Annotated in this window: 207 protein-coding genes, 7 tRNA genes and 1 pseudogene (2 of these 215 running past the window's edge); 80 read left to right on the top strand and 135 right to left on the bottom strand. The window is 48.6% G+C overall.

All coding sequences use genetic code 11. The annotated features are described in order from the left end of the window. From HRM2_RS09350 to HRM2_RS09340, 3 genes are all read left to right on the top strand, one after another. Nucleotides 1-357: the 3' portion of a regulatory protein RecX gene (locus HRM2_RS09350; RefSeq protein ID WP_015903762.1), read on the top strand. It extends 129 nt beyond the left edge of the window; 357 of the gene's 486 nt are visible here — the last part of the coding sequence; its start codon lies beyond the left edge, outside the window; the stop codon is at nucleotides 355-357. Beyond that, entirely contained in the window at nucleotides 347-829 is a 483-nt protein-coding gene (locus HRM2_RS09345; protein ID WP_015903761.1) for an asparaginase domain-containing protein, read from the top strand. The genes HRM2_RS09350 and HRM2_RS09345 overlap by 11 nt, the downstream gene beginning before the upstream one ends. A 216-nt stretch (nucleotides 830-1045) precedes the next feature. Continuing rightward, nucleotides 1046-1441 carry a PilZ domain-containing protein gene (locus HRM2_RS09340; protein ID WP_015903760.1) on the top strand — a complete coding sequence of 132 codons (396 nt, stop codon included), beginning with the start codon at nucleotides 1046-1048 and terminating at the stop codon, nucleotides 1439-1441. A 34-nt stretch (nucleotides 1442-1475) separates the two neighbouring features. Here the strand turns inward: HRM2_RS09340 and HRM2_RS09335 are convergent, their stop codons facing one another. Both HRM2_RS09335 and HRM2_RS09330 read right to left on the bottom strand, forming a co-directional pair. Further along, entirely contained in the window at nucleotides 1476-4307 is a 2832-nt protein-coding gene (locus HRM2_RS09335) for a M16 family metallopeptidase (protein ID WP_015903759.1), read from the bottom strand. Nucleotide 4308: 1 nt separating this feature from the next. Next, nucleotides 4309-6201, bottom strand: a complete 1893-nt coding sequence (locus tag HRM2_RS09330; protein WP_015903758.1) for a peptidylprolyl isomerase — start codon at nucleotides 6199-6201, stop codon at nucleotides 4309-4311. Nucleotides 6202-6381: 180 nt separating this feature from the next. On the opposite strand from HRM2_RS09330, the gene HRM2_RS09325 reads away from it, so the two are divergent. Beyond that, nucleotides 6382-6457 (top strand) — tRNA-Ala (locus HRM2_RS09325). 187 nt (nucleotides 6458-6644) lie between these two features. Here the strand turns inward: HRM2_RS09325 and HRM2_RS09320 are convergent. The 3 genes from HRM2_RS09320 to HRM2_RS09310 all read right to left on the bottom strand — a co-directional run bounded on the left by HRM2_RS09320 (nucleotide 6645) and on the right by HRM2_RS09310 (nucleotide 10242). Further along, nucleotides 6645-8078 (bottom strand): Do family serine endopeptidase, encoded by a 1434-nt coding sequence (locus tag HRM2_RS09320; RefSeq protein WP_015903757.1) that lies wholly within the window; start codon nucleotides 8076-8078, stop codon nucleotides 6645-6647. 78 nt (nucleotides 8079-8156) lie between these two features. Further along, nucleotides 8157-9587, bottom strand: a complete 1431-nt coding sequence (locus HRM2_RS09315; RefSeq protein WP_015903756.1) for a sensor histidine kinase — start codon at nucleotides 9585-9587, stop codon at nucleotides 8157-8159. Then, nucleotides 9556-10242, bottom strand: coding sequence for a winged helix-turn-helix domain-containing protein (locus tag HRM2_RS09310; RefSeq protein ID WP_015903755.1), 687 nt, complete (start codon nucleotides 10240-10242; stop codon nucleotides 9556-9558). Before HRM2_RS09310 ends, HRM2_RS09315 begins: the two co-directional genes overlap by 32 nt. A gap of 88 nt (nucleotides 10243-10330) precedes the next feature. On the opposite strand from HRM2_RS09310, the gene HRM2_RS09305 reads away from it, so the two are divergent. The 9 genes from HRM2_RS09305 (at nucleotide 10331) to HRM2_RS09265 (ending at nucleotide 18220) form a co-directional block, all read left to right on the top strand. Then, nucleotides 10331-10576 (top strand): hypothetical protein, encoded by a 246-nt coding sequence (locus HRM2_RS09305; RefSeq protein ID WP_015903754.1) that lies wholly within the window; start codon nucleotides 10331-10333, stop codon nucleotides 10574-10576. A gap of 3 nt (nucleotides 10577-10579) precedes the next feature. Then, on the top strand, nucleotides 10580-12373 hold the full coding sequence (locus HRM2_RS09300; RefSeq protein ID WP_015903753.1) for an ABC-F family ATP-binding cassette domain-containing protein: 1794 nt from the start codon (nucleotides 10580-10582) through the stop codon (nucleotides 12371-12373). Between the two features lie 201 nt (nucleotides 12374-12574). Next, nucleotides 12575-13042: a 30S ribosomal protein S6 gene (rpsF, locus tag HRM2_RS09295; protein ID WP_015903752.1), complete on the top strand. Its 468-nt coding sequence runs from the start codon at nucleotides 12575-12577 to the stop codon at nucleotides 13040-13042. A 1-nt stretch (nucleotide 13043) separates the two neighbouring features. Beyond that, a complete protein-coding gene (gene rpsR / locus HRM2_RS09290; protein ID WP_015903751.1) occupies nucleotides 13044-13295 on the top strand; it encodes a 30S ribosomal protein S18 in 252 nt (83 codons plus the stop codon). 30 nt (nucleotides 13296-13325) lie between these two features. Next, nucleotides 13326-14300 carry a YybS family protein gene (locus tag HRM2_RS09285; protein ID WP_041273175.1) on the top strand — a complete coding sequence of 325 codons (975 nt, stop codon included), beginning with the start codon at nucleotides 13326-13328 and terminating at the stop codon, nucleotides 14298-14300. A 74-nt stretch (nucleotides 14301-14374) separates the two neighbouring features. Then, nucleotides 14375-14830 (top strand): 50S ribosomal protein L9, encoded by a 456-nt coding sequence (gene rplI / locus HRM2_RS09280; RefSeq protein ID WP_015903749.1) that lies wholly within the window; start codon nucleotides 14375-14377, stop codon nucleotides 14828-14830. 76 nt (nucleotides 14831-14906) lie between these two features. After that, the gene (dnaB, locus tag HRM2_RS09275) at nucleotides 14907-16277 is read left to right on the top strand and encodes a replicative DNA helicase (protein ID WP_015903748.1); all 1371 of its coding nucleotides are present in this window, start codon (nucleotides 14907-14909) and stop codon (nucleotides 16275-16277) included. Further along, a complete protein-coding gene (gene hflX, locus HRM2_RS09270; RefSeq protein WP_015903747.1) occupies nucleotides 16274-17932 on the top strand; it encodes a GTPase HflX in 1659 nt (552 codons plus the stop codon). The genes dnaB and hflX overlap by 4 nt, the downstream gene beginning before the upstream one ends. A gap of 66 nt (nucleotides 17933-17998) precedes the next feature. Further along, nucleotides 17999-18220 carry a hypothetical protein gene (locus tag HRM2_RS09265; RefSeq protein WP_049770428.1) on the top strand — a complete coding sequence of 74 codons (222 nt, stop codon included), beginning with the start codon at nucleotides 17999-18001 and terminating at the stop codon, nucleotides 18218-18220. Here the strand turns inward: HRM2_RS09265 and HRM2_RS09260 are convergent. After that, on the bottom strand, nucleotides 18217-19593 hold the full coding sequence (locus tag HRM2_RS09260; protein ID WP_015903745.1) for an FAD-binding oxidoreductase: 1377 nt from the start codon (nucleotides 19591-19593) through the stop codon (nucleotides 18217-18219). The two genes, HRM2_RS09265 and HRM2_RS09260, sit on opposite strands and share 4 nt — an antisense overlap. Then, nucleotides 19590-20999, bottom strand: a complete 1410-nt coding sequence (dnaA, locus tag HRM2_RS09255; protein WP_015903744.1) for a chromosomal replication initiator protein DnaA — start codon at nucleotides 20997-20999, stop codon at nucleotides 19590-19592. The genes HRM2_RS09260 and dnaA overlap by 4 nt, the downstream gene beginning before the upstream one ends. Before the next feature lie 573 nt (nucleotides 21000-21572). Between dnaA and pdxA the strand changes: the two genes are divergently transcribed. From pdxA to HRM2_RS09240, 3 genes are read left to right on the top strand one after another with little or no spacing between them, the layout of a single operon-like run. Then, nucleotides 21573-22595: a 4-hydroxythreonine-4-phosphate dehydrogenase PdxA gene (gene pdxA, locus HRM2_RS09250; protein ID WP_015903743.1), complete on the top strand. Its 1023-nt coding sequence runs from the start codon at nucleotides 21573-21575 to the stop codon at nucleotides 22593-22595. Further along, on the top strand, nucleotides 22592-25414 hold the full coding sequence (gene uvrA, locus HRM2_RS09245; RefSeq protein WP_015903742.1) for an excinuclease ABC subunit UvrA: 2823 nt from the start codon (nucleotides 22592-22594) through the stop codon (nucleotides 25412-25414). Before pdxA ends, uvrA begins: the two co-directional genes overlap by 4 nt. Further along, nucleotides 25411-27522 (top strand): Tex family protein, encoded by a 2112-nt coding sequence (locus tag HRM2_RS09240; RefSeq protein ID WP_015903741.1) that lies wholly within the window; start codon nucleotides 25411-25413, stop codon nucleotides 27520-27522. Before uvrA ends, HRM2_RS09240 begins: the two co-directional genes overlap by 4 nt. A gap of 291 nt (nucleotides 27523-27813) precedes the next feature. Here the strand turns inward: HRM2_RS09240 and HRM2_RS09235 are convergent, their stop codons facing one another. The 13 genes from HRM2_RS09235 to HRM2_RS27615 form a co-directional block, all read right to left on the bottom strand. Further along, nucleotides 27814-28935 carry a Fic family protein gene (locus HRM2_RS09235; protein WP_015903740.1) on the bottom strand — a complete coding sequence of 374 codons (1122 nt, stop codon included), beginning with the start codon at nucleotides 28933-28935 and terminating at the stop codon, nucleotides 27814-27816. Between the two features lie 395 nt (nucleotides 28936-29330). Further along, nucleotides 29331-29534 carry a 4-oxalocrotonate tautomerase family protein gene (locus tag HRM2_RS09230; protein WP_332306311.1) on the bottom strand — a complete coding sequence of 68 codons (204 nt, stop codon included), beginning with the start codon at nucleotides 29532-29534 and terminating at the stop codon, nucleotides 29331-29333. A gap of 31 nt (nucleotides 29535-29565) precedes the next feature. Beyond that, nucleotides 29566-31119 carry an SDR family NAD(P)-dependent oxidoreductase gene (locus HRM2_RS09225; RefSeq protein ID WP_015903738.1) on the bottom strand — a complete coding sequence of 518 codons (1554 nt, stop codon included), beginning with the start codon at nucleotides 31117-31119 and terminating at the stop codon, nucleotides 29566-29568. Between the two features lie 89 nt (nucleotides 31120-31208). Further along, nucleotides 31209-32084, bottom strand: coding sequence for a ComF family protein (locus HRM2_RS09220; protein WP_015903737.1), 876 nt, complete (start codon nucleotides 32082-32084; stop codon nucleotides 31209-31211). Continuing rightward, on the bottom strand, nucleotides 32027-33259 hold the full coding sequence (gene icd / locus HRM2_RS09215; RefSeq protein WP_015903736.1) for an NADP-dependent isocitrate dehydrogenase: 1233 nt from the start codon (nucleotides 33257-33259) through the stop codon (nucleotides 32027-32029). The genes HRM2_RS09220 and icd overlap by 58 nt, the downstream gene beginning before the upstream one ends. Nucleotide 33260: 1 nt before the next feature. After that, on the bottom strand, nucleotides 33261-33557 hold the full coding sequence (locus HRM2_RS09210; protein ID WP_148214588.1) for a hypothetical protein: 297 nt from the start codon (nucleotides 33555-33557) through the stop codon (nucleotides 33261-33263). Between the two features lie 341 nt (nucleotides 33558-33898). Further along, the gene (rlmB, locus tag HRM2_RS09205) at nucleotides 33899-34660 is read right to left on the bottom strand and encodes a 23S rRNA (guanosine(2251)-2'-O)-methyltransferase RlmB (protein ID WP_015903735.1); all 762 of its coding nucleotides are present in this window, start codon (nucleotides 34658-34660) and stop codon (nucleotides 33899-33901) included. Beyond that, the gene (gene gmk / locus HRM2_RS09200) at nucleotides 34657-35229 is read right to left on the bottom strand and encodes a guanylate kinase (protein ID WP_015903734.1); all 573 of its coding nucleotides are present in this window, start codon (nucleotides 35227-35229) and stop codon (nucleotides 34657-34659) included. Before gmk ends, rlmB begins: the two co-directional genes overlap by 4 nt. Before the next feature lie 26 nt (nucleotides 35230-35255). Next, complete coding sequence (locus HRM2_RS09195; RefSeq protein ID WP_015903733.1) at nucleotides 35256-35522, bottom strand: DUF370 domain-containing protein; 267 nt, start codon at nucleotides 35520-35522, stop codon at nucleotides 35256-35258. A 24-nt stretch (nucleotides 35523-35546) separates the two neighbouring features. Then, nucleotides 35547-36428, bottom strand: coding sequence for a YicC/YloC family endoribonuclease (locus HRM2_RS09190; protein ID WP_015903732.1), 882 nt, complete (start codon nucleotides 36426-36428; stop codon nucleotides 35547-35549). Next, on the bottom strand, nucleotides 36425-36964 hold the full coding sequence (locus HRM2_RS09185) for a DUF4416 family protein (RefSeq protein ID WP_015903731.1): 540 nt from the start codon (nucleotides 36962-36964) through the stop codon (nucleotides 36425-36427). The genes HRM2_RS09190 and HRM2_RS09185 overlap by 4 nt, the downstream gene beginning before the upstream one ends. After that, nucleotides 36961-37134: a Trm112 family protein gene (locus tag HRM2_RS25975; RefSeq protein WP_015903730.1), complete on the bottom strand. Its 174-nt coding sequence runs from the start codon at nucleotides 37132-37134 to the stop codon at nucleotides 36961-36963. The genes HRM2_RS09185 and HRM2_RS25975 overlap by 4 nt, the downstream gene beginning before the upstream one ends. 29 nt (nucleotides 37135-37163) lie before the next feature. Further along, on the bottom strand, nucleotides 37164-37322 hold the full coding sequence (locus HRM2_RS27615; protein WP_232364237.1) for a hypothetical protein: 159 nt from the start codon (nucleotides 37320-37322) through the stop codon (nucleotides 37164-37166). Between the two features lie 201 nt (nucleotides 37323-37523). Here HRM2_RS27615 and HRM2_RS09175 point away from each other — a divergent pair, with 201 nt between their 5' ends. Further along, nucleotides 37524-38735 (top strand): THUMP domain-containing class I SAM-dependent RNA methyltransferase, encoded by a 1212-nt coding sequence (locus tag HRM2_RS09175; RefSeq protein WP_015903729.1) that lies wholly within the window; start codon nucleotides 37524-37526, stop codon nucleotides 38733-38735. Between the two features lie 113 nt (nucleotides 38736-38848). Here the strand turns inward: HRM2_RS09175 and HRM2_RS09170 are convergent, their stop codons facing one another. The 7 genes from HRM2_RS09170 to glpK form a co-directional block, all read right to left on the bottom strand. Further along, on the bottom strand, nucleotides 38849-40597 hold the full coding sequence (locus HRM2_RS09170) for an ABC transporter substrate-binding protein (protein WP_015903728.1): 1749 nt from the start codon (nucleotides 40595-40597) through the stop codon (nucleotides 38849-38851). Between the two features lie 103 nt (nucleotides 40598-40700). Then, nucleotides 40701-40979: a DUF2160 domain-containing protein gene (locus tag HRM2_RS09165; RefSeq protein WP_015903727.1), complete on the bottom strand. Its 279-nt coding sequence runs from the start codon at nucleotides 40977-40979 to the stop codon at nucleotides 40701-40703. Between the two features lie 9 nt (nucleotides 40980-40988). Then, a complete protein-coding gene (locus HRM2_RS09160) occupies nucleotides 40989-41789 on the bottom strand; it encodes a carbohydrate ABC transporter permease (protein WP_015903726.1) in 801 nt (266 codons plus the stop codon). After that, nucleotides 41786-42658, bottom strand: coding sequence for a carbohydrate ABC transporter permease (locus HRM2_RS09155; RefSeq protein ID WP_015903725.1), 873 nt, complete (start codon nucleotides 42656-42658; stop codon nucleotides 41786-41788). Before HRM2_RS09155 ends, HRM2_RS09160 begins: the two co-directional genes overlap by 4 nt. A 52-nt stretch (nucleotides 42659-42710) precedes the next feature. Next, on the bottom strand, nucleotides 42711-43805 hold the full coding sequence (locus HRM2_RS09150) for an ABC transporter ATP-binding protein (RefSeq protein ID WP_015903724.1): 1095 nt from the start codon (nucleotides 43803-43805) through the stop codon (nucleotides 42711-42713). A 17-nt stretch (nucleotides 43806-43822) separates the two neighbouring features. Beyond that, complete coding sequence (locus tag HRM2_RS09145) at nucleotides 43823-44914, bottom strand: ABC transporter ATP-binding protein (protein WP_015903723.1); 1092 nt, start codon at nucleotides 44912-44914, stop codon at nucleotides 43823-43825. A 21-nt stretch (nucleotides 44915-44935) separates the two neighbouring features. Continuing rightward, complete coding sequence (gene glpK, locus HRM2_RS09140; protein ID WP_015903722.1) at nucleotides 44936-46453, bottom strand: glycerol kinase GlpK; 1518 nt, start codon at nucleotides 46451-46453, stop codon at nucleotides 44936-44938. 471 nt (nucleotides 46454-46924) lie between these two features. Between glpK and HRM2_RS09135 the strand changes: the two genes are divergently transcribed. From HRM2_RS09135 to HRM2_RS25120, 4 genes are read left to right on the top strand one after another with little or no spacing between them, the layout of a single operon-like run. Then, nucleotides 46925-47689 (top strand): glycosyltransferase family 2 protein, encoded by a 765-nt coding sequence (locus HRM2_RS09135; RefSeq protein ID WP_015903721.1) that lies wholly within the window; start codon nucleotides 46925-46927, stop codon nucleotides 47687-47689. Between the two features lies 1 nt (nucleotide 47690). After that, nucleotides 47691-48419, top strand: coding sequence for a TVP38/TMEM64 family protein (locus HRM2_RS09130; RefSeq protein ID WP_015903720.1), 729 nt, complete (start codon nucleotides 47691-47693; stop codon nucleotides 48417-48419). Then, nucleotides 48416-50041 (top strand): ArnT family glycosyltransferase, encoded by a 1626-nt coding sequence (locus HRM2_RS09125; protein ID WP_015903719.1) that lies wholly within the window; start codon nucleotides 48416-48418, stop codon nucleotides 50039-50041. The genes HRM2_RS09130 and HRM2_RS09125 overlap by 4 nt, the downstream gene beginning before the upstream one ends. A gap of 3 nt (nucleotides 50042-50044) precedes the next feature. Further along, nucleotides 50045-51031, top strand: coding sequence for a glycosyltransferase family 9 protein (locus HRM2_RS25120; RefSeq protein WP_015903718.1), 987 nt, complete (start codon nucleotides 50045-50047; stop codon nucleotides 51029-51031). 814 nt (nucleotides 51032-51845) lie between these two features. Here HRM2_RS25120 and HRM2_RS09115 read toward each other — a convergent pair. Beyond that, nucleotides 51846-53603 (bottom strand): ABC transporter ATP-binding protein, encoded by a 1758-nt coding sequence (locus tag HRM2_RS09115; protein WP_041273171.1) that lies wholly within the window; start codon nucleotides 53601-53603, stop codon nucleotides 51846-51848. Between the two features lie 66 nt (nucleotides 53604-53669). Between HRM2_RS09115 and HRM2_RS09110 the strand changes: the two genes are divergently transcribed. The 3 genes from HRM2_RS09110 to HRM2_RS09100 are packed head-to-tail and all read left to right on the top strand — an operon-like array spanning nucleotide 53670 to nucleotide 56410. Beyond that, nucleotides 53670-54974, top strand: a complete 1305-nt coding sequence (locus HRM2_RS09110; protein WP_015903715.1) for a 3-deoxy-D-manno-octulosonic acid transferase — start codon at nucleotides 53670-53672, stop codon at nucleotides 54972-54974. A gap of 18 nt (nucleotides 54975-54992) precedes the next feature. Continuing rightward, on the top strand, nucleotides 54993-55727 hold the full coding sequence (gene kdsB, locus HRM2_RS09105) for a 3-deoxy-manno-octulosonate cytidylyltransferase (protein ID WP_015903714.1): 735 nt from the start codon (nucleotides 54993-54995) through the stop codon (nucleotides 55725-55727). Next, nucleotides 55724-56410, top strand: a complete 687-nt coding sequence (locus tag HRM2_RS09100) for a lipopolysaccharide kinase InaA family protein (RefSeq protein ID WP_015903713.1) — start codon at nucleotides 55724-55726, stop codon at nucleotides 56408-56410. The genes kdsB and HRM2_RS09100 overlap by 4 nt, the downstream gene beginning before the upstream one ends. 496 nt (nucleotides 56411-56906) lie before the next feature. Here HRM2_RS09100 and HRM2_RS25115 read toward each other — a convergent pair whose 3' ends face one another. From HRM2_RS25115 to HRM2_RS09065, 7 genes are all read right to left on the bottom strand, one after another. Further along, nucleotides 56907-57674, bottom strand: coding sequence for a hypothetical protein (locus HRM2_RS25115; RefSeq protein ID WP_015903712.1), 768 nt, complete (start codon nucleotides 57672-57674; stop codon nucleotides 56907-56909). Nucleotides 57675-57861: 187 nt separating this feature from the next. Further along, nucleotides 57862-58050 (bottom strand): hypothetical protein, encoded by a 189-nt coding sequence (locus tag HRM2_RS27015; RefSeq protein ID WP_041273170.1) that lies wholly within the window; start codon nucleotides 58048-58050, stop codon nucleotides 57862-57864. 501 nt (nucleotides 58051-58551) lie between these two features. Then, nucleotides 58552-59790, bottom strand: coding sequence for an O-antigen ligase family protein (locus HRM2_RS09085; protein WP_015903710.1), 1239 nt, complete (start codon nucleotides 59788-59790; stop codon nucleotides 58552-58554). A gap of 501 nt (nucleotides 59791-60291) precedes the next feature. Next, nucleotides 60292-61449: a putative tarF (CDP-glycerol glycerophosphotransferase family protein) gene (locus HRM2_RS09080; RefSeq protein ID WP_015903708.1), complete on the bottom strand. Its 1158-nt coding sequence runs from the start codon at nucleotides 61447-61449 to the stop codon at nucleotides 60292-60294. A gap of 166 nt (nucleotides 61450-61615) precedes the next feature. Beyond that, nucleotides 61616-61798, bottom strand: coding sequence for a hypothetical protein (locus HRM2_RS27610; RefSeq protein WP_041273169.1), 183 nt, complete (start codon nucleotides 61796-61798; stop codon nucleotides 61616-61618). Continuing rightward, nucleotides 61791-62858 carry a CDP-glycerol glycerophosphotransferase family protein gene (locus HRM2_RS09070; protein WP_015903706.1) on the bottom strand — a complete coding sequence of 356 codons (1068 nt, stop codon included), beginning with the start codon at nucleotides 62856-62858 and terminating at the stop codon, nucleotides 61791-61793. Before HRM2_RS09070 ends, HRM2_RS27610 begins: the two co-directional genes overlap by 8 nt. Then, complete coding sequence (locus HRM2_RS09065) at nucleotides 62855-63304, bottom strand: adenylyltransferase/cytidyltransferase family protein (RefSeq protein WP_015903705.1); 450 nt, start codon at nucleotides 63302-63304, stop codon at nucleotides 62855-62857. The genes HRM2_RS09070 and HRM2_RS09065 overlap by 4 nt, the downstream gene beginning before the upstream one ends. Nucleotides 63305-63681: 377 nt before the next feature. Between HRM2_RS09065 and HRM2_RS09055 the strand changes: the two genes are divergently transcribed. Further along, nucleotides 63682-64821 (top strand): glycosyltransferase family 4 protein, encoded by a 1140-nt coding sequence (locus tag HRM2_RS09055; protein WP_015903704.1) that lies wholly within the window; start codon nucleotides 63682-63684, stop codon nucleotides 64819-64821. Between the two features lies 1 nt (nucleotide 64822). Next, nucleotides 64823-65770, top strand: coding sequence for a radical SAM/SPASM domain-containing protein (locus HRM2_RS09050; RefSeq protein WP_015903703.1), 948 nt, complete (start codon nucleotides 64823-64825; stop codon nucleotides 65768-65770). Between the two features lie 24 nt (nucleotides 65771-65794). Here HRM2_RS09050 and HRM2_RS09045 read toward each other — a convergent pair whose 3' ends face one another. From HRM2_RS09045 to HRM2_RS09015, 7 genes are all read right to left on the bottom strand, one after another. Next, nucleotides 65795-66844 (bottom strand): UDP-N-acetylglucosamine 2-epimerase, encoded by a 1050-nt coding sequence (locus HRM2_RS09045; RefSeq protein WP_041273166.1) that lies wholly within the window; start codon nucleotides 66842-66844, stop codon nucleotides 65795-65797. Continuing rightward, entirely contained in the window at nucleotides 66841-67644 is an 804-nt protein-coding gene (locus tag HRM2_RS09040) for a glycosyltransferase family 2 protein (protein WP_015903701.1), read from the bottom strand. The genes HRM2_RS09045 and HRM2_RS09040 overlap by 4 nt, the downstream gene beginning before the upstream one ends. Continuing rightward, complete coding sequence (locus HRM2_RS09035; protein WP_049770426.1) at nucleotides 67641-68735, bottom strand: lysophospholipid acyltransferase family protein; 1095 nt, start codon at nucleotides 68733-68735, stop codon at nucleotides 67641-67643. Before HRM2_RS09035 ends, HRM2_RS09040 begins: the two co-directional genes overlap by 4 nt. 369 nt (nucleotides 68736-69104) lie before the next feature. Next, complete coding sequence (gene lpxK / locus HRM2_RS09030) at nucleotides 69105-70292, bottom strand: tetraacyldisaccharide 4'-kinase (RefSeq protein WP_015903699.1); 1188 nt, start codon at nucleotides 70290-70292, stop codon at nucleotides 69105-69107. After that, nucleotides 70285-71364 (bottom strand): LPS export ABC transporter permease LptG, encoded by a 1080-nt coding sequence (gene lptG / locus HRM2_RS09025; protein ID WP_015903698.1) that lies wholly within the window; start codon nucleotides 71362-71364, stop codon nucleotides 70285-70287. The genes lpxK and lptG overlap by 8 nt, the downstream gene beginning before the upstream one ends. A gap of 4 nt (nucleotides 71365-71368) precedes the next feature. Then, nucleotides 71369-72544 carry an LPS export ABC transporter permease LptF gene (gene lptF / locus HRM2_RS09020; protein ID WP_015903697.1) on the bottom strand — a complete coding sequence of 392 codons (1176 nt, stop codon included), beginning with the start codon at nucleotides 72542-72544 and terminating at the stop codon, nucleotides 71369-71371. 34 nt (nucleotides 72545-72578) lie between these two features. Beyond that, complete coding sequence (locus HRM2_RS09015; protein ID WP_232364236.1) at nucleotides 72579-73670, bottom strand: hypothetical protein; 1092 nt, start codon at nucleotides 73668-73670, stop codon at nucleotides 72579-72581. A 213-nt stretch (nucleotides 73671-73883) separates the two neighbouring features. Here HRM2_RS09015 and HRM2_RS09005 point away from each other — a divergent pair, with 213 nt between their 5' ends. Next, nucleotides 73884-74519 carry a thiamine diphosphokinase gene (locus tag HRM2_RS09005; protein ID WP_015903694.1) on the top strand — a complete coding sequence of 212 codons (636 nt, stop codon included), beginning with the start codon at nucleotides 73884-73886 and terminating at the stop codon, nucleotides 74517-74519. Here the strand turns inward: HRM2_RS09005 and thyX are convergent. From thyX to HRM2_RS27605, 5 genes are all read right to left on the bottom strand, one after another. Beyond that, entirely contained in the window at nucleotides 74500-75165 is a 666-nt protein-coding gene (gene thyX, locus HRM2_RS09000; RefSeq protein ID WP_015903693.1) for an FAD-dependent thymidylate synthase, read from the bottom strand. The genes HRM2_RS09005 and thyX overlap by 20 nt on opposite strands. A 12-nt stretch (nucleotides 75166-75177) precedes the next feature. Next, nucleotides 75178-75702: a 3-isopropylmalate dehydratase small subunit gene (locus tag HRM2_RS08995; protein ID WP_015903692.1), complete on the bottom strand. Its 525-nt coding sequence runs from the start codon at nucleotides 75700-75702 to the stop codon at nucleotides 75178-75180. Next, nucleotides 75699-77012 (bottom strand): 3-isopropylmalate dehydratase large subunit, encoded by a 1314-nt coding sequence (locus HRM2_RS08990; RefSeq protein WP_015903691.1) that lies wholly within the window; start codon nucleotides 77010-77012, stop codon nucleotides 75699-75701. Before HRM2_RS08990 ends, HRM2_RS08995 begins: the two co-directional genes overlap by 4 nt. Next, nucleotides 77012-77854 (bottom strand): flagellar basal body-associated FliL family protein, encoded by an 843-nt coding sequence (locus HRM2_RS08985; protein WP_015903690.1) that lies wholly within the window; start codon nucleotides 77852-77854, stop codon nucleotides 77012-77014. Before HRM2_RS08985 ends, HRM2_RS08990 begins: the two co-directional genes overlap by 1 nt. Before the next feature lie 153 nt (nucleotides 77855-78007). Next, nucleotides 78008-78208 carry a hypothetical protein gene (locus HRM2_RS27605; RefSeq protein ID WP_015903689.1) on the bottom strand — a complete coding sequence of 67 codons (201 nt, stop codon included), beginning with the start codon at nucleotides 78206-78208 and terminating at the stop codon, nucleotides 78008-78010. A 296-nt stretch (nucleotides 78209-78504) separates the two neighbouring features. On the opposite strand from HRM2_RS27605, the gene ndk reads away from it, so the two are divergent. Next, on the top strand, nucleotides 78505-78921 hold the full coding sequence (gene ndk / locus HRM2_RS08975) for a nucleoside-diphosphate kinase (protein WP_015903688.1): 417 nt from the start codon (nucleotides 78505-78507) through the stop codon (nucleotides 78919-78921). 80 nt (nucleotides 78922-79001) lie between these two features. Here the strand turns inward: ndk and larE are convergent, their stop codons facing one another. Continuing rightward, complete coding sequence (gene larE / locus HRM2_RS08970) at nucleotides 79002-79832, bottom strand: ATP-dependent sacrificial sulfur transferase LarE (protein WP_015903687.1); 831 nt, start codon at nucleotides 79830-79832, stop codon at nucleotides 79002-79004. Nucleotides 79833-79992: 160 nt separating this feature from the next. Here larE and HRM2_RS25105 point away from each other — a divergent pair, with 160 nt between their 5' ends. Then, complete coding sequence (locus HRM2_RS25105; protein ID WP_015903686.1) at nucleotides 79993-81696, top strand: putative plasmin-sensitive surface protein (Pls family protein); 1704 nt, start codon at nucleotides 79993-79995, stop codon at nucleotides 81694-81696. 41 nt (nucleotides 81697-81737) lie between these two features. Here the strand turns inward: HRM2_RS25105 and HRM2_RS08955 are convergent, their stop codons facing one another. Next, nucleotides 81738-82025 carry an antibiotic biosynthesis monooxygenase family protein gene (locus HRM2_RS08955; protein WP_041273806.1) on the bottom strand — a complete coding sequence of 96 codons (288 nt, stop codon included), beginning with the start codon at nucleotides 82023-82025 and terminating at the stop codon, nucleotides 81738-81740. A 137-nt stretch (nucleotides 82026-82162) separates the two neighbouring features. On the opposite strand from HRM2_RS08955, the gene HRM2_RS08950 reads away from it, so the two are divergent. Then, nucleotides 82163-82236: transfer RNA gene (locus HRM2_RS08950), tRNA-Gln, on the top strand. Between the two features lie 560 nt (nucleotides 82237-82796). Here the strand turns inward: HRM2_RS08950 and HRM2_RS08945 are convergent. Then, a complete protein-coding gene (locus HRM2_RS08945) occupies nucleotides 82797-84023 on the bottom strand; it encodes a DEAD/DEAH box helicase (protein WP_049770423.1) in 1227 nt (408 codons plus the stop codon). A gap of 756 nt (nucleotides 84024-84779) precedes the next feature. On the opposite strand from HRM2_RS08945, the gene HRM2_RS08940 reads away from it, so the two are divergent. Continuing rightward, a tRNA-Sec gene (locus tag HRM2_RS08940) sits at nucleotides 84780-84877 on the top strand. A 162-nt stretch (nucleotides 84878-85039) separates the two neighbouring features. Continuing rightward, a complete protein-coding gene (locus HRM2_RS08935; RefSeq protein ID WP_015903683.1) occupies nucleotides 85040-86137 on the top strand; it encodes a tyrosine-type recombinase/integrase in 1098 nt (365 codons plus the stop codon). A gap of 85 nt (nucleotides 86138-86222) precedes the next feature. Here the strand turns inward: HRM2_RS08935 and HRM2_RS08930 are convergent, their stop codons facing one another. From HRM2_RS08930 to HRM2_RS08920, 3 genes are all read right to left on the bottom strand, one after another. Next, nucleotides 86223-86792: a hypothetical protein gene (locus HRM2_RS08930; protein ID WP_015903682.1), complete on the bottom strand. Its 570-nt coding sequence runs from the start codon at nucleotides 86790-86792 to the stop codon at nucleotides 86223-86225. 967 nt (nucleotides 86793-87759) lie between these two features. Next, nucleotides 87760-89061, bottom strand: a complete 1302-nt coding sequence (locus HRM2_RS08925) for a hypothetical protein (protein WP_015903681.1) — start codon at nucleotides 89059-89061, stop codon at nucleotides 87760-87762. A gap of 372 nt (nucleotides 89062-89433) precedes the next feature. Then, nucleotides 89434-90039 carry a recombinase family protein gene (locus tag HRM2_RS08920; protein ID WP_015903680.1) on the bottom strand — a complete coding sequence of 202 codons (606 nt, stop codon included), beginning with the start codon at nucleotides 90037-90039 and terminating at the stop codon, nucleotides 89434-89436. Between the two features lie 1284 nt (nucleotides 90040-91323). Between HRM2_RS08920 and HRM2_RS08910 the strand changes: the two genes are divergently transcribed. From HRM2_RS08910 to HRM2_RS08870, 9 genes are all read left to right on the top strand, one after another. After that, a complete protein-coding gene (locus HRM2_RS08910) occupies nucleotides 91324-91830 on the top strand; it encodes an acyl-CoA thioesterase (protein WP_015903678.1) in 507 nt (168 codons plus the stop codon). A gap of 14 nt (nucleotides 91831-91844) precedes the next feature. Beyond that, nucleotides 91845-92336, top strand: coding sequence for a D-glycero-beta-D-manno-heptose 1-phosphate adenylyltransferase (gene rfaE2 / locus HRM2_RS08905; RefSeq protein WP_041273804.1), 492 nt, complete (start codon nucleotides 91845-91847; stop codon nucleotides 92334-92336). Further along, nucleotides 92329-93141, top strand: a complete 813-nt coding sequence (gene pgeF, locus HRM2_RS08900; protein ID WP_232364235.1) for a peptidoglycan editing factor PgeF — start codon at nucleotides 92329-92331, stop codon at nucleotides 93139-93141. The genes rfaE2 and pgeF overlap by 8 nt, the downstream gene beginning before the upstream one ends. Nucleotides 93142-93154: 13 nt before the next feature. Next, complete coding sequence (gene selD, locus HRM2_RS08895) at nucleotides 93155-94201, top strand: selenide, water dikinase SelD (RefSeq protein ID WP_083776550.1); 1047 nt, start codon at nucleotides 93155-93157, stop codon at nucleotides 94199-94201. 50 nt (nucleotides 94202-94251) lie between these two features. Beyond that, entirely contained in the window at nucleotides 94252-94470 is a 219-nt protein-coding gene (locus HRM2_RS08890) for an AtpZ/AtpI family protein (RefSeq protein WP_041273164.1), read from the top strand. Nucleotides 94471-94493: 23 nt separating this feature from the next. Continuing rightward, nucleotides 94494-94880: an ATP synthase subunit I gene (locus HRM2_RS08885; RefSeq protein WP_232364234.1), complete on the top strand. Its 387-nt coding sequence runs from the start codon at nucleotides 94494-94496 to the stop codon at nucleotides 94878-94880. Next, a complete protein-coding gene (atpB, locus tag HRM2_RS08880) occupies nucleotides 94881-95570 on the top strand; it encodes a F0F1 ATP synthase subunit A (RefSeq protein WP_015903672.1) in 690 nt (229 codons plus the stop codon). A 105-nt stretch (nucleotides 95571-95675) separates the two neighbouring features. After that, entirely contained in the window at nucleotides 95676-95945 is a 270-nt protein-coding gene (atpE, locus tag HRM2_RS08875; protein ID WP_015903671.1) for an ATP synthase F0 subunit C, read from the top strand. 94 nt (nucleotides 95946-96039) lie between these two features. After that, nucleotides 96040-96291: a hypothetical protein gene (locus HRM2_RS08870; RefSeq protein ID WP_015903670.1), complete on the top strand. Its 252-nt coding sequence runs from the start codon at nucleotides 96040-96042 to the stop codon at nucleotides 96289-96291. Here HRM2_RS08870 and HRM2_RS08865 read toward each other — a convergent pair. The 9 genes from HRM2_RS08865 to HRM2_RS26575 form a co-directional block, all read right to left on the bottom strand. Further along, nucleotides 96288-98102: a M48 family metallopeptidase gene (locus HRM2_RS08865; protein WP_041273803.1), complete on the bottom strand. Its 1815-nt coding sequence runs from the start codon at nucleotides 98100-98102 to the stop codon at nucleotides 96288-96290. The genes HRM2_RS08870 and HRM2_RS08865 overlap by 4 nt on opposite strands. A gap of 1 nt (nucleotide 98103) precedes the next feature. Then, complete coding sequence (locus tag HRM2_RS08860; protein ID WP_041273162.1) at nucleotides 98104-98679, bottom strand: NUDIX hydrolase; 576 nt, start codon at nucleotides 98677-98679, stop codon at nucleotides 98104-98106. 82 nt (nucleotides 98680-98761) lie between these two features. Next, on the bottom strand, nucleotides 98762-99268 hold the full coding sequence (locus HRM2_RS08855) for a hypothetical protein (protein ID WP_015903667.1): 507 nt from the start codon (nucleotides 99266-99268) through the stop codon (nucleotides 98762-98764). A 17-nt stretch (nucleotides 99269-99285) separates the two neighbouring features. Beyond that, on the bottom strand, nucleotides 99286-100266 hold the full coding sequence (floA, locus tag HRM2_RS08850; protein ID WP_015903666.1) for a flotillin-like protein FloA: 981 nt from the start codon (nucleotides 100264-100266) through the stop codon (nucleotides 99286-99288). 149 nt (nucleotides 100267-100415) lie between these two features. Then, complete coding sequence (locus tag HRM2_RS08845; protein ID WP_015903665.1) at nucleotides 100416-100898, bottom strand: NfeD family protein; 483 nt, start codon at nucleotides 100896-100898, stop codon at nucleotides 100416-100418. Then, the gene (locus HRM2_RS08840) at nucleotides 100895-102394 is read right to left on the bottom strand and encodes an NfeD family protein (RefSeq protein ID WP_015903664.1); all 1500 of its coding nucleotides are present in this window, start codon (nucleotides 102392-102394) and stop codon (nucleotides 100895-100897) included. The genes HRM2_RS08845 and HRM2_RS08840 overlap by 4 nt, the downstream gene beginning before the upstream one ends. Before the next feature lie 118 nt (nucleotides 102395-102512). Next, on the bottom strand, nucleotides 102513-103160 hold the full coding sequence (gene trhA, locus HRM2_RS08835; RefSeq protein ID WP_041273802.1) for a PAQR family membrane homeostasis protein TrhA: 648 nt from the start codon (nucleotides 103158-103160) through the stop codon (nucleotides 102513-102515). Nucleotides 103161-103286: 126 nt separating this feature from the next. Then, nucleotides 103287-104795 (bottom strand): B12-binding domain-containing radical SAM protein, encoded by a 1509-nt coding sequence (locus tag HRM2_RS08830; protein WP_041273161.1) that lies wholly within the window; start codon nucleotides 104793-104795, stop codon nucleotides 103287-103289. Next, the gene (locus tag HRM2_RS26575; RefSeq protein ID WP_041273160.1) at nucleotides 104786-105049 is read right to left on the bottom strand and encodes a hypothetical protein; all 264 of its coding nucleotides are present in this window, start codon (nucleotides 105047-105049) and stop codon (nucleotides 104786-104788) included. The genes HRM2_RS08830 and HRM2_RS26575 overlap by 10 nt, the downstream gene beginning before the upstream one ends. Before the next feature lie 423 nt (nucleotides 105050-105472). Here HRM2_RS26575 and HRM2_RS08820 point away from each other — a divergent pair, with 423 nt between their 5' ends. The 4 genes from HRM2_RS08820 to trpCF are packed head-to-tail and all read left to right on the top strand — an operon-like array spanning nucleotide 105473 to nucleotide 110007. After that, the gene (locus HRM2_RS08820; RefSeq protein ID WP_015903661.1) at nucleotides 105473-106966 is read left to right on the top strand and encodes an anthranilate synthase component I family protein; all 1494 of its coding nucleotides are present in this window, start codon (nucleotides 105473-105475) and stop codon (nucleotides 106964-106966) included. Continuing rightward, on the top strand, nucleotides 106960-107529 hold the full coding sequence (locus tag HRM2_RS08815) for an anthranilate synthase component II (RefSeq protein WP_015903660.1): 570 nt from the start codon (nucleotides 106960-106962) through the stop codon (nucleotides 107527-107529). Before HRM2_RS08820 ends, HRM2_RS08815 begins: the two co-directional genes overlap by 7 nt. A gap of 2 nt (nucleotides 107530-107531) precedes the next feature. Further along, on the top strand, nucleotides 107532-108551 hold the full coding sequence (trpD, locus tag HRM2_RS08810; RefSeq protein WP_015903659.1) for an anthranilate phosphoribosyltransferase: 1020 nt from the start codon (nucleotides 107532-107534) through the stop codon (nucleotides 108549-108551). A gap of 1 nt (nucleotide 108552) precedes the next feature. Beyond that, nucleotides 108553-110007, top strand: coding sequence for a bifunctional indole-3-glycerol-phosphate synthase TrpC/phosphoribosylanthranilate isomerase TrpF (trpCF, locus tag HRM2_RS25970; protein ID WP_015903658.1), 1455 nt, complete (start codon nucleotides 108553-108555; stop codon nucleotides 110005-110007). A 1-nt stretch (nucleotide 110008) separates the two neighbouring features. On the opposite strand, the gene HRM2_RS08800 is transcribed toward trpCF, so the two are convergent. Further along, a complete protein-coding gene (locus HRM2_RS08800) occupies nucleotides 110009-110701 on the bottom strand; it encodes a LysM peptidoglycan-binding domain-containing protein (RefSeq protein ID WP_015903657.1) in 693 nt (230 codons plus the stop codon). Between the two features lie 103 nt (nucleotides 110702-110804). Between HRM2_RS08800 and HRM2_RS08795 the strand changes: the two genes are divergently transcribed. Further along, complete coding sequence (locus tag HRM2_RS08795; RefSeq protein ID WP_015903656.1) at nucleotides 110805-111659, top strand: formylglycine-generating enzyme family protein; 855 nt, start codon at nucleotides 110805-110807, stop codon at nucleotides 111657-111659. Nucleotides 111660-111678: 19 nt separating this feature from the next. On the opposite strand, the gene HRM2_RS08790 is transcribed toward HRM2_RS08795, so the two are convergent. Next, the gene (locus HRM2_RS08790) at nucleotides 111679-112584 is read right to left on the bottom strand and encodes an alpha/beta fold hydrolase (protein WP_187149350.1); all 906 of its coding nucleotides are present in this window, start codon (nucleotides 112582-112584) and stop codon (nucleotides 111679-111681) included. Between the two features lie 260 nt (nucleotides 112585-112844). Here HRM2_RS08790 and HRM2_RS08785 point away from each other — a divergent pair, with 260 nt between their 5' ends. The 5 genes from HRM2_RS08785 (at nucleotide 112845) to HRM2_RS25965 (ending at nucleotide 116357) form a co-directional block, all read left to right on the top strand. Continuing rightward, on the top strand, nucleotides 112845-113093 hold the full coding sequence (locus HRM2_RS08785) for a hypothetical protein (RefSeq protein WP_015903654.1): 249 nt from the start codon (nucleotides 112845-112847) through the stop codon (nucleotides 113091-113093). After that, nucleotides 113093-113608, top strand: a complete 516-nt coding sequence (locus HRM2_RS08780) for a YfcE family phosphodiesterase (protein ID WP_015903653.1) — start codon at nucleotides 113093-113095, stop codon at nucleotides 113606-113608. Before HRM2_RS08785 ends, HRM2_RS08780 begins: the two co-directional genes overlap by 1 nt. 145 nt (nucleotides 113609-113753) lie before the next feature. Continuing rightward, entirely contained in the window at nucleotides 113754-114590 is an 837-nt protein-coding gene (locus tag HRM2_RS08775; protein ID WP_015903652.1) for a substrate-binding domain-containing protein, read from the top strand. A gap of 16 nt (nucleotides 114591-114606) precedes the next feature. Beyond that, nucleotides 114607-115293, top strand: coding sequence for an ABC transporter permease (locus tag HRM2_RS08770; RefSeq protein WP_015903651.1), 687 nt, complete (start codon nucleotides 114607-114609; stop codon nucleotides 115291-115293). Beyond that, nucleotides 115293-116357: an energy-coupling factor ABC transporter ATP-binding protein gene (locus HRM2_RS25965; protein WP_015903650.1), complete on the top strand. Its 1065-nt coding sequence runs from the start codon at nucleotides 115293-115295 to the stop codon at nucleotides 116355-116357. The genes HRM2_RS08770 and HRM2_RS25965 overlap by 1 nt, the downstream gene beginning before the upstream one ends. On the opposite strand, the gene HRM2_RS08760 is transcribed toward HRM2_RS25965, so the two are convergent. Both HRM2_RS08760 and HRM2_RS08755 read right to left on the bottom strand, forming a co-directional pair. Then, nucleotides 116354-116965: a TetR/AcrR family transcriptional regulator gene (locus HRM2_RS08760; protein WP_015903649.1), complete on the bottom strand. Its 612-nt coding sequence runs from the start codon at nucleotides 116963-116965 to the stop codon at nucleotides 116354-116356. The genes HRM2_RS25965 and HRM2_RS08760 overlap by 4 nt on opposite strands. Beyond that, nucleotides 116943-117398, bottom strand: a complete 456-nt coding sequence (locus HRM2_RS08755) for an iron-sulfur cluster assembly scaffold protein (RefSeq protein ID WP_015903648.1) — start codon at nucleotides 117396-117398, stop codon at nucleotides 116943-116945. Before HRM2_RS08755 ends, HRM2_RS08760 begins: the two co-directional genes overlap by 23 nt. 156 nt (nucleotides 117399-117554) lie before the next feature. On the opposite strand from HRM2_RS08755, the gene HRM2_RS08750 reads away from it, so the two are divergent. The 4 genes from HRM2_RS08750 (at nucleotide 117555) to HRM2_RS25095 (ending at nucleotide 120392) form a co-directional block, all read left to right on the top strand. Then, nucleotides 117555-118583 carry a potassium channel family protein gene (locus HRM2_RS08750; protein ID WP_015903647.1) on the top strand — a complete coding sequence of 343 codons (1029 nt, stop codon included), beginning with the start codon at nucleotides 117555-117557 and terminating at the stop codon, nucleotides 118581-118583. A 27-nt stretch (nucleotides 118584-118610) separates the two neighbouring features. Continuing rightward, entirely contained in the window at nucleotides 118611-119000 is a 390-nt protein-coding gene (locus HRM2_RS08745; protein ID WP_015903646.1) for a YbjN domain-containing protein, read from the top strand. A 123-nt stretch (nucleotides 119001-119123) separates the two neighbouring features. Further along, nucleotides 119124-119825, top strand: coding sequence for a PspA/IM30 family protein (locus HRM2_RS08740; protein WP_015903645.1), 702 nt, complete (start codon nucleotides 119124-119126; stop codon nucleotides 119823-119825). Nucleotides 119826-119840: 15 nt separating this feature from the next. Then, the gene (locus tag HRM2_RS25095) at nucleotides 119841-120392 is read left to right on the top strand and encodes a DUF4178 domain-containing protein (protein ID WP_015903644.1); all 552 of its coding nucleotides are present in this window, start codon (nucleotides 119841-119843) and stop codon (nucleotides 120390-120392) included. 46 nt (nucleotides 120393-120438) lie between these two features. Here the strand turns inward: HRM2_RS25095 and HRM2_RS08730 are convergent, their stop codons facing one another. From HRM2_RS08730 to HRM2_RS08720, 3 genes are all read right to left on the bottom strand, one after another. Then, complete coding sequence (locus tag HRM2_RS08730) at nucleotides 120439-121800, bottom strand: acyl-CoA dehydrogenase family protein (RefSeq protein ID WP_015903643.1); 1362 nt, start codon at nucleotides 121798-121800, stop codon at nucleotides 120439-120441. 70 nt (nucleotides 121801-121870) lie between these two features. Beyond that, nucleotides 121871-122656: a YiiX/YebB-like N1pC/P60 family cysteine hydrolase gene (locus HRM2_RS08725; protein ID WP_015903642.1), complete on the bottom strand. Its 786-nt coding sequence runs from the start codon at nucleotides 122654-122656 to the stop codon at nucleotides 121871-121873. After that, nucleotides 122653-123726: a DUF21 domain-containing protein gene (locus HRM2_RS08720; RefSeq protein WP_015903641.1), complete on the bottom strand. Its 1074-nt coding sequence runs from the start codon at nucleotides 123724-123726 to the stop codon at nucleotides 122653-122655. The genes HRM2_RS08725 and HRM2_RS08720 overlap by 4 nt, the downstream gene beginning before the upstream one ends. 270 nt (nucleotides 123727-123996) lie before the next feature. Between HRM2_RS08720 and HRM2_RS08715 the strand changes: the two genes are divergently transcribed. Together HRM2_RS08715 and HRM2_RS08710 are read left to right on the top strand one after the other, a co-directional pair. Beyond that, a complete protein-coding gene (locus HRM2_RS08715; RefSeq protein WP_015903640.1) occupies nucleotides 123997-124893 on the top strand; it encodes a mechanosensitive ion channel family protein in 897 nt (298 codons plus the stop codon). Next, the gene (locus tag HRM2_RS08710) at nucleotides 124862-127408 is read left to right on the top strand and encodes a phosphoenolpyruvate carboxylase (RefSeq protein WP_041273159.1); all 2547 of its coding nucleotides are present in this window, start codon (nucleotides 124862-124864) and stop codon (nucleotides 127406-127408) included. The genes HRM2_RS08715 and HRM2_RS08710 overlap by 32 nt, the downstream gene beginning before the upstream one ends. 58 nt (nucleotides 127409-127466) lie before the next feature. Here the strand turns inward: HRM2_RS08710 and HRM2_RS08705 are convergent, their stop codons facing one another. From HRM2_RS08705 to tadA, 6 genes are all read right to left on the bottom strand, one after another. Beyond that, a complete protein-coding gene (locus tag HRM2_RS08705; protein ID WP_232364232.1) occupies nucleotides 127467-128159 on the bottom strand; it encodes a DUF1638 domain-containing protein in 693 nt (230 codons plus the stop codon). Between the two features lie 683 nt (nucleotides 128160-128842). Then, nucleotides 128843-129187 (bottom strand): DsrE family protein, encoded by a 345-nt coding sequence (locus HRM2_RS08700; RefSeq protein ID WP_015903637.1) that lies wholly within the window; start codon nucleotides 129185-129187, stop codon nucleotides 128843-128845. A gap of 128 nt (nucleotides 129188-129315) precedes the next feature. After that, entirely contained in the window at nucleotides 129316-130701 is a 1386-nt protein-coding gene (locus HRM2_RS08695) for a sensor domain-containing diguanylate cyclase (protein WP_187149348.1), read from the bottom strand. Between the two features lie 637 nt (nucleotides 130702-131338). Next, nucleotides 131339-131415: transfer RNA gene (locus HRM2_RS08690), tRNA-Pro, on the bottom strand. 44 nt (nucleotides 131416-131459) lie between these two features. After that, nucleotides 131460-132749, bottom strand: a complete 1290-nt coding sequence (locus tag HRM2_RS08685) for an adenylosuccinate synthase (RefSeq protein WP_015903634.1) — start codon at nucleotides 132747-132749, stop codon at nucleotides 131460-131462. 2 nt (nucleotides 132750-132751) lie between these two features. Next, the gene (gene tadA / locus HRM2_RS08680) at nucleotides 132752-133204 is read right to left on the bottom strand and encodes a tRNA adenosine(34) deaminase TadA (RefSeq protein WP_015903633.1); all 453 of its coding nucleotides are present in this window, start codon (nucleotides 133202-133204) and stop codon (nucleotides 132752-132754) included. Nucleotides 133205-133301: 97 nt separating this feature from the next. Between tadA and HRM2_RS08675 the strand changes: the two genes are divergently transcribed. Then, a tRNA-Arg gene (locus tag HRM2_RS08675) sits at nucleotides 133302-133378 on the top strand. A gap of 473 nt (nucleotides 133379-133851) precedes the next feature. On the opposite strand, the gene HRM2_RS08670 is transcribed toward HRM2_RS08675, so the two are convergent. The 10 genes from HRM2_RS08670 to HRM2_RS08615 form a co-directional block, all read right to left on the bottom strand. Further along, complete coding sequence (locus HRM2_RS08670) at nucleotides 133852-134076, bottom strand: hypothetical protein (RefSeq protein WP_041273158.1); 225 nt, start codon at nucleotides 134074-134076, stop codon at nucleotides 133852-133854. Nucleotides 134077-134231: 155 nt separating this feature from the next. Further along, the gene (locus tag HRM2_RS08665) at nucleotides 134232-134420 is read right to left on the bottom strand and encodes a hypothetical protein (RefSeq protein ID WP_041273157.1); all 189 of its coding nucleotides are present in this window, start codon (nucleotides 134418-134420) and stop codon (nucleotides 134232-134234) included. A 365-nt stretch (nucleotides 134421-134785) separates the two neighbouring features. Beyond that, nucleotides 134786-135160, bottom strand: coding sequence for a hypothetical protein (locus HRM2_RS08660; protein ID WP_015903631.1), 375 nt, complete (start codon nucleotides 135158-135160; stop codon nucleotides 134786-134788). 460 nt (nucleotides 135161-135620) lie between these two features. Beyond that, nucleotides 135621-135878 (bottom strand): hypothetical protein, encoded by a 258-nt coding sequence (locus tag HRM2_RS08650; protein WP_041273156.1) that lies wholly within the window; start codon nucleotides 135876-135878, stop codon nucleotides 135621-135623. A gap of 40 nt (nucleotides 135879-135918) precedes the next feature. Then, on the bottom strand, nucleotides 135919-136623 hold the full coding sequence (locus tag HRM2_RS25090; RefSeq protein WP_015903630.1) for a Rha family transcriptional regulator: 705 nt from the start codon (nucleotides 136621-136623) through the stop codon (nucleotides 135919-135921). Nucleotides 136624-137140: 517 nt separating this feature from the next. Beyond that, nucleotides 137141-139555 (bottom strand): DUF3987 domain-containing protein, encoded by a 2415-nt coding sequence (locus HRM2_RS28305; protein ID WP_408605354.1) that lies wholly within the window; start codon nucleotides 139553-139555, stop codon nucleotides 137141-137143. Nucleotides 139556-139772: 217 nt separating this feature from the next. After that, the gene (locus tag HRM2_RS08630) at nucleotides 139773-139988 is read right to left on the bottom strand and encodes a hypothetical protein (protein ID WP_015903627.1); all 216 of its coding nucleotides are present in this window, start codon (nucleotides 139986-139988) and stop codon (nucleotides 139773-139775) included. A gap of 241 nt (nucleotides 139989-140229) precedes the next feature. Continuing rightward, nucleotides 140230-141123: a hypothetical protein gene (locus tag HRM2_RS08625; protein ID WP_015903626.1), complete on the bottom strand. Its 894-nt coding sequence runs from the start codon at nucleotides 141121-141123 to the stop codon at nucleotides 140230-140232. After that, entirely contained in the window at nucleotides 141113-142267 is a 1155-nt protein-coding gene (locus HRM2_RS08620) for a tyrosine-type recombinase/integrase (protein ID WP_015903625.1), read from the bottom strand. The genes HRM2_RS08625 and HRM2_RS08620 overlap by 11 nt, the downstream gene beginning before the upstream one ends. A gap of 309 nt (nucleotides 142268-142576) precedes the next feature. Further along, entirely contained in the window at nucleotides 142577-143326 is a 750-nt protein-coding gene (locus tag HRM2_RS08615) for an endonuclease I family protein (RefSeq protein ID WP_015903624.1), read from the bottom strand. A 190-nt stretch (nucleotides 143327-143516) separates the two neighbouring features. On the opposite strand from HRM2_RS08615, the pseudogene HRM2_RS28435 reads away from it, so the two are divergent. Next, nucleotides 143517-143887 (top strand): annotated as a pseudogene (locus HRM2_RS28435) (hypothetical protein); the annotation flags it as partial. 51 nt (nucleotides 143888-143938) lie between these two features. Continuing rightward, a complete protein-coding gene (locus HRM2_RS26570; protein WP_148214530.1) occupies nucleotides 143939-144172 on the top strand; it encodes a hypothetical protein in 234 nt (77 codons plus the stop codon). A gap of 544 nt (nucleotides 144173-144716) precedes the next feature. On the opposite strand, the gene HRM2_RS08595 is transcribed toward HRM2_RS26570, so the two are convergent. Further along, nucleotides 144717-146096 carry an IS4 family transposase gene (locus HRM2_RS08595; RefSeq protein ID WP_015903621.1) on the bottom strand — a complete coding sequence of 460 codons (1380 nt, stop codon included), beginning with the start codon at nucleotides 146094-146096 and terminating at the stop codon, nucleotides 144717-144719. 269 nt (nucleotides 146097-146365) lie between these two features. Here HRM2_RS08595 and HRM2_RS08590 point away from each other — a divergent pair, with 269 nt between their 5' ends. Beyond that, nucleotides 146366-146680, top strand: a complete 315-nt coding sequence (locus HRM2_RS08590; protein ID WP_015903620.1) for a PEP-CTERM sorting domain-containing protein — start codon at nucleotides 146366-146368, stop codon at nucleotides 146678-146680. Nucleotides 146681-146714: 34 nt separating this feature from the next. Here the strand turns inward: HRM2_RS08590 and HRM2_RS08585 are convergent, their stop codons facing one another. The 21 genes from HRM2_RS08585 to rho form a co-directional block, all read right to left on the bottom strand. After that, the gene (locus HRM2_RS08585; protein WP_015903619.1) at nucleotides 146715-148391 is read right to left on the bottom strand and encodes an IS1634 family transposase; all 1677 of its coding nucleotides are present in this window, start codon (nucleotides 148389-148391) and stop codon (nucleotides 146715-146717) included. Nucleotides 148392-148827: 436 nt separating this feature from the next. Beyond that, on the bottom strand, nucleotides 148828-150462 hold the full coding sequence (locus tag HRM2_RS08580; RefSeq protein ID WP_015903618.1) for a PAS domain-containing sensor histidine kinase: 1635 nt from the start codon (nucleotides 150460-150462) through the stop codon (nucleotides 148828-148830). A gap of 583 nt (nucleotides 150463-151045) precedes the next feature. After that, on the bottom strand, nucleotides 151046-153253 hold the full coding sequence (locus tag HRM2_RS08575; protein WP_232364231.1) for a transglycosylase domain-containing protein: 2208 nt from the start codon (nucleotides 153251-153253) through the stop codon (nucleotides 151046-151048). Between the two features lie 71 nt (nucleotides 153254-153324). Further along, nucleotides 153325-159138, bottom strand: coding sequence for an Ig-like domain-containing alpha-2-macroglobulin family protein (locus HRM2_RS08570; protein WP_015903616.1), 5814 nt, complete (start codon nucleotides 159136-159138; stop codon nucleotides 153325-153327). A gap of 138 nt (nucleotides 159139-159276) precedes the next feature. Beyond that, nucleotides 159277-159702 (bottom strand): GNAT family acetyltransferase, encoded by a 426-nt coding sequence (locus HRM2_RS08565; protein ID WP_015903615.1) that lies wholly within the window; start codon nucleotides 159700-159702, stop codon nucleotides 159277-159279. A gap of 39 nt (nucleotides 159703-159741) precedes the next feature. Further along, nucleotides 159742-160344 (bottom strand): poly-gamma-glutamate hydrolase family protein, encoded by a 603-nt coding sequence (locus HRM2_RS08560; RefSeq protein ID WP_015903614.1) that lies wholly within the window; start codon nucleotides 160342-160344, stop codon nucleotides 159742-159744. Nucleotides 160345-160593: 249 nt separating this feature from the next. Beyond that, the gene (locus HRM2_RS08555) at nucleotides 160594-161208 is read right to left on the bottom strand and encodes a poly-gamma-glutamate hydrolase family protein (RefSeq protein ID WP_015903613.1); all 615 of its coding nucleotides are present in this window, start codon (nucleotides 161206-161208) and stop codon (nucleotides 160594-160596) included. Between the two features lie 2 nt (nucleotides 161209-161210). After that, entirely contained in the window at nucleotides 161211-162032 is an 822-nt protein-coding gene (locus HRM2_RS08550) for a phosphoribosylformylglycinamidine synthase subunit PurQ (protein ID WP_015903612.1), read from the bottom strand. Then, nucleotides 162032-165037, bottom strand: a complete 3006-nt coding sequence (locus HRM2_RS08545; protein WP_015903611.1) for an AIR synthase-related protein — start codon at nucleotides 165035-165037, stop codon at nucleotides 162032-162034. The genes HRM2_RS08550 and HRM2_RS08545 overlap by 1 nt, the downstream gene beginning before the upstream one ends. 1 nt (nucleotide 165038) lies before the next feature. Then, complete coding sequence (rseP, locus tag HRM2_RS08540; RefSeq protein WP_015903610.1) at nucleotides 165039-166109, bottom strand: RIP metalloprotease RseP; 1071 nt, start codon at nucleotides 166107-166109, stop codon at nucleotides 165039-165041. Nucleotides 166110-166122: 13 nt separating this feature from the next. Then, entirely contained in the window at nucleotides 166123-167274 is a 1152-nt protein-coding gene (locus HRM2_RS08535) for a 1-deoxy-D-xylulose-5-phosphate reductoisomerase (protein ID WP_015903609.1), read from the bottom strand. Between the two features lie 10 nt (nucleotides 167275-167284). Beyond that, on the bottom strand, nucleotides 167285-168094 hold the full coding sequence (locus tag HRM2_RS08530) for a phosphatidate cytidylyltransferase (protein WP_015903608.1): 810 nt from the start codon (nucleotides 168092-168094) through the stop codon (nucleotides 167285-167287). Continuing rightward, nucleotides 168064-168855 carry an isoprenyl transferase gene (locus tag HRM2_RS08525; protein WP_232364230.1) on the bottom strand — a complete coding sequence of 264 codons (792 nt, stop codon included), beginning with the start codon at nucleotides 168853-168855 and terminating at the stop codon, nucleotides 168064-168066. Before HRM2_RS08525 ends, HRM2_RS08530 begins: the two co-directional genes overlap by 31 nt. Next, nucleotides 168821-169378 carry a ribosome recycling factor gene (gene frr / locus HRM2_RS08520; protein WP_015903606.1) on the bottom strand — a complete coding sequence of 186 codons (558 nt, stop codon included), beginning with the start codon at nucleotides 169376-169378 and terminating at the stop codon, nucleotides 168821-168823. The genes HRM2_RS08525 and frr overlap by 35 nt, the downstream gene beginning before the upstream one ends. Before the next feature lie 23 nt (nucleotides 169379-169401). Next, nucleotides 169402-170124 carry a UMP kinase gene (pyrH, locus tag HRM2_RS08515; protein WP_015903605.1) on the bottom strand — a complete coding sequence of 241 codons (723 nt, stop codon included), beginning with the start codon at nucleotides 170122-170124 and terminating at the stop codon, nucleotides 169402-169404. Nucleotides 170125-170126: 2 nt separating this feature from the next. Then, on the bottom strand, nucleotides 170127-170723 hold the full coding sequence (gene tsf / locus HRM2_RS08510; RefSeq protein WP_015903604.1) for a translation elongation factor Ts: 597 nt from the start codon (nucleotides 170721-170723) through the stop codon (nucleotides 170127-170129). A gap of 26 nt (nucleotides 170724-170749) precedes the next feature. Beyond that, on the bottom strand, nucleotides 170750-171592 hold the full coding sequence (rpsB, locus tag HRM2_RS08505; RefSeq protein WP_015903603.1) for a 30S ribosomal protein S2: 843 nt from the start codon (nucleotides 171590-171592) through the stop codon (nucleotides 170750-170752). A 171-nt stretch (nucleotides 171593-171763) separates the two neighbouring features. Further along, nucleotides 171764-172651 (bottom strand): peptide chain release factor N(5)-glutamine methyltransferase, encoded by an 888-nt coding sequence (gene prmC, locus HRM2_RS08500; RefSeq protein WP_015903602.1) that lies wholly within the window; start codon nucleotides 172649-172651, stop codon nucleotides 171764-171766. 3 nt (nucleotides 172652-172654) lie between these two features. Then, nucleotides 172655-173719 carry a peptide chain release factor 1 gene (gene prfA / locus HRM2_RS08495; protein WP_041273153.1) on the bottom strand — a complete coding sequence of 355 codons (1065 nt, stop codon included), beginning with the start codon at nucleotides 173717-173719 and terminating at the stop codon, nucleotides 172655-172657. A 70-nt stretch (nucleotides 173720-173789) separates the two neighbouring features. After that, complete coding sequence (gene rpmE, locus HRM2_RS08490; RefSeq protein ID WP_015903600.1) at nucleotides 173790-174017, bottom strand: 50S ribosomal protein L31; 228 nt, start codon at nucleotides 174015-174017, stop codon at nucleotides 173790-173792. Between the two features lie 39 nt (nucleotides 174018-174056). After that, a complete protein-coding gene (gene rho, locus HRM2_RS08485; protein ID WP_015903599.1) occupies nucleotides 174057-175304 on the bottom strand; it encodes a transcription termination factor Rho in 1248 nt (415 codons plus the stop codon). 451 nt (nucleotides 175305-175755) lie between these two features. Here rho and HRM2_RS08480 point away from each other — a divergent pair, with 451 nt between their 5' ends. The 6 genes from HRM2_RS08480 (at nucleotide 175756) to HRM2_RS08455 (ending at nucleotide 180347) form a co-directional block, all read left to right on the top strand. Beyond that, the gene (locus HRM2_RS08480; protein WP_015903598.1) at nucleotides 175756-176430 is read left to right on the top strand and encodes an adenylate kinase; all 675 of its coding nucleotides are present in this window, start codon (nucleotides 175756-175758) and stop codon (nucleotides 176428-176430) included. 103 nt (nucleotides 176431-176533) lie between these two features. Then, the gene (rpsU, locus tag HRM2_RS08475) at nucleotides 176534-176755 is read left to right on the top strand and encodes a 30S ribosomal protein S21 (protein WP_269719612.1); all 222 of its coding nucleotides are present in this window, start codon (nucleotides 176534-176536) and stop codon (nucleotides 176753-176755) included. Between the two features lie 204 nt (nucleotides 176756-176959). Beyond that, nucleotides 176960-178261, top strand: a complete 1302-nt coding sequence (locus tag HRM2_RS08470; protein WP_041273784.1) for a bifunctional folylpolyglutamate synthase/dihydrofolate synthase — start codon at nucleotides 176960-176962, stop codon at nucleotides 178259-178261. Nucleotides 178262-178297: 36 nt separating this feature from the next. Beyond that, a tRNA-Arg gene (locus HRM2_RS08465) sits at nucleotides 178298-178373 on the top strand. A gap of 7 nt (nucleotides 178374-178380) precedes the next feature. Continuing rightward, a complete protein-coding gene (locus tag HRM2_RS08460; RefSeq protein WP_015903595.1) occupies nucleotides 178381-179634 on the top strand; it encodes a glycosyltransferase family 4 protein in 1254 nt (417 codons plus the stop codon). Then, nucleotides 179631-180347 (top strand): class I SAM-dependent methyltransferase, encoded by a 717-nt coding sequence (locus HRM2_RS08455; RefSeq protein ID WP_015903594.1) that lies wholly within the window; start codon nucleotides 179631-179633, stop codon nucleotides 180345-180347. The genes HRM2_RS08460 and HRM2_RS08455 overlap by 4 nt, the downstream gene beginning before the upstream one ends. 76 nt (nucleotides 180348-180423) lie before the next feature. Here HRM2_RS08455 and HRM2_RS08450 read toward each other — a convergent pair whose 3' ends face one another. The 7 genes from HRM2_RS08450 to HRM2_RS08420 form a co-directional block, all read right to left on the bottom strand. Further along, nucleotides 180424-182148: a methyl-accepting chemotaxis protein gene (locus HRM2_RS08450; RefSeq protein ID WP_015903593.1), complete on the bottom strand. Its 1725-nt coding sequence runs from the start codon at nucleotides 182146-182148 to the stop codon at nucleotides 180424-180426. Between the two features lie 924 nt (nucleotides 182149-183072). After that, nucleotides 183073-184251, bottom strand: coding sequence for an SO_0444 family Cu/Zn efflux transporter (locus HRM2_RS08445; RefSeq protein ID WP_041273152.1), 1179 nt, complete (start codon nucleotides 184249-184251; stop codon nucleotides 183073-183075). A gap of 84 nt (nucleotides 184252-184335) precedes the next feature. Further along, nucleotides 184336-184689, bottom strand: a complete 354-nt coding sequence (locus HRM2_RS08440) for an ArsR/SmtB family transcription factor (RefSeq protein ID WP_015903591.1) — start codon at nucleotides 184687-184689, stop codon at nucleotides 184336-184338. Nucleotides 184690-184783: 94 nt separating this feature from the next. Beyond that, nucleotides 184784-185398 (bottom strand): class I SAM-dependent methyltransferase, encoded by a 615-nt coding sequence (locus HRM2_RS08435; RefSeq protein WP_015903590.1) that lies wholly within the window; start codon nucleotides 185396-185398, stop codon nucleotides 184784-184786. Then, a complete protein-coding gene (locus tag HRM2_RS08430; protein ID WP_015903589.1) occupies nucleotides 185388-187682 on the bottom strand; it encodes a DNA translocase FtsK in 2295 nt (764 codons plus the stop codon). Before HRM2_RS08430 ends, HRM2_RS08435 begins: the two co-directional genes overlap by 11 nt. After that, entirely contained in the window at nucleotides 187679-189328 is a 1650-nt protein-coding gene (locus HRM2_RS08425) for a ribonuclease J (protein ID WP_015903588.1), read from the bottom strand. Before HRM2_RS08425 ends, HRM2_RS08430 begins: the two co-directional genes overlap by 4 nt. Before the next feature lie 17 nt (nucleotides 189329-189345). Then, on the bottom strand, nucleotides 189346-189678 hold the full coding sequence (locus tag HRM2_RS08420; protein ID WP_015903587.1) for a hypothetical protein: 333 nt from the start codon (nucleotides 189676-189678) through the stop codon (nucleotides 189346-189348). Nucleotides 189679-189912: 234 nt separating this feature from the next. Here HRM2_RS08420 and HRM2_RS08415 point away from each other — a divergent pair, with 234 nt between their 5' ends. Then, the gene (locus HRM2_RS08415) at nucleotides 189913-190833 is read left to right on the top strand and encodes a manganese-dependent inorganic pyrophosphatase (protein ID WP_015903586.1); all 921 of its coding nucleotides are present in this window, start codon (nucleotides 189913-189915) and stop codon (nucleotides 190831-190833) included. Between the two features lie 65 nt (nucleotides 190834-190898). Here the strand turns inward: HRM2_RS08415 and HRM2_RS08410 are convergent, their stop codons facing one another. Continuing rightward, nucleotides 190899-192842: a response regulator gene (locus HRM2_RS08410; RefSeq protein ID WP_015903585.1), complete on the bottom strand. Its 1944-nt coding sequence runs from the start codon at nucleotides 192840-192842 to the stop codon at nucleotides 190899-190901. A gap of 38 nt (nucleotides 192843-192880) precedes the next feature. Beyond that, complete coding sequence (locus HRM2_RS08405) at nucleotides 192881-194950, bottom strand: RnfABCDGE type electron transport complex subunit B (RefSeq protein ID WP_015903584.1); 2070 nt, start codon at nucleotides 194948-194950, stop codon at nucleotides 192881-192883. Nucleotides 194951-195145: 195 nt separating this feature from the next. Here HRM2_RS08405 and fdhF (HRM2_RS25950) point away from each other — a divergent pair, with 195 nt between their 5' ends. Further along, entirely contained in the window at nucleotides 195146-197911 is a 2766-nt protein-coding gene (gene fdhF / locus HRM2_RS25950; RefSeq protein WP_015903583.1) for a formate dehydrogenase subunit alpha, read from the top strand. A gap of 80 nt (nucleotides 197912-197991) precedes the next feature. Here fdhF (HRM2_RS25950) and pruA read toward each other — a convergent pair whose 3' ends face one another. After that, nucleotides 197992-199617 carry an L-glutamate gamma-semialdehyde dehydrogenase gene (pruA, locus tag HRM2_RS08390; protein ID WP_015903582.1) on the bottom strand — a complete coding sequence of 542 codons (1626 nt, stop codon included), beginning with the start codon at nucleotides 199615-199617 and terminating at the stop codon, nucleotides 197992-197994. A gap of 130 nt (nucleotides 199618-199747) precedes the next feature. Then, on the bottom strand, nucleotides 199748-202513 hold the full coding sequence (fdhF, locus tag HRM2_RS25945) for a formate dehydrogenase subunit alpha (RefSeq protein WP_015903581.1): 2766 nt from the start codon (nucleotides 202511-202513) through the stop codon (nucleotides 199748-199750). 357 nt (nucleotides 202514-202870) lie between these two features. Between fdhF (HRM2_RS25945) and HRM2_RS08375 the strand changes: the two genes are divergently transcribed. After that, nucleotides 202871-203302: a hypothetical protein gene (locus HRM2_RS08375; RefSeq protein ID WP_015903580.1), complete on the top strand. Its 432-nt coding sequence runs from the start codon at nucleotides 202871-202873 to the stop codon at nucleotides 203300-203302. A 42-nt stretch (nucleotides 203303-203344) separates the two neighbouring features. On the opposite strand, the gene HRM2_RS08370 is transcribed toward HRM2_RS08375, so the two are convergent. The 13 genes from HRM2_RS08370 to HRM2_RS08310 form a co-directional block, all read right to left on the bottom strand. Beyond that, nucleotides 203345-204286 (bottom strand): RluA family pseudouridine synthase, encoded by a 942-nt coding sequence (locus tag HRM2_RS08370; protein WP_015903579.1) that lies wholly within the window; start codon nucleotides 204284-204286, stop codon nucleotides 203345-203347. Nucleotides 204287-204390: 104 nt separating this feature from the next. After that, complete coding sequence (locus HRM2_RS08365; protein WP_041273147.1) at nucleotides 204391-204918, bottom strand: CarD family transcriptional regulator; 528 nt, start codon at nucleotides 204916-204918, stop codon at nucleotides 204391-204393. 128 nt (nucleotides 204919-205046) lie between these two features. Further along, nucleotides 205047-205628, bottom strand: a complete 582-nt coding sequence (gene pth, locus HRM2_RS08360; RefSeq protein ID WP_015903577.1) for an aminoacyl-tRNA hydrolase — start codon at nucleotides 205626-205628, stop codon at nucleotides 205047-205049. Nucleotides 205629-205637: 9 nt separating this feature from the next. Then, complete coding sequence (locus tag HRM2_RS08355) at nucleotides 205638-206288, bottom strand: 50S ribosomal protein L25 (protein WP_015903576.1); 651 nt, start codon at nucleotides 206286-206288, stop codon at nucleotides 205638-205640. A gap of 50 nt (nucleotides 206289-206338) precedes the next feature. Continuing rightward, nucleotides 206339-207277, bottom strand: a complete 939-nt coding sequence (locus tag HRM2_RS08350) for a ribose-phosphate pyrophosphokinase (protein ID WP_015903575.1) — start codon at nucleotides 207275-207277, stop codon at nucleotides 206339-206341. Between the two features lie 117 nt (nucleotides 207278-207394). Then, nucleotides 207395-207469, bottom strand: a tRNA-Gln gene (locus tag HRM2_RS08345). Between the two features lie 13 nt (nucleotides 207470-207482). Further along, nucleotides 207483-208388 (bottom strand): 4-(cytidine 5'-diphospho)-2-C-methyl-D-erythritol kinase, encoded by a 906-nt coding sequence (gene ispE, locus HRM2_RS08340; RefSeq protein ID WP_015903574.1) that lies wholly within the window; start codon nucleotides 208386-208388, stop codon nucleotides 207483-207485. Next, on the bottom strand, nucleotides 208385-208693 hold the full coding sequence (locus HRM2_RS08335) for a DUF1844 domain-containing protein (RefSeq protein ID WP_015903573.1): 309 nt from the start codon (nucleotides 208691-208693) through the stop codon (nucleotides 208385-208387). Before HRM2_RS08335 ends, ispE begins: the two co-directional genes overlap by 4 nt. Before the next feature lie 212 nt (nucleotides 208694-208905). Then, nucleotides 208906-211032: an acetate--CoA ligase family protein gene (locus HRM2_RS08330; RefSeq protein WP_015903572.1), complete on the bottom strand. Its 2127-nt coding sequence runs from the start codon at nucleotides 211030-211032 to the stop codon at nucleotides 208906-208908. Then, entirely contained in the window at nucleotides 211025-211810 is a 786-nt protein-coding gene (locus HRM2_RS08325; RefSeq protein WP_015903571.1) for an ATP-binding protein, read from the bottom strand. Before HRM2_RS08325 ends, HRM2_RS08330 begins: the two co-directional genes overlap by 8 nt. Before the next feature lie 32 nt (nucleotides 211811-211842). Beyond that, the gene (locus HRM2_RS08320) at nucleotides 211843-212061 is read right to left on the bottom strand and encodes a hypothetical protein (protein WP_015903570.1); all 219 of its coding nucleotides are present in this window, start codon (nucleotides 212059-212061) and stop codon (nucleotides 211843-211845) included. After that, nucleotides 212061-212510: an iron-sulfur cluster assembly scaffold protein gene (locus HRM2_RS08315; RefSeq protein WP_015903569.1), complete on the bottom strand. Its 450-nt coding sequence runs from the start codon at nucleotides 212508-212510 to the stop codon at nucleotides 212061-212063. The genes HRM2_RS08320 and HRM2_RS08315 overlap by 1 nt, the downstream gene beginning before the upstream one ends. 20 nt (nucleotides 212511-212530) lie before the next feature. After that, nucleotides 212531-213412: a methylenetetrahydrofolate reductase gene (locus HRM2_RS08310; RefSeq protein WP_015903568.1), complete on the bottom strand. Its 882-nt coding sequence runs from the start codon at nucleotides 213410-213412 to the stop codon at nucleotides 212531-212533. A 455-nt stretch (nucleotides 213413-213867) separates the two neighbouring features. On the opposite strand from HRM2_RS08310, the gene HRM2_RS08305 reads away from it, so the two are divergent. Together HRM2_RS08305 and HRM2_RS08300 are read left to right on the top strand one after the other, a co-directional pair. Next, complete coding sequence (locus HRM2_RS08305) at nucleotides 213868-214494, top strand: cyclodeaminase/cyclohydrolase family protein (protein WP_232364229.1); 627 nt, start codon at nucleotides 213868-213870, stop codon at nucleotides 214492-214494. A 13-nt stretch (nucleotides 214495-214507) separates the two neighbouring features. After that, complete coding sequence (locus tag HRM2_RS08300; protein ID WP_015903566.1) at nucleotides 214508-215368, top strand: bifunctional 5,10-methylenetetrahydrofolate dehydrogenase/5,10-methenyltetrahydrofolate cyclohydrolase; 861 nt, start codon at nucleotides 214508-214510, stop codon at nucleotides 215366-215368. A gap of 154 nt (nucleotides 215369-215522) precedes the next feature. Here HRM2_RS08300 and HRM2_RS08295 read toward each other — a convergent pair whose 3' ends face one another. Then, a complete protein-coding gene (locus HRM2_RS08295) occupies nucleotides 215523-217298 on the bottom strand; it encodes a formate--tetrahydrofolate ligase (RefSeq protein ID WP_015903565.1) in 1776 nt (591 codons plus the stop codon). 563 nt (nucleotides 217299-217861) lie between these two features. On the opposite strand from HRM2_RS08295, the gene HRM2_RS08290 reads away from it, so the two are divergent. From HRM2_RS08290 to HRM2_RS08255, 8 genes are all read left to right on the top strand, one after another. After that, nucleotides 217862-219163, top strand: coding sequence for an acetyl-CoA decarbonylase/synthase complex subunit delta (locus tag HRM2_RS08290; protein WP_015903564.1), 1302 nt, complete (start codon nucleotides 217862-217864; stop codon nucleotides 219161-219163). A 17-nt stretch (nucleotides 219164-219180) separates the two neighbouring features. Next, nucleotides 219181-219636 carry a hypothetical protein gene (locus HRM2_RS08285; RefSeq protein ID WP_015903563.1) on the top strand — a complete coding sequence of 152 codons (456 nt, stop codon included), beginning with the start codon at nucleotides 219181-219183 and terminating at the stop codon, nucleotides 219634-219636. Between the two features lie 67 nt (nucleotides 219637-219703). Continuing rightward, complete coding sequence (cooS, locus tag HRM2_RS08280; protein WP_015903562.1) at nucleotides 219704-221740, top strand: anaerobic carbon-monoxide dehydrogenase catalytic subunit; 2037 nt, start codon at nucleotides 219704-219706, stop codon at nucleotides 221738-221740. A gap of 69 nt (nucleotides 221741-221809) precedes the next feature. Continuing rightward, nucleotides 221810-224023 (top strand): acetyl-CoA decarbonylase/synthase complex subunit alpha/beta, encoded by a 2214-nt coding sequence (gene acsB / locus HRM2_RS08275; RefSeq protein ID WP_015903561.1) that lies wholly within the window; start codon nucleotides 221810-221812, stop codon nucleotides 224021-224023. Nucleotides 224024-224113: 90 nt separating this feature from the next. After that, nucleotides 224114-225454 carry an acetyl-CoA decarbonylase/synthase complex subunit gamma gene (acsC, locus tag HRM2_RS08270; RefSeq protein WP_015903560.1) on the top strand — a complete coding sequence of 447 codons (1341 nt, stop codon included), beginning with the start codon at nucleotides 224114-224116 and terminating at the stop codon, nucleotides 225452-225454. Between the two features lie 92 nt (nucleotides 225455-225546). Next, nucleotides 225547-226452 carry a dihydropteroate synthase gene (locus HRM2_RS08265; protein ID WP_015903559.1) on the top strand — a complete coding sequence of 302 codons (906 nt, stop codon included), beginning with the start codon at nucleotides 225547-225549 and terminating at the stop codon, nucleotides 226450-226452. 164 nt (nucleotides 226453-226616) lie between these two features. Beyond that, nucleotides 226617-226925 (top strand): hypothetical protein, encoded by a 309-nt coding sequence (locus HRM2_RS08260; RefSeq protein ID WP_015903558.1) that lies wholly within the window; start codon nucleotides 226617-226619, stop codon nucleotides 226923-226925. A gap of 23 nt (nucleotides 226926-226948) precedes the next feature. Beyond that, complete coding sequence (locus HRM2_RS08255; RefSeq protein ID WP_015903557.1) at nucleotides 226949-227731, top strand: ATP-binding protein; 783 nt, start codon at nucleotides 226949-226951, stop codon at nucleotides 227729-227731. Nucleotides 227732-227787: 56 nt separating this feature from the next. Here HRM2_RS08255 and HRM2_RS25085 read toward each other — a convergent pair whose 3' ends face one another. The 3 genes from HRM2_RS25085 to HRM2_RS08240 all read right to left on the bottom strand — a co-directional run. After that, entirely contained in the window at nucleotides 227788-228486 is a 699-nt protein-coding gene (locus tag HRM2_RS25085) for a YkgJ family cysteine cluster protein (protein WP_015903556.1), read from the bottom strand. A 69-nt stretch (nucleotides 228487-228555) separates the two neighbouring features. Then, a complete protein-coding gene (gene nuoF / locus HRM2_RS08245; RefSeq protein WP_015903555.1) occupies nucleotides 228556-230343 on the bottom strand; it encodes an NADH-quinone oxidoreductase subunit NuoF in 1788 nt (595 codons plus the stop codon). A gap of 21 nt (nucleotides 230344-230364) precedes the next feature. After that, nucleotides 230365-230686, bottom strand: partial view of an NADH-quinone oxidoreductase subunit NuoE family protein gene (locus HRM2_RS08240; RefSeq protein ID WP_015903554.1) — the 3' portion only. 173 nt of this gene lie beyond the right edge of the window; only the last 322 of its 495 coding nucleotides appear in the window; its start codon lies off the right edge, out of view; its stop codon occupies nucleotides 230365-230367.

Below are 230686 nucleotides of genomic sequence, written 5' to 3'. Positions count from 1 at the left end.
GCAAAATTAACCCAGGAAGGGATTCTCAATGATACTGAATTTGCTGCCCTGTTTGTGGAAAGCCGTGAGCGGTTTCGGCCAAGATCAAGGTTTGCCATTGGATATGAACTCAGACAAAAAGGTGTGGACAAGGCCATTATTGAGAGTGCACTGGCCGATGTTGACGATGAAGATGCAGCGTTGCGTGCTGTCAAATCCAAACTGGACAGATGGCGGAATCTTGACGATTCAGACTTGAAAAAAAAAGTAATGGGCCTTTTACGCAACAGAGGTTTCAGCCATGGGGTTTCAATTTCAACCTATAGCATAATTTTAAACGATCGAAAGAATACAGAGGTCCTCCCTGATGAAAATTAAATTCTTCACCCTTGGCGGAACCATTGACAAGGTCTATTTTGACGCCATGAGCCGCTACGAAGTCGGCCCTCCCAGAGTAAAGGAAATCCTCAAGGAAGCCCGGGTCAACTTTGAATACAGCATAAAATCCCTGGCAAAAAAAGATTCCCTGGACATGACTGACGCAGACAGAAAACGTCTTGTTGACGCGCTCCTGACTGATGATTGTGATCGAATCGTTGTCACCCACGGCACAGATACCATGGTTGATACAGCCATGGCCCTGAAGGCGGTTAAGGGAAAAACCATTGTTCTTACCGGGGCCATGGAACCGGCAGGATTTAAATCAAGCGATGCAACCTTTAATCTGGGATTTGCCATCGCTGCAGCTCAAACCCTTTCACATGGGGTTTATATTGCCATCAGTGGCAGGATATTTGACCCGGCCCGGGTCAGAAAAAACCGAGAACTGAAACAATTTGAGGAAAAATAACCCAAAAGCTCAAGAATAAGAAAAATATGCCATATAAAATATGGCAATCAATTCATACCCCTGCAGAATTAAAGGGTTAAACAAGGAGTATAATCACGCAAAAAGCCCTTCAGGTAACAGGAATCAACCAATCAATAAAGAAGGCACATTTATTGCATATTTTCAACTAATGATATTACATATCCATGACAGCTGTGCAAAAAAGGATACTTGAACATGGCCACCACAAAAAGAAATGTTGAGAGAAGAAAAAACAAGCGATACAAAGCCAAAGAAGGGGCTTACGCTGCCATCAGTCCCCATTCCAGGCGGCTTGGGCAGATTATTGATATCAGCATGGGCGGGCTTTCATTCAAATACATTGATAACAATGATGAAACAGAAGAAAAACCCGAACGGTCCATATTTTTAAGCAGTCTTGGATATTATGTTGGAGAATTACCTTTTAAAACCATTGAAGATTACGAGATAACCAACTACCCTTCATTCAGTTCCATGAAATTAAGGAAACGGCGAGTTAAATTCACGGAACTATCGTTTAAGCAGTTATTTGATTTAGACTTTTATCTGAGAAACAATGTAATCGAACCCATCGAGGAAAATCAGGCATAGACTGAGGGTATTCATGCTTATAAGTTGAACACCCCTATTTAAGGGGACGAATAATGATCGAAGCCCCTTTGGTTGTCTTCAAGTACTCACCTGCAAGCAGATTAATTGGATTGACCCCAATCGACTGATAATCATCAAGAATTGTCTTTGCCCACTCTAATTTTTCAGGATGTTCCCCAGACCCGGAAAGTACAGACTCCAGCCAATACTCATTATTTCTCTGCAGATCTTTGATGTGGGTAATTATGGGTTTAAGGGAAAGTTCCACCTCTTTTTGAGTCACCCCATTTTCGTTAAGGCTGTGTGCAAGTTTCTGAATCTCCTGGAGCACCATTTCTGTAGCACCTGGCTCAACATTTACAACGGCACGAAAAACGCCATATCCGTCATGGTCTTGGGAAGGGGCGTTATAGGCAAAGGGTGAATAGGACGCTCCCAGCTTTTCCCTAACGTTTTGCCTGAGTCTTTCGGAAAAGATAGCAGCAAGAACATTTAAGCGCCTCACCTTTGAGATATCCCAGAAATCATCCGTTGGGAATGCCAGCTGAACCAGGGCTTTTTCAAGCGTTGTATCCACGGTCAATTCCAGCCTTTTCCCCGCTGGAAATTCTGGATCAGGCCGACTCTGTTCCATGTCTATATCTTTTCTTTTGGGAAGGGTTCCCAGGTAGGTTGCAGCCTGACTAAGGACCTGATCGGGGTTGAAATCACCCACCACCGACACATCCAAGCTGCTACTGCTAAAGCAGGAGACCATCCAGGATTGAATATCCGCCAGGGTAATCTTTTCAATATCGGAAATCAGCGGAAGACCAAATCTCGAATCACCACCCGCCAGAAACCGTTCCCCGGTAAAAGCCATGACCCCCTCCGGCGTTCCCAGGGCCTCGTGGTACATCTGCCGATACCGATCTTTTGCAAGCGCAAGGGCCTCAGGCCTGAATCCCGGATCAAGGAAATAGTTCCTGATCAGCTGGAATACCAGCTCAGACTCCTCTGGACCGGCAGAACCCGTGATGAAAAATCGCCCCTGATCCGCATCAAGATGAACAGTGACATTCCTGCCTGCCAGGGCCGCTTCAAGCTGATCTTTATCAATCCCGCCAAACCCGCTCTCATTGACGACACTTGTCGCCAAAAGGGCAATACCCGCAAGGGTTTCAGGCTCCCCCTTTCTGCCCTGACCAAAACCTGCCTTAAAGAGAAATTCCCCTTTTTTAAATTTTGTCGGCTTGAGACTCAAGCGGACCTGATTTTCAAATTCAACCACCTTGACATCCAGGGGCTCAACTGTTTTTTCAGCCTTGATCACCCCCTGGGTAACGGGTTTCGAAAGATAGGGGAAACCGATTTCTTCGTGCACCTTTGGAGGGGATACCTTCTGGGCGCGGCTTTTTTGAAAGGCCTGTAAAATTAAATCTTCAGCCAATTGCGGGACGGAGGATTCAATGGCTGCATTCCCCGTAACAAGGACCAGCCAGGGACCTTTTTCCCATTCTTCCCTAAAGGTCTTTACCAGATCATCAACCGTCAAAGCGTCAACAAAATCCTTCAGAAGGTCATACCGCTGACCTGGAGATTGAAATATGCGTTTATGATTAACCTGATTAATTATTTCATTTGCAAGGTCGCCACTCTTTCGGGTTCCTGCCTCTTTGACTTCCGTGGCGAGGGTCTGGATAAAATCAGCTTTAACCCGGGCCAGTTCCTGCTCTGAAAACCCGAATTCAAGGGCACTGCGCAGGGTGGTTTCAAGGAGACCAAGACTCTCTTGCCATTCCCCGGTGTCAGATTCAGCCGCAATGGCAGAAAAATGAACCCCCTGGAAAAAATCACCCGAATAGATGCCGGCATCGGAAAAGGGGACCCCTTTTTGCCGTACAAGTCTGGACAGCCTGTTTTCAACCGCAGCTTCGGCAAGATCCAGGATCGCCCTTTTTTTAAACGCCGTTGGTGTGTCCATCTTAAAGGGAACTTTTCGTACCTTTTCAATGGTAACAGTGGTATTTCCCGATTCCGGCTCATAATGGTAGAACGCCCGGTCCCGGGTGCCCCCATCCCAGGTGTCTTCTGGCAACAGCCGCTGGGGCGCCCTGGATTTCATCGTTGAGAAACGCTGTTTTATGAGGGACTCAACCGCCGCTATATTAAAATCCCCCACCACCACAAGCACCATATTTTCGGGCCTATACCAGGTGTCGTAATACCCTTTAAGTAACCCATGGTCTGCATTATTGATGACCTCATCCGTGCCGATGGGAAGGCGTTGCGGCAGCCTGGATCCGGGAAGTTCAAAGTCCAGGGTCGCTTCAAAGGTGCGATAGGAGACAGAATCCCGCTCCCTTTTTTCGGCAAGAATAACCCCCCTCTCCCGTTCAACTTCAGACTCTAGCAGCAGTGCTCCCTGGGCAAAATCGTCAAGAACCAGAAACCCGCTATCCAAGGACGCCCGATCTCCAGAGGGAAGAAAAACATCATAAACTGTTTCAAAAAATCCTGTATGGGCATTGGCATCAGCGCCAAAACGCATGCCAATGGACTGGAAATACTCGATCAGCTCGTCGGGCTTGAAATGGGTTGATCCATTAAAGAGCATGTGCTCAAGATAGTGGGCAACCCCCCTTTCCGCATCGGTTTCATTCATGGAACCTGCCTGAACATCAAGATGCATGCTCACCCTGTTTTCAGGGGTTGAATTCTTGAGCAACAGGTAGGTAAGGCCATTGGCAAGCCGTCCCTGGACAAGCCGGGGATCCGGCTCAAGGCTTTTCACCCCAATGGCTGTGGGAGTGTGGACAGCACAAGAAGATAGAATTACAAGACAGGAAAAAACCCATGCAACCGACACCCACTTTAACTTGCCCATGCTAATCCAGAAATCCCTTCTTGATATCAATTTTGGCGGCCATCTTTAGCTCACCTAACCACTCATTGTAAACGCTGCCCTGTTTTGACCGGGCCATGGAAACTTTAACACCATCAAGATTCTCATCGATCTCGGCTGCATCCGGTAATTTCTGCTCCCTGAAGGAGATGACATAAAAACCGCCGCTGCCCGTGACAACTGCGGGATGAACCGGGTTTTCAGGGGATAGCTCAAATGCAACGGCTGTAATTTCAGAATTCGGTCCAAATTCAGGGACAGTGGCCCCACGCACGAAAAGGGACGACGCCTTTGCCTCAAGGCCCTTTGCCTTGGCAACTGCTTTGATCTCCTTGTTATCCTTGAGTTCATCAAGAAAGGCCTGGGCATCTTTTTTTGCCCGCTCCTGCTGGAGCTGGGCCGTGAGATCCTTTGTTACGGTATCACGAACGGCTTCAAGGGGCAGCACCTCTGGATCAATTTTTTCAACGGGTTTGATAATGTAATAGTTATCTCCGATCTCCTTGACATCCCCGATCTCGTTTAGGGACATGGCAAACGCTGCCCGGGCAAACCCCTGACTATCAGCCACGACATCACCAGGCCCCTTTTGGGTAAAAGGTCCCGCTGTTAAAACCTTTTTTCCAGTAATAAGACCGGCCTGCTCCAGGTCATCCCCGTCAATGATACCATCAAAGGCTTTTCCGGCATCAGAATAGGCAAGGTTCTTGAGTTCGGCTGTACTAAGGGTCTTACGAATTTCTGCAGCCACCTTGTCCAAGGCAGTTGTCGATGCTGGAAGTTTGGCCTCCACCTTGATCACATGCCATCCAAACTGTGTCCTGACCGGCTTGCTTATTTCCCCGGAAGCCAAGGAAAAGGCTGCCTCTGCAAAGGGTTTTACCATGGCATCCCGGGCAAAAGTGCCAAGATATCCGCCATCATCCTTTGTGGGGCCCTGGGAAAAGGTTTTTGCAAGCAAAGAAAAGTCCTCGCCTCCCACGGCCTTTGCATGGATCGTCTCAGCCTCATTTCTTGCAGCTTCAACGGTGGCCTCGTCAGCATCTTGTGGAACACGAATCAGAATGTGGCGCGCCTCAACTTTTTCCGGCACCTTGTACTGATCAAGGTTCTCGTCGTAATACGCCTTGATCTCATCATCGGAGATGGTCACACGGTCCTGGTAATCCTTGACGGCAAATTCAAGATATTTAACCGTCAGTTCTGCCTCAGACTTATATTTTTCCTTGTTTGATTCATAAAAATCCGTTAGGGCTTTTGCATCAACTGCAATGTCCTTGTAAGCGACCGGATTAAAAACAAGATAGTCGATGCCGACCTGGGTCTTGCTATGGGTGTACCATGCCCTTGCCTCCTGGTCTGAAACGGAAAGGGTGCTGAAAACAAGATCCCGGACCTTTTGTTCCCTCAGGGCCTGTAACTGCATGGCTTCAAACGATTCTGGACTCATTCTGTTCCGTGAAAGTACGACCTTGTAAGTTGCAAGGTCAAAAACACCATTTTTTCGAAACGCCGGGATATCAAGCAACGAATTGGCAAGTTCCTGATTGGACACCTCAACTTTAAGTCTGTCCGCCTCACCTGAAATCAGACGTTCGTCAATCAAACGATCAAGGGCCTGTTTTTTAACCTGGAGCATTTGAAGAATTTCATCGTTAAGATTATCACCAAACCGCTGACGCATCTGCTCAATGATATTTTGATAAGAGCGCTGGTACTCATTCAGGGTTATGGGCTGATCATTAATCATTGCTACTTCATTACCGCGCTTGGCACCAATGGAACCCATTCCAAGAAATACAAAGACCAGAACAATAAGTCCCAACAGGATTTTAATTATCCATGACCCCGTATTTTCACGCATTAACTTGAGCATACACTCTCCTTACTTTTCAAATAAATAATTTCAGATACAAACCTGTCTTTTACCGTTTTATAAGAGAATGTGTCAATACTTTCTTGGACAATGTGCCAGCCAATCTTTTTTTTTAGCCCTGCTGCATTTTTTTATTGACACAACCTTTGCCATAAACTATAAGTTGCGAAGTTTTTTTGGGGGGCTGTAGCTCAGCTGGGAGAGCGCATGGCTGGCAGCCATGAGGTCAGGGGTTCGATCCCCCTCAGCTCCACCAAAAACATATTAGAAATTGTATTCAGGTTCTTTACCCGCCATGGGTTAAAGGACCTTTTTTTGTCTGTATTTTTGCTGCACGGACCTTCAAATCCTGCTGGTCAAACAGCAAAACCGGTTAGAACAAAAAAGGCCCCAGGTGTGTTTACACCCCCTGGGGCCTTTTGTTTCAATAAAAAGTTTTATCCCTATTGTTTAGTAAAGCGCACCGCAATGAAGCTTGTGTTGCCCCGCCTGAAAAGAAGCTGAACCGCCTCACCTTTTTTGATCTTAGCAAGGGTTGCAACATATTCATCCATGGTTTTCACCCGGATGTGATTCACCTCACTCAAGAGATCCCCCTGCCGGATACCACTTGCAGCGGCCTTGCCTTCGGGCTCGATGTCGGTGACCACGAGTCCACGAACCTCCTTAGCATACCCAAGCTGTTCCGCATTGGTAGAATCAAGGGCCTGAAGATTCAGCCCGAACTCATCAAAGCCCGATTGAACAAGGGCCTCTCCCTGTTCAGAATCCGTTCTTTTTACCAGCACGACAAAAACGGTCTTTGCCTTACCGTCCCGTACAAGGGTGACAGGAACCTTGGAACCAACACCCAGACCTGCAATGGCAGTGGACAGATCCCTGCTCGATGTTACGACATCGCCCTTTACGTGGGTGATCACATCACCCGGAACAATGCCTGCCTTGTCTGCCGGATCACCTTTATATACCTTTGCCACGAGCACACCGCTCTTTTCCTTGAGATTGTAATACTCGGCAAGCTCAGGAGTGATATCCTGTATGGCCACACCCATCCAACCCCTTGTCACCTCTCCTGAACTTCGAAGTTGATCCACGATACCCGCTGCAAGCTTTGAGGGAATGGCAAAACCAATGCCCTGGCCCGATGCCACGATGGCCGTATTGATGCCCACCACTTCACCCTCAAGATTAAGCAACGGCCCGCCGCTGTTGCCAGGGTTGATCGAAGCGTCAGTCTGGATAAAATCATCATAGGGTCCTGACCCGATAATACGACCCTTGGCGCTCACGATTCCGGCCGTAACGGTCTGCTCAAGGCCAAAGGGACTCCCAATGGCAACCACCCAGGTTCCCACTTCAAGGACATCGGAATCCCCCAGTTCAAGGTAATCGAGCCCTTTGACATCTATCTTGATCAGGGCAAGGTCAGTCTTGGAGTCTGTGCCCACCATCTTTGCATCATACTCCTTATCATCATAAAGCTTCACCTTGATTTCATCGGCCTCGGCCACCACATGATTGTTGGTTACGATGTAGCCGTCACTGCTGATGATAAAACCTGAGCCAAGGCTCTGCTGACGATAATCCTTCTGGGGCTGCTGGCGAAGAAAGGGTTCGAAAAATTCCCGGAACGGGTCTTTGTCGCCAAAGGGCTGGCCATAAAAATGCTTAAACACCCGGCCGCCCTCCTTTGTGACCTTGACCGTTCTGATGTTGACAACAGCGGGCTTTGCATGTTTAGCAAGTTCACTGAAACTTTCTGGCACCATGACCACGGACTTACCCAAAGCCGCCGTTGCCGGAATTGATACAAACGCCACCATGGCAAGGGCTGCGGCAGAGAGAAAAAAAAGACGAATTTTCCTGTTTAGATTCATTATTAGCTCCTTTCCCGGACGTGCCGGAATTTAAAATAATCAGTACTGGGCATAACTATAATGCATAACACCTGACTGTTAAGTGACCGGAACATTATCTTTTGGTAATCTTAGAGAGAAAACGCTGCCTTTGCCTAAGACGCTCTCCACGCAAAGGTCGCCCCCGTGCCCCCGGGCAATGGCACGCGCAAGACAAAGCCCGAGCCCTGCGCCTGATTCACTCCTTGAGGGATCAACCCTGAAAAACCTGTCAAAGATTCGCTCAATGTCTGAGACTGCTATGCCTTTACCCGTGTCATGGACCTGAATCTCGACCCTGCCCCCCCCGGCGTCGACCACTTCAACCCACACCCTTCCCCCACAAGGGGTATATTTAAGGGCGTTGTCAATAAGATTGGTCAGGGCACGCTGAATCATCCCCCTGTCCACCCTGGCAACAACAGGCGCTGGGACAGTACACTTGAGCAGAATATCTTTATCCTCGGCAACCGCATCAAACAGATCGCACGCCTCGTGGACAAGTCCTGAAAGATCAACGGGTTCAAATCTGAATTCTCCTTGGCCGGCTTCGGCCCTGGATATCACCAGCATGGTGTTGATCATGGACAAAAGCCGGTCCACCTCTTCAATGGTCGAAGCGGCCATGGATTCAAAGGCCCCGGAATCCTTATTGCCCACAAGGGTGAGCTCGGCAAGCCCCCGGATACGGGTAAGCGGACTTTTAAGGTCATGGGCGATGTTGTCCCCCATCTCCCGAATGTTTGCCACAAGACCTGCTATCCTGTCCAGCATGGTGTTAAAAGTCTTGGCCAGAAGGTCCAATTCGTCCTGGCTGCCCGTCACCGGGACCCTGGCTTCAAGGTTGGTTCCTGAAATTCTCTGGGCCGTGAGCGTAACCGCCCCCACCCCTGCCAGGGCTTTTTGGGACAAAAACCATCCACACACGGCGGAAATAAGGACAACAAGGGTCATGGCAACAAAAAAGACCCGCTTAAAGGCCTTTAAAAAATGGGAATAGGTTTCCATGGCAAGTCCGGTCTGGAGAATTACTCCGGGCCCTGACAGATGGTAGAGCACCCGTATTTCCTGGGCATCAGGTCCGGCCCGAACGGTCTCGAATACATTTTTTTGACCCATGACCAGCTTCTGAAGCGCCTCTTTTCCCACCTGAATTTCCTTCCAGTATCCCATGTGGGACGAGGCAAACACCTCGCCATTGGCGTAGAGGAGCCTGAAAAAGATCTTTTTCTCGCCTGCCGCCCTGGCCTCAAGAATGGCAAGTTTTTTTACACCACTGATCCCCTGGACATCAAGAACGGCGGAAAATCGGCCGGCCTTATCAACAAGATCCAGGTCAAGCCTTGTCAGAATAGTGTGTGCCACAAGAAAATAAAAAAGAACAAACACAAGGCATGAGGAGACAGAGAAAATGCCTGCATACCAGAGGGTCAGCCTGAAGGCAATGGTTCTGAAAAGATTAGGCAGGCTTTTCGCGCAGCGCCAGGACATATCCGGCCCCCCTTACCGTGTGGATCAGCTTTGGGTGAAATCCCTTGTCGATCTTGTCCCTCAGGCGGCACACCCTTGCCTCCACCACATTGGTCATGGGATCAAAGTTGTAGTTCCAGACATGCTCCATGATCATGGTTTTTGACACCACCCTCTCCTGGTTTCTCATGAGATATTCAAGAAGAGAAAACTCCAGGGGCTGGAGCTCCACCACCCTGCCATCCCGGCGCACCTCCCTTTTCATCAAATCCATGACCAGTTCCCCATAACTAAGGGTTGTCGGGTCAACAACACCGCCGGCCCTTCTGATCAAGGCCTGAATTCTTGCCAGAAGTTCAGAAAAGGCAAAGGGTTTAGTAAGATAATCATCAGCCCCGGCTTCTAACCCCCTTACCCTGTCGTCCACCCGGTCCCTTGCGCTCAGAACAATCACAGGGGTGTTGAATCCCCTGGCCCTGAGTGTCTTGATCAGGGAAATTCCGTCAAGGCATGGCAGCATCACATCAACCACAATCAGGTCGTTCTCTTCAAAACAGGCCATGTGAAGCCCATCCTGACCATTGACTGCATGGTCAACGGCAAATCCAGCAGCACTAAGCCCCTTTATGACAAAATCTGCAATTTTGACATCATCCTCCACCAGTAAGAGTCTCATACGCTCCCCGTATTGCTTTAAAATAGAAAAAGAAGTATAGTATGTCAAAAAAAACAACCAATGACAACTACGAGGCATTCAGCTTTTCATGAAATATTACTGGTGGCCCCTCCAGACAGGACTTGTTCTGCTCTCCCTGTTTTTCCTGATCTTTGGCGTGGACCTTCTCATGGGAGCTTACTCTCTGAAAGATCCATTCAGCTTTATCATGACCTTTTTTGCCGCATGCCTGATCATTCTCATCAGCCTTACCCTGTTTGCAGGATTCATCATCCGCATGGTAGGGGTTTACAAACAGCTAAAAAACAACACTATAAAAGAGACGAAACGATAAACCATGACACTTGTTTTCAGCTATCGATCCATTTTCAAGTCCTATGGAGATCAACCGGTTTTTGACAATCTGACCATCAACATTGAAGACACCGAACGCCTGGGTCTCATCGGCGGTAACGGCTCTGGAAAGTCAACCCTCCTGGAACTCATTGCCGACAGGGACACCCCGGAGAAAGGGGAGCGTTACCTGAATAAAAACACCCACCTTGTCTACCTTGCCCAGCAGGACGAGCTTGATCCGGACAAGACCATCCAGCAAACCCTTGAGGATGGCCTGGCAGGGGAAAATATCCACGGCCAGGAGCGATACCGCCGCGTAAAAAAAATGATCGGGGTTGGCGGTTTCACAGACCCATCACAAAAATGCAGCGCTCTTTCCGGTGGCTGGCAGAAACGCCTGACCATCACCAGAGCCCTTGGCCTTGACCCTGACCTTTTTCTCCTGGATGAACCCACCAACCACCTTGACATCAGCGGCGTCCTCTGGCTTGAATCCATACTCAAAAACCCCAGCTTTGCCTTTGTTGTGGTCAGCCATGACCGTGCATTCCTCGAGTCCGTGTGCACGAATATCACAGAGCTTGGCCGATGCTATCCCCAGGGACAGATCAGCGTCAAGGGTGGGTACAACACCTTTGAACAGGAGCGGACCCGGATTCTTGCCACCCAGCTCAAACAGGAGGAGGTCCTTACCAACCGCATGCGGAGGGAAACCGAGTGGCTCAGGCAGGGTGCAAAGGCGAGATCCACCAAGGCGCGCTACCGAATCGACCAGGCAGACAAGCTTGGCAGCGAACTTGCCGATGTGAAGCTCCGGAATCGGCAGACCACCCGCATTGACATGGATTTTAATGGAACCAACCGAAAGACCCGGCGACTGCTCACCTGCCAGGGAATTGAAAAATCCCTGGGCGGAAAGCAACTTTTTTCAGATATCACCCTTGAGCTTGTTCCAGGAACAAGGCTTGGACTTGTGGGTGACAACGGGTGTGGAAAAACCTCATTGATGAACATCCTTGAGGGAACACTTGCCCCGGACAAGGGCGAGGTTAAACGGGCCGATCAGCTCAAGGTTGCCGTATTTGACCAGAACAGATCACGCCTTGACCCGGAGATGACCCTTAAACAGGCCCTGAGCCCGGCTGGAGAGGCCGTTATATACAGGGGACAAAGCATCCACGTGGTCTCGTGGGCAAAACGCTTTCTCTTTACTGCGGACCAGCTCACCCTGCCCGTTGGCAGGCTTTCAGGAGGCGAAAAGGCAAGAATCCTCATGGCCGAAATCATGCTGACTCCGGCCGACCTTCTTCTCCTTGACGAGCCCACAAACGACCTTGACATCCCCGCCCTTGAGGTCCTTGAACAAAGCCTTGTGGAATTTCCCGGGGCCATTGTCCTTGTCTCCCATGACCGGTTTCTCCTGGATCGGGTGGCAACGGGCATCCTCTTCTTTGACGGCAAGGGAAACGCCACAGCCCACGCAGACCAATCCCAATGCCTGGCAAAGAAAACTACTCCCAAAAAAAAGAAAAAGACGACCCGGACCTCCGGCAAAAAAGAGACCCCTTCTGCCAAATTCTCCTACAAGGACAAATTTGAGCTCGAACAGATCGAACCTCAGATCCTGGCTGCTGAAGCCCAGGTGGCAACCCTTGAGGACGCCATGGCAGATGTCACAGTCATGTCAGACCCAGACGAACTTGCAAGGGTGTGCACCGAGCTTCAAAAGGCCCACAGCCAGGTCGAGCAACTCTATGCCCGTTGGGAAGAACTCGAGGCGCTCAAGGCACTCTAATGAATGCCCACTCCCAAAATTTGGGTGTTGACCATTAAGGGGATCAATGCTATATATTTATCCTTTTATCGGGGTATATTTTTAATTTATCCCCACAGGGCGCAGGGGACTGATCGTGAATCCGTCTTTCCATTGCGCTATTTTTAATCCTTGCTCCGATGGGAACAACCGTCGGGGCTGAAATCCGAGAGGAAACAGAGTATGAGAATGTATGAAACCATTTTTATCACTGATCCCGATCTTCAAGATGAAGTTCGGAACACCCTGTTTGACAGATTCAAAGGAATCCTTGAGCAGGAAGGTGGGATTCTGGCCAATTTTGATGACTGGGGAAACAAGAAACTTGCCTACGAAATCGCCAAGAAACCCCGGGGTCACTATGTCTGCATGACCTACGGCGGAACAGGCACCCTTGTGACCGAGCTTGAGCGTAACTTCAGGCTTGACGATAAGATCCTGAAATACATGACGATCCTCCTTGAAAAGGACATTGATCCAGAGGCACTCAAACTTCAGATTGATGCCGAAGCTGCGGCAAAATCCGAAGCCGATGCCGCCAAAGCCGAGGCCGATGCTGCCCGGGTCGAAGCCGAGGCCAAGAAAGCTGAAACAGATGAGACCGATGAAACTGTAGACGCTGAAACCCCAGAGAATGAGGAGGAAAATTAGGATGGCCTTTCAGAAAAAGAACCCAAAAAAAAGATTTTTCCAGCGTCGTAAAGTGTGTCGGTTCTGCGCCGACTCCACCCTTGAGATCAGCTACAAGGATGCCAAGGCCCTTCGATCCTTTATCACTGAAAGGGGCAAGATCATTCCCCGGAGAATCACCGGCACCTGCGCCAAGCACCAGCGGGTTCTGTCAAGCGCAATTAAACAGGCAAGAACCATTGCCCTTTTGCCCTATGTTGGAAAACTGAGTTAGGACCTGCAACGGTCCCCAGCGGAGAGAATATTGACCCGTCTACGAGCAATACAACCGGTGGTACGAGACGTCATGACAGGGATATCCATCTGCCTTGTCATCTTCTGCACAACCATCTACCTGCCGCTGCTCGGCTTCTTCCTTGCCCTGGTTCTTCCCATGCCCATCACCTTTTACAGGCTCAAGCTTGGCAGGAACCTCGGCGCCATGATAATGGCAATAGTCTGTGCTGTTATCGCCGGTGTCACAGGAGGATCGCCCCTGGACGTGTTCTTTTTCGGCTCTCTGCTACTTACCGGTTTTTTCCTTGGGGAATTTATCGAAATGCATGTTTCAATTGAGCGAACCGGGTTTTACACCTGCCTTACCTCAATGGGAACCAGCCTTGTCGTTTTTTTCCTCTACACCCTTACAACAGACCAGGGGATGTTCCAGCTGGTGTCGGACTATGTGGGTGCCAACCTCAAGATGACCCTAAGCCTCTACTCAGGCATGGGGATTCCCCAGGAGAGCATCGACCTTGTCTCAAAATCCATGGATACCATTCACTATGTCATGACCCGGATCATGCCGGCTCTTTTTTCCGTCATGATCATGATGGTTGTGTGGGTGAACACCCTTTTCATCAAAAAGATTCTGCTGAAAAAGGGACTCCATGTTTCCCAGCTGGACGGACTCAACCGGTGGAGAGCACCGGAAAAACTCGTGTGGCCGGTCATCTTCTTTATTCTGCTGTTGCTGGTTCCAATACCCACGACAGCCCTTAAGATCATGGGTCTGAACTGTATTCTTGTAATTATGCCCATCTACTTTTTCCAGGGCATTGCCGTTGTCTCGTTTGTGTTCGAAAAACGACGCTTTCCTGGAATGCTGAGGGTTTTCATCTACAGCATCATCGCCATTCAACAAATTTTTTTATTTGTGATTGTGGGACTTGGCTTTTTTGACACATGGATAGATTTTAGAAAACTTGGTGCAATGGGTGAGGGAAAAGAGCAAAACTAAAACAGACCCGAATTCAAACAGATCAGAAATAAGTTCCAACCTGACGTCAGGTTGAACCTTTATCGGAGGTTGAAATGAAAGTAATACTAAAAGAAACAATCGACACGCTCGGCATTGTCGGTACAGAGTGGGATGTGGCACCCGGATATGCCCGCAACTACCTTTTCCCCCAGGGAAAGGCCATTGAGGCAACCCCCCAAAACCGCAAAATTATCCAGCAGGCAAAGGCCAAGTTTGATCTTCAGATTGCAAAAGAGAGAAAACTTGCCCAGGAGATGGCAGAACGGCTCAAGAATGTTGAGTGCACGATCAAAGCCAAGGTCCACGAGGAGTTCAGGCTCTATGGATCCATCACCTCCCATGACATCAAGGATGCCCTTAACGCCCAGAACATCATCCTTGAACGCCGGACTATTCTTCTGCCCGAGCCCATCCGGGAAACCGGTGAGTACAAGGTCCCCATCCGGCTTTACAAGGATGTTGAACCTGAAATAACCGTCAAGGTTGTGCCCGAAGAAAAGACCCAGTAGCATAATTGCCACGCTTGGGATAATCCGCCGCCATGGCGGATTATCCCAAACCCACAAAGGTAATGCCTTTCCCGATATGAAAGAAACGCCCCACAAAGACCCCCTGCTCACCAAGGTTCCTCCCCACGACATTGACGCGGAAGAGGCGTTGCTCAGCGCCGTCCTCATTGACAATGAAAACCTTTTTGATGTGATTGACCTCTTAAAGCCTGAAGATTTCTATAAAAAGGCCCACAAGCGAATCTTCAACGCCATACTCGAACTATTTTCAAAGGATGAGCCCGCAGATCTTGTCACTGTGGCCACACGCCTCAAGGAAAAGGACGAACTCGAATCTTCAGGCGGTGCAGCACTGCTTGCATCCATTGCCGATTCGGCTCCCATGGCCGTCAATGCGGTTCACTACGCAAAGATTATCAAAGGCAAATCCTCCCTCAGAGCCATGATCTCCAGTGCATCGGCGATCATCGAGCGATGCCTCAAGGACCGGGGCGATTTTGAGGACATCATCGATTTTGCAGAAAACCAGGTGTTTAAAATTTCCGAATCAAAGGGGGGCCAGGCGTTTTCATCCCTTGGCCAGCTCATTGACATGAACATCGACACCCTGGAAGAACGCCAGGGATCGTCGGGTGGACTTTCAGGGCTATCCACCGGGTATTCACGGCTTGATTCCCTGACCTCCGGCCTTCAAAAATCCGACCTCATCATCCTTGCGGCACGACCCAGTATGGGCAAGACCGCCTTTGCCCTGAACATTGCCAGAAACGTAGCCGTTGAAGAACGGGTGCCCGTGGCCGTGTTTTCCCTTGAGATGTCAAAGGATCAGCTGTCCATGCGGCTGTTGACCTCTGAATCAAGGATAGACTCCAACCGCCTGAGGACCGGATTCATCAGCCAGGAAGATTGGCAGAATGCCACCGATGCCGCAGGCATCCTCAACGAGGTACCCATCTTCATCGATGACACCCCCAACATTTCGTCCCTGGAGATCCGGGCCAAATGCCGGCGACTCAAGATGGAAAAGGGTCTCGGCCTTGTGATCATTGACTATCTCCAGCTCATGAAGGCCCCGTTCCACTCGGACAGAAGGGACCTTGAGATTGCTGAAATTTCAAGGAACCTGAAGGCCCTGGCCAAGGAGCTTGAAATTCCAGTGATCGCCCTTTCCCAGCTCAATCGAATGCTCGAACAACGGGCCGAAAAACGACCGCTCATGTCCGACCTTCGTGAGTCCGGCGCCCTGGAGCAGGATGCAGACATCATCGCCTTTATCTACCGGGACGAGGTGTACAACAAAGAAGAAAACAACCCCAACCGGGGCAAGGCTGAAATCATCATTGCCAAGAACCGAAACGGCTCCATTGGAACGGCCCATATGGCATTCATCGGTGCTTATACCCGTTTTGAGGAACTTGCCAGAGAGTCCTATCAGGGATACGAATGAAAAAAATCTTTGGTTCCACCACCGGCCTTTCCGCCCACCAGATCAAGGCTCTTGAGAATCTCTACCTGTTCAACACAACACCGGAAGACCTTATCTCCAGGGATCAGCTTGATGCCCTGATTGCCGTATCAACGGATATCCGCCGCCAGGTCGGTGTTCTCATTGCAAGGAACGGCAAAACCGTCCATGTCATTGCCGGAGAACCCCACAGGATCGTTATCCCTGACACCCCGGACTTTAGAACCCTTCCCGGCCGTCTCAAGGGGTTAAGGTGCATCCATACCCATCTGAATGAGACGGACCTCACCCGGGACGACCTCACCGATCTTGCACTGTTGCGCCTTGACTTCATGGCCGCGGTCTCAATTTTCACCCCCAAGGGTATTGGCAAGACAGATCAAAACCGGACACCGCCCATCACCATTTATTCCAGCCACATTCTTCCAGGAGACGGAGATGAGCCCTGTGCACCCATGGCGCCCCTTTCAAAGGACGATCTCAACATTGGCTGCCTGGAAAGAATCCTGGCCATCGAAGACGAGCTTGCCAGGCAGGACGCAAGCTACACCGTGGAAACAGGCGAAGAAAAGGCCCTGTTGATCAACATCTTCACCGACCAGGTGAAAGATGCCGTGGCCTCCCTTGACGAACTCAAGGAACTTTGTCGCTCCTCGAACATAAAGGTGCTGGATACGGCCCTTCAACGACGAAAAAAAATTGATCCTAAATTTGTGGTGGGACGGGGAAAACTTGCCGACCTTGTCATCCGTGCCCTTCAAAAACATGCCACAATGCTGGTCTTTGACAGGGAGCTCAACCCCTCCCAGATTCGGTCCATCACCGACTTTGTAGAGATGAAGGTTATTGACAGGACCCAGCTCATCCTTGACATTTTTGCCCGACGGGCCAAAAGCCGGGAGGGCAAACTCCAGGTGGAGCTTGCCCAGATGAAGTACCTCCTGCCCAGACTTGCCACCAAGAACACAGCCATGTCAAGACTCACCGGCGGTATCGGCGGCAGGGGACCAGGGGAAACCAAGCTTGAGATCAATCGCAGGAGAGTAAGGGATAGAATCACTCGACTGTCCAAGGATATCTCGAAAATCAGAAAGCAGCGCTCCCAGCAGCGCTCCCAGAGAAACCGCAGGGGCATTCCCGTGATCTCCATTGTCGGCTATACCAATGCAGGGAAATCAACCCTTCTTAACACCCTGACCAAGAGCGAGATCATTGCCGAAAACCGTTTGTTTGCAACCCTGGACCCCTCATCAAGGCGACTGAGGTTTCCAAAGGATCTCGAGGTGATCATCACCGATACCGTGGGGTTTATCCAGGACCTTCCCGAGGAACTCATGGAAGCATTCCATGCCACCCTGGAGGAGCTTGAGGATGCCGATATTCTCCTCCACGTGGTTGACATCAGCAACCCGAGGTACGAGCAACAGATGGGTTCGGTTGAACGTATTCTAAAGGAACTCGGCCTTGAAAAAACGCCTGTCCTGTACGTGTTCAACAAACAGGACAAAATAGCGCTTGCCGACTTTGACAACCCCTGGCTTTTAAACCAGGGGTCCCTTGTCTCGGCTACACGTCCCGAGACCTTGAAACCCCTTGTGAGCCGACTTGAATCCATGATCAGGCAACAAACAGGTTGACCACCTTCCCTGGATTGATTATATTACCCACCAACCTTACATCAAACAATGAAGATGGAATACAAAATGAAATTTATTGATACGGATGATATTCTGGTAGACGATTCAACAATTGACGACTCAAGGGACGATCTTGAGTGTTTCGGGGAGTTCAGCCGGGACGATAAGATATGCACCAATTACTGCTCTTGCTCCATCCGATGTGCCATTGAACAGAGCCAGAACCCAAAGGTAGACATTTTTGATCATATTCTGACCCTTGACTTTTTTCCAGCCAGGATGCACTAGAAAATCTTCCCGGGATTCAACAGATTCCCGGGATCAAAGACCTGTTTTATTCCCCGCATGATCTCTATTTCCGTCGGCCCTACCTCCTTTAAAAGGTAAGGTTTCTTTGTAATGCCAACCCCGTGTTCACCGGTGATGGTTCCGCCCAGACTAAGGGTTGCGTCAAAAAGCGCGTCCACAGCTGCCTCAGCCCTTTTGAGCTGATCCTTGTCCCTTTTGTCATACATGATGTTGCAGTGGATATTCCCGTCTCCGGCATGACCAAAGCTGACAACGGTAAGGCCTGAGCTCTTTTTGATGGACTCAATTTTTGCCACCATATCGGGAATCCGGTTGATGGGAACAACAATATCTTCATTGATCTTGTTGGGCGCTATTTTAAACATGGCAGGAGACAGCGCCTTCCTGGCCTTCCAGAGCTCAGCCGCCTCTTCAGGGGTCCCGGCCACAACAACGGCGGACGCCCCCTGTTTGTGGCAATAGGCTTCGACCTTCCGGGCATCAACCTCAACGGTTTCCCGGGAGCCGTCCACCTCAATGATGAGAATCGCCTCAACGGTACCGGGAAGGTCAAGCTTGACATCCTTTCTAACACAGTCGATGGATGCCCGGTCTAAAAATTCCACACACCTTGGCACCACAGATTCCCGGATAATGCCCGACACGGTTTCAGCGGCCTTTTTGATGCTGTCAAATACAACGGCCATGGTTTTAACCGCCTCGGGAAGGGGAATAAGCCGCAGGGTAACGGCCGTGACAACGGCAAGGGTGCCTTCAGAGCCCACGATGAGGCGGGTGAGGTCATAACCTGCCACCCCCTTGGCCGTTTTAACACCGGTGTGGATAATCCGGCCCGACGGCAGAACGGCCTCAAGCCCCAGGACATAATCCCGGGTCACACCATACTTAACGGCCTTGGGACCACCGGCGCATTCGCCGATATTTCCACCAATGGTGCAAAACGAAGCGCTTGCAGGATCCGGCGGATAGAACAATCCCCGCTGTTCAACGGCCCGGTGCAGATCACCGGTGACAACCCCCGGCTCCACCCTGGCAATGAGATTTTCAGTATCAATTTCAAGAATACGGTTCATCCTGCCCATGGCCATGACGATACCGCCGCCCATGGGCAGGGTGCCTCCGGTCATGCCAGAGCCGCTTCCCCGTGGAGTTACGCATACCTTATAGCTGCTGGCGATCTCAAGTATCTTTGACACCTCCAGGGTAGCTGCGGGAAAAACGACGATATCCGGGACAACTGATCGCCCCGTTGCATCAAACGAATGACAGACAAGCTCTTCAGGCTCCCGGGTAATCCTTTGCTTTCCTGTTACCTTTTCAATGGCTTTATACAGGGAGTCAAGGTCTGTCATAGGGCTTTTCCAGATTCAATCTTTCGACACAGATAATTCATCTGCTCGGTAAACCCACCCTGCTGCTTGAGCTTCTTTTCCACGGCATTTATCGAGTAAATGGCCGTGGCATGGTAGCGGTTAAAACTTCTGCCAATGGTCTTCAAGGGCTGGTCTGTATATTTTCTGGCAAGGAAGATGGCCATCTGCCGGGGTTTGACCACAGTTTGTTTCCTTGAGGTGGAGACCAGCTCTTTTTCGGAAAGGCTGAACTCGCTGCACACCAGTTTTTTGATCACATCAACGGTGATGTTCTTTTTGTTCCTGGAGATGGTTGACAGTACGCCCCTGGCAAGGTTGATATCAATCTTTTCACCCAGGAGGGCGCTTTTTCTGGCCACCCCCATGAGGCCGCTCTCAAGCTGGCGGACATTGTCACAAAGCTCCTGGGCAAGGTACTCGGTAACATCGTTGGGAATGACAAACCCGTCATATTTTGATTTGTTCTTAAGGATCTTCACCCGGGTCTTGAAATTTGGGGGGTCAATCTTTGTGACCATGCCAAGGGTGAGCCTTGATTTAAGCTGTTCGTTCATCTTTGGAATGTCGTCGGGAAGATAGCAACCGCTGAAGATGATCTTTTTCTCAGCATCCATGAGATAATCCAGGGTCATGGCAAGCTCCTTCTGGGTGGCGTCCTTGCCGGAAAGAAAATGCACATCTTCAAGGATCAGCACATCGCATTTCCTCCGATACTTTTCCTTGAAACCGTTGATGGTGTTATTTTTAATCGACGAGACCATTTCATTGGTAAAATCCTCGGCCGTCACGTAGTAGACCTTGTCAGAGAATCCCTGGGAAATCACATGGTGACCCACAGCCTGGGAAAGATGGCTCTTGCCAAGCCCTGTATCCGACAAAAGATAGATGGCACCGTTGTTCACCGACGAGGTCTGGGCCAGGGACAGGGCCGCAGAATAGGCAAAATCGGAATTATCCCCCACCACAAACCGATCAAAGGTATACCCCTTTTTGAGCATCCTGCCGCTGTCCGATCTGATGTTCAACCCCGGGAGTGCCATCTGCATGGGTCGGCTGGGGCGCCGCGGAAAGCTTAATAATGGCGTTTCACACTCTCCACCATTTACAGGCTGGGTTGCAGCCTTGGAGGCCTTCTTTTTAACGCCCTTGGTTTCGACCATCAGGTCAATTTTTATCTGGCCCAGGCCCAGTTTTGTAAACTGTGCCTCAATCCCTGCAAGGTAATTCTCCTTGATACGCTTTTTTGAAAATGAATTGGGACATGACAATGTCACTTCATTGCTGCCTGACGCCTGATACCCCATGGGTTGAATCCACATTCGATAGCTATGGTCCGGCAAAGAATGTTTCATCTCTGATTTTACTCGTTCCCAGTATTGCTCCATGGAATTTTATATCTCTCTTTTTACGCCTGATGGCTAACATTTCACCCGGAAAGTGTGTATTCACGGGTTATTAGACCAATATCGAATTTTAAGGTTAATCGGAATGAAACTCTTTGTATTTCATCTGCCCCCCCAAGTCAAATCGGATAATCCTTTGTTAGGGAAATATTAGTTTCTGATTCACACCAAGGCATTACCCACTGATTTTACAGACTTTATTTTCGTGAAACATTTTTTTTAGCTTTAATTACAGCAACTTCCCCAATGGGCTCATTTTTCATGTAATAATCATAGTTTCGGCAAGTACCACCCCCTTTTAAAAAAATAGTTTCCTTTAAATTACTCCTGTTTTCTATTCATAGCTTCTGTTTTTATTATTTCAGCCCTATTCTACCAAAGGGTATGATTTTTCAATGGTTTCACAATATCCATCCCGTTGAACCTGTTCCAGGGTATGTTTTTGGATTTTTTGTTTACACAGATTCCAGCCGGTAGTATGATTTATTTTTAATTTTCAGTAAAACAGCTCATTATTTCCGGCAACCTGCAAGACATCCAAAGGAGCACTTTTCCATGACTGACAACCGTCCTGTTATCGGCATCACAATGGGGGACCCCGTGGGTATCGGGCCGGAAATCATTGTTTCCGCCCTTGATGATCCATTCGTTTACACTGTTTGCCGTCCCCTTGTGCTTGGTGATGAAGGCGTGATGGAAAGGGCCATTGACCTGAAATCCGCCCGAATGGATGTCCACACAACCGACACCCCGGCAGGCGGAAAATATTGCCACGGTACCATGGATATTGTACCCTTGTCCCGACTTGATGCTGCGACCCTTCTGGCCGGACACCCCACCCCTGGCACCGGAAAGGCAATGATCGACTACATCACCACGGGCGTGGATCTTGCCATGGACGGGAAAATTCAGGCCATTGCCACCTGTCCCATCACCAAAACCGCCATGAAGCTTGCCGGATCAAAATTCCACGGTCATACCGAACTTATTGCAGACAGGACCCACACTCCAAGGGTGGCCATGATGATGGCCGGTGACCGACTCCGTGTGGTCCTTGTGACCATCCATATCCCCCTGTGTGAAGTTTCCGCAAGGCTGAACCAGGCTGAGATCCTGGCAACCATCAGCCTCACCTCAGAGACCCTGAAAACCAAATTCGGCATCCCTGAACCCAGGATTGCCGTGGCAGGCCTCAATCCCCATGGCGGCGAGGACGGCATGTTCGGCAGCGAAGAACTGGAAATTATTGCCCCGGCCGTTGAACAGGCAAGATCCAAAGGGATAACGGTGTCTGGCCCTTTTCCGCCGGATACCCTGTTTTTCAATGCCGCCAACCACAAATTTGATGCGGTCGTCTGCATGTACCACGACCAGGGCCTCATTCCTTTTAAAATGATCCACTTCAGCGATGGGGTAAACACCACCCTGGGACTGCCCATCATCCGAACGTCGGTTGACCACGGCACGGCCTACGACATTGCCTGGCGAGGAACTGCTGACCCGTCAAGCCTTATTGCCGCAATCAAAATGGCCGCCCTCCAGGCCACAATCACCGGTGCGAACCGTATCAACCGATGACAGCAGACAAAATAATCATCCGGGGCGCCCGGGAACATAACCTCAAGAACATTAATGTGGAGATCCCGAGAAACCGGTTGGTCACCATTACCGGCCTTTCCGGGTCCGGCAAATCAACCCTTGCCTTTGACACCCTCTATGCCGAAGGCCAGCGTCGGTATGTGGAGTCGCTCTCCACCTATGCCCGCCAGTTCCTGGGCCAGATGGAAAAGCCCGATGTGGATTTCATCGACGGCCTCTCGCCGGCCATCTCCATCGAACAGAAAACAGCAAGCCACAATCCACGATCCACCGTTGGCACGGTGACTGAGATATACGACTACCTGCGCCTTTTGTTTGCCAGGGTGGGGACCCCCTATTGCCACAAATGCGGCCTTGCCATCACTGCCATGACCATCGACCAGATGGTTGACCGGGTCATGGCCCTTACTGAACGGTCAAAGATCATCATCCTTGCCCCCCTGGTCTCCGATCAGAAAGGAACCCATGAACGAACGCTGAAACAGCTCAAGAAAGAGGGATATGCCCGGGTCAGAATCAACGGGGTGATCCATGGCACCGACGACTTACCCCAGCTCAAAAAGACTGCTAAGCACAAGCTTGAGGCTGTGGTGGACCGGCTGATTGTCAAACCCGGCATTGAAACAAGGCTCTCCGACTCCCTGGAACTTGCCCTCACCCTTGCCAACGGGGTTGCAGTTGTCCTCACCCTTGCAGACAACCAGGAAATTTTTTTCAGCGAGCGATCATCCTGCGTCACCTGTGGAGTAAGCTACCCTGAATTTGTGCCTGCAAGCTTTTCGTTCAACTCCCCCCAGGGGGCATGTCCCAAATGCGACGGACTTGGAACGGTCACCGAGTTTGACCCGGACCTGATCATCCCAAACCGTGAACTTTCCCTGAGAGAAGGTGCCATCGCTCCCTGGGCAGGAAAAGATTCCGTCCAGTTTGCCGAATTCCTCGACGCCCTGACCTCGTTTTACAACGAGGATATCTACACCCCCTTTTCCAAACTCTCGACCAGATTTCAAAAGGTCCTGATCGCCGGCTCCGGCAAAAAAGAGATCCCCTTCTACTTTGAAAAGGAAGGACGGCGCATCACCTACACAAAAAAATATGAGGGGATCATTCCCAACCTGAAACGGCGCTACCACGAAACCGACTCCCACCAGTCACGGGAAGAGATCAAACAGTACATGAACTTCACCTCCTGTTCAGGATGCAAGGGAACAAGACTCAACAAAGCGTCAAGCGCCGTTCGGGTGGGAGACAAAACCCTGTTTGAAATCACGGTCATGTCCGTTGAAAAAGCAGAAAAGTTTTTCAACAACCTGACATTTACCGGTCAGAAAAAGGTAATTGCCAAGGGAATCATTGACGAGATCAAGGCTCGCCTCGGTTTTCTCACAAGCGTGGGCCTCGACTATCTAACCCTGAACCGTTCGGCCACAACCCTGTCCGGCGGTGAAAGCCAGCGCATCCGGCTTGCCACCCAGATAGGCTCCAAACTCACAGGGGTCCTTTACGTGCTGGATGAACCCAGCATCGGGCTCCACCAGCGGGACAACAAACGGCTGCTGGACACCCTGTTAAGCCTCAGGGATATGGGCAACAGCGTGCTTGTAGTCGAGCACGACGAGGAGACCATGCTGACCTCAGATCACATCATCGACATGGGTCCAGGAGCCGGCATCCGGGGGGGAGAGGTGGTCTTTTCAGGTACGCCCCAGGAACTTCTAAAGGCAAAAAATTCCCTTACCGGGGACTACCTTTCCGGCAAAAAAAGAATCAAGGTCCCCACCCACAGACGTACGAGTCATGGGAAGAACCTCACCATCACGGGCGCCTCCACCAACAACCTTAAAAACATTGATGTGTCCTTTCCCCTGGGCTGCTTTACCTGCGTCACAGGGGTGTCCGGCTCTGGGAAATCCACCCTGGTGCTTGCCACCCTGTTCAAACTTCTGTCCAACCGCCTATACCGCTCAAGGCTTCCGGCTGGAAAGCACACTGGGGTATCCGGGCTTCGCTACCTTGATAAAGTGATCCACATTGACCAATCGCCCATCGGACGAACCCCAAGGAGCAATCCTGGCACCTACACGGGCATATTCACCTTTATCAGGGAAATCTTTGCCAAAACCCCGGAAGCCCGGGCCATGGGTTACAAATCGGGCCGATTCAGCTTTAACGTCAAGGGTGGCCGGTGTGAGGCATGTTCAGGTGACGGCATCATCAAGATCGAGATGCACTTTCTCGCCGATGTCTATGTCACCTGCGACCTGTGCAAGGGGAAACGTTACAACCGGGAGACCCTGGCAATTAAGTATAAGGGAAAGAGCATTGCCGACGTCCTTGACATGACGGCCAACCAGGCCCTTACCTTCTTCAGCCGAATATCGTCCATTCGGACCAAACTTGAAACCCTTGTTGATGTGGGACTTGGCTATGTCAAGCTCGGTCAGGCCGGAACAACCCTTTCAGGGGGTGAAGCCCAGCGCATAAAGCTTGCAAGGGAGCTTAGCAAAAAAAGCACCGGCAGAACCATCTACATCCTGGATGAGCCCACCACCGGGCTGCACACCGACGACATCAACCGGCTGCTGTCGGTTTTAAACCGCCTGGTTGAACTAGGCAACACCGTGGTGGTCATCGAGCACAACCTTGATGTGATAAAATATGCAGACCATGTCATCGACCTTGGCCCTGAAGGCGGGGACAAGGGCGGCGAGGTGATCGGCGTTGGCACCCCCGAAGAGATTGCCCAACTGGAACGCTCCCACACGGGCCGTTTTTTAAAGGAGGTATTGAACAAATGATAACCACCATTGCCCGGGATCTTGACCTTACACCGGCCCAGGTACAAACCATTGCCAATTTTTTCGACCAGGGTGCCACCATCCCCTTTATTGCCCGCTACCGAAAAGAACAGACCGGCTCCCTTGACGAGGTCGTGATTGCCGAAATCCGGGACAGGATCACAAAATTCAAGGAATTTTCTGCAAGACAGCAGGTCATTATTGCCTCCCTTGAAGAAAGAGACCTCATGACCGAAAACCTCAGGCAAGCCATTAACCGGGCCACAACAAAAGCAGAACTTGAGGATCTTTTTGAAAAATTCAGGCCAAAAAGAAAGACAAGGGCCCAGACGGCCCGGGAACAGGGTTTAGAGCCCCTGGCCCTCACACTTTTAAAACAACGGGACAAGGATCCCCAAATCGAAGCCCTGCCCTTTGTGGATACAGCTAAAGGGGTTGAAACCGTTGAACAGGCCCTTGCCGGGGCAAGGGATATCCTGGCCGAAACCTTTAACGAGGATCCAACCCTTCGAGCCAGGGTCCGCAAACTATTTGAATCAAAGGCCATCCTAAGCGCCCGGGTCAAAAAGGGCAAAGAAGCTGAAGGCGCAAAATTCAGGGACTATTTCGACTGGTCGGAAAGCGCGGCAAAAAGCCCGTCCCACAGGATTCTTGCCATGTTCAGGGGGGAAGCTGCCGCCATCCTTACCGTCCATGTACTTCCACCCGAAGAAACAGCCCTTGCCATCATCGAACAGCGGATTGTTAAAAACAGCACCCGGGCAGCCCTGGAGGTCAAAGCCGCCATCAAGGATGCCTACAAACGGCTCATGGGAAAATCCCTTGAAAAGGAGACCATGGCAAATCTGAAACAAAGGGCAGACCAGGAGGCCATCGGGGTGTTTGCCGGCAACATCCGAGAACTGCTTCTCTTTTCCCCCCTTGGGCAGAAACGGGTACTGGCCATTGATCCTGGTTTCAGGACCGGATGCAAAATCGTCTGTCTCGACCAGCAGGGCACCCTCGTCCACCATGGGGTGATCTATCCGTTTTCAGATTCGGACAAGGCCGCAAAAACCCTGAAGAAATTGACCAGAGAACATGAAACAGAAGCCATAGCCATTGGCAATGGCACGGCTGGAAGGGAGACCGAAGCCTTTGTCCGGCAGGCCGGACTTGGAGACAAGATCCAGACAATCATGGTTGACGAAAGTGGTGCATCCATCTACTCGGCATCACAAATCGCAAGGGACGAATTTCCGGACCAGGACATCACCGTACGGGGAGCCGTTTCCATTGGCCGCCGCCTCATGGATCCCCTGGCCGAACTTGTAAAGATCGACCCTAAATCCATTGGGGTGGGCCAGTACCAGCACGATGTGGATCAAAAAGCACTTCAAACGACGCTGGATGATGTCATCTCATTCTGCGTAAACCGGGTCGGTGTGGAGGTGAACACGGCAAGCGCTGCCCTTCTCACCCACGTGGCAGGACTCAACACGACCATTGCAGCCAATATCATCAATTTCCGAAAAGAGAACGGCCCCTTTACCACGCGCCGGGATCTTTTAAAAGTGCCCCGCTTAGGGCCCAGGGCCTTTGAGCAATCTGCCGGTTTTCTAAGAATTTCAGACGGCAAAAACCCCCTTGACCGAAGCGGCATCCACCCGGAGTCCTACACCATTGTGGAGTCCATGGCAAAGGACAACGGTCTTACCGTTAAGGCCCTTGTGGGCAACCAACCCCTGGTAAAAGGCATCGACCTTACCCCCTATTGCACTGACACAAGGGGAATGGTTACCCTTGAAGATATAGCAGCCGAACTTGCAAGACCCGGCAGAGACCCAAGGGAAACCTTCAAGCCCTTTGAGTTTGATGACAACATCCACGAGATCAAGGATCTTGTTCCCGGCATGAGGGTACCGGGTCTTGTGACCAATGTGACGGCCTTTGGAGCCTTTGTGGACATCGGCGTTCACCAGGATGGTCTGGTTCACATCAGCCAGCTTGCCGACCGGTTTGTCAAAGATCCCAACGAGGTGGTCAAGGTTCGCCAGCAGGTAACCGTCACCGTGCTCGAGGTGGACATAAATCGACAACGAATTTCCCTTTCCATGCGGAATTCATGAATTGCAAAATGGAATTTAAAAGAATACGGTTTGATGCTATCCCAGGTCAGTATAGTTTAGCGTGTACTCACAAGTCGATATGATTCGCAGCGTAAGGCCCATGATCAAAATAAAACCTCCCACATGGCCTGTCTTTTAAGCCGTCTTCTTCGTTGCCTTAATGGGCACATATTTCAATATGCTCCCATTAACGCGCCTTGAATACGACTTAAAATCCTAGGCCATGTGTTGGAAGATTTTATTCCGATTATGGGCCTAATACTGATCTTGTGCAGTAGATTGTTCGGTAACTTAGACTCTCACAAGCTTCATTAGCGGCTCGAAAGAATATAACGCAGGTCTTCTACCAGATGCTTCTTCTAATGTCAGGATTAGATTCTTTTCTAATAAAACCCTGGCAAATCTTGCTGCACTCGCTGTGGGTATCCCACTTTTAGTTGTAAATTTGTTATTTCTAAATACTGGGTTTGTGAACACAAAATCCAATGCATTGACACTCCATTTAGAGGAAAGAGCCTCTGAAAATATGGTCTTCATCTCTTCGTAAAGTGCCCTTATATCCTCTGCAATAGAAAGATTTCTAATGGCCTGTTGTTCAACAGCCTCGAGAAAAAAACAACACCAACTTTCCCAATCCCCATGCTCAGAGACTTTCCTCATTGTGTCAATATAAAGATTTTTATTATCTTCCAAGTACCCACTTATATAAAAATGAGGTGCAGATATTATTCCTGAAGACCACAACATTAATGTAATCAACATTCGCCCAATTCGTCCATTACCATCTTTAAAAGGATGCAATGCCTCAAATTCAATATGGGCAATGCCGGTTTTTACCAGTGCTGGGTGCGTACTTTGTTCTATATATTGAAATAATTTATCTAATCCTTCCTGGAGTTTTTCTGGGCTAATAGGGATGAATAATATTTTTTTCTTTAACTTATCTGCCAAGTAGTTTTGTTCGTTCTTTAACTGACCTGGTGATTTAGAAGCCCCTCGACCAAAAGACAGTAAACGCTGATGGATACCCTTAATGAATGATTGGGATAGTAGATACCCATCTGCCATTGCTTTTTGCGCAGCCATCAAGGCTCTTTGATAAAGAATGGTTTCAATCACTTCAGATCTTACATTTGCAGCGTTCCCTGTTTCAGCGTCATGGTCAGCTTCATATTTAAGAATTTCATCCATGGTACTTATCGTACCTTCCATTCTTGATGAAATAACAGCCTCTTGGTTACGTAACGGAGCCAAAAGTATTTCACTGTTGTGCATATTTTTCAACATTTGGTCATAACGAGCCACTGCATCAGTCGCTTTTATTAATGGTTCCACAAATTGTGCATAATCCAAATCCTTTGGTGGGAATTTGTCGTAATGATAGCTGACTGCATTTTCTAAACTATGTTCCATTATTTCCTTCTATTCTTGACGTTACTATTTAAGAAAATATTAAAGACAAAATCAATAGGTGTCAATATATTTAAAATTTTTGCAGACAAACGGGATAGGATTTAACAGATTCAGATCAAAAATGCTTGTCTTGCATTTTAGCCCGTATTTGAGAGACAAACGATTTAGACATCAACAGATTCAGATCAAAAATGCTTGTCTTGCATTTTAGCCCATATTTGAGAGACAAACGATTTAGACATCAACAGATTCAGATCAAAAATGCTTGTCTTGCATTTTAGCCCGTATTTAAAAAATAAGCAGAAGCGTTATGGCTGGCCGGGTCGGGTGCAAAACTAAGGCCTGCCCAGGCAAGACCAGCACACATGGGTCAGTCATACGCTTCCAGCAAGTCCTTATTTTCTTGTTCTAAGTTCAGTCACACATTTTCCACCGATGCCCCAGTTGTCCGTATGGACCTCATCTATGACAACAACCGTAGTGGCAGGATTCTTACCCAGAACATCAACCAGAAGCTGTGTGACGCCTTGAATCAGTTTTAACTTTTGATCTTTTGTGACATTTTCGTCTGTGATTTTGATATTCACATAGGGCATCATAATCTCCTTTTATCATCAAAAAGGTCTGATCCTACCAGTCAATGGGTCGATAATCCTTCAGAAACTTGCCGCACCAGTGTTTTTTGGTGAGAATGCCGTCAAAAAACGGGTCACAGATCCGGGCAGCCCCGTCCACAATGTCAAGGGGTGGCTGAAAATCGTGAATCTGTTCTTTGGCTTTTGCAAGTTCAGCCGGGTCTTCATCGGTCACCCAGCCCGTATCCACGGCATTCATGTAGATGCCGTATTTCGCAAGATCGCCTGCTGCCGTGTGGGTCATCATGTTAAGGGCAGCCTTGGCCATGTTGGTGTGGGGATGGCGGGAGGCCTGCTTGAACCTGAAAAACTTTCCCTCCATGGCCGTGACATTGACGATATGTTTCTCACCGGTGAAGTCACGCTTCATAAGGGGAATAAGCCGGTTGCACAACACAAAAGGGGCAATGGCATTTACCAGCTGAACCTCAAGCAGTTCAGGGGTCTGGATCTCTCCGATCTTGAGCCGCCAGGAGTTGGTCTTTCTATAATCCTTCTGCTGAAGGTCGGCATCAAGCTCTCCAGTTGGAAAGACACGTTCAACGTCCAGACTATTGTCATAGGAGTAGGGAATCTGGGAAAGCTCGGCCGAGGCCCTCAGGCCCACACCCGGGCCCTGGCCATGCCAGGCAACCGGCAAGGCCGATTCAGCAGAGGCTGGAATACCGCACTGATCTATCAGTTGGGCCTTACACTCCTCGTGGCAGGTTAAAAGCGATGCTGCCTGCCTGGAAAGATGCTCGGTGGAAAGGTTCTCCGTTTCCATTAGATGGGCGTAGAATCCCGGGGGCCGGCGTACGGTCTGGGCGGCATTGTTGATGAGAATGTCAAGGCGCTGGTAGTGGGTTTCGATGTGGGTGGCAAAGATTTCAACGCTGGGGGTGTGGCGAAGATCCAGGCCGAATATCTGGAGACGGTGGCCCCACTGGGCAAAATCCTTTTCCCCGGAATACCGGATGGCCGCATCCTTGGGAAACCGTGTTGTCGCAATAACGGTTGCCCCGGCCCTGAGCATCATTAATGTGGCCTGGAACCCAATCTTGACCCTGGCCCCTGTAATCAAGGCCACTCTGTTTTCAAGGGATGCGGTCTGGAACCGCTTCTGATAGTTGAATTCCCCGCAGGCAGGGCACATGGTGTCATAAAAAAAATGAAGATCAACAAATTCCTTTTTGCACACGTAGCAGTTCCTGGGAGAATTGAGCTTCCCAATCTGTTCAGCAGTCTTTGAGTCAAGGTCGATGAGCTGCTGGGGCGCCTCAAAAACCGTTGCTGTCCGGGCTGATCTGATGCCGGTCAAGGCCCTTGCCGCCCTGTCCTCGTCCTTGACGGGCCGCATGTTTTTGCGGTTCATGGCCTTGCGTCGCTTCTTAATCTCTTTTCTGTCGGGCCGGGAGAGTTGTCCTGCCGCAGCCATCAGGGCAATCCTATCAGCCTCATCGAGCTCGGCGAGCAGGTCACCATCAGCGACAAGGGATTCAAGAACAGGAATGCAGGCCTTGATCTCGTCCAGGGTACAAGCCGCTGCAGGTGTATCATCGGTCTTCATGGATTCTCTTTCCTGTGAATTATCTTTCCTGTGAATTTTAAAAAATTGTAAATATACCCGGACCCGGCAGAATTAACAATCCTTTTTTATCAGGCCCTTGCAAGCACCAGCAGGTCAACGGACAGGGCTCCAGCCTTAAAAAGCGTTAATGCCGCCTCCCCCGACGTGGCGCCGGTAGTAAAGACATCATCGATGAGAAGAATACGCCGCCCCTCTATCTTTTCGGTCCCTCTGACGGTAAAAGCACCCCTGAGATTTTTTAACCGATTTTTCCGATCAAAACCGGTCTGGGAGGGGGTGTTCCTTGATCGCAGCAGAATTGTATTTGAAATCGTCCATCCAGGAGGGTGTTTGACAGCCTGTTTCCACATTGATGGAAAATCCCTGACCAGGAGATAGGCCTGGTTAAAACCACGTTGCCTGAGCCTGCGGGTGTGCAGGGGAACCGGGAGGACAAGGTCAATGGCGGAACAGGCAAAATGGCGCATAAAGGCATGGAACATCAGCCGCCCCAGGGGCCGGGCCAGGCAGATCTTTTTTCCGTACTTAAACAGATGAACCAAATCCCTTAAAAGCAAATCATGGGCCGCAAAGGCCCTTGCCCTTCCAACCATGAAACGGCCTGTCTGGGCCGCCTTGATGCAGTCGAAACAGAGATGATTCTCTCCGGCACGCGACAAAAAAGGTTTGCCGCAACAGGTACACAGGGGCGGCAGAACAGGAGTAAACCCCTGCTCAAGACATTTTGAACAGACCACCCTGGCAAGGGTACTCTCAAACAGGGCCTCCAAATTGTCGGAAACTGGGGCCAGGTCATGGAGGCACCGGATATAGGCCCCACAGACAAGGCACTTGTCCGGGAAAAGGGCGGTCAACGCCCCCCTTCCCAGACGGGTAAGGCAACGGATCAGGGCATGTCGATCCGGGAGATGGTCTCGCAGATGATCCTGCCGAATTCTGAACATGATACCTCCTTGCAGCCCTCCATGCCCGAAGCAAGATCTCCCGTGGCCCTTCCACCACCAAGGGTCTGGGCAACCGAGCGTCTGACAAGGTCTGCAGCCCTGTTCCAGCCCATGTGATCGAGCATCATGGCACCGGAAAGAATAATCGAACAGGGGTTTGCTGCGTCTTTTCCGGCAAGGTCCGGGGCGGTTCCATGGGTTGCCTCAAACACGGCGCAGCGGTCCCCCACATTGGCCCCCGGTGCAATGCCGAGTCCCCCTACCTGGGCCGCCAGGGCGTCCGAGATATAATCCCCGTTGAGATTGGGGGCCGCAATCACGTCAAACTCCTGGGGCCTGAGCAGCACCTCGGCAAAAACCATGTCGGCAATCCTGTCCCGGATGAGCACCTTGCCACGGGGCAGAATTCCGTTGTGGGATTTAAAGAGCTCATCTTCAGTGACCACCCGATCGCCAAAGTACTCCTGGGCCGCCTCATATCCCCATTGTCTGAACCCACCCTCGGTGTACTTCATGATATTGCCCTTGTGCATGAGGGTGACGCTTTTCAAGCCATTGTCAACGGCATAGGCCACGGCCTTTTTCACCAGTCGCTTGCTCTTTTCCGGGCAGATGGGCTTGAGGCCGATGGCAGCGGTGGCGCATACGTCAACGTCCAGCTCGGTTTTCATAAATTTAAGGAGCTTTTGGGCCTCAAAAGAGCCTGAGGCCCACTCAATGCCAGCATAGAGATCCTCGGTATTCTCCCGGAATACGGTAATGTTCACATGTTCAGGATGTTTTACCGGGCTTTGGATGGGCGAGAAATAGCGCACCGGCCGGATACAGGCGTAAAGGTCCAGGTGCTGACGGATTTTAACGTTCAAGCTTCGCATGCCGCTGCCTACCGGGGTTGCCAAGGGGCCCTTGATGGCCACCCGGTGGGCCTCAATGATCTCAAGGGCATCATCGGAAAGCCATTCACCGGTCTTGTTAAACCCCTTGGCTCCGGCAGGAATATTGAGCCACTGGATCTTTTTTTGACCGTTATAGGCTTGTTGAACAGCCGTGTCAAACACAGGCTGTGCCGCCTGCCAGATGTCAGGACCAATGCCGTCCCCCTCGATAAAGGGAATCTCAACACAATCGGGCACATCCAGCACCAGATCGTCATTCATGGAAATAATGTTGCTCATATTAATCTATACGCTCCTTGATTTTTTTTATATGAAACACCCACCAAAGCATTGCAAACAGAGGCGTTTCATCACTCGTTGAGGCCGGGGCCAACCCTCGCTCCGGCCATGCCGGTTTCATATGAAACTCGCTTCGACCGGCCGGCGGGAACGGGTGTTGCCCTTCACTCATTCTCGCAGGCCGTCCATGGCCTGCTCCGAGGGAAATGGCAACTCCTTGGACCTCGTGTCCACCGTTGCCATTTAACCCGTTCAGGGCAACACCCGTTCCCACCGGCCTACTACTGTCGAGTTTCATGCTTCGTTGTGTCCGCCAGGACATGTGGTTATATGAAACTCTTGTCGAGACATCATTGTTAAAGTCTCGACTTTAGAGCCCTCTTTGGTTTCCCTGACCGGAACATTGTAAACCAAAGGGGATAGGATTTTTGCCCTTCCAGGCGTTAAGAAGCGCAGGCTGTTTGAGGACTTTAGCCCGCAGTTCCTGCGTTTTAGTCTGGAAGGACAAAAAGCCCCCCGACGTTTACCGTTCCGGTCAGGGTAACCAAAGGGGGCGGAATGGTACTATCGCCTGCCCGGTATCATCGTGTTTCATGCTTCTTTGTGGCCGGATGCCATCTCTCGCCCCGGCCGTGCCGGTTATGCAGTCAGCTGACGCTGGCGAAGGGCTTCATACATGGCGATCCCGCCTGCCACCGATGCGTTCAGGGAAGTTACGCCGGCCTTGATGGGCAGGGAAACAAGAAAATCACACTCTTTTTTCACCAGGGGCCGAATGCCCTTGTGCTCACCGCCCACCACAAGCACCAGGTTACCGGTAAGATCCGCCGAAAACAGAGGGGTTGTCCCCTGGCCGTCCAGCCCTGCAACCCAGAATCCCATGGCCTTTAATTGCCGCAAAAGGCCGGCCGTGTTGGTAATCAACGAAATCTCGGCATGCTCCATGGCGCCGGCTGAGGCCCTGGAAACCGATGGAGAGGGAGAAGCACTCCTCTCCTTGGGTATCATAATATGATCCACACCCGCACAAAGGGCTGTCCGGATCAATGCTCCAAAATTCTGGGGGTCCTCAAGGGTTTCAATCACCAGAATGAATCTATTCGACACTCCCTTGGGCATCTGCTTGACAATCCCCTCGGCCCGAACCGTTGCAAAGGGCGACACCCGGGCAGCCACCCCCTGGTGGCGGGCATTGTCTGTCAAGGCATCCAGGGTCATTGTATCGGTGATCTCCACAGGGATGGACTGCTCTTGTGCAACGCCAAGAATTTCAGCCAGCCGCGCCCTGGAGCGATCCTTTGAAACCAGAATGGCATAGAACTTTCTCCTGCCCGCCCGCAGGGCTTCACGAATCGGATGAATACCACAGAGGATCTCAACTGCCTCACTTTTCCGGCTCATGCAAGCTCCTTTTCAAAAATAACGGACATCTCGTTGATGCTGGTCTCGAGGTCATCATTTTTAATCACATGGGAGTACCATCCCTTCTGGCTGATCTCCTGTTCCGCATTTTTCATGCGCTGGGCAATCACCGCTTCAGAATCGGTTCCCCGTCGTCGGAGACGCTGTTCAAGGGTTGTAAAATCAGGGGCCATGATAAAAATGGTCACGGCCGCTGGAAACGCCTTCACAATCTGCCTTGCCCCCTGGACGTCAATGTCCAGAAGAAGATTGCCCCCCCGTGCCAGGGTATCCTGGAGCAGGGTAAGGCTGGTACCGTAGAAGTTGTCGTGGACTTTTGCCCACTCGGCCCACAGCCCTGCATCAATTCGTCTCTGGAATTCGGATTTATCTATGAAAAAATAATCCTGACCATGAACCTCTCCTTGTCGGGGCGGCCTTGTGGTGTGGGAAACCGAATAGGAGAGCTGTGAGAACCTGTCGAGCATCTGTTTACAGAGGGTGGTCTTGCCGGCACCCGACGGGGCCGACACCACAAATAGTTTTCCCGGTTTCTTGCTGTTTTCCAAAATAATGTCCTTTGCTTCCGGGAGAACTACCCCTCGTCATTTTCCTGGTTTTTTAAAGTTGAAAATCGCTGGGAAATGGTCTCGGCCTGGATGGACGAGAGAATGACATGATTGCTCTCGGTCACAATGACGGCCCTTGTTTTTCTGCCGTGGGTGACGTCCAGCAGACGGTTTTCATCCTTTGCATCATCCTTTAACCGCTTCATGGGTGACGAGTTGGGGGTGAGGATGGCCACCACTTTTTCAGCAACAACGGTATTACCAAACCCGATGTTTAAAAGAACCTGTTCCATTATATCTCCTGGTTTGACGAACAATTATTCTATGTTTTGAACCTGTTCCCTGATTTTCTCAAGTTCAGACTTTAAATTAACTACCCTGTGGGACAACTGTGCCTGGCTGGATTTTGAGCCCATGGTGTTGAACTCCCGGTTGAACTCCTGGATCAAAAAGTTGAGCTTTCTTCCGGCCGGCTCGTTTGAGGCCAGAATCTCCCGGAACTGCTTGATATGACTGTAGGCCCTGACGATCTCCTCAGAAATGTCGCTCTTGTCGGCAAGAATGGCAACCTCCTGGCTGAGGCGCACGGGATCAAGGTTTTCCACCCCTGCGGTGAGGCGGGAAAGTTTTTCCAACAAACGCTCCCGGTAGATTTCAGGAATTTCAAGGGCATTGGCTTCAATGGTTGCAAGCTCGGTTTCGATGAATGCCATCCTTGCCTCCAGATCCGTTAAAAGGTTTTCCCCTTCAACGGCTCTCATGGTTTCAAGCTGGGATAGGGCCTTTATCATTGTTGATGAAACCACCTGCCACACCAGGTCAAAATCCGGCTCTCGTTCCTCGTCCAGGATCATGTCCCGTCCTGCAATTACCTGGTCCAGGGTGAGGTCAGCGTCCAGGGCCAGGCAGTTTTTAAGAAGTGATAAGGCCTTGAAGTAGGCAAGTGCCCGTTGTTCGTCAACAACAAAGCCCGTTGACGCCTGGGATTCATCCTTTACTGAGATTCGGATCTCCACCCGCCCCCTTGAAAGGCGCTCTGCAACCATCTTCTTGACACCGTCTTCAAACCTGCGGCAAAAGGGGGGCAGGTAGAGGGCTATATCCAGGTTCTTGCTGTTGTAAGAACGGATCTCCACCTCTGCTCTAATATCATTTTCCGTAAATGCAGCCTCTGAATAGGCAGTCATGCTGTTAATCATGGAAGACTTCTCTCTTTATTAAAATCAAGGCAATACTTTGCCCTGACAATTTCAAGGAAACTTTTGATGGCATTCCCCCTGTAATCGGGATAGGTCCAGTCAAGGTCAATGAATCGTCCCTTTTGGTACATCAGTGTAAGATCGGCATAGATGCCCTGCCCGATGTAGACCCGGTGGGCAAAATCCTTGCCCGTTGCCAGAATGAACCGAGACTTGACAAGGTAGCCAGGATCAATATTGACAGCTCTTTTCCCATTTTCTTTCCACATGGCTTCGATGTTATTGGTCGAAATCTTGATCTCTGCCAGGGAGTCTTGGGCAACAAGCGCCTTGAACACCACCACACGCCGAAAAAGGGGGGACCCCATCTCCCTGTGGTAGTAGTTGGTGTAGTCAAAATCAAACCAGGGGCTGATCATGTCGATGCTGCCGAATTTTTCCTCCAAAAGGGCGAGTACCCTTTGAACAATGGACTGATCGTTCATGAACAGACTGATGACAAGCTTTGCCGGATCCGGGCTCTTTGGCGTACTCATTCTTTAAAGGGCTTTGCCTCTTCGACCAGCATGATGGGAATATCGTCCCTTATTTCATACACAAGGCAACAGGCCCGGCACACCAGTCCATCTTTGTTTTTATTGAGGGTAACCTCGCCCTTGCATTTGGGACAGGCCAGGATTTCCAGCAGCTCTTTGGAAACAGCCATGGTAAGATCTCCTTTTATGTATTTTTTAGTCACAGTCCCTGGGGACTGCATGGTTTAAAGCTTGAAATACGCTCCCCTGTGGGCCATGAGCGCCCCATGGCAAGAGCAAACTTTTCCCAGAGAGCAAGAATAAGCGGTAAAACCTCGTTTATTCCGGCCCGGTTTGTTTTTTTGGATAAATTTTCCATAAGCTTTACATTATGTGATACAATGCCGCCGATTGTCAATCTTAAAGCGTACAGGATGTTTATCCAAATGAAGATGGCGAACCGTCTTCACGTCCTTGACGGAGAACGTCTGAAGAAACAGGGACAAGGCTTTACCCAAAAACGACAGGGTGGGATAGAGCTTGCCGTAAACCCAATAACCCGATCGTTACAGAGACGCAAATGGAACCCATAAAAAGCATCAAAACCAATGTTATCAGGAAACGGGCAGGCCAGCACAAGCGCTATGCCACAGGATTTAAATACCAGCAGGACCCTACCTTTTTCGGCCAGATTGCAGAAGATCTCATCAACGAGGGAGAGGCTGAGCTCAAACAGCTCGGGGCCACAGATGTAACTCCCTCGTTCCGGGGCATCTACTTTAAGGCTGAAAAAGAGACCTTCTACCGCATTAATTATCAAACAAGACTCTTTTCAAGAATACTGGCTCCCCTGACCTCGTTTGCCTGCAATAACACCGACACCCTTTACAAACAGGCGAAAAAGATCAAATGGGAAAACCTGTTTAAGAAAAAAAGTACCTTTGCCATCACCTCCAACGTGTCAGACAGCGAGATCACCCACTCCCAGTATGCCGGATTAAGGCTCAAAGACGCCATTGCAGACTACTTCAGGGAAAGGACCGGCAAACGACCGGACGTCAACACCCTTGACCCCGACGTCATGATCAACCTGCACATCCGAAAGGAGACGGCTGACATCAGTATTGATGCATCCGGCGGCGCCCTTCACAAACGGGGATACAGGGAAGAATCAGTCACAGCTCCCATGCAGGAGACCATTGCAGCAGCCATTATCCGCATCTCTGGATGGGATGGCACACGGCCGCTCTATGACCCAATGTGTGGTTCAGGCACCCTGCTGTGTGAAGCTTTGATGCACCAGTGCCATATCCCTGCCGGGATCTTCAGGCAGCGGTTTGGATTTGAGATCCTGCCCGATTTCAACCCGGACCTCTGGAACCAGGTAAAAACTGAGGCAAATGCAGGGATCATCCCCATTGCACAGGGACTGATAGCTGGCAGCGACATTGCAGAATCATCTGTAACTGCAGCAAGGACAAACCTCATGGGACTCCACAACGGCGGGCAGGTATCTGTTCTGAATATGGATTTCAGACAGATCCAGGCCCTTGAAGACACGATCATTGTTGCCAACCCCCCCTATGGTATCCGCATGGGCAAGGAGAGCGACCTGAAGGTGTTCCACAGGGAACTGGGTGATTTTCTCAAACAGCGGTGCAAGGGATCAACGGCCTATATCTATTTTGGAGATCCCCAGTACGTTGGCCACATGGGACTCAAGGCAACCTGGAAAAGACCCTTAAAGGCGGGTGGGCTTGACGGTCGCCTTGTGAAGTATGAAATGTATTAATCGAACGGACACTGGCGGGACGGGCAGGCAATGGACGCTTCCTGCCCCCATAAAAAAAGGCCGACCCCATGACCTGATGTCAGGTCAGACGTCGGCCCGTGTAATACCCTAGGTTACTTCACCCTGCCCTCTTTCCAGGCCTGGATCAGCTTGTCATAGTCAATGGTTTCCCCCTGGGGCTTTTCATTGGCAAGTTTGGCCTTGGGAGCGCCAGGCTGGTCAAGCCAGTAGGATTCGGGTTTTTCGGGATTAAGCAACGGTCCCTTGTCCCCCTGTACACCGGATCTTGCAATTCTCATGAGAATTTTATCCTGCTCTGCTGCAAGGTTGTCCATGGCGGTTGAAACCGTAACCTCACCCGCAACGGCCTCACCAATATTCTGCCACCATAGCTGGGCAAGTTTAGGATAATCAGGTACGTTGGTTCCCGTGGGTGTCCAGGCAACCCGTGCAGGGCTTCTGTAAAACTCCACAAGTCCACCAAGCTTGGGGGCCCGCTCGGTGAACGAGACGTCCCGGATGTCGCTGTCCCGGATGGGCGTCAGACCCACATGGGCCTTCTTAAGGGATGTGGTCTTGCACACGCAGAACTGGGCAAACAGCCAGGCTGCTTTTCTACGCTCAATGGGGGTGCTTTTCAACAATGTCCAGGAACCGCAATCCTGATAACCAAGCTTCATCCCCTCTTCCCAATAGGGACCGTGGGGGGAAGGAGCCATGCGCCATTTGGGCGTTCCGTCTGCATTAACAACGGGAAGGCCCTCGCCCACAATCGAAGAGACAAATGAGGTGTACCAGAAAATCTGCTGGGCCACATTTCCCGTTGCAAGGTAGGGAAGGGACTGGTAAAAGTCCATGCCAAGAGCGCCCGGAGGTGCATATTTCCTGAGCCATTCCATGTATTTCCTGAGGGAATATTTGGCTGCAGGACCGTTGGTGGCACCACCCCTGCTGACACTTGATCCCACGGGCCGGTCATTTGCATCAACCCTTATACCCCACTCGTCAACCGGTTTTCCATTGGGAAGTCCCTTGTCTCCGGCACCGGCCATGGACAGCCAGGCATCGGTGAAACGCCATCCCAGATCCGGTGCTTTTTTGCCGTAATCCATGTGGCCGTAGATGGCCTTACCGTCAATCTCTGCCACATGCTCACTGAAAAACTCGGCAATGTCCTCATAGGCGGACCAGTTGACAGGAACGCCCAGCTCATACCCGTAGATCTCCTTGAACTGCTTCTTAAAATCATCCCGTGTAAACCAGTCGTAACGGAACCAGTAGAGGTTTGCAAACTGCTGGTCAGGCAGCTGGTAGAGCTTACCATCGGGTCCTGTTGTAAAGGATTTTCCCATGAAATCATCCACATCCAGGGTGGGGAGGGTAACGTCCTTGCCCTCTCCTGCCATCCAGTCTGTGAGGTTGACCACAAAGCCGTACCTGTAATGGGTGCCGATGAGATCTGAATCATTGACATAGGCGTCAAACACATTCTTACCTGACTGCATCTGAATCTGGAGCTTTTCAATAACATCACCCTCCTGGATCAGATCGTGGGTCACCTTGATGCCGGTAATTTCTTCAAAGGCCTTGGCAAGGACTTTTGACTCATACTCATGGGTGGGAATGGTCTCGGAAACAACCTTGATGGCCATCCCCTTAAAGGGTTCTGCAGCCTTGATAAACCATGCCATTTCATCGGTCTGCTGCTGTTTGGTCAGGGTTGACGGCTGAAACTCCTTGTCTATCCATCGCTTTGCAGCTGACATATCCGCCATTGCAGGGCCTGAACAGAAGGTGAACACAACCGCTGAAACAACACACCAAAGCCATCGTCGAGGAATCTTGTCGAACACTTTTTTCATCTTATGGTCTCCTTCATACGGCCTTAAAAAAGGGGTTCCGGTTGTCCGGTCGTTCGCCGATGTAAAGGCCTTTAACACCGATGACACCCAATAAATATCTTGTTTATCCCCAGCGCATGACAACAACCATCCACACAAGGGAAAACACAAAGGCCACCCACAGGGTAAAATCAGTCAGTCCCAGCCAGGCCAGATGAATGTATGCACTGCTCAAAAGGCCAATAAAAAGCCGGTCACCCCGGGTGGTTGCAATGGGCAGAATTCCCCGCCGTTTAACACAGGGAGATGCAATCTGCCACACAGTCATGCCGCAGAGCATCAGGGCAATGGTTATAAAAAAAATCGCCGTGGGATAGGTCCATGCCATCCATTCCAGTGTCATATCTTCCTCCTATACCCGTCCCATGGCAAAACCCTTTGCCATGTGGTTTCTGACGAACCAGATCACAAGGGCCCCGGGCACGATGGTTAAAACCCCTGCTGCCGAAAGAAGGCCCCAGTCAAGGCCTGATGCACTCACCGTCCGGGTCATGATAGCGGCAATGGGTTTAGCAGCGGTGGTGGTCAGGGTCCTTGCAAACAAGAGTTCAACCCAGGAAAACATGAAGCAGAAAAACGCTGTAACACCGACACCGGATCGAATCAGGGGAATAAAAATGGTGGTAAAGAAACGCACAAAGGAATACCCGTCGATATAGGCGGTCTCGTCAATCTCCTTGGGTACGCCCGACATAAAGCCCTCAAGTATCCACACGGCAAGGGGGACGTTGAACAGACAATGGGCCAGGGCAACGGCAATGTGGGTATCAATGAGACCCACTGTGGAATAGAGCTGGAAAAAGGGAAGCAGAAAAACAGCGGCCGGTGCCATGCGGTTGGTCAAAAGCCAGAAAAACATCTGGCCGTCACCGATGAACCGATACCGGGAAAAGGCATAGGCCGCAGGCAGGGCAGTCGCAAGCGATATCAACGTGTTCATTGTCACATAGATCATCGAATTGATATATCCCGAGTACCACGATACATCTGAAAAAATTTTCATATAATTTTCAAGGGTGAAATCCCTTGGATAAAGGGAAAACACGCTCAAGATATCGGCATTTGTTCTAAGGGACATGTTGAGCATCCAGTAGATGGGAAGCATCAACCAAAAGAGATAGACAATGAGAACAATGGTTCTTTTTTTCATCATGCCTCTCCTCGTCCAACGTTCTGAAGGGCCTGGTAAAACAGCCAACTGAACAGCAGGATGATTAAAAAGTAAATAAGGGAAAAGGCCGCGGCAGGCCCCAGGTCAAACTGGCCAACGGCCACCTTGACAAGATAGATGGAAAGAAAGGTGGTGGTATTGCCCGGCCCGCCGCCAGTGAGCACAAAGGGTTCGGCATAGATGAGAAAGCTGTCCATGAATCTGAGCAGCAGGGCAATGGTCAATACCCCCCTCATCTTTGGCAGCTGAATGTACTTGAACACGGCCCAGGCAGAGGCCCCGTCTATGCGGGCTGCCTGGAAATAAGCCTCAGGAATGGCCCTCAATCCGGCATAGGCAAGCAGCGCCACCAGGGGGGTCCAGTGCCACACCTCCATGAGCATCAGGGTGATCCAGGCATCGGACGGACTTGCCGTGTGGTCAAATGCAATGCCAAGGGCGTTGACCCCGGCACCCAACAGCCCGATATCCGGGCGGGTGAATATCATCCAGATGGTTCCGATAACATTCCACGGAATCAGCAGGGGCAAGGCCAGGAGCACCAGGCAGATCGAAGCGGCCCATCCCTTTTCCTTGGGCATCAGCAGAGCTATCCCTACGCCAAGGGGCATCTCGATCACGAGCACCAGGCCTGAAAAAATAAACTGACGAATCAATGCCTCGTGCAGCCGGGTGTCGGACAACACAGCCTTAAACCACTCCGTACCCACAAAAATTCGCTGGCCGGGTCCAAAAATGTCCTGGATGGAATAGTTCACCACCGTCATCAAAGGAATGATGGCACTGAAGGCAACGATGATAAAGACCGGCAGCACCAGAAACCATGCCTTATTGTCTTCCCACTTATCCATATCGGTTACACTCCTTTACTCAACCTTGCTGTTGGTTGGTTGTTAACTGTCGTTACCTTAAGAGCTGATCATCTTCAAACAGACGGATCCAGTCGGTTGAAAACCTTAGCCACACCCGTTCATCCGGGATGGACTGGCCCTCGGGAACCCTTGCCTGGACCTGATGGTCGCCCAGGAGGGCTGTGAGGATACGATAACTTCCCTGGTCTTCCACGGATTTCACCTGGGCCTCCACCCCGTGGGCCTCCTTTTGTTTGTGCACCTCAAGATAAAGCGGCCGGATTCCGAGCTTGAGCTTCCCCTTGGCCGTTGCGGCAAGGCCTGCCAGACGGTCGTCAAGAAAGATTTCAACCCCATTGGCCCCTTCTACATGGGCCACCCCGTTTTCAAGGACCATGGGCAGAAAATTCATTCCAGGACTGCCGATAAAATAGCCCACAAAGGTGTGGTCAGGATTTTCAAACAGTTCCTGGGGAGTTCCGATCTGAATGATCCTGCCCTCGTACATGACAATCACCTGGTCAGCAAAGGTGAGGGCTTCTACCTGGTCGTGGGTGACATAGACAAAGGTGAGCTTGAGACGCTCGTGGATCTCCTTTAGCTTGCATCTAAGCTGCCACTTGAGATTGGGATCAATTACCGTCAAGGGTTCGTCAAAAAGAATGGCGGCGACATCACTTCTCACAAGGCCCCGGCCCAGGGAAATTTTCTGCTTGGCATCGGCGGCAAGCCCTGCAGCCCTTCGGGCAAGAAAGGGGGTGAGTTCCAGAATATCCGCCACCTCATGGACCCTTTTTTTGACGTCCGCTTCATTAAATCCCCGGTTCCTGAGGGGAAAGGCAAGATTGTTAAAGACCGACATGGTGTCATAAAGAACGGGAAACTGGAACACCTGGGCAATGTTTCGCCGCTCAGGGGGAAGCTGGGTGACATCCTTGCCGTCAAACAAAATTCTGCCCTGACTCGGTGTGAGAAGCCCTGAAATCACGTTAAGCAGAGTGGTCTTGCCACAACCAGACGGCCCTAAAAGGGCATAGGACCCGCCGTCTTCCCATACATTGTGAATTCTTTTAAGCGCATAGTCTGACTCTTTATTGGGATTGGCCACATAGGTGTGGGCAATTTCCTGTAAATCAATTTTAGCCATGGAGCTTCCTTTCTATTTTAGTTTCCATGGGTGACAGCATCGGGTGCAAGCACCAGATCTCCTGCCGTGGAGAAAACGAAAAAGCAGGCTGGATTGACAAAGACCTGCAACTGGGAGCCGATCTTTACCGAACGAACACCCACCTCCTGAACCACAAGCCTGGCACCTGCACAATCCACATGGACAAAGGTTTCAGATCCGTTGATCTCGGCAAGCTTGGCTACAGCCTTTAATTCAACGTCAAGACTTGTCTGCCGGCCGAGGAAGAGGTTATTGGACCTTATCCCGAAGGTATACCGTCCAGGCACCAGATCCTTGAGATGACCGGAAAGGTTTATAACAAGGCCCGATTCCAGGGTGGCTGTATTTCCTTCCACCCGGCAGGCAAGGCAGTTGATGGGTGGATCACTGAACACCTCAGCCACCTTCAAGGTGGCAGGATTCCGGTATACATCGGTTGTCATGCCCGTCTGGAGAACCTTCCCCTCATCCATGACAACAATCCTGCCGCCGAATTTCAATGCCTCACCCGGTTCAGTGGTGGTGTAGACCACCATGGCCTCCCTTTGCCTGAAAATATCCTGGAGTTCGCTCTGGAGTTCCTCCCTGAGCTTATAGTCCAGGTTGACAAGGGGTTCGTCCATGAGCAGAAGCGGTGCTTCCTTGACAAGTGCCCGTGCAATGGCGGTGCGCTGCTGCTGACCCCCTGAGAGTTCTGCCGGCATCCGGTCAAGCATGTCGGTGAGATGGAGAATCTTTGCCACCTCCATCACCCGTTTCTTGATCTTATCCTTTGATATCCCTGCAACCTTCAAGGGGGAGGCGATGTTGTCAAAGATGGTAAACGAAGGGTAATTGATGAACTGCTGGTACACCATGGCGATGTTTCGTTTTCTGACGGGCACGCCAGTGACATCCTTGCCGTCTATGGTGATGGTCCCCTGGGTTGGTCGGTCAAGGCCCGCCAGGATTCGCAACAGCGAGGTCTTACCGGACAGGGTCCGACCCAAAACCACTGTCCGTGTGCCGGATTCAATTTCAAGATTAATGTCGGCAAGGTGAACCTCACCGTCCACGGTCTTATGGATATTCTCAAGGGATAATCCCATGATCTCTCCTTTTATCGCAGGTTACAGGGGATCTACCCAGTTCAGGGTACGTTCAACAGCCTTTTTCCAGCCGGCGCACCTTTTCGTACGTTCTGCCTCGTCCATGGCCGGAGAAAAGGTGGTCTGTATTGACCATTTGGCCTTGAGTTCCGCTGTCCCGGACCAGAACCCCACGGCAAGCCCTGCGGCATAGGCAGTTCCCAGGGCCGTTGTCTCGGTCACCCTGGGAACGATCACCGGCACCTTGAGAAGATCAGCCTGGAATTGCATGAGCAGTCGGTTATGGACCATGCCGCCGTCCACCTTCAGGCTTGTCAGGGCAACGCCCGAGTCAAGGTTCATGGCATCAACAATGTCAAGGGCCTGATAGGCCGTTGCCTCCAGAACTGCCCGGGCAATGTGGGACTTGTTTGCATACCGGGTGAGTCCTGCAATCACACCCCTGGCATCCGATCGCCAGTAGGGGGCAAACAGCCCAGAAAAGGCGGGCACGCAATAGACGTCCCCATTGTCCGCCACAAGGGAGGCCAGGGCCTCGATCTCCCGGGCATCCTTGATCAACCCGAGGTTGTCCCTGACCCACTGGACAAGGGCACCGGCATTGGCAATGGATCCTTCAAGGGCATAAACCGGAGAAGACTTGCCCAACTGATAGGCAGGCGTGGTGATCAAACCGTGGGTGGAGGCAACCGGTCGGGTTCCCGTGTTTAAAAGAAGAAAACAACCTGTTCCATAGGTATTTTTCGCCTCCCCCGGCTCAAAACAGGTCTGGCCGAACAATGCAGCCTGCTGATCCCCAAGGGCGGCACAGACCGGCACCTGGGCAGCCATGGGGCCGTCCTTTGTGGTCAGGCCGTAAAAGTTTGGATCGGATGAGGGTCGAATCCGGGGAAGCCCGGACGCAGGGATGTTCAGAATAGAAAGAATCTCCGGACTCCATTCAAGGGTGTTGATGTCCATGAGAAGGGTTCGGCTCCCATTGGTTACATCCGTGACATGGGCACCGCCATTGGGACCACCGGTAAGGTTCCATATGGTCCAGGTATCCATGGTACCGAACATGGCATCTCCTGCAAGGGCCGCTTTTTTTGCCTCAGGCACATTATCGAGTATCCATTGGATCTTGGGCCCTGAAAAATAGGTGGCAACGGGAAGCCCTGTGGTCTTTCGGAACCGGTCCTGGCCCCCGTCCCTGATGAGCTTCTGGCAGATCTCGTCGGTCCTTGCACACTGCCACACCACGGCGTTATGGAAAGGACGACCTGTTTTTCGATCCCATACCACAACGGTCTCCCTCTGATTGGTGACCCCTACAGCCTTGATTTTATGACCTGCAATACCGGTTTTTTGAAGGGCGCCCTGGATCACCTTTTTTGTATTCTCCCAGATCTCCATGGGGTCATGCTCCACCCAGCCCGGTTTGGCGAAAATCTGCCGGTGCTCCTTTTGATCAAAGCCAACAATATCTCCATTGTGATCAAAGATGATGAACCGGGTGCTGGTGGTTCCCTGGTCAACGGCGCCGACATATTCCGTCATACAATCCTCCTCAATTTTAAGAGAACAGCTACAAAGGGGCTAAGAAAACAGAAATAAAAATGGTATCGCTAAATCGCTAACATTAACCCTGCCCTTTTTCAACATCTTTTTCGTTTTTTAACACCTGGTTTCGATTATCAACATCACCGTGCAAGGCTGTTGCTTAATATGGACAAAAGCAATTCTTATGCCAGAATGAACAGGCTTAGTTTTAAGCGATGACAATGGAACCCGGCCTTGAAATCTTGAAGGAGTGTCTATTCTCTTAACACTGCCATTTACCATATGGAAACCTTTTCACACTCAAACGTTGCTATCCTTAGAAAACAATGTTCCAATATTGAAAGTTTTAGATTTTAGGCGTAGAATTAAACGTTTAATTATAGTACCTGAAACCTGCAATTTTTAGATAGTAAACAATCGTCGATTAATCCTCCTGGCTATTACGTCAACCCATGGAAGATAGGGATATTGAATAATCAACCACCACCAGAACTAAGCATCGTTGTTCCCTTTTATAATGAGGAAAACTGTCTGATTCCTGTTTGCAGTGAAATCATCAAGGTTTTAACAGAAGGGGTGGACTGCCCGTGGGAACTCATTCTCGTGGATGATGGATCAACGGATCGAACCGCCGATCTAATGGATTCTTTGTGCACCAGTACCCCCCCGGTAAAGGCGGTCCATATCAGTCCAAACAGCGGGCAGTCTGCAGCGCTTGAAGGGGGTTTTTCCGTTACAAGGGGAACGTACATTGCTGTCCTTGATGGGGATGGGCAGAACGATCCCAGGGATATTCCCATCCTGATGAATGAACTCAAGCTAAGAGATGTTCATTTAATGTGTGGAATCAGAGCAAACAGGACAGACACACGACTCAGAAAGCTGTCCAGCAAAATTGCCAACCATATCCGAAATGCCATTCTCAAGGACAATATTACAGATATGGGGTGTGCGATTCGGGTGTTCCGCAGGCAGTGCCTGGAGCGCATCCAATTTTTCAGAAATGCCCATAGATTTTTTCCAGCCCTGATGCTACGGGCAGGATACACAGTCTCTGAAATGCCGGTAAACCACAGGCCCAGGATCAAGGGGACGAGCAAATATGGCATGGGGATCCAGAACCGCCTCTGGACTGGAATCGTGGACCTTGCAGGCGTATACTGGCTCACAAAACGGACCCTTAGCTATACCATTCGGGAAAACCATGCCACTTTAAACAAGGAAGACCAGTAGATTGATTCTTCAACAAAATAGATGGCTTCATTTTCTGGGTGAAACGACTCCTGTTCTTTTAACAGGTCTGATTTTCATAGGCCTTGCCCTTGTGCTCAAAACCCCATGGTCTTCCGGTCTTTATCGGGAGATCCGCAGCTATTTTCTAACCCCCAGCACCATGCCGATTCTGAATATTCCGTTGATCACTGCCCTTATGTTTACCACGGCAGGCGGAAGTCTCATTGGCCTGGGCGTCCCGAGACTCTGGGTCAGTTCCCTGGCCGGCGCTATTTTTGGCATCACAGTTGGAACCCTTGTCGGCCTTGTTGCATCCACCATGGGTGCATCCATTGTCTATTTTGCAGGTCGGCTGTTCCTGTCAAGCTGGATTCAAAAGAAATTCAGACACAGAATCGAACACTGGAAAACCCGGTTAAAAAAAAACGAGTTCCTGTGGATATTATATATAAGGATCTTTCCCCTGTCTAATTCCACGGTGGTCGGCCTGTTAAGCGGGTCGTGCAGGGTGCCGTTCGTTCCTTACCTGGCAGGATCATTTCTGGGATTCATTCCCCTGACCCTGTTGATGTGTTCCCTTGGCGACGGCAGCGCACAGGGAAAATATTTACAGATAGGCCTGGGAATTGCCTGCATTGCCGCCATACACACAATAGTAATCATTAATAAAAAAATCAGATTGCACCATACCGGAATCTATCCGCAACCAATAAAGAAAGAAATGCCATGAATTTTTTTTCCATCACTGCACGACCGGTCCCAATTCTTCTGATCATCCTCATGGCCGCTCTTTTGTGGGGCGGCCAGTATGCCTCCCGTTCCCTGTGGGAGCCGGACGAAGCCAGATACACCTATGTTGCCTGGGAAATGCACGAAAGTGGAAACTGGCTTGTCCCCCACAGGCATGGTGAAACCTATGCACACAAACCCCCGCTGATGTTCTGGCTAATCAACATCAGCACCCTTTTCACCAACGGCGAATTTGACGGGGTATCGGGCCGCATGCCCACTTTTCTGGGAATAATTCTATCGCTTTGGGCTGTTTCAAGACTTACAGCCCTCTGGTACAACAGGCAAACGGCCTGGTATGCCATTTTCATTTTATCCACCTCTTATCTGTTCTGGCACAAGGCCGGCACCGGCCAGATTGATGTGCTTCTTCTGGGTCTTCAGCTTTCCGCCCTGTATCTTTTATTCAAGAATGAAACCCAGCCCTCCCGTCTGGGACTGGTAGCCGCGTTTTCTTTGATGGGGCTTGCCATCCTGGCCAAGGGCCCCGTGGGCCTCATCGTTCCCGTGGGGATCTATGTGACGGCAAGTCTCACAGCGGGAAACAAAGCCTGTCTTGCCAGAAAATTCTGGCTGTGGGGCATACCACTGTCCCTTGTCTGGCCAGGTGCCTGGCTTTTCGCAGCCTGGCTTTTCGGAGCATCTGCCGACTATTTTAATGAGCTGTTGTTTACCCAGAATGTGGGCCGTTTTGCCGGTGAGTTTGGCGGCCATTACAAGCCTTTTTATTACTACTTGAAATACCTTGTAATTGATTTTCTGCCTTGGACATTCCTGATTCCCGCAGCGCTCTGGGCAACCAGAAAAGATAAATCCACCATGGGCCAGGCCAGACGCATTCTTGGATGGGTATTGTTCGTGGTTGTTTTTTTCAGCCTTGCCGGCGGCAAACGGAACCTGTATATTCTGTCGGTTTACCCGGCATTGAGCATGCTTGTGGCATCTGTGGTATCTTCCCTTGTCAGCCTTTCTCCACGGTGGCGGCAATGGACGACTTACCCCCTGGTCATCCTCTTTGCACTGTTCTCAATTGCAGGTCTTGCCCCGCTCATACCCTGGCCGGGATTCACCCTGCCCCTGACGATTCCAGTGCATCTTCTGCTGTTGTTTTCCCTTATTTCAGCAGGGACAGCTGTAATTTTGTATCGCTGCCAGGGAAAGGAAGGCATTCGGCAGCAATGGGTAAACGCCCTCATCGCCACCATGATCATCGTGGAATGCTATGTGGGAACGATTATATTTCCGTTGTTTAATCCCATAAAGAGCCCCACAGCCCTTGCCCATGCTGTAGAGTCAACCCTTCCCGTTGATGGCAGGCTCATTCTCTATCGGATGAACGGAGAAATTCTTGCCCTATACAGCAAACGCCAGGGTATTCGATTTAATGATCTGAATGACCTGGAGCAATTCATGAACAAAACAGGGCATGGGATTGTTTCCTGCACCCAGAAAGAATGGGAACACCTTGAAAAAAAACTGGCCCCAGACCCACCCCAACAGATTTTGCCCCATTTTTTTAAAATGGGGGGCAAATCCCTGATGTGGTTTAAATACGGAAAGTAATCTATGAAAATAATCATCATAAAACTTGGCGCTTTGGGAGATGTAATCAATACCTTTCCCCTTGTTGTGGCCCTCAAGGAAAACCTTGACGCTGAAATCCACTGGCTTGTGGCACCATTGAGTTATCCCCTTGTACGCAACCACTCCTGTGTGGACAAGGCCATCGTGTTTGATAAAAAAAAGGGTAAAAGAGGAATAACTGCAGCTATTAAAGCGCTGAGAGAAACCCAGTACGACATTGCCTTTGACCTGCAGCGCATTCTTAAATCAGGTTTTTTTTGCATGGCTGCAAAGAGCAAAAGAAGACTCGGATTCAACAAGGAACGGTGCAAGGAGCAGTCCTGGATTTTCCCCTTTGAACGGATCCTTCCATCAAATCCCCAGGCCCACATGCTCATCCAGTATCTGGAATTTGCCGAGCACCTGAACATTTCCTGCGGCACGCCCACGTGGAAGATCCCCAGATCAAACTGCCCGCTCCCTGTCCTCCTTCCCCATGACTTTCTGGTGCTCAACATCGGAGCCACAAAGCCTGCAAACCGATGGGCGAACGATAATTTTGCCATTCTGGCAGAAGAGGCAAGCAAAACATTCGGTCTGGTGCCGGTTTTAACCGGAGGGCCGGAAGATATGGAAAATGCCCGTAGAATCAAAGAGACATCCAGGACTGACATTCTTGACCTCACCGGTAAAACAACCATACCCGAACTAGTCGAAGTCCTTGGCCGCGCCCGTTGCGTTATCTCCTGCGACACGGGCCCCATGCATCTGGCCTGTGCCCTTGGAACAAGACTCATAGCACTTTTTGGTCCATCCAATCCAGGCCGGACAGGCCCCTTCAAGGGCAGGGTCATCCAAAAACCCCAGGCCTGCACCCCGTGCAACAAAAAACACTGCAAGAATCCCCTGTGCATGGAGGCCATCACCCCTGAAGATGTCATGGAGGCCATTTCCTTCCAGATCAGAGAGTGCACCGACGATAATGGTTAAAAGATCCCCAACAAAACTGATCCTCAGTATTTTCCTTTTTTTTGTATTTTTCTACCTGGGACTCATGGAAGTTAAAACATCGATCTACGATAAAAGTCTGGACATGAGCCAATAACCGGCATGACCGGAACATGGCATCCGACCTGGCGGCAACGAAATCAAAAAATAGAACGTTTGACAGCAGATGCGACCGGGAAAGGTTTATATAACCGGCACGGCCGGAGCGAGGTATGGCTTCGGCCTCAACGAATTTTGAAACACCTTCATTGACAATGCTTTGGCGAGTGTTACATATAAAACCCACATGTCCTATCGGACACAACGAATCATGAAACACGATGACACAGGGCCGGCGATAGTACCATTCCGCCCCTTTGGTTTCCCCGACCGGAACGGTAAACGTCGGGGGGATTTCTGCCCTTCCAGACTAAAGCGCAGGAACTGCGGGCTAAAGTCCTCAAACAGCCTGCGCTTCTTAACGCCTGGAAGGGCAAAAATCCTATCCCCTTTGGTTTACAATGTTCCGATCAGGGAAACCAAAGAGGGCTCGAAAGTCGAGACCTTAACAATGACGTTTCGACGGTAGTTTCTTATAAATCGGCATGCCCTGGCGGATACAACGAATGAAGAAACTCGACAGCAGAGGCGGACGGGAACGGGTGTTGCCCGGAGCGGATTAAATGGCAGCGGTCGGCATGGACGCCGAATGAGCTGCCATTTCCCTCGGAGCAGCCCATGGACGGGCTGCGAGAATGAGCGGAGGGTAACACCCGTTCCCGTCTACCGGTCCGACAAGAGTTTCATATAAAAGAACCTAAGGGTTATCAATCTGCTGCATGGTGCGAAGGGAATAATATTTACCACCCTGGGCCATGAGTTCTTCATGGGTGCCCTGCTCTATAATCTGCCCGTTTTCTACAACCACAATGCGGTGGGCATGGTCCACGGTTGAAAGCCGATGGGCAATGACAAAGGTGGTTCGTCCTTTGATGAGGTTGGCCAGGGCCTGCTGCACCACCTGTTCCGCTTCGGAATCAAGGGCAGAGGTAGCCTCATCAAGGATGAGGATGGGGGCATCCTTGATCAAAGCCCTGGCAATGCATAATCGCTGTTTTTCTCCACCGGACAGCCTGCTGCCAAGCTCTCCGATGACCGTGTCATACCCTTCTGGAAACCCCATGATGAAATCATGGGCAAAGGCTTTTTGGGCGGCCAGGACAACGTCCTCGTCTGAAGCCTCAAGATTGCCATACCGGATATTGCTGGCGACGGTGTCGTTAAAAAGTACCGGCTCCTGGGTCACAATGGAAATTTTTTCCCTGAGGGACTTGATGCCAATATTTTTCACATCCATTCCATTCAGACGAAGGGTTCCGGCGGTTACATCGTAAAACCTGGGAATGAGGTTTACAAGGGAAGTTTTACCTCCCCCACTCATGCCCACCAGGGCAAGGACTTCCCCGGGATTCACCTTCAAGTCAATGTGACTCAACACGGGGTCCCCATCGGTCTGGTAGGCAAACGACACATTTTCAAAAGCCACACCCACCTCTGTCCCTTCCAGTAAAAGGGGATCCTGCACATCTTTTATTTCAGATTCACGATCAATGATTTCAAAAATCCGGGTAACAGCGGCCATGCCCTCCTGGATGGTGTTATTCAATGTCGCAAGTTTTTTTGCAGGGGCATAGAGCAACATCACCGCCGTCAGAAAGGAAAAAAAAGTTCCGGTGGAGGATGCCCCGGAAATAACCCTGGACCCGCCAAACCAGATGATAAAGGCGATACCCACCCCGCCAAGAAACTCCATGACAGGAGAGGAAAGGGATTTGGCAACCACCGACCTCATCTCCAGGCGAAACAGTTCTTCCGATTTACCATGGAAGCGCTCTTTCTCATAATCTTCCCTGACAAAGGTTTTGACAATCTTGCTGCCTGCAAAGGTTTCATGGAGAAACACATTGAGATCTGCCATGGCCTCCTGGCGTCCGGTGCTGAACCGCCGCACCCTGCGCCCAAAAAGTATAATCGGATAAAATGCCGCAGGCAGAACAAGAAAGGCCCCCACGGCAAGTTTCCAGTCCATGTAAAAAATCACCCCCACAAGGCCGATCACCGTGAAAAGATCACGCAAAAGTCCTGCCACTGCCGTTGAAACCATGCCTTTGACAATGTTGACATCATTGGTGATCCTGGACATGAGGGTGCCTGTTTTTTCATTGTGAAAAAAGGCCAGGGGAAGATCCATGATACGGTTATAAAGCATGTTTCGAAGGGTTTTGATGATCTGCTGTCCCACATGGTTCATCCAGTACTGCTGCCCATAGGTGGCTGCACCCTTAGAAAAAAAGATCAGGACAGCTGCACCGGGAAGCAACAATAAGCGGGACCGGTCGCGGTTCACAAAAATATCATCCAGCATGGGCTTAACCAGGTAGGCCGAGATTGAGGTAGCCGCAGCCACAATCACCATGCACCCCATGGCAAGGGCAAGGGGTTTCCAATAGCCGACAACGAGTGACACCAAAACCCCTTCATGGGAAGGTGCTGCATCTTTTCTAATAGATTTCATAGGCGGATATTATTGAATAGAATATGAACTATTGTCAATATTAAAAGAATATGAGAAAAAGGAGGGATGAATAATCAGTGGGAATCAGATCAAAACAGATTAAATAGGATCCTTGGCCTTTATGGTTTTGCCTGGAGACTGGCACTGCCGTGGCTGAAAAAAACCCGGCGGCTCCGCAGGGGGTTTGACCAGCGCACCAATGTCCATCACCTGACTCGGTCAGACATCTGGATCCAGGCGGCATCGGCTGGTGAGGCTTATCTGGCAAGTGCCCTGATCCGTACCATGATGCCCGACCATGAACTGACCGTGCTCGTGACCACAACCACTCCCCAGGGCATGGACATCCTGAAAAAAACGCTCTCACCAATGGAGATCAGCCCCCATATTTCAGTGGTTTTTTCATTTTTTCCCTTTGATTCACCGGACTTGATGGATGCTGCGGTATCAAGAATTTGTCCCGGCGTCATGGTGCTCCTGGAAACTGAGTTGTGGCCGGGTCTTCTTGCTAGCCTGAACAAACGACAGATCCCCATTATCATGATCAATGCAAGGCTTTCTGAAAAAAGCCTGGCCCGGTATCAAAAAGCCCCCTGGTTGTGCCGGACCCTGGCACCCCACATCATTCTTGCCATCTCGCCTGAAGATGCCCGGCGGTTCAGAAAAATCTTTCCACAGACCACAATTGATACCATGCCAAACATTAAATTTGACACAGTGATGCCCCAGGAAATGGAAACCAACCCAGGGAACTGCCTCCTACCCCAAAACCCCTTTCCCAAGGGGACACCAGTGACCCTTCTGGCATCCATCCGCAGGGAAGAGGAGGAAGAAACAGCAGATATCCTTGGACAAATTCTTTTTCAGCACCCCAACCAGGTGGTGGCAATCTTTCCCAGACACATGCACCGCATTGATTTCTGGCAGAAGACCCTCACCGCCCTTGGACTGTCCTGGAAGCTTAGATCCGCCATAACCAAACCTGTATTGCCCGGCACAACAATCCTGTGGGACACCTTTGGAGAACTTAAGGCAGCCTGTTTCCATGCCACAGCAGCCTTTGTGGGAGGAAGCCTCAAACCCCTGGGCGGTCAAAATTTCCTGGAACCTGTCATCTGCGGTGCTGCTGCAGTTACCGGACCTTACCTTGACAATTTTAACTGGGTGGGACAGGAACTGTTCTCAACAGGGGTGGTGAACCGTGCCAGAAACAGCAGGGAGGTTGTCAGTCACCTCTGCCGTCACCTGAATACCCCTCCCCGGCGACAAAAGATAACAAGCAAAGGAATAAACTATATCCGCCGATACCAGGGCGGAACCCAAATGGCGGTGAACACCATTTTAAACACCCTTCAATCTGGAAAAAAATAAAGAATAAGGCAACCTTCCATGACGATTGCAATAATACCTTCACGATATGCCTCCAAACGATTTAATGGAAAACCACTGGCCCTGGTGGCTGGAAAGCCCATGATCCAGCGGGTATATGAACAGGCCATACAGGCCGGCTCCATTGACCGGGTAATGGTGGCAACCGACAACGAACAGATTTTTGACACGGTCACTGCCTTTGGTGGAGAGGCCATTATGACCCAGGGGGACCTCAGATCCGGCACGGACCGGGTGTGGAACGCCTGCAGGCAATTGCCCCTGGAACCCGACGAGGTGATCATCAACATCCAGGGAGACCAGCCCATTTTTTCACCTGAATGCCTGGACCAGCTGACTGCCCCTTTTGACACTGACAAAACCCTTGGCATGTCGACCCTGGCCATTGAAATAACCGATCCCCGGGACTTGACCGACCCATCTGCGGTAAAGGTCACCCTTAACCAGAAGGGCTTTGCCCTTTATTTTTCCCGATCCCAGATTCCCTTTCCAAGGGACGGCAAATCCCAGATACCCTTTTACCGTCACCTGGGTTTTTATGCCTATCGAAAATCGTTTCTTGAAATGTTCACCAAGCTTGGGAAAAGCCCCCTTGAAGAGACAGAAAAACTTGAACAGCTAAGGGTGCTGGAGTATGGATATGACATCAAAGTGGTTATCACCACCTATGATTCACCCAGCGTGGACACACCCGACGATATTGACCGTATTGAGGCAAAGTTTTTTACCCCATGAACCCAAGCCGTATTCTTACAGCCAATTACAATGGATTTTGCATTGGCGCCACGGTTGCCCTGGGAAAAACAAGCACGGATCTGCTGGTGAGCACCCTGGGCCTTGACCCCAAAAAACAGACCCGCAACCTGGAAGGGCGAACTTCAGTAAAAATAATCACCCTTGAAGAGACCGGTCCCATTGCAGTTAAGACCTATTGCCGGGGTGGCTTGATTTCCAGATTAAACCGAGGGCACTATGTGAAATGGGGTAAAACCAGACCCCAGAAGGAGATGGAATTTCTTATTTATGGGCAAAATGCCGGGGTAAAGACCCCCGACCCCCTGGCCTATATAACCCGGGGTGCCCTGTTCTACCGGGCATGGCTTGTCACCCGAGCCATACTGCCCCATAAGACCTTTGCAACCCTTTGCCTGTCCAGTCCCCAGCAAGCCGTGGCACTCATGCCAAAGATATCCCGGAACATATCAAAACTTGTGGATGCCGGGATCTTCCATGTGGATCTTCACCCGGGAAACATCCTGATTTCCCCTGAACAAGAAATCCATGTTGTCGATTTTGACAAGGCCGTTTTTTATACAGGCAACCGGAAAAAATTAATAGAAAAATATCAAAAAAGATGGTCCCGGGCGGCCATAAAGTATTGTTTTCCAAGTTCCATCTGCCCCCTTGGGCTTGAATGAAATCTAAAAGTTCCATTCTTTGTTTTGAGTTTTGAAATATACCTTATTATAATAAACCGTGACCATGTTTTCTAAGCGGCTCGATACTCACCAATATTACGGCAAATCAAAATTCAAAACAAGCGAACCCTCCGGGAACACCCTTTAGGTATAATGCTTTCCGACGTATGCATAGGTGACAGAAGTTCAATTATAGCCGAATGCTGCGCACTAAAAAAGCCTATCATCACTTTCAGGGTGCCCATGGCAAACGGACTGTTCTTGACTCAACAGTCTTAAGTTCTCGCAACGTAAATTTATCATATTTACGTACTTAAACTTTTTTCCCTTGGAACAGCAAAATTTCAGTTTGTTACAGAGTTAAATCAAAACAGGGGACAAAGTTTCGACAAGGACGCAGCCGTAATACGGACCCGTATGTTCGGTGGTGTGAAAGCCGGGGTAGGGAAATCTTCTCGGCTACTCAATTCAAATCATATAAGGTAATTTCGATGGCTTAAGCCGTCTCCGTTATCATGTGAGCCAGTTCTTGTAATTCATCATCGGCAAGTATGTTTTCCAGCAACTGCTGTTCAGACTTTTTCAGACAGGCTTGACGATTCAAGACATCCATCATTTTATTGTTACCGTTAAAACGTATTTTATCGAACGAGCTTCCCCCGCCTTTTTTTGAAACCATGGAAAAGCCTTTATCTATAAACTCCAAATTCAACTTTTGGCTAATTTGTTCCCGATAGTTCCGACTGGAAAACCAGGCATCAAAATAGATACATACTTTATTCTCTAACTGGTTCGTGAATCCTACAAATTCCCGTGCATGGCTTTTCCAGAGTTTCAAAACTCTATCTTTTTCTGAATCTGTATTCATTGCATATGCCGGGTGTTTGATCAAAGATGCCTTCCGAATCCGACTTGAAAACAGATTGATAGGATCACGTATGATCAAAATGTTGGTAATATCACAGGGCACATTGGAAAAAGGTTTAATCTGCAAATCATGGTCTTCAAGACTGGCAATCAGGGAATATTTCCGAAGAATGAATTTTTTGAGAAAAAAAGCAAACCGTATACGCCTTGGAAGCCGCTTTTTTTTAAACCATGATGTAAAGTCTCTTGGTGGAGGGGTCTCTTTTTTGCCGGTCAGTATGGGCGCAATTTGGATTATATCATTATAAAAAATGAAATGGTCATGAACTTTCAGCCAATTAATTATTGCATGATTACCACTTCTCTTCATCCCATGGACAACGATTACTCTTTTCATCGATTCTTTCCCAACAAATAGTACCCTAAAGCCTAATTTACACTTTGGGCAGAAAGCTTTTAGTGTCGACTTTTTACATTAAAGTGGACCCCATGTCAAGACCGTCTCGGCCAAGGGGATTGGTAACCTAATTATCAAATTTTGGAACTGATACCGATTCGCAAGGATTAAGCCCCGGATATAGCTTTTACTGAATAGACCAGTTAAAAAGCCGCTTGATTAAGACAAGAATCTGTTTAATAGTAGCTGGCGCATAGTGACCGCCCTTGGGAGTCTGCTTGGTTGCCATATCGTTCAAGACTTCCTGAACATCAGAAGGGGTGATCTTATCCATGACCTTTTGTTCAGCTTTGCCCACTTTATGTACTTTTCCCATACTGCATTAATGACCGGGGCTCTATGGATAGTAAACACAGTTTCTTCAATGGATTGGGTCTTGAGCTCAGCCTCAACTCAAAGGAGTTGACCTGATTAGATTTCCATTTGCCATCAGGGAGTTTGATCCTGACTTTGAATAGTTGATCCCGCTTTAGATTGTTTCCACACTTGCATTTTAATGTATTGAATTTATACGCCTTATAACACTACAGCGACACTTTCGAAATCGCCTATGAATGGAGCATGTTATAGCTCTAACTCAGCTAAAATGAGATGCCTCCCCCCTTTTTGGTGTGAAAAGAGATAAGTGTCGCTGTAGCAATAACATACCGAACAGCACAGATTGATTGCCATAACCTCGTCCTTATAGCTTTCCAGCGTCTATCAAACAGTCAACTCACAGTCAACTATCATGATAAAAAACCGGGTTAAACATAAGGTAACCGGACATCATTAAGAATTAAATTTAATAAAAGTCACTTTTTTTATCGTGAAACATTTATGTATCTTTACATTCGGTATTTCTAATAAAAGAAAGAGCTAATCCAATGTACATCATGGAAACCCAAGCCACTTCCCTCCGAAAGGGTGAATAAAAAAGCCCAGCTATGGCTGGAATAATAATAGCACCAAGACATGACACAATAGACCAGTGATAATTTTTTTCATATTTCCTGTATTTTAACAGAATCCATAACACAGAAACCCAGAAACCCAATATGAAAAAAAGACCAAAGATTCCCTCTTCGATTAATTTAGTCAATAGCCAGTTGTGGGAATGATTCGGGCTTTGAAGTTTTGCTATATTTTTTAAAGGAGGATCAAATTTTAGATTATTTACATCAATAGATCCATAATTCCTTGGTCCTATTCCAAACATTTTTTTATTTTTTTGTATAAACTGAGCATATGATACTCTCCAGTAATCAAAGCGAAATTGATCGTTGGGAGTCATGCTTTCATAATTAAAGACATTTAACCTTATTTCCAAAAGATGTGTAATTCTATTTGAGTATGATTTCAAATCCCAGAGAATCACTGAAGAAATGCAGACAATTACAATAGCAAAAGCAATTGCTTTTTTGTTAATGCTTCGAAAGAAAGGCAGAGTAACAAGGAATGCACAAAACCCAATTATTCCAGATCTGTTTCCACCCATGAAGAGACAAAACAATAAAAATATTAAAGCTAAAGATGATATGATCTTGTCTTTGTTTAAAAAGCCGTCTTTTTCTTGTATGATTTTTCCGATTAATGAACTTGAAATAATACCAATGATGATTGATGTATTAGCAAGACTCATGTTTTTTAGGATAAAATAGGCTTTGTCACCTGATTGCCATCTAATGTAACCCACGGTTAGACCAATTATAGAACCAATTACAATCGCCCAGAATAAAAGTTCTAATTGTTTTAAAGTAAAGGTCTTTCGATAAATCACCCAAAAGATGAGAACAAACTGAAACGTATCCTTAAAACCATTAAATCCTTTGTGGAAAGGCCAGTTTAACACGGTACTAATAAAACCTGTAATCAGGAGACCTAATAAAAAAAACTCAAGCAGGTTCGGCTTACTAAATGTATTTTTTCTCTGAATTAATATGTGTCCAAAAGCTCCGAATATTAGCATGAAGACACCTACAGTTTTTCCAACCTTAAAAAAAGGGATACAGAAGAATAAAACAAAGAGACCTAAGAATTCCAGGGTTTTTAAGTTTTGATATTTTTTATCTTTCATTGGTTGTAAGTTAATTCTTTCTTATTTTTAATTATGATATGGGGCTATATAGTGGTCCCCAATATCAAGATAATTTTTTGATAGAGTTAAGCGTTAAATTCGGATGATTTTCTCGAAAAAATCTAATCCAGATCTTAGGGACTCAGAAACAAATAATTCCTCAATCTTGCTTGTCTTTCAGCTCGTCTTCTGCGTTGCATCAAAGGGCACATATTTCAATATGCTCCCTCTGATACGCCTTGAATACGAGCTGAAATCCTACACCATATTTGTGGAATTATTTACATCTGAGCCCCTTACAACAGTTTTTGATTTACCACACACGCCAGGGGAGGTAGAAGTCAGGTCCGAGAATGGGCCACCAATTAGCCACGTCGGAGGAGTTAACTTTTGCCGGAGCAGGTTTAAAATTATTTTTATCATCCCACCAACCTCAACTGATTTTCACCATATTTCTGCCCAGTGAATTTGGTAATAAACAACCGGACACGTTAATTGTCGTCACCGGGCAAGGGAATTATCGCACAATGCAGAGCGACAATCAGTTCTGTTCTTTTCAAAAAAAGCAACAATTGCATCTGCCCCTCTTTTCCCAGCGGATTGTTCCGTGGTTGAAAATGTATTTTCAATCAGTTCTTTTTGAATATGATAAAATAATGGATGTGTTGTTTCGGATTTTAGTAAAGCTTGTTCGAAATTATCCATAGTATCAATCACATCACCCATTTTCCACATTCTGAAGGAACTGTTGTCCTGCCACTCAGCATGATGTGGATTCAAGAAAATACATGGCCTTTTTTTATAACCAACAAACTCATAAACCTGGCTGCTTACATCACCAAGATAGATATCCGCAGCTATCGTATAGGTCATATCTACTAATGCGTGACTGTTTATATCGATGTGAATATTTTTAGAATGATAATATTTAGTATCAATAGGCTCTGTTTCTTTACTGAACAAAATTAAATGTGGAGCAAATATAAGATTGTAATTTTTATTGTTTAGAAAAAAATTTAATATTTGCTCACCCCAAAGATACCATGATGTTTCATTTTTGTTAAAGTGAGGATTATATAACACAATAGGATTGTTATTCTTGAATAGTGTGCCGTTTTTTTTTTTTAATGATACAATCTCAAACTTTGGATATCCAATGATGCATCCTCTTTCTTCTGAGATATAGTTAAGTTTAGCCATTCGTTGCCATTTTTCCTTTCCAGATACAAAAATAAAATCAAATTTTTTCATGGTATCTGTAAACCCTCTGGCTCTATCACCTGCACCATGGCCGGTTAGAAAGTAAAAGGGTTTTTTCCTGCCACCATTAATAAAATGACGATCCGTTAAAACCAAAGCATCAAAATTAATCAGCTTGTTTTTGTTATTTTGAAGGACATTTCGAACCCGTGGATGCGCTCTTTTTTTAAATAACCTTAGAGCCTTATGAAGTATAGATGGGTAAAGATATTCGATTTCACATTGATGGTATTTGTATGATTTTGAAATAGTGTTGACAAGCTTCAGGTTTAGTTCAGACGAAACAAAAAGAGTTACGTCAAAGTCTGGGTAGTTGGAAAGATGAAACGCAATGGATATTGAATGATAAATATGTGAGATAGGCCCCAGAAATAAAAATCCCACGCTTTTTTTCTTCATGGTCGTAACTCCTGTGGGGGTACCATAAACGAAACTCCAATTCCCATGAGCAAGAACGTCAGCCCAGCGATGCATGCAAAAAAAACGGCTGCAAAGGATTCAAAATTAGGAAGGAAGAAGGCAAAGAGCAGTCTTCCATATTTGTATAGTCTGTGCATTTACGGCTTTAATTCTTTTGGTTCATCTGTTTGATAAAATTTAATTTAAGCTTGAGAACGGCCATATTAAGACCGCAGATAAAATGAAGGGCCATAGAAACAATAAAATCCACCATACAATTAGTCTTTTTACTTGAAAGAACAGCAAGACAAATCCGCATGGTAAAATCCCTTCCCAACAAATCAACCATGGGCCAGAAGATACGCAACCACCCTAACGGCCGACCCTCCGTCCGAAGGTCCCACAAACAACTCGCTGTATTTCCGACGTTTTTCTCCAAACATGCCGGGGTGATTCAGTTGATCAGCCACCACTGTTTTTAACTGGCTATAATTTGCGGCATGGGCACCGATATCGGAAAATTTAAGGATATCCTGGTCCATGCGGCGGGTAAAACGAAATCTTAACGGCCCTCGATAGGACCATCTGAGGTTAAGAAAATCACACCACACAATGGGCTTATCCAGGGCTGCAAATTCAAAAATAGATGAAGACGCCTCACTGATGAGCAGATCACTTGACACCATGAACGGTAAAAGGGAATGCTCATCAATACCGGCAAGATAAACATTTTTGAAACCGGCCCATTGTTCAAATTTCCTGCGCTGGGACCGGTATTTATCCTTTGTCATGGAAAAATAGTGGGGTTTGACAATCAGGTTGTAGCCGCCAAACTCCCGGGGCCAGGCGTCAGGAAAAGAGTCAATAGAACTTGGATAAAATGTGGGGGCATAAAGAATGGTTTTCCGGGTCGGGTCAAGCCCCATGGACAAAAGATCCAAGGGCGGAATGGTCCGGTTGTAGAGGGGGTCAAGTTTGGCAAACCCGGTGAGAACGAAATTACCCCGGGGATACATTTTACGTATAATATCAAGTCGCCTTGGACCTTCCATGAATCTTACTGTCATCTGGGTTTTGGATTTGGTGTAATAACTGCTTTTTATGCCGATGGCGTGTCCCATCTGGGCACTCTTTGAAACCGTGTGCAGGGTATCAACATCAAAAAAACTATTCCCAAAAACCACCCAGTCTGCCTTCTGGGTCAGATAATATGCCAGCGCATCATGCCTGTCACTGACCCATCGCACAGGAAGGTCATCGTCCTTGACGGCCTTTTCCAAAAGATGGTCAAATTTGGGATTTTTATAAATAACAAATTCACAGCAGATCTTGTGCCGCTCAAGCTCTTTGAAAACTGGGAGATACTGTGCCAGATAGTAAAGCTCCTGAACATCGAATAGAAGTTTCATGCCCTGCCTGATTCCATCCGTATCTGCTCCTCATAGTACCGCTTGAGGGTCTTTCTCAGGGTGCTGGAACTCCTGCCCTCGGTGTAGGGAAGGTAAACCACCCGTCGATTGTTTCGAATCATGTAATCATGGCCCAGGATTTTCTTATCATTACCGTGGACCAGGATATCGGCATCAATCTCTTCAAGAAGTTTATCCTTTTCAAGGGAAACGGCGGGAATCACCATATCCACAAACCGACAGGCCTCCACCACTGCCGCCCTGTCCTCCCAGCACAAAAGGGGATAGTGTCCCTTGTACTCCTTGACAAGCGCGTCGGTGTTGACACCGACAATGAGGAGATCACCCAAGGCCTTGGCCGCCTTTAAGAGTTTAAGATGACCAATATGAAACATATCCCAGACACCTACGGTATAGACAATAATTTTTTTTCTCTGCTCAATCATTTATATTTCCCAATACCCCCATGGCCGGAGTAAGGTCTTTGCCCGTGGCCACAAGAAAATCTAAATCGCCACCTAGGGGGTACCCCTGGTAGACGTTTAATATAACTGGCACGGCTGGGAAATGGCATCTGCCCCCGTAACCGAACCTAAAATAGAACCTGATCTGTATACCATACCCCCTGCATGCCAGGCAAACAAATTAAAGCCAGAGATTGGAGAACCTGTCCTCTCCACCGTTTCGAACCCAGATAAGAGAATTCACATGGGGTGACCCTGATTTTTTGATCCATATGGGTTGATAATATCTGACCGCTCTGTTATAGCCTCCCTTGATGAATGAACAATTGAGAACAAAGATTTTGTTCCCGGGAGAAAAAATGAAGATACTACACTTGGCTTCCCACTGGGGTTTAATCCGGGGAGGGGCAGTCCAATTGTCCCGCATGGCCAGGGAACAACACCTCCGGGGCAATGAGGTCTGCGTGGTCTTTCCCGACCGGTTGCTGAAAAATCCATGGCTCAGAAAAAGGGATATCGACTCCTGGATTCCACTTGCAAAAAGCGGTGTCAGGGTAAAGCGGCTCAGATATAGATCCTTTAACGGGGTGCAACGACTGGGCCTGTTCCTGGAACAGGAAAAGTTTGATCTAATCCATGTCCACCGTAACGAGGCCATGATTGCAGCTACAAAAGCCCTTGAATTTAAAGATCTTTCCACTCCGGTGGTTGTTCAACGGGGTACCATAAGCATCCCGGGAAAACCCCATTTATTGAAAGCCTTGACCGCTCCCAACGTCAAAGCCCATGTGGTAGTTGCCGAGGCAGTAAAAAAGATCCTGATCACCACCCTGGGCCATGCAAAAGAGCCCATAATTCACACGGTTTACGGCAGCGTGGAGGTGGACCGTTTCACACATCGTCCACCGGACACGAACATTCTCTTGCGCATGGGTATTCCCCCTGGGGCAAGGATCATCGGCAGTCTCTCTTCTTTTCGAAAGGCCAAGCGGCTGGATCTGATCATCCATGCGCTGGCCAAGATCATGGAACAGGACAAACGGCTGTTCGGACTCTTTCTTGGGGATAACCTGCACCGTGAAATAATTCCCCTGGCCAAGTCAAAGGGAATATATGAGAAATGTTTCTTTGCAGGATTTCAACAGGACATCCGGCCTTGGCTCTCAGTAATGGATGTAACAGTCATGGCGGCCAACGCCCAGGAAGGGTTGTCCGGCGTGCTCAGGGAATCCTTGGCCATGGAAATCCCTGCCATTTCCACCCGATGTGCCGGAAACGAAGAGATCATTAAACATGGAGAAACAGGTTTGCTCATTCCCGTGGATGATCAATCGGCCCTGATAAACGCCATGCTCTGGGCCCTGGACAATCCCGAAAAGATGAGAACAATGGCCCAAAAAGGCCGTCAATGGGTGGTTGACCACTGCTCGGCAAAGGCCCAGGCAGATCAGCTCACCAGAATATATGCAAGCATCCAGACAAATATACAGGAACGATAAAATGCCAAGACAATACTTTATTCCAGAACACACGCCCAACCCTTTGACCCGGTTAAAATACCTGGTGGTGGATAAAAAACGCCCCCAACCCAAGGCCCCCCGGGCAATTCAGATTCAAACCATATCGGGATGCAACGGGAACTGCATTTTCTGTCCCAACAAAAAAACAAAATTAGAGATCCCCTATGGCAAAAAAATGGATGTAGACCTTTTCAAGGGGATCATCGACCAGTGTGTCACCATGAATGTGCGAAGGATCTCTCCCTATCTGATGAATGAGCCCCTGATGGATGAGGATCTGCCCCAACGTGTTCACTACATCTCAAAAAAGAAAAAACGCAGGCAATACACCAAAATAAACAGTAACGGTGCCCTGCTGACCCAGGCCATGGCAGAGGGATTAATGGATGCAGGCCTTAACAGACTCCACATTTCAGTCCAGGGAATTGATCCTGCAAATTACGCCCATCTCATGAAACTCAACTTTGATCAGGTCATTAAAAATGTGGAAGCCGCTGTCAAAATAAAAGAAAAGGGCAATTACGCAACCCAGATCAGGGTAGTCATGCTTGACACGAACGAAATCCACCCCCGGCTGGATGAAATAAGGGCCTTCTGGAAGGAACGGGGCCTTCAGATCAATGTCAACCAGATGGAAAACAGGGGCACCCATAAACAAATCCAGACCGGAAAAATATCAGCAAATAAGCTCAATGCCTTTCGTTGGTGTGACAGATTATTCCGACAGGCTTATGTGCTCTACGACGGCCGCATGGTCCAATGCTGTTCAGACTGGGAGCAGACAAAGATACTGGGGGATTTATCCAAGGATTCCCTGCAAACAGTCTGGAACGGGCCCGATTACATGGATTACCGGCAAAAGTTTATTGATGGAGACCTCAAGGGTTCCATTTGCAACGGGTGCATGAAAGATCCAAAAAAGAAATAGATTAAGCCAGCCTGGGTTCCATGACTAATAACGGTAATACCGATATTTTAATCTCATTTTAATGCGGCGGACCAGATTAAGGGGTTTACGCCGCAGTTTCCCCTTCTCATTTTTCAAAAAATCATCCACAGCCGCAAGCACCCTGGCGCTGGAACGACCATCATCATAGGGATGAAGGTCGGCAATGTAGCGATCAATTGCGGACATCAGGGAGGCTGGCCGGGTCAGGGCATGTTCGATGGCCTGCTCAATATCCTCGTCAAAGGTGACATTGATAAGATGATCCCCGGGCATACGATTGCAAAAAGTCACCACCGGTTTCTTCTGGAGGATAAATTCAGAAATAATTGAAGAGGTATCTGACAGCATGACATCCGCCTGCTTGAGCAGAGGAATAACATTGTCTCCCCCATAAAATTGGGACTGACAGGCGTGACAGAGCTGTTTGAATTTCAAGGTCACGGCCCTGTCCATCTTGGGATGCAAGGTGATGATCCATCGCCATTTTTTTTGATGCATCATTGCGGCTATTGTATCATAAACCCTGTGGGCCGCACTCAGGGCCGGAGTAAATGTGGAGGTAAACAGCACCACCGGTCGAGGGTCCGGCGCCAGGCGCGAAGATAAATATTCATCCCCTTCGTCAAACAAGGGATCCACCTTGGTCCAGCCGGTCTCAACAACCTTAAAATGGCCATATTTTTTTTCCAAGGCCTTAAACGGCACTGTGGTCGAAGGCCCCTGGGTGCAATAGAGGTCAAAAAAGCCTCTGATATTAAAATGGCCCTGGGATGCATCCCGTTTCTGGGCGTTAAATCCATGGAAAAGCTGCACCTTGATGCCGGGAAAAAAGTCAGGAACCACATTGCTTGCCACAAAGACCACATCAGGCTCAAATGCCATGACCGCGGCGACTGTTTCCAGCAGCTGTTCTTCTTTTTTAAGCCAGGAACCAAATTTCTTATCTGCCAGAAACCATGCAACAATCCCCTTTTGTTTAAGGATTTCTGCCTGCAAAGGCCGGACAATGGCAAAGGCGTATAGATTGGAAACATAAAGAAGATACTTTTTCACTTGGAATTGATCCGTTCCATGCGCTGCAAGGTCCACAAGCCTGCATATTTATTAAATGCCCCCTGGCTGTACATGGCCGCCACCAGAAAGCCCACCTGACCGTCCAGAAAACCCCTGCGGATTACGTAACAACGAAAAAAGACCCAAAAAGCCCGGAATACGGCCCCAGGCAACCCCCCACCCTTTTTCCCGGCTGTGAAACGCTTTTGAGCCCCCAGCCATGAATAGGTCCGGTTCTTCATCAGATAATGCTCAAAATCCCGAATGGAATAGTGTATAAGCCGGCCCTTGAGTTTCCCCACACGACTCCCCGGTGGAAGGACCACTGCCTCGTGGACAATGGCCTCGGTAAAGCTGGCACCCTTACGTCGAAACAGGCGTTTTACACTCCGGGCACTGTTGCCATAATCCAGCCGTTTCCCAAAATTAATCACAGCCCAGGGAATTCTAAAGGCTGCTTCTTCAGGATCTTGATTGAGCACCCCGACAATCTCCCGTGCAAGTTCGTCTGAGACCACCTCATCGGCATCAATGGACAACACCCAGTCACCTTTGGCACTGGAAAGAGCCCTCTGTTTCTGGGGTCCATACCCCGGCCAATCCGTCTCAAAAATTTTATCGGTATATTGAGCGGCAATTTCCAGGGTGCTGTCCTGGCTGCCGCTGTCATAAATAATAATCTCATCGGCAAGGGCCTGTATGGATCTGAGGCATTGATCCAGGCGATCTTCTTCATTTTTAGTGATGACAATGACGGAAAGGGTCTTTTTTTTCACGTCCGTTCTGCTATCTATCATCATGCTTTATTCACCGGCTTGGTTCGCCAACGGTTATGAATCCAGAACCACTGCTCAGGATATTTTTTAACATAGGTTTCAATGATGGCATTGTAAATCCGGGTGTTTTCCTTGAGGTCCGTGGGATAATCCCCAGTTCGAACCGTCGGAACGTGAGGTAAAATTTCAATGATGAATTTTCCATTTTCCCGGAAGGTGAAAATAGGTAAAACAGAGGCATCTGTTGACAGGGCAAGCATTGCAGGACCTGTATTTGCGCATGCTTTTCGGCCAAAAAAGTTCACAAAAGCACCGTGGCTTCTGTTGCTTGTGTTCTGGTCAATGATCATGCCTGCAACCTCCCCCCGGGTAAGGCTTGCCATAACCTCATCAAGGGCCCGGTGCATGGTGAGCATCCGACATCCCGTGGCACTTCTCCGTTCCTTGACATATCTGTCAAGGGGTGGAAATTTAAGTTTTCGATACACAATGGAAATGGGAATATCTACAAGATGGCCTATCGTGGGAACCAGTTCCCAGTTACCCAGGTGGGCTGAAAAACACAACACGCCCTTTCCCCTGGCACGGGCAATGGTCAGGTTTACAAGTCCCCTTATTGACAGAAATTTCGAATAGTTCCAGGGATGAATCCGGCGGAATCTGGCATGCTCAAAAAACATACCCACCGTATTTTTAAAAACGGCCCGGGCAAGGTCACGATGCTGTTGATCACTCAACTGATTGCCATAGGCCTGCCTGATATTATCCAACGTTATTTGCCTGTGCTTTTTATCAATGGCAAACCATAGGGAAGCCAGGGAATTGCCTGCCCATTCCGTCACAGAAAAGGGCAATACCCCAATGCATAAAATAAAAAAAGAGATGCCATGGTACGTTGCTGCATTTAAAAGATTCACACCCTCACCATTTTTTTTTATAAGAAACTCGCTTCGACCGGCCGGCGGAAACGGGTGTTGCCCTTCACTCATTCTCGCAGGCCGTCCATGGCCTGCTCCGAGGGAAATGGCAACTCCTTGGACCTCGTGTCCACCGTTGCCATTTAATCCGTTCAGTGCAACACCCGTTCCCACCGGCCTAATACTGTCGAGTTTCATGCTTCGTTGTGTCCGCCAGGACATGTGGGTTATATGAAACACTCACCAAAAAATTGCAAACAGAGGCGTTTCATCATTCGTTGAGGCCGGAGCCATACCTCGCTCCGGCCGTGCCGGTTTTATATGAAACTCTTCTCGGGCCGGCAGACGGAAACGGGTAGTACCCTCCACTCATTCTCACAGCCCGTCCTGGGCTGCTCCGAGGGAAACGGCAGCTCCTTCAGCGTCCATGCTGACCGCTGCCGTTTAATCCGCTGCGGGCAATACCCGTTCCCGCCCGCCTATGCTGTCGAGTTTCTATCTTCGTTGTGTCCGCAGGACATGTGGGTTATACGAAAAACCCACTGGGACATCACCAGTGGAGAAACTTCAAATTTCCTTCTGGTCAGAGCCGATACCCTGCCCCGGCCGTTTATTTATGTCGAAAGCCTTGGAACCAACGGAACGAATGCTTGTCTTGATAAAAGACTCAAACGGAGCAAGGGAGGCCTCATCAAAAACGATCTTCACCCCCACAACCACTATGGGAAACAAAGAAAACCTGGATCGGATCTTCACATAATCTTTTTCCGTGGTAACGATGAAATCGGCCTGAACATCCATGAACCGCTTAAAAATCCTGTCTATATCAGTCTTTGAATACCAAAAATGATCGGAAAAATCAATGTATCCTGCAATCTTCATTCCCCTGTCCCGGCAGGTGTTCTGAAAAGCCTGGTTGTTTGCAAGTCCTGAAAATAAAAAACAGGATTTGCCCTTGACCTGGCCCCAGTCTGTGATCGGCATTTCATTCAATGCTGCGTTATCCTGCACAATTCGACGAATAAACGGAATATGAAAAGTTTTAAACATGGGAATCTTTTTACCAATCATCTCCAGGGTCGAAGATTCCGCAGAATCAGAAACCTGGTCTGAACGTGTCAGGACCAGGGCATCACTGCGCCGGATCGAAGAAATTGGTTCCCTTAGCCGCCCCCGGGGAAGAAGCTTACCATTGCCAAAGGGTTTTCCGGCATCAACAAGAACAAGATCCAGATCACGTTCCAGCTTCCTGTGCTGAAATGCATCATCAAGGACAATAACCTGGGGGTTGAATTTTTTGACAGCCATCATACCGACGGCATACCTGTCTTTTCCAACAACCACGGGGATGCCAAGGGTCTGGGCAATCATATAGGCCTCATCTCCTGATTCTTCCGGAGTGCAGCACATGCGTTGTCCATCACAGACAACCCCCGAGGAGTGCTCATATTTCCCCCTGTATCCCCGGGTAACAACGGCCACACGGTAGCCCATTTGCCTGACCAGATCAGCAAGATAAATTGTCATGGGGGTTTTGCCTGTACCACCAACTATTATATTGCCAACGGAAATAACAAAGCAGGGAAGCTTTCGTGACTTGAGAATTCCGGCACGATAAAGGGCCTGCCTTGTTTGTACAACAGAACCATAAATATTTGAAATGAAAAGTAGAAAATTTTCCATGGACAAGAAACGGCCCTTTTCAACAGGCCTGGACATAATCGTTTCAATCCGGGCGATCAGTGTCCTAGACATTAACCGTCACCAGAAAAATAGTCGTTAGACAGATAAAAATCAGATCAGCAGTCCAGGCACTCAAAAAAGGAGGAATCATTCCCCCGTACCCCAGGGAGGTGCAAAAACCATGAACAACCCAGTAACAAAAGGCCACCCCTATTCCAAGGGCAATTCCCAGGGGCATATTCTCCTTTGCCGCCGACAGCATACCCGCTCCGGCCCCCACCAAAGCCATGACAAGACAAATGATCGGAAAGGCGATCTTTGCCCAGAAATCGACGATATAGTGTGTGGCATCATATCCCTCGTTTTCTATTTTATGAATATAGGCTTTGAGCTCCTGGATGCTCATCTGATCCGTTTTTTTTGCCACGGTTTTAAGGTCAGCCGGCTCAACATCCAGGGCAAATGCTTTATGGTCATAGAATTGAATGTCAGCGTTGTGTTCATCCCCTGGATTATTTTGTTCCAGAACATTGGAAAGTTGCCATTGGCCACTGTCAAACCGTCCATTTTCGGCATCAACCCGGGTCGCTATCTTAAAATCAGCCCCAAAGGAGGTGATGGTTATTCCAGAGATGCTGTTATCTGCGGGATTAAAATAGTTGATGTGGATAATTTTATTACCATCACGAATCCAGATATTCTCCCAGGTTGCATAAATTTTTTTATTCTTCTTAAGGGTTGAAGATCGAATATGATTTGCCTTTGCCATGGTGTAGGGAACAATGGTTTCACCCAAAAAAATCATGGTCATTGCAAGGATGACGCCCACAAGAACAACGGGTTTCAACAAATGGTAAACACTGACACCACTCCCTTTCAAAGCCAGAAGTTCATTGTTCCTGTTCATAAGGCTGAACACCACAATGGTTGCAAGCACAACCCCCGCTGGGGTAAATTGCACAAACATAAATGGAATTTTCAACAATATATAGCCCAATCCCTGGATCAGGGAAAAATTAGATCTCAGGAATTTTTCCATGTTGGAGAGATAATCAACCGCAAGAAAGATACAAAGTAAAAGCATCTGCACAATAGCAAAAAACCGTGTGAACTCTTTTAACCAGTACCTGTGAAGAATAGACATGGGGTTACCTGTTTTTCCGGGAAAAGAATCGCCCTGCAGCGCCACTTATGGTATGAAAAATTTGCGGCAACCCCAAGGGCCGTTCTTCAGCAATTCGATACAAAAGAAAAGAGCCGATGCCGCCCATGACAATATCAGGCATCCACATGCCAATCAGGGGAGGATACAGGCCGTTTTCCCCGGCAGACCAGCCTGCGGCAAGCAACAGATAGTAAAGAAGGAAAAAAAACATCCCCAACCCAAATCCCGCCGTTTTCCTTGAGGAAGCCGCTTGAAGTCCAAGGGCCATGGCCAGAATCCCCATGGCAATACAGGCAATGGGGATTGAAAATTTTTCATGGAACTCCATTAAAGCAGCATTCAGTTCGGGTTTTTCCGAAGTTTTTTTCAAAAAAGCCCTTAATTCATTCAGGGTCATCTCATCAAAATCCTTATTTCCCACCTTGGACGATTTTTGAACCTGGGCAAAATCAAGGTTGATATCATAGGTGTCAAAACCCACGTTGTTAATGGATCGGGATTTAAGATCCACCTGATTAACACTCCCTCCATAGAGACGAAGGGCATATGAACCAGTAACGGCATCCTTTACAAGAACGCCTTCAGGGGCAACAGAGATCGTCACGCGGTCTTTGGTCCTCCTGTCTTCAATAAAGAGGTCCCTGAGCTTTTTGGTTTTCACATCCATGGAACTTATATAGATCATGACATCCTTAAAGCTTGAGTTGAATGTCCCATCGGAAAGGGCAACGTTTAAATTCGACCGGGCCATGGCAATTCCAAGGGTCTTAAATGACATGTTTCCCAGGGGAACACCAATGATGGTAATCCACAGGGTTACAGCGGTTCCCAGAAGACAGAAGATAAGAACCGGGGGCAGGAGGCGATAAATGGTTATCCCTCCCCCCTTCAGGGCAATAATTTCGTTGTCTCCAGACATTCGCATGAAGGTCAGCAGCACTGATATCATCACGGACATGGGAATGGTAAATTCCATAAATCGTGGAAGGGTACAGGCGATCAGCAGGAGGACGGAAAAAATCCCTGTGTTGTAGTTCACAACCATATTGGTGATTTCGGGAATTCTCGTCATAATGAAGATGGACGTGAGAAAAACGGCACTGATGGCAAAGGGCGGGATCAGTTCCCTGAAAATATATCGGTTTATCGTTGTCATCATAAGAGATGAAAAATATAGGGAATGGATAAAAGAGTCAAACTTTTTCTGTGCCCTCCCCCTTTTTTAAACTAAATTTCGCAAGTTTCCCCATATCAACGGCCCCCAGGGAAAGGGTCAACCCCTCCCTTCTTTTGCCGGCAAGCCTGAACCAATTTTTCACCTCTGCCTTGAGTTGTTCTTCACCAACTCCCATTTTCCCATTGGCTCCGGCCAGGTTATGGTCCATCTTTCCAGAATTTATAAAAGTCCAAACATTGTTCTTCTTTGAAACAATACCGGTGTGCCCCCTGGTTCTCGTGGAAAAACTAAGGATCTGCCCATCCCTTAGAAAAGGAGCCATTTCAGCCATGGCCTTGTCTGCCTCAACATCGGCATTGTCAATCTTAAAAACCTTCCTTTTGTAGGGATTGCTCCCGGTGGCTTCAAGGATTCCTTCGCCATTAAGGTAGTGGTTGTAGGAGAAACCTTTATTGACGGCCTTTTCCATGAGGTGTTTTCCCAGCCCCCCTTTTCCCTGGTATTGAATGCCCATGGTCTTGAGGCCTCCCACGACAAGTTCATAACAGTCCATTTTGGAATAGGCCGTTCCAATATACTTTCTTGCGGCGTTGGATAATGTTGCCGCAGCCTCGTTAACAGACTCTGAAGTAAGAGGCAACGTTTTATCTTCCATTCTGGTATCGGGACGCTTCTCATTTCCCGTGGACACGACATTTTCTTCCTCGCCTTTATCACCCCAGGAGAGCTCTGATGTTTCAGGGTTAAGGAAAATTTCAGTTTCAGGAGCGATGGACGTAAAGGCTTTATCCCCATTGACCTGTTTTGCCAGGATGTTCCAGCACGCCTCCTTATGGTCGGTCTTATAGATAAGTTCGGAAACCGTTGGCACATTTTGGGTTACCTTTCCAAGCCGGATAAGACCTGACTTTGAATCAGGCCCGTTGGAATTTTCCGAAGAACTTTGGGAGGATAGCTCTTGGGCCAAAAGTGTTTTAAACGTCATACCATTGGAACGATCTCCAGGTGACGTTTCCCCTGGGTTTGGAATACTTTGGCTTTTTTTTTGCTGACCGGGATGTATCTGCATTTCACACTCCTGCTCCCTGTCCATGATTTTTTCCGGCATGGCTTTTTAATTGATTTCTCATTATGCCATAACAACAAAGCAATTTTAATGCCAAGCCACATCAAGCTATTCCCCCGGGCAAAGCAAAAGAAAAAGCGCCAAAACCCTGACACCGGAAAACTCAAATTCATGACGGCCTGTCAGGCTTGAACCCAGCATAACAGGGGCATTTTTGATAGACTATACCTTTAATATGGACTATATTACCAATCCATGAACTACATTGTCATAGCCAGCGGGACATTAAAAAGACGGGAATATTTTGCCGGCATCATACGCCTTGCCGACAAGATTGTTGCAGCCGATGGCGGGGCAAGGCATCTGAGAGAAATGAACATCATTCCAGACCTTGTCATCGGGGATCTTGACTCAATGGATAAAGAGACCCTCGTGTTTCTTGAAAAACACAATGTCACCCTGATCCGGCATCCCGTTGACAAGGATGCAACAGACACTGAGCTTGCCGTTCAATGGGCCATGGAAAACAACGCCACGTCCATTACGCTTTTAGGGGTAACCGGCACAAGGATTGACCATACCCTGGCAAACATATTTTTCCTTGAAAAGATCACCAGGGCCGGTGTTTTGTGCAAAATCATTGATGATAACAACGAGATCCATCTTCTGGTGGACAAAATCGAGCTCAAAGGTGAGCCAGGAGATTTTTTATCCATCATCCCCATTACCCAAACAGCAGGGGGAATAACCATTACAGGGGTTGATTTCCCCCTTGACAATGCCGGGATACCCATGGGGTCTTCCCTTGGAATCAGCAACCGTTTTTCCGGAACAACGGCCCGAATCTCCATCAAAAGCGGAATGGCCGTCGTTACAAAGTCAAAGGACTAAACTGGACAATATCTGCCTTGTGGGTCTCATAAAGGGCATCAAACAATACCGGCACCCGGCGATGAAATTCAGATAGAATGGGAAGCATACTCTGGCGCATCTGGGGATGGGAGGCCTTTCCACACCGGAGTTTAAAGATGTGCCGCCATTCCCTCATGTTGGCCGTCACCACAATATCGGTTTTGAGGCTGTTGGGCAGAACACTCCTTGCCTCCTGGGCCTTGGCGCCGCCGTCAAGAAGGTTAAGATAAACCCGTTCACAAGCCTCCATGGCCTGTTTCCACTCCTGAAACGGTGCTGACCCCTCTTCCCAGAAAAACGGTCGTATCACAGTGATCTCATTACCAAACTTTGCCTTTGAGTAGTTGGCATACCGAGTACTCTCCTGACTGAACGAACAGAGTCTGTGACGGACAATTTCATGGGTGACACCCCGGTCACAAATGAGCCTTACCGTGGCGGAAACATGCTCGATAACACTCTCATGGCCTGTTTTCAGAATCCGTGTCAGAAAAGGGGCCGCTGTATCGGCTGCAATTTTATCCTCCGATTTGTAACAGGTTCGGGCCGCAAGCTCAAGAAGCCGGAGAATCTCATCTCCATCGGCCATGTGGAGTATTTCAAAAGATGGCTCAATAATCTTCATCGTCCATTCTCCTTAGTAGTTGCTGTCTGCATAATTGACCCACCCCCCTGCCCTGACCAGGGCAAGATCAAACTCACTCACCTTAAAAGGAATTTTTTCTGAATGGAGGTTGTTGTCAATGGTAAAGTGCATGGCTTCAAGGTCCGTGGTAATGGTGGCTTCTGTTCCCTTGTATTGCTCAAACAGATGGTCAATGGTTTCAGGATCAAGGGTCAGGGCTATCATGCCGCAGTTGAACATATTCTGCCTGAAAATCCTTGCAAATCCTGTTGCAACGACCATGTTGATATCGTTCATCTCAAACACCCAGGGCGCATGCTCCCTTGAAGAACCGCAGCCGAAATTGTTCCGGGTCACCACAACGGCCCGGTCCGTACAATCGGTTGTCGGATCGAACCCATCAAGTTTAAGATCTTCAAGGATAAAGGGTTTCAGGGCACCTTTGGTGCTTTCCGTTAGATACTTAGCCGGAATAATTTCATCGGTATTAATGTCGTCCCTGTCCAGAAAAAGGACCCTGCCACTAAAGTTTTTCATCCCTTTATCCCCCTGTCACACGATTTTTCACAAAAGATTTCAGAGTTAGCTATCTTGCCTGCAATGGCCGATGCAGCAGCCGTGGCAGGACTCATCAGGTGAACCATCCCCCCCTTGCCCATTCGTCCGTTGAAATTACGATTGGTGGTGGAGGCGCAGGCTTCACCCGGGGCAAGGATACCGTTGCTCATCCCAAGGCAGGCCCCGCAGGTGGGGTTGGTCACACAGAACCCCGCATCCATGAAGGTCTTGATGAGTCCTTCTTCAAGGGCCATGGAGAAGATTTCAGGGGTAGCAGGCGAGACAATGGCCCGGACATCCGGACTGATGGTTTTACCCTTGAGAATCTGGGCTGCGATCCTCAGATCTTCGATCCTGCCGTTGGTGCACGAACCGATGTAGACCTGGTCAATGGGAGTTCCCGCCATCTCGGCAACCGAACGGACCTGGTCGGGTTTAAAACCAAAGGTAACCTGGGGAGAAAGGGTTGTGACGTCGATTTTAAGGGTATCGGCATAGACGGCATCGGCGTCCGGGGCAAAGGCCATAAAAGCCTCGAATGCAGCATCCTTTGAGGAATAATCATCCTTGATGAACCGCCAGAGATAATCCACCGTAACCCTGTCCGGGGGGCAGATTCCGCTTGTGGCACCGGCTTCCACAGCCATGTTGCACAGGGTCATACGTTCTTCCATGGTCATATGGTCCACAACAGGACCTGAAAACTCCATAACCCGGTCGGTTGCCCCATTAACCCCGATGGTCTTAATGATCGACAGGATAACATCCTTGGCATACACCCCGGCCCCAAGGGTGCCTGAAATCTCCACCTTCATGGAAAAGGGTTTCTTAAAGGCGCACACTCCTTTTAATATCCCCACCTCCAGGTCTGTGGTGCCCACTCCGGCTGCAAAGGCGCCAAAGGCCCCATGGGTGCAGGTATGGGAATCGCCCATGATAATGGTGTACCCGGGGCGGACAAAGCCTTTTTCAGGAAAAATGGCATGGCATACCCCGTTTCTGCCAATATCAAAAAAGTCCTTGATTTCATGGCGCTTGGCCCAGTCCCTTAACGTCTTTCCCTGCAAGGCTGTCTTGGAATCCTTGGCAGGTGTCACATGGTCAATGACGGCCTTGATTTTTGACCGGTCAAACACCCGATCTTTGCCCCTTGCCACAAGATCGTTGATGGCAATGGGGGTGGTGATTTCGTGACAGAACACGGCATCAAGATTGATCACCACAATATCTCCACCGGGTTTGTCTACCGTGTGGGCGTCAAAAATTTTTTCAGCAATGGTTTTTCCCATTATTTATCTCCTTTTTCGTTCTCCTGGTCCGGCAAGACGTCGGGTTCGGGTTGTGGTGCATGTTCGATCAAAAACTCCTGGACTTTATCCTTGCTGGAGGAGATCACCACATGGTTGATTTTTATGTTGTCCAGCTGATTGTCAAGGTAAGGGTTGAGCATTACCTCAAGGTTTTTCATCACCTGCTTGACCCCGTCCAGGGTTTTGACGTCCTTATAGATGAGGGAACTTAAAAACAGGATCATAGCCTCTCTGGCCCGGGGGTGGAGAACTGGAACAGGCACGTCGGGAAGTGCCGACTTCAAATTCAACTCAAGATTAAGACACAGAAACCTGTCCTTATCATGGGATCTGATCTTGTTGAGGTTTACCACCAACGGGGCCATTTTAATCATCCGCTGCAGGTCTTCCTGCTCCTGCCCCTTTGGCGTACTCTTTGCCCGCTTCCAGATCTGGACACTCCCGTCATCGTATTGAAGATGCATCACATCTTTGTTCAACTCAAGGATATCACACACTACTGTACTCTTTTTTCCCCAAAGCGCTTCAATATCGGATGCATCAACGGTTATGACAAGCTGTTTATCCACCAGCTGCCAGGAACCCGAAGCGGCACCTTTTCTTTCAATTATCTTGGATGTCGCTCCCTCCACCCTCACGTCGGCATTCCACCCCCCCTGGGCCTTGACCATTAAAATAAGGTGGGATTTGTTTCTGTATTGACTCCAGGTACCGAGCAGGAGTTCATTCATATCGGGCTTTTTCTCTTTTGCACACCCTGCAACAATGCAAAGCAGCAAGGGAATGGATAAAACACCCAACAGCAGAAACATTTTTTTCATGGGGAACTCCGGAATGGTAAGGTTGAATGGCAAACTATTTAATTTGTGACGCTACCATGAAGGGCCTTCCTTGGTCAAGAAAAGAGGAGGGAGAAACAAAAAGTGCTCCACTGGGGAGCACTTTCTATGGATCTTAGCTATCAGGCATAAAAATCAGGAACAGCAGGAGCCTTTTGTACCGCAGCTTCCGCAGGCAGAATCACCCATGTCAAGCTTTGAATCAAGGCTGAAGCCCATGCCCGTGAAATCAATTTTAATGAGTTTTGCCTGTGCCATAAATTCCTTGTCTACAACAAACTTAAACCCTTTAACATCATAGCTGTTGTCGTTTTCTTTAGGCTCATCCAGAGCCATGGCTAGTGAAGGACCACCTCAGCCACCGGAGTTCAGGAATATCCTTATGGGAGTAGGTTTTTTTCCGTTAAAATATTCTTGAACCTGCGTTTTTGCAGCATCTGTCATCTCAATCATTGTTAAACTCTCCTTGTTCGATTATTAAAGACCCAGTTGATTGCTGGTTTAAACATTTTAATCACATACCCATGGGTTGTCAAGAACCAGGAGTTGACTTGTCGTCTATCTTTGTGATAATTTACCTGTTCCATTGAGCAGGAAAACCACGAAAAAACCCAAGAGAAAAGGATAAAAACATGGAAAGAACTTTATCAATCATCAAGCCCGACGGTGTGAAAAAAAATCTAATTGGAGAAGTTGTCAAACGATTCCAGGACCAGGGAATTCATATTGCAGCTCTGAAAATGATGCAGTTAACCCAAAAGCAGGCACAGGGGTTTTATGCGGTTCATCGGGAACGACCCTTTTTCAACAGCCTGACCGAGTTCATGACATCGGGCCCCATTGTTGTCATGGTACTTGAGGGTGACGATGTCATCGCCAAAAACCGAAAGCTCATGGGCGCCACCAACTTCAAAGAGGCTGAAGAGGGAACCATTCGAAGGGACTTTGCAACGGATATTGAAAAAAATGTTGTCCATGGTTCCGATGCCCCTGAGACAGCAGCTTTTGAAATTGGCTATTTTTTCAACGACATGGAAATTGTCGGATAGACTTTTTTGGCGGGGTATCCGACAATACGACTAGAGATATCCCGCACTCCATCTCCCCCCCAAAAAAGCCCACCAGCTCTTCACTTTAGAAAAGAATCGCCCAGGGAACGGTTCATGCTGCCCATGACATACCCTTCAAGATCCAGGCAGATATATTTAAAACCAATTTTTTTAAACGATTCAACCACTGTTTGCCGCAATTTTTCTTCTGAAATCTTATTCATTTCCAGGCCCTGGCCCACCGCCTGGGATTTAAGTTCGATCCTTGCAACCGCCCCATGGAAGCGAACCCGTGCACCGCTGAATCCAAGGGCACCCAGAACACGTTCACCGTTTTCCACCATTTCAAGCTTTTCAAGGGTTATCGTGTCCCCATAGGGAATGCGGGTGGCAAGGCAGGACTGGGCGTCCATATTCCAGGTCTTAAGCCCGGCTCGCCTGGATAAATCACGAATTTCGTTCTTAGTCAGCCCAGCGTCCAAGAGGGGAGCAATCACGCCCATTTCCCGGGCAGCTCTAAGCCCTGGCCGGTAATCGGCCAAATCATCAACATTAGCACCATGAACAATCGTCTTCAGACCCAGCTCGTCAGCCCGGTCCGTTAACAGGGAAAAAATCATTTTTTTGCAGAAATAACACCGCTCACTTGTATTCTTAACAATCCTTGAATTTCCCAGCACATCTGCCTGAACAACAACATGCCGGATACCAATCGCTTCAGCCATACAAACGGCATTGTAAGCCTCCTGCCCGGATTGGAACGCAGACTTGACCGTAATTGCCACGGAAGACCCACAGGTGTCTTTTGCCACAGCCGCCAGAAAAGCGCTGTCAACACCTCCGGAAAAAGCAATGGCAATTTTCCCATACGCCTTGAGACTGTGAACAAGATTTTTCAGCTTATCAGACATCCGACCCTCAAAAAAAAGAAAAAAAAGACTCTCGCCTCAACCACCAACAAAGTATTTACAAAATACGTTGAATTATATATGTGTTGGGTTATTTTTTCAATTGTATTAGGTGTCGGTCCGAACAAAAAAATTCTTAATCAACTTCAGCAAAAGGGGAACCATGGCTGCAAAAAAGAAAACCACTACAAAAACAAAAACCACTGCTGCCAAGAAAAAATCAGACAAAAAAATGACCAATAACGAAACGGCAAAAAAGCAGGTAACGAAAAAAACCCCATCCAAAACCACGGACAAGAAGGCCGAGAAACAACAACCCGCCGAAGAGGCTGCTAAAAAGGCTAAAGAGCAACGTCTTGCTGAAGAGGCCGCTAAAAAAGCTGAAGAAAAACGCCTGGCTGATGAAGCCGCTAAAAAGGCCGAAGAAAAACGCCTGGCTGATGAAGCCGCTAAAAAGGCCGAAGAAAAACGCCTGGCTGATGAAGCCGCTAAAAAGGCTGAAGAAAAACGCCTGGCTGATGAAGCCGCTAAAAAGGCTGAAGAAAAACGCCTGGCTGATGAGGCCGCTAAAAAGGCCGAAGAAAAACGCCTGGCTGATGAGGCTGCTAAAAAGGCCGAAGAAAAACGCCTGGCTGATGAGGCTGCTAAAAAGGCTGAAGAAAAACGCCTGGCTGATCAGGCCGCTAAAAAGGCCGAAGAAAAACGCCTGGCTGATGAGGCCGCTAAAAAGGCTGAAGAAAAACGCCTGGCTGATGAGGCCGCTAAAAAGGCTGAAGAAAAACGCCTGGCTGATGAGGCCGCTAAAAAGGCTGAAGAAAAACGCCTGGCTGATGAGGCTGCTAAAAAGGCCGAAGAAAAACGCCTGGCTGATGAGGCTGCTAAAAAGGCTGAAGAAAAACGCCTGGCTGATGAGGCCGCTAAAAAGGCCGAAGAAAAACGCCTGGCTGATGAGGCTGCTAAAAAGGCTGAAGAAAAACGCCTGGCTGATGAGGCTGCTAAAAAGGCTGAAGAAAAACGCCTGGCTGATGAGGCTGCTAAAAAGGCCGAAGAAAAACGCCTGGCTGATGAGGCTGCTAAAAAGGCCGAAGAAAAACGCCTGGCTGATGAGGCTGCTAAAAGAGCCATTGAAATCAAAAGGGTTATCAGGGAAATTGCAGAGCAAGAGGCAAAGGAGGCTGAATCTACTGCCAGTCAGGTTCAGAAACAAAACAACACTTCAGACGCCAAACCAAAACCCATGGCAGCTATTCTTGCGGGTATCGCTTTTGTTCTGTTAATTTCACTGGCTGTGGGTGCAAGTATCAACAACTCCAAAAGATTTTACATCAAACAAACCAATGCCGGCGTGGAAATCTGGAAAGGACAATTTTCACCCAAGAACACCCAAAAAGTTATTCTCCTGGAAGGGCTCCACCTGCCGAAAATGACACAGAAGATCTATTCAAAGCAGGAAGTCTTTCCCATTACCTTTAATTATTACCTTGACATGGCAAACACCCTAATCAAAGAACAAGGCCTTCCTGATTTTCAACCAATCATTGACCTTGTGGGCAAGGCCTCTTATTTTGCGACAACCCCAGAGGAGAAAGAAACGATCTCCCTTTATGAAAAAACCATCCATGAAGCTTTGACAAACATCAAGTCAACCAGAATCGTCCTGCCCGGGCAAGTTCAGGAACAAGAAGCCATTCCAGTCTCATTAGAAGCAGCACCGGAAGAACAAAGCGTTCCCGTTCCAGCGACAATCGAACCCTCACTGGAAGAGAAAGACGCTCCAGTAGCAGTAGAACAAACCCATGAAACGGAAAACGCTCCATCAGCAATAGAAGCAACACCGGAAAAAGAACCGTCAGAAATCCATAATTAACGAAACCAAAGGCAGCAGCCCATGGGCTGCTGCCGATTCAGCTACCCATTCGTATAAATTTCAAATTTGGTCTCAGCATCGGTCAATGCATCAATTTTCCCTTGGATGTCTGTCCTTTCCCTGCTCACAAGCCATCGGGTCCAGTCGTCAATGCTCTGCCAGCGACTGACAATAAGGTACTCACCAGGCGTATCAACTCGCTTTAGCGTCTCACCGCCGATATACCCTTTTTGCGCCATGGCAAGCCCCCGGAGTTTAACAAACAACAGATTCAACTCTTTGCTTTTCGATTCCTGGACTTTTCGTTTGATGAGAACTTTTATTGTCATGATTCCTCCCCAAATAATAGTGAGCATAAAACAACCCTTATTAAATTTACCACACTCATAAACATTTGCCACTTTTTTAATAAATATCCTATTGACTCGAAGAGTTGCATAAGGTATAAAGCGTTCATTCAATTCATTGGGTGATCGTCCAATGGCAGGACTACGGACTCTGACTCCGTCAATTAAGGTTCGAATCCTTATCACCCAGCCAGAAATTAAAAGGCTCTTAGCGTAACGCTAAGGGCCTTTATGTTTTAAAAATATTTGGTCCATCATTTTTATATGAAACACTCGCCAAAGCATTGTCAATGAAGGTGTTTCAAAATTCGTTGAGGCTGGAGCCATACCTCGTTCCGGCCGTGCCGGTTTATAAGAAACTCTTGTCGAAACATCATTGTGAAAGTCTCGACTTTAGAGCCCTCTTTGGTTTCCCTGACTGGAACATTGTAAACCAAAGGGGTTAGGATTTTTGCCCTTCCAGGCGTTAAGAAGCGCAGGCTGTTTGAGGACTTTAGCCCGCAGTTCCTGCGCTTTAGTCTGGAAGGGCAGAAATTCCCCCGACGTTTACCGTTCCGGTCAGGGTAACCAAAGAGGACGGAATGGTACTATCGCCTGCCCTGTATCATCGTGTTTCATATTTCGTTGTGTCCGCAGGACATGTGGGTTATATAGGACCTAAAAGTTGTAAGCGGTTGTTGGCTGGATATGCAAGACGACGGGCATGAGGTCATAGTCGCCTACCGCAATTGACCGGCAACGCTGCAGGTTCGGTCAAATAGCGCTCCCGCAGGGCTTCTGGTTTTTAAATTTTTTCGGTTTTTTGGCTCGAAATGGCCGAACATCCAAAATTGACTCGGGTAAAGCAGGAATTGGCTCAAAACCATCAATTATCTTGCGTGTCAACACCATCTTTATCAATCGCTCAATATCGGATAGCTGCTGAAACTCATCAGCGCAAACCAAAGAGATCACCTGGCCGGGGGCACCGGCCCTACCCGTACGGCCCATAAGATGCACATAATCTTCCTTCACATGGGGCAGATCAAAATTGACCACCTGGGGTAGCTGATAAATATCCAACCCACGGGCCGCTATGTCCGTCGCCACCAAAATTCGAACCGTACCCTTTTTAAAATTTTCCAAAGCTTTCGTACGTGCACCCTGACTCTTATCGCCATGGATTGCCGCAGCGTCAATCCCCTCTTTTTCCAAATGACGTACCAACCGGTCTGCACCATTCTTGGTTTTACTGAATACAAGCACCTGCTCCCATTGATTATCGCAAATTAATTTTGAGAGTAATGCCGACTTCTTATTCTGATCCACCGGATAAACCCACTGCTTGATTATTTTCAACACAGAATTGGGAGGTGCAACCGAAATCTCAACAGGATCATGGAGCAGCCCACGGGCCAGATCACGAATCTCATCAGGAAAGGTCGCTGAGAACATCAAGGTCTGACGCTGGTTAGGCAAAAGAGCTATAATTTTCCCAATATCATGGATAAACCCCATGTTCAGCATTCGATCAGCTTCATCCAATACAAGTACTTCCAGCCGGTCAAACTTCACTGCATTTTTGCTGTGGAGATCCAGCAGACGTCCGGGTGTTGCGACCAGCACATCAACACCTCCACGTAATTTCATCATCTGGGGATTTATCTTCACACCGCCAAACACCGCTGTGGAACGTAAATGCAAATGCCTGCCAAAGGTTGTCACGCTTTCACCAATCTGGACAGCCAATTCACGTGTGGGCACCAAAACAAGGGCACGCACCTGATTCGCTTGAACCGGGGCCAGTTTCGAAAGCCGTTCTAAAACAGGCAGAGTGAAAACCAGGGTCTTACCAGTGCCGGTCTGCGCTGCAGCCATCACATCCCTGCCTTTGAGCACAGCAGGAATCGCCCTGACCTGAATAGGCGATGGCGTTTCATACCCCTGCCCAGCCACAGCTTTAACGATAGGGGCAGATAAGCCCAGTGTGGAAAAAGTCATAAAATATTCTCTTATTGATGCAGAGTATGGTCTCAGCAGCAAGTGAATGCAGTTCATTTACCAATTCATTCTTGTTTATAAGGGCTGCCCACCCACAGGGCCTCACGGGATTAACATAAATACAAATCAATATTTGTAGCGCATTTTGTTTGAATTCAAAACCACTTTTCTTTAAGGATTTTTTCATATGGGGACGAGCAGGATTACTCATCATCACAGGTAATGTCGAAAGCAACACTTTGTCCCTAATACCACAAATAACGGTTGGCGTAAAATTTAAGTCATCCTGAAAAAACGCTCAGACAATTCTAAGCAAGCTCAATATCTCTATGTCCGAGGCAATTTCGCTATACTTAGCCCCGGTGTCTCTGCAAAAAGGATTACACCTAAAAGTTGCAAATAAAAAGAGGGGTATCCCCTCCATCAAATTTATATACAGCCAAGGAGACCTCATTGTAGAGACCATGACACCCCCTTTTAAAGCCGAAAAAAGTTCAATAATACCCGCCACAGGCCAATCCCGAAAGTTGAAACAATATTATTTAAGACAATTGAACATAAGATCACATCCTATCTGGCAGAAAAAAACAGAGCCCATACAACCAAAATAGAGACAAGGACCCGGAGTGGCTCATTGCACACAAATGAAGACGAGATAATTTCCAGCTTTTTTCCTGGAATTTAAAATTTTTAATCCCTGTTAAGGGTTGACAAACAAGGCTTATCAGGTATAATCGCTTTTCATCGTCTTGATGCGGAAGTGCGCGGCTCACTGGTGGGGCCCTCGGACTTCAAATCCGATGTGGGGCGCTAAAACCGTCCCGGGTGGGTTCGATTCCCATGCACTTCCGCCATTTCCAACCTATTGAAATCCTTTAGAATACAATCCATACCATACTTCCAACAGCACCTTCCTAATGATGTTCAGTTACCTTATGTTTAACCCGGCTTTTATCATGATAGTTGACTGTATGTTGACTGTGTGACAGAGCCGGAAAGCTATTAAGGATAGGGTTATGGCAATCAATCTGTGCTGTCCAGTATGTTACAAGACGTACAAACTTCAAACATTAAGATGCAAGTGTGGCAACAACCTAAGAACAAACAAACTATTCAAAGTTAGAATCAAGCTCTCCAATGGCAAATGGAAGTCTAAGCAAGTCAACACTCTGGAGCTGGCGAAAAAGGTTGAGGCTAAGTTCAAGACTCAGTCCATTGAAGAAGACGTGTTCAATATTCATAGAGCCCCGGTCATTGATGGGGTATGGAGTAAGTATCTGACGTGGGCAAGCTTAAACAAAAGGTCATGGATTGATGATCGTATAAGATGGGAACTTCACATCTCCGCACACCTAAAGGGGATGAAGATGGACAAGATCACCCCTTCTCATGTTCAGGACATCTTGAACCATATGGCAACTAAAGACACACCTAAGGGCGGCCACTATGCACCAGCCACTATCAAACAGGTTCTTGTCCTTATTAAAAGGGTGTTCAATTGGTCTATGCAGCAAGGATTGTATCAGGGGGGCAACCCATGCAAGTCCGTTGAAGCTCCAATGTTTGACAACAGGATCAATAATCCATTAGACAAATCAGGGCTTAGGTCACTAATGAGTGTGTTGGATACATGGAACAATGAAAGGGCTATCCTGGTCATCAAGTTTGCCCTGTACTCAGGTAAACGTAAAGGAGAGGTCTTGTCATTGACATGGGATAGTGTGGACTTTGAGAATCATCTGCTGACCCTTCAAGCCATGAATACGAAAAGCAAGAAGGCTCAGTCCTTACCCCTTAACAATCATTGTATGACGATCCTTGAGAGGTGTAGGAAACTCAAGGTCTCAGATTATGTTTTCCCTTCTACCCTTGGTAATTATTACAACACCTTTGATGAAACATGGAAGAGGATCAGGAAGAGAGCAGGAATATCAATCAGGTTCCATGACCTGAGACACACCTATGCCTCTTATCTTGCCAGCTCCGGGAAGGTCGATATATACACCCTTAAAGAGCTGCTGGGGCACTCCACGATTGAGATGACACAACGATATGCACATCTTGTGAATGGGGTTTTAAAGAGGGCTGTGTGCGTTGCTGATGAGGTGTTCTGAGTTAGAATACCGCCATTGCTCTTGCTGTTAATACGGCGCTCTGGACTTAATTCCAGCCCATCAGTAGTTCTCTCTCTTCCCTCTCTTATGGGGATTCCGTTTCATTGAGCCATTGGGTTGCAGCAAGAGCAGCATTCTCTATTGGTGTCATATCCTTTTTAGTAAGCTTCAATTCAGGAACTTGGTTAAAGATGAAGGTGCCAATACAAGCCATTTTTTCAGTCACGTCATAAATCAAAGTACTGATACTCTTACCGTCTTCCATCAATTTGAGAACATTTCCTACATGCTGTGCCGATAGCCATGCAAGAGCTCCCCAATTTGTTAACCCTAACGCTTTGTATCGACTGTCAATATCTTTAAATCCACTGGTACTAACAATGAGTTCAAATTGATCAGAAGTTAATGCCTGGCCTATTCCACTATTTTTTTGATATAATTCAAGAGCTGTCTTCAAGCTGCTGTCTTTAAGGGTACCCATTGCATCCATTCTGTCGTTCATCTTCATCAACTCAGCGCCACCCAGCTTCTCAATCTCAGGGTCGTAACCGTACTCCTTATAGAGTCTTGCCTTGATGACGTTCTTTGCTCTGTTAGTATTCCAGATAAAGAAGATTGCTACTGCTGCGATTGCTATGATGGCTGCTGTTCCCATTGTATCTCTCCTTGTTTATCTCTCATGTGAGACTTGGTTGGTTGGGAAAATGACTACAGACATAGAATTAATAAACAGGATGCTGAATAGTGCCACCCTACGCACTGATTGTTTGAAAACTATAAACATTTGCATTGCCCTCAGTTAAGACCACATGATGCCACCAGAACCTTTTAAAATCTTGGACGATAAGTTAGTATCAGCCAGTGGAACTTAAGTAAAGAAGTTTCTATACGCCCTGCACCTGTTGTCATTCTTAGGCTCATTCATCATTGAGGCTTGCCGTCCTTGACTCTCTAAAAAATAACAGATAGAGGCAAGAGAAAAGAGCATAGAGAACCTGGAACAGCATAGAGAGTCCTACACATCAAGAGAAGATAGCTGGGGAACTACTTCTGTGTTCCCCTCTTCACTGGTTAAGGTTTTATAGGATGTTATAGCACTTCAATATATGTAGATAGAAGAAAGCAGTGGCTTGAGCCTTAAGGTACTACCCCTTATATATGCCTCTTCTGCTTCTCTTCTACCCTTGATGATTGATTGCATCTTCTGTACTCTCCATTGCATGGAGCAGGGTTTCAAAAGCAGTAGAATCCCCCTTAGCTTGTCTTGCCTGACTTCCTTGGCATCTTGTTTGTTGTTTGTTCTTGCATCTCTACTCTCTTAAATAGACAAGTACGATGCAGATGAGAATAGCAATCAAAGAACAACAAAGCCGTTGTTGCTTGTTCTCTCTTGCATCGACAAGTATCTTTGGATGGCAGCATGCCAGAATTTTCTATCTTGATTAAGGGTTCTAAAAGTGGCCCTCAAAAGCTATCATTTAAGAATCTTCCTTTAAGGGTCGTGGAAATATAATTAATAAATTCAAATAGTTACATGATCAACTACACCAGCTTGAGTGTCGTTTCAAAACGACATGATTTCATGAATCAAATCTAACATAGAAAACATTGATCTAACATCACTACTCGGGCTTAGCTAACCAGTTTTTGAATAGCTTCTCCATTCTGGGTGAACATATCATAAGCTTTATATGCTTCTTATCCCGAATTGCAGACCTGAATATGTACTGGACAAGCATTGACAATGCGTAGATATCAGGATTGTAAGAGCCATTAGACCTTGCATGCATGTATTTATCAAGGCTTGGTTCAGGGTAATGGTCTACCATGTGTATAACGAAGTCCCGGTCAATCCATTGATTGCTTCCACGTGCATTCATAGGAACCAAACACGTATACATGCTTCTTGGCATCATGTTCTTCTTGGGTACTTTATCGTCATCGGTTTTCATAAAACACTTAAAGCAAGTTATCATGACCCTTTCTATATCGTATTTTTCTCGCTTATAGACTATGTTCCTAATACCATCACAGAAAGACTTTCGTTCTTTATGAGTCATCCTTTCAATAAAGCCCTTGCTGAAGGGCTTGCTCCTTTTATGTTTATTGCAGATGTTCTTCATGTTGGCTGTCATGGGTACAAACTCAATCAATTCCCTGGCTCGTTCCTTTATACTCCTTGCTTCCTCTGGATCAATCTGTTTAATATTGTACTTAATACTATGGCTATTAAAATAGGCATCCATGAAATTCCCTTTGAAAAGATAGGTCATAATCGTGTATTTATCCCCTATTATGAATAGTCTATAGGGTAGCTCATACACAAAGAACTTATCATCAAAGCAGTACAAGGAACCAGATTTAGCTTTACTGATAACCATTTGGTGTTCCTTCTCTCCGTTATAATCATATCCAGACTCTTCATAATCCCATGTTACAAGCCCTGTGCCTGAATCAATACTGATGTATTTTAACTTCATTAAGTTCTCGATTACTTTGGCATTGATACCAACTGATTCAATAATACCGACTTCTTCATCAATAATAATATGATACCCGGCCTCCGCAATAAGCCCCTCAATCTCTGTATCCCAAAGGCTAAACAGGGCATGAGTACAAAGGATGTTGCTCTTATCCCTGAGGAAATTCTTGAATTGTTCTGTCTTCGTACTATTGTTTTCCAATGGCACCTTAAAAGTTAACTCCGGTAGTTTTTCTTGATACCTTTCTATTTCATCAAGCAAAGGCAATACAACCAAATATCTTTCCTCTATGTTCTCCCTGATGTACTTGATCATTCTGGTGGACTTGCCGACTCCACAAATGCCCTCAAGTATTGTAAAGTCAGTGGCTTGAATAGAGGTGTTGAATATCAAGCGCTCTATTGCTGATGTTGATCTTGATGTAGATTTTAATAATGTCATGTATCCTCCTTATGTTTGACTCCCATGAGAGACCTATTAATTAACGAACAAAGAGAGGATGAGCTTTCGCCCTACCAGTCTTTGTCCACTTGATGGCTTTGGTTGGTGTGCTTCTTGATTGGATAGATCTTGTAATTTGCTTATGGAGTGGAGTGGTGGGTGTTGCAGATTGCTGACGATTATCTTTTAGCTCTTATCTATTGATGCAATGTAATGCCATATCAAGGTTGATATGGCAGGTTGTTAATATTTAATCATGGATGTTTTTTGTCACACGTGTGAGACAGAACCAGGCCAGAAATAGAAAAGCCCCAAGCATCTATAGAGACACACTGAGGCTTAAATGGTTAAACAGGTTGTATGTTGTTTATACTATGCTGCTTTCTCCTTACCATTGATGCAACTTAAAACACGGTACAAGGTCGCCCGGCTGATGCTATACTCCTCCATCAAGTCTACTTTCTTCACTAAAGGATTTGCTTCTAACCGGGTCTTAATCTCTGCTACCTGCTCAGGTGCAAGCTTTGCCTTACGTCCGAACTTAACACCTTTGGTTTTAGCTGATTGAATCCCTTCCATCTGACGTTCCTTGATCAAGCTTCTCTCGAACTCAGCAAAGGCACCCATGACCTGTAGCAATAAAGTGTTCATGGGGTTCCCACCATTCTGTTCAAAGGTAAGCTGCTCTTTGATAAACTTGATACTAACACCACGCCCGGTAAGTTCATTGACGATGCACTGAAGGTCAATCAAGTTCCTTGCTAACCGGTCCATGCTGTATATATAAAGGGTATCATTTTCTCTGAGGTACTCAAGGCAGGCTTTTAATTCAGGCCTGTCTGTGGTGGCACCTGATACCTTATCAGTGAACACCTTATCAAGATCAAGAGTGTTGAATCCATCCACCTGTCTGTCTACGTTCTGTCCAGTGCTTGATACCCTGATGTAACCTACCTTCATTCCCTTGGCTGCCTTCATGTCCTTCTCCTTGATAGCTGGTTAATTCATTTACTATGTCCTGTGAAAAAGACCCTAGCAAATCAATCTCAACATGTCTAGGACTATTTGAGAATAACGTTTCTTTTTGTTGAGATAGACTTTGTGAGACACCAAGAGTCCTGTGAATAGGGTACACCTTTTCAGTATCATAATGTATAGCTTGAGAGACACACCAGAGACACCAAGAGGTATGGAGTGTCACCCGGTCAATTGGAGATGAACGAGAAAAGCCCTTGCCCTCACCTGCTCTCAGAGCTCGTATTTGACCTTTTATCAAGGGTTTGCGTGCTGTTTAATGAGTGATATAGGGGTAGTTCAAACGCCTTTATTCGGGCATCAAAAAGGGACTCATGGGGGAATATAATTGTTCGCATTAAGGGGATAACCCATCGTCCATAACTGGACTAAAATTTTTCATCTTATGTTATCTTTTGGTACTACTGATGCTTCCTACCATCTCCAATCAGTGTTGAAGCTGCCATTGTTAGCCTCCTTAAGTTTATCAGTAGACCACAATAAAAGAGACTCTACTTCCATCTATGATGCAATGTAATTGATATTCTAGCATGACTACATATTCTTAACACCCTTCCTATTTATTCCATGAGACAACCTTAATGCTGGGGTTGTTGAAGCTGACCATCTTCATAAACACATCATTCCAGGCTTTACGTATCGGCATAATATGCTATGATGCTTCCAGGCAATGGCAGGTAACTGAACCTACTTAAAGGAAGACTTTGTTGACCGTATGTTGACTGTATTAATGTAAGAGTGCCAATAGGCAGGAATAGCAAGGGACTTACAGGTGCCAAGTCGGGACTTCAAATCCGATGTGGGGCGCTAAAACCGTCCCGGGTGGGTTCGATTCCCATGCACTTCCGCCATCAATTTCATAGTGAAATACCATGAAACACAATCCATATCACAAAACGAGGCTATTTTTTTCAAATGCCCGTCCCCTGTTGAAACCCCTGATGGCTGTTCGCCACTTTAAGATTCCTGCAAATCTCCACACATTTTAAAATAAGAACCAGATGCTGCTTGCAATCCAAAGTCGTATGGTTTACATTTTCTCCCTGGTTATTGAAAGACTTCTCTTTTGTGATCTTTAAGCGGCTCAGAACCATAGAGCCTTTATGATATCCATAAGAATGGTAGACTTTGGGATTCCCCCCAGAAAAGTAAGGGGTTACCCTTTATTAATCACAGGCTATTCATTACTGAAAATTTTCATATCAACACCTGTAACGAGGAACATTTATGAGCCCGAAAACAATCGAAGAAAGCTCGGTGACCCTTTCACAGGTCATGCAACCCCAGGACGCCAATCCCGCCGGGCTGGTCCACGGTGGTGTGATCATGAAACAAATTGACAATGCAGCAGGTGTAGTTGCCGTAAGACACACTAAAAAAATCTGCGTGACAGCCTCCATTGACCGCCTGGACTTTCATAACCCTGTCCAGATTGGTAATCTGGTGACCTTCCAGGCAAGTATCAACAATGTGGGTGAAACGTCCATGGAAATTGGGGTTCGGGTTGAAACCGAAGACCTGCTAACGGGAAAGAAAACCCATACAGGATCAGCCTATCTGACCTTTGTTGCCCTTGGAGACGATTTCAGACCAGTACCCGTGCCACGCCTTAACCTGAAGACCGCCGATCAGAAACGGCGAAACAGGGAAGCTATCAGGCGCCGGAAGGCAAGGCTTGCAGAAAAAAAAAGCGAGAAAATCTGCCAGGACAACGCCAAACACTGTACAGATTGATGGACCACTCCCCCATGGAAAATAAGCTGACAAACAAAATTGTCCTTCGATCTGAAATCAAAGCCATTGCTGAGGCAGAACGGGATAGAAACAAAACAATCGTCTTTACCAACGGTTGTTTTGATATCCTCCATGCTGGCCATGTCAACTATCTTGAGGCCGCAGCCGCCCAGGGAGACATTCTGATCCTTGGACTCAATTCAGATAATTCTGTCCGAAAGATCAAGGGAGACAAGCGGCCCATCATCAACGAGCGCCAACGGGCCCAGGTGATTGCGGCCCTGGCCTGTGTGGACTATGTGGTACTCTTTGACGAGCCCGACCCTGAAGACCTGATAAGAATGGTCGTCCCCCACGTCCTTGCCAAGGGTGCAGACTGGTCCGAGGATAAAATCATAGGCGGTGATTTTGTAAAAGCGAACAACGGCAGGGTTGTAAGAATAACACTGGAACCTGAAATCTCGACCACCCTTATTATTGAAAGGATATTAAAAACCTTTGGATAAAAAACCAGCCACCACAATGGTCAGAGGAAAAAAGGGAACGCTTCACCTTGAATTCAACCCCTTTAGAGCGCTTTCGTTTGTGGTCCATGGAATTTTCACCCGGATGGGCGGGCAGAGCGCCGCCCCTTTTGGCTCCCTTAACGTCGGGCTTTCCACCGGAGACGACAGACAAATGGTGGAAAAGAACAGGCAGATTATCGCTGAAACCCTGGGCAACAGCCCCTGCATCTATCTTAACCAGGTCCACTCAGACACGGTGCTCGTCCTTCAGGGAAGCAGGGACGAGTACACCCGGGACACCGTTGGCGTTCAGGTTGCCGATGCCCTGGTCACCAACATTCCCAACCTTGCCCTTGCCATCCAGGTGGCAGACTGCCAGCCGGTTCTTCTTGTGGACCCGGTAAAAAAGGTGGTGGCCAATATTCATTCCGGATGGAAGGGCAGCATCAGCAACATCATCGGCAAGAGTGTCGATGCCATGTACGAAAATTTTGGATCAAATCCCAAAGATATCCTTGCCGGAATCGGGCCGTCCCTGGGGCCCTGCTGTTCTGAATTTATCAACTACACCCAGGAAATCCCGGCCCACCTGTGGCAGTATAAAGACGAGAAAGACCATTTTGACTTCTGGCGTATCAGTCAGGACCAGCTCATAAACAAAGGTGTCGCACCTGAAAACATTACCCTGGCAGGCGTATGCACCAAATGTTCCGCCGATGCTTTTTTTTCTTACAGGAACAATAACACCACAGGCAGATTCGCCGCCATTATCAAAATAACGTCAACAAGCAAAACCGGACTCTAATTAGAGGGTAAAAATGACACAACAAAATGTATGTTTAACCGAAAAGGTAAAGGCAGCCGGTTGAGGGGCCAAGATTGATCCAGAGGTTCTGGATCGCATTGTAAAAAATTTAAAGGTCAAGAGTCACCCAAATCTCATTGTGGGCCTTGAAACCGGTGATGATGCAGGCGTGTTCCGCATTAACGACACCACAGCCCTGATCCAGACCCTGGATTTTCTGACGCCGGTCACCAATTCACCCTATGAATTCGGGCAGGTGGCTGCGGCCAACGCCCTGAGCGACGTTTATGCCATGGGCGGTGTCCCGCTGACTGCCATGAACATTGTCTGCTTTCCTGAAGAGGATCTTGACGAGGCCATACTCCAGGAGACGCTCCAGGGTGGAATCGACAAAATTGAAGAAGCCGGCGCAACCCTTGTGGGGGGACACAGTGTCAATGACCCTGAGTTCAAATATGGACTGTCTGTCACAGGCCTTGTCCATCCCGACCGGGTGCTGACCAACAGGGGGGCAAGAACAGACGAGGTGCTGATTTTAACAAAGCCCGTTGGCGTGGGCATACTTGCCACGGCAGTCAAGGGAAAGCTTGCCTCTGACAGCCATATAAGAGGTCTTGTCAGCACCATGATCCAGCTCAACAAAATCGCCTGCGAGATCCTCCTTGACTACCCGGTCAGCGCATGCACCGATGTCACAGGATTTGGACTTGTTGGCCACTTGCTTGAAATGGCCCGAGGATCAAAAAAAACCATGCACCTTTTCTCCGACAAGGTACCCGTTATAGAAGGGGCAAAGGAATACGCAATGATAGGTATGGTACCGGCTGGAACCTTTCGAAACCGGTCCTTTTGCAAAAAGGACACAACCATGGACAAGGGTATCGACCCCATTGTTCAGGACCTAATGTTCGACCCACAGACCTCGGGTGGTCTGCTTTTTTCCATTGGTTCAAACAACGCAAAGGCTTGCGTTGAACGTATGAACCAGAGGGGGATTGCCGCCGCAATTGTGGGAACAGTCGGTCAGGACCACTCCTGCGGCAATCTGGTTGTGACATAATTTGTTTTTCACATTGACTTGATAGAATTGATATGGTAATTCCTCCTAAAATGAAAAAAGGGACATCAAAGAACATTAAGGAGCTTGCCTACTACAGCAGTTTAGGACTTTCAGTAGCTATCTCAATTTTTATCGGACTTTTCGTTGGTGTCTGGCTGGACAATAAATTTGACACCACCCCGGTTCTGACCCTTGTGTTTCTTGGACTCGGGATAGCGGCAGGATTCAGGAATCTTGTCATGGCGGCAAAACGGAGCAGAAAGCTTTAGAGATTATGAATATTCAACAGCGCATGATACTTTTTATCTCAAAATCCAACTGGTACATTTTCTGCGTCGTCAGCCTGCTTGCCTTTATCAACACCCCACGACATTTTGCCTTGGGGATCTTCTGCGGCGGCCTCATTGTGACCCTCAACTTCCAGGCCCTCCAGCACACCATCCGTCGGGCCTTCAAGAACAGTTCCCAGGTTGTTGCAGCAGGACGTTCCATCATCCACGGCGTCATCATTAAATACTACCTTCGGTTTATACTGAGCGGGGTAATGTTATTCCTGCTTATTTCAAAAAATATTGTTGATCCGTTAGGCCTCATAGCAGGTCTTTCGGTGGTGGTTGCCAGCTTTTTTGCAGCAACTGCACTTGAATTAACAAGACTCATTATCAAGGAGGCTGTGTAAGTGGAACATCCATATCTATTCTTTGTAAAATTGTTTGAAATGATAGGATTGGGGCATTTTGCCCACAGTAATGTCCATGTCATTTACATGTGGGTTGTCATGGCGATCCTCATCATCCTGGGATGGCTCGCAGGAAAAAACACCCAGATGGTTCCCGGCCCTGTCCAGAACGTTTTTGAGGTTTTGATTTCCGGCCTGGAAGAATTCATGGTGGATGTAACCGGTGAAGAAGGCAGATGGCTGTTCCCCCTTGTGGCGTCCATCTTCTTGTTTGTCTTTTTAGGAAACCTCGTGGGCCTTGTACCCGGTTTCTTTCCTCCCACTGCCAACCTCAATACCACTGCTGCCCTTGCATTGACAGTTTTTGTATTTACCCATGTCATCGGGGTTAAATACCACGGGGCAAAATACTACAAGCATTTCATTGGCCCTGTCTGGTGGATGATACCCATTATCCTTCCCATTGAGCTCATCGGTCACTTTGCCAGAATACTCTCCCTCTCCTTCCGTCTTTTCGGAAACATGATGGGCCATGAGCTGGTTCTCGGAATTCTGTTCGGCCTTGCCGGTGCCTTTTTTGCTCCCCTTCCCATCATGGCACTTGGTATCTTTGTAGCCCTTGTTCAGGCATTTGTGTTCTTCCTGCTATCGGTCATGTACTTTACCGGCGCCATGGAACACGCCCATTGAAAACGAACTAAAGCTGTCAACATGGTGTTGACAGCTGCTTATAGTTATGCGGGGACCGGAAGAAGCCGCATGAACCCAATAATCTTAATGTAACAGGAGAAGAAAATGGATTTTTTTACCGCATGTGTATGGGCCGCAGGTATTGCAATTGGAGTCGCAGCATTTGGTTGTGGTATTGGTCAGGGAATGGGCCTCAGTGGTGCTGTTCAGGGTATCGCACGTAATCCTGAGTCTTCAGGAAAGGTAACCGTTACTCTTTTGATCGGTCTTGCCATGATCGAGTCCCTCTGTATCTATGCACTCGTTGTTGCCCTGATCCTCATCTACGCACACCCCCAGGCTGCTGAGTTTGCAAAGGTTGCAATGGGTCACTAAACCCTGCGACACAAGCTATAGTTTCACCACAGCAAGGAAAGTCTTTCCCACTATGGGACCAGGCTTTCCTTGTTGTCGTTTTGATACCAGACCCATGAATGCCTATCCCTCTGAATCCCCAAACAGCCCAAACGCCAGATCAATCAAACGCCAGATCAAATCAAGAGCCAGATCAATCAAGAGCCAGATCAATCAAGAGCCAGACAGGCGCTGTGCCGGGGACAATATACCCGGACAAATTTACCTTGAATTCATGGGGCAGCCCATTGATCCAGCCCTTGAGGCTCTGCTTAGAAAAAGCAGGTCAAAAACTGCCCACGACCATAAACAAGGAAACGCCTATTAGTTTTTAAACCGCTGAACCTGGGCCAGGTAATACTTCCGGCGATCTTCGGCCTTTTCAAGGGCTTCCATGGATGCCTTCAAAGCTTCACGACTAAGGCCGTTTCGCCAGCACGCTTCGGCATAGGTGTCAAGCACATGGGCGGGTCTGTCAACCTCCAGGGCCCTCTGGGCAAGGGTAAAGGCACGTTCAGGGTCCTGAAACGAGTCATCCTTGCAGGTGACCAGAAGCCAGGCAAGATTGTTGAGAGCGTGAAGATTCCGGGGCGCTATTTTAAGTACATTTTCATAGGCCTGAATGGCCTTTTCAAACATCTCCTTCCCATAGTAGTAATCACCGATCAGGGTGTAGGCATCGGCATTTTCAGGATCAATTTGAAGCTCCTGAAGTAAAAGCCGTTCGGTAAGATAACTGTCAAGCACATCCCTGCCCTGGCCAAAATTAATAAAATAACCAGCAAACACCACAACCACCATGGCCATGGCGTAGCCAACAATCATGTAACGAACCTTTCGGTCATGTTTTTTCACAACCCTGGGATCAAGCTCGCATCGTTCGAGAAAATTAATACGCTGGGTGATGTTAAAATGATGCCAGTTTGGCCGATCCGGTGAGGTGCGGCTGAACCTTGCAATCTTGTAAAAGGTATCGATCAGGGATCTCCCGCTGCCCAGAAGTGAAAACACATAGGTGTCGGCCTGGCGTTCGAAATTACGCATGAAAAACCCGAACACAAACCTGAAATAAAGGATAAAAAGCAAAATAAGAATCAGGCTGAAAACAAGCGTGGAGAACGTTTCCTGTTCCATGCCGACAAACGAGACAAACCAGGACAGGGGATCCATGGCATAGACCAGAACAAGCAGGGGGTCAAAAAGAGCATATACGCAGGCTATATAGCCAGCAAAGAAAAAAAGATAAAAATGGATGTGATGCTTTTTTACATGCCCGATTTCATGGGCGATGACCGCATCCACCTCACGTGGGGTCATGAGAGAAACAAGGGCAGGCGTGACAAGGATATAGCGAAACCTTGAAACAAGCCCCATCACCCCCGCCGTTATCATGGAACCGCCAAAAAGCTCCCATTTGAGGATGTCAGCACAACCGATGCCGGCAAGATTGCAAAGGGATTCGATCCGCTCCCTTGTGGGGCCGGGATCAAGGGAGGAACATCCCCACAGTTTCTGGATCAGAAAAGGTCCGAATGAGGCCACAGCAAACAGAAAAAAGATCACATACAATATTTCTCCCAGGGGTGTTGCCAGAAAGGTTCTCGGTCCCTCAAAGGGAAGAATTTGAATAAAGTCAGCCATGATCGAAAGAAGAAACCAGGGAAGAAGGGCCGGGAGGGAAAAAGAGATGTTTGAGAGTACAAAGCTCTTTTTTGAAACCGTTCCGGAAAAGAATTGTTTCTGAACGCCCCAGGCCGAAGTCCAGACAATGACAAGGTACCCGAGAAAAACCAGGAGAAACACGAGCGCCTCAAGGGTTGGAAAGACCTCAAAAGGTGGAAAACCGGCAAGGGCAAGTTTGAGTTTCAGGATGTAAAGGTCAGCGGCAAAGACAAAAAGGGCAAGGATGGAAAGGCGTGACAGGGTCTGCTCCAAACGGGTGTCAAGCAGCACGCCTGTGCCAGGGGAAGTTCTTGCCGCAAGCCGCTTAAACGAGATGTGGCAGACAAGGGCAAACACCATTGCCAGAACAAGGGCAGATACCAGGGCATTATCAGGCATGGCAGCAGAAGCACCCGGATGCTCGCAGGTGGTGTACAGAATCAGTGCCACCAGAAAATAGATGAAATTTGCAAACATGTTAAATTCTGCCGGCAGTTGCAAAAGTGGAAAGAATAATCCAGGTTTTTACGTCAAATTTAAGATCTGGTGTATTTAAAAGAGATGCTGCATCCTCCTTTGACAGCATGATCACCTCAATATCCTCGGATGCCTCGTTTGCAAGGGTGCTTGGCTCGCCCTGGCACTCGGCATACACCAGGGAGACAGACTCGTCCGTCATGCCGGATGAAGAGTATACAGGGGGACTCTGTCTCAGGACATTCACCAGGGTGAGTCCTGTCTCCTCCCAGAGTTCTCTCGTTGCCGCCACCACACTCTTTTCACCCTTGTCCACAAGCCCTGCCGGGAACCCGTACTGATATCCCCCAAGGGGCACCCTGAACTCCCTGATGATCACCAACCGCTGTTTTTCGATATGAAAAGGCACAACCACCACAGCATCGGGAACGGGTGTATTACCGGCACAGGGTTGGGGATTATTTGACCTTGAGGCAAATATCCAGGATTTTTCGCTGTCCCTTGTATCCCTGTATCGCATGGAAAAAAGGTTGAGATGGGTAAAATTTGTCTCTTTCTTCAACGCCAGTATATCCACAGTCAAACTCCTTTTGATAAGACATAAAAACTTAACATATGGATACATGGATTTTTTTCAAGGAGCAATAAACAGATCTCCATCAATTTTCCCAGGGCCTTTTCTCCTGTCGGATGGCAAGGGGCGGGGCAAGAATCTCCGACCAGACAACGGCGCTGCGGATCTTTTGTCGGCAGGGCCGAATATCCACCCCCAAACGGCAGGTTTTTTCTTTTTTTTTCCTGATCCGCTGCCTGGGCAGTTCATGTTTTACACCGGCAACCATGGGAATGCTGGGTTCTTCTTTCCAGAGAAGATCACTCTCCCCGTCGGGAAGATCAATCATGTCCTGGGGCTTGTCGGGTTCAAGGATAGTTGTCCGGGCCTTTTCAGCCTCGATTCTGAACTGCTGTTCAAGCTCTGAGAAAAAAGATTTAAGGCGTTCTCCCAATTTTAGAAACAGTCCTGGCACCCTGGGTGCCGTATCTGGAACCTTTTTGGAGCCCCCCTCCTTGCCTGGAGCCGCACCTTTTAACCCGCGTCGCTTTAAAAGAATCAGCGCCACATACACGACCATCACAAGGATGGGAACAATATTTTCAAATTTCACGGGGTCCTCCTGGAATCCTAGGGCTGATCTGGGTCATCCTTTTCCGGTGTGGCAATGGACTGCCTCATGTCGGTATCGGAAACAATGTTTTTCATGCGATAGTAGTCCATGATGCCAAGATTTCCCTGCCTGAACGCCTCGGCCATGGCAAGGGGCACCTGGGCCTCGGCTTCTACCACCTTAGCCCGCATCTCCTGGACCCTGGCTTTCATCTCCTGCTCCATGGCATAGGCCATGGCACGGCGTTCCTCAGCCTTTGCCTGGGCAATTTTCTTGTCTGCCTCGGCCCTGTCGGTTTCAAGTTCTGCACCGATGTTCTTGCCCACATCCACATCGGCAATATCGATGGAGAGGATCTCATAGGCCGTTCCGGAATCCAGCCCCTTGGAGAGAACAGTTTTGGAGATGAGATCAGGATTTTCAAGCACCATCTTATGGGAATTGGCAGACCCGATGGTGGTGACAATCCCCTCGCCTACCCTTGCCAGGATAGTTTCCTCACCTGCCCCACCCACCAGCCGGTCAATGTTTGCCCGAACCGTCACCCGGGAGATAGCCTTAAGCTGAATACCGTCCTTGGCCATGGCGGCGATAAGTGGTGTTTCAATCACCTTGGGATTAACACTCATCTGCACAGCTTCAAGAACATTTCTGCCGGCAAGGTCAATGGCGGCAGCCCGGTTAAAGGGAAGATCTATATTAGCCTTGTCTGCGGCAATCAAGGCTTTGACCACCCTTGAAACGTCACCGCCTGCAAGGTAATGGGACTCAAAATCGTCGGTTGAGATCTCAAGCCCGGACTTGACTGCCATGATTTTTGAGGTGACAATCAGCTTGGGGGGGACCTTTCTAAAACGCATGAACACGATGTTTAAAAGGCCAACCCTTGCCCCAGACACCAGGGACTGCACCCACAATGAAATCGACGAACCAATAAAAAAAAGCACCACAATACAGGCAATGACCAGCAGAATAACAACAATGGTGGTAAACTCCATGACAACTCTCCTTATAAACGATTTTAAACGGCTTTAAACAGTTTTTAACGACTTTTAATGGGGTCACACGCACATGATTCATGATGCCTGTCCATGGCAGAAGAATCAGTCTTGCTTGGACCGGGGGTGCAAACGGTCACCCTGATGATTTATTTTTCCACACGCTCACGCACAATGATCTGATTGCCGATAACTCCATGGACGACAATGGGGGTCTGTTTTGAGATATACTCTCCCCGGGTGACTACATCCACCCGTTTTCCATCAATCATGGCAAATCCAGCAGGCCGAAGATCGGTTTTTGACAGGCCGTTTTTTCCAAGATATCCCTCAAGCCCGGGCTCCTGGGAAATGACCCCCTTGGCTTTTGACAGAGTGGCGTTAAGTGTGACGGGCGATTTTGCAATCATCCTCAACCCCACATATATGAGCACAGGAATGATGATCATGTCAGCCAGAACAAAAAGCATACCTGTTCCCGGTGAAAATTGCGTAAACGCAATATAGAGTGAATATCCGAAAACCAGGGCCGCCAGAATGGAAATAATCCCCCCTGACGGGATGATGATCTCGGCGATGATGATGGCAACACCCACCAACTGGAGAACAATGGGGACAGTCAAACCACTCATTTTTTCTCCTCTGCTGTAACGATAAGGCGGTTGCCCTGGATCATGGCAACAAAAATCAGGGATCCCTGTTCAATGAACTCACCCTGGGACACGGCGTCAAAGATCTCGCCATTGATCTCAACTTTACCGGCAGGACGCAAAAAAGTGGCGGCAACGCCCCGGTCTCCAACGCTCGCCCGCCTGATCTCCATGGAATCGGCATGGGAATCTTTGAGTGTGGCATCAAGATAGGGTCCGGCAATGACCCTTGAGAGCCGGGGCAACAAATAACGGATAACGCCAAGGGCAATGAAAAGCCCGGCAAGAAACGAGGCAAGCACCTGGATCAAATTTGCCTTTAAAAGCTTGCCCTGCCAGGGAAGGTCTGGATCTGGAATGACAAAATCCTGGAGGGCCAGAACCATGCCTGCACCCATGAGAATGAGCCCAAGAATGCCGGATATGCCAAAACCTGGCAGAACAAAAACTTCCCCTGCAAAAAAAAGCATACCTGCGACAATGAGAAGAAATTCCGTGTAACCGGCAAGGCCCACTATGTACTGGCCGGCGAACACAAAGCCAAGACAGACAATTCCCACAAGTCCAGGCAGGCCAAATCCCGGGGATTTGATCTCCGTATAGAGTGCCCCAAGACCGATAACCATGAGAATGGGGGAAATTTTGGTGAGGAACCTGAAAAAAGTTTCTGACCAGCTCTCTTCAATGGAGACGATCTCGTAGTTTGAAACACCCATGCGCTCGAGCATCTCCGCAACGGATCCCACGGTCATCCGGGAAAAACCAAGACGCTCGGCCTCAATGGCATCCATGGTTAAAAGTTCGCCCTTTGAAATGATAGTCTTCCTGGCTGTAATGGCTCCTCGTTCATCGTCGGTGAGATCCTCATACGCCCTGGAATCAATGTACCGGGTCTGCCCTGCCTCGGTGACCTCATAAACGGCAATGTGGTCACTGACCATGGCCTCGGCCAGGGCTTCCGGATAGTTGTTTCGCTTGGCAAGGGATCTGAACTTAGCCCTGAGGGGGGACTGGAATTTCTCACCCATCATCTTTGGGCCTTCACTTGAATTCATGATCGGCGCGCAGTCACCGATGGTGGTGTGGTCCTTCATGACAAGATCATTACAGGCAAGGGAGATCAGGGCGCCTGCAGATATGGCTTTGTTGACGACAAAGGCGATGGTCCTGCCCTTGGGAATATTGACAATGAGATCCACAATGGCCAGGGCTGAATCCACCCGGCCCCCAAAGGTATCCATCTTGAGTACAAAGAGTGCAGCAGGTGAGTCGTCCACGGCAAGGGCTCTCTCCAGAAAGGCTGCCATACCCGGCTCCACAGGGCCTTCAACCTTGATTTCGTACACCTTTATTTTATCAGTTTTTTCCCCATCTGTTCCAGTCACCCGGGTCTGAAAGGTAACAATGATAAAAATGGGCAAAAGGATGATCCAAAGGATGTTCAAGAAGGCATGGCTCTTTTTTTTGCTGGGGTTCATACCCCAGATACTACCAGAGGCAAAGGCCCTGTCAAGGAAATTGAGATAGGTGCCCAGTGACGCAACGAGGAATGCAGCGTAAAAGACAGGAGATCTGGGAAAATTCAGATTAGGAGCCTTACATGGGGGTCAGGTATCGAAACACCACCCAGAAGTGGCAGATGCTTCCGGCAAGAACAAAGAAATGCCAGATTTCGTGGAATCCCAGGATGGCGGGCCAGGGGTCAGGTCGTTTCACCCCGTAGATCACGGCCCCGAGGGTGTAAAAAAAGCCTCCCAGACCAAGCCAGAAAAGGCAGCCCGTGGAAAGGGTCACGACAAGGGGATAGACGGCAACCACGCACAGCCACCCCATGGTAAGGTAGATGACCGTTGAAACCCATCTTGGAATGTTGATAAAAAACACCTTGAGAACAATTCCAGCAAGGGCCATGCCCCACACCGTTCCAAAGAGGCTCCACCCCCAGGGTCCCCGCAGGGGAACAAGGCAAAGGGGGGTGTAGGTGCCTGCAATGAGCATGAAAATCATGATATGGTCAAGGCGCTTGAGGCGTAAAAGCCCAGTGGGGGATAGATGCAGACTGTGGTAAAGCGCACTTGCCGTATACATGAGCACAAGGGCAAGGCCAAAGATTGAAAATGATACAATGTGCCACACCCCGGCATTGAGGGCAGCAACAACCACAAGAAGGGTAAGTCCGACAACGGATGCCAAGGCACCGGCCATGTGGGAAAAAGCATTGATGGGTTCGCGGGGTATAAACATGGCGCCATTATAGCGCAATGATCCCACGTTACAAAGGGATAAACTCTGTTTTACATTTGTTTTACGCAAATTCAACAGTTCGCGCATTAGCAGGTAAAGGTCTTTTGAGTCATTGTCCCTTCCGCATCAGGTCCTGATAAACATGGCGTGGTTGGAGGTAAAAAACGGAGGGTCCCTCCTCAGGATCGGGGCAATGGCAGGATGTTTTTTAAATCGCCGTTCAAGGAAATGTCTCACCTTTCTGCGATCCCAGCCAAGGGGATGGGTAAAGCTCAGGTAGAGGGAAAGGTCCCCCGCGTAGAAATCATCGGTCTCAAGAAGGGCCGCATCTTCACTGAATCGCGGCAGATTGAAAATTGCCGTGTTTAAAAAACCGATCTCCCGACTGTGGTCAACGACAAAGTCCAGGGTCTTTTCAGCCGCTGATTCCGTCTCAAAGTTTGTGCCGAACAACAGGTAAACATAGGTGGTGATCTTGGCCTGTTTGAGGGCTGCAAGCACCCTGGCAGCCAGTTTAAGATCAGTGCCCTTACCCATACGGTCAAGCACGGTCTGATCTCCGGATTCAAGGCCGAGCTTGAGCATGCGGCATCCAGATCGGTAAAGGGCCGAACAGAACACAGGATCGGTAAGATCCCGGGTGAAACGCACAAAGCCATACCAGGTAAAGGGAAAGGTGTGGCCTGCCATGGACCGCAAAAACGAGGGACTGAGGGCATCGTCGACAAAATGAACATGGTCGGGCCGGTGTCGGCGGCAAAGGGCGGTAAGGTCCTCCAGAATATCCTGGTTTCGTTCAGGGCGATAGCGTCCCCCTTCAGCCGTTTCAGGACAAAACCGGCATTTACTCCAATAACAGCCCGTGGCCGTTCTCAGGGGCAGGATGCGGCCCGGCGCAAGGTATCCGTCCCAGTCACAGAAGTCAAAATCAGGGGTGTACCGCTCTTTGATGTCGGGCTGGACACCAAAGAGTTCAAGGAGCGCCCGTTCCCCGTTTCCTTTGACCATGAGGTCAACCAGGCTTTCAAAGGGGTTGTTCCACAGGGGACTGCTCATCCATGAAGTGACAAGTCCGCCTCCCATGATGATCTTGATGTCGGGAAAACGCGACCGTATCCACCCGGCAAGGGCAAAGGCCGTAAGGGCCTGGCTTAAAAAACAGACTGAAATTCCGATGAACAAAGGACGGATGGATTCAATCCTCGGGGCAATAAGGGTCTCGAAATACGAAAAAAAGGGGTTATCGGAAAAGGTTTGGGCCGAAGCCAGAAGATCCCGGCTGTTTACGGGGCTCAGCAAACCATCCCCATAATCGGCAAGGGTCAGCCGGTACCTTGAATCAAGGGGGGATGAAACGACCCGGTTGAGATCCATGACCCTTTGGCGATAGCGATCTATGGCGTTGTACAGGGCCGGATTCCGAATGTCCGCCAGATTCCGGTCCAGGTGGGCAACGGCTCTTTTGGTCCACCTGTCCGAAGGGTGATTATTGGCTCGGGCAAACACGATCTGGGCCTCAAGATTGGCATCAATGACCGTGCAGGCAAGGTTGTGCCGCTTGAGGGCGCCAGCAAGAAGGGCAACACCTGCCGGGGGTTCACAGGCTTTTCCCCATGGGGGATAAATCAGCAGCAAACCAAATCCTTTGCCAGTCTCTTGATTGGCAGATGAGTGATAAACAAGGAGCGCATCTTTTCTGTGCATCCCCTGGCAAGGGCACTGGTCACCATCTCCTGTCTGGCTTCAATCCATGGAAACATGGCGGTAAAATATTCGTCAAGGGTCTCATCCATGGACTTTCCAGCCACCTGGGGCAACTTGTGGAAAGAAGCAAGACTGACACTGAAATTTCTATAAATGGACGTCGAATAGCCCGGTTTTTTGTTCAAGAAAGCGACCTTTAAATGTTAAATATCCACCCCACAGGATGGGTTTATGTAAAAATCCCCATTGCGGTTTTTCAAATTTCTTTGTGACCCGGATCAAGAACCTTGGCCAATGCCAAAAGAAAACGTTTATTATGAATATTTTTCGTTATTCCTGTCAAGCCCTAATAAGACCCACAGGCGATTCCAAGTTTCAGAAAACAGCCGCGCACATTGTTTCTATCAAAAGAAACAATGTGCTTGACACGTTAAAATCACAGTTGTATTCTGCGAGCAGTAATGACCCTTAAATTTACACACAAAGGAAATTAAAAAAACGTTTATAAACAGAACACAAAAGGACTGCGGCAGCCTAAAGCTTCCCGGTCTTTTTTTATTGACCTCTTTAACGGGGACGGATTTAAAGCCTGCCCCGGGGAAAAAAACATGATTCTAGACCAATTCCCGAGCAGGGATCGATTTATTGAGCTTGCAAAAACCAGCAACGTTGTTCCCCTCTGTACCCAGATCCTCGCAGATACGGAAACCCCCGTCTCTATCCTTGAAAAATTCTACCACAAGGACGCCTCGTTATTTCTCCTGGAAAGCGTTGAAGGTGGAGAACACTGGGCACGGTACAGCTTTCTCGGCATCGGGGCCCACAGTGAGGTCTGCGTTTTTTCAGACCATGTCCGGGTCGAGTCCCAGGGGAAGACGCAAACCATCCCCCACAACAACGCCCCCCTCACCGTATTAAGGAAGCTGACCCAGGCCTACACCCCCTGTGAAATGCCTGAACTGCCACGATTCTGGGGCGGACTGACCGGGTATTTCACCTACGAGATGGTCGGATTTTTTGAAAAAATTCCCGTGGCGCTTCCCCCTGACACCCCCTACGCCCGTTTCATCATTCCCGATGCCATGGTCATCTTTGACACCCTTAAGCACACCCTGACCCTTGTAAAAATCGTCTATCTTGAAGATAACCAGGACAGGGGCGCAGCCTTTGAATCGGCCAAAACAGACCTTGATGCCCTGCTAGAGAAAATCAGCGTCCCAAAAACAACCACACAAGCCCTCCGGGGCTCCGGTCAGACGCCCGGCTTTCTCCCACTGATGGATCCTGCCACTTATATTGAAGGGGTGAAAGCCATCAAGAAAAAAATCGTTGAGGGTGAGATCATCCAAGCTGTCTTTTCCCAGCCCTATGTCTGCAAAGCCCCGGTTGATCCCGTTACCCTCTACCGGGCCCAGCGCTACATAAACCCCTCTCCCTACATGTTTTTCATGAATTTCAAGGGAACCACCATCGCGGGTTCATCCCCGGAAACCATGGTCCGCTTGGAGGGAGGCACGGCAACCCTGCGGCCCATTGCCGGAACCCGGCCAAGGGGTGCAACAGAACAGACGGACAGGAACCTTGCAGACGAACTGCTCAAAGATGAAAAGGAGAGGGCAGAGCACCTCATGCTCGTTGATCTTGGGCGAAACGACCTTGGCAGGGTTGCCGAAACCGGCAGTGTCCAGGTCACCGAACTCATGGTGGTGGAACGATACTCCCACGTCATGCACCTTGTCTCGAACATCCGTTGCGACCTGCTTGAAGACCTTGACGCCTGGGACCTTTTACGGGCAACCTTTCCTGCGGGCACCCTTTCAGGGGCCCCCAAGGTCCGAGCCATGGAAATTCTGGCAGCACTTGAAAACCGGCCAAGGGGTATCTACGGCGGAGCTGCAGGATATATTTCCTTTTCAGGCAACATGGATCTTGCCATCACCATCCGGACAGCCGTAATCGAGGACGACCGGGTGACGGTACAGGCCGGGGCCGGTATTGTGGCAGATTCTGATCCCCAAAAAGAACTTGAAGAATGCAGGAACAAGGCAAAAAGCGTCGAGCGGGCCATGTCCCTTGCCCTTAAAGGAGGTGCCCCATGTTAGTTGCCATGATCGACAACTATGACTCGTTCACCTTTAACCTGGTCCACTACCTGAGGCAGACCGGAGCAACCGTGGAGGTGTTCAGAAACGATGAAACAACCATTGAGGCACTTGGGGCCATGGGACTGGATGCCATTGTGGTCTCACCAGGCCCGGGTCGACCCGAAGGGGCCGGCATCAGCCTGGATGTATTCCGCCATTTTTCCGGTAAGCTGCCCCTGCTTGGGGTCTGCCTCGGCCACCAAAGCCTGGCCGCATCCTTTGGCGCAAAAATCGTACCGGCAAAGGCCATCATGCACGGCAAAACCTCGTCAGTCACGGCAAACGGCACCGGGATATTCAAGGGACTCAACAAACCCTTTGCCGCCATGCGCTACCACTCCCTTGCCGTTTCAAAGCAGGGCCTGCCCGACTGCCTTGAGATAACGGCAGAAACAGCGGACGGCGAAATCATGGGACTTGCCCACAAAACCCACCCCACCCAGGGGGTTCAGTTTCATCCAGAATCCATCATGACAACCGTGGGAAAACGACTCATCAGAAACTTTATCAAGGGGATATGAATATGGCATTCACAAATCATCTCAATCAAATCATCAGGAGAGTGGACCTGACCGCCGACGCCATGGCGTCCATGGTGTCGGAAATTTTCTCCGGCACCATCACCAACGCCCAGATCGGAGCCTTCATGGCAGCCCTGGCCACCAAACGAGAGACTGCGGACGAGCTTTACGGTGCAGCCCTGGCCATGCGAAGAAAGGCTGCAAAGATCCAGACCCTGGAAAAAAAATGCGTTGACACCTGCGGCACGGGCGGGGACGCCTCAGGTTCGTTCAACGTTTCCACGACCACGGCCTTTGTGGTGGCAGGATGCGGCGTCACCGTTGCAAAGCACGGCAACAGGAGCATCTCAAGCAAGTGCGGCAGCGCCGACCTTCTTGAAGCCCTGGGGGTGGTCATTGACCTTGACCCTGAAATCGTTGAAGAAGCCGTAAACGAAATCGGCATCGGTTTTCTGTTTGCCCCCAGGTTTCACGGGGCCATGCGCCATGCGGCTGGGGCAAGAAAAGAGGTGGGCATCAGGAGCATATTCAACATGCTCGGACCGTTAACCAACCCGGCAGCGGCAAGCTGCCAGCTCCTCGGCGTGTTTGATCCAAAACTCACCGAAATGTTTGCCCAGACCCTCAAGCTTCTGGGCACCCACAGGGCCCTTGTGGTCCACGGCCACGACGGCATGGACGAAATCACCGTGTGTGCCCCCACAAGGGTGAGTGAACTCAAAGATGGCATGATCCGCTCCTACGACCTCGATCCCCTTGACTTTTTTGACCACTATGCCGATCCCTCAGAACTTAAGGGGGGAGATCCAGCCATGAACGCAGCCATAACCACCGCCATCCTGAAGGGTGAAAAGGGAGCAAGGCGCAACATCGTTCTCATCAATTCGGCCGCGGCCCTCATGGCCACAGACAGCGTCGAGGATCTGGCCCAGGGCATCAAAATGGCTGAAACGGCCATTGATTCAGGCCGTGCCATGGACAAGCTCGGGCAGCTGGTCACATTCACCAGGGAGAACAGTTAGGATGGCAGTCACAGGTTTTTTAAAACAGGTGAAGGACCTTAAGCAGCAGGAGGTTGCACACCTTACCGCTAAGGTTGACATGGGCAGTCTAAGGGCCCTGGCTGAATCGGCAACGCCTGCTGGCAACTTTCTAACAGCCCTGGGTCAAAGCACCCCGGCAAAAGTCGGCATCATCGCTGAGATAAAAAAAGCATCCCCTTCAAAGGGCCCCATCAGACCGGACCTTGATCCCTTTGAACATGCCCGGCGCTACACCCGGGGAGGGGCCCGGGCCATCTCAGTTCTGACCGAATCAAATTTTTTCAAGGGCAGCCTTGCCGACCTTGAAGCGGTAAGAAGGGCCACCCATCTGCCCATCCTCAGGAAAGACTTTATCTTTTCCGAGTTCCAGATTTACGAGGCAAGGGTCGCAGGGGCTAATGCCGTGCTTCTCATCACCCCCCTCATGGATCCGGGCGAGCTTGCGGCCTACATAGCACTTGCACGGGAAATAGGCATGGAACCCCTGGTTGAGATCAACTCGGAACGCCAATTTGAAACCGCGGCCAAGGCCGGTGCCACCCTCATCGGGATCAACAACCGCAACCTTGAAACCCTGGAGACCGATCTTAAAGTGGCCCAACGCCTGGCCCCCTTTTTCTCCCAGGACCTGATTCCCGTTGCGGCAAGCGGAATTTCAGCCAGAAGCGATATCGAAGCAGGCATTGGTTCGGGAATTGTCAATTTCCTGGTGGGAGAAAGTATTGTAAGGGCCCAGGACACTGAAGCGTTTATCGGTGAACTCCTTGGAGAAACCGACCGGGACACAGCCGCCCAAACGCCCCTGGTAAAAATCTGCGGATTGACTGATCCGGATGAGGCGGTCCAATGCCAGGGCCTTGGCGCAGACGCCATTGGCCTTGTGTTTTACGAAAAAAGCCCCCGTCACCTTTCCATTGAACAGGCCCAAAAGATTACCCGTGCCCTGCCCCGGGAAACCATCACCGTGGGGGTCTTTGTCAATGCAGACCATGGATATATCATGGAAAGAGTCACAGCCTGCAATCTCAGGGCCGTCCAGCTACACGGCCAGGAAAGCCCCGAACTTGTCAAGGCCCTTGCCCGGTCCGGCATTTGGGTCATCAAGACCCTTTTTGCCCAGCAGCAGCCCGGGTTTGACATGGCAAGGGCCTATGAAGATGCCTGGGGCTTTCTTGTGGAAGACGGCAGGGGAACCCTGCCTGGGGGCAATGCGCGGCCCTGGGAGTGGAACAGGGCCGCCAGAATGGAAACAACGGCCAGGACCCGATTGATCCTTGCCGGTGGGCTTGACCCCGACAATGTTCAGCAGGCCGTTAACGACGTTGGACCGGACATGGTGGACGTAAGCTCAGGGGTTGAACGCGCCTATGGCAAAAAGGACCTCAAACTGGTGAAAAAATTCATCCAGGCAGTCAAAGGAACAGCCAAAGTATAGACTACTTAACCACAAGATCATCCCCGGGAAAGATGTCTGTCTTGTCCGTCAAATGATTAAGGGTTCTGAGCTTTGCCACTGTAGTGTTGTACTGTCTACTGATGCTGTACAAGGTCTCTCCCTTTTTGACCTTATGGACAACGGCCGCTGCGACCGCTTTTGAGGGCACGGATTTTGATATGGCCTTTTTAACGGAAGGGGTTTTAACCGCAGCCGCCTTTGGGGGGGAACTGGATTTAACCTGGGAGTCAAGACGCCTGTCAAACCCGTCTATTCGCCGCTCAAGAACCGTAAGCCGGTTTGAAACAAGATCAAACTTCATTGAAAGGGCCGCTTCGACCCTTTCAACCCTTGCCTTGTAGGAATCAAGGGAGGGGGGGGAAACAGGCGTGGACCCGGCATCTTTTTCCAGCCCGGCCACAAGGGATTCAAGACTTGTCAAGCGCGCCTCAAGGGATTGAATGTCACTCCCGGGGGCGGGGGTGGCATCAATGGGCTCGTCCCGGCCTGTCATGAAAAACAAAATAAACACAATCACGGTGATGATACCTGCCCCGATTAAAACAACCGACAGGTCACTCTTTTTTAGAAGAGATGTTGTTTTTTCCGGCTCATCGTCCCCGGTTGTCCTCAGGTTCTGCCTTGCCCCAAATGTTGACGGGGGATTATCCTTTGTATCATTTGCCTTTACCATGGTTTTTCTCCTCTTGTCTCACGTGGAAATCTGTAATATGTACATACCCATGTTGCAATGATTTATCAACCTTGAAATGATCAAGGATTTAAAAGGATCACCAATGGCACAGCGCATACAATCCGGATGCACCCTATTTTTGACCCTCTTCTGCCTTTTTTTCCCCGTCAAAGCCATGGGTGAGATGGTGACCAATTCCCTCGGGATGCGGTTCATTGCCGTTCCACCGGGCCGATTTACCATGGGAAGCCCAACGTCTGAGCCAGGCCGTGAAAGGGTGGAAACCCTTCATACTGTCGTGATCTCAAAAGGATTTTACATCCAGGAGACAGAGGTGACCCAGGGCCAGTGGAAACGACTGGTGGGGTTCAATCCGTCAGCCTTTCCAAAATGCGGAGAGAACTGCCCTGTGGACACGGTTTCATGGGAACAATGCATGGAATTCATCCGGGTGCTCAACCAATATGAACAAACGACAAAATACCGCCTGCCCACGGAAGCCGAATGGGAGTATGCGTGCAGGGCCGGCAGCACAACGGCCTTTACCAGCGGCCCCCTCACGCAAACCACCTGCAAGCCCCTTGATCCTGCCCTGGACAGCGTGGGGTGGTACTGCGCAAATTCCGGGTATAAAAATCCCCCGGACGATCTTCGGCCCCATCCGGTGAAGACCAAAAAACCCAACAACTGGGGCATATACGACATGCATGGTAACGTTCAGGAATGGTGCCTTGACGCCTGCAAATGGCGGGATCTTTTCAGGGGACGGGTGGGAGCCACCACAGACACCTATCGAGACAATATTGTGGATCCGCTGTCAACCAAAGGAGATCGCAGAATCTTCAGGGGCGGCGGCTGGCACCAGACGCCGAAATACTGCCGAAGCGCCTACCGAAGCTACTATAAACCCGTTGCAAAAAGAAACAGCCTGGGTTTCCGCATCGTCAAAGAACGGTGATTAACCGCCAAGACAAACATCAGGCAGTAAAAGCATCAAAATGCTTCCAGAAGGCCCTTCGGATTCCGTCTGTCTCATGGAGAATCTCGTGACGGGCATTGGGCAGACAAACTAACCGGCAGTCCGGCAAGTCCCTTGCCATGCGCCGCTGAGCCGCGATCGATACCACCCTGTCCTCGTCTGCACTGACAAGCATCACCGGCGTCCCAATCTGCCCGGCATATGATTTTACCTTGAGCAGTTGAATCGAGTCAAAGGCAGCCTTGAGCCATGCATAGGTCACATCCCCCAGGGCAAGGTCCGGTATTTGTGCGATGAGTCGTTCTTCATGGTTGAACCGCTCCAGGTCATGGGTCAACCGATTGGTATCAAAACAAACTTTGCCCGGGGCGTAATTGGTTCCGCCCAGGACATAGGCCTCGCCAAATCCTGCAGCACAGGCGATTTTTGCAATACGCCTTGCTGCAAAGGAAGGAAAGGGCAAAGTGACAATATCAATCATGGGAGAGACAAGAACGGCCCTGGAAAAGGCATGGGGGTTGTCGTGCATGAATCTCAGGCCCAGGTGACCGCCCATGGAGTGGGCCAGAAGTGTGACGGGAAAATCAAGGGGAATGACGATCTGCCGGTAAAAAACGGCAAGATCCGCAAGATAATCCTCAAAGGTTTTAACATATCCCTTTTGCCGGTTTTCAAGCTCTCGAACGGACAACCCCTGCCCCCGCCAGTCAAAACTTAAAACCGTGTAACCCCTTGAAACAAGTTCTTCTGCAACTTCGACATATTTCTCAAGAAACTCGGACCTTCCGTTCAGGAGGAGAACAACCTTGTTTGCCCCTGTATCAGAACCATCCAGCCGACCATACCGCAACCGATGGCCATGGGCACCATAGAACCAGTCAATGTCAAATCCGTCGTTACCCATACCTGACAAATCCGCTCCTTTTAAAAGGGTCTTTTTCAACCCGGTTAGGGGCTCAAAAATTTTAAAAAACACCAATAGGGCGCTGGATTTTAATTTTTCCAAGTCCCTTAGGGTTAGCATTGATACAGCAACCCGATTACGTTATAATGATCAAATTGAAAATGCAAACCAAACCCGCACCAGGAAACAAAAAAAGGTTGATCTCCCGACCCTGTTGTGGGAGTTTAAAAATTTAAACAAGGGGAGCGTTAAAAACAATCATGGCACAGGACACCCACAATTTCATCCAAAACTACACAGGGCTTGGCGCCTTTGGCATGGACAGAAAAACCGATCAGGAGACCATCATGTTCTATCTTCAGAAGTTTTCAGAAGACAGGTTCATGGCAAAATTCATCCCAAGGCTTGATCAGGACGAATTACAAGAGATCTATATTTTTATCAACAAAATGCTCAAACAGCACCTGTCTGAGAATGAATACCACAACCTGTTTTTAAAGGACCGCTGATGTTAGGGAGACTCATTGTTACAGCCGATGTTCACGGACGTTACGCCACCTGGCAAGTGATCAGGTCCATGGTGAAAAAAGATGACATCCTTGTGGTGGCAGGGGATCTTTTTGATACCCGGTACGGCCGACTCGGCCCTGATTTCAGACCCCAGACAATCAAAGAGGAGGCTACGGCATTGGGAGACCGGTTTCACTATGTCTACGGCAACTGCGATGTTCCGGCCTTTTGCCCGGGTTACCATTATGAGCTTGAGTTCACATACAGCGGAATCAACATTCTCCTGATCCATGGACACGCCCCCATCGCCAATTTACCTCGCCACACAAACCTGGTGATCCAGGGCCACACCCATGTTCCAAAACTTGAAAAAAAAGAAAAATTCGTCCATTTCAACCCGGGTTCTTTGGCTGTTCCACGGGTTAAGGCCTTCACCTACGGAATCGTTGAGAACAACCGGGCAACCCTCATGGATTTTACGACAAACACCCCTCTTTTCTGGATAGACCTGTAAGTATATGTCGCGTTAAGTTGCCCGAATCAGAAGGACTTTTAAAAATCAAATTTCCCATTGACATAGAACCCATTAAAACCTATAGATTCAACAACTGAATCTTTTTTATTTACCAACCACACAAATACAACCAAGGAGCACCCTGATGAAACGAACCCGTTTATCGTTCAAAACCCTTATTCTCTTGATGATGATCACCATAATCCCGTTATCAGCGGCAACGGCCCAGGAAAAAAAGCTGATGATGGCCACCACCACAAGCACGGACAACACAGGGCTTCTGGATTATCTCATGCCCCTGTTTTCAAAGGATACCAATATTGAGATCAAGTGGACCGCAACGGGAACGGGCAAGGCCTTAAAGCTTGGCGAGCGCTGCGACGTGGATGTGCTGCTCGTCCATGCCCCTGCAGCTGAAAAACGCTACATTGATGCAGGATTCGGCAAAGACCGGCGCGAAATAATGTACAACGACTTTGTCATCATTGGCCCGGCAGCAGACCCTGCCCAGGTTAAGGGAAAAACCGTAAAGCAGGCCCTTGAAATAATCCGGGACAACCAGTCCCTGTTCCTGAGCCGTGGGGATGATTCAGGCACCAACAAAAAAGAGAAAATCCTCTGGAACCAGACCGGCAAACCCCTTCCTGAAAAAGAAAACTGGTATATCCAGACAGGCCAGGGCATGCTTGCCACCATCAATGCCGCTGAAGAACGCATGGGCTACACCATGACGGACAGGGGTACCTTTATCAAATACCAGTCCCAGAAAGGGGGTACAGCCCCCCTCCAGGTACTTGTTGAGGGAGATGCCATCCTTTTAAACCAGTACAGCGTCCTCACCCTGGATCCAAAAAACTGCCCTAATGCCCAATACGACCTTGCCATGATTTTTTCCGACTGGATGGCCGGAGAAAAGGCCCAGACCCTGATCAAAGAGTTTAGACTCCTGGGTCAGCCGCTGTTTACCCCGAACGCCAAATAGGACGACCCCGCTTAAAATGGATTTTATCCTTGCAGGGCTTGCCCAGGCCTTTGGGCTTCTTGCAACCGGCGACAGTGCAACCTGGAGCGCCGTGCAGGCAACCTTGAAAGTATCTACCTGCTCCATGCTCATGAGCATGGCAGCAGGTCTGCCCCTGGGATTTTTGCTCGGCTACTTTGATTTCAAGGGCAAACGCCCCCTGCGAACGGTGCTTGACACCCTTTTAGCTCTTCCCACGGTTTTTATCGGCCTTCTGGTCTACGCCTTCATATCAAGCCGGGGACCGCTTGGCGATTTCAACCTTTTGTTCACCCTGGGGGGGATTGCCGTGGGCCAGACCATTCTTGCCTTTCCCATTGTAACGGCACTTACGGCGGCCACCATCGAAGGAATGGATCCTCACCTGAAACTGACCCTCATCTCCCTTGGGGCAGGTCGGAAAAACATCATCGCCACCTGCCTGTGGGAGGTTCGGTTCGGCATTCTTGCCGCAGCAGTCACGGCCTATGGCAGGGTCATGACCGAGGTGGGCATCTCCATGATGGTCGGCGGCAACATCAAGTGGCACACCCGGACCATTACCACGGCCATTGCCCTTGAAACAGGCAAGGGAATGTTTGCCAACGGCATCGCACTGGGTCTGGTGCTCATCACCATCGCCTTTGCCGTCAACCTTTCCCTGTCATTCCTGAGAAAACAATAATGCAGCCGGCCCTTGAATACCGATTCAAACAAGTTGCCCATTATTATGGAACCCACAGGGCCCTTGAGATTAAATCCCTGGATATTGCCAAGGGATCCATCACCGGCCTTGCCGGTCCCAACGGAAGCGGCAAAAGCACCCTTTTAAAGCTCATGACCTTTGCTGAACAACCCACCCGGGGTGAAATTTTGTTCAATGGCAAACAAGGACAACTCTTTTCGCCAAACGTAAGGTTTAAAATCAGCTTGCTGACCCAGAAGCCCTATCTTCTCAAACGAACGGTATATGACAACACGGCCTATGGATTAAAGATTCGGGGCACAAGGGACAACCTCAAGGCAAAGGTGTCGGACGCCCTTTTAAAGGTGGGCCTGACGTTTGACGGTTTTGCCCAAAGGCAATGGCATGAACTCTCAGGAGGAGAGGCCCAGCGGGTTGCCCTTGCCGCCCGCCTTGCCCTGCGCCCCCAGGTCCTTCTGCTGGACGAACCCACAGCAAGCGTTGATCTTGAAAGTGCACAACTCATTCGCCAGGCTGCCTTTGCGGCAAGGAACGAATGGGGAACAACCCTTGTCATTGCAAGCCACGACCGCCAGTGGCTTGACGAGATCAGCGAAACCACACTCCATCTGTTCAACGGTAAAATCATGAAACCCGGGATTCATACCATGGTGACCGGTCCCTGGACACGGCAAAACAATGGCCTTTTTTCAACACCCCTTGGCAACGGCCAGCTTTTTATTGCCCCTGTCCCGCCGGAAAAAGATGCCCTGGGACTGATCGACAACCTTGATATCCATGTTGAGGTTGAACGGCCCGCAAACAGCCCCAAGACCCCAGATCATTGTGACCCCATTAACGGATCTGGATTCACAAACCGGCTCAAGGGCATTGTCACCCACCTGATGCTTGATCAAAAGGCCAGCAGGATTGCCGTGACCATCCAGGTAGGTGACTTCATATTTACCCCCCGGCTTGACCGGGAGATGGTTGCCTCTCTTGCCCTTTATCCGGGCAGCCATGTTATCATATCTGTGGATTCAAACCACCTGACCTGGCTTTAAACACCAATCCCCTTTCCGTCGCTCATGATAAGCAAAGAAAGCTTATGAATATAACCCCGCCGCTCCTGATCTGTATAACCGGGAAAACGACGAAATGTCATGACAATACCTGACAGGGATGCAAAAAAGGCGCGGATGTGCAGCTGGGTCAGAGCCTCTTCCCCACCGGCAAGGGTCTTTACAACCTTTTCAAACATTTTTAAAAAATGAAGCTGAACTGCACCAAATTTTTCGTTTACTCCAGGAGTTTCATCCCCCCTCATCAAAAAATGGCACATCATCTGAAAGGTCGGTTCGTTGTCCAGAAAATAGTCAACAACGGCAAGGGTCAACGCCTCAAGCCCCTCGCCCCTGACCATGCGCTCGTTGAGAAGGATTTCAATCTTGTTGATGTCAATGAGCAATGCCTCAATAAAGAGATCATCCCGGCTTGGAAAATAACGATAAAGAGACGAGGCCGACACCCCTGCCGTACCGGCAATGTCACGCATGCTGATGTCCCAGAAATTTTTTTCACGAAACAACTCCGTCGCTGCAGTAATGATCAAGTCTTTTCTTGTTTCCCGCTCACTCTCCCTAAGCAGTTCAAACGATGATATCCTGCCCATCGATGGCATTCTCCTTTGTATTGACTGTATTAACATGTTTTGATTGTCTGGCAAGATCCTTTAAAGCAAGATAAAAGGCACCAACAGCAAGCTCTGCACAATGGGTGTCGTGGGCCGGCAAGGTCTTGAGAAAGGCTGAGACATCCTCATGGGTAATGTTCCATGCCGCATCCACCGTTTTTCCCGTTGCAAGGTGAACCACAGTATTGGCACAGGCATTGGTATTTTTGCACCCGTCAACGTCATAGGTGATCGAGGTGAGCACCCCGTTGGTTGCCATCAGAAAAAATTCCACCGTGTCACCGCATTCACCGGTTCGTCGACCATGGCCGTCGGGATTTTCCACCCGTTCTTGAAAGTCTGTTTTAAAAGCCATTTCAAGGTATTCAAGCGAGTGGTCCTGCCAGAAATTCATTTGAGTTTGTTCATTCATATCTTTTGCTCTTTTATTAATCCTTTTATTAATTATGGGGATAGAACACGGTATAGTATCACCATCACAACGGGTTTACAAGCGCCCGGCTCCAAAATCAATTTCCTTGAAATTATCAAAAAAAACTGACAATAAAAAGGGAAAAGGAGTAAAATTATGGTTCACGTTTTTTCTGCACTAGCACGTTTCTTTAATCTACTGAAACGTGAAAACATTCACCGGGTTCTTTTTTATGCAGTCTTTGTCCTTTTTTCAGGAAGCCTGCTGCTCATGTTTTTTGAAAAAAAGACGCCCTTCATTGATGCCCTGTGGTGGTCCATTGTCACCATGACAACCGTGGGTTATGGTGACGTTTCACCTGCAACCCCCGGCGGAAGAGTTATCGGCATCTTTGTGATGCTCTCCGGCATCGGCCTTATCGGTCTTTTAACGGCAACCATTGCAGGCATGTTTATTGAAAACAAGTTCATGGAGAAACGAGGGATGAAGACAACCGATTTAAAGGAACATTTTATCATCTGCGGCTGGAACTATCGTGGAGAGACCATCATCAGCGAGATGAACCAGGATGCCAAGAGTGAAACCATTCCCATGGTGATCATTGCAGATCTTGCCGAAACGCCCTGCGTTCAGGACAATGTTTTCTTTGTCCGGGGTGAAATCGACCAGAAGACCCTTGCCATGGCAAGCGCAGACAAGGCTTCGGTTGCCATCATCCTGTCCGACGACACCCTCGACACCTATGCCAAGGACGCCAAAACCATTCTTGCCACCATGTCGATTAAGAATCTTGTGCCGGATCTTTACACCTGTGTCGAACTCATGGACCCCAAAAACATGGAACACCTCAAACTTGCACGGGCAGATGAAATCATTGTGGTTGGAGAGATCTCCACCAACCTCCTTGTCCAGGCCGCCCTTGACCACGGTGTGACCCGGTTTGTCAGCGAACTTGTGAGCAATAGATATGGAAATGAGCTTTACAAGATCACAATACCGCCTTATCTTGTGGGAAATTCTTTTTTCACGGCCATGTGCCGGCTCAAGGAACGAGAAAACATCCTCTGCGTCGGGGTTGAAGATGCATCAGGCAAAAAAACGACATCTAACCCTGACAATGATTATGTATTAAAAAAGGACGATTCCCTCATGGTTATTGCAGAACAGCGGCCAAAGCTTGCCTAAACCAAAAGATATCTTAAGGAGACAAAGATGGTAGATAAATTCAACCTGATCAAGGGATTTTTAAACGACATGGAGATCTCTATCACCAAGGAGGACAAGGCAGAAGAGCTCGTCATTGTCGAAGATGAAGAAAACGGCATTAAAAACCTGGTAATCGACTGCGAAGCACCCATTGTTGTCCTTGAACAGGTAATTATGAAGGTTCCCCAAAACAAAAACACCCTTTACAAGCGGCTTTTACAGCTCAACCGTGAGCTTGTCCATGGCGCCTTTGTGGTGGATGAAGCAGAAACCTACATCATATTCAGGGACACCCTGCAGCTTGAAAATCTTGACAGAAACGAACTTGAAGGGTCAATCCATGCATTGACCCTTGCCCTGTCGGAATACGGCTCAGAACTGCTGGAATACGTCTGACTGGAATACCCATGAACTGAACGGTTCCATCATGGGAATAAACTCCCGGCTGTAACCGGCAACGATTCCTGAAAATAAAATCAATCAACAAAAAATATTTCCATAATCCAAGGAGAAGCATCAATGTCATTTTTCAAACGACTGTTCAAGGTGGGCGAATCCCAGGCCCACGCCATGATAGATAAAATGGAAGATCCCATTAAGCTTACAGAACAGGGCATCCGGGATCTAAAAAAAGATCTTACCGCTGCCATGACAAGCCTTGCCGAAGTTAAGGGGGTTGCCATCAGAACCAGAAAAGAGGCTGACAAAAAGAAAAACATGGCCCAGGATTACGAACGAAAGGCCATGCTGCTGCTCCAGAAAATGCAAAACGGCAGCATGGATGCGGCCGATGCAGAGCGCCTTGCAACAGAGGCCCTGAACCTGAAAGAGCAGAGTCTGGCGGAATCGGTTCGCCTTGGAACCGAAGCCACGGCCCATGAACAAAGGGCTGCCGGTCTTCAGACCCAGGTGAGCAAGCTCAAATCCACCATCACCTCCTATGACAACGACCTGATCACCCTTAAGGCCCGGGCAAGAACGGCCCATTCCACCAAAAAAATCAATGCCCAGCTTGCAAACATTGACAGTTCATCCACCATTGCCATGCTGGAAAAGATGAAGGCAAAGGTCGAGGAAGACGAATCCCTGGCCCAGGCCTACGGCGAAGTGGCTGCAGCCGATGCCGGAATTGACTCGGAGATCGACAACGCCCTGGGCAGCACTTCACCCGGCGCATCAACCGATCTTCTTGAACTTAAAAAAAGGATGGGGATCTCCTGATCCCCGGGTAAAAAAATGGGATTAGGCGATTTTTTTAAACGAAAGTTTGCATCCAAACAGGCCGATGATGTGGATCCTGTTTCCGGGCTGAGCCTGGAACGAATGAAAACCGGATACTATGTGGATTATGACATGAAGACCTGGCAAATCGTATCCACCAACCGCTATGACTGGGGAGAAGAAGACCTCACCCATGAATGGCAGATGGAGAGCCACGATGAAACCCTGTTTCTCGAACTTGAACCCGACGACGAGAACTACTGGACCATCAGCCGGAAACGATCATTCAGGGACCTTGACCCAGACGTGAGGGCTGCCATCACCCAGTCAGATGATCCTCCCAATGAAATTAAATTTGAAGGAAAGCAGTTTTTTCTGGACGAAACCGGAGGCGCCCTCTTTTTCAAGGACAATGCCCCTGGCCGGGAGGTCTTCAAATGGGACTATGCCGATGATTCAGGCGACTATTTCCTGACCATTGAGCAATGGGGAGAAACCGAGTACGAACTCAGCGTGGGCAAGAAAGCCGAAGAGTACCAGTTCTCCAACATCCTGCCCAATGCCTGACACCCCCAGGGACGCTTCCATGGAAGCGTCCCCTTCCCCACCAGAATCATTCGGCTGGTTTTTCCTGGTCTGCCCTGGCCTGTTTAAATGCCTTGCCCGGAAAAAAGCAGTAGGGGCACTCTTCAGGAGGCTCGGCACCGTAATGAACGTGTCCGCAGATCCGGCATCGCCAGCTTTTCTCTCCTGCTGCCCCTTTGGCTGATTCTTCTGAAGGGTTTTGGTCACGGTGGAGGAGCAGATCTTCCAGGGGTGGCATGACCGGCTTATACCCGCCCATGAGATAACCGGCAACAATCATTCTCTGAACCTCACTGGTTCCTTCATAGATCCTGAGCAACCGGGTATCCCGGTAGAGTTTTTCCAGGGGAAACATCTTTGTATACCCGTATCCACCCAAAATCTGAAGGGCCTCGCTGACCACTTCAATGGCTGTTTCCGTGGCGTAGAATTTGGCAATGGAAGCGTTCAGAGTCGGGTCGACCCCATTATCAGCTTCCCAGGCGGCCTTCCAGACCAACAGCCTGGAGGCCTCAATCTTCTGGTACATTTCAGAGATTTTAAACTGAATGGCCTGGAAGTCACCGATCTTCTGGTCAAAGGCCCGGCGCTTTTTTGCGTAATCCATGGCATATTCCATGGCCGAACGGGCCGCTCCAATGGCAAAGGCGCCAATGACCGGCCTTGTCCGGCTGAAGGTTCTCATGGACAAAAGGAACCCCTCCCCGGGTTCGGCCAGAATATGATCTTTGGGCACCCGGACATTATCGAAATGAACGCCCACGGTATTGGAACTTCGCTGGCCCATTTTAGGAATGGGTTTTCCCACTCGGATGCCAGGCCATTTGCGGTCAACAAAGAAGGCACAGATTCCCTGGTGTTTCTTTTCAGGATCAACCGTGGCAAAAATACTGAAGTAATCAGCAATGCCACCATTTGTGACCCAGTATTTGGTTCCGTTGAGGATATAATCCTCGCCATCCGGCCGGGCCAGGCAACGGACAGACGAGACATCAGATCCCATGGTGGGCTCTGACGTGGCAAAGCTGATGAGCTTGAACTCTTTGGCAAACAGGGTGAGGTATTTTTCTTTTAAAAATTCGTTGGAGGACAGAATCAAGGGCTCCATCCCCAGGGAATTGTCAAAAATGGACGTTGCCATTCCCGGACAGGCCGACGAGATTTCTTCTGTAATAATCGATCCCTCGACTATTCCAAGCCCCTTACCGCCATAAGCTTTGGGGATATCGCTGTTGGAGAGGCCGGCGTCAAAGGCTCGTTCCAGGATATGCAACGGGGTTTCATCCCTTGCATCATAATACCAGGCCTGGGGCAGAACAACTTCAAGGGCAAATTTCCTTGCTTTTTCCTGAAGTTTGAGCTGGGTTTTTGTCAGGTTAAAATTGAGCATAACAGTGGTCTCCTCGGCGGAATTATTTCAAATTATTTTACAATCAACGGTTGTTCAATATGAACCTGTCCTAGGTCAACGACTGAATATTCGCCTCAAGCGTGCCATCCTGGACCGACCATTCAATTTCGTAGGGGTTAAACCCCCTCACCAGGGTTGGCTTAATAATCTCAAAGTAAGGAGAGGCATCAAAATCCCTTGGCATAAACAGGCTGTAATGTTTTATATGGAGAATCTCCCTGTAGCACCGCCTGCATGCCATTTCCTGGGAATTTTTCATTAATACCTCAGGCAGAATCGGATAGTGAACTGACTGAAATGCCTGGGCAATCATTGACGAACAAATTGCCTTGGTGGGATCTCCACTGCCCAGTGACAGCAGTTTTCGCCGCCATCGCTGGGGTACAGGAGGTGACTGGATAAGATACCTTGCCAGATCAAAAACATTTTTAAGATCGTAGGTATTGCCGATACGGCTGACAGCATAGTCAACCACGGTGTCAATATCTTTTTCCACAAGCCCCACAGGCCTGCAGATACGGGTATGAAATCGTGAATAAAACGACAAAGGCACGGCCCTGACTCCTTCTTTGAGATCCGCCTCAACCAGGAAAGGCTCTTTCGGATTAATCCGGGCATGACCGAGACCCTCTCCCTGGCAAAGGGCAGCATGGGACCATGTTGACTGTGTCAGGTATTTTATGGCCGTACTGATACGGCTGTTGCCCTCAACCAGGAGGATATCCCCCTTTTTTATGGTTGCTGCCAGATCCTCGTATCTGCTGGTTGCAACATGTCTGTCCATCTCCAGTGGCTGGGACAGATAGGTTGCCAGTTTTTTTCCGACTCGGTTCAATGCTGCCCCTCCATACCCGTTGCTGCATGTTTTACACCTGTTGCTGTATGTTTAATGCTGATTCCCTGCATGAGTCTCCCAAGGATATCGGCACCTGTAATGATCCGCTTGGATGCCCCCCACAGCAGGATAATGTCCTGTTCAATGACATTATCATCTGGATTTTTGCTGTGAACCTTGAACTGATTAAGAATCGTCCCAATCTCCGTTGAAGCATCATGGATCACGATGGGGCGGTGACAATAGCATAGGGGGTCTGGAGGCGACACCATGAAAAAAGCGTGACGGAGGAAACTGTCGGCGTCCAGTACGAGCTGGGGCAGCCTTTCCTTGTCGACCAGAACCACCCACTTTTTCCCGGACCGTTCAATCTGCCGGAGAAACAGATCCGACGATTCCTGTTTGAATTCTGGAAAAATCAGCCTGCCATTTTCACAGGGCAGCTCCACCATACTCTTGAGGTCCAGGGGTTCGCCTTCCTGGGTAACCAGAAGATCGTCTATGTCCAGAAAATTCAAGGCTCCCAGCCCTTCAATCCTGTCAATATCTGCCCCATCCGCCTCAATGTGCATTTTGATCAACTCTCGTATGTTATACTCTCTAAAATATTGAATACTCTCTGGCCCAAGCCACCAGTCCAGAAATTTTGCAGACGATTTCGTAACCGGATACAGGGCATATTGATAAAATCTGAGAACAGGAAAAAGAAGTGATACCATCTTGAGGGCATTCCTGGAAAAATAGGCCTGGGGCAAAATTTCTCCGGCAAAGGTAATCAACATCGTTGAGAAAAGAAACGCACTGACGCCCGCCAGAACGGAATTGGACAACAGTGTCAGCAGCACGTTGATTCCCACATTTCCCCACAAAACCGTGGTCAGAATAAAATTGGAATCCTCGCGTATTTTCAGCAGCTTTGCCGCCTGGGTGTTGCCAGTCAAGGCTTCAATCTCCAGCCGCAGTCTCCCCACGCTAAAGAGGGCCAGATTCATCCCGGAAAACATTGCTGACTGGCTGATGCAGAAAACGATTCCCAGCCATGTCATCAGTGAAACAAACGATTCTGTCATAAACCATACCCCTGCTCATTATGAGGAATCACAGAAAGATCAGTCGTTACGATTCTATTTATAGACATTTATCCCGGGAATGTCCATGATTATCCATGGACAAGGACTCGGCCAGGCGTATTGTGAGCACCTGCCAGACAGTCCCTTCACCCGCTTAATATGCCGGAAACAATCTGCGATAATTATAATTGGACATCAAGGACCGTTACTGCCATACTCCAGGTTGACGGAGTACGCCCACTGACCTGCTGCAAATCGGAGCCAAACATCATGAACCAATTGATCGACAGTCTTATCTTCCGCCTCAGGGAATATTTCAGTCCAGAAAGACTTGGCCCGCCCCTGGCGGAACTCATTGTTGACCTGAGTCTTGCAGCCATTATCATGGCGGTATTCTACCTGATCTGGCGGTTCGTAAACGGCCTGGTCTTGCCCCGCTGGAAGCGATACCTCGACCGAACTTCAGCAGCTTTTGTTGAGACACTGGTGAAATTCGGCATCCTGGTCCTTGGGGTATTGGCCGCATTGAGCGCTGCCGGCATTCAGACCACGGCTGTTCTGACCTCATTGGGCGTTGTCGGCCTGACCATCGGGTTTGCGGCCCGGGATACACTGTCCAATATTATTTCAGGCATCCTGATTTTTATCGACCGACCGTTCACCATTGATGACCTGGTGGAAATAGATAACAACTACGGCCGGGTTGATCGGATAACCCTGCGTTCCACCCGGATTATTACCAATGATGGAAAAATGCTGGCTGTGCCCAACACCGAAGTGATGACCAAAACCGTTGTTTCCTATACAAATTTTCCCCATCTGCGCCTTGATATTGATGTGACTGTAGCGGTTACAGAAGACCTGAACCGCGTACGCCAGATCCTGATCGATCTGGTGCAACAGGATACGGATTTCATGGCAAACCCATTGCCAGCCATGGTGGTCAAAAGTCTCAACGATTATAATGTTGCATTGGAACTGCGCGTATGGCTTGCGGATGAACGTCTGCACGTGCAAAAGCGTTTTGACTTGAGGGAAAAAGTATTCAACGCATTAACTGCCGCTGGAATAGAGATGCCGTTTGAAACGATTCAACTGGCACCCCACAAGGTGGCCATGGTGGAGATCAATGACGATGAACAAACCCCGAAGAATACAAGCCTTTGAAAAATCGGTAAAAAACAAATTTTATGTATACAACAGCCTGTTCCTGAACCTGCCCTTTCAGAAAATCAGCAATATCGGAATGCTTATTCCATTGCTGCTCCATGTCTGCAGGAACGATCTTGAATCAGGCAAGGCCCCACTGGAAATATTGAATTCCTTTTTCAGCGACCATACCAAAATTCAATCGGAACGAGAAAAAATTGATTTCATGTTCCGGGTGATCCAGTATGTGGAAAGGCAGGTCGTTCTTTACGACAGCGTAGAAGATTCAGCCTTTGCCCAGCTGCGAACCCACGGCAACGAGCTGTCACTCAAGGATTACATACACCTGTCAGACAACAAAAGAAAAAGGGGTGTTTTGTCAGACAAGCTAGACACCTTCAGTATCAGGATTGTATTCACTGCCCATCCAACCCAGTTCTATTCACCTTCAGTACTTGATATTATTGACAACCTGCGAACACTCATTGCCGCCAACAACATCAACGAAATAGATCTCGCATTACAGCAACTGGGAATGACTTCGTTAATAAACGCCCGGAAACCAACGCCATGTGATGAGGCAAAAAATATCATCTACTTTCTCAAGAGCGTTTACTACGATGCCGTTGGTGAGATGTATTCCTACATAAAACGAAACGTCCAGAACTCTGTTTTTGACAATCCAGAGATCATCCAGCTGGGATTCTGGCCGGGCGGTGACAGGGACGGCAATCCCTTTGTTACCTCTGAAATAACCATGGCTGTGGCCGATGAACTACGCATGACCTTGATGGGGTGCTATTACCGGGAGATTGAAGGGCTTGAACGAAAGCTGACGTTCAGGGGTGTGGACGATATTATAACAACGCTCAAAACCTGTGTTCATGACACCATGTTCGATCCAACAAAGACACTCACCTTTGAGGATATCATAACCCCCCTTTACACGATCAGAGATGCTCTGGTCAGCACATTTAATGGATTATACCTGGAAGACCTGGACAAACTCATTGACCGGGTAAAGCTGTTTCGAACCCATTTTGCCATACTGGATATCAGGCAGAATCATGCTGTCCATAAACAGGCGATTCAAGAAATTCTCAAACAAAAAAACCGGATTGAAGAGAGTCTGGATGAACTTGAAAAAAACGAACTGATTTCGATCCTTGTCCATGAAAATTTTCTTGTTGAAGCGGATCAGTTCCAGGATAAAATCGTCAAGGACACCGTTCAAATCATTTCGCAAATTGCGGCCATCCAGATGAAAAACGGGGAAAAGGGGTGCAACAGGTATATTATCAGTAATTCGGAAGACATTTTTTCGGTACTCTTTGTCCATGGGCTGTTCAGGTGGTGTTGCCGGGATTCCGGGAAAATAGCTGTTGATATCGTCCCCCTGTTCGAGTCCATGGAAGGAATGGTACACGCAGGAACAATCATGCAGGAACTGTTTGATATTCCGGAATATCGATCCCACGTCAGTCAGCGCCGGAACAGACAGACGATGATGCTGGGATTTTCAGACGGCACAAAGGATGGGGGGTATCTCCAGGCCAACTGGTCGATCTTTAAAACAAAAGAACATTTATCAGCGGTCTGTGATCACAACAATGTTAAGGCGATTTTTTTTGACGGCAGGGGGGGACCACCAGCCCGGGGCGGCGGGAAGACACATCGTTTCTATGCATCACAAAGCCAGAAAATTTCAAATCATGCCATCCAGTTAACCATTCAAGGCCAGACCATCACCAGTCACTACGGATCAAAAGCCCATTTTATGCACAATTGCGAGCAACTTCTCACCGCCGGGTTGTCAAACAGCCTGTATGAACAGCGAAACGCCATATCCAACCAATCAAGACAGACCCTGGACACATTGGCCCGGTTAAGCTTTGAAAAATATACCGCCCTTAAAAATCACAAGATGTTCATTCCCTATCTGGAAAACAAAAGTACCCTGAAATATTACGGAGAAACAAATATCGGAAGCAGACCGACCCGAAGAACGAGCAAGGGAAAACTGGAATTAAAAGATTTAAGGGCCATCCCCTTTGTTGGATCATGGAGCCAGTTAAAGCAGAATGTGCCAGGGTACTTTGGTATTGGAACGTCCTTAAAAGCATTTGTGGATGACGGCAGACTGAATGAATTAAGACAATTATTCAAGGATGTCCCCTTTTTCAAAGCATTGATATTCAACAGCATGATGTCATTGTCAAAATGCAATTTTGCCTTGACCGGATATATTGCCGAGGATCCAAACTATAAAGAATTCTGGACACTCTTATTCAACGAATATACCTTATCAAAACAAATGGTTCTTCTTATCTCGGATCAAAGCACGCTCATGGAAGAAGAGCCTGTGTCAAAAAGATCGATTGAAATCAGGGAACAGATTGTTTTACCACTGCTGATCATCCAGCAGTATGCCCTCCAGATGATTGAGCAAAAGTCTGGCTATTCTGGGGATTATGAAAAAATTGTCAGGCGGTCATTGTATGGCAATATTAATGCCAGCCGTAACTCGGCTTGATTTACTCTGCGCTCTTTGATGCAACGCTGTATGTGAGCTGAAAGACAAGCAAATGAATTCATGCCCTGCACTGGTTTAGAACCTGCTCCAGGGCACCAATGATATTCTTCTTGAACAGATCCAGGCCGATATCTTCAATTTCAATGGGACAGCCTGTATATTCAAAAAGCTCCAGCAATGCTTCCTCGGAAATGTCCTGGATATTGGTATTTTTAAAGATTACCCGGTCACACAATCCAAAACTTTGCCGGACAGCCGATTCGTCCAGGCCCGTTATGGAGTCGAAAATCTCTTTCCATTTCAGAATCCATCCGGTGGTAAGAAAAAATGTCTTAGCATTTTTACCATATGTATTTTCTCCGGTAAGCAGCGGGATACAATTGTCCTGGTTAAACCGGACTACCGGATACCTGTCCAGAATGGCATCAAGCTCAGGATGACATTTTGAGCCATATAGAAAAATTGTCCGTTCATCCCCATCCAGGTTCAGGGAATTGACCATCTCTTTTTTAAGGGCATCCAAGTCAGAATGGAGCCCGGCCTTAAGATATCTGACCTCAAAAACACAGTTAAACAGATGGTCCGCCTGGATCTGACCCAGGACCTGTTCCAGTTCAGGTTGAAAAATACCACATGAAATGAATCGTACTTTTATGCTGTTGTTGGCCGTCATATATTGCCCCATTTCCGGTGAACCGCTCAAAATAAATGCCTGCCAGATGTTTTTTATATGAAACACTTGCCAAAGCATTGTCAATGAAGGTGTTTCAAAATTCGTTGAGGCCGGAGCCATACCTCGCTCCGGCCGTGCCGGTTTTATAAGAAACTCTTGTCGAAACATCATTGTGAAAGTCTCGACTTTAGAGCCCTCTTTGGTTTCCCTGACTGGAACATTGTAAACCAAAGGGGTTAGGATTTTTGCCCTTCCAGGCGTTAAGAAGCGCAGGCTGTTTGAGGACTTTAGCCCGCAGTTCCTGCGCTTTAGTCTGGAAGGGCAGAAATTCCCCCGACGTTTACCGTTCCGGTCAGGGTAACCAAAGAGAGCGGAATGGTACTATCGCCTGCCCGGTATTATCGTGTTTCATGCTTCGTTGTGTCGGCAGGCCGACATGGCCGTTTATATGAAACACTCGTCTGACCGGTAGACGGGAACGGGTATAACCCTCCGCTCATTCTCGCAGCCCGTCCTGGGCTGCTCCGAGGGAAACGGCAGCTCCTTCAGCGTCCATGCTGACCGCTGCCGTTTAATCCGCTGCGGGCAATACCCGTTCCCGTCCACCTCTGCTGTCGAGTTTCTATATTCGTTGTGGCCGAAAGCAAATACCTCGCCCCGGCCGTGCCAGTTATATGAAACGCCCACCAAAACATAGCCAGTGAGGGCATTTCAAATTTCGTTGTGGCCGAGAGCAAATACCTCGCTCCGGCCATGCCGGTCTATATTGAGATTAACCTCTCGCCATCTTTAAGAAGTTGAGTTAATGGGAGGCCCTGGTAAATGACTTCAATATCAAGTCCTTCCAGTATTTCCGTGGCACCGAGCTGATCCGTACACGCTTTACAGGCAGTGACATGCACCCCTTCAAGTTTGGCCTCTTGAATGAGGTCCTGAATCAGTTTGTTTTCACTGACCAGTTTTACTGTGGCGCCCCAGATGATGATGGTGACTTCATCCCACCAACCCTTTTTCTTTGCATTTAGTCCATACATAAACACCATTTTTTCTGCAGTAATTACATTGTCATTGGTCCATAGTATGGTCAGCTTGTTTTTTGTCGTCATTTGTGTGCTTCCTTTTTAATTGTTTTGCAAGGGATTTGAGTCCTGCACCCACATCTGCTGGTTCTACACGTTTTGTAGAATCCCCTGTCTCCCCCTGTTTTCGATTCTCTCTTGCTTACCCAGAAGTCTTAAAGTATTGGGCCGCACCCCTGTGAGCCACAGGCGGATGTCAAACCAACTGCGTCCTTTCCCCGGTTTTTTACCCTGAACATGGCTTCATCCGCCAGGGCAAGCAGACCTTCACGGTCATCGGAGTCTTCTGGATATGTTGCAATACCAAAGCTTGCTGACATACGCACCTCAAGACCCTTGTCTTTCAAGTAAATCGTTTGTTTCATACGCTTTCGAATTTCCTGAATCTGCTTTAAGGCGCCTTCTTTTCCAGTATCCGGCAGGACAAGCACAAATTCATCTCCACCATAGGCCACCCCGAAAGCCGGTGTGTTCAACCCCTCCCCAAGGGTTGTGCTAACCTCTTTCAAGGCCTGGCTGCCGTTTAAGTGGCCATGTGTGTCGACCACATGTTTAAAATTATCCATATCAAGGAAAACCAGAGAAAAGGGCTTTAGGGTTCTATTGCTCTCTTCAATAAGTCGATCAAGGGCACTATAGAGGTATCGGGTATTAAAAAGGTTGGTTAAATTGTCGTGGTCGGCAAGATGCCTGAATCTCTCCCGGCTCTGACGAATTTTTTCCTCGGCAATCCTCTTTTCAGTATTATCAATGAGAATACCTTCAATAAAAGAAAGTCCTTGAGAATCTTCAGCCAGCCGTGCATTGATAAGCGCCCAGACCGGTCTGCCATCATCTCTTTGCATCTCTACTTCATAATTTTTTACAATATGATACTTTTGTAAAGCCTCCAACAAAGGTTGGCGGTCTTTTTTGTTTTTATAGAGGCTTGCCACTCCTCCGGGGCGGTGAAGAAGTTCATGGGTATTTTCAAATCCAAAGATTTTGGCCAGAGCAGGATTGACGCTTAGGAAACATCCGTCAAGGGCGCACTGGTACATTCCCTGGATCGCATTCTTATACATGATCCGGTAACGGGCCTCTGCTTGCTGCAGGTTTTCCTGTGCTTTTTTCAATTCAGTCAATTCGGTCAGTAAGACAAGGTACCCGCATGGTTTTCCCTTGTTATCATGCATAATACTGCGCTTTAAAAGCAAAGGAATTTTTTCTCCATTTCCAGTAAAAAAGGTTGCTTCAAAGCTTAAATGATTCCGGTTGGCAAAATGAACAAAGATATTACTCTTTTCATAAAGCTTTTCAATTGAGTGGTTTAACAACATGGGCTCGTCTTTGCCGAGCAATTTCAAGATTGTGATATTGAAGTCAACAATTTTAAAATCCAGGTCAAGCTCCAGGTACCCTTCCGATGTGGAATTTATGACTCTTCGATATTTTGAAAGGCTTTCATCAATTTGCTTCTGGCTTTGAACCTGTAACTCTTTTAACTGCTTTTCAAGGTCGGCAATCTTGTTAACGAGTTTTTTGGCTTCATCAATATCCATTTCAAATCCTTCCACCATATCGTAACCCTGTGAACACACATTACACCTGAAAGTTGCATTCCTGTTTTTGTTTTTGAACTGATATATTGTTATATCAAATAGTTATAACTATCGCTTCCAAACTTACCACGCACCTAAATAGACCTGATTTCAAAGCTAAAAACCCTGCGGAAGCGCTATTTGACCGGATCTGCTGCATTACCAGGCATATGCAGCAGGCGAATTACAGTCCCATGCCCGGCGTCTTGCATATCCAGCCAACTACAGTTTACAATATTCAGGTTACACATCATTCTTATAATTTACAATATTTTTTTGAACAATCATTCAAAAATAACCGATTACAATGCGACTATTAAATACAATCCTGGGTGGAATCTATTCCGTGGTGAATTTATGGATCTGAATGGCAGCGCTGATTTTTACGCTGCAAATTTTGAGGAACTTCAGAAAAAAAGACAGCTTTAACAGATTCAATGGAATCCATCAAAGCTGATTATTTAAAACCAACTATAACAGGAAGAATTTGATGATCAAAATAGGAACCGTTTCCTTGTCAAGTTTTTCTGGGTCACTCAAGTGACCAATCTTTTCTATTCTGGAAGTTTTAGAAACGGCTGGAAGCCTTTGTTTAAGCTGGTCGGGATGAGAGGATTTGAACCTCCGACCCCAGCGTCCCGAACGCTGTGCTCTACCAGGCTGAGCCACATCCCGACAGCTGAACTAAAAAGGGTTAATAGATCTTTTTTAACTCAATGTCAACAAAATAGATTATCAAGCACGATGGTTGCCTCTCTTCCTGGGCCGACAGAAACAATTTTAATATCCACCCCGGACAGTTCTTTAATTCGATCCAGATATTTTTTGGTGTTTTCTGGAAAATCCTCGTAATCCTTGATCTTTGAAATATTTTCCGTCCATCCCGGATGGCTTTCATAGACGGGAGTGCACTCCTCAAGGGTCTTGATGGCCGGTGGGAATGCATCATAGACCTTTCCCTTGTGTTCGTATCCTGTGCAGATCTTGATCTCTTCAAGGCCGTCAAGGACATCCAGCTTTGTAATAACAAGTCCAGTCAGGCCGTTCAGTCGTGCTGCATTTTTAAGCATCACCATATCAAGCCAGCCGCATCGCCTTCGTCTGCCGGTGGTGGCGCCGAACTCTGCTCCTTTTTTCTGAAGCCTGTCTCCAATCTCATCAAAAAGCTCGGTCGGGAAAGGACCGCTTCCAACACGGGTGGTGTAGGCTTTGACAATACCCATGACATGGTCGAGTTTACCTGGTCCAACGCCTGAGCCACAGGCGGCATTGGCGGCAACGGTGCTGGAGGAGGTGACAAAGGGATAAGTCCCGTGTTCAATATCAAGGTGCGTCCCCTGGGCTCCTTCAAACAACACCTGTTTTCCCTGGTCCATACCCTTATTTAAAGCCACAGACACGTCTGAGATATAGGGCAGAAGTCGATCCCTGAGTCCCATGAACTCTTTGATAACAGCCCCAGGATCAAGGGTGTCAGTTTTAAAATAGTTTTTAAGGTAAAAGTTCTTCTCCTCCATGATGGTCGTAACTTTTTCAGCAAAAAGAGCCTCATCAAGAAGATCTGCAAACCGAATTCCCCGCCGGGTGGCCTTGTCCTCATAGCAGGGACCGATACCCCGTCCGGTTGTGCCTATCTTTGCATCCCCCTTCTTCAGCTCACGGGCCTGATCAATGGATTTGTGGTAGGGCATGATCATGTGTGCCCTGTCGCTGATCTTGATCCTTTCCGGGGAGACATCAATTCCCCTTGAGTCAAGGTAATCAATCTCTTCAAGCAGAACCAGAGGATCAACCACAACACCGTTGCCGATGAAACACACCTTGTTCTGGATGATTCCAGATGGCACAAGATGACTTATGATCTCATTGCCATCAACCACCATGGTGTGTCCGGCGTTGTTCCCGCCCTGGAATCTCACCACGTAATCGGCATAACCGCTTAAAAGATCGACAATCTTGCCCTTTCCCTCATCACCCCACTGGGTTCCTACAACAACTATGTTTGGCACTTTTAACTCCTTTTGTTTCTAAAAAAACCTCTGATGATTTCCGTTGCTTCATCTTTACACACACCAGGAACAATCTCAAGGGTGTGGTTAAGTCTGGCATCAAAGGCAAAATTATACAGTGAACCGGCCGCTCCCCACTTGGGGTCACAGGCACCGTAAACAATTCTTGACAACCTTGCATGAATGATTGCGCCCATGCACATGACACAGGGCTCTATGGTGGAATAAAGGGTTGCCCCGGGCAATCGGTAGTTTCCCGTTTTTTCACCCCCCATGCGAAGGGCCAGCATCTCTGCATGGGCCGTTGGATCACAAAGGGTTATCGGCTGGTTGTGCGTTCTGGCAAGGATTCTACCTGTCCCATCCACCAGCACAGCGCCCACGGGAACCTCATCCATCCGGGCCGCTTTTTCAGCCTCTTCAAGGGCAATTTTCATATAAAACAGATCATTCATTTATCACTCTATATCCATGTTTTGGCCTTGAGGTCAAATAGTTTCAACTTTTAATTGACATTTTAAATTTATATATGTATTGTCTAAAGGTTTTTGGGCGCCTGTAGCTCAGCTGGATAGAGTATCTGACTACGAATCAGGAGGTCGTGAGTTCGAATCTCGCCAGGCGCACCATTAACAGCAAGGGTTTTCAGTTTTTTGGCTGAAAACCTTTTTTGTTGGGGGTGACAAAAGTGACACTTTAGGGCAATGTTGCTCCAGAATAACCACCCCGCAATCACCAAACAGAAAAGATCCTCTTTCCCAAAACCACACCCACATACTCGTTGTGATCTACCCACTATGTTTCTGTGAACGGGTAAAAAAATAAAAACTGAAACCTTATCCGCAATATCCGCAAAAGTAGCAAAAGGGTCTCCCCAGATTTGGGGAGATATAAATAAAAAGCCACCTCCCCGGCAAAGGGAAAGCGGCCTGATTGTTTGATGGGGTTAAGCTCGGATTAATACCACACCATATAAGGGGAGGGCTGAAACTCAAACCACAGGTATCCTGTGGGGTCGGTTTTGCCACTTCACCCGGCATTGAGTTGTTCTGCTGCCGGTACATCTTACTTGAGGGGCGTCAAGGGGATAATCTGTAATTTTTTATATCAGAGGCAGTTTTTCGCTCGCAAATGCTAAAACAATACAGCCAGCTGCGAGTGCCAAAAATCCCAAAGCCCACAAAATCTGGAAATGAATAATGCTTGCAAGCATAGCGAAGATACTCGCTATAAAACCCACTATTGTTGCGAGATCCCAGAACCATCGTTGTGTGCACAGAAATAGCGCAACCGCTCCAAGAGTTATTATTGTTACGTATGTTTCCACGCCTTATCTCCCCCTTTTCCTCAACACCCGCCAAAGCGTTTTGAACGCTGTCGTAATGCTACCCGTGATTACCAGTTCGTGGACGTAAGTCGTGTCGCTGTCGATCGGATCAATAAGACCGGCAAAAAATTTTATTATTCAGAAGCAATTCCAAATTATAGCCATGAAACAAATTTAGATAAAATTGTTTGCATTAATTTAAAAAGAATAATAAAAAAGGCTATTTGAAGAATTTTATGAACGATAGAAGTTTTTTCTTTGGTATGTGGCTCTTCATAACCACAAATACATCGGACTAGTTCGTCTTTGTTTTCTTCCCCACATTCAGGACAAACCCAAGTCATAATTAATCTCCTTTTAATCATCCCTCAAGACTCCGCCACATCTAAACAACCCTATCCACAAACAACCTAAGCCGTTCTGACTCGACCACAACCTCAGGTTCGTGTCGTTTATGTCTAATTTCCATTTGTGAAGTTTTGGATATTTGCTCTTAATGGAGTTACTAATTTAAATTGAGGTCGTCAAGAGAAACCTAAATGCTTTTCAACTGCGGAGAAAGAATGACCACCTCCGGTCTATAACGGTATTCGGAAGTGATAAAGAAACAACCACAGGCAGGCAAAGGTTGTGCTGCTCGTAACTGTGCTTGGAGTTATCTCGAAAAGGGACCCGGAAAATCACCACCCCCTTTTATGGAGGCTTAAAATCAACCGTTATCACAATCAACATACTCCCGGCCCGCTTCGGTCAACCAGTGCCCGGAGCCCAAACACCTTTTCATCAATCCCCGGTGGCATAGCCGCCCTAAGGATCTTGAAACCGATACCATCCGTTTCCTATACTCCTTACGCCCGATCATTCGGACATCAAAGGACTGACCACCTGAATAATCCGGTGTCCTGGCAGGCATCCAGTCAAAAAGCTTGATCATTATCTCCCGGGTTGTGAGTTGGAAATAATCCCTCGGCCCGTTCCCGGCAAGGCCCAGGATAGCCCGTTGGAGTTTGGACAATCCTTTTGTTTTCAATACCCCTTCAGGACTCCACTTTTCCTTCACCTTTTTGGTCTGCATATTCCCCATCAAAAAATCCCCCAGACACCTTATTTCTTCCTTATTTTTTGTCCTGAATCTTTCCCGTTTTTTTCTCTACAAAGTGAGGTTTTGGGAGGTTCCCATGGGGTCCGTGTTAACCCATAGCCTCACCTCCTTGTGAAACCCCATTTGATTCAATAGGAGTTAAAACTGGAGTTTTCCGGTCCTCGCATGGGGTTAGCTTCCTGAATCCATTCAAGGCTGCCTTGGCCTTTCCTTTCGGTGTTTTTGGTCCTGTACTCAGGCCCCCGTGGAGCGGTCAACGGCCATTCTCATAAATATCCCGCCGTTTGCATGGAGTCCCGGCCCTGGTCTTTGCTCCACAAAATTCCCGTTCTAAAAGCTGTTCATGTGTAAATTTCATTGATCTCCTTTATTCATTCTAAGTTGGCATTTGTTGGTATTCCAAAGGTGACAAAAGGTGACGTCCCATGGGGTTTGTTTGGTATCACAACCCACTTGCCCGGCTGCGTGCCTGACTCGGTTTCAAATCCTGGTAAGCCGCCAACAAAAGAGCCATGCACCCCCGGCAATCCTCGGCAAGCTCGGCCTGGTCTTGTGGTGCCCCGGAATAATCATCTTGATACTCACACCCATGGCAGGAAAAACCGCCTTTCCCGGCTGATAGGCAATCATCCAGGCAATTGGAATAATTGGGACACCATACGTTTCTTGTGCCTTTTTTACTGGTGCCCCTGGTTTTCATGCCGCCCTGATCCCCTCATTCAAGTAGACGCTGGCTTTGCTCATGCTGACACATCCAAAGACAACCGCCCCACCACATCAAGGAGCGCTGTTAACTTACGTTTTAAAACCTGATACGGCTCATGGTAATCGTTGACACCCTTGACCGTCTCATCAAGCAGCAAAGCGGCATGTTCCTCGATTAAGCGGAGCTTTCGGAGCGCTCGTTCGTCCAATATATCCCGGAAATTATCAGGAACATTTTTCAGGTTGAACACCTGCCCATAAATCAGCTTGGTAAAGGCTGTATAATATCTGTCTGCATTGCTGCTGCCTTGACCCCTGGCAAGATCCACCACTTTCTGTATGGAGCTTGTCAATTCCAGGCGCTTAGCCTTTCCGGTCTGGCGATCGTGCTGCCATTCAAGATTCTTGTGGCGCATCAGGATTTCTTCCATGGCCTCAAACGCACCAACAAACTTTATCTTCCATTGGAGCGCCTTCTTGCCGGTGAAACCCATAGCAAGGACAGCAAAAGATTTTCTGTCCATTTGATACATTTTTCTGTTTTCCCCCTTCAAATCCGTGTATTCAACCGGCTGAAAATTCAGCCCGTTGTAATCGTCAATAATCATCAAATCCTCGATTTTCTGAATGACGTTCTTGTGCTTTTTGCGGAACTTTTCAGCCACAAGTAGAGAATCGGTTAATACCTTGTTCCGATAGGCCCGGACTAAATTTTTGTTGTCAATTGGTATGATCTGCATTATGATTACCTCATCTTTTTTTTGTGGTACATGGCCGGTCAAGGGGTGCAACCCTTTTCCGGCCGGTTTGTTTTATCCCTTTAAAATTCCCCGGATCCTCTCCAGGCAATAAAAAATCATCCCGGCCATTGGCATCAGCATCAATGCCGCAACCCGGCAATCCGGATTTATTATCAATTCAAGCTCGTTCATTGGCTGCCTCCCCCAGTGTGTTTGATAGAGAACCATTTCCCGATGGGGCAGGCATCCAGGTCAAAGATAGGCTGCTGGTTCCTGCTGCATATTTGCCGGTGATCCTTCACAAGGATGAACCGGCATGGGAGACCATGAAGGCATTTTGGCATTTTAGAAATTGTTCCTTTCGAGGTCTCGATCCTATCCGCAATATCCGCAAAAGTAGCAAAAGGTATTTTTTGATCTTTTAGAATAGGGCTTTTGCTACTATTGCTCCTTTTGCGGATAGAGAATGAATTTTTATTTTTCGGTTCAACCTTTAAAGTCTCTCGCCATCCCATCGTTACCCTTCCTTCATAAAAATTGGATTGACGTGACATATTATTGAAGGCCTGCCCCCAGTTTCTTTAATCTGTGGTCTTATGTAATTTCGTTCTGTAAGTATTTTCACCGGATCTTCAATATCTGCCATTCTGGGGAAAGTCCCTTTAAGGGCGTCGAAGCAGTCCCGTTTTTTGAAGGAACTGAAACCCTTGCGCCGTATCCAGCACCAAACCTTACGGGCTTTATCCATGCCTTCGTCTGCCCCCATAAGATCAAAGGCAATAAGGGCATGATTTGAAAAGACCGCCGCAATATCAAGGGCGCTTTGCATGGTTTCCAAAGAAACTTGTTTAGTCCATGGCTGATCTATATTTTCGGCACAATGGAGTAACCCGGCAATCCTCGCTGCAGCCCCTGGCAGTTTCCCGGCCCACCCCCGTATGAATTCAAATTGCCCACCATCCCTTAATCCTTCCTCGGTCACATGATAGAAGGCAGACCACTCCTTGTAAGCACCATGTGACAGTTTCAAAATATATGGGCAGGATTCCCCCCTTTCATTTTCAGGGGAAGTAATATCCAAAAGACTATGAACCACCCGTTCATACTGTGAGTCCAAATCTTTTGGTATCGGAACAGTATCAAGGGTTCGATATCCAAGGTTTGACTGCGGTAAGAGATACAATGGCCTTGCCAATAACCCTCGGCCTCTAAAGCCTGGCTTGCTTGCCATGCCTTTTAAAACGTCTGGCTGTGGTGAAAGACCCAAAGACAAACAAGGATTTTCAAGATTTACGGGTTCTCTACTTCCCCGGTCCACCCGTACAGGGTCCCCTGCATGGCCTTGTAGGAATAAATCAAGGTTGGGGATACCGTTGGAATAGCGCCCCCCAAGAATGTCAAAAATTCCACCCTCTGCTGACAAAACAGTCATTCGTTCATTATTTATGCCCATCAGCGTTCCCAGGTGTTCTGGGGTCACGTCCTGACTCCAAATTTGTGGTGCTACCGGGATAGGTTCAAGCTCATTCTCAAGAGTAAAAATCTCCTCTTGAATTTCATCGAGCTTACCAGGCTTGGCCTTTCCATATTTTGCCCGCAACGATTTTAGCCTTGACTCCTGAAGGGATCTAACCACCTTGGCATGGCTGATTTCAGGTTCCATGGTGATACGTTTCTCATTTTCCCACCTTGTCAACGGTCTTGTGCAGGCAGTTAAAGTTGAGCTTTTACGGTTTGCCGGTTCAAGGGCAACCACAACCCAAAGGTTTAACGGTTCTCGGTATCCCTCTTTCACTTCGATCATAAAACGACCCTGGCAGGCTGTGGCTAAAACCGAGAGAATCAACCCGGCTGACATTTCAAAAGGAGTTTCCGTCTCCTCTGATATCGCCCTGGCCATCTCTCCAACAACCCCAGGAAAAGAAGATGGATCAAATTTTGATGGTTCCCTATCTTCAATGGAAACGATATCACCCCAAGGCTCTTGGATTGTCTCTTTTCCAGTTGTCCTTTCGGCTGTTGCTTTTTCGGTCACATAGGAACGAGCCTTTTTAATCTGTGGCTGTAACCATTGTACTGGGGATTTCTGCCCACTGTATTTTTCCCCGATGGGATAGGAGTTGAATATGGAAAATATCTGTCCGTCATCTAAATTTGAATAAACCAAGGCATTCAGCACGGTTTGTATTGCCTCGCTGCGCTGACCCACTGGTGCTCCTGACAGAATAAAATCCTTGGTTCCGGGTTTAACGGGCAGGTGGTTTATGTCTCCATCAAACTGGAAAGGTTTTGTCCCGTTCTTTGGTTTCTGGTGCTTTTCCTGGCTCTTTCGTTGCCTTTCAATCTTCTGTGAATGCCATTGTTCCAGAATATTTTTAAGTTCTTCAAAATCGACACTATCACCAATAGGTTTGGCAAATGTAACGAACTGTGGTTCAGGGGAGCGCCCAGCATCAACTTTTTTCTTGTTGGGATAGTTCAGGGTTCCAGGTATCCGCCAGACGTGCGAAAGGTCTTTTGTACCAAAATCGCAACCACTGTATTCTTGGAGCATGACCGCAACGGGTTTTGCGGCATCCGGTGCAACACCATCTGTGAAGATATAACCGGCCTGGAATCGATCTTTGGAGGTTTCAAGTACGTATGTGGGTTGAAAGGGTAATCTCTCCGGCCATTTATGGGCCTGATCATCGTCAAGGTCAGCCACAAGACCGAAAACGGTTGAGATATCAGCCTCACCACCTTTTTTACCCGGCGGTAGATCCTCCCTAAATGAGCAAAGAGGCACATAAACGTTTCTGTGAGTTTCCCGACTTAAATCGTTTACGATTTTTAAAAGGATATCACCGTTACTTGTGGTAGAGAAATGTTCAACCTTTGGAGGAAGATTCTCCCCGGTCTGCGGATTCTGCCCGTAGGATGCAAGGACCATTTTTCCTTTGCATCCAAAATGTTTACCTGCCTGCTGCAACGCTTCCAGAACCGAATCTTTAAAGAAAAAGCTATTGCAATTTTCGCTACTTATGGTATCTTGAATCATCTTTTTAGTTCCACCCTTTGGCCCGTCTCCCCGTTCAGGTTTCGGGCCTTTTTTTTCACCTGCTGCCTCAACTTAAATACCGCCGGTTCCACTGGTGGGGTCGTTGGCTTCACGATGCGGCATAAATCCGTTTTGCTTCTTTGACCTGTGCATCCCTTGCCCGTTCTGCCATCTTCAACCATTCATCATTGTCAAAGAAGAGTTTCCCGGCGATTTTAAGCACTAAAGCCGGATGGGTTTTCTTGCAATTCCATTTGTAAATCGTGTGAACTGATACGGGGAGTTGTCCGGCATCTGCGGCTTTTTTGACTTCTACAAGATTCATTGATTTCTCCTGCTTTGGGGTTTTACTTGATTATCTGTAATTATATGTTTCGATAGACACCGAGTCAAGAGAATAGACTAACTATTGCGGCATATTATAGAAGTTCGGCAACTACCGAACAAATATATTTTAGCGAAACAAGTTTAAAAGGAGGGGTTCTGGTGCGATTTCTTTAAAAAGAAAAAGGCTGTTTGTTACGATAAAAACAAACAACCTCTAATGGATAGGATGGGGGAGGGAGTCATTCTGCCCGTTTTTCACGCCCGTGGGTTGTCCGGCAAATATCAGAACAATACTTTTTCCGGCCCTTGCGCCTGATAACCGTGAATCGGCCGCAATACTCGCAGAACAGAAAATAATCTTGACCACCTAAAAAAAGGAAATCAAAAAAAACACGGACAACGGCCACATCCCATGGAAAAGTTGAAGGCCATTTTGTTTTTATCTCTCCGCCAGGGTAAGACAAATGATAATCGTGGTTGTGACAGGTTGGTGTTATTTTTATTTTATCAGGAAATATTCTTAATTGGTCGGTTAATCCGTTATATCCTTTTAGAAGAAAAACCCACCTATCAGGTTTAAAAGAAACATAATGTTCTTTTACTTCTGAATGATACAGCTCAGACAATGTAAGATCCCATGGTCTACTAATACCTTCAACAATCCGCTGAAAAGAATCTTTTATAATTGGTTTTATTAAAAAAGCATTTGATGCTTGTTTCTGAGCATACATAATCCAATCAATATAATCATCTATATCAAAATATTCTTTATCATAAGTCATGGTTTCTCTTATTGCAGATAGTATTTCTTGACCTTCATTACTTTGTAATTTATAAAGAGATTCAAAATTACCCTCTAATTTGACAGAAAGGGTTTTCATTACTGAGTATGCGAATGAAGATAGATTTTCAAAACTTTTAATATACTCATTTTTTTTTTGTGTATCAGCACGATCAAAAAGCTCCAAAACTTGTAAGGTTGTGTCATTTTCAGAAAGAGGTAGATCAACCCCATACATTTTTATGAATTTTTTTGCTAATTTCTGATAATCCCAGGATTTAATATCAGGATTTAAAAACTTTTCTAACCACTCTCCGAGTTCTATCATTCTATTAAAATCTTTACTTGGCATTTTTAAAAGCCTCCATGTTAACCACCTGAGCAACTTCCTTTTTTTCAAGTAGGCTATCCGATAAATTGACGGCATCTCTAAGTGTTTTATCTGCAAGGTGAGCGTAACGCTGTGTCATGGCTGCATCCTTGTGACAGAGAAGTTTTTGAACTGTGTAAAGATCGACTCCTGCACTCACAAGGGCACTTGCAAAATGATGCCGTAACCCGTGGAGTCTAAAATCTTTGGGCAATCCTGCTGCAACCTTGATCCTATCCCAGGGACCTTTAAAGTCTGTCCTTTGCTTTCCATCTTTCCCGTAAAATATCCATTGGGTTTTATAATCCTTTGGTAGGCTGTTCAAGACTTCAACGGCCTTGTCAGATAGGGGTAAGGTCTGATCAAGCTTTCCTTTGGGATCTTTCAAAACCATGCTTTGCCGGGTAAGGTCCACGTTTTCCCAGGTGAGTTTGAACAGTTCCCCACGCCTTAGCCCGGTATGCAGGCAAAACAGAATAAACCCGGCTGACATTTTGTTGTGCCACTTCTCCAGGACATCAAGAAGGCTGTTCAATTCATCGTCAGTCAAGAACTCTGTTACCTGGTTGTTGAGCTTTGGCTTTTTTACTTTTTTGCAGGGGTTGTCACCAGAGTACAGGCCCCACTGTTCAGCCACAGAATAAAGCCTGGTGAGTAACACCACTTGATGTTTAATGGTTGCTGCTGCATATGGTTTGCCCCTCTTGCTTTTCCCTTTTTTCATCGTGACCATGAATTTTTCAATATCGAATGGGGATATGGTGTCAAGGGGGTTGTCAGCAAAAACAGGTTTAAGGTGGTGGTTGTAATGGTATTGATCGTTCAGCCATGTTTTTTTATTAACTTTTACCCAGGGTAGATATTTTTCCCATACCTCCTGCAATGTGATTGCAGACTTTGGCTTTTCAATATCAAACTCACCCCGGACAATATCCCCTTGAAGCTTGCCTTCAATATCCCGTGCAAGTTCAAGGTTGTTGACTGTCCGTATGATCCTTTTCCCGTTTGCTCGGACAATGACCCGGTACTTTTTATTTTTTGGGAAGGGACTCCCACAACTGGAACATTTCTTTGAACCGAGCTTACAATCTGTCTTGCACTTTTGACATCTAATGTTGATCGCCATTTTTCGGCCTCCTTGATCCGGTTTAAGGGGTGACAAAAGTGACACAATAGGGGTACTATTGCATACTGTTTCGCACGAACCGATACAAATAGAATAAGCGAACCATATAACAATGTCAAGGGTTTTACAATGATATACAAAAGTATAAAAAGGGGTTTTAAAGGACTACGAATCAGGAGGTCGTGAGTTCGAATCTCGCCAGGCGCACCACTTTAAAATCAAGGCTTTCAGCGATTTTTCGTTGAGGGCCTTTTTTGTTAGAAGGAGAGATCAGCAGGCCAACCAACCCGCACATCTCACATTACATGATCAATTCACAAACCGATTCTTGTTACCCTGCAACCTCTCAATCCGGGCACACCGCTCCCGTTCCCAATCATCCACCGGGTCCTCCTTTGCCCAGGCCTGAAAAAGCTTCCTGTTCTTTTTGCTGATAATCCCCCGGCCCGGGTAAGCATCGGCCATGTAAAAATAAATCCTGGCGATATCTCCATGAATTTCTGGACAGGGCTCTGCCTTCCGATTTTCAATCTCCATATCACAGTTCCCGAAGGCCCGTGGTTCTCCTGGGATCATGGCATAACTGTAATTCGATCGAAGGGCATTGACTTGACCATTGGCAGGAACAAGATTATAAAGGTCTGCCTGCATATGCCTGTACTCCATATTGACCTTCTCAGCACATTTTCTGCCTTTAAACGCTTTCCCTTTTCTGTCGACACAACCTGGATCTCCTTTCCGCCATTCAAAAAAGCTCTGGCCAAAAGCTTGGGCAGGGACCACATGTTCCCACTCAACCTTTCTGGACCTCTTTACATGTTTAGTTGTCGGAGAAAACTTGTCGGACGGGATGATTTGTTTGCCCGCAGTAAAGGGACAACCACAATAAAAAGTGATCCGGTGGTCATAATAAACTTGGTTCAGCAGAAGTCTCTTAGCCTTGGAGAACGAATCTATTTTGGTATTACTGCCGGCGCAGGCCTGGCTGATGGAAAGCAGACAAATCGATAGCAGGACAACAGGTATGAAGAACCTCCTGAAATGGTTCATGGTACTCATTTAAAAGAATCCTTTATTGCAAATTTGAATTACCCTTTATGGAAGGGAACATTAATGCCAGGGAGGTGTTTATCAAGCGGAGAAACTTCAGTCAAGAGTATAGAGAGACTGCCTTGGCTTGTTGTTAAAGGGAATACTCAGGCGGGTGATTCAAAAAAATATTATCAAAAGGGTCCTCATCACCCCAGATTGTTCAAAGGAACTAAAAAAAAAGGACGCCACGGCCTTCAATGCCGACCATGCCCCCGAGAACAGTAATTGAGGTATCTTGGAATCTAACCACAGAAAAGATTACCGACCAGATTTTCTTCAATTCAAACAAGGTCTGGCAACATTGGACCCGGCCGGAGTTCCAATCTTAAGCAAAACGCTTTCCGGTGGATGGTCAGGCTGAGCAATAGCCATGCTCAGCGCCGAAAAAAATCGTTTCAAGTTTGTTTGGACAAAGCCGAAAGCAAATTGACGAGACTCACGGCAAAGGCTAACGACTCCGCCGATTCGTTTAAGCTCAACGCCAAAAAGAGATTGCAGGCATGCAATGTCGATGCGTATTTATATCTTTATGACCTTTTTTACCCTATAACCCACATGTCCTAGCGGACACAACGAAGCATGAAACTCGACAGTAGTAGGCCGGTGGGAACGGGTGTTGCCCTGAACGGGTTAAATGGCAACGGTGGACACGAGGTCCAAGGAGTTGCCATTTCCCTCGGAGCAGGCCATGGACGGCCTGCGAGAATGAGTGAAGGGCAACACCCGTTTCCGCCGGCCGGTCGAAGCGAGTTTCATATAAAACCGGCACGGCCGGAGCGGGGGATCTGCCCTCCTGGCCACAACGAAGTTTGAAAAGCCTTCACTGATGATGTTTCGGTGGGTGTTTCTTATAAAGCCAAAAAAATCCATATTCTATGAACTTTATGTTACATTTTTTTGCAACTATTTTTTTATTGATATATAAAAAAGTTTAAAGCAATAACTTAAGCAACTTGAAGATAAAATATATGGTTTGGCATATTTTATGCTTCATTTCTTAGACGTTAAGAGATTAAAATAATTGAAACCTAATAAACCGACTTAAACCGTCCTTTTTGACAATTATTTAACTTTTTAAGGAATTCAACATGATAAAAAAAATATACTTTTGGTTATTGCTGTAATTTTCTATCTCAGTATCGTTGGGAATGCCACGGCGACCCCCTATTATGATACAGACTTTATTCTTAAAGCTACCGAACACACTAGCATTTCCTCACGCTGGTTTACCGATGATTCCGCCATCTGGACGGCTTGGGACAATCAATGGGTGGAATACACAGTAGCTCTTTCCCCTGGGGAGTGGGATATTGGATTAAATGTTATTAACTCAACTTTCTGAGAAGTAAATTCATCTCTATTCCCCTTCCAATAGGGGCGTTTGCCGATTGGAAAGGCCGAAATATACAAGTGCTTCACCCATTATCAGGTCGAGCATGGAATTTATGATCTTCTCAGACAAGTTATGAACCTTTCGTAACGTAGCCATGGCTAATTGCATTATCCTCGTTAGTGCATCAAGGAAAGTTATGTTGGCCAATTCTTCATTGCAGGCTCTGAATAAATCTCCAAATGATCGTTGATCAACGCTTTTCCTTTGGAACAGACTCAGAATATTGTATCTGGCCATTACCAGGGAAGTGTGTCCGATCAAACCATCATAGTTCCGGATTTGGATCTCTTTAACCAGTTTTAGATGCTGTTTGCACATTTTAAAAAATACTTCGATATCCCAGCGTTTACCGTACAGCCTTATTATTTCATCATCTGCTATGGTAATATCTGTTGATAAAAAGGCGAGCCATCCTCGTTTTTTATCACAGGGGACAAATATGACTCTGGCTTTGTTCCCGTCAGGTAACCGAACAAGGACACTGGCCTTAACTTTGGCCTTCCCTCTTTTTTTCTTTAATTTTCCATAAAGGTCACTTAACCTGAGTCTCTTTCCATTGTACTCGTAAAACCATTTTGGATGATCCTTAAGCATGCAGATAATGTGGATATGCTTGCGAAGGCTCGAAATCACCGAAGGCATTGAAAACCAACTATCCATTACAAGATACTTCGCCCTGATACCAGTCTTGAGGGCCTTTTTTACCATTGGTTCCAGATGCATTGTGGATTTTGTTATCGCTTCTTTGCGGCGTTGATAACCGCACGTTCTTTTATCAATATCTGGATTGATTTCATTGTATCGATTCTTTTTGTTTGCTGATGATAACAAGGCAAAATCAATCCCGAGAAAACTGTTACCATCTGACCAGCCAAGAGTAAGCAGCCTGAAGCCTTTTAGATATTTGTGAGTTGCATGATCATATACACGGGAAAGAAGTTCCACTTTTTTGGAACGGCTTCTGTCGTATGGCGAGTCATCAAAGATAAGAACCTCTTCAGAAGAATTATCCAGAAGACCCTTAATTATACAATAAATTCGGCTGCTAAGAAGAGTTGTAAACCGTCTCCAGTTATAGGTGGGCGAATTTAAAAAGTCATACACGGCATCTTTTCCGACTCCCACTTTTTTATTCCGCACTACGCCTTGGAAGAAGTTTTTGCCAATAAACGCCAGATTGAAAACGATAGTGAACAATTCCAGGGGAGAAGCACCTTTGGTTTTGACTATACCTGAATTGTTGAGCATGCTTCCAACTTTTAATTTGGAAAAATAGTTACCAAAAATTCCGAGCTTTTCAGGATTTATGGTTTGATTTTGATATTCTGTCGAGGTAATATGCATTTTGATGAGATTCCTATCTTTGATTGTTGTTTTTTAGGGGTAAAGAACACGTATCATAGGTAGTGAATCTCGTCAATATTAATAGTTATTTCAAATTGTTGTATTTTTAAAATTTAGAGTGACTAAACTCCGAAAGTTGAGTTATTAACCACGGGAATATCACCCCTGGCTGGTATTCTGATTTCAAAATCCAAGCATCCATATCTCTATTAGACTCCACCAATTCTACAAATCCTACCGTAGATACAATCGACACCAGCACTCTTACGGTGAATGCAAGCGACACCAACATTTATTCAGACCATGTAGATGTTTCAATTTTCAGCGCTGGTTCGTACAACATCCGGTATACATGGTTAAATGATCAATGGGCACCTGAAAAAGGCTTTGATGCAAACATCCAGATTCAAAATGTTTTTTTTGATAATCAAGCCACCATATTCAACATAGAGCCCATAAGTGTAGGCCTGCTTTCTGTTAATAATCAAGCCACCATACCCAACCCAGAGCCCGCTAGCCTGCTTCTTTTTGGAACCGGTTTAATGGGACTTGCCAGCTTTTTAAGCTCACATTCCGCACCATAGAGTATAAATCTCCACCATTTTTTTGGGGTATTGATTATCCGCCGGGAGTTGTGAATATTTGAGACTTCAGGCCCAACGCCTTTAAATATTCTAATTGCTTCGTGGATAAGGGTCTGTTCAGTCGTCTGTGATTCCCGATTTTTAAAATCATCAGATACTGAAAACTTATCATCAGCATAAACGAGGTGGGTTTGAAAGTTCTTCTTTTATTCCAGCCGGGAAGATCCTTGTTCTCTTTTTTCGCATATCGTCTCATGTTATATTCGATAAGACGCCAGATCAAAAGAGACAGGAGAAGAACAAGGGCCAGCACCTCTATACGTTCAGCTTTTTTTAGAAAAATCGAATTCACGATCGGTGTGTTCTTTATGAAACCAAAGTTTTGCTCGATCCCATATTGATCTTTGTACGTCCGGAGGATATCGTAGGAACTGTATCCTTTCTGGCCGTCCCTGTCCACATTGCACAACAGGACAAAACATCCAGTTTCTTTTTTGAGATTTTCCACAGCTTCGGTCTCGGCCAATTCACAAGAGATACTGTACATCATTTTGTCCAATGCCCGGGAGCCGTCTTTTTTGGGCCGTCCCCGTTTATATTTCGGGATTTCAACAACCTGGGTGACGGGTTTATAAAAAACATGTTTTGCTTCGCTCATCTCTATAGCCGCTTTCTCAGCATCCGCATGGCAGAAGAACTCCTGCTTTGACAAGATTTTGATTCTTTTCGAAAGTTCTGTATGCTCATTCTTCAGCTCTCGATCAATTCGATTTTGCCGTCTTTTATCGTGGGCGCTTGAATGAACCACAACCGCCCTGTATGATCGACCATACAAGATCGCTTCCGATTCACATGCTTTATACACAGCGGCCGGTCGGTTTTGGGTTTCCGTGGTATCAGACAATTTCCCAAGATCAGTCCAATTGTCCTCAACGATGCTTTTTTGGATCAGGCGGGAACACTCCTTGTAGGTTGCAGGCAGACGGCTGATAAACCTAATTTCATCTCCGATCTTTTCCATGTTTTTTCGGGTAACCATTGCAGAATCAGCAATGTAAATAAATCCTTCTTTCTTGATTCCATTTTCCGCCATGTATTTTGATATGGATGAAAGCACCTCATTGTTGATGGTTTTGTCTGATGCATTTCCATCTTCAGTTTGACCAAATACCGGAATGGTGCGATCAACACAGAGCATTTTAACCAAGAACTGCTTCAAATCAGGCCTGTGGTCCTTGCTGTGGCCGTAGGTGATCGTCATGGTTTTACTGTTATCGGCATCTTTGGAATACAAAGGGTAGTCCCCCTGGACAGTTACCGAGGTTGTATCAAAACTTACATGGCTACGGTCTATGTTGAAATAATCTAAGGCTCGTAGGGAAATCTCTGAGAAAACCTTCATTGCACCGTATTCGTATATCCTGTCCAATACACGTCCAACGGTATAATCAGAAAATTTTCGGGGGTCTGTCTTTTTTCCCAAAAGAAGCTCGGTGTCCTGATTTTTAAAAAATGTATTCAGTCTGTACAAGGGGCTTCTTCCGGTTAAGGTATCGAGTACCATTCCAAGAATAACTGTCCCGGCATCAATCCCCATTTCAGTGGGGACCAGGGTGTTTATTATATCAATTATCCCTATTTTACGGGCATATGAAGAAATGATTGGAAGATGTTGAACGGTAAACCCATCTATTTCTGGTAATTCTTTCATGCATTGCCTCAATGTATTGTTTTTCATTTTGGCAAATTATAATAAAACAAATTAGAAAAATCTAGGGTAAATTACATTCAGTAAATAAAAATTATTTATCTTAGGGCGATTTGAATAACTTACTTTTATCATGTAGAAAAACAGTCATCAAAAAATAGTCCTTTTTTTCTGTTGGGGGTGTCGAATGTGAGTTTAAGGAAAAGGAGGGATTGACCATAACGCCAACCCGGCAAAAACGGTTGGCGCCAAATCAAGACGTATTGCTCCATTGAATTAAATTTTCATAAACCTGGGGGTGTCACAAATTTTAACGAATCGGCATGGCAGAAACAGGGTGTAGCCTTGGCCACAACAAATGATGAAACACCTCTGATGGTGATGCTTGAACAACTGTTTTCCCGACCGGGTCAGGGTCTGAGTTGTTGCTGAAATCCTATTAAAATGGAAGCTGGATAATAAATTTTGTCCCAGAACCGGGATTCGACTCAACGCTCATTTTGCCGCCATGACTTTCAGTAATGATAAAATAGGAAACAGAAAGACCAAGACCTGTACCGACACCGACAGGCTTGGTAGTGAAAAAAGGTTCAAATATCCTTTTACTGGTCGCTTCGTCCATCCCGGGGCCATTATCTTCAATTTCAATACGCAGCATATTTGTTTTTATTTCCCTCATGAGTCGAAAAATAAAACGTGGGCACCCCTGATTAGGGGTGCCCCTTCTTTCCTGCATGGCCTGGGCGCCATTTCTGAGAACATTCAGCAATACCTGCTGTATCATATTGCCTTCACAGGGAACCATGGGCAAATCCGCTTCATATTTTTTGATAATTTCTATGGTTTTAAAGTCATAATGTTTTTTTAAGTCATAATCCGACCCTGCAAGTTCCAGGGTTTTGTCCAACAGATCAGCAAGATGATAAGAGGATACATATGCATCACTTTTTCGGGCAAAACTGAGCATATTGTTCACAATTTCAGCCGCTCTTTTCCCCGATGCGTTAATGGTGTCGATCATAGCCATTATCCCCCTGGCTTCCATAAATTTCTGAATAGCTTCAACGGTGGTGCCAGAGGCTTTGGCAGCTTTAACATTGGCAGGAATATCAATTCTTCCGCCAAGACGATTTGCCATAACGTTTGCTGTCTGTATCATCCCGGCCAGGGGATTATTAATCTCATGGGCCATGCCGGCCGCAAGCCCGCCCAGGGAAAGCATTTTTTCACTCTGTACGATCATCTTTTCCATACTCAGTTTTTCAGTGACATCGTCCACTCGAATCACGGCTCCTTCAACGCCATTGGCAATCAAAGGGTATATGGTAACATCCTCAAAACGGGTGTTGCCTTCAAGATGACGAGGTCTTTTTAATTCCTGCTTTATTTCTCTGGTTTTGATACTTTCGGTAATTATTCCCATTTGAGATATCAACTGGGGGAATACCACTGAAAGCATTTGACTCTGTGCTGCATCGGAAGATATCCCTGTGGCTTGCTCAGCTTTTTTGTTCCATTGGGTTACTTTGCCATGGGCATCCACCCCTATTAGAACAGACGGCATTGAATCAATGATGTTGGACAGATAATTACGCAGGTGGTGAAGTTCTTTTTCCACCCTTTTACGTTCGGTAATATCAAGATAGACCACCATCAAGAGACGGTTTCCAGGAGTTTCTATGAATCGTCCGAATAAGGTGCAGTTACGGACATCGCCATCGTGGCGTCGCAGGAGGGTTTCAAAATCAGCAACATAATTTTGCCGGTTGGCCATTGTTATCAGACGAGCTCGGTCTTCAGGCTCTACCCATAATCCGATGTCATTCCCACTCCGACCGTCAGCTTGTTTTCGAGAATACCCAAACGTATTATACCATGCCGAATTCCAAGTCGTCCCGGTATAACCTTCGACAAACTTAGCATAGCCCATCGGTACCGGTGCTGACTCGAAAAGCTGTACAAAGCTGTTCTCACTCTCACGCAAGGCCTGTTCTGCCTTTATGCGATCCACTTTTTCCTTTTCTAACTCCAGAATCCGCTTTTCCAGTTCTTCGTAGGTCAGTTTTCCAGCCATGGGAAAAAACTCCAAATTTAGCAATAGCAGATATTGTTTCTATTTTCAGGATACGAAAGATCGCAAATTTTGTAACTTGAACGAAATTGCTTACCTTTTAGCCCGTCTACTGAGTTAGGCCCATGATCAAAGAACAACTATACATGCTGCACCTTTAGGGCCTTGTAGATAAATCAAAATTCGGCGCTATTTCTGTTCAACTTATTATCATCTGCGGTCCTAACTAACATGAAATATACATTTTTCAATTGTGGCAGTACAATGATCTTTGATCATACAACACATATTAATACGAGACAAATCAATTCTATTGCTTAAATATAGGAAAAATGGATATAGGGACAATATTTTCAAAACCAAATGAATTACGAATAAGGCCCATGGTCAAGCTTGAAAAAGCATAGGCAGGCACTGGCCGCCTACCTTGACCGGTTTATTTCGTGTTTGAACGAAAACTCACCCATCTGCGGCGTTGCTACAAATTTCTGAAATCCTCACGTACACTAGTACACTCCGGTTTCAGAAATTTTTGCGCCTTGCATATGGACAATTTTGCGCTCAAACACGGGTTTTCAGTCAACCACTATTTAACAATGAAGCGGACCTGATGATCGCGCCAATGGTCGCCGGGTTTAAAAACATGGGCATGAACAAGGTGGGAACCGGGCTCAAGCTGCCACAAATATTTCCCCCCCTGTGTCACACCAAGGCGTTTACCGTTAAGGCACCACTCGACTCGATCCGTTGGATCAACACCGAGCAACTCAAACTCAAACGCCTCGTCCCTGTCCGGAATCCTGGGATCCATTGCCATTTCAAGGCCATTAACAGGCTTTAAAAAACCGATCCGATCCTGGTTTGCTCCCCTGTTTTTTGACACAGCACCCCCTTCTTTTAATCTGTCGGTCCCATAAACTTTTATCTTTCCAACCCCTCCGGGTTCAGTACCTGGAACAAACCACTCGTCCTGGGGAGCCCGGGTATTCGGAACGGCCTGAAAAACTTTTTTTCTAATCAAATTCGGACTCAAATAGAGCGGAGCTGTGTTACCCTTCTGGTTAAGCCATGCAAAAATCGATCTGACCACCATGGCAGGCCCTGTGGCGCCGGTAACCCCGTCCATGGGGTGCCCGTCAAGATTTCCCATCCAGGCACCAACGGTATAGTCGTTGTTGAATCCCACAGTCCAGGCGTCGTTATAGTCATTGGAAGTGCCCGTTTTGACTGCCGTTTCCAGGGGAAAATTCAGCAATGACCCCCTGCCGAACTCAAGCTCCCTTGCATCTGGGTCAGAGAGAATATTTGCGATAATCGATGCCGTTTCCCGGGAAAAGACCCTTGTTCTTTTCGGGTTCCAGCACGGGTCAGCTCTCCATGTAAGGGGTGAGAAAAGACCTTGGCAGGCAAGGGTTGCATAGGCCTGAACCAACTCATACAGAGTAACCTCCCCGTTACCCAGGGCAAGACCGTCTCCGTAAAATTCAGGATGCCTGTCAAGGCTTGTAATTCCAAGGCTCGAAAGGGTTGATAAGAAGGCGTCAACCCCGGTGAAACCAATGGTTCTGATGGCCGGAATGTTGAGCGAGTTCCCAAGGGCCTGGCGCAGGGTGACCGGGCCATAGTAACGGCGGCTATAGTTATGATAGGTGTGAAGCCCGGTACCCACTGGGTTTGCAAGGGGCGTGTCCTGGATCAACCTTGCAGCATTCCAGCCCTGTTCAAGGGCAAGGGCATACAGAAAAGGCTTTAACGTCGAACCCGGCTGTCGGGGAACCCGAACCGAATTGATCAGCCGTGAATCATCCCCACCCACACAAACCCAGGCAAGAATTCCCCGGTTTTTGTGATCGACCACAAGACAGGCCCCGTTCGAGCCCCCCCTGTTGTAAAGGTCAGCAACCCTTTCCACCATGGTTGTCCGGGCAAAATTCTGAAGGGGACCGTCAAGTGTGGTTGTTATCCTTCCCGGAACGCCGCCCGGTTCATTATCCGATAAAGGACCGTGCATGGGCAACACCTGCCCCTGGAACAAACTGGACTCGGTCTTTAGGGCGGCAAGGGCAAATTGTGCAAAATGACGGGCTTCAACAATGGGACCCGGGGGTTCCAACTGAAAACTGCCCTTAATGGCCCGTGCAAGCTCAAGAGCTGTTATCATCCCCCGGTCAAATGCCGAACCCCCAAAACGGGCAAGTGCCGGCTGAATGGCCCCGGGATTTTTGCCCAGGTCATAACTGGATGGTGCACGCACCAGTACAACCAGCGCCATCATCTCCTTTAGACTCAAAGTATCCAGGGATCGGTTGAAATAGTACAGGGCCGCCTGGGCAACACCCCGCCTGTTGCCGGCATAGGGCACCTGGTTCAGGTAAAACTCGAAAATCGACGCCTTTGTGTTGGAGCGTTCAAGGGACATGGCTTCAAACCCTTCAATCCAGCGTGCCCAGATACGCCTCTTTCTCGGATGCACCATGCGAACCACCTGTTCTGTGATGGTACTTGCCCCCCGAACGGTATGAAACGCCCAAAAATTCTGAGCAAGGGCGTGGAACCTGGCTTTCCAGTCCATTCCCCTGTGGCGAAAAAACCGTTTGTCCTCTGAAAAGAGAAATAGTTCTTTCAAACGGTCAGGTATCTGATGAAGGCTTAGGGGAGAGGTGTTCCACGGGTTGGTATATGTGACGGTCAATGGATTGCCATATCTGTCAACCAGGCTTGGTTTTGAAACCTCTTTTAGAAGTTCTGCCAGGGGCCGGGTCCATGGCACCATACCCTTCCAGGTTTTGACCATGAGCCCGGTCGTTACAAGGACAGCCACTAGCCCGGCAAGGATAAAAATCCGTACCCTAGTCCACCCAACCCTCATCTATCGGGATCCGCCACAACAAGGGTGGTTTCAACCCCCTGGCCGAATACGTCCGTGTCATACATTTCCTGGGCCCGGACCGGAAGCCAGGTAAAACGTCCAGAGGAGATGACCTGGGCCGTGTAGGAAAGGCGGTAACTGCCCTGGGGAAGCCTTTCAGAATAAAACCGCACCCCTTTGTGGGTCAGCTCCCTATGGTAAAACCAGCGTTGACCTGCATCCGCTGCCGGGTCAGGCGCCTCAGCCTCCAGATCCAGGATTGAAGCGGTTGCAAGGCTACGGTTCACCGGCTCAAGCCCGCCTGGAACAGGATCGTCCACAACCACAAAATTCCTGTCACCGCCCGGGGAAACCAACAGGTCCACCCGCACAAGGTCACCGGCCATGAGGGTAACAGGATCATTGAGAACGACAGATTTTCCGTTGCGCTCAACCCACACCCTTCTCTGCACAGAAATACCTGCATTGACAGATCGGGGGAAAGGGGTCTTTAGCGCATAGGACATGAGGGTCTGAACATAGAGTCGGCCCTGCCCTTTTCGTTCAACCGTCAGCAACCGGGACCTGCCCGGATCATCGGATTGAATCGGCCGGGCCAGGCGAATACTCCCTTGTTTTTTTCCCTGAAAGTTGGCCGTTCCAAGGGCCTGACCATCAACATCGGCAGTGACATCCATGGCTGTCTTTTCGTTCTCAAAGGCCCGGGCATAGGCCAATAGTCCCCTCATGGCAAAGACACTATCCTGGGTGCTTTCCCAGTGATCCCGGCCCCTGCGGGTGTCGGTCAGGTAACGGACAAGACCCTGGGGAATATCCCGGGACAAGGCCTTGTTTGCCTGCCCCCCATAGGCGACCAGGGCGGCAAGAGCAGCACTGTTGGTCCGGATGGGTGTTGATGCAATCTGGAGGTACCCCTTATCAGGGGCTTCGCTGAAGCTCATCTTTCCTCCGGTCCGGTCGGAAAGGGCCAGAATGGAATCAACACAACTGTCCGCCATTACCCCGGCTCCCGGGGTCATAAGGGCCGCCTCCAGCAACATGGCCCTGCCAAAAAGTCCCATTGACTTAAGATGGGGAAAAACCCGCTCAAGATCATCCATCTTACCTTTATTGCCCCGGGCAAGGGCGGCCAGGGCAACAGCCCGCACCGTTGCCTTCATCCCCGGGGAATAAAATTGCGGTACATGGTCCTGTTTTAACAGGGTTCGAACAAAGGCATGGAGTCTTTGTTCAACAATTTTTGGCACCTCATACCCCGCATGTTCTATAAGAGAAAAGGCAAAGGCTGTGTAGGCCGACAGATATGGGCTGACACGCTCCTGATCCGGTCTGTAATAGGCCATCCCACCGTTTGGGGCCTGGAAAGTCACGGCCTGGGCCAGGGTTTGCCGCACAAATTCATCGCTTTTATGCCAGACAAAGGTCCTGCCCGGTGCCTGGTTATTGTTCAAATCCATGGTCTGATTCTCTGCTCCGGAAATCCAGGGAGCAAGATCAGGCAAAAGGGCTGCAACAACGGCCCGGCTGAGGCGTTGCTCCCAGCAGGTGTAGGGATAATCACGCATATAGGCCAGGGAAGGTTCAAGGGTTCCAAGCACCGACGACGAAAGCACAACCCCCAGGCTTCCCCGATCTGTCCGGATCTTTTCAGGCACCGCCAGGGTTTGGGTCAGACGATTGCCATCAATGGAGCCATAGGTGGCAACGGTTGTCACCTTGTCCCGACCGTTCACCGTCAAAGAATGGGCCATGGCGTCCGTGTCCAGGTCATCCCCGGCCGTTGCGCTGAACCGTATTTTTCCCTGTTTTTCTGCAGTCACCGGCATCCACACGGTCTCGCGCTTAAACGGCGGCAGAAAAAGGGTCTTTTCCACAGATGCAATCGAACGGTCACCAACATCCATGGCATCAATTTTTACAGCAATAGAGCGTCCCCGGTCCGTTCGGTTCATGATGCTGAACCCTGCATTGAACCTGTCACCCACCATGACCTGATTGGGCATGACCGGTCGAACCTCGGTGGGCAGGTTCACCTTAAAGGTCTGCTCACCGGTTCCCATTCGGTCCGTGGGGGTCACGGCCATGGCAAAAATCCGCCAACCCGTGAGATTATCAGGCACCTTGAACTCAAACACTGCCCTGCCCCTCGGGTCAGTTGGAATCGACGGATTCCAGTAGCTCACATATTTAAAGATTGATCGCATGGAAATGGTGGCGCCCCCATCCCCTCCGGGTGAGGCCCCTTTTTTGGAAAAATTCTGAATACCCACGAGTCTTTTCATAAGCGAATAATTGACAAGATCCAGGCCGTCAATGGTGTAAAACCCCCTAAAGGGATCAAACGGATTACCTGCCCGACCAATGAGGTCAAACACGGCCTCGTCAAGAACGGCAACGGCAATCTCCACAGGCTCGTCCCTGTTGTCAGCCCGGACATCCACCCTGACCGTATCTCCGGGTTTGTAGGTTTGTCGTTCCACCGCCACAGCAACCTTGATCTGTCGGTTGGGATCAGCCACCTCAACCCTGTGGTATCCCATACGTGATACTGGTTTTCCAAGGTCCAGACCATTGTTTCCCGGAGAAGGTGACACCCTGGGAGAGACGATGTTCACTGAAAAGAAAAAACCAGGGGCAAACTCAGGTTCAACCGGAAATTCAATCACAGGGGTGCTTCCCTCCAGGGTCATTACCCATTGTTTAAGAACCCCGTACCGCTCCACGGTTACAAGGGCCTTTGCCCCTGGAAAAGGGTTCTTGACCAGGTAGCGTGCCGTGGCACCCACTTCAAGACGATCGCTTTCAGCGATCAAGGTCAGGGCATTGGCTTCTGGATGATGCCACATCACCCGGTCTCTGCCTGAAACCCAGAACCCCAGGGTACTTGTGTGTTTCCTTTCCCTGGTGTCGTTGATGGTTGCCGTAATACGATACGCTCCTGGCCGGTCCGGAACAAAATCAACGGGCAGGGGGTGATCACTGGACGCTGCCTGGAATTGTTTCACCCTGGTCCACTCATCCACATAGATCGTCTTATATGCGTTCCCCGCCCCCTTGACCCTGGATGCCTTTGTGGTCAGGCGTTCAACCCAAAAGCCCGTATTGATACCCGCCTGGGGGGCGCCGCTTTCATCCACCACCACAAAGGGAAAGGTCGCTGGTTTTCCCTGGTAATAGAGCCAGCTGTCCGACCTTAACCCCACGAACCGATCCCGGCCGAAAAAATCAACCGAGGTTGTGGCGGCTATGGTTCCCCCCCTGTCATCCCTTACGCCCGACTCGACAACCACACGGCCAAAGGGCGTTCGATCATGGATCAAATCAAACCCTGTGACAAGCTCCCCCCTGTTGTTCAGGGCAGCCTGGTTGTTGAAAAGGATCACACCCTCCTGGTCCTGCTGGTCCGCCTGGAACCAGAAATCCTTAACCAGGGAATGGGCTGATGAAAAGCCCCGGGGTTCAAGGCGTAAGATAACCTGGGTTGATGCGCTGGTGTATGGTCCACCGGCATGGAGCTTTGCTGTGGTTGTCACCTCAACCTTCTGGCCAGGCCGCAAAACAGACTGATTCAACTGGGTTGTCACCTTGAAGGCTGCAGGAACAAAATCACTGACCAGCACCTTTAAAGGGGTCCACGAGATCTCGGTAAAATCGGCAGAAAGCTCAAAGGAATAATGCCCTACACTTCCAGTTTTTGAGCTGGTAAACCGTCCGTCAAAGGCACCGAATTTTGAAAGGGTTATATTGTTTTGTTCATGGACCACCTTGCCCGTTGGGTTGATAATTTTAAGGGTATAGGATCCTTTGGGGGCCTGGATAAAGGTTCCGTTATTCTGATCCCGGACATAGATCTTGAAATCAATGGTTTCTCCGGCACGATAAATTCCCTGGGCCGTGGTGCCCCAGGTGTGGACATGGCTGTAGCGCCGGCTGAGATTGGATGAAAAAAGAGCGCCCGAGGCCCGATAGGTATCGGTCTCAAACCTTGGGCTCAAAGGGACCAGGGCCATGAGGTCATCCTTGACCACCTTGACAAACAAACGCTCGTCACTGTTCTCCCAGCTCCAGTCAAACAGTTTCAGCCCGGGATCAAGGGTTGAGGTGCCCGGCAGGATCAGGATGCCATCCTTGTCTGTCACGCCCTGGGCCAGGACAGGCCCGTCGCCTTTCAACCGGGTCACAGCGTCTTTGTAGACAAAGACTGCTGCACCGGCCACAGGATCCCCGGTTTTAAGATCCACCACCCACACCAGGGTGTTGAAGTGACCCGATTTCACATGGACCTCGAAGGGTGTCTTCTGGACAAAAAAAGTTTTCTGCCAGTTGGATTTTTTCACCCCTGGCCGGGTGGCTATTGTTCCAGAAACAGCCCCGGACCGATGGTGGAGCATGGTGTTGACCCCAAGGGGAATTTTAACTGCCAGGTCCTGGACCGCCTGCACCGGCGTCTGGTGTTCAAGATTTTCTTCGGTTTTATCAACAGTCATTCGCCGGTAGTGAACGTTCACCAGGTCAAGATTGGTCACCACCAGGGGAAGATCGTTGTCTATGCCGTTTTCCAGAACAGCGGTATCGTAGACAAGGGTATAGTCAGGGGGCCGGTGGTCGGTGTGAAAGGAAAAATCAAGGGGAATTTCAAGCCTTCGGCCGAATTGGTCCCTGAGCCGTAAGGCACTCTCCTTGACCCGGTAGGGGGTATGGGCCACAAGATTGACCGGCAAAGAGACCCGGTAGGTTTGCCCCTGTTTGTGGGGAAAACCCAGTCCGGAATAGGCATAGACATTGGCCCAGGGATTAAACCCCGGTCGATCAGATGCAAGGCCTGGAAAAAACTCCACGCTCTTTCTGAAATCATCAACACTTACCGGCGTGGAAAAGACAAGGGCCAGGGGGGCCAGGGGGTTCGGTCTCGGCATGGTTTCATTCTTAAAACCATGGGCCCGGATCAACAGGGATTTATCTGCGTTGATGGGGTAGGCTTCAAGCCCCAGGAACTTGAACTCAGGAAAGGTGCGAAACACAACAAGGGTCGAGTTTGAGACACCAGGAACAGGTCCCATGGCCGATCGAACACCTGCCCGGATGCCAAGGGTCACCCGGGCATCCTGGGCCAGCTCATTTTTCGGTGACACCAGCCATACCCGCCGGGCGTTGCAGGTTTGTCCGGTTTGACCGTCCTGGTTCTCCAGGGTTTCACACGGGATGTTAACCCCAGGTTCCGGGTCGTCCGGATCCGGGACGACAAGGGCAGCTGTTCGCTGCCTGGCTGAATTGTTTATCTCAAAGAAGAGATGATCTTCCAGGGAAGGCCCCAGTACCGGCTGGTTAAACACCAGCCTGAGCACAGGCGTCCCAGGGGCTTCCCAGGTTTTAAAGCCTGAATATCGCATCTGGGGCCGGAGGGTTGTAAACGAATGGACATGGGGCCGGGTCAAGCTGGAGCCGTCCTCGGCCGTTATGCCCGGCCGGATGGTCATGGTGTAAACCGTGGCAGGTTTAAGCCGCTCTTGTTCGTCAAGCTCAAGACCCAGGGTAGAAGGGGTCAGCCATCGCCACTGGCCGTTTACCAGGGGGTCAAAGGTAATGGGAATTTCACTCTGATCCCTTTCCATTCTTCCCAGGGGAACAACCTTCTGGTTGAACTCAATGGTAATCTGGCGTTTTGCCGGAACGTCCATACCCTGGGGGGTGATGCGCATGATTTTAAAGGCTTCACCAGCCATGGACGGCTGGGAAAATAACACCATCAACAAGGAAAAAAGCACACCGGCGATACCGGCGCAAAGAAAAGATCGAGGACATAATTTCATGGTCAATCCTGCCTTTTGATTTTTTTTTAATTATTCCATGTGAAACGCCCACCAAAGCATTGCAATCAGAACAATTGGTCATTCGTTGCAGCCAGGCAGATACCATGTTCCGGCCATGCCGGTTATTTTATATTCCGCTCATTCATCCAAAATCAGGCGCTTGCCTAAACTGATGACATTGTCCTGTTTGTACCCGATTTTTTGATAGAACTCAATTACCTTGACATTGGTATTCCGTACCTGGAGGTTGATTTTCGGGCAACCCGATTGCTGAAGCAGGGTTTCTGCCTTTTCCATAATACGTCTGCCCATACCAGAACCTTGATGAACAGGGTCCACGGCAAGATAGTTGATCCAGCCGCGATGGCCATCGTAACCTGCCATGACAGTGGCAACGATTTGCCCTTCAAAACACCCCACCAGAAACATTTCCGGCTGCACCTTGAGCTTCCGGCAGATGTCATCATGGGGAGTATTCTGTGGAACGACAAGGCCGCAGTCGGTCCACAGCTGAATGACGGGCAACGCATCACCGGTCTGATAGGGTCTTATTTCAACGTTCATGGATGCGGCTTCTGAAACGTCATCAGCTTTTTTCCTTTCTCATATTGACAGAATCGCTTTAAGGGTATTAACAAATTTGTAAAAACACTTCGTCCTTTTTCTCAAACTACGAATATCAAGATTATCAAACATTTTTTCCCTTAATCCCCTTGATATTTCCAAATGAACCCCTTCCCCGCTTTTGCACCTGTTGCAAATATTTTCAGGACTGATCCACTGAAGCTCAGGGAGTTCACTTATTTCGGCATTAAATCCAGCGGCTTTCAATGCATGCAATATTTTTTGTTTCAAGAGCTGATTTCTTCCGCCGATGTGAACTGTCTCCGTTCTGAATCTGGAGCCATGAACTGAGATAACAATAAGGGCCTTTTGTGCAACCTGTATTCCCAGCGGCTCATCAAAACTATTGCTGGTGATGTGCAATATTTTATTCCCTGATTTCTTCAGACCTTTGAATGCATAAAAGGTATGATCACATCCGGCAATGGCATCGCCAATATCTATGGTGCCCGGCTCTATCCCCCCTCCGTGGGGAGATATTACAACAATTTTGGAATCAACTTCACGATGAAGAATCGCATAATCAGCATTCAGTCTTTCATTCTGGCTTAACTCATCATAATTCGTATATTTGTCTGGCATAATGTCACATTAAGTTAGGAGATTATTAATACGTTATTGGCAACCATCGATTATCACCGCTAACACCTTACAAAAACCCGATAGCCTCTGTCATGAATATTTTTCAAAGAACTAACACCGAGTCCCCACCCTCATTTTTGACCGTTGGGATTTATCGCCCTTCTGATCAAGGTAGCGTTGGCACCGAAGGACCACATTCGAATTTATTGAAATCAAAATTATGCCAAATTTTAATGCGTTTCCCCTGGCTCAGGCTTGCGTAAAAGTTGACAGGACCTCTTTCATGGTATTTACAAATTTATAAAAACAAACCGTCCTTTTTCTCAAATTACGAAATTTAAGATCATCAAACATTTTTTCCCTTAAGCCCCTTGATATTTCCAGTTGAATCCCTTCCCTGCTTTTGCATCTGTTGCAAATATTTCCAGGGCTGATCCCCTTTAACCCAGGTACTTTACTTATTTTGGCGTTAAATCCGGCGTCTATCAATGCATGCATTATTTTTTGTCCCAAGTATTGATTTCTTCCGCCGATGTGAATTGTTTCCGTTTTGAATCTGGCCCCGTGAATTGAAATAACAGTAAGCGCTTTCTGTGCAACCTGTATTCCAAGCGGTTCATCAAATCCATTGCTGGTTATGTGCAATAAATTGCTCCATGATTTTTTCAACGCTTTAAAGCAATAAAAGGTATGATCACATCCGGCAATGGCATCCGCAATATCTAAGGTGCCTGGCTCTATGCCGCCACCGTGAATAGCCATTACAGCAAGTTGTGAATCCGTCCCACGATGGAAAATCGTATAATCCACATCCTGTCTTTCATTCTGGCTTAACTCATCATAATTCGAATATTTATCTGGCATATTTAAAGCTTTGACCGCATATAATCCACACCGTTCTTAAAAATCTGAATGCCAGGCGTTACCCCCGGGTCAGGTTCTTTTCCAGAGCGCTTCAATATCTCTTTGGTCCGGGGCCAGTCCGGGTGGTTGGACTCATGGTTGAACGCTTCAGGATGGGGCATGAGACCGAATATCCGGCCCGTTGGATCGCAGATGCCGGCAATGTCGTCCATGGAACCGTTGGGGTTCATGGGAAAACGCCCCCTGGCCGGCTGATTGTTCTTGTCTGCATAGCGAAACACCACCTGGTTGTTGTCAATGAGCCGGGCAAGGGTTTTCTCATCCGTGACAAACTTGCCCTCCCCATGGCGAACGGGAAGCTCCACCGCCGCCATTCCCGGTGTAAACACACAGGGACTTTGTTGATTTCCCTGGAGGTTGACCCATTGATCCCTGAAGTTGCCGCAGTCATTCCAGGTCAGGGCAACGCTTCTTTGGGTGTAGTCCCCTTCCAGGCCAGGCAAGAGTCCCAGGTTGACAAGGGTCTGGAAACCGTTACAGATTCCCATGACAAGCCGGCCCTTTTCAACAAACGAAAGCAGCTTGTCACCCAGATGATTTTTAAGCTTTAACGCCTGGATCACCCCGGCACCGTGGTCATCTCCCCAGCTGAATCCGCCGCCAAAGGCAAGGATGTGGAATCCGTCAAGATCAACACGCTGGTTGACCAGGGCGTTGATGTGAACCCGCTGGGCCGAGGCACCTGCAAGCTCAAAGGCCCGGGCGGTTTCCATGTCGCAGTTGAGTCCAAATCCGGTTAATACGAGCGCTTTTACCTGTTTCATTACATCTCTCCCAACGGTCTTTGCCACACGGTTTCAAGGGTATCGATTGCAGTGTCAACAAGGACCCGTCCATCAATGGCCCTGATTTTTAAACTTTTATGCTGGTCGGTCACGGTTCCCACACAAGCTGCGGCCATGCCCTTAAAGAGTTTTTCAACGGTTTCCCTGTTTTCAGGAGCCACAGTGACAATGAACCGACCCGCGGATTCGGAAAACAAAAGGGTGTCGTTTCTCAAACTGCCCCTTTGCCCGTTCTTTGGAACAGCGGCAAGGTCAATGTCCATGCCAAGGCCCCCGGCCATGGCGCACAGGGAAAGATGAACTCCGAGTCCGCCCCGTGAAACCGCATGGGCCGAGGCGATGATTCCTTTGTCAATGGCCCGGGTAAGGGCCTTGTAAACCACTTTGAATTTTTCAAACTTAACCACCGGCACGTTAAGGCCCGTGGCCCCGCAAAGCTCGTAGTACTCGGACGCTCCGAGTTCATTCAACGTTTCGCCCAGTACGTAGACAAAATCGCCGCTGACCTTGGGATCCATGGTAACCGTGGTTGAAATATCAGCGATCACACCTGTTGCGGAAAACTGCATGGTGGGCATGGCCGACACCTTGACCGTCTCACCGTATTGGCCGGTCAAATGGCCGTCCACATACATGGAGTCCTTGCCTGAAAGCAGGGGGATTTCATAGGCCATGCACGCCTGTTTCAACGCCCGGCAGGCCCGGACCAGCTGGGCTGCCTTGAATTTCCCATCGGGATTCTTTACCGAATCATACCCGATGGCAGGCCAGCAGAAGTTATCAACTCCACCAATATGGTCAAGGGTGCCGCCAACGGCAATGATACGGCGGACAGCCTCGTCAATGGTGCAGGTCATCATATGAAAGGCGTCAATCTTTGAGTACCAGGGAATAATTGCCTGGGAAAAGGCAAGGCCCTTGGCTGATTCCAACACCGGCCGGATCACAGAGGCGTCGGACGGAATGTTGCGGTTGCAGCCCACAAGGGGTTTTACAACGCTCCCTCCCTGGACCTCATGGTCGTACTGACGGAAGATATACTCCTTGGAGCAGATGTTGGGCCTTTGGAGAATATCACACACAAGGCGCTCAAAATCCCTGGGTTCACCAAGCACAGGTTCGTACAACCCTCTTGTTTCAGGCGAAGTCCAGACAGCGTCAAACTCCCAATTGGGAAAACCCTTGTCCAGAAGATCCATATCCACATGGGCGCAGGTCTGTTCCTTGTATTTGATGTGGAGCTTGCCCGTGTCCGTATAGGTGCCGATCACCGTGCTCTCAACGGCATGCTCCAGGGAAAGGGCCAGAAACCGATCGATATTTTCAGGTGGCACAGCAATGGTCATGCGCTCCTGGGACTCGGAGATCCAGATCTCCCACATATCAAGGCCCTCGTACTTTAAGGGTACCCGGTCAAGCCAGACTTCACAGCCATTGCTGATCATGGCGGACTCACCCACGGACGAGGAAAGGCCCCCGCCGCCGTTGTCCGTGATAAACCGGTAGAGTCCTTCGTCCCTTGCCGCAAGGAGGAAATCGTGCATTTTCTTCTGGGTGTATGGGTCACCGATCTGGACGTGGCCAGCAGGGGTATTTTCCGACAGCACCTCGGACGATGCCGTAACCCCGTGTATCCCATCCTTGCCCACCCTGCCGCCACTCATGACGATGAGGTCACCGGGACATGTCTCTTTTTCATGGCTGGGATGCCCTTCAACCTTAGCCGGCATGATGCCAAGGGCCGTAACAAATACCAGGCTTTTTCCCATGTACCCACTGTTGAACAAGGTCTGACCAAAGGTAGTGGGAACCCCACTCTTGTTACCGCCATCCTTAACCCCCTCAACGATCCCGTCAAGGAGGCGCCTGGGATGGAGGTTGGGTTTTAGAGGTCCCTTGTAATCAAGCTCACCCACACAGAATCCAAAACTGCCCATGATGAGCCTGGATCCAAGCCCGGTACCCATGGGGTCCCGGTAAACCCCCACAATTCCCGTGATGGCACCGCCGTAGGCCTCCATGTTTGAGGGTGAATTGTGGGTCTCGCCTGTGATCACATAGTTGCTGGATTCATCAAAACGGCCCACCCCTGCATTATCCCACAGCACTGAAACCACCCAGGGTTTTTTATTCTTTAGTTCAAGGGTCGGTTCCTTGATATACTTTTTAAACAGATTTTCCTCAACGCTGGATTTGCCGGTGTCTGCGTCAACATAGCGGAACAGTCCCTGGAAGGTATTGTGGTTACAATGATCGCTGCGTGCCTGGGAAATGTACTCGAGCTCAAGATCCGTGGGTTCAGCAAGGCCTGCCTCAGCCCTGGATCGTCGGACATCAGGGTCTAAAAAATACGCCCTGATCACCGGAATATCCCTGGGATTAAGGGCAAGATTTCGCTGGTCACTGATGGTCTGAAGCTCATCATTTGAACCAATGCTCAGGACGGCAAACTCGGGCTCGTGGTCAAGACGGACCTTTGCCGGTGCTGTGTTCACCCCCTGTTCCGGATCCCACTCAGCCCGTGAGAACACCTTCCATTGCTGGATGATGGGATTTGATAACAGCTCCCTGGCCAGGATTTCGATCTCGTCTCTCTTGAGGCCGTCTCCTGTAACAGCATACCGCTTTGAGGTGTAGATTCCGTCCTGGGCGTCAAAATGTTGATTTAACAAATCTTCCACGGCCTCAACCGCCGTGCTGGCTGGGTTGTCACGAACCCCAGGCCGTAACCCGATCCAGATGCACCAGTCAAAGGCAATGTCCAGGGGCTTTAAAGAAGAGATCTGGGTCACCGGGTTGGTGAGAATCTCATCCTTGATGACAACGAGTTCATCCCCGGTGAAATCGGCCTCCAGGGTGACAAGGTTGACTGTCCTGGCGTCGGTCAGCCTGATATTAAAATAATCAAGCGCCTTTTTTTTAAGGCTTGCGGCTTCCGCATCAAAAAGATCGGGCTTCAGGGCAATCTCTATACAGGAGATCATATTATTCACCATTAAATATTCTTAAGATATCGTTATAAAAAACAAAAACCATCAGGGTCAAGAGGAGCACAATGCCAAACTGGTTTGCCCGTTCCCTGAGTCTTTCACCGGCAGGTTTTCCGGTAAGGGCCTCGAGACCGAAAAAGAGCAGATGACCTCCGTCAAGGACCGGCACTGGAAAAAGGTTGATGATACCGAGGTTGATGCTGAGCATGGCAATAAAGAAGGCCAGGTTGGCCATGCCGGCTTCGGCCTGCTGGCCAGCCATTTGGGCGATCATGATGGGTCCGCCCAGGCTCTTAGCCGACACAGATCCCGTAAAAATCTTCCCCACGGAAAGCAGGGTTAGCTTGATGATTTCCCAGGTTCTGACAAACGACTGTACCAGGGCCTCAACAGGATTGAGGCGTTCGTGAACCACATCGCCTGCCGATGAGATGCCGATCATGGGCTTTTTGATGGATTCACCAAAAATGTTGGTCGCGGTGGTCTGCTCTGGAACAATGGGAATGTTCAGGGTTTGTCCGCTCCTGTTGATTAGAAAATCAAGCTTTTCAGCCCTGGAATTACCGATAAGTGCAACCATTTCGTCCCAGGATTCAACCGCAACTCCGTCAATGGCCGTAATCAGGTCACCGGGCTTGACACCGGCGCTCAAGGCCGGCGAGTCATCGGCAACAGTTCCAACAACTGGCCTCACATAGTAACTGCCCGACACCTGGAACAGCACGTAAAAAATGAGGACGGCCAGGACAAAGTTAAAAATCGGTCCTGCCGCCACAATAAGGCTCTTCTGGTAGAGCCGCTTGTGGGTAAACGAAAGCGAGCGGTCCTTGTCTGGAATCTGGGTTGACGGATCTTCGCCGACCATCTTGACATACCCGCCAAGGGGAATGATGGACAGGCAATACTCGGTCAATCCAATTTTTTTTCGGTAAATTTTTGGGCCAAACCCCAGGGAAAATGTTTCAACCCCCACACCAAAAAATCTTGCCACGAGGAAATGTCCCAGCTCGTGGAAAAAAATCAGAACACCCAGAACTACCACAAATGCAACCAATGAATGACCCATAATATCTTCCTTACTAGATAAGGGCCAAAGCCGTCTGCCTTGCCCATTTATCTGCTTCTAATATATCCGAAAGGGTGGGATCGTCAACCCTCTGGTGGAGTGCCATGGTCTTTTCGACCATGGTAAAAATGCCGGAAAAATCTATCCTGGCCGTTAAAAACGCCTGAACCGCTATCTCGTTTGCCGCATTCATCACCGCCGGCAGGGTGCCCCGTTGTCGGCAGGCCTCAACGGCAAATCCGATTGAAGGAAAACGACTTGAGTCCGGTCGTTCAAACACGAGACCACCAAGGGCCGTAAAATCGGGAAAGTCAAGATCAAGGGTCAGCCGGTGGGGCCAGGAAAAGGCAAGGGCGATGGCCGTGCGCATGTCCGGCACTCCCATCTGGGCCATGACCGAACCGTCGTTAAAGCCCACCATGGAGTGAACAATACTCTGGGGATGGACAATCACCTCCACCTGGTCTATGGAAAGATCGAAAAGGTGGACCGCTTCGATAATTTCAAGCCCCTTATTCATGAGGGTTGCAGAATCAATGGAGATTTTGTGGCCCATGCTCCAGGTGGGATGGCTCAGGGCGTGTTCAGGTTTTATGGCTGAAAATTCTTTCTGTGGCGTATGGAGAAACGGCCCGCCCGAAGCCGTTAAAAAAATCTTTTTGAGATCCCTTGCCTGATTTCCAGCAAGGCACTGAAATATGGCCGAATGCTCACTGTCTACAGGAAGGATGGAGACCTTATTTTTTCGGGCAAGTCCCATGACAAGGTCGCCTGCCATCACAAGGGTCTCTTTGTTGGCAAGGGCCACTTCTTTTCGGGCCTCGATTGCGGCAATGGCTGGCAAAAGACCTGCGGCTCCGACCATGGCAAGGAGCACCAAATCCACCTTTTCGTGGTTTGCCCCCCGGGCATAACCAGAATCGCCAAAAAGAATCTCGGGGACAGGTCCGCCGGCAAGGAGATCCGCCAGCCTTGCGGCATGGATCTCGTCGAGGACCACAACAGTTTCCGGTTTAAAGACCCTGATCTGCCGGGCCAGAAGATCGATATTGGTAGCTGCAGCCAGCACCCGCACATCAAACAGATCCGGGTGCAGCATCACCACGTCAAGGGCGCTCGTGCCAATGGAACCGGTTGACCCAAGAATGGATAAACGTTTTATCATCACTGAAGCTTCACAATAAGGTCTTAAAAACAAAGGCAAGGGGCAGGGCAAAAATAAGACCGTCGATACGGTCAAGTATCCCGCCGTGGCCGGGAAGAATCGATCCTGAATCCTTTATCCGTCCCCTTCTCTTTAATGCAGATTCAAAAAGATCGCCCACCTGCCCCACGGCCGCTGCCAGGACTGAAAAGCCGACTGCCTGGAACAAGGAGACGCCGTCAACAAACAGCTGATTGAACAAAACACCGACCAGAACTGCCGTTGCAAGGCCTGCAATTGAACCTTCAACGCTTTTGTTGGGGCTCACCCGAGGAGAAAGCTTGCGTCTGCCAAAATGGGTGCCCACGTAAAAGGCCCCTGTATCGCTTGCGGCAACGATGAGAAAAGTCCAGATGACCCAAATGGCCCCCTGGTCAGAGTTTCTAATCAAAACAAGAAACGACAGAAAAAGGGGAACGTAGACAATGCCCATGATCTGCTTGAATGCGCTGTCAAAAATCGTGGAATCGGGAGAAAAGCTAAAGATAACCACAAGGGCTGTAATCAACAGGTTGAGTGCCACCATGGCAAGGGCTGCCCCTGCTCCGCCTTCGTGGGCCCCCCAGATGATTGCAACGCCCATGACATGGGAGAGAATCAAAAGGATAATTGGAAATTTATCAGGACTGGAAGGGGGGTTGACAATTGTGAAGTATTCTTTAAGGCCAAGCAGGGCCACCAGGGTCACCACCACGGTGAAGGCCGGGGCAGATCCCTTCAAAAGAATGAAAAAAAGGGCTGGAACAAGGACTATTGCTGTGATCCATCGTTTGAGATGCATGGGACCTTTCCGTACCTGCGCTCCCGGGTCTGATATTGTCTAATAATATCGAGAAATTCCTTTTGGGAAAAATCGGGCCACAGGGTATCAGTGATAAAAAGTTCAGCGTAGGCTACCTGCCAGAGCATGAAATTGCTCAGGCGCATCTCCCCGCTGGTGCGAATCAAAACGTCCGGGTCGGGCTGACCTGCGGTGTAAAGTCTTTCCGCCACGGTTTCTTCAGTGATATCCTGGACTGAAAGCCCACCTGAGGAGACCTCATTTACAATCGCTCGAACCGCCCGTGTGATCTCTTCCCTTCCTCCGTAGCTCAAGGCAAGGTTCAGGACCATGCCGGTATTGCCACGGGTCTGGACCATGCTCCGTTCGATCTGGGTTTGAACATCATCTGGAAGCCTGGACTGTTGACCAATCACATTGAGGCAAACCCCCTGACGGTCAAGGGTATCAATTTCCTTGGCCAAAAACCGTTTGAGAAGCACCATGAGGGCCTTTACCTCTGAGGCCGGCCTTGACCAGTTTTCCGTTGAAAAGGCGTACAGGGTAAGAACATCTATGCCGATCTGGCGGGCTGCAGTGACAATGGTGCGAACCGTTTCTACCCCTTGCTGATGGCCGTTGACACGGTTCATGAACCGTTTTTTTGCCCAGCGGCCATTGCCGTCCATGATCACGGCAACGTGGCGTGGAATCCGCTCCGGATCAATCCCATGCTGTTCAAAAAGATCAGAGCTCAAGGATTTCTTTTTCTTTGGCTGCAAACACCGCTTCGATTTGTTTGATAAATTCGTCGGTGATATCCTGAACTTCCTTCTGGGCCTTAAAATTCTCATCCTCGCTGATGTCACCGTCCTTTTGCAAGGATTTCAAGGTATCATTGCTGTCACGCCGGATGTTTCTAACGGCAACCTTGAATTCTTCACAGGTGTTGTGGACCGTCTTGGCGATCTCCCTGCGTCTATCCTCGGTAAGGGGCGGAATGGTAATCCGGATGATCTTTCCATCGCTTGAGGGGGTAAGGCCGATGTTTGCCTTGAGAATCCCCTTTTCAACCTCTTTGATGGCACTTATATCCCAGGGCTGAACCGTGATCATCCGGCTTTCTGGTATGGCAATGGATGCCATCTGATTTAATGGAGTCAAAGTTCCGTAATAGTCAACCTTGACGCCGTCAAGCATGGTCATGGACGCCCGGCCCGTGCGAACCCTTGTCATCTCTTTTTCAAGGGTCTTGACAGACTTAACCATCCTGTCCCGGGTTTCCTTGTATAGTTCATTTATCATAATCGTTTTTGCTCCATCAATGCTCAGCTGTTATAGATTCGGGTGCCGATCTCACCTCCGCAAACGGCCTTTGCAATGTTACCGGGGGTGTGTAGATCAAAAATCTGAAGGGGCAGATCGTTGTCCATGGCCAGGGAAATGGCAGTCATGTCCATGACACGCAGCTGACGTTCCAATACTTCCATGTAGGAAATCTTTTTAATAAACGTCGCATCCTTATGTACAGCAGGGTCCTTGTCATAGACCCCATTCACCTGGGTTGCTTTGAACAAAATCTGGGCATGGAGTTCCTGGGCCCTAAGGACGGCTGCCGTGTCCGTGGTAAAATAAGGATTCCCCGTGCCTGCGGCAAAAATAACAGCCCGCCCTTTTTCCAGATGGCGCTCGGCCTTTCTGCGAATAAAGGGTTCTGCCACCTGGTTCATGGGAAGGGCCGACTGAACCCGTGTGGGCACGCCCTGCTTTTCCAGGGCATCGCACAGGGCAAGGCTATTGATGACCGTTGCCAGCATCCCCATGTTATCGGCTGAAGCCCTGTCCATGCCCGCCGAACTTCCGGCAACACCCCTGAAGATATTGCCTCCGCCAACGACCATGGAGACCTGGACACCCAGTTTGTGAACCGCTGCCACCTCTTTTGCAACATAGTAGATCATTTCAGGCTTGATACCAAAGCCCTGATCACCCATCAATGCTTCGCCGCTGAGCTTGATCAGGATTCTATCAAATTCGGGTGTCCCGTCCAAGGCTATTCTCCTATCTGAAAACGTGTAAAACGCTTGATTTGGATATTTTCCCCAATTTTGGCAATGGCTTCAGTGGTGATCTCGGCAATCGTCTTTTTAGGGTCTCTAATAAAAGGTTGACTCATGAGGCAGGATTCCTTGTAGAACTTCTGGACCTGGCCTTCAACAATCTTGTCCACAATGCTTTCAGGTTTGCCCTGTTCCAGGGCCTGGGAACGGTAAATATCTCTCTCCCTGGCCACAATCTCTTCTGGAATATCTTCGGGGTTGAGACCACCTGGATTTGCCGCTGCAATGTGCATGGCTATATTTTTGGCAAACTCAAGGAATGCATCTGTTTTTGCAACAAAATCAGACTCGCAGTTAATTTCAACCAAAACCCCAAGTTTTGAACCGGTATGAATATAGGGAAAAATAACCCCTTCAGAAGTTGTCCTGCCAGCCCTTTTCTGGGCCTTTGCAAGGCCTTTTTTACGAAGGTGGTCAAGGGCTTTTTCAAGATCACCCTCATTCTCAGCCAGGGCCCTTTTGCAGTCCATCATGCCTGACCCAGTTTTATCCCTGAGTTCTTTTACCATTGCCGCTGTTATTTCAGCCATTCTAATGCTCCTTGTATGTCTTCAGCCTACTCAGCTGGTATCGTTTTTCTTCTGATCATCTCCACAACAGGACCGTCCGAACCGTCGGACTCGATGGTTCTCTCCACCGCCGCAGCAACAGGGGCAGATCCCCCAAAGGCCGCTTCATCCATATCTTTGTCCGATCCTGCATTCTGCTTTTCAAGATAGCGCTGGTGACCTTCAATGGCCGCATCGGCAATCTTTGAAGCAAACAGACGAATGGACCGGATGGCATCGTCGTTTCCGGGGATGACGTAATCGATATCATCGGGATCACAGTTGGTATCGACAACCGCCACAATGGGAATGCCGAGTCTTTTACCCTCTTTAACGGCAATGGACTCGTTCTTGGGATCAATCACAAAAATAGCCCCGGGCAGATTTTTCATCTTGGAAATACCGCCAATACACGCCTCAAGCTTGACACGTTCCTTGGCCATTTTGACCCGCTCTTTCTTGGGGTAGTCTTCAATGGTGCCATCATTTTCAATGGTGCTCAAAAATTCAAACCGACTGATTGTCTTTTTAATGGTCTGAAAGTTTGTCAACATTCCACCAAGCCAGCGGTTCTGCACATAATAGGTCTCGGCCCGGTTGGCCTCTTCGTAAACAGAGTCCCTTGCCTGCTTTTTGGTTCCAACAAAAAGAACGCTCTTGCCCTGGGCTGTCACATCTGTAATAAAATCATAGGCATCCCTGAACATTTTGACCGTCTGCTGAAGATCGACAATGTAAATACCGTTTCTTGCACCGAAAATGTACTTTTTCATCTTGGGATTCCAACGCCGGGTCTGGTGACCGAAATGGACGCCTGCCTCAAGAAGTTCTCTCATTGTAACGTAAGCCATAATTCTCTCCAAAAATCTCTTAAATGGTTTTTTTTCCACCACTCCTGTCTTTTCCGACATAGACATTTCATACAGCATTGAAATGCACCCAATGCAGGATCAGGGAGTGTGTGTAATAGAGGTGATTAATTCACCGCAAACAAATCCTACTTTATATATCAGAAGGGGTATTCATTGGCAATCTTTTTTTCCCAGCCGGACCACCCGGTGAAGCCCTGCATAGTCGTTGAAAAATTCGACAGTGGAAAACCCCGGACATTCCTTGAATATTTTTTCAACCCCCCTTCTCTGGCCTGAACCGGTCTCCATCAGCAGCACCCCTCCCGGAACAAGATGATCACAGGCCTTGGCCATGATCAAACGGATGCAATCCAGGCCGTCCTCTCCTCCATCAAGGGCCAAACTGGGCTCAAAACGGCTCACTTCCGGCTGAAGTCCCTGGATGTCACCGGTGGGAATATAGGGTGGATTTGAAACGATGAGATCAAACTTCGCCCTTCCATTGAACGGTGAGAACCAGGATCCTGCCACAAACGACAGGTTTGGTAATTCCAGCTCTTGTTTTACATTAAAGGCCGCAACCTCCAAAGGAATCAGGGAGATATCAGTTGCAAAACAGTAGAGTCCGGGATTGGCCTTTGCAATGCTTATGATCACTGCACCTGACCCCACACCAAGCTCGAGCACACGGCCCATGGAAATGTTTTTCCGGGCAAGAAACTCAAGGGCCTGCTCAACAAGCACCTCAGTGTCCGGCCGGGGAATGAGCACACCGGGTGCCACTGTGAACTCAGACTCCCAGAACCCCTTGGTGCCGGTAATATAGGCCACGGGCTCACGATCACCCCTGCGTTCTATCAATTGGCGGAAGGCGGCAAGTTCATCGCGATTAAGGGGGCGGTCATGCTGAAGATAGAGATCAAGCCGCTTGATGGAAAGGGCATGGGAGAGCAGAATTTCAGCAGTCAGGCGGGGGCTGTCAATTTCCTTTTCCTCAAAATACCCCTCAGTCCAGGCAAGTATCCGCCGGATGGTCCAGAGATCCCTGTCTGCTCCCACGATCTAATTTGCTTCCTTAAGGGCCTCGGCCTGGGCATGGGTCTTGAGTTCATCAATGATATCCTGGATATCCCCACCCATGATATTGTCGAGTCTGTACAGGGTAAGGCCTATCCTGTGGTCCGTCATTCTGCCCTGGGGAAAGTTGTAGGTTCTGATCCTTCCAGACCGGTCACCGGTTCCCACCTGTCCCTTACGCTGGGCCGCTCTCTTCGCCTCTTGCTCCCTGACCATGGCATCTAAAATCCGAGCCTTGAGAACTTTCAAGGCCGCAATCTTGTTCTTGATCTGGGATTTTTCATCCTGACATGTGGCGACAATACCAGTGGGAAGATGGGTGATCCTGACCGCAGAATCCGTGGTATTTACAGACTGACCGCCTGGCCCGGACGCCCTGAACACATCCACTTTAAGTTCGGAGGGTTCAATTTTGAGTTCCACGTCTTCTGCCTCGGGCAGAACGGCGACCGTCACGGCCGACGTGTGAACCCGTCCCTGGGTTTCAGTTTCAGGCACCCGTTGCACCCTGTGGGTACCACTTTCATACTTGAATGCACTGAAAGCCCCATTGCCCTTGATCATGGAGATCACCTCCTTGAACCCGCCGGCACTCGAATGACTGCTTTCAATCACATTCACAGTCCAGCCCTTGATTTCGGCGTACCTTGAGTACATGCGAAACAGATCCGCTGCAAACAGCCCTGCCTCCTCACCACCCGTGCCCGCCCGAATCTCGAGAATGACGTTCTTGTCATCCCTTGGATCCTTTGGCATTAAAAGGAGTTTGAGCTTTGATTCAAGCCCTTCCCGCTGTGCACGAAGATCAGCCGTCTCTTCCTTGGCCATCTCTCGAATATCAGGATCAGGGTCCTTTGCGAGATCTTTGGCCTCGCCCATCTGCTGGAGAACCGCCTGATAATCGGCAAACGCCGACACCACCTTGGTGAGTTCTCCATGTTCCTTGAGACAGCGCTGGTACTTTACCTGGTCTGCAATAACAGCAGGATCACTCAAAAGATTTTCAAGCTTTATGTACCGCTCTTTTATACCCTGTAGTTTATTTATCATGTTCTGCAAATCCAAAAGGGGAAGCCGGGCACATGGTGCCCAACCTCCCCCGAATTTTAAAAAAATTAGTTTACTTTTTCTTTGCAGCGGCTGCGGCGTCAAATCCCGCATATTTCTTTTTGAAGCGGTCAATCCTTCCAGCAGTGTCAACCAACTTCTGTTTGCCCGTAAAAAAGGGATGGCACTTGGAACAGATTTCTACCTTGATCTCATCCCTTGTGGAACCAACCTCCAAGGTATTGCCACATGCACATGATGCCATTGTTCGTTTGTATTCTGGATGTAAATCTTTTTTCATACCCTTAACTCCTTGTTATATATCTACTTTTCATTATCACTAAGAATTCATTGAATCAAGAAACTCTTTATTATCCTCTGTTCCCTGCATTTTATCAAGTAAAAAAGACATGGAATCAACCGGATTAAGACTCGACAGGAGCTTTCTCAGAATCCAAACCCGGTTCAGCACCAGGGGATCCATGAGGAGTTCTTCTTTTCTTGTACCGGATTTATTCATATCAATGGCTGGAAAAATCCTCCGGTCAGCAAGCTTTCTGTCGAGGACGAGCTCCATATTACCGGTTCCCTTGAACTCCTCAAAAATCACCTCATCCATGCGACTGCCCGTATCGATCAGGGCCGTTGCAATGATGGTGAGACTTCCACCCTCTTCAATGTTTCTGGCTGCACCAAAGAAACGCTTGGGTCGGTCCAGGGCGTTTGAATCCACACCGCCGGAAAGGATCTTTCCAGAGGGAGGCATCACCGCATTGTATGCCCGAGCAAGACGGGTAATGCTATCCAGGAGGATCACAACATCATGACCCTGCTCAACCATTCGCTTGGCCTTTTCAATAACCATTTCAGCAACCTGTACATGGCGCTCGGCAGGCTCATCAAAGGTGGAACTGATCACCTCTGCCTTGACGGACCGGGCCATGTCCGTGACCTCCTCGGGCCGCTCGTCAATGAGCAGAATCATGGGAACAATGTGCTCATGGGAGGCGATCATGGAGTTGGCAATATTTTTCAGGAGCATGGTTTTACCGGTTCTTGGCGGTGACACAATCAACCCCCGCTGACCAAAACCAATGGGCGCCATCATATCAATTACCCGCATGGAATAATTGTCAGGTTCCCGCTCAAGGCTCATCTTCCGGTCGGGATAAAGGGGGGTGAGATTGTCAAACAAAATGGTCTCTGCGGCAAGCTCAGGGTTCTCATAGTTGACAGCCTCAACCTTTAACAGGGCGAAATAACGTTCACTATCCTTTGGCTGACGCACCTGGCCTGACAGGGTATCCCCTGTCCTCAGATTAAACCTGCGGATCTGGGAAGGAGAGACATAGATATCATCAGGTCCGGGAAGATAGTTGTAATCTGGAGCCCTCAGGAAACCAAATCCATCCGGAAGAATTTCAAGGGTTCCTTCACCATAGATTTGACCGCTCTCCTCAATGGCAGCCTGGAGCAGGGCAAAAATCAATTCCTGCTTTTTGACACCACCGACCCCCTTGAGTTTATACTTCTTTGCAAGCTCAGTCAGCTCACTGATTTTCATCCTTTTCAGCTCTTCAAGATTCATGGGAATAAACTCCGTAGGTATGGTTGGTTTTCATGCTGCCTTTTATGTGGATTAAATTCGAAGAATACCTTCGTTTATGGATCGAAATTCTTCTGTGAAATACGGTTACTGCAGCTTTAACGCATTTATTTTTTTTACCGGCGTATTCTGAATTTTTGGATCGTATGGAACATACAGAATTTTACTTATACCATAGTCTACCCCATGTCAACAAAAAGCTTTGTTTTATTAACACTTGAAACCAAGCAGCAGGTCATACAGGAAAGCCCCACAGAAAAACGCCACCTATAAAATCTCTTTTCAAGACGGCAAAGCTTGACAATCGTCAACCACTTTTATACTTAAAGACCAGCATCTTTTGTGAGCTGACTAAAACGAACCATATAAGAGGTAACATCCTCTTTCCAGGAAGAGCAAGAAATCACCATTAAAACAGAAAAAGGAGATTTAAATGAACATCATTTTTTTCGGACCCAACGGAAGCGGCAAGGGCACCCAGGGATCAATCCTCAAGGACAAGTACAAAATCGCCCACATTGAATCCGGCGCAATCTTCCGGGACAACATCAAGGGCGGAACTGATCTCGGGATGAAAGCCAAGGCATACATTGACAAGGGCGACCTTGTACCTGACGAAATCACCATCCCCATGATACTTGACCGCCTCAAACAGGATGACTGCGCAAAAGGGTGGCTCCTTGATGGATTCCCAAGAAACAAGGTTCAGGCCGAAAAACTTGACGCATCCCTTAAAAAAGAGAAAATGAAGCTTGACATCATCATTGAGATGCTCCTTGACCGCCAGATTGCAAAGGACAGGATCATGGGCCGCAGGCTTTGCGAGAATGACAACAACCATCCCAATAACATCTTCATCGACGCCATCAAACCCAACGGAGACAAATGCAGGGTCTGCGGCGGTGCCCTGAGTTCCCGGGCCGACGACCAGGATGAGACAGCCATTGATAAGCGTCACTCCATCTACTACAATGATGTAGACGGCACCCTTGCTGCGGCATATTATTTTCGGGATCTTGCAAAAAAAGATGACTCCATCAAATACATCACCCTGGAAGGTAAGAATGCCCTTCCCGACGTCACCAAGGAACTTGTATCCAAGCTTTAGCAATAGGGCTTGATCATTTTTTACTTGCCCATTGCCATGGACTCTGATATTAAGTTTGATTAATTCTATTATCAAATATTAAAAAAAATAAACCATCGTTACGGTGGGCAAGAAAGGGGCGATACATTTGAAGGATATCACAGTCAAAGTCATTGACAATGACGTTGAAAGGGCCATGAAAATTCTGAAGAAAAAAATTCAGAATGACGGACTTTTCAAACGTCTGAAAATGAAGAAACATTTTGAAAAACCGAGCCAATTCAGGCGACGTAAGATGAGAGAGGCAATGAGAAGACAACGCATTGCAACCTCAAGGAAACATTAAAGGAAGGCTGCTGAAGCAGCCGCTTTAGTGATCAACCAGGAACCCGGCAGGCAGTGACCTCACATGTCTGTCGGGTTTTTCTACAGAACCGGTATGGCCGGAGCAGGGGAACTGCTTTGGCCGCAACGAATGGGATACGCCCCTGATTGCAATACTTCGGTGGGCGTTTCATACAAAAAAAGAACAGACAGAGCATCGCATAAAATGAAACAGATCTCCTATGAAGAATGCCTTGAGCGCATGTACAAACGTGGGCGGTTTGGCATCAAACTCGGACTTGAAACCATCTCCGAAATACTCACCAACCTGGGTTCTCCTGAAAAACGATTCAAAAGCATTCACATTGCCGGAACCAACGGCAAAGGCTCCATTGCCTCGTACATTGCTTCCATCCTGAAGGAGGCGGGCTTCAAGGTCGGCCTTTACACCTCCCCCCACCTCATCAAGTTCAATGAGCGGTTTGTCATCAACGGCAGGGAAGTGTCGGACAATGACATTGTAGAAGCCTATGTGGCGTTAAATAAGGCGGACACGGCCGAGCGGAAGGCCACTTTTTTTGAACTGGCAACGGCAATTGCTTTTTACCTCTTTGCCCGAGAAGGGGTTGAATGGGCCATTATCGAAACGGGCATGGGCGGGCGCCTGGATGCAACAAACATCCTTTTGCCCAAACTTTCGGTCATCTCCAATATTTCCCTTGAGCACACCGAATACCTGGGCAATACCCTTGAGGCCATTGCCATGGAAAAGGGCGGGATAATCAAGCACAAAACCCCGGTTGTCACCGGCGTCAACCAGGAGAATGCCCTGGCCGTTTTAACAAAGCTTGCCCAGAAAAACATGGCCCCGCTGTATCGACTGGACAACGATTTCCATGTAAGCCAGGAGCCGGATCGAACCAGGTTCACCTACAACGGCATTGAACGAACCATTACAGGGGTTCAAACCCGACTGCCCGGCCTTCACCAGCTGGACAATTCAGCCATTGCCATTGCCGCGGTCGAGCTTGTTTTTCCCCCACAAAAAAAACAGGCATCTGTGCTTTCTGATGAAATCATCCAAAGGGGTATTTCAAAAACCCAGTGGCCGGGTCGCCTGGAAACCATAATGCAAACCCCATTTGTGGTGATTGATGGCGCCCACAACCTTGCAGCGGCTATAAATCTTGCCCGCTATTTCGAGGAAAAATTTTCCGACAAACGGCTGACCCTTGTTCTAGGCATTCTTGATGACAAAGATTTCTCATCAATGCTCAAACAATTTGTACCCTGGGCCGATCGGATTATCTTCACCCGGGCCGACAACAAGAGAAGCATTGATCCCCATCTTCTGGAGCAGACGGCAAGGACTCTTTTTACAGGAGAAATAACAGTCATTGAAAAGGTTGGCGACGCCGTGGCCCATGCCATAGCGACCTCCTCTTCCCAGGATGCCGTTTGCATCGCAGGCTCCCTATATGTTGCGGGTGAAGCCAGAAAAAAGATATTAACTGATATTCGCCCTTGACATGCCAACCTTTTAAGGAGTAAAGTACGATTTTTAGCGCTCGTAGCCCAGTGGATAAGGCGTCAGCCTCCGAAGCTGAAGATCGCTGGTTCGATTCCAGCCGGGCGCACCACCTCATCATGACAAAACCACTCAAAATAGGCATCATCAGTTATCGGAGCAACCCCCACTGCGGCGGCCAGGGGGTTTATGTCAGGAATCTGAGTCGGGCCCTGACGAATCTTGGCCACAGGGTGGAAGTAATTGCAGGTCCTCCAGATCCTCTTTTGGGCCCTTCTTCAAACAACGGCCCACAACTGACCATGCTCAAGACCCTGGACCTATACAATCCCGACGATCTTTTCAGAACGCCCTCATTGAAAGAGCTCAAGGACCCTATCAACCTTCTTGAATGGCTGGGCGTGTCAACCATGGGATATCCAGAACCCCTCACCTTTGGCATGCGGGCAAACACCTATCTTAAAAACAGGCTCGACCGGTACGACATCATCCACGACAATCAAAGCCTGAGCTACAGCATGCTCTCGCTGGCACGAAGAATCCCGGTCACGGCAACCGTGCACCACCCCATCACCGTGGACCGCAGAATCGCTGTACAGAGCACACGTTCCTTTATAAAAAAGGCCAAACACCTAAGGTGGTATTCCTTTATTGGGATGCAGAAATTTGTGGCAAGACGGCTCAAGCACCTCATCACCGTTTCCGACTACTCGAAAAACGACATCGCCCGGGAATTTGACCTACCCACAAATCGATTCACAACCATTCCCATCGGCATCGATACAGGCATCTTCTACCCCCTTGAAACCGTCAAAAAAGACCTCTCCGGGCTTATTGTCACCAACTCTGCCGACACCCCCCTGAAGGGCCTTTACTATCTTCTGCATGCCGTAAAGAACCTGTCCAAACGAAGACCCGTGAAGCTTACGATCATTGGAAGCCCCAAAAAAAACGGTGGTATCGAGCGCCTGGTGAAATCCCTGGACCTTAGGGACCATGTGGAATTCACCGGAAGGATTGACAACGACCGCTTTCTTCAAGAGTATGCACGGGCCAGCATCGCCGTGGTCCCCTCCCTATACGAAGGATTCGGTCTACCCGTGGGAGAGGCCATGGCCTGCAGAATTCCTGTGATATCAACCACGGGCGGCGCACTTGCCGAAGTTGCAGGCGATGCAGCCAAAATGGTTCCCCCTGGGGATGCCAAAGCCCTGGAAACAGCCATTGACGAACTGCTCGATGACCCCAAAGAAAGAGACCGCCTTGCTGGAGCAGGCTATAAACGGGTAATGGAAAACTTTACCTGGGAAACCACAGCCATTAAAACCGCCCAGGCCTACAGAAAAATCATCCTTGAGGAAAACTGCAAATGATCACTCTTGATTTTAAACGCCTGGACCTGAAACCTGGACAAAAAATCCTCGACATTGGATGCGGCGAAGGAAGGCACACGGCCCAGGGATATGAGCAGGGCGACACCTTTTGTGTGGGTGCAGACAGAAACCCAAAGGATCTTTTGACCTCAAAAACAAAGCTTGAACTCCACCAGCAGCTTTCAACGGCCAAGGGTTCCTCCTGGAGCCTTGCCGCAGCGGACATCACACGGCTTCCCTTTTGTGACGCAGGCTTTGACACGGTGATCTGCTCCGAGGTCATGGAGCATATCCCAGATGAAAAAAAAGCCATCGCTGAAATCATCAGGGTGCTCAAACCCGGGGGAACCCTGGGGGTAAGTGTACCAAGGTACTGGCCCGAGGCAATCTGCTGGTGGTTGTCCCACGACTACCACAACGTCAATCAGGGTCACATTCGTATCTACAAAAAAAATGATCTAATCGCAAAAATCGTATCCCAGGGGATGGGTTACAGGGGGTTTCACCACGCCCACAGCCTCCATTCCCCGTTCTGGTGGTTAAAGTGCCTTGTGGGCCCGACCCGAACCGATGCCTGGTGCGTTAACCTCTACCACCGATTCCTGGTGTGGGACCTCATGGAAAAACCCCTTTTTACAAAAATGCTGGACAGGATTCTTAACCCTGTGATGGGAAAAAGCCTGGCCCTTTACTTTCAAAAGAACCAGGACTGATCCGGTACCCCTCAATCTTAATGTGCCCACAAAGTTAAATCAACGTCGGCAAAAACGGTCGACACTTTTATTCGCCCTATTCAATGACAAAGGTTTCCACAATAACTTTCAATTTTTCAGCCATTCCCTTTAGCTGGGCAGCACTTTCCTTTACAATTTTACTATTAGATGTCATTTCAGTAGATGCAGAATTAACCTTTGAGATATCTTCAGAAATTTGAGTTGCAACCACAGAACTTTGACTTACATTTTCATTCACTTCCTGTATCCCCAAAGATAGCTGTTCAATGTTACTGGATATTTCCTGGGTGGCAGTAGATTGTTGTGTTACCGCTGCAGCAATAGTGGATATCATATCTTTAGTGGTATTAATAACATTAATAACTTCATTTATTGACGTAATTGTGGAAGTTGAAACATTTTGAACATTCTCAATCTGGGTTTTGATATTACGCGTTGCATCTGCCGTCTGATTAGCCAGATCTTTAATTTCGTTCGCCACAACAGCAAACCCCTTCCCTGCTTCTCCAGCCCTTGCAGCTTCAATCGTTGCGTTCAGTGCTAAAAGATTGGTCTGACTGGAAATATCGGTTATGGTTTCAGTGACCTGTCCGATTGACTTTGCAGCGTCACTGAGATCTTTAATCATAATTCCAGCCTCAGCCGCTTTTTCAGCTGCCTCTTCCGAGGTCAACCTGGTTCTCTCTGCATTGTCGGCAATTTCATTTATCGTAGAGTTCATCTCCTCTGCAGCGGATGCCACAAGATTTGTATTCAGCGATGATTCTTCCATGGCAACGGCAACACTGTTCAAACTGGAACTCATCTCCTCCGAAGCGGAGGCCACACTCTCCGCCTGATCGGAAGTATCTTGAGCCCCATCAGTCATCTGGCCTGAAACCTTTATCAGTTCATTTGACGCATGGTCAACACCAATGGATTCTCTGGAGATCTGTTTAATAATATTCTGGAGTTTATCCAGAAAAAGATTCAACCATTTTGCAAGATCACCCAATTCATCCTTTGATTTTAGAATCACTCTCTTTGTTAGATCACCTTCGCCTTCTGCAATATCCTGAACACTTGCAATCATATAGCCCAGGGACTTTGTTATGCCAAAAACAATGACCAGACAAAAAACCGCAATCATCAAAAACAATACACCCGTAATGCCCAACATCTTAATTATCATGGGCTTAACCTTTTTGGCGATATTCGATTTCATCACAGCTGTATATGTGTCTATATTATCGAGGTAGACCCCTGTTCCAATCCAAAAATCTGTTCCGGGAATCATTTCAGTATAAGTTAGCTTGGACACATCCCCGGCGCCGGGTTTTTCCCAGATGTACTCAACGAAGCCCCCCCCGGTTTTTGCTTTTTCCATCATCTCCTTAACGATATACACACCATTTTTATCTTTAAGACTCTTAAGATCCTTTCCCTGTAAATCTTTTTTGGGTGGAAGGGCAATATTAGTCGTGTTCTGGTACACCAGATAATATCCAGACTTATCATCTTCAAACCTGATATCATCTATGGCAGAACGAATGGCATGGATCTTTGTTTGTTTATCATCGAGTTTTTCTATGCTATGGCCCAGACTTAAAGCAAGGGAATGTGTTCCCACTTTGAGTTTTTCCTTTTGATTTTCAAGCATGATTTTAGCGGTAGCGGAAATCGCCATATCCCTAACCTTGCTTGAAGTGCTGATGGAAAACCAGATCATGGAGACAAAAAGAATAAGAACCAATAAAACAATCAAATACATCCGCTGAGTGATGGAAAATCGATTTAACATTTTCTTTCCTTTTAGGTTATGAAGTCAGTATTTTTTAGGATGCTATTTCATAACATATCCTCCCTGAAAAAGAAAATTGCACCTAAAAATTGCAAGCGGTAGTTGGCTATATATGCAAGACGCCGGGCATGAAGCTGTAGTCTCCTAAAGCAAATGCCCGGCAACGCGGCAGGTCCGGTCAAATAGCACTCCCGCAGGGTTTCTGGTTTTTAGTTTTGAACTTAAATACATTTAGGTGAGTTGAAAACTTGGAACAACGCATCACAACTGTTTTATATAACGGCCATGTCGGCCTGCCGACACAACGAAGCATGAAACACGATGATACCGGGCAGGCGATAGTACCATTCCGCCCCCTTTGGTTACCCTGACCGGAACGGTAAACGTCGGGGGGATTTCTGCCCTTCCAGACTAAAGCGCAGGAACTGCGGGCTAAAGTCCTCAAACAGCCTGCGCTTCTTAACGCCTGGAAGGGCAAAAATCCTATCCCCTTTGGTTTACAATGTTCCGATCAGGGAAACCAAAGAGGGCTCGAAAGTCGAGACTTTCACAATGATGTTTCGACATGAGTTTCTTATAAACCGGCACGGCCGGAGCGAAGTATCGGCTCTGGCCACAACGAATATAGAAACTCGACAGCAGAGGTGGGCGGGAACGGGTATTGCCCGCAGCGGATTAAACGGCAGCGGTCAGCATGGACGCTGAAGGAGCTGCCGTTTCCCTCGGAGCAGCCCAGGACGGGCTGCGAGAATGAGCGGAGGGTTATACCCGTTCCCGTCTACCGGTCCGACAAGAGTTTCATATAAAATAAGCTATTCGTTCAAAAGTAAAAACCAGGAATGCAATTTTCAGGTAAAATGCTGCCCAAGTCCAATTGTCATTGCTGCCGTATCGGGTCAACCAAGTTAATCCAGAAAAACATATTCAACCATAGCCTAACCCGTTATCAGGGGAATCGTTCCCATGCGGCCTCGAAACAAAGGTCTTGAGGATCAGAACAAGCAAAAGAATTGCCAGGGCCTTGGCCACCAGACCGTGTTCTTCCAGGGAATTGTGCTGAACCCAGGACGTGATGTCAATGCCGATCCAGTCGTAGATCGTATTTGCCATCATTCCGATTCCAAGTGAGCAGACAATTATGGCGCCAAGATAGATGCCCGTGGCCTTTTTTCCAAGAATCCTTGTCACCACCGTAAGGGATGCTGCATTGGTTGCAGGACCGGCAAGGAGAAACACAAGGGCTGCTCCTGGGGAAAGTCCTTTAAGGGCAAGGGCTGCCACAATTGGGGTGGATGCCGTGGCACACACGTACAGGGGAACGGCAACAACAAGCATGGCCACCATGGAAAAGATGCCGTCACCGAGATAGCGCTGGATAATCTCGGGGGAAAGTAATGCAGTGATCAGACCTGCAAGGATAATTCCCCCAAGAAACCAGGGGCCAATATCAGCAAATAGATCACCAAAGGCAAATCGTATTCCATTGGCAAGCCTTTGCCATACACCCAGGGGCTTGGTTGTTTCAATCGTTGTACAACCACACCCTTTGCCGCATGAAGGAGAATCCATTAAAAATGGTGCCATCCCTTTCTGGGATGAATCTTCCTTTGAATTCAAGGAATGCTCCACCGATTCTTCAAACTTTTTGTCGAAGGACATGGGCTTTAGCTCCGATGGTAGACCTTCACGGTCAAGTCGATTGACCAGAATACCTGTCGTGGTTGCCGTAAAAAAAGCCGCCAAGGGTCTCAAAACGGTCATTACAGGATCAAGCAGGGCCCAGGTCACGGCAATGGAATCAACACCTGTTTCAGGGGTTGCAATGAGAAAGGCCGACGTCGCTCCCTTGCTTGCCCCCTGTTTCCTCAATCCTGCAGCTGCCGGCAGCACACCGCAGCTGCAAAGGGGTACTGGCACCCCAAAGGCTGCAGCCTTTAATACGCTTGCAGCATCCCCATTACCAAGGTGTCTTGCCACAAGATCGCCCGGCACAAAAGCCTTTAACAGGCCTGCCATCACAAAGCCAAGGAGAATAAACCCCGAAGACTCCACCAGAATTCCCCAGCTTGAAACTGCTGTTTTTACGATAATCGCTTCAATCATATGCTTTCCCCGCAAGGTCTTAAGCCTGAAAATATGAACATACATTCATATGAATTTGCCAAAAAAAAGCAGACTGAACTGCTCCTACTCCATCACATGGTCCAACCCGTCCTGCAAAAGAGAAACAACGTGGTCGTCATCAAGGCTGTAAAACACGTGCCTCCCCTCTTTTCTGTACTTCACCACCTTGGCCGATCTTAAAACCCTTAACTGATGGGAGACGGCCGACTGGTTCATGTCCAGGGCATCCACAAGGTCACACACGCAAAGCTCTGACTTTAAAAGCGCGTGGAGGATTCTCACCCGGGTATGGTCCGAAAGAACCTTGAAAAGATCTGCAAGGTCACGGAGAACCGCCTCCCCTGCCATCCCTTTTTTTACGGCCTCAACCATTCCGGTGTGACCACAAGCACCTTGCCCAACGCTCTCTTTTGCCATGGCGGATCAGCCTCCAACATATGTAGACATATTCATATATTCATTCAAAACCATAGTCAAGCATAAAATAGAGCGCCCCGGGTAGCGTTCCAAATCAGCGACGCTTTAATACGCCTAGGGTTTGGGTCATGGAAACAGGATAGTAATCGCCTGAGGAAAGGGCTTTTTCATAGATTTTTCGGGGGGCCTGTCCCCCTTTGGTTGGATCAAAAAAGATGTCGTGGATCACAAGAAATCCATCGTTCATGATGTGGGGGGACCAGAGACGAAGATCGTCGGACGCGGCCTCAAAGGTATGCCCCCCGTCAATAAACACAAGGGACAGGGGGGTGGACCACATCCGTGCCGCTGTTCTGGAGTCTGACACCAGGGGCACAACCGTTGCGAGCAGTCCTGCCCGTTCCAGGGTTTGCTGGAAGAAATAAAAGGTATTAATACGACCCAGTCTTTCATCAAAGAGCTCTGGATCAAAATATTCTTGGCCTGGCTGCTGTTCTTCGGATCCGCTGTGGTGGTCCACGGAAAAAAGCACCCCCTGTCTGTGTTTACAGGCAAGACCAATGAAGTAGGCCGATTTTCCGCAATAGGAGCCAATTTCAAGGCAGGGACCCAGGGTTGCAGCATCAAGGGCTGTCTGGTAAAGCCGTTCAGCCTCTTCATCGGCCATGAACCCCTTGATGGTTTGTGCAAATTCAAAATCAATCGTCATAACGCTTTACCAGCACCTCCCGCTGTTTGGCCCCCTCCTGGGGACCGATAATGCCCTCCTGCTCCATGACCTCAATGATCCTGGCAGCCCGGTTGTACCCGATCCTCAGATGTCGCTGAACGCTTGAGATGGATGCCTGGCGTGTTTTGGTCACAAGGGCCACTGCCTCATCGTATTTCTCATCATATTCGGTCTCTTTGTCACCGTTCTTGCTGTCATCAGTCCGCTCGGTGACATCCTCCACATATTCCGGGGCCTGCTGATCCTTTAAGAATCCTGTAACCCGTGCAATTTCGGCCTCTGAAATGTATGCACACTGTATGCGCTGGAGTCTCCCCGTTCCAGGGGGAAGAAAAAGCATATCCCCGTTACCGAGCAGGCGTTCCGACCCGTTGGAGTCAAGAATGGTCCTTGAATCAATACGTGACGAAACCTGGAAGGAAATCCGGGTGGGGAAGTTCGCCTTGATTATCCCGGTGAGAACATCCACGGACGGCCGCTGGGTGGCAAGAATCAGATGGATACCTGCAGCCCTTGCCATCTGGGCAAGGCGGATCAGGGCAGATTCCACCTCCCTTGAGGCAACCATCATTAGATCAGCAAATTCATCTACAATAACGACGATATAGGGTAATTTTTCAACTTCACCATTTTCACCACCATCGGTCTTTTCAGCGTCTTTTGTCCCGCCCTTTTCCACAAGTTCGTTGTACTGGAGAATGTTTCGAACACCATTTTCCGCCAGAAGCTCATAGCGCCGCTCCATCTCCCGAACAGCCCAGAAAAGAGCATTGGTTGCCTTTTTCATATCCGTGACCACCGGTGAGATCAAATGGGGAATCCCATCGTAAACCGATAACTCAATTCGCTTGGGATCCACCATGATAAACTTAACCTCCTTTGGGGATGCCTTGTAAAGAAGGCTGATGATCATGGCGTTAAGCCCCACGCTTTTTCCTGTACCTGTGGCACCTGCAATCAGAAGGTGGGGCATGCGTTCCATGGCAGCAGCAACGGGAACGCCAAGAATATCCTTGCCAAGGGCAAGGGTCAGCTTTGACGAAGAGTTGATAAAAGCCGTGGAGGTGATAATCTCCCTCAGGGTAACAAAATCACGTCGGTCATTGGGGATTTCAACCCCGACAACATCCTTTCCTGGAATGGGTGCAACAATGCGTATACTTAAGGCGCTCAGGGCAAGGGCAAGATCGTCGGTGAGGTTCACGATCTTGCTGATCTTGACCCCAGGGGCCGGTCGATACTCAAAGGTGGTGATCACAGGCCCGGGAAGAATCTCAACCACCTCGCCTGAAATGCCGAAATCCGTGAGTTTTTTTTCGAGGATCTCCCCTTTTTTCCTAAGAAGCTCAATGTTTATCTTGCACTTTACCGCCTTTTTTTCCTTGAGTAGAGAAACCATGGGAAGGGTAAAGTCAGAGGAGGTTCTCACGTCATCAATGGGCTTCATGGGTCTTGCGGCCGAATCCAGGGAAGGCGTTTCAATCACAATGGCCCCTGACCCGCCCTTTTTGGAGGCAGCCTTTCCCGAATCAAGATTTTCCCCGGTGCCGTCTGATTTGACGGACAATGATCTCCTGGGAAAAAGGGTTAACCGTCGGACAGGTTTTTCGTTTCCAACATCAATGGTTTTAATCCGTTGTTCGCGTCTGTTTCGCAATCCAAGAATACCGGCCCTGCACCAGCGGCCAATCACCTTTGCCCCGTCTGCCAGAATACGCACAATGCCAAGGACCTGCTGTTTAAAAAAGGCAAACACCGTCACCATGGATATGCCCGTGGTCAACACAAAACCCACGGAAAAAAGAAGGACCAGGATCATGACACAGCCAACAACGTTGGTATAACGCACAAGAAAAGCGGCAAAGGGGATTCCAACGGCTCCGCCTGAAGAGTAGGCCTGTCCCCATAGAGAATAACTCTCCTGGACAAGGGAAAGCGCACTACCCGTTGACACCACCACCAGCATTCCCCCACAAAGGGTCATACCCATGATCCTGCCGATGTTCCGGCTGGAACGTTTCTTAAAATACCAGAACGAGCAGAGCAGGAGCAGGATCGGCACCCAGAATGCACCAAGTCCAAAAACAGCGATGAGAAAGCCCGACAAATGGGCACCCACCAGGCCAAAATAGTTGTGAATATGCTGATGGGCCGAAAAGATACGTGTATTGATTGAAGGATCAAGGGGACTGTAGGAGACAAGACTGACAAAGGTCAAGGCAACCAGAAAAACAAATAAAATACCGAGAATCTCTTTTCTCATACTTCAATAATAATGGGCAGAATCAGCGGACGACGCCTTATGGTAAAGAAAAAATACTGTTTAAGTGCCTTCTGGAGTCGGGAACGAATCACGTCCACCCTGGACTCGCTGCCCACCTCCACCTCTTCCACTATCTCAAGGATAACACACTGGGCATCATCCACCAGATAGCCTGTTTCAGCGCCAAAGACAAAACCCTTGGAAACCAGTTCCGGGCCGTAAAGCACAATACCGGTCTCCTCGTCAATGATCATGGAGACCACCACAAGGCCATCTTCGGAAAGGTTGCGTCTTTCCTTTAACACGCTGCGGCCCACATCCCCAATTCCCTTACCGTCAATGAGGACCCGTCCGGTGTACACCTGACCGTCGATCTTTGCCCCTTTGTCGTCAAAGCAGATCACATTACCGTTCTCCGCCGCAAGCACACGATGGCGAGGAATTCCCTGTTTCTCGGCAAGTCTGGCGTGGATCACCAGGTGACGGTATTCGCCGTGGATGGGAATAAAATATTTTGGCTTGACCAGGTTGATCATGAGCTTGAGCTCTTCCCTGCAGGCATGGCCGGACACATGGACCTTGGCGATCTTATCGTGTACCACCTCGGCACCCCTGCGGTAGAGGTTGTTGATGATATTTGAAATGGCCTTTTCATTACCGGGAATGGATTTTGAAGAGAGGATGACGGTGTCACCTTTTTTGATATTCAACTGCTTGTGGAACCCGGTCGCCATGCGCGATAGGGCCGACATGGGTTCTCCCTGACTGCCCGTGGTGATCACCATGATCTTATCGTCAGGAAACGAATTCACCTTTCTCAGGTCAAGGGACATGTGCTCAGGCCAGTCAAGGTAGCCAAGCTCCTTGGCAATGGCCACGGTCTGCTCGATACTTCTGCCGTTCAATACGATTTTGCGGTTGTTTTTAAGGGCAATGTCTATGATCTGCCGGATTCGGAAAACGTTGGAGGCAAACAGGGCAATGAGTACCCTGCCCTCACTCCTTGCAACAATCTTTGCAAGGCTCTCCTTGACAATCTGGTCCGACTCGGTATACCCATCCTTTTCAGCATTGGTCGAATCGGAAAGAAGGGCAAGAACGCCCTCCTCACCGCACTTGGCAAACCGGGAAATATCCGTGCAGTTGGACATATCAAAGCAGTGGTTGATCCGAAAGTCGCCCGTGTGGACAATCATGCCAACGGGTGTGCGAATGGCAAGCCCTACAACGTCGACGGTGCTATGACTCACCCGGATAAACTCAATGTCAAATGCGCCGATCTTAATTCTGTCCAAGGGCATGACAACATTGAGTTCAGCCATATTGAGAATATCAAATTCCCTGAGCTTGTTCTTTACCACACTGAGGGTGAAAGGCGTACCATACACGGAAACCGGAAATTCCTTTAAGAGATAGGCAATGGCCCCGATATGATCCTCATGGGCGTGGGTCAGCACAACGGCCTTTAATCTGTCCCTGTTTTCCCTGAGATACTCCATTTCAGGAATAACAATGTCCACCCCCAGCATGTAATCCTCGGGAAACATAAGACCGGCATCAATGACAACGATGGTATCACCATACTCAAACACCATCATGTTCAGGCCGATTTCACCCAGTCCGCCAAGGGGTATTATCTTTAACATGTCATGGCCTCCCGGGCTCAAACCGTTATCCTAAGGGTATCAAGCAGTCCGTCAGCAAATTCCATGAGCCACTCTCTCTGCTCCAGGGTTGCATACCCCATGCAGTCACACTTTATATTGGTTTTTATCCTGACTAACAACTCACAGGATAAATAGTCTCTGCCAAGTTCCAAGGCAAAGAAATGAGGAGCACAAAGGGTATGCTCTTGTTGAAGAGGGGTCAAAAGGGCCTGTTCAAGCTTGATCCAGTAGATTGCGCCAAGGTCACAGGGACCGTGATGTTCATCCAGATACGCCTTTAGTCGTTCATGATCCTGGGGGCTGAGCCCGTCAATTAGATACTGTTTCATAACACAAATTTAAATATCACAAACCGCCTTAAAGATGCAACCTGTATTAATGTTACGCCCCGGGTCAATAAATAAAATTTTCCTTGTGTATCTGGCAAATCCATTTTATAAGGGTTTTAATCTACCGTTAGGACGAACTGTAAAGATAAAAAAGTATAATCGATACGGATGGTCAATGGTTCAATTGATCGTCGAATTAATGCAAATTCTGCATATAAAAACCTAGGAGGATTTATGTCAACTTTAGTATTTGGTCACAAGAATCCGGATACGGACTCTGTCTGCGCAGCCATTGCCCTGGCTGATCTCAAAAAAAAACTTGGTGAGACAATCACCCCTGCAATCCAGGGAGAACTGACACCTGAATCAAAATTTGTACTTGAAAAGTTCAAAGTTGCAGCACCCGCTGTTGTTACGTCCTTTGCAGGCAAAGATGTCTATCTTGTGGATCATTCAGATCTTGCCCAAAGCCCTGACGATCTTGGTGAGGCCAACATTCTTGGCATTGTAGACCACCACAAACTCGGAGATGTCACCACATCCCAACCCCTGGAGTGCTGGATCTGGCCTGTGGGCTGCACCTGCACCGTCATTAAATCCATGTACGACTTCAACAAAATCGAAATCCCAAAAGATATCGCAGGTATAATGCTCTGCGCCATCCTTTCCGATACGGTCATTTTCAAGTCAGCCACCTGCACGGACGCCGACAAAAAAGCATGTGAAGCCCTTGCCAAAGCTGCCGGGATCACTGACACCCAGGCCCTTGGCATGGATATGTTCAAAGTAAAATCAGCCGTTGACGGAACCCCTGTTCGTGAACTGGTTCTTCGCGACTACAAGGATTTTAACATGAACGGAAAAAAGGTCGGCATCGGTCAGCTTGAAGTTGTAGATCTTTCGATTCTTGACAAGGTCAAAGCAGACCTTGAAAAAGACATTATCGCCCTTAAGAAAGAGGGTGGACGTCACAGCGTTTTCCTCCTCCTTACCGACATAATCAAGGAAGGATCTGAAGTACTCATTGCATCCGACGATGAGTCTGTCATTGAAAAAGCTTTTGGTGCTACTCCCAAAAACAGCAAGGTCTGGCTTGACGGCGTCATGAGCCGTAAAAAACAGGTTGTTCCCAACCTTGAGAAAGCCTTTGCATAAGCATTAAACATGGGAGCCCGGAAAAGAAATCTTTTCCGGGCTCTTCTTGTTTTAGAGGCTGTTCTCTATCCCAGGGCACACACCCTGTTTATTTTTTCAGAAAGCAAAGCCATACTATAGGGCTTTGGGATAAAATTTCCAAGGGTTGAATCAAAAATCTCCCCAAGGTCTTCGATTTTGCTGTATCCACTGGAGAGAAGCACTTTTGTTTCCGGCTGAATGGTTTTAATCCGCTGATAGGTTTCAAATCCATTCATCCCAGGCATGACCATATCAAGGATAACAAGGTCAATGTTCTTACCGTTCTTTTTCACAAATTCTATGGCATCCCGCCCGTTACCAACAGCCCTGACAGAGTACCCCAGACTTTCAATCATCTCCGAGCAGACCTCCAGTACATTCTCTTCATCATCAACAAGCAGCACACAGCCCTTGCCATTGATGATGACCTCAGATTTTTTTCCGTCAAGGCTGCACCTATTAGACTGCAATTCTTTCGCAGGCAGATAAAAAGCAAAGGATGATCCCTCGCCCTTTTTGCTTAAAACCCGGAACGTACCCCCATGGCCCTTGATAATTCCATAGGCCGTGGCAAGACCAAGCCCTGTCCCCCCCCCCATCTCCTTGGTGGTAAAAAAGGGGTCAAAAATTCGTTCCATGGTCTTTGAGTCCATCCCCAATCCTGTATCAACCACCGAAACACGAACATATTTACCCGATTTTTTCAGCCCAAGCGCCTTGTATTTTAATTCCGGAACAATCAAATTTTCGGTCTTTATATAAATTCGGCCGCCGCTGGGCATGGCCTGCCAGGCATTAACATAGAGATTCAGCAACACCTGCTGAACCTGTCCCTCATCCACCTCACAGCTCCATAGTTTTTTTTCAAGATTCTGGTGAATGGTAATATCTTTTTTGGTTCTGCCGAACATCTTTGCAGACATTTTCAGGATATAATTGATATTTACAAAGTTGAGTTCATGGTCGTTCTTCTGGGCAAACCCCAGAAGTTGACGGGTCATATCAGACCCGGAATTCACATAATCTTCAATATATGAAAGCTTTATAGCCTCTGGACTTTCCGGTGCAAGGGTCGAACGGACAAGTGAGGTGTAACCCTGTATCCCCATGAGAATATTGTTAAAATCATGGGCAATACCACCGGCAAGGGTACCGATGGCCTCCATTTTCTGAGCCTGGTGAAGCTGTTCATGGAGATTATTTCTTTCGGTTACATCCCTTGCAATACAGTAGATTTGACTTTCACCCTCAGGCAACCGCATGAACGTAGCCTTGAGCTCAACCCATATAAAATCGTTGCATGGATCGGTCTCTGATTTTAATCTGGCTTTTTTAAAACGTATCTGGAAGGCGCCCCCACCTTCAGCAGGCATGACTCCTGGAACCATACCAGGCTCACACTTTTTGAAATCATCGGGATGGACGACATGGGAAAAATGTTTTCCCAGAACAGATATCCGACTGTAGCCCAAAACCCGCCTGAACTCATTGTTAATAAAGGTAAAGCACCCCTTTGGATCAAGGGTATAGATCAAATCCGGGGAGTTGTTGACCATGTATCGGCATCTGAGTTCAGAGGCCTCTAACCTTGCTGTCATGGCTTTGTTTTCCAGCATGAGACGCTTTTTGTTCAAGGCATTTTTCACCGTCTTGATCAGGTCTGCATACTCAAAGGGCTTTTTTAGATAGTCGCAGGCCCCCTGTTTCAGGGCTCTTACTGCTGATTCAACCGTTGCATATCCCGTAACCATGATAACCAAAAGTTCAGGGTTGATCTCCAGCAGTTGTTCCATGACGTGAAAGCCGTCCATACCCGGCATACTTATATCAAGAAGGACCAGGTCAAAAGGGCTTCCTCTAAAAAGGGAAAGAGCATCCCTGCCGCAACAGGCCGTGCCCACTATATACCCTTCCCGTTCTAGGAAGAACTGAATCGTTTCCACCACCCTGACTTCGTCGTCAACGACCAGAATCCTTTCAGCTTCCATGAATCTTTCCTGAAAAAGAAAAGCCAGCAGACATCAAATTATACAACAATCTCTTTTACTTCCTCCAGTTTGGATCGTTCATAGCAGATCAACCCACACCTGAGGCAGCGCTCTGCCTCCTTGACAGCCATTTCATCGCTAAAGCCCTTGAACAACTCCCCATTACCCCGGTTAGAAAGGTCAGCCGCAGGCATGATATTTCTGGGAGAAATCTGAACTCCCTCCAGATGATTAACCCCCTGGAGAATACTCTGCTTGGTTATGGGGTTTGAGGGGTATTCAGGAAGATGACCGTAGAGCAAAGAATGAATTGAGGCTGCGGCCTTGCGGCCACCATTGATGGCTGCAACTGCTGCGCTGTAACCGCTGATGACATCGCCCTTTGAAAGGAGACCCTGCTCACGACAATTCTCCGGTTCCTTATAAATTTCAACGCCCTCCCACCTCAGGGTTCCGGAACGGGAATCACTTTGTTCCTTTTCAGAATCAAGGGTTTCAGAACGAACAAATACAAGCTCTGGAAAACGTCCGGACGACAGAAAAAGGGTGTCCGTCGGCAAAAGATGCTTTTTTCCTGAATCAAGCTCGGTATACTCAATATGGGTGAGACGATCCTCTTCACCGTAGAGCCTGGTGATACCGGTATTGTATTTTACCGTTGCCCCCCTGGATTGAATGGCTTCCAGGGTTATGCTGTCATAGGAAGACTTTTCAGGGGGTTTTCTTGAAAGCACAGTAATATTTTCAGCCCCGAGTTCCTTACATATTTTGACGGCGTTGGGAATCATCATACCGCCGCCGGCTATGACAACGTTACGTCCACAGGGTATCCGTTCACCTTTTTTAATGTCCGTGCGAAGAAGGTCGATCAGCAGGTAACCACCGGGAAACACCGTGGCAACATCGGCAACATCGCCCCTGACAAGCCTGTTATCCCATCCGCCCGTTGCCGTAAAAACAGCCTCAAATCCTTCCCTGAGAAGAGAGGGAACCGTAAAGTCACGGCCCGCCTTGACGCTCATCCGGGTTTTGACACCCATTTCAAGAACCCCTTCAATATCCCAGTCAAGGACGCTCTGGGACAGGCGTTCATCTGAGATGGCAACACGAAGAAGTCCTCCCAGAAGGGCTGTTGATTCAAACACCATTGGTGAATGCCCAAGCCTTGCCGTAAAGAAAGCAGCCGAAAGACCTTCCACACCACCGCCGATAACGGCCACCCGTTTTCCCGTGGCAGGGGCCTTGTAAGGCTGGACCCTCTTGCCAAGGTTCATTTCAATATCACAGGCATACCGCTTCAGGTGGTTGATAGCCACGGGTTCATCCAGATACTGGCGTCTGCAGGCCACCTCACACAGGGCCGGACATATTCTTCCGATAACTGTGGGAAAGGGGTTTCTCTCCTTGATCACCTGAACGGCCCCACCGGGATCATTGTGCCGGATCAACCGCACATACTCTCGAATATCAATACCCGTTGGACATGCCCGCTGGCAGGGTGTCACGCACTCATCTTCCGTATATTCACTGATGATCCTGCGGGTAACTGAGGTGAGGCGAATGATATGCTTGGGGCAGGCCCGCTCACAGGCCCCGCATCCGGTACACTTTTCCGGATCCACCTTGGGCAGCGAATCCTTGCCCATGGTCAAGGCACCAAACAGACATGCTTTAACACAGGTTCCAAGACCAAGACAACCGATGTTGCACACCTTCATCCCCCCGGACATAAGGGCTGCAGCCCTGCAGTCCGACAGGCCTTCGTAGAGGTATTTAATGTCCGTATCTTCGATGCTGTAGTGGCAACCGGGCCGGGCAATTTCAGGCTCCTTGGCTTCAATGGAAACGCCCATAAGAGCGGCAATGGCCTCTGCAACATCGGGACCCGCTGCAACGCATGAATCGGGAGAGGATTTGCCGTCGGCAATGGCCTGGGCATTGGGCGAACAGCCCGGAAAACCGCACCCCCCGCAATTGGCTCCAGGTAGAGCATCGCTAATAGCCACAACAAGGGGATCCACATAGACGTAAAACACCTTGGATGCAAGGGCAAGAGCACCGCCAATAACAACTCCGAGTCCACCCATTAAAAGAACAGCTTCAAGCATTATTACCTCCGCTGATTCTAGATTATTTTGAATTTACAAGATAGTCCACAACTTTTATAATCAGGCAAAATGGAAATGTCAACGATATCATCAAAAAATTAGGAGTGATCGCATTGACATTGCCATATGAATCCTGTACCTATTATGTATTTATTTTTATCAATCTTGCAACAACTGCTCTGGAGAAGATAGATTATGGGTAAAGATAATCAAATCATCATTGATAATAAAACCTTCGCATTTGAGCCCGGAGAGACAATTCTGGACGTTGCCCTTCGCAACAACATTTTCATCCCAACTCTGTGCTATCTCAAGGGAGCCACCCCAACCGGCGCCTGCAGAATCTGCGTTGTCGAGGTTCAAGGAGCCCCAAATCTAGTGCCGTCGTGTGCAACACCGGCAGCAACCGGCATGGTCATCCTGAGCGAATCTCAAGAGGTTATCCAGGCCAGAAGATCCATTATCCGCCTCATGCTCTCATCCGGACACCACAACTGTGCCATTCGGGACTTTGACACCAAGGATTGGACTCAGTTTCAGCTCAAGGTGCTTGAAGAAGACGGAGAACAGGATCTGTGCCCTGTATGGGGTGAATGCAAGCTCCAGGATCTTGCCTACCGTTACCAGGTAAAGGCAAGGGGCCTTCCCCAGTCCAAGAGCAAATACCCCATGGAACGGGTCAACCCCTTTATCATCCGTGATTTTTCCCGCTGTATTCTTTGCGGTCGCTGCGTCCAGGCGTGTAGGGAAATCCAGGTAAACAATGCCATTGATTTTGGATACCGGGGGGCGGACACCAAAATTATTGCAGGTGCAGATGTGGCACTCAAGGATTCTGACTGCGTTTTCTGCGGTGAATGCGTGGACGCATGCCCGGTTGGTGCCCTTGTCACGGAACGATCCATGAAGCGCGAACGCTTTGTCAAAACCCGAAAAGTTAAAACCACCTGCTCCTATTGTGGGGTTGGCTGTCAGATTGAACTAAATATCCAGAAGAATCGAATTATAAAAGTCAACAGCGCAGGCCATATACCTCCCAACAACGGCAGCCTCTGCGTCAAAGGCCGATTCGGATTTGACTTTGTGGGATCCCCGGAACGGCTCACCTCTCCCCTGGTACGGAAAAACGGTAAACTGGAGGGAGCAACCTGGGACGAAGCCCTTGACCTTGTTGCAAAGAAACTGGCACAGATCAAAAACGACCATGGATCGGACAGCATCGGGGTTCTCACCTCGGCCCGTACGACCAACGAGGAAAATTACATTGCCCAGAAATTTACCCGTGCCGTCCTCAAAACAAACAACATCGACCATTGCGCCCGACTGTGACATTCCTCAACAGTAGCCGGTCTGGCTGCAGCTTTTGGTTCCGGTGCAATGACAAACACCATTGCAGACATTGAAACAGCAGATGTGATCCTTGTCACAGGATCCAACACCACAGAAAACCACCCTGTCCTGTCCACCTTCGTTAAAAGGGCCGCCCTCCATGGAAAAACACTCATTGTCATTGACCCGAGAAAAATCCGGCTCACCGACCATGCCAACGTCTGGCTCAGACCCGAGCTTGGTACCGACATTGCCTGGATCAACGGCCTCATGAACGTAATTATATCAGAAAATCTCCATGACCAAGCCTTTGTAGAAAACAGATGCGAGGGGTTTGAAGCACTCAAACAAACCGTTTCGACCTACACCCCGGACTATGTTGAGGCGTTAACAGGCATCAATGCCGACGACCTTATAAAAACGGCAAGAACCTTTGCTAAAGCAAAAAGTGCAAGCATCCTTTACTGCATGGGCATCACCCAGCACACCACGGGAACGGACAACGTCAAATCCCTTGCCAATCTTTCCATGCTCTGCGGCAACCTTGGTATCCCCGGCGGCGGGGTTAACCCCCTGAGGGGTCAGAACAATGTCCAGGGTGCCTGTGACATGGGCGGACTACCCAACGTATTCACTGCCTACCAGGGTGTTGCAGATGCAACTGCCAGGGCAAAATTTGAGGCCGCCTGGGAGGTAACCGACCTGCCAGCCACCCCGGGCCTGACAGCCACTGATATGATTGAAATGGCCGGAACAGGAGACCTGAAAGCCCTGTACATCATTGGTGAGAATCCAATGGTTTCAGACCCCGATCTCAACCATGCAGAAAAGGCCCTTGAACGCCTTGATCTGCTTGTGGTCCAGGACATTTTCCTCACGGAAACGGCCCAAAAGGCCGACGTGGTCCTGCCGGCTTTCTGCTTTGCCGAAAAAGACGGTACCTTTTCCAACACGGAAAGGCGGGTTCAACGGGTAAGAAAGGCGGTTGAAGCCCCGGGATTTGCAAGGGAAGACTGGAAAATTGTCTGCGAAATAGCCACCCGTATGGGCTACCCCATGAACTATCCTAATGGTGAAGCCATTTTTGAGGAAATAAGAACAGTTACCCCTTCCTATGCCGGCATCACCTTTGAAAAAATTGAAAAGGAGGGCATACACTGGCCCTGTCCCACAGAGGCCCATCCAGGCACTCCGATACTGCACACCAAGCAGTTCACCCGGGGAAAGGGCCTGTTCCACGCCATCGACCACAGACCTCCGGCCGAACTTCCGGACACGGCCTACCCATTCATGCTCACCACGGGCAGGGTATTGTACCACTACCACACCGGAACCATGACCATGAAGAGCCGGGGGCTCAACACACTGTCGCCGGAATGCTTTGTGGAAATATCGGTCAATGATGCCTCAAAGCTCGACCTTGAAGACGGCACCATGGTGGACGTCCTCTCCCGCAGGGGAAAGATAACGGCAAAGCTTGCCATCTCCCCCAAGGCCGTTGACGGCACCCTGTTCATCCCGTTCCACTTTGCTAAGGCTGCAGCCAACCGCCTCACCAATGCCATGCTGGATCCGGTTGCAAAGATTCCCGAATTCAAGGTGTGTGCCATCAACATACGGAGGGCAGCCTGAACCCGAATCGGAATCTGAAATTTTAGACAGGGGCCCCTTATTTATTTCTTTTGGAAAATTAAGTAAGGGGCCCCACGGCTTTAGCCCATGAAGGGATATCGATAATCCGTGGGGGGCACAAAAGTCTCTTTGATCGTCCGAGCACTGACCCAGCGATAGAGGTTAAGGGGGCTTCCCGCCTTATCGTTGGTTCCCGAGGCCCTTGCACCACCAAAGGGTTGCTGACCAACAACAGCACCGGTGGGCTTGTCATTAATATAAAAGTTACCAGCCGCATGGGTCAGCACCTTTCTTGCCTTGATAACAGCAGCCCGGTCCGTTGCAAAGACGGCCCCGGTCAAGGCGTAGTCCGAAGTTGAATCACAGATCTCAAGGGTCTTGTCATAGTCTGCGTCATCATAGATAAAAACGGTCAACACAGGCCCGAAGATTTCTTCACGCATGGTTTTAAAATCAGGCGTTTCTGCAACAATGACTGTAGGTTCGATGAAGTATCCCGTGGTATCGTCACATCCACCGCCGGCAATGATCTCAGCATGGTCGCTGTTTTTTGCAAAATCAATGTACGAGGAGATGGTATCAAAGGCATTTTTGTCTATGACGGCATTGACAAAATTTGAAAAATCTTCGGGCGACCCCATCTTGATGGTGGCAATAGTCTTCGTGAGTTTGGTTTTCAAATCCCCCCACATGGAGGCAGGCACGTAGGCCCTGGAAGCTGCCGAACATTTCTGCCCCTGGTATTCAAAGGCCCCCCTGATCATTGCTGTACATACGGCATCCACATCTGCTGAAGCGTGAACAAAAATAAAATCCTTCCCTCCGGTCTCACCGACGATCCTGGGATAGCAGCCGTAGAGATCAAGATTCTTTGCCGCAGTGGTCCAGATATTTTTAAACACCCGGGTCGAACCGGTAAAGTGAACCCCTGCAAAATCAGGGTGATTCATCACAGGCGTTCCAACCTCTGATCCCGAACCTGGAATAAAATTGATTACTCCGTCAGGAAGGCCTGCCCGTTTAAAAATTTCCATGATAATATGGCCGGAATAAACGGCCGTTGAAGCAGGCTTCCACAGAACCGTGTTGCCCATCATGGCGGGGGAAGAACAGAGGTTACCCGCAATGGCAGTAAAATTGAACGGCGAAACAGCAAAAACAAACCCCTCAAGGGGCCGGTACTCAAGCTGATTCCAGATACCGGGATCAGACACGGGCTGATCCTTGTAAATCTGGGTGGCATAATAGGTGTTGAACCGCAAAAAATCGATGAGTTCACAGGCCGAATCAATTTCTGCCTGCATGGCATTCTTTCCCTGACCAAGCATGGTGGCGGCGTTTAGCTTCATGCGATAGGGGCCCGCCAGAAGATCGGCCGCCTTTCTGAAAATGGCAAGTCTTTCCTGCCAGGGCATATGAAGCCACTCTTTTGCGGCAGCCCTTGCCGCGTCTGCGGCCATGGCCACCTCCTTTGCACCAGCCTTGTGAAAGGTGGCAAGGGTATGACCGTGGTCATGGGGAACCCGGCAGGTTCCCATGTTACCGGTCTTGACCGCCTTTCCCCCGATCACCAGGGGAATTTCCATTTCCTGGGACCGCAACGCCATAATTGCATCCTTAAGTTTTGTACGTTCGCTGCTCTCCGGGGCATATGAAAGAACCGGTTCATTTTTCGGGGTGTCGATACTGAAAATTGCATTACTCATGGTGTATCCCTTATTTTTTTTGTGAAACGCCCACAGTGGTATCACCAGCGGGGAATTTTCAAATTTCATTGTTGCCAGAGCACATCACCTGCTCCGGCCATGCCGATTTTAAAAAATAAAAACTAATCATCTATTCAAGCTTTTCAAGTCGAACGGCACAAGCCTTATACTCTGCCGTGAGGGTCATGGGATCCAATGCCGGATTTGTGAGCCAATTCGAACAGCTTTCCCGGAAATGAAATCCCATCCACACCATTCCTTTGGGGACCTCATCGGTTACCCTGGCCTTGACCGTAACTGTTCCCCGCCTGGAAGCAACAACAATTTTTTCTCCATGGGTAAAACATAGATTCCTGGCGTCTGTCAACGATATATCAGCTGTCTCTTCACCGAGCAGATCGTTCAATCCTTCACATCGCCCCGTCTGGGTCCGGGTGTGGTAGTGGTAGAGACGGCGACCTGTGCTCAGAACAAAGGGATATTCATCATCGGGCACCTCGGCAGGCGGTGTCCATGTAACAGGGATGAAACTTCCCTTGCCAGAGGTAAATGCATTCTTGTGAAGAACGGGAGTTCCTGGATGCTCAACCGTTGGACAGGGCCACTGAAGGCCATCTTTCTCAATGCGTGAATACTTTATCCCTGAAAAGGCAGGAGCAAGGGCAGCAATCTCATTGTCCCAGATTTCCCTTGCGTTCATGGATGCCCAGGTCCGGTCCATGCGTTTGGCAATCTCCCTGAAGATCCACCAGTTGGGCATGGCCTTACCCGGAGGAGCGCTTGCCGTTCTTACCCGGCTGACCCTGCGCTCACTGTTGGTGAATGTCCCGTCATTTTCACTCCAGGCTGCTGCCGGCAACACCACATGGGCAAACCGTGTGGTTTCGTTTAAAAAGATATCCTGGACCACCAGAAACTCAGCTGAGGCAAGCTCATGCTCTACCTTTCTGATATCCGGTTCCGTATTGGCAAGGTTCTCTCCAAAGATATAAAATCCCCGGACGGATCCATCCACAAGGCCCTCCATCATCTGGGGAATCATGAGCCCGTTTTTTTCAGGCAAATAGTCCACCTGCCAGAAGTCTTTAAATTTTTCCCTGGAGGTCAGGCTTTCCACGGGTTGATATCCGGGAAAGACATTGGGAAGCGCCCCCATGTCACAGGCCCCCTGGACGTTGTTCTGCCCCCGCAGCGGATTGACCCCGCCGCACTCCACCCCCATGTTGCCGAGAAGCATCTGGAGATTGGCCGTGGAGACCACGTTATTTCGCCCGCAGGTATGTTCGGTGATGCCCAGGGTGTAACATAGCATGACAGGTTTTACAGATGCCAGCATCCGGGCAGTCTGTACGATAATTTCCGCTGTGATACCGCAAATATCAGCCATTTCTTCAATGGAGGAAGCGAGCACCACCCGTTTCAATTCTTCAAAATTAACAGTCCGGTTTTCCACAAAAGACCGGTCGTAAAGATTCTCCTGGATCAATACGTTCATCAGACCATTTATAAAAGCGATGTCACTGCCCACTCGAATGGGAACATGGATATCGGCAAATTGAGTCAACTTGTGTTTCCTCGGGTCCACAACAATTAGCTTGGCTCCATTCATCACTGCATTTTTAAGAAAAGTTGCAGCCACGGGATGGGCCTCGGTCATATTTGACCCGATTACAAGGAACATCTTTGCACGGGCAAACTCTCCAAAGGAGTTTGTCATGGCACCTGAACCAAATGCTGTCGCAAGCCCTGCGACGGTTGGAGCATGTCAAGTTCTAGCACAATGATCAATATTATTGGTCTTAAAAACCGAACGAAACAGCTTCTGCATCTGGTAGGAGTCCTCGTTGATACTCCTTGCGCAACTCACCCCGGCAATGGCGTCTGGTCCATGGGTTTCGATGATCTGGGTAAATTTCTCCACCACAAGATTCAAGGCCTCGTCCCAGGTGGCCTCCCTGAAGGTCTCGCCCTCCCGGATGAGGGGTGTCGTAAGCCGGTCCTCTGAATAAATGAAATCATACCCGAATCTGCCCTTTACACAGAGCCGCCCCTGGTTTGGCAGGGCATCTTCAGCACCGGTAACCTTCACAATAATTCCGTCCTTGACGTGGAGAATCTGCTGGCAACCGACTCCACAGTAGGGACAGGTGGTCCTTATCTTTCGGGTATCCCAGGATCGTACAGCAGATTCAGGCTTTTTTTCAAAAAGAGCACCCACGGGACAGGCCTGAATACATTCGCCACAAAACACACACTCGGAATCCTTGAGGGAGACATCGGTTCCAGCAACTATTTTTGCATCAGCCCCCCGGTATCCAAAATCTATGGCGTTGTTTACCTGGACCTGGCGACAGGCCTGAACACATCTACCACAGAGGATACAACGGGAAAAATCCCTGACAATCAGTGGATTTCCCGTCTCCATGGGAAATTTACACTCGGCAAGGGGAATTCCCACCGCCTTGACCTGGTACTTAAAGGCAAGTTCCTGGAGCTGACAATTTCCCCAGGCAGGACAAAGCGCCTGATTAGAATCTTTCTCCAAAAGATTAAGCTGATTCTGAGTCCAGTTTTTAGTATCAAAGTCCTTAATATCACAATTGTGGTTTCCCGATGACAGCATCAGCCGAATAATGGTCCTGCGGGCATTTACCACCTCAGAAGATTCGGTCTGGACAACCATTCCCGCCCTTGCAGGCTCTGCACACGAGGGAACAAGATTTTTCATCCCTTTGACCGCGACCACACATATCCTGCAGGCCCCCGTTGGAGTGGTTCCCTTGAGATGGCACAGGGTGGGGATCTCGATCTGGTTGGCCGATGCCACCTCAAGAATTGTCTGGCCTGGGTCAAAGCTCACTTCCCGGTCATTTATGACCATCAGGTTATCTGTCATCTAAAAAGCCTCCTAGTCGGGTAAAACCGATTTTAAATCTTAAGCAAGATAGAAAGAACCAATAAAAACCAATTAAAACTATATCAAACAATTTCATTCTACTTATTGTCTGACTGGAATTGTGTCAAGAAAAAATCGAACCAGAAATGGTATTTTAGACAATCGTCACTTAATTCGTTTCACCATTGGTGTGCCAAGCATACACAGATAAGGGTTTTGCGAATTTGTCAATGTCCATACAATGGCCCTTAATTTTCCAAAGGTTGAATTCCCAATTAAAAAAAGGTATGCTTTCGCTTACACAAAACCTGGAAGCATCACCCAGGGAATCAAACAATTAAAATGATTGGGAACATTATGAGTCAGAAGGTACACGATTTTCTGAGAAAAATTAATTATATTGAAGCCGACATTGACATCCAGAGGCAGATTCTCCTTTCCATCCCATCCGCCCATCGGGAGGAAATGGAAAAGACGATCAAGGTTATCGCTGAAAAGAATGAAATGATAAAGGCGTTGAGACAAGAGATAAAGGCCATTGATCCGGCGGCCTTTAATCGGATTCTGGCACTTGAAAAGGCGTCGGAAAGCTTTAAAGTCCTTGCCGCTGAAAAAAAATTCATTGAAGTCTCCACCCCGAACGAGAATGGGGCATGTACCCTGACGCTAAAAAAAGACAATACGACCATTGATTGCCTTGTGAGGGCAAAGGATGAGGCAGGCGGTTACACCGTCATTGACTTTAATGGCGAAATTCTTGAATTTTCAGATGGGGAGATTCTGGCCTGAGAAAAGACCATGATATTCCAGGGTAAGCCATCCATACCCGAATCACAAAAAAGAGAGCGGTCCCCGGTTTAGCCGTTCAAGCACCTCAACCATATCTTCTGGAAGGGGAGCCGTAAATTCAACGCGCTTTCCAGACCAGGGATGCCTGAATCCCAGGGTTCCGGCATGTAGCATCTGCCGGGGTGCACGAGCGGATTGTTTTCCACGAAAGCCATACACCCTATCCCCGGCAAGGGGATGGCCCAGGGCACGGAAATGGACCCGGATCTGATGGGTCCTACCTGTTTTCAGTCCCACATCCAAAAGGGTGTGACCCGCCATTTGTCCCAGGACTCGCCACAGGGTTTCAGCCGGTCTTGCCCTTTCCGTATTGACAGCCATACGCTTTCGATGGATGGGATGACGACCAATGGGCAGGGTAATGCGGCCCTGCGTTTCGGTTATGATTCCCGTTGCAAGGGCTATATATCGTTTTTCGACCCGCCGGAATCTGAACTCCTTTTGCAGGAATTCATAGGCTTTTTTGCTCTTTGCAACAACAATGGTACCACTTGTATCCTTATCAAGCCTATGCACAATCCCTCCCCGCAGGGGTGGATCACAGTGGGTGTCAGTCAGGCTCGGGAAATGGTGCAGCAGGGCATTTAAAAGGGTTCCGCTCGAATTTCCAGCCCCCGGGTGAACCACCATTCCCGCAGGCTTGTTGACCACAACAATCCATTGATCTTCATGGAGAAAATCAAGGCTGATGGATTCGGCACGGGGTTTGGACTCTATCTCTGATTCAGACCCAAGACTGCCACAAACCACCTCACCCGGTTTTACCCGGTAGGCCGGTTTTTTTCGATTGCCCGAAACAAGGATAAGCCCTTTTTCAATGGCCCGCACCACAGCTCCCCGGGTAGTGTCATGGACAACATCCGCAACAACAAGGTCCAGCCTTCTGCCCATGAGCGCCTCTGAAATTTCGATCTTTAGATTCACCCTGCCCCTCTTTTTACAACCCCACGGAATAAAAAAAGACCGATAGACATCGGATTGCCTATCGGTCTGAAATTTATGGCCTTTTCTGTGTGGCTAACAAAACCTTAGTTAAATAACTGCTCGATCTCCGTCATCATGGCTGCTTCATCCATATTCTTTGCCATGGACAGTTCCTGGACCAGAAGGTTCTGGGCCGTATCGAGAAGTTTCCTCTCACCAAAGGAGAGGTCCTTTTCAAGCTTTAGCTGAAAAAGATCGCGAAAGACTTCGGCAATGTCGTAGATGGACCCAGTCTTGATTTTATCCATGTATTCACGGTATCTTCGATTCCAGGTCTGTTTGTCAAGATCTGGTCCCTTTTCCTGCATGATCCTGTAAACCTCGGGAACGTCCTTTTGCTTAATGACCTCCCTTAAGCCCACTGATTCGACATTGGCTGTCGGAATCATGATCACCATGCCGTTATCAACGATCTTCATCATGTAAAAGTTCATGTTTTCGCCGTTTATCTCTTTGGACTCAATGGACTCAATACATCCTACGCCATGGGCCGGATAAACTGCCATATCACCCTTTAGAAACTCTTTCTTCCAAGTTTTAGCACCTGGTTCCTGCTTTACTTTTTCCCCCATACAAACCACCACTCTTTTTTTAGATTGTTTTAGAAAACAATACGGCCATGGTTGAGTAATATAGCATATACTCACACAGGAATCAAATGGAAAACAAAAAAAGAAAAACCCTTGTTTGATCATGGGGACTAATCACGGGCATTGTAAAGATTCATGGCAGCAGACACACCGCGCTCCATGATGGCCAAACAGGCATCAACACCCAGGGAGATAAGCCGGTCAAGATCGCAGGCCTCAGAAGGAGCAAACCGTCCCAAAACATGACCCGTCACTTCCTGGTCACCCTGGGGACGCCCGACACCGACCCTGACCCGATTAAACTCCTTTGTACCCAAGGCTTCAATTATCGAGCGGATACCGTTATGACCGCCATGTCCCCGATTGACGGCAATGAGCATACGGCCGAAATCAAGATCAAGGTCATCGTGGACAACAATAATGTTCCGAGTTTGAATTTTAAAGTATGCGGCAAGCTGCTGAACGGGTGGTCCACTTCTGTTCATGTACGCCTGGGGTCTTGCAACGACAACATTGAGCCCGTTAATCACACCCCTGGTATAACTTGAATTAAAGCGATTTTTTTCAGGCGGGAGCCCATGGGTAGCAACAAGGGATTGTGCAACGAGGAAACCGATATTATGGCGGGTCTGGGCATAATTCCTACCGGGATTTCCCAGACCCGCCACCATGAAAATCTGATTGTCAGCCATAACCTGGGGCTACTCTTCCACGCCCTCTTCTTCTTCTGCTGCTGTTTCTTCTACATCTTCTTCAAGATCTTCATCACCTTCCTCTTCTTCCACATCGCTTGTGGGCGGTACAACGGTGAGGACGGTAAAGTTAACATCATGGGGAATTTCAACGTCGGCACCCAGATCTATCTCCTCAACGTGGACGGAGTCACCAACCTCAAGGTCAGTGGTGTCAATTTGAATCACCTCCGGCATATCCCCAGGCTTGCAGATAATATCAAGTTCCCGGCGGATTAACTGGATCATACCACCGGCCTTGACCCCGACAGATTCACCAACGGCTTCCACAGGAACTGAAATGGTAATCTTTTCACTCACATTGATGGCCTGGAAATCAACATGGAGATACTTGAGATCAAAGGTATCCATCTGGATTTCTTTGAGCATGACGGTTCTTGAAGGTACCGTATCTCCGTTAATGGCAAGATTGATAAACAATCCAGATGATCCATGAACTCTTACCATGGTCGTAAGATCAAGGGTTGACACCGAAATAGGCATGGAATCCATCTTAGCGCCGTAAAGTACTGCCGGAACAGCGTCATTATTTCTAAGGTGCCGGGCGGCACTTTTGCCCCTGCCCTTTCTGGGTTCAGCTTTTAAATCTATTAGTTCCAAATTTCTAACCTCCGTATCTGCATGACAATGCAGCCTGATAACTATGTTTTTTATACAAAAAGAGAATTTACAGAATCGCCCCTGTAACTACGTATGATTGCCTCACTAACAAGCCTTGCAATACTGACGGTATCTATCTTTCCACAAAGCTTGGCCTCTTCAGACAAAGGAATCGTATCCGTCACGACAAGTGTGTCCAGTGAAGAGTTGTTTATCCTTTCAACGGCCGGCCCGGAAAGAACAGGATGGGTGCAACAGGCGTGAACCTCCTTTGCCCCCTTGGCCTTGATAACCCCTGCAGCCTCGGTAAGGGTTCCAGCCGTATCAACCATGTCATCAAGGATAATGGCTGTCTTTCCCTCCACATCTCCGATAATAGCCATGGCCTTTGCCTGGTTGGGTGCACTTCTTCGCTTATCTACAATGGCCAAGCCTGCATGGAGGCGTTTTGCAAAGGCCCTGGCACGTTCCACACCGCCCGCATCTGGAGAGACAACGACAAGATCTCCGTTATAATTGTTCCGGATGTGCTCAAGCAGAATGGGAGCTGCATAAAGATTATCCACAGGGATACTGAAGAAACCCTGGATTTGACCTGCATGCAGATCAAGGGTGATAACCCGGTGCACACCGCTGTTGGTAAGCAGATCAGCTACCAACTTGGCACTGATGGGCACCCTGGGTGCAACTTTTTTATCCTGGCGGGAATAACCAAAATAGGGAATAACCGCCGTTATAGGGCTGGCAGACGACCTTTTCAGGGCATCCACCATAAGTAAAAGCTCCATCAAATTATCATTTACCGGAGCGCAGGTGGACTGAATAATAAAAACTTCCCGTTTTCTGACATTCTCATGGATCTCCACCTGAATTTCACCGTCACTGAATCGGTTCAGCTTGGTTTTTCCAAGGGGTCTTGCAAGATACTCAGAGATCTTTTGTGAAAGCGCAGGATTAGAATTTCCTGAAAAAACCGATATACCGTTCATATAAATTCTCTTTTCATATGAAACTCCCACCGAAGCATTGCAATCAGAGGCGTTTCATCATTCGTTGCGGTCAAAGCATACATCCTGCTCCAACCACGCCGGTTATTTAATTGTTACTGGCTGGGGCGGGAGGGTTCGAACCTCCGAATGCAGGAATCAAAATCCTGTGTCTTACCACTTGACGACGCCCCAACAAAATTAAGCATTATTCTGTAAAATCATTGCCCTTTAAAAATGATGCCATGAACACACGCCCATGGGGTTCATCTGTTGTTTCCGACAGAAGCTTAAAGGCCTGCTGAGCCTTTAAGCCATCGGAAAAAAGCGCAAAATAAGAAGAACCACTGCCCGTCATAAGCAACCCATCCGGCTTAAATCCGGCCATATCTTCCCTTACCCGGATAAGAGCAGGGTAAATCCTGCAGGCAACCGGTTCAAGATCATTGTGCAAAAGCCCTTTAACATCCAGGGGTTGGCCTTTCCCATGAGCATTTAAAACAGCATTATTATTCGTTTTTACCTTTTTTGTCAATGCCAAATTGACATTTTCATAAACCAGTGAGGTTCGGACACTAAGCCCTGGAAAATATACAACCACATGGTATGGCAGAAGCGGCGCACAGATTAAGAGTTGTTCACCCACTCCCCGGGCAAGGGCCGGCCCGCCATGGATAAAAAAAGGCACATCTGTTCCCAGCTTGAGCCCCATGGCCATGAGGGCCTGTTTAGAAAAGGGCGAACCAAACCGTCGGTTGAGAACCTGCAGGGTGACTGCAGCGTTGGAACTGCCTCCCCCCAGACCCGCACCCACAGGGATCTTTTTATGAATAGACACACAAACCCCGGTCTTTTTTTTGCAAAAAGGTTTAATTCTGGAAAATGCGTCAAAAAAAAGGGTGGCTGCCCTGTGAACCAGATTGGTACAATCTTCCGGCACATCCGGGTGGTCACAGACAACAGCCACGCCCGGACAGGTATAATCAAAGGATAGACGGTCACCAAAATCAAGGCAGGTCATCAGGGTGTAAAGCTCGTGGTATCGGTCATCTCTTCTGCTGGTCACATAAAGAAAGAGATTGATCTTTGCCGGTGAAAACGCCCGTTCAATCACCCCTTGGCCCTTACAAACGCCAAACGGACTTCATGGACAAGGCTCTTAATCAGGTTGGCCTCATCATTGTCAAGGTTTCCCCGGGTTTTTTCCTCAAGCATCACGATCATGTCGATGGTCTGCCGTCCAAGATCAAGATTTTTACCCTTCTGCCCGGTAGTTGGGTCTTCCATTTCACCCAACTGCACCAGGGCAGAGGAGTAGAGGGAAAGAATAAAGGTGGAAAAATCCACGGTCGGCATTTTTTTGCCCTTACCTGACGGCCCCTGGCCGTTTTTCATTGTAAAACCCTTTCCTTCAGACATAATTTTACTCCTTCCTGTTTAGGATCGCAAATTTTATAACTTGAACAAAATTGCTTGCCTTTTGGTCCATCTACATCAAAACATCAAAGGCCCAATAGGCCTGCTATTGAACCTTTAATGCGCCGTGTAGATGAACCACCGTATTTTATAGATTCGTCGGCGCTATTTCTGTTCAACTTATTTCATCTGTGATCCCTACGCCTTTTGGAATCTCATTTTTTCAGGGGTTCAAACTTGATGATAACATCGGCAACCGTTGTTCCCTCGCCCGCTTCATGGACAAACAACGGGTTGATATCAAGCTCCTTGATCACTGGATAGTCAGTCACCATGGCCCGTAAACTCACAAGGTTTTTCTCAAGGGCCTCAATGTCTGCGGGTGCTTCTCCCCTGACTCCGGCAAGGAGGGGGTAACCCTTTATACCCTTGACCATTCTTCTTGCTACATTTCGTCCCATGGGCGCCATCCGGAAGACCACATCCTTATAAACCTCCACAAAAATTCCGCCCAACCCGAACATCACTGCATGTCCAAACACATCATCACGACTCACTCCAAGGATAACCTCCCTGCCTTTTTTTGCCGACTCCTGAACAAGGACACCGTCAAGCTTTGCCATGGAGTTGTAAGCCTCAGCGTTTGCCATGATTTTATCAAAGGCCTCGCCTGCCTCATCCGGAGTGACAATCCCCACCATTACTGCCTTTGCATCGGACTTGTGAAGAATCTGTTCGGAAACGATCTTCATGACTACCGGGTAACCAATGCGCCCGGCAATCTGTATTGCCTCGGCCCGGGTTTTGGCAAGGGCCATGTCAAGGGTTTTAAAACCATAACAGGCAAGGAGTTCGCTGCCGTCAAGTTCCCCCATGGTGGTCTGCCCCCTGTCCATGCAATCCTGGACAATCCTGCCTGCCCGCTCCACATCATGGACAACAGCGTACTCCGGCAAAATTTTTCTTGAGAGCCATTGTTTGCTTCGGTAAAGAACGCCCATGGCCCGGGCCGCACTTTCCGGAAACTGGTATACCGGCACATGGTTCCTCTGGAGAAGTTTTACCCCGTCGGACACATCAACCACCCCCATGAAAGAACAGACAATGGGTTTGATGGCGTTCCTTGCTATATTGACAATGGCCTCGGCCGTTCCCATGGCATCGGTCATTGACTGGGGAGTCAGGATAATCAGAACCCCATCCACCCCGGGATCACTGAGCACAGTGGCCAGAGTGTTTTCATACCGGTCCCTTGCCGCATCTCCGATCACATCCACTGGGTTATGAAAATTTGCCGTGGGTGGCAGATACTTGTGCAGTTCAGAGATGGTCTCATCTGAGAAACGGGCAAGACTCAGCCCGGAATTTTCGCTCATATCTGTGGCAATGATGCCGGGTCCACCCGCATTGGTAACAATGGCAATCTTGTCTCCGTTGGGTATTTTTTTAGCGGCAAGGGCCTGGGCATAATCAAATAGCTCGTTGACCGTATGACACCGCACAATCCCGGACTGAAAGAAAATAGAGTCATAAATGGCGTCTGAACCTGCAAGGGCACCAGTATGGGAGGCGGCAGCCGCAGCTCCGGCAACCGAAGTACCGGATTTAATGGCAATCACCGGGGTGGGATTCACCCCTGATGTCATCTCTCTTACCTCGGAAATAAACTCCTCAGCCCCCCGGGAAAGTTCTTCCATATAAATCATGACCACATCGGTATTGGGATCCTTGTGGTAATAGCGTAATAGATCGAGCTCATCCACGTCCGCCTTGTTTCCAATGGAGATGAACTTTGAGAACCCAAACCCCTTGTCTGCGGCAAAATCAAGTACCGCCGTGCAAAGCGCCCCGCTCTGGGAAATAAATGACACATTTCCAGCCGTCGGCATCCGGCTGGAAAAGCTTGCATTCAGGGAGACATCGGGCGAAGGATTGATGACACCAAGGCAGTTCGGACCTACCAGGCGAATATTGGCAGCGCGACACACAGCCTTGATCTGCTCCTCAATCTCGGCACCTTCTCCCCTGACCTCTTTAAAGCCGGCAGAGACGATCACCACCCCTTTTACCCCTTTGGCAATACACTCTTTTACCGCATTAAGGGCGAGCTTTGGCGGAAGGATCACCATGGCAAGATCAATGGGATCCGGGATATTGGTCACGCTGGTGTAACACTTCACCCCAATGATTGATTTGGCTTTGGGATTAACTGGATAAATGGTTCCCTTGAAACCGCCAAACAAAATATTGGCAAAGATATCATGGCCCACTTTTCCCTTCTGGGTCGAGGCACCAATAACGGCGATTGACTCGGGTGCAAAAATAGCATCAAGCTTATCCATGAATCCTCCTTGTTTGCTTCACAGCAGGAAGAACAGTGTCCATGAGCCCATCCACAGCCTTCACAGCCAGGGAGTCGTCTGGAAGATCCATCAGGGAACGACCTTCCATGTCAAAATCCAAAAGGGCTGTATCGTCGGGAATGGTACAGACAATGGGAATCCCGATCTTTTCACATTCATCAAGAAAGGCCTTTCCAAGGGTTTCAGGTGCCCGGTTTACAATGAGCCCCACCTGGCCGACGGTGAGTTTCAGATCGGACAGCATGGAGTTGATCCTGCCAACAGCCCTGAGACCCCGAAGTGCATAGTCGGTCACAAGCAGCAGCATGTCCACCTTGCCACTGGTCCGCCGACTCAAATGTTCCATGCCCGCCTCATTGTCCACCATGAGATATTTATAATTTTTCTCAAGCTCCTCGGTAAAACGGTTCAGAATGTTGTTGACCATGCAGTAACACCCCTGGCCCTCCTGGCGCCCCATGACAAGAAGGTCAAATGCCTCCTGTTCGATGATCACCTGATTTATAAGCATTTCAAGATAGACAATTTTATCCATGCCCGAAGGAATCCCCTGGGGATTTTTCATGAAATCTTCCCTGACATCCCCCACGGTTTTATCAACCTTAATGCCAAGGGTTTCCCCAAGGTTGCTGTTGGGGTCGGCGTCAACCGCAAGCACTGGGGACGCACCGTTCTTTGTCAAATGACGCACGAGCAGAGCAGCCACCGTTGTCTTTCCGACACCGCCCTTTCCTGCCAAAGCAATTACCTTACTCATTTTATCTCCCTGGAGACAAACCCTGCCCCCGGTTAGTTATAATTCTTCAAATCCGCTGCAAACCTTTGAAAATCAGCCGTCATGAGAAACTGTGAAATAATTTCTCCAAGCTTGTCCGCCGTATCAACCCGGTAAACACCTCGGTCATCTTTACCGGCAACGGCCTTGGCATTTGCAACCACTGTCTTTAAAGACTCAACGGTTATATCCAGATTGACCTGAACGGTCACCATATCTTTTTCTTCTTCCATCAGGCTTTACCCTTACGTTCCCTGGAACCTGTCATATAAATCCGCAATGCCTCCTGCACGGTTCCGGCTGCAAGGAAGGCACAATGTCTGTCATCCTCGGGCATATTGCCCAGCTTTGCCAGTATCATATCTCCTGTAATGTCTGCAAGCTCTTCGGCACCCATGCCAATGGTCATCTCTGCAGCAAAGGACCCGCACACATTACTTGACCCGCAGCCATCGGTCATATAAGAGGCTTCAACCACCCGGTCCCTTTCGAATTTAAAATAAATATCCATGGAATCGCCGCAATCGCCCAGAGCATGACCGTGAACGTCATAATCGTCCAGTCGGCCCCTGAACCTTGGATTTTGCCAACGTTCAAATCCCTGTTCACCAAGGGCATTTCTTGCCTCATCAAAAATTTTATCCTGGAGATCATCAAGGAATTGATCCAGTCTATCTGCCATTTTTACCTCCTGCCCACCAATTACTTGAACAATCCATCATCCTTAAGCCGTTGAACAATCTTAAGGACAGACCCGGATCGATCCATGGTATAAAAATGCAACCCGTCTACCCCTTTTAACACAAGATCCCTGCACTGATCAAAGGCAAAATTAACACCAAGGTCTGCCACGGCTTCTGACTTGTCATTGGTCAGTGAATCAAGCTTTTCCCTTAAACCGGTCGGAAGGGTCGAACCGCAAAGCTTACACAGCATACGGGTCAGTTTGACCGTGTATATGGGCATGATGCCTGGGATAATGGGAATGGTTATACCAGATTTCCTGCAAAGGTCAACATAGCGATAGAAACTATCATTGTCATAAAAATACTGGGCAACCACGTATTGAGCACCATTGTCCTGCTTCAACCTGAGATATTCAACATCCTTTTCAAGGCTTTCGGCCTGGACATGGCCTTCAGGGTAGCCTGCACACCCAAGGTCAAAATCATAACGATCGCTTATAAACCGGATCAGATCTGAAGCATGGGCGAAACTTTCCGGATGGGGTGTAAAGCCATCTGTTCTTGGTTTGTCTCCCCGGATCACAAAGATGGTCTCAACCCCCAGTGCTTTATACCGGTCAAGCACCTCGGTGATCTCGTGGGGTCCAAGACCATAACCTGCGATATAGGCAACCATGGGCAGGTTCTTTTCAATCATCATACGTTTAACCGCCTGGAAGGACCCCTCGCTGGTTGACCCGCCTGCCCCAAAGGTCATTGACATGTAGGCAGGATTTAAAGCGGAAAGCGCATCAACAACCCCATAAAAAGAAGATTCAGCCTTATCGTCCCTGGGAGGAAAAAACTCAAAGGAGACACTGGGATCGGACTGATTTTTATAAAGATTTCCAACTCTCATATATTCACCTCATATAATATAAATTATAACGCTTATATTTATAATTCAACTTTCGGACTTCAACTTTGACAACGCCATTTAAACAGCCAATCCCGAAAGTTAAGTTTATAAGCTATGGCTCTTAAGCTGTTCTCTAAATTAGACCAATATGAAAAAAACGCAATAATAATCAACAAAAAATCAAATTTGGAATACGGTTTCAACGCCCTGGGACACCAGAAATCAGACAAAATTTGATTTGACACATAAACTAAGTTCAGATAGAGTCCCAAATGACCCAATTTAACAGTTAATTCATCCGTTACAAACTCAAATTGAGTAGAGAACAAAAATGGTATAACCAATTGAGTATATTAAATTTATACCGATAACATCATCTTCTTGATTTAATAAATTCAGAAAGAAATACCATCTCTACCCATAACCAATTACAAAGGAGAAGAATTAATATGTCAATGCCAGATAAATCCTGCAAGGACTTCATTGATGTTTTGGCTTCCAAAAGCCCCGTTCCCGGTGGCGGCGGTGCTGCAGCAATGGGCGGCGCAATTGGTATGGCGCTTTCCAACATGGTCGGAAACCTGACCGTCGGCAAAAAAAAATATGCCGATGTCGAAGAAGAGGTTAAAGACCTGGTCAAAAAAGGCGAAAAAATCATAGCTGAACTTGAAATTCTTGTGGACAAGGACGCAGAGGTATTTGAACCCCTTTCCAAGGCCTATGGACTTCCAAGGAGCACTCCTGAAGAGATTGAATTCAAGAACAACACCATGGAACAATGCTGCAAAACTGCCTGTTCTGTGCCCATGGAGATCATGCGCAAATCATATCAAGGCATCAAAATCCATGAAAGAATGGGTCAGATCGGCACCATGATTGCCATATCAGATGTGGGTTGCGGTGTTGCCTTTATGAAAGCTGCCCTTGTTTCAGGCAGCTTGAACGTCATTATCAACTTAAATGCCATCAAAGATGAAACGTTCAAGAAAGCAACTCGAGAAGAGATGACTCAGCTTCTGGAAGATGGAAAAAAGATAGCCGATGCGACCTTTGATCTTGTGGTTTCTAAATTGACAAAATAAGGAGAGCAACAAAATGGCAGAAGTTTTAAAGGGAAAACCTGTAGCAGATGCCCTCAAGGCAGAGCTGACCAAGAATATTGAGGCACTGAAGAAGGACAAGGGAATCACACCGAAACTTGGCATCATTCGTGTCGGTGCACGTCCCGATGACCTTTTTTATGAAGGCGGCGCCAAAAAGACCTGTGCAGCCGTTGGCATGGACTGTGAAATTTTTGAGTACCCCGAAGACATAGACCAGGCATCTTTTGAAAAAGCAGTCACGGAGGTCGGTGCAAAAAAAGATGTAAACGGCATCCTCATGTTTTCGCCCCTGCCCAAGAACCTTGATGAACGGAAAATCAGGACCCTGATTCCCGTGGAAAAAGATGTGGACTGCCTGACAACAGGGGGTGCGGCAAAGGTCTTTACTGACGATGCCACGGGTTTTCCTCCCTGTACACCAACGGCCTGCATGGAGATGCTTCATTTCTATGATATTCCCATCAAAGGCAAAAAATGTGTTGTTGTCGGCAGATCCCTTGTGGTTGGGAAACCCTTGGCCATGCTTCTTCTGCGCGAGCATGGAACGGTAACCATTTGCCATTCAAGAACCGAGAATCTGCCTGGTGTATGCCAGGATGCCGATATTCTCATCGCGGCCGTTGGACGGGCAAAAATGGTAAAGGCAGACTTTGTCAAAAAAGGCCAGATCGTCATTGATGTCGGCATCAATGCCGACCCTGACAGACCCGGCAAGTATTGTGGTGATGTTGATTTTGAGACGGTTGAACCCGTGGTCACAAAAATCACCCCTGTTCCTGCCGGAGTCGGCTCGGTAACCACATCCGTACTCTGCAAACAGACCTTTATGGCATGCCAGATGCAAAACGCCTAGAGCTTCTAATTAGGCACCTAAATTTTCGGACTATCAGCAAACAACTAAAAATGGCGTAGGGGTTTTCAACCCCTACGCCATTTTTTCATAATTGCTGCACGGCAAGGGGGAGGCTGTGAACTTCTGGTCCCAGCCTCCCTTTATGGTTAAAACATTAGAATACGCCTTCAACCTTTCCAGTTTCACAATCAACATCAACACGCTTGAATGCCGGGTTGGACCCGGTTCCAGGCATGAGACTGATGGTTCCTGCTACAGGTACGATAAAGCCTGCACCGCCGTAGGTCAGAACTTCCCTGATCATGAGTCTCCAGCCTGTTGGAACACCCTTGAGTGAAGGATTGTCTGAAAGGGAAAGATGGGTTTTTACCATGCACATCCCAAGCTTTGCCAACTCGGGATCAGCCTGGATTCTGGCAAGGGAAGCATTTGCCTCATTGGAGTAGTCAACGCCGTCAGCCCCGTAAACTTCCTTGGCAATGAGTTCGATTCTCTCTTTAAGGGGCATGTCAAGCTCATAGAGAAACTTGAACTCTGTTTCTTCTTCACAGGCTTCAATAACGGTTTCAGCAAACTCAATTGCGCCGTCACCACCCTTTTCCCAGTGACGGGAAAGGGCAACCCTTGCACCCTCTGCTTCAGAGAGTTCACGAACCTTGGCGATTTCAGCATCGGTATCTGAATAAAACGCATTGATGCAGACAACCGGGCTGATACCCGCCTTTCTGACGTTTCTGATATGGTGAAGGAGGTTGGCACATCCCTTCTCAACCCACTCTACACTTTCTGTGTTGTACTCTTCGGGCATGGGCTTTCCGGGGACGGGAACAGGAGCGCCACCGTGGCATTTAAGGGCACGGATGGTAGCAACGATAACGGCACAGTCGGGCTTCAATCCGGAAAAACGGCACTTCAGGTTCCAGAATTTCTCAAATCCGATGTCAGCACCAAATCCAGACTCTGTGACGTGGTAGTCGGCAAGCTTGAGACCCACACGGTCTGCAATGATGGAACTCTGGCCGATGGCAATGTTGGCAAAGGGTCCTGCATGAACAAGAACCGGCTGGCCTTCAAGGGTCTGGATGAGGGAAGGATTAAGGGCATCAACCATCCATGCGGTCATGGCACCGGCCACCTGAAGATCTTCAGTGGTTACGGGCTTACCTTTTTTAGTATAGGCAACAACGATCTTGCCCATTCTCTCACGCATGTCCTTGAGATCCTTGGCAACGGCAAGAATGGCCATAACCTCGGAGGATACGGCAATTCCGAACTTGGATTTCATCATGTAACCGTCGGATTTACCGTTAACACCATCAATACCGATGATGATATTTCTCAATGACTGGCAACAGAAATCCATGATCCAACCCATCTCAACCCGTGTGGGATCGATGTCAATACGTTTCATGCCGGACAGCCGCTCAAGCTGCTCGTCCGTATAGTTTCTTTCATGCTGCATGCGGGATGTAAGGGCTACCATGGCAAGGTTGTGGGCGTTCATGATGGCATTGATGTCACCGGTAAATCCAAGGGAAAAAGGCGTCAGGGGAATACACTGGGCAAGACCACCACCAGCGGCAGATCCCTTGATGTTCATGGTGGGTCCACCTGAAGGTTGACGGATGGCGGCACAGACGCTTTTACCCAGCTTTCCAAGACCCTGGACAAGACCCATGGACGAGGTAGATTTTCCTTCGCCAAGGGGGGTGGGGGTAATGGCTGTCACGTCAATGTATTTTCCATCGGGTTTATCTTTCAGACGCGCCAGAACTGCACGAAAATCAATCTTTGCGATGTAGTGGCCCTGGGGAAGTAGCTCCTCCTTGGTCAGTCCAAGTTTTTCGCCAATCTCGTAAATCGTGAGCATGTCTTTTTCTGCATCCTGTGCAATTTCCCAGTCTGCATGTTTGGTTGGATCTAATGCCATGGTTAACTCCTTTTAAATTGTTGGGCTCGGGAGGTGAGCCTGTTAGAATCTAAACGCATGATCGGAATAACTTCGATTTTCAAAAGATCATATTCTAATAATAGACGATTCGAGTCAAGCACTATTTGGGTTCTTCATGAAAAAACCGGGGGTCTGAACTTTTGCTGATCCACGGCCAAATTAACAATCGTTTCCCATTTACTAAATTAAATTTATTTAATCCAGAAATCGCATATTTTTCGCCCCATTTCCTAATCTATTTTTTTTGAACCTTTGCCAACAATTAATTGACTACACTATTGACAAAAGGCCATCTGGGTTATAAATCATTGTACGATAGAAGCATGAGCCCGACTCAGGTTGACGAGCACAACACCTTTTTTGGAAGGGGATTATGGCCGTTATCAAAGCATCTAAAATACCAGCTCATTCAGCTGCCGTTCCACACCGAACCACAGGTTTCGTTTTTTTGTCTTTTGTATATTCTATGATCATCTTTTTATTTGATCATTTTTCATATAATCAATCTGCAACCAATAACAATCACTTATGAGGAGGTAAAATTGGGATTTGAAATCACGAAAGAATCCTATGCCGGAGCTATAAAGGGAATTACAATTGGTAAAGGGGATGGAGCCATCACAGTGGGAGGGCAGACCAGCTATCCGTTTTATCAATTTGAGGGTGAAATGCCCAATAAGCCCGTTATTGCCATGGAAATCTGGGACATGGAGCCCGAAGAGTGGCCGGCTACAGTTATTGAACCGTTTAAAGATGTTCTCAATGATCCTGCTGCCTGGGCCAAAAAGTGTGTGGAGGAATACGGCGCAGATCTTATTGTTCTTCAGCTCAAGAGCATCGACCCCAACGACAAGAATGCCACGGCAGACGAAGCAGCTGCAACGGTAAAAAAAGTAATTGCGGCCATCAAGGTACCTCTGGTTGTATGGGGATGCGCTGCACCTGCAAAGGACGAAGAAGTTCTCAAAAAGATTGCCATGGAGTGTGACGGCGAGAACCTGATCCTCGGCCCTGTAGAGGAAAAGAATCACAAGGGCATTGGCGCCGCAGCCATGGGTTACAAACACACCATCATCTCTTCTTCTCCCATTGACGTCAACCTTGCAAAGCAGATCAACATTCTCCTTGAGAATCTGGGCATGCCCCTTGACAAGGTCATTGTTGATCCCACCACGGGTGGTCTTGGCTATGGCATGGAATACTCCTACTCCGTCATGGAGCGACTGTCCATGGCTGCCATGACCCAGGGCGATGACAAACTTCAGCTGCCCATGATCAACAACCTTGGCAACGAAATCTGGAAATGCAAAGAGGCTAAACAGTCCGCTGAAGAAGCACCTGAGCTTGGGGATCCGGAACGACGCGGCATTCTCATGGAGGCTGTCGGAGCCGTAACCTACCTCATGGCCGGTTCCAGCATTCTGATCATGCGTCATCCAGAGTCCATAAAGCTTGTCAAATCATTTATCAACCTTGCCGCAGACGGCGGATCTTCATTGGATATTGCTCCAATTACGAAACGGCTGGATGACGTTGAGATTGATTTTGCAGCCCTTGCTCCTGCACCTGATCTTACCATGGAGGCTGAGAAAAAAGCGGCCCCGGTTAAAGCTGCTGCCGCTCCTGCTGCTGCTCCTGCCGCTGCTCCTGCTGCTGCTCCTGCCGCTGCTCCTGCTGCTGCTGCTGCTCCTGCTGAAGATGCAGTTGAAGCTGCTGCAAAGGGCCTTGGAATTGACCTTGCTGCTCTGCTTACAAAACGAGGATGCACAAAACAGGATATCCAGCACACTGCAGATCAGCATAAGCTGACGCTTGCCCAGGTCATTGAAAAACTAAACGCTTAATTTTAGGGGGAATCACAATGGCGATAGATCTGTTTGCGAATGAACCCAAAGACCTTTTTGGGGATGCCCCCAAGGATCTTTTTGGATCAGAACCAGCAGTGGATCCAGCAGCTGAGGCAAAGGCCAAAGCTGAAACTGCTGCAAAGGCTGAGGCTGACGCTGCTGCAAAGGCTGTAGCCGATAAGGCTGCCAAGGAAAAAGCTGAGGCTGACGCTGCTGCAAAGGCAACGGCTGACGCTGCCGCAGAAGTTGCTGCCAAGGAAAAAGCAGTAACAGCTGCTGCTGCTAAACTTGAGGCTGAAGAGCAGGCATTAAGGGACAAAAGAGCCCAGGAAAGGTACGAACAAGCGGCAAAACGTGCAACTCAGCCAAAGAAGAAAACAGTTTCCATGACAGCGGCCAGTGTACAGCTGTCAGAGCTTGACAAGATCCTTATAAGCTTGAACAGAACCCACAAAAGGGAAACTGCATAGTTTCTTTAAAATGGCTGTCATATTTTTATGTACATGGAATCACACACAATAGGAGGAGGAACCTCTAATGGCAGAAGCAAAAAAAGCAAAAGTTGCCAAAGCAGAAAAGGCAATGAAACTGGCAGACCCTAAGGAAGCAACAATTGACGTAGCATCCCAGCAGATGATTGTCCGTGCCCAAGAACTTGGAGTTGATACGGTTTTTGACAGGGCTGTCAATATGAAACCCTGTAGTATTGGTGCCCAGGGGATCTGCTGTAAAAACTGTTCCATGGGACCCTGCCGCCTGCCGCTTCCCAAGGGCGGGATTGAAGGTAAGGACACAAGAAAGAGCCTTTGCGGCGCAACCCCCAATACAATTGCAGCACGTAACTTCATCAGAATGATCGCAGGTGGCGCATCTGCCCATTCAGACCATGGCAGGGGTGTTGCTGAAGTATTTCTAGCTGCAGCCCGCAAGGAAACTGATGCCTACCAGATCAAAGACACGGTGAAACTCAAAGCCCTTGCACCCACCCTTGGTGTGGCAACCACCGTTGAGGTTGACGGTGAGACCCAGGACAGGGACATCTATGAGATCGCCGTTGAAGTCGGTGAAGCTGCCCTGAATGAATGGGGAAAACCCGAAGGCGAATTGCTCAACCTCAAACGGGCACCTGAAGCCCTTTATGAAAAATGGAAAAAATTAGGCGTTCTCCCGAGAAACATTGACAGGGAGATTGTCGAAATCATGCACCGGACCCACATTGGTGTTGACCAGGACTACAAGAACCTGATGAAACAGGGCACCCGGGCTGCCATTGCCGACGGCTGGGGCGGATCCATGCTGGCAACGGATCTCCAGGACGTTCTTTTTGGAACCCCCTTCCCCATCCAGAGTGAGGCCAACCTTGGCGTCATGAAAGAGGATCATGTTAACCTTATTCTCCATGGCCATGAGCCCATTCTTTCTGAAATTGTCGTTTCCGTGGCCCAGAGCCAGGAGATGATTGATTATGCCAAGACCAAGGGCGCCAAGGGTATCCAGTTGAGCGGCATCTGCTGCACAGCCAATGAACTCCTCCAGCGCCACGGTATTCCAACGGCGGCAACCTTTCTCCAGCAGGAACTTGCCATCATCACCGGTGCCTGTGACGCAATGGTTGTGGACATCCAGTGCATCATGGAAAATATTGCCAATGTTGCTGAATGCTTCCATACCAAAATCATCACCACTCATCCCATCGCAAGAATGGAAGAGCAGAGCGTTCTCCACATTGAGTTTGACGAGCACCATGCAGTGGAAGATGCAAAGCGCATCGTTAAAATCGCCATCGACAACTTTGAAAATCGTAACAGGGAAGTAATGATTCCCTCCCAGAAGGCCACCCAGATCGCAGGATTTGGTGTGGAGTCCATTCAGTATCATTTGGGCGGAACCTTCAGGGGCTCCTACTACACCTTGAACGATAATATCATCAACGGTCGCATCAGGGGTATTGCCGGTGTTGTTGGTTGCAATAATGCCAGGACAAAACATAATGACGGTCATGTCAGGGTTGTCAAAGAACTGATCAAAAATGATGTCATTGTTCTGACCACCGGTTGCAACGCCATCGCCTGCGCCATGGAAGGTCTGTTGACACCTGAGGCTGCTGCAGTTCATTGCGGACCCGGTCTTGCTGAAGTTTGCGAAACAGTTGGAATTCCACCGGTCCTTCACCTGGGATCCTGCGTTGACAACTCAAGGATTCTGCTTGCTGCTACAGAAGTTGTAAAGGCGGGTGGCCTTGGCCATGACATCTGTGATCTTCCGGTTGCAGGAAGCGCCCCTGAATGGATGAGTGAAAAGGCCATCTCCATTGGTCACTACTTTGTGGCCTCCGGTGTTTATACCGTCTTTGGAGTCACCTTACCCACATCCGGTGCACCTGTTTTCCATGACTACCTGTGCAAACAATTTGAAGGCCTTACCGGCGGCATGTGGGATCTTGAAATTGATCCCATCAAGCATGCCCAGAAGATGATTGCCCACATCGACAAAAAGCGTAAAGAACTTGGCATTGATAAGGCAAGGGAAAGGGTCCTCATGGACATGGCCGATCGCCAGGCCCTGGAAGCATAGTCTCAAAAGGATCATGGAATTAAAGCGTAATCTAATAATAATGATAAATCCTCAACGAAGGAGGAACGCATGTCAAAATTAATAGCATTTGCAGCTATTCAGGGTGGATATAAAGTAGTTTCAGAGGTAGAAGGACTTTATCAGAAAGCACTTGCTACCTTTAGCGCAGACACAAAAGTTGAATTTCCAAATACAGCCTATTACCTTCCGGTCATCTATTCTTTGACTGGATTAAAGGTTGAGACACTGGAAGACATCAAAAAACCCCTTGCCTTTGCCAGGGGACTGCTTCCCCCCCATGTCAGGGGAAAGAACCACCTTCCCTACCTCGGACCACTCCTTGATGCCGGAATGGCAGGCATCATCGCCTATGAGATTAAAGAGGCATTAAGGATCGTTAACCAACCTGATTTCTACATTGCCCAGGAAGATCCCGACATTGAGGCCGGCAAAATCTGGACAGGTCCTGCAGATGATACCATCCTCAGGAAAAGGGGTGTTGAGTTTGTTGACGGTTCCGCTCCCGGATTTGCAGCCATTGTCGGTGCCGCTCCCAATCCTGAAATTGCCAAGATGATCGTGGAAGATTACCAGAAGAAGAGTCTCTACATCTTCTGTGCAGCAAACCACAACGGCAATACAGTGATCGAACAGCTCATTGAGGCAGGTGTGCAGATCGGCTGGAATACCCGTATCGTACCCTTTGGTCCTGACATTTCGTCCGCCGTATTTGCCCTTGGTTTTGCCAACAGGGCTGCCATGACATTCGGCGGTGTTCAACCTGGGGATCACAAAAAGATCCTCATGTACAACAAGGAAAGAATTTTTGCCTTTGTAAACGCATTAGGTGATATTGGAACCGAGTGGGGCGTTGCAGCAGCAGGTTGCGTCAACTGGGGTTTCCCCACCATTGCCGATACAGATATTCCTGAAATCCTGCCCACGGGTATCTGCACCTACGAGCATGTGGTAACCAATGTTCCCCATGACGAGATCTGCCAGAAATCCATTGAAGTCAGGGGTCTCAAGGTGACGGTTTCCGACATTGATATTCCCATGTCCTTTGGACCGGCGTTCGAGGGAGAACGGGTTCGAGGAGCCGATCTTCACGCCCAGTGCGGCGGCGGCAAAACCCAGTGCACCGAGCTTGTTAAAATGGCCCAGATGAATGAAATCGAAGATGGCAAGATCATCATTGACGGTCCAGATGTGGGAGATCTCAAGGTGGGTGACACCTTTCCCCTTGGTATCTTTGTCCAGATTGCCGGTCGTGAATTCCAGAGCGATTTTGAGCCCATCCTGGAACGTCAGATCCACCATCTGGTCAACTACATCCAGGGCATCATGCACATAGGCCAGAGGGATATTTCCTGGGTGCGTATCTCCAAGTCTGCCATGGAAAAAGGCTTTACCCTCAAGGATATTGGTGTGGTTCTCCATGCCAAGTTCCACCAGGATTTTACCAAGATTCTGGACAAGGTCCAGGTCACCCTCTACACCAAGCAAGCGGATGTGGATAAACTCACGGCAACGGCAAGGGATGAGTACCATACCCGTGATTCCAGGGTGGATAAAATGAAAGACGAGGATGTGGAGACCTACTACTCCTGTTCGTTGTGCCAGAGTTTTGCCCCAAACCATGTTTGCACGGTCAGCCCTGAAAGAACCGGGTTGTGCGGGGCCTACAACTGGATGGACTGCAGGGCCGCCTTTGAGATCAACCCCACAGGCCCCAACCAGCCCATTGAAAAGGGAGAATGCCTTGATCCAAAGCTGGGTCAGTGGAAGGGCGTCAACGACTTTGTCTACAAGGCATCCAGGGGTGCTGTTGCCCGTTACAACCTATACTCCATGGTCGTTGACCCCATGACCACCTGCGGCTGCTGCGAGTGCATTGCTGCCATGCTGCCCGGCTGCAACGGTGTCATGACCGTTGGCCGTGATTATCCAGGAGAAACCCCCTGCGGCATGAAGTTCACCACCCTTGCAGGTGTCATGGGCGGCGGTGCTTCCTCTCCCGGATTTGTGGGGCACTCCAAACACAATATCACCCAGGGCAAATTCATCCTTGGGGATGGTGGGCTCCTCAGAATGGTCTGGATGCCCAAGATGCTCAAGGAAGAGATCAAGGATCGTATTGAAAAAAGAGGCGCTGAAATGGGTTGTCCAGGACTCTATGACATGATTGCCGATGAGACCGTTGGCATCACAGAAGAAGAGATCCTGCCCTTTCTCAAGGAGAAAGGCCATCCCGCTCTGACCATGGAATCCCTTATTGGATAATTTTTAATCCTATAAAATGTGACAGCCCCTGGGCAGCACCAGAACCTTTGCCAAGGGTCTGTCACCTTAAAAAATAGACGAGGTGAAAAAATGGCGTTAACCGGTATACAGATATTTAAACTCCTTCCCAAGACCAACTGCAAGGAGTGCGGCGTGCCAACCTGCCTTGCCTTTGCCATGAACCTGGCATCGGGCAAAGCAGAGCTTGACGCATGCCCCTACGTATCTGACGAAGCGCGGGAGAAACTGGCCGAGGCATCGGCTCCTCCCATTCGCCCTGTGGCAATCGGCCAAGGCGTAAGAAAGACAACAACAGGTGGAGAAACGGTTCTCTGTCGACACGAGAAGACCTTTTTCAACCCCACCCTCCTTGCCGGCACTCTGGGTTCCGACATTGATGCAGCAACTCTTGAGAAAAGCCTTAAAACCTTTAATGCATTCCAGTTCGAGCGGGTCGGTCTTAACCTTAGACCTGAACTTATCGCCCTCAAGGATGCAGGTGCAGGCAAAGAGGCCTTTGCAACCTGTGCAAAGACCATTGCCGATACCTCTGAATTCAACCTCATCCTCATGACCGAGGATGTGGATGTGATGACAGCAGGTGTTCAAGCAGCAGGCTTCAAACGGCCCCTTCTCTATGCGGCAACCGAAGCAAACGTTGACGCCATGGGCGCCCTTGCAAAGGAGAGCAACCTTCCCCTGGCAGTCAAGGCAGATTCGATTGATGCCCTCATGGCTTTGACAGGAAAACTCACAGCCATGGGTCTCAAGGATCTTGTCATTGATTCTGGTGCAAGGGAGATCAAACAGGCCCTTGAAGATCAGGTGGCCATCAGGCGTGCGGCCCTCAAGGCCGGTAACAAGGCCCTTGGATTTCCCACCATCACCTTCCCCAGTGAAATGGCCTCAAACCTTGACATGGAAACCCTGATCGCCAGTATGTTTGTTGCCAAATACGGCGGAATTGTGGTCATGTCTGACTTCACATCAGAATCCTTGTTTCCCCTTCTCCTCGAACGCCTCAACATTTTTACCGATCCCCAGAGGCCAATGACGGTGGTTGAAGGCATCTATCCCATCGGTAACCCCGATGAGAACTCACCCGTGGTGGTCACCACTAACTTTGCACTTACCTACTTCATCGTATCCGGTGAAATTGAGGCAAGCAGGGTTCCCTCCTGGCTGATGGTTAAGGATTCCGAGGGACTTTCCGTTCTCACGGCCTGGGCCGCCGGTAAATTCGGTGGTGACGATGTGGGACTGTTTATTAAAAAATCCGGCATCATGGACAAGGTAAAACACACCGAGATCATCATCCCTGGTTATGCCGCTGCCATTGCCGGTGATGTTGAAGAGGAACTCCCTGGCTGGACCATTACGGTCGGCCCCAGGGAAGCAGCCCATCTTCCTGCTTTTCTTAAAACAAAATAATGACTATCAATGTCAAAGGGACGGCCAACCGTCCCTTTGATGTTACAATTCATGTGTAGATCAACTCAAATTTTACAGTAAAGGGAGATGAAATGATACTTTTTGGAGAAAGCTTGAACGTTATTTCCAATGTGATTGGAAAAGAATTTAAACAAGCAGACCCTGCCAAAAGAAATCCAGAGCCTATCCAGAAAGAGGTTCTCGAGCAAATAGAAAAAGGCATGGATTACATTGATATCAACCTTGGACCCGCCAAAAAATTCGGCACCGAACTCATGCCATGGGTGGTTCAGGTGGTACAGGAAGCTGCTCCGGGAGTGCCTCTGCTCCTTGACTCCTCCAACATTGATGCCATTGAGGCAGGCCTCAAGGTTGCTAAACCTGCCAACAAGCCCCATATTGTCAATTCGATCATGGCACGAACGGCACGCTATGAAGCAATGGTTCCCATGACAAAAAAATATGATGCCGATTTTGTCGCCCTCATGTGGGGACCTGAAGGGCTTCCAAGGGACGAGAATGAGCGTGCAGCCCTTGCGGTTGAGCTCCTTTACTTTGCCAATGAGGCAGGTATCCCCAACGAGAAAATCTGGGTGGACGGCATTGTGACACCGGTGAACATCCAGCAACCCCAGGCCATCAGCCTGATGCTGTTCCAGGACATGCTCCAGGATATTGCCCCGGGTGCCATGAGCACCTGCGGACTTTCCAACATCTCCAATGGTCCCCCAAATCACCTTCGACCCATCCTGAACCAGACCTTCATGGTCATGCTCCAGAAATACGGCATGGCATCGGTTATCTCTGATCCCCTTGACACCCAGCTTACAGCCATTGCCAAGGGCAAACGTCAGGACATCGTGGATCTTATTTACGCCATCCAGGACGGTAACCAGCCAGACATGGCAAGCCTGACCAAAGAAATGCAGGACTATGCCAAGACAGTCAATGTCATCCTTGGCAACACCCTGTACTCTGATTCTTGGCTTGAACTATAGTTTAAAAAATCAAATCAGACCTGAAACCCCTTCACGGCCATGGCCGTGAAGGGGTTTTTTTTATCTGTTGGTGCGCATATGATTGCAATTGAACCGTTCATGGATATATTAAAAGACATCCTAATCTTTTCGGTTATTATTTTTAATCATTATGGAGACGATTCATGGAAACCAATGTACAGCCAGACGACTCAGTCAAAGACCAATGGGCCTTTATTGTTGTTCAAAATCCGGGAACCGGTTCTGAACAGTTCATGGGATTCAAAACCCCGGAAAACGAACAAGAGTTTATACCTGCATTTGCCACAAAGCCTGAGGCCGAGCAATGCTTTCTTCTCATGCCAAAGGATATTATGAACAACAAGTATGAGATCCAGGCAATCCACAGGGACGACCTTATTTTAACGGCCCGGAACAACGGATTTGACGTATTTTTAATGGATGAAAAAAGCTGCATAAAGAAAAAACTCTAACACTTGATTCAGGAGCGTACAAAGTGAGCTTAAAATTAGCCATTGGCGGTAAGGGCGGAGTTGGAAAAACCACAATCACTTCACTTCTTGCAAGAACCATTGCACAAATCGATAACAACAGGGTCATTGCCATTGATGCCGATCCGGTTGCAAACCTTGCAGCAGGTCTTGGGATAGACGAATCCACACCCATCACCCCCGTAGCGGAATTGTCCGACCTCATTGCCGAAAGAACCGGTGCCAAGCCCGGTACCATGGGCGGATTCTTCACCCTCAACCCAAAGGTAGACGACATTCCAGACCGATTCTCCCTTGAAAGGGATGGGGTCAAGCTTCTTGTAATGGGAACGGTCCAGAGCGGTGGGTCCGGGTGCATTTGCCCTGAAAGCACAATTTTGAAAGCATTGATGAACCACCTTGTGCTTGCAAGAAATGAAGTGGTAATCATGGACATGGAGGCAGGGGTCGAACACCTTGGAAGGGCCACCTCAGGATCCGTTGATGCCCTGGTGGCCGTTGTCAACCCGGGCAAAAGAAGCCGGGTCGCAGCCGAACGGATCAGAAAGCTTGGCCAGGACATCGGCATTAAAAAGATTGTTGTCCTTGGCAACCGAGTTAAAAACCAGGCAGATGAGGATCTTATCCGGGAGTCCTTGTCAGACTTTGAAATCATTGGATTTCTTCCGGAGATGGAAGAAATTTTCAGTGCAGACAGACAAGGGGTTCGACCCTTTGATGACCCTTCGACCATACCCGAGGCATTCAAAACCATTGCCCGTCGCTTCCTGGATTTGAACGTGGAATAAACCTTCAATGATTTTTTTTCAGGAGGGGGGCAATCCCCTCCTCCTGGGAAATCATCCTAACCTTTGAATTTAATTTTTATTCCTGTCGCTGTTTCCCTTATGGCAAACCCAAAGTGTTCAAGTTGCTGGAATATGGGCCGCCCGAAATAAAAAAGTTCCTGTGCAACCGAAAGATGAAAGACATCAACGGAGCCTGCCCTGTGGTCAAGATCGTTGTTGACTGTTCGTTCAAGTTTTTTCAGAACCTTTTTAGATATATGTGACAAGGAGCCGACAAGGGCCTTTAAATCGGGAAAGGGGAACAGGGCTTCATGCTCAATCAGCCGTTTGCCCAGCAGTGTTTCTGCCCCCACCAGATCAAGCCTTGACAGAAGATCTCTGCCTGACAGCTTGAGAATCTCTCCAGTATCCCAGCATTTGAGGGTTCTGCAGGCCAGGGGGCGATGGGCGTATATCGAACATCCTTTTTGACCTTTGTCATAAAAAAGACAGGACCAGGTCCCGTTAGACCCGGAAATTTTCAACAGCTCTGTTTTTGAAGGTCCAATGGTGTCGGTCACAGGATCATGGACAGACTCACCCCGTCTGATGGTAATGATGCTTTTAAACGGCACAAAACCGTCGGTGATCAGCAACAGATCCTGGGTGTGCAGTGCAGGGCCGCCCTTTTCGCAACAGATCCCGCACTGACGACACTCTGTCTGGGCAGGAATTTGAGATCCGTCCCCTGGTTTATACTCCCTGTAATCGGCCATGTACTCCTTATGGAACAAATTTTTGCAATGGGTGCAATGGGAACAGATTTAAAACATGCCCGCCACAATTTAAAAAATGGCATCAAACGGACACCTTGCATAACAGGACATACACTTGATGCATTTTTCCTTGTCAATCACCGCCACCTGTTTTTTCTTCCAGATGATGGCATCGGCAGGACACCCTTTATGGCAGAGACCACACCGCTTGCACAGCTCAGGGTCAACCTCAAATTTCACAAGATCCGGGCAGATCTTAGCCGGACATCGTTTTTCCTCGATGTGGGCCTCATACTCGTCCCGGAAATAGCGGAGGGTGGAAAGCACCGGGTTGGGTGCTGTTTGCCCCAGGCCACAGAGGCTGGTTCTGCGAATCACATGGGCCAGGGTTTCCAGACGCTCAATATCGCCTGACTGTCCTTTTCCCTTACAGATGGCCTCGAGAATTTCCAGCATCTGCTTGGTACCTTCCCTGCACGGGGTGCATTTACCACAGGATTCATCCTGGATAAAATCCATGAAGTAGCGAGCCATGTCCACCATGCAGGTATGATTATCCATGACAATGGCGCCGCCTGAACCCATGATGGCACCCACCTTGACGATCTCCTCATAGTCAATGGGCGTATCAAGGTACTCTTCAGGCACACATCCGCCCGATGGTCCGCCCAGCTGAACCGCCTTGAATTTACGCTTATTGGGAACCCCACCCCCTATGTCATACACCAGGGTTCTGAGGGTGGTTCCCATGGGAATCTCCACTAGACCAATGTTGGCCACATCACCGGACAGGGCAAACACCTTGGTCCCCTTGCTCTTTTCTGTTCCAACACTTGCATACCACTCGCCCCCTTTCAGTATAATCTGGGGCACATTGACAAGGGTCTCGACATTGTTGAGGATGGTGGGTTTTTCCCAGAGTCCTTTATGGGCAGGAAACGGCGGACGGGGTCTTGGCATTCCCCTTTTCCCCTCAATGGATCGCATGAGGGCCGTCTCTTCACCGCACACAAAGGCACCGGCCCCCTGGTACACTTCGATATCAAAATTAAATCCCGATCCCAGGATATCCTCACCCAAAAGACCGTAATCCTTTGCCTGGGCAATGGCAATGCCGAGTCGCTTAATGGCAAGGGGGTATTCGCTCCTGCAGTAAATATACCCTTTGTGGGCATTGATAGCCTTGGCGGCAATGGTCATGCCCTCAAGGATGGCATGGGGATCGGACTCAAGCAGACTTCGGTCCATAAAAGCCCCGGGGTCTCCTTCGTCTGCGTTGCAGAGAACAAACTTTTTGTCACCTTCTGCCTGTTTGGCAAATTTCCACTTCATGCCCGCCGGGAACCCGGCCCCTCCCCTGCCCCTGAGGCCTGAAGCCATCATCTCTTCAATGATATTGTCCGGTGTCATCTCGTTCAAGGCCTTTGCAAGGGCAAAATAACCGTCCCTTGCAATGTACTCGTCAATTACCTCTGGATCAATGAGACCTTTGTTCCGCATGGCCCGGAACATCTGGCTTGCAAAAAAGGGGATGTCATCCATTCTAGGAATGATGTCCTTGGAGGCGGGCTCCTTGTAAAAGAGCCGCTTGACCGGCCGGCCCTTGAGAAAATGCTCTTCCACAAGTTCTGGCGCATCTTCCGGCTGAATCTTCTGGTAAAATATACCCTCCGGCTGAACCACCATCACAGGCCCCACGGCACAGAATCCATTACACCCGGTAACGACAATCTCAACCTCATCCGCCAGCCCCTGTCTCTCAATCTCCCGGACCAGCGCCTGCCGCACCTTCTCACTTCCGGTTGAATCACATCCGGTTCCACCGCAAAGCATGAGTTGTGTTCTGATTTTGTTCATCTTTTTCTCCCCTGTATGGCCCTATTCGTATTTCTCGAGAATATTGATCACCTTATCCGAGGTCACCTGGCCGTAGATATCCTTATCAACAATCATGACAGGTGCCAGGCCACAGGCACCCAGACATCTGACCCCCTCAAGGGAAAATTTACGATCCTCTGTGGTTTCCCCCTCCTTAATACCATAGGTGCCGTGGATACGCCCAATGGCCTCCTTGATACCTTTGACATAACAGGCTGTACCCGTACACACCCTGATCGTATGCCGGCCCTTTGGCGTAAGAGAGAAAAAAGAATAAAAGGTTGCCACGCCAAACACCTGGCTTGTGGGAAGAACAAGCCCG

The sequence above is a fragment of the Desulforapulum autotrophicum HRM2 genome, from assembly GCF_000020365.1.
Classification (GTDB): domain Bacteria; phylum Desulfobacterota; class Desulfobacteria; order Desulfobacterales; family Desulfobacteraceae; genus Desulforapulum; species Desulforapulum autotrophicum.
Note: the sequence above shows the minus strand (reverse complement) of the source record. Positions and strands in the feature narration are given on the sequence as shown.

Excerpts from the sequence above, each read along its gene's own strand:
- HRM2_RS09345 (WP_015903761.1), top strand. The coding sequence starts at position 347 with ATGAAAATTAAATTCTTCACCCTTGGCGGAACCATTGACAAGGTCTAT.
- HRM2_RS09340 (WP_015903760.1), top strand. The coding sequence starts at position 1,046 with ATGGCCACCACAAAAAGAAATGTTGAGAGAAGAAAAAACAAGCGATAC.
- HRM2_RS09335 (WP_015903759.1), bottom strand. The coding sequence starts at position 4,307 with ATGGGCAAGTTAAAGTGGGTGTCGGTTGCATGGGTTTTTTCCTGTCTT.
- HRM2_RS09330 (WP_015903758.1), bottom strand. The coding sequence starts at position 6,201 with ATGCTCAAGTTAATGCGTGAAAATACGGGGTCATGGATAATTAAAATC.
- HRM2_RS09320 (WP_015903757.1), bottom strand. The coding sequence starts at position 8,078 with ATGAATCTAAACAGGAAAATTCGTCTTTTTTTTCTCTCTGCCGCAGCC.
- HRM2_RS09315 (WP_015903756.1), bottom strand. The coding sequence starts at position 9,587 with ATGTCCTGGCGCTGCGCGAAAAGCCTGCCTAATCTTTTCAGAACCATT.
- HRM2_RS09310 (WP_015903755.1), bottom strand. The coding sequence starts at position 10,242 with ATGAGACTCTTACTGGTGGAGGATGATGTCAAAATTGCAGATTTTGTC.
- HRM2_RS09305 (WP_015903754.1), top strand. The coding sequence starts at position 10,331 with ATGAAATATTACTGGTGGCCCCTCCAGACAGGACTTGTTCTGCTCTCC.
- HRM2_RS09300 (WP_015903753.1), top strand. The coding sequence starts at position 10,580 with ATGACACTTGTTTTCAGCTATCGATCCATTTTCAAGTCCTATGGAGAT.
- rpsF (WP_015903752.1), top strand. The coding sequence starts at position 12,575 with ATGAGAATGTATGAAACCATTTTTATCACTGATCCCGATCTTCAAGAT.
- rpsR (WP_015903751.1), top strand. The coding sequence starts at position 13,044 with ATGGCCTTTCAGAAAAAGAACCCAAAAAAAAGATTTTTCCAGCGTCGT.
- rplI (WP_015903749.1), top strand. The coding sequence starts at position 14,375 with ATGAAAGTAATACTAAAAGAAACAATCGACACGCTCGGCATTGTCGGT.
- dnaB (WP_015903748.1), top strand. The coding sequence starts at position 14,907 with ATGAAAGAAACGCCCCACAAAGACCCCCTGCTCACCAAGGTTCCTCCC.
- hflX (WP_015903747.1), top strand. The coding sequence starts at position 16,274 with ATGAAAAAAATCTTTGGTTCCACCACCGGCCTTTCCGCCCACCAGATC.
- HRM2_RS09265 (WP_049770428.1), top strand. The coding sequence starts at position 17,999 with ATGAAATTTATTGATACGGATGATATTCTGGTAGACGATTCAACAATT.
- HRM2_RS09260 (WP_015903745.1), bottom strand. The coding sequence starts at position 19,593 with ATGACAGACCTTGACTCCCTGTATAAAGCCATTGAAAAGGTAACAGGA.
- dnaA (WP_015903744.1), bottom strand. The coding sequence starts at position 20,999 with ATGGAGCAATACTGGGAACGAGTAAAATCAGAGATGAAACATTCTTTG.
- pdxA (WP_015903743.1), top strand. The coding sequence starts at position 21,573 with ATGACTGACAACCGTCCTGTTATCGGCATCACAATGGGGGACCCCGTG.
- uvrA (WP_015903742.1), top strand. The coding sequence starts at position 22,592 with ATGACAGCAGACAAAATAATCATCCGGGGCGCCCGGGAACATAACCTC.
- HRM2_RS09240 (WP_015903741.1), top strand. The coding sequence starts at position 25,411 with ATGATAACCACCATTGCCCGGGATCTTGACCTTACACCGGCCCAGGTA.
- HRM2_RS09235 (WP_015903740.1), bottom strand. The coding sequence starts at position 28,935 with ATGGAACATAGTTTAGAAAATGCAGTCAGCTATCATTACGACAAATTC.
- HRM2_RS09230 (WP_332306311.1), bottom strand. The coding sequence starts at position 29,534 with ATGATGCCCTATGTGAATATCAAAATCACAGACGAAAATGTCACAAAA.
- HRM2_RS09225 (WP_015903738.1), bottom strand. The coding sequence starts at position 31,119 with ATGAAGACCGATGATACACCTGCAGCGGCTTGTACCCTGGACGAGATC.
- HRM2_RS09220 (WP_015903737.1), bottom strand. The coding sequence starts at position 32,084 with ATGTTCAGAATTCGGCAGGATCATCTGCGAGACCATCTCCCGGATCGA.
- icd (WP_015903736.1), bottom strand. The coding sequence starts at position 33,259 with ATGAGCAACATTATTTCCATGAATGACGATCTGGTGCTGGATGTGCCC.
- HRM2_RS09210 (WP_148214588.1), bottom strand. The coding sequence starts at position 33,557 with ATGAAACTCGACAGTAGTAGGCCGGTGGGAACGGGTGTTGCCCTGAAC.
- rlmB (WP_015903735.1), bottom strand. The coding sequence starts at position 34,660 with ATGAGCCGGAAAAGTGAGGCAGTTGAGATCCTCTGTGGTATTCATCCG.
- HRM2_RS09195 (WP_015903733.1), bottom strand. The coding sequence starts at position 35,522 with ATGGAACAGGTTCTTTTAAACATCGGGTTTGGTAATACCGTTGTTGCT.
- HRM2_RS09190 (WP_015903732.1), bottom strand. The coding sequence starts at position 36,428 with ATGATTAACAGCATGACTGCCTATTCAGAGGCTGCATTTACGGAAAAT.
- HRM2_RS09185 (WP_015903731.1), bottom strand. The coding sequence starts at position 36,964 with ATGAGTACGCCAAAGAGCCCGGATCCGGCAAAGCTTGTCATCAGTCTG.
- HRM2_RS25975 (WP_015903730.1), bottom strand. The coding sequence starts at position 37,134 with ATGGCTGTTTCCAAAGAGCTGCTGGAAATCCTGGCCTGTCCCAAATGC.
- HRM2_RS27615 (WP_232364237.1), bottom strand. The coding sequence starts at position 37,322 with ATGGAAAATTTATCCAAAAAAACAAACCGGGCCGGAATAAACGAGGTT.
- HRM2_RS09175 (WP_015903729.1), top strand. The coding sequence starts at position 37,524 with ATGGAACCCATAAAAAGCATCAAAACCAATGTTATCAGGAAACGGGCA.
- HRM2_RS09170 (WP_015903728.1), bottom strand. The coding sequence starts at position 40,597 with ATGAAAAAAGTGTTCGACAAGATTCCTCGACGATGGCTTTGGTGTGTT.
- HRM2_RS09165 (WP_015903727.1), bottom strand. The coding sequence starts at position 40,979 with ATGACACTGGAATGGATGGCATGGACCTATCCCACGGCGATTTTTTTT.
- HRM2_RS09160 (WP_015903726.1), bottom strand. The coding sequence starts at position 41,789 with ATGATGAAAAAAAGAACCATTGTTCTCATTGTCTATCTCTTTTGGTTG.
- HRM2_RS09155 (WP_015903725.1), bottom strand. The coding sequence starts at position 42,658 with ATGGATAAGTGGGAAGACAATAAGGCATGGTTTCTGGTGCTGCCGGTC.
- HRM2_RS09150 (WP_015903724.1), bottom strand. The coding sequence starts at position 43,805 with ATGGCTAAAATTGATTTACAGGAAATTGCCCACACCTATGTGGCCAAT.
- HRM2_RS09145 (WP_015903723.1), bottom strand. The coding sequence starts at position 44,914 with ATGGGATTATCCCTTGAGAATATCCATAAGACCGTGGACGGTGAGGTT.
- glpK (WP_015903722.1), bottom strand. The coding sequence starts at position 46,453 with ATGACGGAATATGTCGGCGCCGTTGACCAGGGAACCACCAGCACCCGG.
- HRM2_RS09125 (WP_015903719.1), top strand. The coding sequence starts at position 48,416 with ATGAATTTTTTTTCCATCACTGCACGACCGGTCCCAATTCTTCTGATC.
- HRM2_RS25120 (WP_015903718.1), top strand. The coding sequence starts at position 50,045 with ATGAAAATAATCATCATAAAACTTGGCGCTTTGGGAGATGTAATCAAT.
- HRM2_RS09115 (WP_041273171.1), bottom strand. The coding sequence starts at position 53,603 with ATGAAATCTATTAGAAAAGATGCAGCACCTTCCCATGAAGGGGTTTTG.
- HRM2_RS09110 (WP_015903715.1), top strand. The coding sequence starts at position 53,670 with ATGAATAATCAGTGGGAATCAGATCAAAACAGATTAAATAGGATCCTT.
- kdsB (WP_015903714.1), top strand. The coding sequence starts at position 54,993 with ATGACGATTGCAATAATACCTTCACGATATGCCTCCAAACGATTTAAT.
- HRM2_RS09100 (WP_015903713.1), top strand. The coding sequence starts at position 55,724 with ATGAACCCAAGCCGTATTCTTACAGCCAATTACAATGGATTTTGCATT.
- HRM2_RS25115 (WP_015903712.1), bottom strand. The coding sequence starts at position 57,674 with ATGAAAAGAGTAATCGTTGTCCATGGGATGAAGAGAAGTGGTAATCAT.
- HRM2_RS27015 (WP_041273170.1), bottom strand. The coding sequence starts at position 58,050 with ATGGGAAAAGTACATAAAGTGGGCAAAGCTGAACAAAAGGTCATGGAT.
- HRM2_RS09085 (WP_015903710.1), bottom strand. The coding sequence starts at position 59,790 with ATGAAAGATAAAAAATATCAAAACTTAAAAACCCTGGAATTCTTAGGT.
- HRM2_RS09080 (WP_015903708.1), bottom strand. The coding sequence starts at position 61,449 with ATGAAGAAAAAAAGCGTGGGATTTTTATTTCTGGGGCCTATCTCACAT.
- HRM2_RS27610 (WP_041273169.1), bottom strand. The coding sequence starts at position 61,798 with ATGGTTGATTTGTTGGGAAGGGATTTTACCATGCGGATTTGTCTTGCT.
- HRM2_RS09070 (WP_015903706.1), bottom strand. The coding sequence starts at position 62,858 with ATGAAACTTCTATTCGATGTTCAGGAGCTTTACTATCTGGCACAGTAT.
- HRM2_RS09065 (WP_015903705.1), bottom strand. The coding sequence starts at position 63,304 with ATGATTGAGCAGAGAAAAAAAATTATTGTCTATACCGTAGGTGTCTGG.
- HRM2_RS09055 (WP_015903704.1), top strand. The coding sequence starts at position 63,682 with ATGAAGATACTACACTTGGCTTCCCACTGGGGTTTAATCCGGGGAGGG.
- HRM2_RS09050 (WP_015903703.1), top strand. The coding sequence starts at position 64,823 with ATGCCAAGACAATACTTTATTCCAGAACACACGCCCAACCCTTTGACC.
- HRM2_RS09040 (WP_015903701.1), bottom strand. The coding sequence starts at position 67,644 with ATGATGATAGATAGCAGAACGGACGTGAAAAAAAAGACCCTTTCCGTC.
- HRM2_RS09035 (WP_049770426.1), bottom strand. The coding sequence starts at position 68,735 with ATGAAACTCGACAGTATTAGGCCGGTGGGAACGGGTGTTGCACTGAAC.
- lpxK (WP_015903699.1), bottom strand. The coding sequence starts at position 70,292 with ATGTCTAGGACACTGATCGCCCGGATTGAAACGATTATGTCCAGGCCT.
- lptG (WP_015903698.1), bottom strand. The coding sequence starts at position 71,364 with ATGTCTATTCTTCACAGGTACTGGTTAAAAGAGTTCACACGGTTTTTT.
- lptF (WP_015903697.1), bottom strand. The coding sequence starts at position 72,544 with ATGATGACAACGATAAACCGATATATTTTCAGGGAACTGATCCCGCCC.
- HRM2_RS09015 (WP_232364236.1), bottom strand. The coding sequence starts at position 73,670 with ATGCCGGAAAAAATCATGGACAGGGAGCAGGAGTGTGAAATGCAGATA.
- HRM2_RS09005 (WP_015903694.1), top strand. The coding sequence starts at position 73,884 with ATGAACTACATTGTCATAGCCAGCGGGACATTAAAAAGACGGGAATAT.
- thyX (WP_015903693.1), bottom strand. The coding sequence starts at position 75,165 with ATGAAGATTATTGAGCCATCTTTTGAAATACTCCACATGGCCGATGGA.
- HRM2_RS08995 (WP_015903692.1), bottom strand. The coding sequence starts at position 75,702 with ATGAAAAACTTTAGTGGCAGGGTCCTTTTTCTGGACAGGGACGACATT.
- HRM2_RS08990 (WP_015903691.1), bottom strand. The coding sequence starts at position 77,012 with ATGGGAAAAACCATTGCTGAAAAAATTTTTGACGCCCACACGGTAGAC.
- HRM2_RS08985 (WP_015903690.1), bottom strand. The coding sequence starts at position 77,854 with ATGAAAAAAATGTTTCTGCTGTTGGGTGTTTTATCCATTCCCTTGCTG.
- HRM2_RS27605 (WP_015903689.1), bottom strand. The coding sequence starts at position 78,208 with ATGGCTCTGGATGAGCCTAAAGAAAACGACAACAGCTATGATGTTAAA.
- ndk (WP_015903688.1), top strand. The coding sequence starts at position 78,505 with ATGGAAAGAACTTTATCAATCATCAAGCCCGACGGTGTGAAAAAAAAT.
- larE (WP_015903687.1), bottom strand. The coding sequence starts at position 79,832 with ATGTCTGATAAGCTGAAAAATCTTGTTCACAGTCTCAAGGCGTATGGG.
- HRM2_RS25105 (WP_015903686.1), top strand. The coding sequence starts at position 79,993 with ATGGCTGCAAAAAAGAAAACCACTACAAAAACAAAAACCACTGCTGCC.
- HRM2_RS08955 (WP_041273806.1), bottom strand. The coding sequence starts at position 82,025 with ATGACAATAAAAGTTCTCATCAAACGAAAAGTCCAGGAATCGAAAAGC.
- HRM2_RS08945 (WP_049770423.1), bottom strand. The coding sequence starts at position 84,023 with ATGACTTTTTCCACACTGGGCTTATCTGCCCCTATCGTTAAAGCTGTG.
- HRM2_RS08935 (WP_015903683.1), top strand. The coding sequence starts at position 85,040 with ATGGCAATCAATCTGTGCTGTCCAGTATGTTACAAGACGTACAAACTT.
- HRM2_RS08930 (WP_015903682.1), bottom strand. The coding sequence starts at position 86,792 with ATGGGAACAGCAGCCATCATAGCAATCGCAGCAGTAGCAATCTTCTTT.
- HRM2_RS08925 (WP_015903681.1), bottom strand. The coding sequence starts at position 89,061 with ATGACATTATTAAAATCTACATCAAGATCAACATCAGCAATAGAGCGC.
- HRM2_RS08920 (WP_015903680.1), bottom strand. The coding sequence starts at position 90,039 with ATGAAGGCAGCCAAGGGAATGAAGGTAGGTTACATCAGGGTATCAAGC.
- HRM2_RS08910 (WP_015903678.1), top strand. The coding sequence starts at position 91,324 with ATGAGCCCGAAAACAATCGAAGAAAGCTCGGTGACCCTTTCACAGGTC.
- rfaE2 (WP_041273804.1), top strand. The coding sequence starts at position 91,845 with ATGGAAAATAAGCTGACAAACAAAATTGTCCTTCGATCTGAAATCAAA.
- HRM2_RS08890 (WP_041273164.1), top strand. The coding sequence starts at position 94,252 with ATGAAAAAAGGGACATCAAAGAACATTAAGGAGCTTGCCTACTACAGC.
- HRM2_RS08885 (WP_232364234.1), top strand. The coding sequence starts at position 94,494 with ATGATACTTTTTATCTCAAAATCCAACTGGTACATTTTCTGCGTCGTC.
- atpE (WP_015903671.1), top strand. The coding sequence starts at position 95,676 with ATGGATTTTTTTACCGCATGTGTATGGGCCGCAGGTATTGCAATTGGA.
- HRM2_RS08870 (WP_015903670.1), top strand. The coding sequence starts at position 96,040 with ATGAATGCCTATCCCTCTGAATCCCCAAACAGCCCAAACGCCAGATCA.
- HRM2_RS08865 (WP_041273803.1), bottom strand. The coding sequence starts at position 98,102 with ATGTTTGCAAATTTCATCTATTTTCTGGTGGCACTGATTCTGTACACC.
- floA (WP_015903666.1), bottom strand. The coding sequence starts at position 100,266 with ATGGAGTTTACCACCATTGTTGTTATTCTGCTGGTCATTGCCTGTATT.
- HRM2_RS08845 (WP_015903665.1), bottom strand. The coding sequence starts at position 100,898 with ATGAGTGGTTTGACTGTCCCCATTGTTCTCCAGTTGGTGGGTGTTGCC.
- HRM2_RS08840 (WP_015903664.1), bottom strand. The coding sequence starts at position 102,394 with ATGAACCCCAGCAAAAAAAAGAGCCATGCCTTCTTGAACATCCTTTGG.
- trhA (WP_041273802.1), bottom strand. The coding sequence starts at position 103,160 with ATGTTTATACCCCGCGAACCCATCAATGCTTTTTCCCACATGGCCGGT.
- HRM2_RS08820 (WP_015903661.1), top strand. The coding sequence starts at position 105,473 with ATGATTCTAGACCAATTCCCGAGCAGGGATCGATTTATTGAGCTTGCA.
- HRM2_RS08815 (WP_015903660.1), top strand. The coding sequence starts at position 106,960 with ATGTTAGTTGCCATGATCGACAACTATGACTCGTTCACCTTTAACCTG.
- trpD (WP_015903659.1), top strand. The coding sequence starts at position 107,532 with ATGGCATTCACAAATCATCTCAATCAAATCATCAGGAGAGTGGACCTG.
- trpCF (WP_015903658.1), top strand. The coding sequence starts at position 108,553 with ATGGCAGTCACAGGTTTTTTAAAACAGGTGAAGGACCTTAAGCAGCAG.
- HRM2_RS08800 (WP_015903657.1), bottom strand. The coding sequence starts at position 110,701 with ATGGTAAAGGCAAATGATACAAAGGATAATCCCCCGTCAACATTTGGG.
- HRM2_RS08795 (WP_015903656.1), top strand. The coding sequence starts at position 110,805 with ATGGCACAGCGCATACAATCCGGATGCACCCTATTTTTGACCCTCTTC.
- HRM2_RS08790 (WP_187149350.1), bottom strand. The coding sequence starts at position 112,584 with ATGGGTAACGACGGATTTGACATTGACTGGTTCTATGGTGCCCATGGC.
- HRM2_RS08785 (WP_015903654.1), top strand. The coding sequence starts at position 112,845 with ATGGCACAGGACACCCACAATTTCATCCAAAACTACACAGGGCTTGGC.
- HRM2_RS08780 (WP_015903653.1), top strand. The coding sequence starts at position 113,093 with ATGTTAGGGAGACTCATTGTTACAGCCGATGTTCACGGACGTTACGCC.
- HRM2_RS08775 (WP_015903652.1), top strand. The coding sequence starts at position 113,754 with ATGAAACGAACCCGTTTATCGTTCAAAACCCTTATTCTCTTGATGATG.
- HRM2_RS08770 (WP_015903651.1), top strand. The coding sequence starts at position 114,607 with ATGGATTTTATCCTTGCAGGGCTTGCCCAGGCCTTTGGGCTTCTTGCA.
- HRM2_RS25965 (WP_015903650.1), top strand. The coding sequence starts at position 115,293 with ATGCAGCCGGCCCTTGAATACCGATTCAAACAAGTTGCCCATTATTAT.
- HRM2_RS08760 (WP_015903649.1), bottom strand. The coding sequence starts at position 116,965 with ATGGGCAGGATATCATCGTTTGAACTGCTTAGGGAGAGTGAGCGGGAA.
- HRM2_RS08755 (WP_015903648.1), bottom strand. The coding sequence starts at position 117,398 with ATGAATGAACAAACTCAAATGAATTTCTGGCAGGACCACTCGCTTGAA.
- HRM2_RS08750 (WP_015903647.1), top strand. The coding sequence starts at position 117,555 with ATGGTTCACGTTTTTTCTGCACTAGCACGTTTCTTTAATCTACTGAAA.
- HRM2_RS08745 (WP_015903646.1), top strand. The coding sequence starts at position 118,611 with ATGGTAGATAAATTCAACCTGATCAAGGGATTTTTAAACGACATGGAG.
- HRM2_RS08740 (WP_015903645.1), top strand. The coding sequence starts at position 119,124 with ATGTCATTTTTCAAACGACTGTTCAAGGTGGGCGAATCCCAGGCCCAC.
- HRM2_RS25095 (WP_015903644.1), top strand. The coding sequence starts at position 119,841 with ATGGGATTAGGCGATTTTTTTAAACGAAAGTTTGCATCCAAACAGGCC.
- HRM2_RS08730 (WP_015903643.1), bottom strand. The coding sequence starts at position 121,800 with ATGCTCAATTTTAACCTGACAAAAACCCAGCTCAAACTTCAGGAAAAA.
- HRM2_RS08720 (WP_015903641.1), bottom strand. The coding sequence starts at position 123,726 with ATGACAGAATCGTTTGTTTCACTGATGACATGGCTGGGAATCGTTTTC.
- HRM2_RS08715 (WP_015903640.1), top strand. The coding sequence starts at position 123,997 with ATGAACCAATTGATCGACAGTCTTATCTTCCGCCTCAGGGAATATTTC.
- HRM2_RS08710 (WP_041273159.1), top strand. The coding sequence starts at position 124,862 with ATGAACAAACCCCGAAGAATACAAGCCTTTGAAAAATCGGTAAAAAAC.
- HRM2_RS08705 (WP_232364232.1), bottom strand. The coding sequence starts at position 128,159 with ATGCTTTGGCAAGTGTTTCATATAAAAAACATCTGGCAGGCATTTATT.
- HRM2_RS08700 (WP_015903637.1), bottom strand. The coding sequence starts at position 129,187 with ATGACGACAAAAAACAAGCTGACCATACTATGGACCAATGACAATGTA.
- HRM2_RS08695 (WP_187149348.1), bottom strand. The coding sequence starts at position 130,701 with ATGGATATTGATGAAGCCAAAAAACTCGTTAACAAGATTGCCGACCTT.
- tadA (WP_015903633.1), bottom strand. The coding sequence starts at position 133,204 with ATGAATGATCTGTTTTATATGAAAATTGCCCTTGAAGAGGCTGAAAAA.
- HRM2_RS08665 (WP_041273157.1), bottom strand. The coding sequence starts at position 134,420 with ATGACTTGGGTTTGTCCTGAATGTGGGGAAGAAAACAAAGACGAACTA.
- HRM2_RS08660 (WP_015903631.1), bottom strand. The coding sequence starts at position 135,160 with ATGGGGAATATGCAGACCAAAAAGGTGAAGGAAAAGTGGAGTCCTGAA.
- HRM2_RS08650 (WP_041273156.1), bottom strand. The coding sequence starts at position 135,878 with ATGAAAACCAGGGGCACCAGTAAAAAAGGCACAAGAAACGTATGGTGT.
- HRM2_RS25090 (WP_015903630.1), bottom strand. The coding sequence starts at position 136,623 with ATGCAGATCATACCAATTGACAACAAAAATTTAGTCCGGGCCTATCGG.
- HRM2_RS28305 (WP_408605354.1), bottom strand. The coding sequence starts at position 139,555 with ATGGTCCTTGCATCCTACGGGCAGAATCCGCAGACCGGGGAGAATCTT.
- HRM2_RS08630 (WP_015903627.1), bottom strand. The coding sequence starts at position 139,988 with ATGAATCTTGTAGAAGTCAAAAAAGCCGCAGATGCCGGACAACTCCCC.
- HRM2_RS08625 (WP_015903626.1), bottom strand. The coding sequence starts at position 141,123 with ATGCCAAGTAAAGATTTTAATAGAATGATAGAACTCGGAGAGTGGTTA.
- HRM2_RS08620 (WP_015903625.1), bottom strand. The coding sequence starts at position 142,267 with ATGGCGATCAACATTAGATGTCAAAAGTGCAAGACAGATTGTAAGCTC.
- HRM2_RS08615 (WP_015903624.1), bottom strand. The coding sequence starts at position 143,326 with ATGAGTACCATGAACCATTTCAGGAGGTTCTTCATACCTGTTGTCCTG.
- HRM2_RS26570 (WP_148214530.1), top strand. The coding sequence starts at position 143,939 with ATGAAACTCGACAGTAGTAGGCCGGTGGGAACGGGTGTTGCCCTGAAC.
- HRM2_RS08595 (WP_015903621.1), bottom strand. The coding sequence starts at position 146,096 with ATGCATATTACCTCGACAGAATATCAAAATCAAACCATAAATCCTGAA.
- HRM2_RS08585 (WP_015903619.1), bottom strand. The coding sequence starts at position 148,391 with ATGAAAGAATTACCAGAAATAGATGGGTTTACCGTTCAACATCTTCCA.
- HRM2_RS08580 (WP_015903618.1), bottom strand. The coding sequence starts at position 150,462 with ATGGCTGGAAAACTGACCTACGAAGAACTGGAAAAGCGGATTCTGGAG.
- HRM2_RS08575 (WP_232364231.1), bottom strand. The coding sequence starts at position 153,253 with ATGGTCAAAACCTGGAAGGGTATGGTGCCATGGACCCGGCCCCTGGCA.
- HRM2_RS08570 (WP_015903616.1), bottom strand. The coding sequence starts at position 159,138 with ATGAAATTATGTCCTCGATCTTTTCTTTGCGCCGGTATCGCCGGTGTG.
- HRM2_RS08565 (WP_015903615.1), bottom strand. The coding sequence starts at position 159,702 with ATGAACGTTGAAATAAGACCCTATCAGACCGGTGATGCGTTGCCCGTC.
- HRM2_RS08560 (WP_015903614.1), bottom strand. The coding sequence starts at position 160,344 with ATGCCAGACAAATATACGAATTATGATGAGTTAAGCCAGAATGAAAGA.
- HRM2_RS08555 (WP_015903613.1), bottom strand. The coding sequence starts at position 161,208 with ATGCCAGATAAATATTCGAATTATGATGAGTTAAGCCAGAATGAAAGA.
- HRM2_RS08550 (WP_015903612.1), bottom strand. The coding sequence starts at position 162,032 with ATGAAACAGGTAAAAGCGCTCGTATTAACCGGATTTGGACTCAACTGC.
- HRM2_RS08545 (WP_015903611.1), bottom strand. The coding sequence starts at position 165,037 with ATGATCTCCTGTATAGAGATTGCCCTGAAGCCCGATCTTTTTGATGCG.
- rseP (WP_015903610.1), bottom strand. The coding sequence starts at position 166,109 with ATGGGTCATTCATTGGTTGCATTTGTGGTAGTTCTGGGTGTTCTGATT.
- HRM2_RS08535 (WP_015903609.1), bottom strand. The coding sequence starts at position 167,274 with ATGATAAAACGTTTATCCATTCTTGGGTCAACCGGTTCCATTGGCACG.
- HRM2_RS08530 (WP_015903608.1), bottom strand. The coding sequence starts at position 168,094 with ATGCATCTCAAACGATGGATCACAGCAATAGTCCTTGTTCCAGCCCTT.
- frr (WP_015903606.1), bottom strand. The coding sequence starts at position 169,378 with ATGATAAATGAACTATACAAGGAAACCCGGGACAGGATGGTTAAGTCT.
- tsf (WP_015903604.1), bottom strand. The coding sequence starts at position 170,723 with ATGGCTGAAATAACAGCGGCAATGGTAAAAGAACTCAGGGATAAAACT.
- rpsB (WP_015903603.1), bottom strand. The coding sequence starts at position 171,592 with ATGGCTTACGTTACAATGAGAGAACTTCTTGAGGCAGGCGTCCATTTC.
- prfA (WP_041273153.1), bottom strand. The coding sequence starts at position 173,719 with ATGATAAATAAACTACAGGGTATAAAAGAGCGGTACATAAAGCTTGAA.
- rpmE (WP_015903600.1), bottom strand. The coding sequence starts at position 174,017 with ATGAAAAAAGATTTACATCCAGAATACAAACGAACAATGGCATCATGT.
- rho (WP_015903599.1), bottom strand. The coding sequence starts at position 175,304 with ATGAATCTTGAAGAGCTGAAAAGGATGAAAATCAGTGAGCTGACTGAG.
- HRM2_RS08480 (WP_015903598.1), top strand. The coding sequence starts at position 175,756 with ATGAACATCATTTTTTTCGGACCCAACGGAAGCGGCAAGGGCACCCAG.
- HRM2_RS08470 (WP_041273784.1), top strand. The coding sequence starts at position 176,960 with ATGAAACAGATCTCCTATGAAGAATGCCTTGAGCGCATGTACAAACGT.
- HRM2_RS08460 (WP_015903595.1), top strand. The coding sequence starts at position 178,381 with ATGACAAAACCACTCAAAATAGGCATCATCAGTTATCGGAGCAACCCC.
- HRM2_RS08455 (WP_015903594.1), top strand. The coding sequence starts at position 179,631 with ATGATCACTCTTGATTTTAAACGCCTGGACCTGAAACCTGGACAAAAA.
- HRM2_RS08450 (WP_015903593.1), bottom strand. The coding sequence starts at position 182,148 with ATGTTAAATCGATTTTCCATCACTCAGCGGATGTATTTGATTGTTTTA.
- HRM2_RS08445 (WP_041273152.1), bottom strand. The coding sequence starts at position 184,251 with ATGATTGAAGCGATTATCGTAAAAACAGCAGTTTCAAGCTGGGGAATT.
- HRM2_RS08440 (WP_015903591.1), bottom strand. The coding sequence starts at position 184,689 with ATGGCAAAAGAGAGCGTTGGGCAAGGTGCTTGTGGTCACACCGGAATG.
- HRM2_RS08435 (WP_015903590.1), bottom strand. The coding sequence starts at position 185,398 with ATGACGATTGATTTTGAATTTGCACAAACCATCAAGGGGTTCATGGCC.
- HRM2_RS08430 (WP_015903589.1), bottom strand. The coding sequence starts at position 187,682 with ATGAGAAAAGAGATTCTCGGTATTTTATTTGTTTTTCTGGTTGCCTTG.
- HRM2_RS08425 (WP_015903588.1), bottom strand. The coding sequence starts at position 189,328 with ATGTTAAAGATAATACCCCTTGGCGGACTGGGTGAAATCGGCCTGAAC.
- HRM2_RS08420 (WP_015903587.1), bottom strand. The coding sequence starts at position 189,678 with ATGAAACAGTATCTAATTGACGGGCTCAGCCCCCAGGATCATGAACGA.
- HRM2_RS08415 (WP_015903586.1), top strand. The coding sequence starts at position 189,913 with ATGTCAACTTTAGTATTTGGTCACAAGAATCCGGATACGGACTCTGTC.
- HRM2_RS08410 (WP_015903585.1), bottom strand. The coding sequence starts at position 192,842 with ATGGAAGCTGAAAGGATTCTGGTCGTTGACGACGAAGTCAGGGTGGTG.
- HRM2_RS08405 (WP_015903584.1), bottom strand. The coding sequence starts at position 194,950 with ATGCTTGAAGCTGTTCTTTTAATGGGTGGACTCGGAGTTGTTATTGGC.
- pruA (WP_015903582.1), bottom strand. The coding sequence starts at position 199,617 with ATGAGTAATGCAATTTTCAGTATCGACACCCCGAAAAATGAACCGGTT.
- HRM2_RS08375 (WP_015903580.1), top strand. The coding sequence starts at position 202,871 with ATGAGTCAGAAGGTACACGATTTTCTGAGAAAAATTAATTATATTGAA.
- HRM2_RS08365 (WP_041273147.1), bottom strand. The coding sequence starts at position 204,918 with ATGGGGGAAAAAGTAAAGCAGGAACCAGGTGCTAAAACTTGGAAGAAA.
- pth (WP_015903577.1), bottom strand. The coding sequence starts at position 205,628 with ATGGCTGACAATCAGATTTTCATGGTGGCGGGTCTGGGAAATCCCGGT.
- HRM2_RS08350 (WP_015903575.1), bottom strand. The coding sequence starts at position 207,277 with ATGAACGGTATATCGGTTTTTTCAGGAAATTCTAATCCTGCGCTTTCA.
- HRM2_RS08335 (WP_015903573.1), bottom strand. The coding sequence starts at position 208,693 with ATGTCTGAAGGAAAGGGTTTTACAATGAAAAACGGCCAGGGGCCGTCA.
- HRM2_RS08330 (WP_015903572.1), bottom strand. The coding sequence starts at position 211,032 with ATGGATAAGCTTGATGCTATTTTTGCACCCGAGTCAATCGCCGTTATT.
- HRM2_RS08325 (WP_015903571.1), bottom strand. The coding sequence starts at position 211,810 with ATGAGTAAGGTAATTGCTTTGGCAGGAAAGGGCGGTGTCGGAAAGACA.
- HRM2_RS08320 (WP_015903570.1), bottom strand. The coding sequence starts at position 212,061 with ATGGAAGAAGAAAAAGATATGGTGACCGTTCAGGTCAATCTGGATATA.
- HRM2_RS08315 (WP_015903569.1), bottom strand. The coding sequence starts at position 212,510 with ATGGCAGATAGACTGGATCAATTCCTTGATGATCTCCAGGATAAAATT.
- HRM2_RS08310 (WP_015903568.1), bottom strand. The coding sequence starts at position 213,412 with ATGAGAGTTGGAAATCTTTATAAAAATCAGTCCGATCCCAGTGTCTCC.
- HRM2_RS08305 (WP_232364229.1), top strand. The coding sequence starts at position 213,868 with ATGCCAGATAAATCCTGCAAGGACTTCATTGATGTTTTGGCTTCCAAA.
- HRM2_RS08300 (WP_015903566.1), top strand. The coding sequence starts at position 214,508 with ATGGCAGAAGTTTTAAAGGGAAAACCTGTAGCAGATGCCCTCAAGGCA.
- HRM2_RS08295 (WP_015903565.1), bottom strand. The coding sequence starts at position 217,298 with ATGGCATTAGATCCAACCAAACATGCAGACTGGGAAATTGCACAGGAT.
- HRM2_RS08285 (WP_015903563.1), top strand. The coding sequence starts at position 219,181 with ATGGCGATAGATCTGTTTGCGAATGAACCCAAAGACCTTTTTGGGGAT.
- cooS (WP_015903562.1), top strand. The coding sequence starts at position 219,704 with ATGGCAGAAGCAAAAAAAGCAAAAGTTGCCAAAGCAGAAAAGGCAATG.
- acsB (WP_015903561.1), top strand. The coding sequence starts at position 221,810 with ATGTCAAAATTAATAGCATTTGCAGCTATTCAGGGTGGATATAAAGTA.
- acsC (WP_015903560.1), top strand. The coding sequence starts at position 224,114 with ATGGCGTTAACCGGTATACAGATATTTAAACTCCTTCCCAAGACCAAC.
- HRM2_RS08265 (WP_015903559.1), top strand. The coding sequence starts at position 225,547 with ATGATACTTTTTGGAGAAAGCTTGAACGTTATTTCCAATGTGATTGGA.
- HRM2_RS08260 (WP_015903558.1), top strand. The coding sequence starts at position 226,617 with ATGGAAACCAATGTACAGCCAGACGACTCAGTCAAAGACCAATGGGCC.
- HRM2_RS25085 (WP_015903556.1), bottom strand. The coding sequence starts at position 228,486 with ATGGCCGATTACAGGGAGTATAAACCAGGGGACGGATCTCAAATTCCT.
- nuoF (WP_015903555.1), bottom strand. The coding sequence starts at position 230,343 with ATGAACAAAATCAGAACACAACTCATGCTTTGCGGTGGAACCGGATGT.